Below are 230,686 nucleotides of genomic sequence, written 5' to 3'. Positions count from 1 at the left end.
AATTGAAAACTAAACTTTATGCTTATTCTATCTGGCCTCATAATCGTTGGAATTATGATAAAACTGTCATGGGATATTCTGTTACAGACCACCGATTCAATTATGTAGAATGGGTACAATTAAAAACAGGAGAGGTACTTGAGCGTGAATTATACGATCATAAGAATGATCCCAAAGAAACAATAAATATTATCAAAGAACATCAATATAATGATGTGATAAATGAGCTATCTAAAAAACTTATGTTAAGAAAGGAAACTACAGATCATAATCATGGTTTCAAGAAGCTTAGGTAGATATATAAAGCATTGAGATAATTAAGTAAAATGAATTTATCAAAACACAAAATATTCTTAGCAAACATATATTTTTTATTACTAACAACCCTTGTATTTTCTCAAGTTAAAGTTAGTAAAGAAGAAATATCTATTGTGGATGAAAGTGCACTTACAGTTAATGGTAAATTCTCAAGTGGCATAAACGGACGAACGTTTCAAAAAGACGCAATAATTTCACATAAAGGCTATCAATATATCGTGCACTACAACGATGAGCGTCGGGTTTGTGTAAGTAGAAGAAAGTTACCAAATGGAATATGGAATACTATTAAATTTTTAGATTATTATTTTAAAAGTAACGATTCACATAATTGTATTTCTATGGGTATATGTCCCAATGATGGTACCATACATTTAGCTTTCGATCATCATGGTGATACGCTTCATTACCGAGTATCTAAAAAAGGATTGGCTAATAATCCAGAAACGATGGTATGGGAGGCTTCGTCTTTTGGTCCAATTATATCTGAACTTGAAAAGGGTAGTCAAATTAAAATTACGTATCCAAAATTTTGGCAAACTCCAGATGGCAATCTTCAATTTAACTATCGTGTTCGTGGATCAGGCGATGGAGATCGTATGTTAGTAGATTATAATGCTAAAACCGGTAAATGGGAAAATACGCGTCAGATTGATAGTGCGAAAGGTGTTTTTAAAGATGAATTAGGAATTAGTAAATCAAGATGTTCATACCCTAACGGCTATAATTATGATAACGAAGGAAAGCTTCATGCTACTTGGACTTGGCGCGAAAATAGTCAAGGTGCTAATCATGATTTAATTTATGTTTATAGTGATGATGACGGTAATACTTGGAAAAATAATTCAGGAAAAATATTAGAAGAAATACCACATGTTAATTCACCAGATGTTGTCGTGCAATCTATACCACGTGTTTTGGGATTAATGAATGACCAAGGGCAAACCATAGATTCTAAAAATCGGGTGCATGTAGTTATGTATCATTGTACAGAAGAAACAATAACAAAAGCAGGTAGCTCTCTTGGTGCATCACGTTGGGGACCTGATGAAGCTAAACGATATCATCATTACTGGAGAGATACAACAGGGAACTGGCATCATTTCGAAATGAATTTAAAAGTTGGTAATCGCCCAAAAGTATTTACCGATAAACATGATAATTTAATCATGATTTATGCTGGAAATATAATAGGAGGTAAAAAAAGTTACAATCAAAATAAACGAGATTTGATTATAGCCACAGCAACTGCTAAAAACAATTGGAAAGATTGGAGTATAACACATATGGTTAAAGGTCCATTTATAAACGATATGTTAGGCGATTTTTATCGATGGAAAAACGAAAGAGTTTTATCAATAATGGTACAAAATGTACCAAAAGGAAAAAGAAAACAAAGTAACCTTAAAGTAGTTGATTTAACTTTTGACTATAAACCATAAACAATATATAATTTAACGACTATGAGTTCAAAATCATTTCTGTCAGTAATAATAACAATAGTTTTAGTCTCTGTTTTAACATCATGTAAAGGTGTTAAAACCAATGAAGCTATTTCAGAACATAAAAAACCAAACATCCTATTCATTGCAGTTGATGATTTACGTCCGGAACTCAATTTTTATGGTGCGAATCATATAAAATCACCAAACCTAAATAAACTAGCAGGGGAGAGTTTGGTGTTTAATCGTGCTTATTGTAATATTCCCGTGTGCGGTGCTTCTAGAGCAAGTTTAATGACAGGGGCTAGACCTACAAGAAAACGATTTATCAATGCGCATATTAAAAAAGATGAAGATTACCCAGAGGCTATCTCGTTGCCTATGTTATTAAAAAATGATGGGTATACTACCATATCAAATGGGAAAATTTATCATTATAAGAATGATGATGCTAAGGCTTGGGATGAGATTTGGCATCCAAATAGTTTATGGGATTATGCGTTACCAAAAAGTCAAGATATTAGGAAAAATACAAAGAGAGGTTTGCCTTTTGAAGCTGCCAAAGTTCATGATTCAGTTTACAGGGACGGAAAAACAGCATTGAAAGTGATAAATGATTTAAGAAAATTAAGAGCTTCAAATCAACCATTTTTTCTAACTATGGGTTTATCAAAACCACATTTGCCTTTTACTGCACCGAAAAAATATTGGGATTTATATAATAGAGATGAGATTGAACTTCCTGAGAGTTATGTGCAACCAAAAACAACTCCAAAACAAGCATTTCATAATTTTGGAGAATTGCGTCAATATGAAAACATACCAAAACGTGGTGACTTACCAGAAGCTTTGGCTAAAGAATTGATTCATGGCTACTACGCCTGTGTAAGCTATATAGATGCACAAATTGGTTTGGTTTTAGAGGAGTTAAAACGTTTAGAATTAGAGGATGAAACAATTGTCATTTTGTGGGGCGATCATGGTTGGAATTTAGGAGATCATAAACTATGGTGTAAACATGTAACTTTTGAAACTGCGCTGAAAACACCTTTGATAATCAAAGTTCCTGGAAAAACAAAAGGACAAAAAACAGAAGCCATTACCGAGTATATTGATATTTACCCAAGTTTAGCAGAACTGGTAGGATTAGATATTCCTAATACAGTTGAAGGTAAAAGCTTTGTACCTATTTTAAATGGACAGAAAAGCGAAAAAAACTGGGCTATAAGTAAATTTAAAGATGCCGTAACCTTAATAAAAGACGATTTGTTTTACACCGAATGGACAGATGATAAAGGTATTGCTTACGCTAGAATGTTGTTCGATCATAAAAAAGATCCATTAGAATTGGATAATTTGGCAGAAAAACCAGAATATCAAGGTAAGGTTCAAAAACTTTCGATAGAATTAAGAAATAAATGGGGTAAAGATTTTTTAAATAATTAAATTTCAAGTTGTAAATTTATACTGTTGAAAAACAATTATAACACTATCGATGGGTAAGTTGCTGAATATAAATAACTTATTGTAGGTTAATTAAAATATTATAAACTTTAAAAAAATATTAATGTTTTCAAAAATAAATATAAAAACAAGTTTAGTATTAATATGTTTGCTTTTTTGCTTACCCAATATTTATGCTCAAGTTACTTTATCTACAGATTTTACTGATAGTGCTAATAAAAAAGAACCTCTGCATAATATATGGTCTATAGCCAATAGAATTAGTCCAAAAAATGGTTCTAATATTCGTCCAGGATTAAAAATGAATATTGTTAGAATGATTGGTGGAATCAAAAAAACGGTCGATGGCAAAAATGTAAAAGATTTAGAATTTGATACGTGTTTATACGATTCTATCAATAATGTGTATGTATATAAATTTGAACGATTAACGGATAGAATAGATAAAATTCTCAACTCTCAAACAGAAATTCATCAAATTGTATTAGACCAACCTTCTTGGGCTTTTCAACACGGTTACACTTTTATTCCTGCAGGAACTAGAGATAACATCAATTTTAGAGAAGATGAACAAATATCTATTTATGGAAATTCTTTACCACCTGCCAATAAACAAGCATATCACGATTATATAAAAGCGTTAATGACGCATTTAGTAGCTACTTATGGTGAAGAAAAAGTATTGTCTTGGCGTTTTAGGGTGGGTTCAGAAATTGAAACTCCAGAGCATTGGTATGGAACCAAACAAGATTTTATCGAACATTTTGGAAATACTGAAAAAGCTGTAAGAGCCGCACTACCTAATGCTATCGTTGGTTTGCATACAAGAGCTCCAGATTTTTTATACAAAAATGGAACTGTTTTAAATTACAAAGGAGAACCATTTGCTTCTTTTGCTAAAGATTTAATAGAATATTGTGCAGATAATAATGTAAGATATGATTTTTGGGGAGTTTCTGACTACGTGGTTTTAGGTAGTGGTACTTTACGTAATATGAGCATTAAATATGATCATTTATTTGCTGATTTAGTAAATCATCCAAAATGGAATACCAATGCTATTATTGATTTAATGGAGTATGCTACAGTAACTACTATGAATGGTGCTGATGGCAAAGGATTTATAAACGCAGAAACTACCCATGCAGAAATTGTAGAATTATATTTTTCTAATATTTATTACAAAAATAAAGACAAAGGCTTAGATTTAGTGTACAGATGGGGTAATAAAACTGGTACTGTAGATCCTCCAGGAATTACTGTTTTAAATACAATGAATGGTAAAGATCACTATACAACAACTATTTCTGGAACTCCACAAACTTCAACCAATGATATTGATGCTATTTTTGCAAAAAAAGCAAATGCTACAGAATACGATGTATTACTCTATAATTATAACAATAGTTCTTTAACCTATAGAGATAGCGAAAATGTAAACGTTTCTTTTACATCAGAATTATCTGAGGGTACAACTCTGTATTACAGAAATATAGCTTACAGTAAAGACAATAACAAATTGCAGAATTTCTTAAAAGAAAATGCAGGTTTTGTAAAAAGTGGTTTTAATGATAGAGGTTCTCCTGATAGAATTCTAACAGAAGCTGGTTTGGCGGCTTATTTAGCTTATGAAAACCCAAACCCACATAAATATAGTAATTGGAAAAGTATTGTAACGACAGCACGTACAGATGGTAAGTCTGGTTCTTTAATTAGTTTGCAAACAGAAATTTCTTCTTTCGCTTTCGAAAAATTTGAGTTTAGAACCGAAGATTATTTTCAAACAACGATTGCCCCAGCAACTGTGGTTTGGACAACAACAGAAGATTTCTCTCCTTGGACAGCAGTAAGTTCTGGAATGACTGTAAATACAGATGATAATAAATTAACCTTAAATTATTCAAGCGGATTTGCACTTCCTATGGCTGCAATTACTGGTTTAAATATCAATTCAAATTTGTATGGTACTTTAAAATTAGTAGTTAAAAACAGTACAACAGCATCTAGTTTGCAAATGGCTGCAAATGTTCCAGGTACACAATTTGCTTCAGGCAGAAAGAAAATTACAATTCCTAATGACAATCAATGGCATACTATTAATGTAGATTTAACAAATTGGTCTCATTGGACAGGAACTATCAATGAATTTAAAGTTTATGAAAAAGTAAATTCTGGTAGTATGGTTTTTGATCGTATTGAATTTATACCTAAGGGAGATGTAGAAGTTTTTAATGTGACCATAAGTAAAGAGGGTAATGGTTTGCTAAATTATAAAAGCGGAACATCTTTTTCAGGTCAAAAATTTGAATTGAACGCAATTTCAGATCAAGGTTGGAAATTTCAAGGATGGACAGGAGATATTCAAAGTACTGAAAACCCTTTAACAATCACAGTTACGTCAAACCTAAACATTAAAGCGACTTTTATTCAAGAAAATCTTTCTATTGATAATAACAATTTAAAAAATAGCTTTGTGGTTTTTCCAAATCCAAGTGCAAGTGGTGTATTCACTATAAAAAATCATAACTCAGAAAATTGGGAAGTATATAGTGTAACAGGAGTAAAGTTATTGTCTGGTAAAGGAAATACGGTTGATATCTCAAATCTTTCTCAAGGATTATACATCATTAAAATAAAGGATAGTTTTAAAAAAATACTATATCCTTAATGCCAATTAAAGTATCATAGAAATTGTCTTGTAATATTTTATCTGCAATAAAAATTTAAAGAAATACAAAACTCAAATTGATGAGTTGAAATAGTTTTTACTTTAAAAAAAATGTAAATTGTGAGGCAAGTTCTAACTACACCTTTCAGCCTTATTTTGTAAATCAAAAAAAAGGTGTTAACAGAACTAAATAATATGGGTATTGTTGGTGGAAATGAGATTTATCATATTTTCAATACTAAACTATTTTTTAATAATTAAAAGATAAAATTAAAATGAAAAAATTATTACTTATTCCAACTATAATGTTGTTTTTAATGGCTTTTCAAACTAAAGACATTCAGAAAACACTTGAAGGTATCAATACAAGATTTAAAAACGTAGAAGTAAGCATTATCAATTGGCCAGAAGATTTACAGAAAAAATTAGGTAAACTCAAATCTTCTGCTTTTGTTGCACTACCAAGAAAAAAAACTACTAAAAAAATCCCATTACTGATAACATTACATGGTGGAGGAGGTAAAAAATGGAGTTTAGAGGAACAACTTTCTAGATCTGCTGTTGTTAAAGGGCTTTCGCTTGTAGAAAAGGCAGGAAAAGAATTGATGTTAGTAGAGCCAAATTCTTTTGAAAGTTGGAATCCAAAAACGTTAAATATTATGTTAGATTATATTCTTGAAATATATCCTCAAATAGATACAAACCGAATTTATGTGATGGGACATAGTATGGGAGGCAGTGGCACTTGGCGTTGGATTTTAGAATCGCCAGAAAGATTTGCAGCAGCATCCGTTAGTGGTACTAGAGGTTTTAAAGATACAGATGTTATTAACAAAATTATTAGTATACCAATGTGGGGCATGGTTGGTGGAGAAGATACCAAAAACGTTGCACCCGTTAAAAATATGGTGAATCGTTTAAGAGCCGCAGGTAACTCTAATGTTCGTTATACAGAATTTGAAGGTGCTAATCATGCAAAAGGGAATGCCAAAGTATTTAGTTCAGTGGAATGTGTAGATTGGATGCTTACGTTTTCGCTTAAAGATAAAAATTAAGAAACCTAAAGCGTTTTTAAGACTTCAAAACAGTATTAATGAATAATTCTAAAATAAATACAGCTCTGTGCTCTTTTGGAATGAGTGGAATTGTTTTTCACGCACCTTTCATAGAAGTTAACACTAATTTTAACTTATATGGAGTTCTTGAAAGAACTAAAAATGAAGCCGAAAAAAAATATCCAAAGATCAAAACATTTCGAAGTTTAGAGGATTTACTGGAGGATAAAACTATTGAGTTAGTAGTTGTAAATACCCCAAATATTACACATTTTGACTTTGCTAAAAAGGTAATTAATGCAGGAAAACATTTAATTGTAGAAAAACCATTTACTGCAACTGTTCATGAAGCTGAAGAATTAATTCAACTAGCAAGAGAGAAGAATTTGGTGCTTTCCGTTTTTCAAAACCGTAGATATGATAGTGATTTTAAAACAGTAAAAAAAATATTAGACAAAGGTTTACTTGGGGATATTGTAGATGCAGAAATTCATTATGATCGCTATGACCCCAATTTGAGTTATAAGGTTCATAAAGAAAAAAATACTGCTGCAGTAGGTAGTTTGTATGATCTAGGTGCACATTTAATAGATCAAGCAATAGTATTGTTTGGTATGCCAAATGTTGTTTATGCAGACTTAGATGCGTTTCGTCCAAATTCAAAAGTAATAGATTTTTTTGATGTGAAATTGTTTTATAAATCACATCGAGTAACTTTAAAATCTAGCTATTTTGTTCGAGAAGCTATGCCTGGAAATATTTTTCACGGAACAAAAGGAACTTTTATAAAATCCAAGGCAGATGTTCAAGAAAAAGAATTGATGGAAGGGAAAAAACCTGGTTTGTCTAATTGGGGAACAGAACCTGAATCAGAAGAAGGTTTATTGCATACGGAAAAAAATGGAGAAATTATTAAAGAAAAAGTATCTTCTCTACAAGGGAACTATATGGAATATTATGATGGAATTTATGATGCAATTAGAAATCATAAAACCGTTCCGGTTTCAGGAAATGATGGCTTGAATGTAATTAAAGTGATTGAAGCTGCTATGAAAAGTAACATTAAAAATAGAGGAATAGATTTGTAAAAAAAAATATTGGAATAACTACACAGGTAAAAAACTAAAATGAATAATTGATACAACGTGTTATTTTAATAAAAATCGCTTGAAACAGCTTTAATCACTCAGAAATGCATGACACTTCAGGACGCGTAAAATAATAAATAGAAGTAACTTAGCATAAGTTGACTACAATATTATAAACTTTAAAAAAATATTAATGTTTTCAAAAATAAATATAAAAACAAGTTTAGTATTAATATGTTTGCTTTTTTGCTTACCCAATATTTATGCTCAAGTTACTTTATCTACAGATTTTACTAATAGTGCTAATAAAAAAGAACCTTTGCATAATATATGGTCAGTAGCCAATAGAATTAGCCCCAAAAATGGTTCTAATATTCGTCCAGGAATAAAGATGAATATAGTTAGAATGATTGGAGGAATCAAAAAAACGGTCGATGGCAAAAATGTAAAAGATTTAGAATTTGATACGTGTTTATACGATTCTATCAATAACGTGTATGTCTATAAATTTGAGCGTTTAACTGATAGAATAGATAAAATTCTCAACTCTCAAACAGAAATTCATCAAATTGTATTAGACCAACCTTCTTGGGCTTTTCAACACGGTTACACTTTTATTCCTGCAGGAACTAGAGATAACGTCAATTTTAGAGAAGATGAACAAATATCTACTTATGGAAATTCTCTACCTCCAGCTGATAAACAAGCATATCACGATTATATAAAAGCGTTAATGACGCATTTAGTAGCTACTTATGGTGAAGAAAAAGTGTTGTCTTGGCGTTTTAGAGTTGGGTCTGAAATTGAAACTCCAGAGCATTGGTATGGAACCAAACAAGATTTTATTGAGCATTATGAAAATACTGAAAAAGCTGTAAGAGCCGTACTACCTAATGCTATCGTTGGTTTACATACAAGAGCTCCAGATTTTTTATACAAAAATGGAACTGTTTTAAATTACAAAGGAGAACCATTTGCTTCTTTTGCTAGTGGTTTGATAGAATATTGTGCTGATAATAGTGTAAGATATGATTTTTGGGGAGTGTCGAGTTATGTTGTTATCGGTAATAATGATTTGAGAAATATGAAAGGCAAATACGATAAATTATTTGCAGATTTGGTAGATCACCCCAAATGGAATTCCAATGCGACTATTGATTTAATGGAATACAACACAGTAACCACTATGAATGGTGCAGATGGTAAAGGAACGATACCGGCAGAAACTTCTCATGCAGAAATTGTAGAACTGTATTTTTCTAATATTTTTTATAAGAATAGAGATAAAGGTTTAGAGTTCGTCTACAGATGGAATAACAGAACAGGTTCTAAAGAAGCTCCTGCAATTAGTACCTTAAACTCAATGATTGGAAAAATTCATTATGCAACAACTATTTCTGGAACACCACAAACTTCTACAAATGATTTGGATGCTATTTTTGCAAGAAAAGAAAATGCTACAGATTATGATGTATTAATTTATAATTATAACAATAACTCTATAAGCTATAGAAATAGCGAAAATGTAAACGTCTCTTTCTCTACAGAATTGCCAGAAAACACAAACTTATATTACAGAAGTATTGCATATAGCAAAGACAATAATAAATTGCAGAATTTTTTAGATGATAATTCTGGATTAGGTTATGTAAAAAGTGGATTTGATGAAAAGGGAGATCCAAGTAGAATATTTACTGAAGTAGGTCTGGCTGCATATGAAGCTTATGAAAATCCAAACCCTCATAAATATACTGAGTGGAAAAGTATTGTAACTACTGCAAGAAATGACGGAAAATCAGGATCTATAATTACCATAAATACAGAAATCCCTTCTTTTGCTTTTGAAAAAATTGAAGTAAGAACATCTGATGTTTTAGCAACACAGTTAACCTTGCCACAATACAAATGGACAACAGATGAAGATTTTCAACAATTTTCAACATCCCAAATGACTTCTACAATTTCTGGAGATATAATTAAAATGTCTATTACAGGTAATTTTCCTAAACTTAGTTATGATACATCTATTAATGTAGATAATTTTGATAGCTTCAAGATTGATATTAAAAATGCAACTGATAGTGATATTTTTTGGTTTGTTTGGTATAAGGATGGAGTAAAAACTCAAAAACGTTTTCGACCTGGAATTAACGAAACATCCTTTGATACGTATACTGTAGATTTAAGCACAAGTTCAAGTTGGAATGGCATTATTGATTCTTTTAATGTTGAGGTTGCAAATAAATCAAGTTTAAACGGTACAGTTGAAATAAATAGTATGGAGTTATTACTTAAAGATGGAATTGAAGAACATACTATTACTACTAATATTGTTGAAGGTTTTGGTGTGGTTTCTCCTTCTGGAGGAAATGTTTTTACTGGAGATGAAGTTACGTTTGAAGCGAATCCTACAACAGGTTGGAACTTTCAAGGTTGGTCAGGAGATATTCAGAGTCTGGATAATCCATTAACAATTACTGTATCATCGGATTTAAATATAACAGCAAGATTTGTTGAGGAAAGTCTTTCTAATGTTGATAATAACTTAAAAAATAGCTTTGTCGTTTTTCCAAATCCAAGTTCAAAAGGAGTCTTTACAATAAAAACTGAAGTTCTTGAATATTGGGAAATATACAATTTAAACGGTGTTAAATTGCTTTCTGGAAAAGGAGGAATAATTGATGTTTCTAGTTTTTCAAAAGGATTGTATATCGTAAAACTAAATAATACTTTTAAAAAATTATTATACAATTAAAAAGTATAAAAGTAAAGTAACGTTTAAATGAAGAGAATATTTCAAATCTCAATTATCTGTTTTTTAACAGTGGTATTGTTTAATTGTAGTTCATCAAAGCTACAAAAAAAAGAAAGTAATCATAAAAAACCAAACATTGTATTCATTTTTGCAGATGATTTAGGTTGGGTTGATGTAAGTACAGGGAATACAAATAAGAATAACGGTTCTAAAATTTATGAAACGCCTGTAATCGATAAATTGGCATCTCAAGGAATGTCTTTTACAAATGCCTATACCAACCAAAATTGTGCGCCATCAAGAGCAGCATTAATTAGCGGACAATATGCAACAGGTATAGATAATCAGGTGTATAATGTAGGTTCTTTAAAAAGACAAGACAAAAGAACTAAAGGATATCCAAATGTACTTATTGAACCTCACAAGCAAAAAAAAGTAATTGCAGAAGATGGCATCAATATGTTTGATGTTCTAAAAACAAAAGGTTATCAAACTGCTTTAGTGGGTAAAAGTCACGGAACTCCACATCCTTTAGTAGGTGATTATGGTATAGATTTGCCAGCAGATATTCATCATATAATAGCAGCTCCTATTAACGGAAAAAGAACGAAAAAGTTTTATTTAGCCTTAAATTCTGATAAAAAAGGATGGACGTTTAATTCCGAGTTTGTAGATAAATATGCAAATCCTTATGATGATGAATACATCAATACAACTCTTAAGCCTTACCATTCTCAAGGAGATGTAGCCCTTTTAAAAGGTACACCAAAACATCTTACAGATGCCATTGGAGATTTTTCTGTAGATTATATCAAAGAAAAAGCAAATGACGAAAATCCTTTCTTTTTATATGTACCTTTTCACGCGGTACACACAAAAGTGACAGGTAGAAAAGATTTAACTGAAAAATATTTAAAAAGAGGTTTGAACCCTAGAGCAGCAGAATATGCATCAATGATTGAGTTGTTAGATCAAAATGTTGGAAAAATAAATAATGCCTTAAAAGATCCGAATGGCGATGGTAATTTTGCTGATGATATCACCAACAATACTATTTTCATTTTTTATTCTGATAATGGAGGATTAAGAGAAAATAATCCACTGAAAGGCAGAAAAGGAAATTTAACAGAAGGCGGTCTTAGAGTGCCTTTAATTTTCAGATATCCAAATGTGATAAAAGAAAATTCAGTAACCAATCAAGCCGTACATTGCATCGATTTTTTACCCACTTTAGCAGATTTAGCTGATGTAGATATTACCAAATTAAAAAAGAAAGATGGTAGTAAATCTAAATTTGATGGAGCTTCTTTTGCAAAAGTTTTAACAGGAGAAGCAAAAAGAATCTCAAGAAATAATTTGTTTTGGCATCTTCCAGGATATATGGATGAGCGTTTTTCGCCATCAACATTAATTCAAACAAGAGTAGGAGAAGAATATTTTAAGTTGTTTTATTTTTATGAAACTGAAGTATTTGAAATGTATAATATCACAAAAGATATTTCTGAAAAAAGAAATGTTTTAAAGAATCCTACATCCAAAGAAATGGAAATCGCTCTACAAATGAATGCAGATATGTTGGCATGGTTAAAAGCCAATAATGCGCCAACAGGAACTTGGGTAAAAAATGGAGAAAATGTACCTTTTCCAAAAAAGGATGGGGTAAAAACATATAAAAAATAAGTAGCAAAGACAATGAATAGACTAAACTTACTGTTATTTCCAATACTATGTATTTCAATTTTATTAGCGGCATGTTCTGGCGTAAGACAAACGGATGCAACGTCTAAAGTTATTTCTAAAACGAATACAGCACAAAGAAAGACGAATCAACCCAATCTAATTTTTTATTTAGCAGATGACCAAGATGTATATGATTATGGGTGTTATGGCAATGAAAAAGTAAATACTGCTGCAGTAGATCGTTTGGCAGCAGAAGGTATGTTATTTACCAATGCATTTACAGCACAGGCTATTTGTGCACCTAGTAGATCGCAACTTTTTACAGGAAATTATCCTGTTAAAAATGGTTGTTTTGCGAACCATACAGCTACAAGACCCAATATTGAAAGTGTAACTTCTAGAATGAAAAAATTGGGCTACGAAGTTGTTTTGGCTGGTAAAAGTCATGTAAAACCAGCGAGTGTATACCAGTGGGATAGAGAATGGGAACCAGTTCCTAAAAAGGGTGTGCCTAGAGATTATATTCCTTTAGATAGTATAGAAAGTTATTTCCAATCAACGAAAAAACCATTCTGTATGTTTATCACTTCAAAATACCCACATGGAAAGTATTTTGATGTTGAAAATCCGAAAGCAGAAGCTATTAAGTTTTTCCCATTTAATGAGGATAAAAAAAATGACAAAGCTTTTGTAAAAAAGAAAGCAGGGTATTACAGAAGTATTGAAGAAGATAACACACAAATAGAAGGTGTTTTAAAATTGGTAGATGAGTATTTAGGTGATAATACATTATTTATTTACAGTGCAGATCACGGGGTTTCAGGTAAATTTACGGTAAAAGATATTGGTTTAAAAGTGCCATTTGTAGTGCGTTGGCCAAAAGTAATAAAGCCAGGATCTACTTCAAATCAATTGATTCATTATACAGATGTCTTGCCAACCTTTATGAAAATTGCAGGAGGCGAATTATCTGGCGATATGGATGGTACTAGTTTTTTACCCATATTAGAAGGTAAAGATGCATCAGTAAACAAATATGTATATGGCGTAAGAACCAATCAGAATATATTAAATTCTGAAGTTTTTCCTTCTAGAATGATACGTAATACACGTTACAAGTACATACGAAACTTTAATTCAATTGAAGTTTTAGATAAAAATTTAACTGGAAAACCGAATGTAGATTATTTTATAAAACGTGGTGCTACTAAATTTAAAAATGAACCCTTAGAAGTGCTTTATGACTTAAAAAATGATCCTTTCGAACAAAATAATTTAGCAAATAACCCAGAATTACAAGTTATTAAAGAAGCTTTGAAAAAAGACTTATTTAGTTGGATGAAATCTCAAGGAGATATTTTAGATGGAACTATTGGTAATATGCCAATTATAACTCCAAAAGGTAAAAAAGGGTTTAAGCTAGACCAAGATACACCTAGAAGGAAAATTCCAGACTCTATAAAAAATACACTTACAAAAGACGATTACATCGTTATTAAACATTGGTAAAATTATGATAAAAAAACTTTCAATTTTCGCATTTAGTTTATCCTTTATTATTTTTTCGTGTAAAACTGAAAATAAAAAAGTAGCTAAAATTACAACTAAAAAACCAATGAATGTCTTGTTCATTGCTATAGATGATTTGCGTCCAGAACTGAATTTTTACGGAGCAAAACATGTAAAATCTCCAAACCTAGATAAATTAGCTAGTGAAAGTTTGGTGTTTAATAAAGCGTATTGTAATGTACCAGTTTGTGGTGCTTCAAGAGCTAGTTTATTAACAAGTATTTTACCTACAAAAAATCGTTTTATAGATTATAGAGCAAAGGCGCAAGAAGACGTGCCAAATGCAAAAACACTACCAAGTCTTTTTAAAGAAGCTGGTTATACTAGTATTTCAAACGGAAAGATTTTTCATTATAATAAAGATGTTCAGGAAGCAAGTTGGAGCGAAAACCCATGGATGCCAAAAGGAGGTCATCGTGTAAGTTATGATCCTACAACTAACAATGTAGTAATGAAATCTGGCAATGGGCGTGTGTATGAATCACCAGATGTATCAGATAGCAGTTATCCAGATTATAAAATAGCACAAAAAACAATAAGTGATTTACGTCGTTTTAAAAAATCAGGAGAATCTTTTTTCATGGCTTGCGGATTTTTTCGTCCTCATATGCCGTTTTATGCCCCAAAGAAATATTGGGATATGTATGATAGAGATTCCATAGAAATTGCAGACAATCGTCATTTACCTGAAAACGCGCCTAGTTTGTTAAGAGGTAGTGGCGAATTTAAGAGCTATAGTTTTGGTGATTATAAACCAAATACAAAAGCATTTCATAAAATGATGCGTCATGGGTATTATGCTTGTGTGAGTTACGTTGATCAAATGGTTGGAGATGTACTTAAAGAATTAGAAACGCTTGGTTTGGCAGAAAATACGATTGTAGTATTATGGGGCGATCACGGTTGGCATTTAGGAGAACATGAGTTTTGGGGAAAACACAATACCTTACATAATGCATTACAAGTTCCACTAATTGTAAAAGTACCTGGAAAAGCCAAAGGAGAACATACCAAAGCTATGGTAGAAAGTGTAGATATTTATCCTACTATTTGCGATTTAGCTAATATTAAAGTACCAGATTATATTATGGGAAAAAGTTTTACATCGGTTTTAGATGATCCTAAACAATCGTTTAGAGAAAATGTTTATGCACGATTTAAAAAGGCAGATGCTATTGTTAATCAGGATTTTACCTATTCTTTGTTTGAAAATGGTGAAGAAATGCTATATAACCGAAAATTAGACCCAGCAGAAAATAAGAATGTAGTTGCTGATACCAATTATAAAAAAGTACTTCAAGAAATGCGAAATGCTTTAAAAAGAAAACAAAAACAGGCAAGTAGTTATAAGTAAAACTTGTTAATTGTAATTGTTATTGTATTGAATTAAAAGCATTAGGATAATGAAAAATATTGACTGATTTTTTTTAATACAAGCTGAATTTAGAATACAGAATAATTTATATGAGAACCTTTTTTACATTAATTATTTCAAGTTTATTGCTAATTAATTGCAGTCAACTAAAACGAGTAAAAAAAATAGAAAAACAACAACCTATAGTTATTCAATTTATTATAGATGGATTAATGAAAGACGCTGTAGAAACAGCAATTAAAGCGGGTGCAGAAAATTTAAGATATTTTAGAAATAACGGAGTTGTTGTAGAAGATGCATACTCAAATAGCCCTGTTGGGAGAGTTAAATTACCAGATGGCAGTGAACCTTGGAGAGGAGCATCTCCACCAAATATTGGAATGCATACAGGAACTCATGTTTTTGAGTCACAAAATCTAGATGATATATTTTTATCTGCAAAACGAAAAGGAATTAAATCTGTTTATGTAGGAGGACATACATTGTATGATGTTTTTACAACTGCAGATACCCATTATGCAGCTATTATGTCCGATCAAAAAGTTGTTGAATTAGGGATGAAACATATTAAGCAAGATGGTGCAAGGTTAGTACGCTTGCATTTACAAGAAATTAGAAGTTCTTGGAAAGGTCCTGAAGGGAAAACAAATCCAGATTCAATGTATATTAAAGCCATTTTAAATGCAGATGCTCAGTTAGCAAAGTTAGTTACCTTTTTAAAAAAAGAAGGTTTGTGGAAAAATTCTTTTTTTATTATTTCTGCAGACCATGGAATGGGAACTTTAAGAAAAAGTAATCACCTTTCTGAGCAATTATCTTCATGGCAAATTTATATGAATTTTTACGGGAATGGTGTAAAAAAAGGAGCAACTATTCCATATGCTGAATCTCCAGATATAGCGATATTGACAAATTATTTTATGAATTTACCTAAATTAAAAGGTTATACTTCTAGAATTGATTATCTTAAACAAACAAGTACCACAGGTGTTTTTTTAAAAAATATATTTGAAGGAAATTCTAAAGATATAAATCATCCAAAATGGATAAAAAAATATTTAGAAGATAACAAAAAATCACCTCCTAACAATTATTTGCATTATAGAGAAGCAATGATAAAGTATATCAACGATTAAATTTTGAAGAATGAAATTAAAAAGTATTTTATTGTTTTCTTTTATGTTATTAGGGTTAAAAACCTATTGCCAAAAATTTGAACGCCCTTTTATTTTAGTAAAAGCTTCAGATAGATCAGTAATTTTAGATAAAATACAAACAAAATCTTGGGCGAAAAAGATTCATGAAAATTTAAAAATAAAGACAGATATAGAGGTTAATAAGTTCAATCGAAACCCCAAAGCATATCTTAAAAAATTACCTTTTAACTGGAGTGAGACTTCAAACAATAGTTTTCCTCCGTTTTATAAAACAGACCATGTAGAAAAAGGAAAACATAGAAATTTAGACAATGCTACCGATAAAGAATGGAAACCTGCAGCATTACTAATTAAATATTTACAAATTGCCTTAGATTGTGGTACTATGTACTATATAACCCAAGATGAGAAATACGCTTATATGGCAAGTAGTATTTTATACTCTTTTGTAAAATCTGTACAGAAATCTAAACTTTCAGATTGGCACGGTAGAGGAGGTTGGTTGTTTCCTTATGATGGTTTTAGAGAAGTTCGTGTAATTGGGTATAAAGTTCCATTAATTTATGATTTCATAGCTACATACCTTAAAAAAGGAAGCAATGCTTTTGATATTGTTCAAAATCAAAAAGTATCTTTTCCTATTGATGAACTTCAAAACGTTTGTAGAACGTATGCAGATATCACTATAAATTATGGGCAAACTGGCTCCAATCATTCAGTTTTAGAAGCACCTAATTTGGTCTACAATGCCTTGGCAATGGATGATGAAGAAGAGCGTGAAAAATTATTGTCCTACTTTTTAACAGAAAACACAAAAAATCAAGATGCTTTGCCAATTATGGCAAAAAATTATAAAAATCAAGGTGATATTTGGCCAGAAACTTCACAGTATTTAAATCATTCCACAGAAATTTTAGCCAAGTTGTTATTGGTGATTAATAAATATAATCCATCATTAAAATTAGGAGCTAAATATCCAAATATCTTATTTGCACTACCAAGGTTGGATGATTTGGTCTATCCAAATAATGAAATTATACGTTGGGGAGATGGTCATAGAAGACAACATGGTTCTTATCAGGCTTACGAAAATGCTTATGTTTTGGCTAAGATGGATAGCTTAAAGTATTTACAAGATAAATTTGCTCCACTGTTAAAGAATGCACTAGATAAAGGAAAATATTCAAGAAAAAATATAGAGGCCTTATTTTGGTATGATGATGCCATTTATGGAGAATCTAACAAAATTAAGCTACCAAGAACAGATAGGGTTTATCATGCAGGTATTGTATTGCAAAGAAATGTAAGTAGTACTGGTAATGCAAAAGATGGATTGATGGGTTTTGTAGGAGGTGCACATATGGTGCATGGGCATGCAGAAGGTATGAATATTGAATTGTATGGAGAAGGGCAAGTTTTAGGTGTAGATCATGGGAGAAAGAAATATGGAAAAGATTTACACGAAAATTATTCTAGAATTTATGCAGCACACAATACTGTAATTGTAAACGGAAGTTCGCAAGGAGAAGGTGGTTGGGTAAATTTAGGTATCAATAGTGTTGAACTAATTGCTATGGAACCTAAAGTTGGCGGAAAAGGAGTGTCTCCTTACCATTCTTTTAGTCAAACAAGTTTTAAAGATGATAAAGGAGAAAAAGCAGAAGCCATTCAAGAAAGAACGTTAGGTTTAATAAGAACATCTCCAACCACAGGATATTATGTAGATGTTTTTCGCTCTAAATCGGACTTGCCAAATGAATATCATGATTATCTTTATCATAATATAGGAGATAAGTTGATTTTTGATAATAAAGATTTAGTGTTTGAGAAAACACCAAATCGATACATGGCAAATGCAAATAAGAAATGGGTGCATAATAAACAATATAGGAACCCAGGTTGGCACTTTTTTAAGGATGTGCAAACTTCTAAGACCTATAAAAAAGATGTGGTTGCAACTTTTCATACTAAAAAATTAAAAGGCAATTCGGTTTTTATGCAATTACATATTCCAGGTTTTTTAAATAGAACGTATACCAAAGTAAAAGCGCCCATTACTTTTGAAGCACCAAAACCATATCATAAATTACCAACACCAACTTTAGTGGTTAGAAAAAAAGGAGAAGCTTGGGAAAATCCATTTGTAGTGGTGTATGAACCTTATCATAAAAAAGAAAAACCAACCATTCAATCTGTTGCTAAGTTAGAGCAAGATGGTGTTTACAAAGGATTAGAAATCGTAAGTAAAACGCCAAAGGAACAGTTGACTCAATATGTAATTACGCAATCTAAAAACCAAGTATTTCAAAATGACGAAATTTATTTTAAAGGATCTTATGCGGTCATCTCTTTAGATAAAAATAAAACATTAAAAAGTATTTATGTAGGAGAAGGAGAAGAAATACGTTTTAAGAAGAAAATCTTCGAAATAGATCGCAAGACAAACAGCTTGTATATTGATTTTTCTAAATAATAGCATTTGTAAAACCTTATGAAACTCTATTTAAAAATTGTAATTGTTAGCTGTATTTATTTTTTTAGCTGTGCACCAAATGTTATTACAAAAAGTGAAATAGTATCAACAGAAAATTTACCTTCTGCAAGACACGAGTGTGGTTTTGTAGCAGTAAATGGGTTGTTGTATCTTATTGGTGGAAGAAAAATTAAACCCATAGATATTTTTAATAAAAAAACAAACAGTTGGAAACAAGGCTCTAAGCCACCTGTTGAAATTCATCATTTTCAAGCAGTAACTTATAACAATGATATTTATATTATTGGGGCAATGACGGGAAAATATCCACATGAAAAACCTTTAGATAAAATATTAATTTATCAAACAAAAAGTAACCAATGGATTTGGGGAAATACCATCCCAGAAACTAGAAGAAGGGGTTCTGCAGGAGTGGTAGTAAAAGGTGATTTTGCTTATGTACTATGCGGAATAACAGATGGTCATTGGACTGGACATGTTTCGTGGATGGATACATACAATTTTAAAACAGGCGAATGGTCTACTCTAAAAGACGCGCCAAGACCAAGAGATCATTTTCATGCAGCTATTCATCAAAATAAAATTTATTGTGCTAGTGGTAGAAATTCATCAGCAAAAACAAATCAAACGTTTAATTTAACTATTGCAGAAATTGATGTTTTTGATATTGAAAAGAACCAATGGGTTACTTTACCAGAATCTTTAAACATTCCTACAAAAAGAGCTGGTGCTTCCTGTATTATACGTAACGGAAATTTGTTTGTTATTGGGGGTGAAAGTGCTAGTCAAAAAACGGCACACGATCAAATTGAAATATTGGATTTATCGACAAATAAATGGAGTAGTTCTATTCAATTAAAAAGAGGAAGACATGGAACTCAATCTGTGCTTTTCAATAATAAAATATATATTGCAGCTGGTAGTGGAAATAGGGGAGGAAAACCTGAATTATCTTCACTAGAAATATTACACTAAATCAAATTTTATGAAAATCAATTTTAAAAATTATATAGCATCAATTTTTATAACTGTTTTAATGGTGTCTATTTTCTCCTCTTGTACTGAAACAAAAGAAGAAGTAACCTTACTTTTTGTAGGAAGTTTTACAGATAAAAAAACAGGAGAAGGAATTCATGTTTATGAATTTGACACCGAAACAGGAAAATCTACTTTAAAACATACTATAGATAGTATTACAAATACCTCTTTTCAACGATTATCTCCTAATGGCGAATATTTATATTCGGTAGTAGATAGCCAAAAGAAATATAATGGAAAAGTAGCTGCGTTTAAAGTTGATGTTCCTAATAAAAAAATAGATCTATTAAATATACAAGATTGTGGAGGATTAAATCCTGCACACTTAGCTATTGATAGTTCAGGGAATTATTTAGTAAACTCTAATTATTCTGATGGTAGTTTAAGTCTTTTTAAGATAAATAACGATGGTAGTTTGTCAGAAAACAGTCAAGTATTACAGTTTAAAGACAGTAGTATTATTAAAAGTAGGCAAAGAGCATCTCATATGCATTCTGCTAATTTTTCTCCAGATAATAACTATGTTTTTGCCCATGATTTGGGAGCAGATAAAATTAGAGGATTTGAGCTTGTAAAAAAACAGGGAAAAGTTTCTTTAGAAAACCCTAAAGAAATTAAAACAAAACCAGGAAGTGGTCCAAGGCATTTTGCGTTTCATCCTAATGGGAGATTTGGGTATTTGGTAAATGAATTGAGTGGTAAAATAGATGCGTATACATATAGTAACGGAAATTTAGGTTTTATAGAAGATTATCTTACATATCAGCAAAAACAACATATTTACAGAACAGCAGATATTCACATTTCTCCAGATGGTAAGTTTTTGTATGCTTCAAACCGTGGTCCAGAAGAAGATACTATTGTTATTTTTTCTGTTGATGAGAATAGTGGAAAATTACAATTGGTTGGTCACCAGTCAACTTATGGAGAGCATCCAAGAAATTTTGGAATAGATCCTTCAGGAAATTTTCTTTTGGTAGCTAATATGTATACAAATACTATTGTGGTTTTTAAGAGAGATATAGTGTCTGGTAAGTTAACAAAGTTGCCTTTTGATATTAGTGTAAAAAACCCGTCTAGTATTCAAATGAAAACCTACTAAAGAGATTGCCTATCGATAAAATTAAAAGGGACTTTTACAATTCCTTTAGTTTTATTCAAAATCATTTCTGCAGCAGTTTCCCCCATTACTTTAAAATCTGTAGAAATAACGGTAATTCCTAGTAATTCTTTTAAAGGAGTTTCATTGTAGGATATGATTCCAACTTCTTCTCCTAAAACAAATTCATCTTCTCTGACTTGTTTTGCTAAGTTTACCAAATCTTGCTCTTCTATGGTTATAAATAAATCTCCCTTTTTTAAAATCATATCTTCATAGATTTTATCAATAATTTCAAAATCTAATTTGTGCTCAATACAAAACTTCCTAAACCCATGTAAAATCCTTTTAGGGTAAGGATATACAGATTTATTAGGATATACTAAAATAATTTTTTTATATTTTTTTATTTTTTCTAACCCTTCATTTAAGGCATTGTAAATGTCATTTTCAAAATCTTGATAAATTTGTGCTACAGAGTTACTAAAGCTAGGTTTTACATTGTCTAAAATAATTAATTTATCTTTCGGTATTAATTTTATAGCCTTCATAACTTTTTCTGGTAAAGTAATATGATTTAAATCATCAGCTTTAAAGTGAGGCATAATGATAAAATAATCATAAGCTCCTCTGTTTTTTTCTAACAAATTTAAAAATAAGGTCTCATCGCAATGATATATGTGTAGATCCGTATGAGAATTAGCACCAATTTTATCAATAAAATGATTGTAAGTTTTTAGTTTGTAAGAACTTAATTTATTCACTAAAAACAGTATGTTTACCTTAGATATTAATTTAGTTCTTGAAATATAAAATCCTTTTCCTCTAATAGAGGTTATAATTTTACGTTCTTTTAAAATACTATATGCTTTTTCTACCGTATCTCGAGATAAATAAAACTCCTCACTGAACATGTTTATGGACGGAATTTTTTGATCCATAACAAGGTTGCCTTGAGAAATATTATGAATAATAGAATCAATTATTTGTTGATACTTAGGTACCCTAGAGTTTTCATCTATCTTTATAAGTTTCATCATATCCATGCATCTATTAATTTAATCTATTAAAAATAGAAATTTATTCTTAATAAAAGCATAAATAGTGTTGATTTTTTGTGATTTTAAAGAGAATTTCTATGAATGAAACTAAAAGGTACTTTTACAGTTCCCGTTTCACAGTTTAAAATCATTCTAGAGGTTGTTGTTCCCATATACTTAAAATCTGTTGAAATCACAGAAATTCCAAGCAATGCTTTCAAAGGAGTGTCATTGTATGATATGACTCCAATATTAGAACCTAAAGAAAACTCTTGTTCTTTTATTTGATGCATTAAGCTTATTAAATCGTCTTCTTCTATGGTAATAAATAAATCACCTTTTAAAATAATCATATCATCATAAACCCTGTCTAAAACATCAAAATCTAAATTATGCTCTCCGCAAAATTTTATAAATCCTTTTTTTATTCTTTTTGGGTAAGGGTAAACAGTTGCTTCTGGATATATCAGAATTATTTTTTTATATTTTGATATTTTTTTAATTCCTTTTTTAAGAGCATTGTATATATCGTTTTCATAATCCTCATAAACGGTAATGATATTGTCTTTTATAGGGATGTTTTTATTATCCATTATGATGAGTTTTTCCTTAGGTATTTTACTAATTGCAGAAGAAATAGCATTAGTAGTGCTTGTGTGTTGTAGTTTGTCAGTTTTAAAATGGGGCATGATGATATAGTAATCATAAGCCTTCTTGTGCTTATTTAACAAGTTTAAAAATAAAGATTCATCGCAATGATAAATGTGAAGATCAACATGAGAGTTTGGACCAATACTTTTTATAAAAGAATTGTAAATTTCCATTTTGTACCAACTCAGCTTGTTTATAAGAAACAAAATATTAACCTTAGATATTAACTTAGTTCTAGAAATATAAAACCCTTTTCCTCTAATAGCTCTTATTACTTTGCGCTCTTTAAGAATACCATAAGCTTTTTCTACAGTATCTCTAGAAAGATAAAATTCTTCGCTCAATTTATTTATTGAAGGTATTTTCTGATCCATGCTTAATTTTCCAATAGAAATATTATGGACAACAGAATCTACAATTTGTTGGTATTTAGGTACCCTCGAGTTTTTATCTATTTTTAATAGTTTCGAAATATTCATGATATCGAAAAATTTATTTTCACTAAGTTACTAATAAAAGTCAAATGTAATAAAAGAGATGTTAATAACTCTAAAAATTAATACCAGCTTAGAGTTTTTAATGAGCTTAAAAAGTATATAAAGTTGATTAATACTAAAGGTATAGAGTTAAATATTAGTTTGTGTTTAGAAGCAAAATAAATTAAACATGAAGTGTTTTTTTAAATAATTTAATTATTTACGGTATAGTACAGGATACAAATGTTTAGATTCAAATCTATTTTTGGACTATAACTAATGACTAACACAATAATGAAAGAAATTACACAAAGCTTTAAATATGTAGATTATTTATGGGATGATGAAAAGGCATTATCGCTTGGAGATAATCAAGTTGAATTGTTTTTATATCGCTCAAATATTTTGGGTGCAGACTTGAGAATTACGAATTACGGAGGTGGAAACACAAGTTGTAAGACAATCGAAAAAGACCCATTAACAAATGAAGAAGTTGAAGTAATGTGGGTTAAAGGTTCAGGTGGAGACATTGGTACATTAACACGTTCGGGAATAGCAGGTCTATATACTGGTAGATTACGTGATTTAAAAAATGTTTATCAAGGATTGCACGATGAAGATAGGATGGTTGGTTTATTTAACCATTGTATTTACGATTTAGATAGTAAAGCACCTTCTATTGATACACCATTGCACGGTTTATTACCTTTTGCGCATATAGATCATTTACATCCAGATGCTTTAATTGCTGTTGCAGCTGCAAAAGATAGTGAAAAAGTTACCAAAGAAATTTGGGGAGATACTATGGGATGGGTGCCTTGGCAAAAACCAGGTTTTGATTTAGGATTGCAGTTAGAAAATTGTTTAGCTGATAACCCAGGAATTAGAGGAATCGTTTTAGGTAGCCATGGTTTATTTACATGGGGGGATACTTCTTACGAGTGTTACATGAATAGTTTAGAGGTTATTGAAATGGCTTCTGAGTACATAGAACAAAAATTAAAAGAACAAGGCGAAGTTTTTGGTGGTCAAAAAGTTGAAAGCTTACCGCAAGAAGAGCGTTTAGAAAAAGCCGCTCAATTAATGCCTTTATTAAGAGGTTTGTGTTCTTCAGAAAACAGAATGATAGGTCATTTTTCTGATTCTGATGTAGTAATGCAATACATTAATAGTAATGATTTAGAAAGATTAGCTCCATTAGGAACATCTTGTCCTGATCATTTTTTAAGAACTAAAATTCAACCTTTAGTTTTAACTTTAGATAAAAATGAAGATTTATCTGATGCAGATGCTGTAAAAGCAAAATTAGAACCAGCATTTGCAGCTTATCGTCAAGAATATGTAGATTACTACAATACTTGTAAAAAAGACAATAGCCCTGCAATTCGTGATGCAAACCCTGTAATTATTATTTACCCAGGAGTTGGTATGTTTAGTTTTGCTAAAAACAAACAAACTACTCGTGTAGCAAGCGAATTTTACATTAACGCAATTAACGTAATGCGTGGTGCAGAAGCAATTACAGAGTATACTTCTTTACCAAGACAAGAAGCTTTCGATATTGAATATTGGTTATTAGAGGAAGCTAAATTACAGCGTATGCCAAAAGAAAAACCATTATCTAGAAAGGTTGCTTTAGTTACTGGAGCTGGTGGTGGAATTGGTAAAGCTATCGCAGATAAATTAGCAGCAGAAGGAGCAAATGTAGTGTTAACAGATATTAATGAGCAAGCATTAATTGAAGCTAACGGAACTTATGCTAGAGATGTTTCTTCTTATGCAGTTTGTGATGTAACGAATACAGAATCTATAGCAAGCGCTTACAAAAAAGCAATATTAGAATTTGGAGGTGTAGATATGATTGTACATAGTGCAGGTTTAGCAATCTCTAAACCATTAACTGATACCACAGATAAAGATTGGAATATTTTACAAAGTATTTTAGTTAAAGGTCAATTTGATTTGGCTAAGCAATTTGCAGTAATCGTTCGTAAGCAAGGTTTAGGAGGAGACTATATTGCTATTGCAAGTAAAAATGGTTTGGTTGCAGGTCCTAATAATGTTGCTTACGGAACAGCAAAAGCAGCTCAACAACATATGGTACGTTTATTAGCAGCAGAATTAGCAAAAGATAAAGTAAGAGTAAATACAGTAAATCCTGATGGAGTTATTGTAGGAAGTAAAATTTGGGAAGGAGCTTGGGCAGAAGGTAGAGCTAAAGCAAATGGAATAACTGTAGAAGAATTACCAGCTTTTTATGCAAAAAGAAACCTACTCAACGAAATTATAACACCAGACGATATTGCGAATGGAGTCTTCTCGCTAGTAGGGATACTAGATAAATCAACAGGAAACATAATAAATGTTGATGGAGGGATGGCAAACGCATTTGTCAGATAACAATAAAGTAATTTAATTTGAATTAAGACCAAGACTTCTATAGATTTTATTATGATTTATAGAAGTCTTACTTAATTAAGAACTTAAGATAAGTATGAAAATTCAACAATCAGAAATCTCAGATTACAATAAGAAAGTTGTATCAGAACACGCAGAAAACTTCGATTTTTTATCAAGTAAATTAACAAAACAAGGAAAAGATGTTAATAGCATTGTAGCTAAATTAGCAGAGTTTCAAGTAGCAATACCAAGTTGGGCTTTAGGTGCTGGAGGAACACGCTTTGGTCGTTTTTCTTTTTATGGAGAACCATCAAATTTAGAGCAAAAAATAGATGATATTGGTATTTTACACAGTTTAACACAGACCGCCGGTGCTGTGTCTTTGCACATACCTTGGGATATTCCATCAGATTATGCTGCCATCAAAGAAAAAGCAGATGCTTTAAATATAAAGTTTGATGCAGTAAACTCTAATACTTTTCAAGATCAAAGTGATGCGAAGGAGAGTTATAAATATGGTTCTTTAAGTAATGTTAGTAAAGCCGTAAGAGAACAAGCGATTCAACATAACTTAGATGTAATAAAAATTGGAGATAAGTTAGGGTCTAAAGCATTAACAGTTTGGTTAGCAGATGGTTCTTGTTTTCCTGGTCAGAATAACTTCCAAACTGCTTTTCAAAACACACAAGATAGTTTAATTGATATTTATAAAGGATTACCTGATGACTGGAAGTTATTAGTAGAATATAAACCTTATGAGCCAAATTTCTACAGTACAGTAATTCAAGACTGGGGAGCTTCTTTAATGTTAGCTAATGGATGTGGAGATAAAGCCTACACATTAGTAGATTTAGGACACCACTTACCAAATTCAAACATCGAGCAAATTGTATCTATTTTACAATTAAAAGGTAAATTAGGAGGTTTCCATTTTAACGATAGTAAATATGGTGATGATGATGTAACAGTGGGTAGTATTAAACCTTATGCTTTATTCTTAATCTTTAATGAATTGGTATATGGAATGCAAAACAATCCACAAAACCCAGATTTAGCGTGGATGATTGACGCGAGTCACAATGTAAAAGATCCTTTAGAAGATTTAATCCAATCTTTAGAAGCAATTCAAGAGGCATATGCAAAAGCATTGTTAATTGATCAAGATGCCTTAAAAGCTGCACAGTTAGATAATGATGTTGTAAAATGTCAAGAGATTCTTCAAGGAGCTTATAGAACAGATGTAAGACCTCTCTTAGAAAAAGCACGTATCAATGTAGGCGGTGTAATTAATCCAATAGGCGCTTATAGATCTTTAGGGATAAGAGAACAACTAATTAAAGAAAGAGGAAGAAATACTGTAGCAACAGGACTTTAAAAAAAAATCTTATGAAACAAAAAGTGACTGCAGTTTTTGATATAGGAAAAACTAATAAAAAGTTTTTTCTATTTGATAGAAAGTTTAAAGAGGTTCATAAAGAATACGCTTCTTTTGATGAAATCGAAGATGAAGATGGTCATCCTACAGAAGATATTCATGCACTTCAAAATTGGTTAAAAAAAGTTTTTCATAAGATTTTAAAATCTGATGAGTTTAGTGTAAAAGCTATTAATTTTTCAACTTATGGAGCAAGTTTTGTTCATTTGGATGAAAACGGAGAAATTTTAACTCCACTATACAACTATACAAAAGAAATTGATTCAGAAACAGTGGAGCAATTTTATAGTGAGTATGGTAATGATTTAGAATTAATTAGAACAAGTGGTTCATCAAAATCTCCAGGATTACTAAATTCAGGGTTGCAACTGTACTGGTTAAAGCATAAAAAACCAGAGATTTTTAAGAAAATAAAGTATTCATTACACTTACCTCAGTATCTGAGTTATATCTTTTCTGGAGTTCCATTAAGCGAATTTACAAGCATTGGTTGTCATACAATCTTATGGAATTATGAAACAAAAGATTATCAAGACTGGGTTTATAAAGAAGAAATTCATAAAATTTTACCACCTATAGTTTCTACTGAAACAAGTATAAATATGAACTATAATGGTAAAAGAGTTAAAATTGGAGTTGGTATTCATGATAGTTCATCAGCACTCTTACCTTACGTGAGAAGTGTGAAAAAACCATTTGTTTTAGTTTCAACAGGAACATGGAGTATTGCATTAAATCCGTTTATAGATACACCACTAACAGATGAAGATGTAAAAGCAGATTGCATTAATTATATGCGAATTAACGGAAAGCCAGTTAAATCCTCAAGACTTTTTTTAGGAAATGAATATAAAATTCAAGTAAATAAATTAACCGAAAAATTTGGTGTAGATAAAGATTACCACAAAACTGTAGAGTTTAACTATGATGTATATTTCGAAATCTTAAAAGATTTTAAATATTCATTTAAATGGGAATCATTTGAACATAAACAGATGCCAGAAAAGACAAACTACATGTATAATAATTTCGAACATGCATATCATCATTTGATGATAGAATTGGTTAAGTTACAAGTAGAAAGTGTAAAGAGAATTGCTGACACCCAAAAAATTGATAGACTATATATAGATGGAGGATTTTCTGATAATGATATTTATATAAAATTATTATCTCATTATTTAAGAGGAATGAAGTTAAGAACCACAAAAGCATCTCTAGGTTCTGCCTTAGGAGCTGCAATTGCAATTTCTGACACTAAATTAAATTCTAAATTTTTGAAAAAGAATTACGCGCTTAAAAAACACGTACCTTTTATAGTTAATGGTTAATTTTCATAAAAAGATAAAAATAAAATTAAACATATAAACAAAATAAAATGTCAAAGGATATTAAATTAATTCATCCAAGAGATCAAATTACAGAAGTAATTAGTAGAATTTATAAAAGAGGTATGACCACAACTTCTGGTGGTAATGTTTCAATTATTGATGATGACGGAGATATATGGGTAACACCATCAGCTATCGATAAAGGTTCTTTAAGAGCATCAGATATTATCTGTGTTAAGAAAGACGGAACAATTATAGGTAAGCATAAACCATCATCAGAATTTCCATTCCATAAAGCTATATATGAAGCAAGACCAGATATTAAATCTGTAATTCACGCACACCCACCTGCGTTAGTTTCTTTTAGTATTGTTAGACAAATACCAAATACCAATATCATTTCGCAAGCTAAACATATTTGTGGTCCTATAGGATATGCTAAATATGAAATACCTGGCAGTGAAGATTTAGGAGAGGTAATTGCAGACGAATTTAAAAAAGGATTTAAAGCGATTATTATGGAAAATCATGGAACCGTTTTAGGTGGAAGTGATTTAACCGATGCTTACGAAAGATTTGAAGCTTTAGAATTCTGTGCAAGTACAATATTATATGGTTCTCAAATAGGGAAACCTAAGTATTTAACAGATAGTCAAATTGATCAGTTTGAAGCTCAAGCTACAGGAGTATTACCAGAAATGGAAACTGCAACTTACCCTGCTGATGAAGTTGAAAAACGTTTAGAAATTTGCGAAATAGTGAAACGTTCTTGTGAACAAGGTTTAATGATAAGTTCGTATGGAACAGTTTCAATGCGTTGGAATGAAAATGATTTCTTAATTACTCCAACCAATAAAAATCGTTGGGATATTCAGTTAGATGACATAGTACAAATTAAAGATGGACATAGAGAAGCTGGTAAAACACCAAGTAGAGCAGCTTGGATTCATCAAGAAATCTACAATAGAAATCCAGATGTAAATTCTATTATAATGACCCAATCGCCATATTTAATGGCATTTGGAGTGACAGGTGAATATTTAGATGTGAGAACTATACCAGAAAGTTGGATCTTTTTACAAGATATTAACTTTGTTAAATATGGTAATCATTTTAGAAAAAATAATAATACAGAAATTGTAGATAATTGTCCAACAGCTTTGATTATTGAAAATGATTCGATAATTATTACAGGAGACAAATTATTGCAAACTTTTGATTATTTAGAAGTTGCAGAATTTAGTGCAAAGTCAATTGTTTTAGGTCACTCACTAGGTAATATGGTGCCAATTAATGATGAACAAGTAGAAGATTTGAGAAAGAAATTCTTATCTTAAAAAAAAATATATAATATGGCTTTATCTTTTGATACAAGATACCCTTCAGTAGATGATTTAAGAAAACGTGCTCAAAAAAAAATACCAAAATTTGCATTTGAGTATCTTGATGGTGGATGTAATGAAGATGTTAACTTAATTAGAAATACATCAGAACTACGAGAAGTTCAGTTGAAACCAAATTACTTAAGAAAGCATCATGGTTCTTCTTTAAAAACGAATTTATTTGGTATTGAGTACGATGCTCCTTTTGGTATAGCACCTGTAGGTTTACAAGGGTTAATGTGGCCAAATTCGCCAGAAATATTAGCAAAAGCTGCATTTAATCATAATATTCCTTTCATACTAAGTACTGTAACCACTACAAGTATAGAAAGAGCTGCGGAATTAACAGAGGGTAAAGCTTGGTTTCAGTTATATCATCCTACAGAAGATAAATTAAGAGACGATATCATAAATAGAGCTGCTGCAGCTGAATGTCCTGTTTTAGTTATTTTATGTGATGTGCCTAGTTTTGGTTTCAGACCTAGAGATATTAGAAATGGTTTGGCAATGCCACCAAAAATGAATTTAACTAACATATTACAAGCTTTTGGAAGACCACATTGGAGTTTACAAACCCTTAAACACGGTATTCCTAACTTTGCAAATCTTTTGCCTTATATGCCAAAGAATTTAGATTTGAAACAATTAGGTAAGTTTATGGATCAGACTTTTTCTGGTAGGTTAAATGAAGATAAGATTAAACCTATTAGAGAAATGTGGAAGGGTAAATTAGTTTTAAAAGGTGTAGCTTCTGAATATGATGCTGAACAAGCCATTAAATTAGGTTTAGATGGAATTATTGTATCAAATCATGGAGGACGTCAGTTAGATGCAGGAGAATCTACAATAAAACCACTTTCGACTATTGCTGAAAAATATGGAGACCAAATTGAAGTAATGATGGATAGTGGTATTCGATCAGGACCTGATGTGGCAAGAGCTATGGCTAGTGGCGCTAAGTTTACATTTATGGGAAGGTCATTTATGTACGGAGTATCAGCACTTGGTAATAAAGGAGGAAATCATACAATTTCTCTTTTAAAAACTGAATTACAGCAAGTTATGGAGCAATTGTGTTGTGAGAAAACTTCAGATTTCCCGGATCATTTGATAAAATAAATTCAGTAAAAGGTAAATAATATTTTATGTAAATAAATTACAACGCTTTTTTTGAGCGTGTAATTTTGTATATCTTAAAGTAGAACAATCAAACAAACATAACTATATGAAACATTACAAACAATATATAAACGGTGAGTTTATAGATTCAAAAGCAACATCTGTCATTGAGATTTTAAATCCATGTACAGAAGAAGTAATTAGTACAATATCTACAGGTACGGTAGAAGATGCAAATAACGCATTAGAAGCCGCACAAGCAGCTCAACCTGCTTGGGAAGCATTACCTGCTATACAAAGAGCCGCTTTTTTACACAAAATGGCCGATGTTATTAGAGAAAACAGAGTTTTTCTTGCAGAAACATTGTCTAGAGAACAAGCAAAAGTAATTGGTTTAGCTCAAGTAGAAATTGATGTTACTGCAGATTATTTTGATTATAATGCTGGTTGGGCTAGAAGAATTGAAGGAGAAATCATTCAGAGTGATAGGGAAAAAGAACACATATATTTACACAAGGTTCCAATTGGAGTAGCAGTTGGAATTTGTCCATGGAATTTCCCGTTTTTTGTAATGGCGCGTAAAGTTGCGGCATCATTAATTACAGGAAATACGTGTGTTATTAAACCAAGTTCTGAAGCTCCGAATACGATAATGGAGTTTGTAGATTTTATCCAAAAAATTGATTTACCTAGAGGAGTATTAAATTTTGTATGTGGTGCAGGTAGAACAGTAGGAAACGCTTTATCTAAAAGCCCTATTACAGGTATCATTAGTTTAACAGGTAGTGTAGGTGCTGGACAAAAAGTAATTACTGCTGCTGCAGAAAACATTACTAAAGTATCTTTAGAATTAGGAGGGAAAGCTCCTGCAATTGTCTGTGCTGATGCTAATTTAGATTTAGCAATCAATTCTGTTGTATCATCTAAAGTTATTTTTAGTGGACAAGTTTGTAATTGCGCAGAAAGAGTTTATGTAGAAGATAGTATTTATGACGAGTTTGTAGATAAGCTTACTAAAAAAATGAGCGAAGTTACCATAGAAGATGCACTTACAGGTGTAAATGCAGATATGAGTAGTTTGGTATCTAAAGACCAATTAGACAAAATTACTGAAATGGTTGAGTTTGCTAAAAAAGAAGGAGCAGAAGTTTTAGTTGGAGGTGATAGACCAGATAAATTTGATAAAGGATACTTTTACAATCCTACTCTTTTAGCTAATGTTAAGCAGGATATGCAAATTATTCAAGAAGAGGTTTTTGGTCCAGTTTTACCAGTGATGAAATTCAATACTTTAGATGAGGCTATTGCAATGTCTAACGATACTGAATTTGGATTGACTTCTTCTATTTTTTCTGAGAATTTCAATAACATTATGAAAGCTACAAATGGTCTTCATTTTGGTGAAACTTATGTAAATAGAGAGCATTTTGAGGCGATTCAAGGTTTTCATGCAGGTTGGAAAAAATCTGGTGTAGGTGGTGCAGATGGTAAACATGGTATGGAGGAATACTTACATACAAAAGTAGTTTACGCGAAATACTACTAGAAATAATAATGAAGAAAAAAACTCCGTTGAATTTTCAACGGAGTTTTTTATGTGAAAAAATTAAAAGTAATTAAACTAAAAAGATGGTTAAGCTCATTGCTCCATGAGCACCTATTACCAAACATTGCTCAATATCAGCGGTTTTAGATGGTCCAGAAATAAAAACTCCAAAATTTCTATCCCTTTCAGCAATAATATCATAAGCTTCTAGCATATGCAAACAGACAGATTCTTTCTTTAAAATAATTACTAAATCATTTGTAATAAAAGGAAGAACCCGAATAAAACTGTTTTCTGCTGTTACCCAAACTGCACCATTTTCAGATACTCCAAGTTCACCTTCAATAATGGCTAAGTCTATATTTTCAAGTTGATGAGGATCTGTGTTTTTTTCAACATTAACAGTACCTAATTTAGATGCTTTTGTAATAGAAATAATATGTTTTTTATTTGGATACAGATTTTTGATTTCTTCATCAACCTTTTTGTTATTTGTTTCTATAAGATTACCACCAACTAAAGTGACATTATTTTTAAATACAGCTATTAAATCTATATCTTCTCTAAAGGCTGTTTCATCAATTTCTGGTAATGGTAAAATTTCTGGTTTGTTCTTTTTAACTGAACTTAATATTGTTTCTCTACTCATTTTTCTTTCTTTTTTTATACCATTCATCAAAGCTACCACTCTTTACTTTTGGTAGATCTCTTGCTTTTCCCCAAGCATTTAGTTTATTATATATCATAAATTTAGGGGCATATTTAAGTGCAAACCTTGCAGATTTACCGGCCATTTTATACAAATTAGGTTTAGACAAAACTAGACCAGCAGTTTTTAAAATAGATTTTTTAATAACAGGTTGTTTTTCTTCTTTTACAATGACTTGTCGCCATTTATATAACTGTTCGTGAATATTTATTTTGACAGGACAAACATTAGAACAAGAACCACAAAGTGTCGATGCAAATGGTAAAGAACTATGTTTTTTCAAATCTTTTCCTGGTGATAGGATAGAGCCTATCGGACCTGGAATAGTATAATCATAACTATGTCCTCCACTTCTTCTATAAATTGGGCAAGTGTTCATACAAGCACCACAACGAATACAATGTAAAGAAGCTCTAAAATCTTCTCTACTTAATTGTTCTGTTCTACCATTATCAACAATAACAATGTGCATTTCTTTACCGTCTTCCGGTTTGTTAAAATGTGATGAATATGTTGTTATTGGTTGCCCAGTAGCACTTCTAGCTAAAAGTCTTAAAAATATTCCTAAGTGTTTTTCTTGAGGGATAATTTTTTCAATTCCCATACAAGCAATATGAGCTTTTGCAAGATGCACACCCATATCAGCGTTTCCTTCGTTTGTACAAACTACTACGCCACCGGTTTCAGCAACAGCAAAGTTTACACCAGTAATTGCGACATCAGCTTTTAAAAATTTATCTCGAAGGTGTTTTCTAGCTTCGGAAACTAAATAATCTGGGTTTCCTTGACTTGGTTTTGTGTTTAAATGCTCTTGAAATAAAACATCAACTTCTTCTTTTGTTTTATGAATAGCTGGTAAAACAATATGACTAGGAGGTTCTTCAGCTAATTGCACAATACGCTCACCTAAATCAGTATCAATAACCTCAATGCCTTTAGTTTCCAAAAATGGATTTAAATGGCACTCTTCAGTTAACATTGATTTACTTTTAACTACTTTTTTAGCATGATGTTTCTCCAAAATGCTATTTACAATTTCATTGTGTTCTTGTGCATTAGCAGCCCAATGTACATGTATTCCATTCTTTTTTGCATTAGATTCAAATTGAATCAAATAGTCATCTAAATTAGATAATACATTTGCTTTAATACCAGAGCCTAATTCCCTTAAATATTCCCAACCTTTAACATTATGGGCAGATTTATCTCTTTTTTCCCTAACATACCACAAGGCTTTATCGTGCCAATTTACTTTTTCTTCATTTTTGTTAAATTCAGAAGCTTTTTGTGCGTGTCCCATAATTTATAAACTACTATTTAATATTTCAGCTATATGCATTACTTTAATGGGTTTTTTATTTCTATTGATGATTCCTTCAAGATGCATTAAACAAGAATGATCTGCCCCGGTAAGCACTTCTACATCGCTATCTAAGTGATCTTGTACTCTGTCTTTACCCATTTTTGCAGAAATAGCTTCCTCAAATACAGCAAAAGTACCTCCAAATCCACAACATTCATCTTTTCTGTTTAACGACATTAGTTCTAACCCTTTTACTTTTTTTAGTAAATCTTCTTCGGTAGAAAAATGCTCACCTTGTACTTCAGAGCAAGATCCCAATTTAAGTCCTCTTAAACCGTGACAACTTTTATGAAGTCCGACTTTATAAGGGAATGAAGCTCCAAAATCAGTTTTACCAAGAACTTTTACAATAAATTCGCAAAGCTCATAAGCATTATTTCTCACTCTTTGAACTTCTGGAGTTTGTTCTAGAATATCAAAATGATGTTTAACGTGATAAATACAACTCCCCGAAGGTCCAACAATGTAGTCATACTCCTTAAAATTTTCTACAAATAAATTACATATACCTTTAGAATCTTCTTCGTAACCAGAATTCCCTAAAGGTTGCCCACAACAAGTTTGATTTTGAGGATAATAAACATCAAGTTCAAGTTTTTCTAATAGCTCTAAGGTTGCTATTCCAATTTGGGGATATAGTTGATTGATATAGCAAGGTATAAATAACCCTACTTTTAATTTTTCTTTCATTTGTTAATAGGTCAATTAAGTTAAATAAAGGTAGGCTAAACTAAAGCTATTAGTGTCCTGTTCTAACCTGATGATTAGGTCATTTTTTAAAAGAATAATTAAATATTATATAGATTATAAGTAGTGTTTTGATTAAAAATATCAAAACCATATAGTGCAGGATACAGAATCTTTATTGATGACATATTTTCGTAAATACGAATCTTGTCAAAAAAGATGTAGATTTATACACTATATATGTGTAAACTATCACTAACCAATAAACAATATAAATAATTATGGCAGAAAATCAAGTAGAAGGATTAGCTCTTGAAGATAATTCTGGAGGAGAATTTGAGAGAACTCCGGTACCAAATTCCAGACTTAAAGGGTGGAAATCATTTTTAGGGATGTATGCAGGAGAACATGCAGCAGGAACCGAATTTATGATTGGTCCATTATTCTTAGCAGCAGGAGCTAGTTTGAAAGATTTAATTTTTGGATTATTTATAGGTAATGTTTTAGCTATTCTTACTTGGAGATACATTGTAGCACCAATTGCTGTATCTAACAAACTAACTTTATATTATCAATTAGAAAAAATTGCTGGAAAGCATTTGGTAAAAATATACAATGTAGTTAATGGAGTACTTTTTTGCTTTTTAGCTGGTGCTATGATTACAGTTTCTGCTAGTGCTGTTGGTATTCCGTTTGATATAAGTTTCTCGGTTCCTGAAAGTATCTTTGGTTTAAGTAGTACTGCTTTTTCGACAATTGTTATCATTGTTGGTATAGTAATGACTATTGTAGCTGCAGCAGGTTACAATACAGTTTCTAAATTTGCCAATATTGCAGCACCTTGGATGATCCTTGTTTTTGCTGCTTGTGGTATTTCTGCTTTATCTCAGATGGATGTTAATTCATGGAAAAGCTTAATTACTGAATGGGATAAAGGAATTAGTGTAGTACAATCTGTTAATGGTACGGTAGATTTTGGTTTTTGGAAAATTGTGATTTTTGCTTGGTTATGTAATGCGGCAATGCATTTTGGAATGTCTGATTTAAGTATCATGCGTTTTGCTAAAGATAGTCGTGCTGGATGGGGCCCTTCTATAGGAATGTTTTTAGGACATTATATGGCTTGGATTTGTGCTTCGTTAATGTTAGCTGCTCAAATTAAATTGACAGGAGATATTTCAGCTAATCCAGGAGCTTTAGCATGGAGTGTTGTAGGATGGACAGGAATCATCTGTGTTATTATAGCTGGTTGGACAACAGCTAATCCTACTATTTATAGAGCAGGTTTGGCATTTCAAAGTTTGTTTTCTAGTAAGGCAAAAACCTATTCAGGTGTAATTTTAGCTGGTGTTGTAGCAACAGTAGCTGGTATTTTTCCAACATTATCAAGTAAATTGCTAGATTTTGTAGGTCTTTATGGAACCATCTTAGGACCTATGGGAGGTGTGATTTTTGTGAATCATTATTTGGCAAAAAAAATGAATTTTACTCAAGACTATGCTGATGTAAAAGGCTCTGGTTTCAACATAGCTGTTTTATTGGCTTGGGTCATCCCTGTGTCATTAGGGTTATATTTTATCTTTGCGAAAGGCATATTTCCTGCTTATGCAGTAATACCTTGTTGGATAGCTTCGAGTGTATTGTATGTACTTATTATGAAACTTCAAAAATCTTAAATTATGAAAATCTTAAAAATAATTAGTATTTTATCTATAAGTGTTTTGATTCTGTTAGTAAGTATACTTTCATTCTTGGGTACAATTGGAGTTTCGAGTATGAAAATATTTATGTTAATTGGAACGTTATTATGGTTTATTGCCACACCTTTTTGGATGAAGGAAGAATAATAATTAAAGAATATTATCAATTTTGTAACGAATAAACATAGTTGATGATTAAGTAAGTCTTTCGGGTATATAATATAAATAGTTGTTTTAGTTTCTAGAAGAAGAATCTAAACTATCTAATACTTTTTTATCATTTGTAGTACATCAAGATTGGTAGTTATCTCTTTAGTAAATTTTAAAAAAATAGAATTAAAAGTGTTTTTACTACAAAAAATAAAAGAATTTTTTACAATTGTGTTTTTAATAATAACGCTTCCTTTTGAGATATCTAATGGAAAGAAAAGAAAGATTAAAAAACAGATTAGAAGTTATTTTTTGTAGTTTAAACATTAAAAAATATTGATTATGAAAATAAAGAAACTACTAATAGTAATTTTTAGTTTACTCTCTTTTCTAGATAATTTTTCTCAACAAAAAAAACCAACAGTTTTGGTGTTCTCTAAAACTACAGGTTTTAGACATAAATCTATACCTTCAGGGATTAGTTTTTTTAAAACCTTAAAAAATGATACCAATTGGGAAATAGAATTCTCAGAAGATGCTAAAGATTTTTCTCAAGATAACTTATTAAAATATAATGTTGTCGTTTTTTTGAATACAACAGGTAATATTTTTGATAAAAATCAGAAGAAAGCATTTCAAGAATATATTAGAAATGGAAACGGTTTTGTGGGAATTCATTCAGCTTCAAATACTGAAGAGGAATGGCCTTGGTTTACAGATATGGTTGGAGCTACTTTTAAAAACCATCCAAAAGTACAAAATGCAAAGCTACACATCAATCATATTGACGCACACCCAGCTATAATTCATCTTAAAAAAGAAGAAATCTTTAAAGATGAATGGTATAATTTTATAAAACCTGTTGCAAAACATGTTAACGTTTTAGCGTCTGTAGATGAATCTTCATATACAGGTAAAAAGATGAACACTAAGAATCATCCAATTACCTGGTATCATCATTATGATGGAGGTAGAATTTTTTACACCGGATTAGGTCATACCAATGAATCATATTCTGATTCTCGATTTAAAAAAATGATAAAAGGTGGAATTCTTTGGGCTGCAAGTATAAAACAAGTAAAGAAACCAACAACTAAAAAATGGACTAACCTTTTTGAAAGCGATTACTCTAAAAATTGGGATGTTTTTATCGGTGTACCACACGCAACTGTTAAAAAATTAGAGAATGTAGATCCTAAAAGTGATGGTAAAAAAGGAATACCTCTGGGTTTAAATAACGATCCTAAAAAGGTATTTACTTTTAAGGAAGAAAATGGCGAGAAGATACTTTATGTCACCGGAGAAATATATGGTGCTTTAACTAGCAAAAAAGAGTATGAAAATTACCATTTAAAATTGCAGTTTAAATGGGGAGAAAAAGTTTGGGAGCCAAGGTTAAAAAGAAAACGAGATAGCGGTATTTTATATCATTGTTATGGAAGTTATACTACATTTTGGAATGTTTGGATGTCATCGCAAGAATTTCAAGTACAAGAAGGAGATTTAGGCGATTACTATGGGTTGAGTGGTACCTCCATAGAAATTCCATCAGAAAAAAAAGCAGAAGAAAAAGAATTTAATTTTGCAAAAAATGGTGTTTTACAACAGTTTTCCAGTGTAGACAGAAAATTACCAAGTCATGCAAACAAAGGTTTTAATAATGAAAAACCACACGGAGAATGGAATACTTTAGAATTAATTTGTTTTAAAGGGACAAGTTATCATGTTGTAAATGGTAAAGTTGTGATGTCTTTGTATAATTCAAAACATAAAAATGCTGATGGTAAAATAGTACCATTAACAAGAGGTAGAATTCAAATTCAATCTGAAGCAGCAGAAGTATTTTACAAAAACATTAAGATAAAATCCATAAAAAAGTTACCAAGAAAATTTAGAAAACAATTATAATTATTTCAGGATAGTGCAGTATAGATGCAATAAGACTTGTATCTATATTTGTATAACCATACAGAACAGAACAGAATGATTAAAGAATTATTTACTTTTACTATTAATCATAACAGTGATATTCCTAAATATCAACAGGTAGTAAATGCAGTAAATAATGCAATTTCAGAAAACCTTCTACAAAAAGGAGATGCTTTACCTTCTGTAAATAAAATCTGTAGTTCTACTAAACTTTCTAGAGATACAGTTTTTAAAGCCTATACTATTTTAAAAGATAATGGTATTATAGAATCTGTACCGAATAAAGGGTATTATATTGCAAATCAAACCAAAAAAGTGTTACTTTTATTGGATACATTTAAAGCGTATAAAGAAGTAGTTTATCATTCTTTTATCAATAATATTTCTCATAATACCATTGTAGATTTACAGTTTCATCATTATAATATAGATAATTTTAAAACGATTTTAAATAATAGTAGAGGTAAGTATTATAAGTACATTGTAATGCCTTTCGATAATAAAGAAATAGCAACCACTTTGTCAGATATCGATAACAACAAACTTTTATTAATAGATTGGAGTGTAAATTCAAAAAATGATAATAATTATATTTTTCAAGATTTTGGAAATGCCTTTTACAATGCTTTAAAGGGGGCTTTAGATGCATTTCATAAATATGAAAAGTTAGTTTTTTTGTACCCAACATATACATATCACCCAAAAGAGACATTAACTTTTTTTAAAAAATATTGCAAAGAATTTAATCTAGAATATAAAATTGAAACTAACCCATCTACATTTTCCTTAGAAAAAAATGTTGCCTATTTAAGCACAAGTGACAGAATGTTGGGCGTGTTTTTAGAACAATGTAGAGCCAAAAAATTAGAACCAGGCGTAAATGTTGGTTTTCTATCTTATAATGAAACACCAATGAAAAAATTTATTTACAAAGGTATTTCTGTTATTTCAACAGATTTTGCTGCATTAGGTGCAAAAGCAGCAGAATTTGTAAATCAAGATGGTATAATGCAACATTATGTGCCAACCAAATTAATATTAAGAGAATCATTATAATGAATTATTATTTAGGATTAGACATTGGAAGTTCTTCCATAAAAGCAGCTTTAGTAGAAGTAGATTCTGGCAAAAGCATAGGTGTAATTCAAGAGCCAAAAGAAGAAATGGGAATGTTCGCACAAAAAAATGGGTGGGCAGAACAAGAACCTTTAGATTGGTGGTTGCATATTTGCAATGCAATAAAAAGCTTGAAAAAACAGTATAATGTTAACAAAACTCAAATAAAAGGTATTGGTATTTCTTATCAAATGCATGGTTTGGTTTTGATTGATAAAGATGGAAACCCACTAAGGAGAAGTATTATTTGGTGCGATAGTAGAGCAGTAGCTATAGGAAACCAGGCTTTTTCAGAAATTGGCGAAGATAAATGTTCGTCACAATTATTAAATTCTCCAGCTAACTTTACAGCATCAAAATTAAAATGGGTCAAAGAAAACGAGCCAGATATTTATAAGCAGATATACAAGTTTATGTTACCTGGAGATTTTGTGGCTTATAAGTTTTCAAACACCATTAATACGACTATTTCAGGACTTTCAGAAGGGATTTTTTGGGATTTTAAAAACGATACTATAGCTGATTTTCTACTAGAACATTATGGAATAGATAAAAATTTGGTACCAGATATTGTGGATACATTTGGTAAGCAATCTTCAGTAGATGAAAAAGGAGCAGCAGAAAGCGGACTAGAAGTAGGAACTCCAATTTTTTACAGAGCAGGAGATCAGCCAAATAATGCATTGTCTTTAAACGTATTTAATCCTGGAGAAGTTGCTGCAACTGGTGGTACATCCGGAGTGGTTTATGCAGTTACAGAAAGTTTGTCTGCCAAAGAAAGTTCAAGAGTTAACAATTTTGCACACGTAAATTATACAAAAGGAGCAGCAGCAAGAATTGGTAAATTGCTTTGTATTAATGGAGCAGGAATCCAATATCGTTGGTTGCTAAATAACTTGGCAGTTTCTTCTTATGAAGAAATGAATAATCTAGCCTCAGATATTGCTATAGGTTCTGATGGTGTTTGCTTAATTCCTTTTGGTAATGGAGCAGAACGTATGTTAAACAACAAAGAAATTGGCACTCGAATCGTAAACCTTAACCTTAACAATCATCATAAAGGTCATATGTGTAGAGCCGCATTAGAAGGTATTGCGTTCTCTTTTGTGTACGGAATGGAGATTTTAAAATCAGACGGAATTAAACCAAGTGTAATCAGAGCAGGAAACGATAATTTATTTCGTTCAGAAATATTTGCAAATACAGTAGCTACTTTAATTGAGCAAGAAATAGAAATTTATAACACCACAGGGGCAATCGGTGCAGCAAGAGCAGCAAATTTGCATAAAGGTGATTTTGAATCTTTCAGTAAAACCATCATGGATAACGATCATGTAATGACATTTATGCCATTTAAAGACAAAAAACCTTATTTAGAAGCTTACAATAATTGGAAAAAAGAACTAGAATTAATTTTAAATAAATAAACGATAATATAAATACACAATTAAACATTATAAAAATGGCAAATAAAGAATTTTTTAAAGGAATCGAAAAAATACAATTCGAAGGAAAAGAGTCAGACAATCCATTGGCATTTAAATACTACAACCCAGAGCAAGTGGTTGCAGGTAAAAAAATGAAAGATTGGTTTAAATTTTCAATTGCATATTGGCATACATTCTGCGGTCAAGGTTCAGATCCATTTGGTCCAGGAACACAAAACTTTCCTTGGGATCAAGCAGCAGACCCAGTTGAAGCAGCAAAAGACAAAGCAGATGCCGCTTTTGAATTCATCAATAAAATGGGGTTTGATTATTTCTGTTTTCACGATTACGATCTAATTCAAGAAGGTGCAACCTTTGCAGAATCTGAATCAAGATTAAATACCATTACAGATTACATCAAAGGAAAACAAGCCGAAAGTGGTGTAAAATTATTATGGGGAACAGCCAACTGTTTTTCAAATCCACGTTATATGAATGGAGCTTCTACCAATCCAGATTTTGATGTAGTTGCAAGAGCAGGAGGTCAAGTAAAATTGGCTTTAGATGCTACTATTAAATTAGGAGGAGAAAACTACGTATTTTGGGGAGGTAGAGAAGGTTATATGTCTTTACTAAATACAGATATGGGTCGTGAGTTAGATCATATGGGTCAGTTCTTAACAATGGCTAGAGATTATGCAAGAGCACAAGGTTTTAAAGGAACGTTCTTTATAGAGCCAAAACCAATGGAGCCAATGAAACATCAATACGATTTTGATTCAGCTACAGCAATAGGATTTTTAAAAGAATATGGTTTGGATAAAGACTTCAAAATGAATATCGAAGTAAATCATGCAACTTTAGCACAACACACAATGCAACACGAATTAGCAGTTGCTGCTAAAGCAGGAATGTTAGGTAGTATAGATGCAAATAGAGGAGATTACCAAAATGGTTGGGATACAGATCAATTTCCAAACAACATTCAAGAAACTACAGAAGCAATGTTAGTTTTCATAGAAGCTGGTGGTTTACAAGGAGGTGGAGTTAATTTTGACGCAAAAATTAGAAGAAACTCAACAGATATGGAAGATGTATTTTTAGCACACATAGGTGGTGCAGATACTTTTGCAAGAGCATTAATTACAGCAGATAAAATTATGACTTCTTCATCTTACAATGCTTTAAGAGAAAAAAGATACAGTTCTTTTGATGCAGGAAAAGGTAAAGATTTTGAAGCTGGTAAACTAGAATTAACAGACTTGTATAAGATTGCACAAGAAAACGGAGAATTAAGCTTACAGAGTGGTAAACAAGAATTGTTCGAAAACATTATCAACCAATACATATAAAAATAAAGACCATTTAGATTATTTAATCTAAATGGTCTTTATTATATTTACTTACTATCTAGTAAGTTTTTAATTAACCAAATAATAATTAACTAAATAACACAATATGGGAAAAGCAGCAAATTCAGGATACCTATTAAAGTTAACACTAGTAGCCACATTAGGTGGGTTACTTTTTGGGTATGACACAGGAGTAATTTCAGGAACAGTAGGTTCTTTAGATAGTTTTTTTGTAACCCCCAAAGGATTATCGGAAACTGCAGCTAGTGCCTTTAAAGGTTTTTTGGTTTCTAGTGCATTAATTGGTTGTGTTATTGGTGGAATTTTTGGTGGATTAATTAGTAAAAAATTAGGTCGAAAAAACGGATTAATTTTAGCAGCGATATTATTTTTAATATCTGCTTTAGGTTCAGCAATGCCAGAGATGTTATTAGCCCCTATTGGAGAATTAGATCACACTTTTTCAACAGTTTTTATTTTTTATAGAATTCTTGGAGGTATTGGTGTTGGTTTAGCATCAATGTTATCGCCACTTTATATTGCTGAAATTGCACCTGCAGACAGTAGAGGTAAATTGGTTTCTTTTAATCAATTAGCAATTGTTGGTGGATTTATGGTGGTTTATTTTGTAAACTACTTCATTTCAAAAGCTGGTGGTTCTGATGAATGGTTAAATGAAGTGGGTTGGAGATGGATGTTTGCATCAGAAGTAATTCCTGCTGGTTTATTTTTAGGATTATTATTTTTAGTACCAGATACACCACGTTCTTTGGTTTTACGAAACAAACCAGAAGAAGCGTTAAGTGTTTTAATAAAAGTTAATGGAGAAGAAAGAGGAACAGTTATTCTAGAAGAGATAAAAGATTCTATGGATGAAAAAATATCTGGAAACCTTTTATCTTTTGGATGGTTGGTTATTATCATTGGAGTTTTATTATCAATTTTTCAACAATTTGTTGGTATTAATGTTGTATTGTATTATGCACCAGAAATTTTTAAAACAATATCTTCGGGTACAGATACAGCACTCTTAATGACAATTATAGTGGGGGTAGTTAATTTCTTATTTACCATTATAGCTATTAAAACTGTAGATAAATACGGTAGAAAGCCATTAATGATTATTGGAGCTTTAGGTATGGCTGTGGCAATGCTATCTCTTGGTTTTGTATTCTTTTCTGGAGCAACAGGTTATTTAGCATTATTCTGTATGATGCTTTATGTAGCAAGTTTTGCCATGAGTTGGGGGCCAGTTACTTGGGTATTGCTTTCAGAAATATTCCCAAATAAAATTAGAGGTAGAGCTTTAGCTATTGCTGTTGCGGCTCAATGGATTTCTAATTATTTAGTATCACTAACTTTCCCGATGATGAACGATAATTCTTATTTAACTGAGCAATTTAATCATGGTTTCGCTTACTGGGTATATGGTATTATGAGTATTTTGGCAATGTTATTTATTATGAAGTTTGTACCAGAAACTAAAGGTAAAACACTTGAAGAAATGGAAGGTCTTTGGAAAAAGAAATAATTATTTTAGTTTAAATAATAAACTAATCAAATAATAAATAAAAAGCTTCTCATTTGAGAAGCTTTTTATTTATTAGAAAGTATTATTTTTAATTAATATCAATCTCAATATTCCAAGTAATTTTATAGTCTTGTTTAGGGTGTAATTGTTTTAAGCCTATTTTATTGTTAAAACTATCAGAAACCCCAGTTGTAGGTTCAATGGCAATTGTATTTTTTCTAGGAGGTGTATAAGCTTGCATAAAATTATCTTCTTCATCAGAAGAAAAACTTAAATTGTAGGATGGAGTTACAAAAATAATCTTATCAGAATTTAAAGTCCAACAATCATCTAATTCTTTATTTTCTATATTAAAAATAACTGTATCGTTTATATCTGTTACTCCAGTTGTAATATTTCTATCGCCAATAATTAGTTTTTGTTTGCAATCAAACTTTAAAGTACTTTTTGATAAGTCTTCACTAATAAAATATGGATGCCAACCTAAGGTAAATGGAAAGGTTTTATTATCTGTATTTTTAATATTTAGAGATAAGCTAACTGAACTTTGAGTAAAAATGTAAGTAGCTTGAACTTTATAAGTAAAGGGGAAACCTGTATTTTTATTGGTTTCTGCGTAACTCAATATTATTGCTGCATAATCATCTTTCATTTCAGTTGATAAAACCTCAAATTCTTTATCAAAAATAAAACCGTGTAGGGCATTTTGTTCTTCTTGTTGATTGGTCTCTAATAGATAATCATTTCCATCAAAAGAATATTTCCCATCTTTAATTCTGTTTGCAAATGGAAATAAAATGGAAGAAGCATAAGTAGTTTTATATGGTAAAGGACTTAAATCTTGAATGATTTCAGTTCCTTTTAAGATTAATTCTTGTAAACTAGCTCCTTGGTTTAAGCAGATTTTTCCGAATACAGTTTTATCTGAATTCGATATTTCTAAGGTGTTTTTTTTCTTATTATTGTTAATTTTGTACACTTTATATAGAGTTTCTAATAATTAATTTATTTGGATTTTCAATTTTAGCACTTTCTTTGTTTAAAATCATTTCAGCCAACTTTTTTCCCATTTGATTAAAATCAGTAGAAATTGTAGTAATTCCTCCTTCTACAATTTCTTTAAGTAAGGTGTCATTATATGAAATTACTCCTATATCTTTAGATAAAATTAGATTTTGAGTTTTCATTTTTTTGATAACCTTTAATAAACTTTTATCATCAAGAATGATATATAGAATACCTTTCTCAATATTTTCATCATTTATTTCAGAAATAATTTCGTGCTGAATTGATTTGTTCTTACAAAAAGATTTAAACCCTTTTAATAAACCTAAAGGTTGCTTTTTTTCTTGGAATACTAATATTATTTTATCATACTTTTTAATAGAATTAGAAATTTTATTTAAATTTTCTAATATTGTGTTTTCAAAGTTTTGATATACAGAATTATAATTTTCTAAATCATCATGTATTTGATCTAATATATATACTTTGTCTTTAGGTAAAAATTGAATTATTTCGTTTGTGTTTGTAAAGTTGGCTGGCATAATTACGTAGTAATTATAATCACCAATATTGTCATTAATTAATTTTTGAAAGATATTTTTATTAAAATGATGAAAGAAAATATCTACTTGTATATTATCGCCTAAATGATGTAAAAAAGAACTGTAAAGATCTTCTTTAAACGAATTTAATTCATCAAAAAGCAAAAAAACTTTTTGTTCGATTTTAATGTTGTCACTAGCGACATAATATCCTTTACCAACGACAGATTGAATGATACCTCTGTTTTTCAATTCATTAAAGGCCATTAAAACTGTATCTCGAGATAAGTTATTGCTATTTTTTATAGTGTTTATAGAAGGTAGTTTATCTCCTTTCTTTAATATACCATTAGAAATATAATGCTCTACACTAGCAATAATTTGCTTGTATTTTGGTACTCCGATTTTTTCCCTAACTTCAATCATATCTCTAACAAAGGTATATAAAATTCAATAAAAAAAACAACTAGACCCTACCAGTTGAATATATTCTGTTTAGAAGTACATATATCTATAATATCAGCTGTGATACTTAAATTTATATACATATATTTGAAACATAACAATTAACTAAACAACAATAAATAATTATGTCAGCAGGTTTTGATTTTTGGGACTATGTAGTCTTTATAGCTTATGCTATTTTAATTTTGGGAGTAGGTTTATGGGTTTCTCGAGACAAAAAAGGACACCAAAAAAATGCAGAAGATTACTTTTTAGCAAGTAAATCTTTACCTTGGTGGGCAATTGGTACATCATTAATAGCAGCAAATATTTCTGCAGAACAATTCATTGGGATGTCTGGTTCTGGCTTTGCTTTAGGAATCGCAATTGCATCTTATGAGTGGATGGCTGCTTTAACTTTAATCATTGTAGGTAAGTATTTTTTGCCTATTTTTATTGAAAAAGGGCTATATACAATTCCTGAATTTGTAGAAAAACGTTTTTCTACAAACTTAAAAACTATTTTAGCAGTTTTTTGGTTAGCCTTGTACATTTTTGTAAACCTAGCATCTGTATTATATTTAGGAGGTTTGGCTATAGAAACCATAATGGGTATAGATATGATATATGCCATTATTGGTTTAGCACTTTTTGCCGCAGCTTATTCGCTTTATGGAGGGTTATCTGCTGTAGCTTGGACAGATGTTATTCAGGTAGTGTTTCTTATTTTAGGAGGATTGATAACCACTTATTTGGCGTTAAATACTGTGTCTGGTGGAGAAGGAATGATAGCTGGGTTTTCTAAAGTTTGGGAAGCAGCTCCAGAAAAATTTCATATGATTCTAGAAGAGACCAACAGTAATTACGTGAATTTACCTGGTATTTGGGTGTTAGTTGGTGGTTTATGGGTGGCTAATTTGTATTACTGGGGATTCAATCAATATATCATTCAAAGAACTTTAGCTGCGAAATCGTTAAAAGAATCTCAAAAAGGTATCTTGTTAGCCGCATTTTTAAAATTATTAATTCCATTAATTGTAGTTGTACCAGGTATTGCAGCTTATGTGATGGTTAATGACCCAACAATTATGGCGAATTTAGGAGAAATAGGAATGTTAAATACACCATCTGCAGAACAAGCCGATAAAGCTTATCCTTGGTTATTACAGTTTCTACCAACAGGACTAAAGGGTGTGGCTTTTGCTGCATTGGCAGCGGCAGTAGTATCCTCTTTAGCTTCTATGCTAAATTCGACATCAACTATTTTTACTATGGATATTTATAAACAGTATATCAATAAGAATGCAAGTGATAAAAAAACTGTAAATGTTGGTAGATTATCTGCAGCAATTTCTTTAATAATAGCTGTTATTGTAGCTCCATTATTAGGCGGAATTGATCAAGCATTTCAATTTATTCAAGAATATACCGGTATTGTAAGTCCGGGTATATTAGCAGTTTTCTTATTAGGATTATTTTGGAAAAAAACTACAAACAATGCTGCAATTTGGGGAGCAGTGTTATCGATACCAATTGCGTTTGCATTAAAGTTTATTCCGATTTCAGTTTTTGAGCCTTGGATGCATCAAATGGGAATAACAACTCTACTTACATTAATCATCATTATAGTTTTGAGTAATATTCAAAATAAAGGAGCAGATGATGCAAAAGGAATAGAAATTACAAAAAATTTATTCAAAACCACTCCGCTTTTTAATATAGGATCTATTGTAGTGTGTATTTTATTGGCTGTGTTGTATTCTTTGTTTTGGTAATAAATAAATAAATGATTCTCATAAAAAAAATAGCTCAACTTAATTGGGCTATTTTTTACTAAATATAATTTCTTCAAAATCATCACTTTTTTCTGCAATCTCAAAAAGGTGCTGTGCTTCTTTTGGAGGTATTGCCAGTTTTCTAGAGGTTAAATCTAACCAAGCTCCATATACTTTTACAGTTGCAGATAATTTTCCATTCTCATTAAAAACACAATGTGTAATTTTCCAACGTTCGTTATTTGCAGATAAGCCAGATAATTTAAAATCAACTGTAATTGTTTCTCCTAGATGAATCTCTTTTCTAAACGAAGTTTCTTCAGTAAATAAAATTGGACCGATATTGTGAGCTGTGAATTTTTCTATAGAAAAGTTTTGGTCTCTAAAATAACGAACTCTTACTTCTGCTGCATAATCGTTATATGCGGTGTGACGCATATGTCGATTAGGGTCAAAATCTGACCATTTTGTATTAAAAGATACTCTAAAATTCATTTATATTTCATTTAAAAACCTGATAGTTTTCTATAGAAAACTATCAGGTTTAAAGTTTTTATTATTTGTATTTAATTTTTTACAATCTCATTCTTGCTTCTTAGTTTTAATTCGCTTAAAACGTTTAATGCTTCAAATACATAAATGTCTTTGGTTAAATTTTTATGCCATGCAACTCTTTTATCATTTAATGTTTCGTCCTTTTTTAAAAGGGAAAGTTCATATTTAGGTGAAGCAAAGGTTAAATTCGATTTGAAATCAAAGAGGTTTTTAAATTTTTTTGAAGACTTTTCTTTTTCTTTATTTTCTTTAACAAAATTCTTGTAACTCAAATAGTAAGAAGTATCATCTTGATTTTCTTTTAGCCACTTAGCATATTCATTAATCATTTGGAACTTAGCATTTTTAGCAATCCTTTCTTTACTATTGTAAACTACATCTCTAAAATTAGAATACGAATTGGTTTGATTATATTTTGCAACTGGGACTTTATCCCAAGCTAGTGCACCATCTAGATTACGTTCACCAAACTTCATATAGCTGTATCGGGTTGGAATTGCTATATCAGAATACACACCTTCTACTTGTGTTGAGCCCCCATTTACTCTGTAGAATTTTTGAATGGTCATTTTTAAATATCCTAAATCTTTGTTGTATTTTGGATAAAATTGATTAATTGGCAATATGTTTTGAACTGTTCCCTTGCCATAAGTTTGTTTACCTCCAATAATTACAGCTCTTTTATAATCTTGCATTGCAGCTGCAAATATTTCTGAAGCAGATGCAGAAAATTCATTTACTAAAACAACAACAGCTCCATCCCATTGCACTTTTGGGTCAATATCGTTTTTTACTATTGGACTATCACCTCTATATTTTACTTGTACAATTGGTCCTTTATCGATAAACAAACCAGATATTTCGATAGCTGTTTTAAGTGAACCCCCTCCGTTATTTCTTAAATCTATAATTAAACCAGTAACACCTTCTTTTTTCAATCTTTCAATTTCTAGCTCCATATCTTTGGCAGAATCTCTATAATTTTGGTCATCAAAATTGATGTAAAACTTAGGCAAATCTATAATTGCAAATTTTCTACCGTCTTTTTCAACAATACTTGATTTTACAAAAGTTTCTTCTAGTTCTACAACATCCCTGATAATTGAAATGATTTTAGTAGAACCATCTTTTTTCTTAACATTTAATCTTACTTCAGTTCCTTTTTTACCTTTTATAAATTTAATAGCATCGTCTAAACGCATACCAACAATATCTAAAGGTTCTCCATCACCTTGTGCAACTTCTAAAATGATATCACCAGCTTCTAATTCTCCTTGTTTCCATGCAGGACCACCAGAAACTAATTCAAAAACGTGTGTATGTATTCCTTTCATTTGCAAACGAGCTCCAATTCCTTCTAATTTTCCAGACATGTCTTGGTCGAAACGTTCTTTAATTCTTGGAGCCATATATGTTGTATGCGGGTCAAAAGCGCTAACAACACTATTCAAAAAGGTAGAAAACCAGTCTTCATGTTCTAATTCTTCAATCCTCATGTACAATTCGTCCATGTTTTTTAAAACTTCAGCTCGAGCTTCTTTTTCAAAGATTTTGAAAGATTTTTTCTTGTATTTTTTATCTTTTTTTATCTTTTCTTCTTGTTTTTCTATTTTTTCTTGAATTCTACTTAATGTATTTAATTTTAATTGTTTGCGCCAATAATCGATGAGTTGGTTTTCATTTTTAGCAAACTTTATTTTTTCATAATCAATATCTATAGTTTCTTTTTTATTAAAATTAAAAGGTTGTGCTAGCAAATCTCCATAATAAGATTTTGCGTTTTTAATTTTTTCTAAAAAACGATTGTATACTAAGTTATAGAAAGATACATCATCATTTAATAATTGATTATCTATTTGATATTTATATCTTGAAAACTCCTTAATATCTCTTTGAGTAAAATAACGTTTGCTAGGATCTAAACCTTCAATAAAGCCATTAAATACGTGTTCAGAAAAATCATCATTCATATCTTTTACCACAAAATGACCACGTGTTAAAATATTTTTTAAAACATATACTAAAATCCTATCTTTTTCTGGATCTGGAGCAGTTGTTTTTTCTGATGCTCTAATAATAAAACTATTTAATAACAATGCAACTGCTATTAAAAGAGTGGTAGATTTAAATTTCGTTTTCATATATCTTTTGTCGTGATTCTATTTTTTTAATTCTTAATTGTACTTTGCTAAACTACTAAAATAATGCCAAATTTTTTAAACAGTTTATCTTGTTTTCATTTTGTATATCCCCTTAAAAGCTTCAGAGATTATTTTTCCATCAGAATTTAAGTATTCCCATAGTTGAGTAACAGAATTGTCTTTATTTTTAGACCAAGTAACTCTATTGTAATAATTTCCTGTTTTACTTTTGATTAAATCGCTTTTTAAAACCATTTTTCCATCTATTAATTTTCCTTTTAAAACTAAAGAAAAACCTGAATTGTCTACCCAAACCTGATTCCAACTATCATCTGCCTTATTGTAATAGCTATAACTTGTACCTTTGCTTGAACTTGTATTAGATACCCAATTTTCTTGCATTACGCAATTACTTTGCATTTTAATAAGTTTGTTAGTGCCAATTAGTTTATCTGAAGTATCATAAACATTCCAATTTCCTTCCCAAAAATCAAACTGATTATATTTTTCACCAGAACAAGGTGTTTTTTTTGAGTTTTGAGCGTTTATTGTATTCGAAATATTTATCATTAAAAGCAAGTTAAATAAAGAAATAAGGCGAATCATAGGAAGTAAATTTGCTTGTACAATGTTACACAAAAAACATAAATTTTACTCTTTAGAAAATGTTAAAAAGAAAATCACTTAAAATCATTTACATTTGTATTTAAAATATTGAATATGCAAGATAAACCATTGATTTTAGTTACAAATGATGATGGAATTACAGCTCCAGGTTTAAGAGCTCTAATTAGAATAATGAATAAAATTGGAGAAGTTGTTGTGGTTGCTCCAGATAGTCCGCAAAGTGGAATGGGACATGCAATTACAGTTGACAATGTATTAACTTGTAACCCTATCACAATAGATGAAGGTCCGCAATTAGAATACACTTGTTCGGGAACACCTGCAGATTGTGTAAAAATGGCAATTAATGAAATTTTGAACAGAAAACCAGATTTGTGTGTTTCTGGAATTAACCATGGTTCTAATTCATCTATAAATGTAATTTATTCAGGAACAATGAGTGCTGCTATAGAAGCTGGTATAGAGGGCATTCCTGCAATTGGATTTTCTTTGTTAGATTTTAAATGGCATGCAGATTTTAGACCATCAGAAGAATTTGTAAAAAATATCACTTTAAATGCATTATTAAACGGGATTCCTGAAGGAGTTGTTTTAAATGTAAACATTCCTGACTTGAAAAAAGAAGAAATAAAAGGAGTAAAGGTTTGTCGACAAGCAAATGGATATTGGAAAGAAGATTTTGATAAACGAAAAAGCCCTTTTGGAAAAGAATATTATTGGCTTTCTGGAGAGTTTGTGAATAAAGATAAAGGGCAAGATACAGATGTATATGCTTTAGAAAATGGATATGTTTCTGTTGTGCCAGTTCAATTTGATATGACCGCACATCATATGATTCAAAAATTAAATTCTTGGGAACTTTAAAAAAAGATATTTTAATTGGAATTTTAGTTTCTTTATTTGCGACTTTTGGAGGCATTTTCTTGTACTTAGAATATTTTTCTAAATACGGTTTTTATGAAACCATAGAATTAATTCAAAATGGAAAACTTTACGGAAAGGTATTGTCACTAGCTGCAATTCCTAATTTATTCGTTTTCTTTATATTTATAAAAAAGAAACAAGATTACAAAGCAAAAGGAGTTTTATTAACTACTATTTTAATAGCATTAACAACTTTAATTTTAAAGCTTTTCTAACTTAAAAATATGAAATATTACATTGTTGCAGGTGAAGCTTCAGGAGATTTACATGGTTCTAATTTAATGAAAGCCTTGTATAAAGAAGATGCTAATGCAGATATTAGATTTTGGGGAGGAGATTTAATGAATTCTGTTGGAGGAACTTTAGTAAGCCATTACAAAGAAAGGGCTTTTATGGGTTTTTTTGAGGTAATCATGAATCTTAGAAAAGTAATGGTATTTATTAAATTTTGTAAAAAAGATATAGAAGAGTTTAATCCTGATGTAATTGTTTTTATTGATAATTCTGGTTTTAATTTAAGAATTGCAAAATGGGCAAAACAGAAAGGTTTTAGAACCAATTATTATATATCTCCTCAAGTTTGGGCCAGTAGAGCAAGCAGAGTAAAAGGAATAAAAAGAGATATAGATAAGATGTTTGTAATCCTCCCTTTTGAAAAAGAGTTTTATAAGAAGTATGATTATAATGTTTCTTTTGTAGGACATCCTTTAATTGATGGAATCGCGGGCAGAAAACAAACAGATTTACAACAATTTAAAAAAGAACACAATTTAAATGACAAACCTATAATTGCATTATTGCCAGGAAGTAGAAAGCAAGAAATTACAAAAATGCTTTTTGTAATGTTGTCTTTAATTGATGATTTTACTGAATATCAATTTATAGTAGCTGGTGCTCCAAGTCAAGATTTTGTATTTTATCAGAAAATTATTGGTCAGAAAGAGGTAAAATTCATCAATAATAAAACTTACGATTTATTAAGTGTTGCTTATGCAGCGATTGTAGCTTCTGGAACAGCAACTTTAGAGGCAGCTTTGTTTAAAGTTCCACAAGTGGTTTGTTATAAAGGAGGAAATATTTCTTATCAAATAGCCAAAAGAATTATTACCTTAAAATACATTTCTTTAGTTAATTTAATTATGGATAAAGAAGTGGTAAAAGAGTTGATTCAGGATGATTTTAACAAGAGAAATCTAAAAAAAGAATTGACAAGAATATTAGATACTAACCACCGAGAGCAGTTATTTTTAGACTATTATGAGTTAGAAAAAAAATTAGGAGGAAAAGGAGCTTCTGAAAAAGTCGCTCAACAAATTGTTACAGATTTAAAATAAGATATGAAAAAAATAATGTTTTTAATGATGGTTTTAACTTTAGTATTGAGTTCTTGCTCATCATCTAAAAATGTTAGTAAGAACAATAAAAAACCTGTCACTAAAGCCGATAAAATTATTGCAAACGCAATGCAATATAAAGGTGTTCGTTACAAATTTGGAGGAACTACAAAAAGAGGAATGGATTGTTCTGGAGTAGTTTATGTGGCATATGGCAGTCAAAATATTCAGTTGCCAAGAATTTCCAGAGATATGGCAAAAAAAGGTAGAAAAATCTCTTTAAATAAAGTGAAAAAGGGAGATTTAGTTTTTTTTAGGACCAGTAAAAGGCGAAGAAGAATTAATCATGTTGGTTTGGTAGTTTCTAACAAGAAAGGTCAAATTCGGTTTATTCATGCTACTTCTTCTAGAGGTGTAATTATTTCCTTGATTTCAGAAAAATATTGGAAAAATGCTTTTGTAAAAGCAACAACAGTTTTATAATTTTTAAGTTAAAGTTTTTTTAGTAACTTTAGCTTGCTATGAAAAGGTTACTTACTTATTTGCCTCTGCATTTTGTTGTGCTTTTAATTCTTGGAATATGTTTCCAATTTTTTACTCAATTTTGGGTATTTGGATTTATAAAGCTATTTACTCTCTTAGCTTTTTTATCTTTATTTTTATTTTTTAGAAGTAAATTTTTATCTACTGCAATTTGTTTTTTACTCTTTTTTTTTATTGGAGTTTCATCGGTTCTTATAAACGAAAGTAGAAATTACACTGATTTTTACGAGCAATATCTTAATGAAAATTCATCCGTTGTTTTGCAAATTTATAAAGTTTTAAAACCGGGTAATTTTTATAAAAAATACGAAGCTAAAGTAGTTTTGGTCGACAATAATCGCACAAGAGGTAATGTTTTATTAAATATTTTAAATGATAGTATTTCTGAGCCTTTAAAAGTAGATGATAGAATAACATTAAAGTCAACTTTTAAAAAACTAATTCCACCATTAAATCCAAATCAATTTAATTATAAATCGTATTTAGCTAAGCAAGGAATTTATCATCAAATATTTACTAAAAATAATTTTTTTTTAAAACTTTCATCTTCTAGATCCTCATTGTTTGGATTTTCTTCAAAACTGAGATTCAAAATTCAAAAATCACTCAAAAGATATTATTTTAAAGATGAAGAATTAGCTGTAATTAATGCATTGTTATTGGGTCAAAGACAAGATATTTCTAAAGAATTAATTACTAATTATCAAAATGCAGGAGCTATTCATATTTTGGCAGTTTCAGGGTTACATGTTGGGGTTATCCTTTTAATTTTAGCGTTTGTTTTTAAACCCTTAGAAAGGGTTAAAAATGGTAAATTTCTAAAAACATTCATCATTATTTTATTACTTTGGATGTTTGCCTTTGTTGCTGGGTTATCGGCTTCGGTGGTTAGAGCAGTAACCATGTTTTCTTTTGTTGCTATAGGTATGTCTTTTAGACAAAAAAATGTTGTTGCGTTTTCGTTTATCTCATCTATGTTTTTCTTGTTGTTGATAAACCCCATGTTTCTTTTTGATGTTGGTTTTCAGTTGAGTTATTTGGCAGTTTTAGGAATTCTTTGGACACAACCTAAAATTTATGCTATTTATAACCCTAAAAATAAAATTGTTGATTTTTTCTGGAAGTTATTTACGGTTTCTATAGCTGCTCAAGTTGGTATTTTGCCATTAAGTATTTATTATTTTCAACAGTTTCCAGGGTTGTTTTTAATGTCTAATTTGGTAATTATTCCTTTTTTAGGAGCTATTTTAGTTGGAGGGATTGTAATTATGGGGCTATCATTATTAGATGTTTTACCTCAAATTCTTGGCGATTTCTATGGAAGTATAATTTCTTGGATGAACGCTTTTGTAAGGTGGGTTTCTCATCAAGAAGATTTTTTGTTTAAAGAAATTTCCATTTCTTTTTTAATGATGTTGTTTTGGTATATTTTTATTTTTTCTGGAATTTACTTTTTGATTAGAAAATCGGCTAAAACCCTATTGTACTTCTTTATGTCAATCATTTGTATTCAGGTACTTTTTCTTTTTGAAAAGAAAAAATCTACTACCAAGAAAGAATTTATTGTTTTTCATAAAAGTCGATTTTCTATAATTGGAAAAAGAGTAAGAGGTGACCTTTATTTACAGGATGATTTGGATAGCTTAATAGTAAAAAATGATTACGCTATTAAAAGTTATAGAATAGCAGAAAATATAAAAAAGATTCGAAAAACTAACTTTAAAAACTTTATTCAGTTTGCAGATAAAGATATTTTATTAATAGATAGTTTAGGAGTCTTTCATTTAAATAACCTTAAGAAACCAATTGTTGTTTTACAATATTCACCTAAAATTAATTTAGAAAGAATGATTGTAAATATAAAACCATCACAAATTATTGCCGATGGTTCTAATTATAAAAGTAATGTCTTGTTTTGGGAAAAAACTTGTTTAAAATATCAAATACCTTTTCATTATACTGGACAAAAAGGTGCTTTTGTACTTGATGAAAAATTTTAGAGTTTGCTTTTAAACTCTTTGTCAAATTCTTCCCATTTTTTTGTTTTGTAAACTTTGTTAGAAAAATATGATAATACTTTTTCCATGATTTCCTTATTTAAATAACCTGGAATTCTATCTAATAATTCTTCCTTTTCAGATAAGAAAATTGTAGTTGGGTATGATAACTTACCATTCATTAAAGTAGCTGGTAATTGGTGATAACCTCGTCTTCCTTCTTTCTGATATTTAAAAGTGTAATCTTTAAAAATAATGTCTTTTTTTTCTTCCCCATCTAATTTAACAGCATAAAAGTTTTTATTAATATAGTTAGATATGGTTTTGTTGGAGTACGTGTTTAAATCCATTTTTTTACAATAACCACACCAATCAGTATATACATCAATTAAAATAGGTTTAGGTGTTTTTTTGTTTAGTGCTATTGCTTTTTCAAAAGAAATCCACTTTACACTTTCTTGTGATGTAGTGTTTAGACTAAAAAATAATATTGTAAAAAGTAAAACTAATTTTTTCATACGCTAATTGTCGCAAAATACATACCAAATTTACAAAAAAAAAGAGCATTTTTAATGCTCTTTTCTAAAATGAGGTTAAAGTTGTATTATTTTACTCCGTGCATTAGTTTTTTAATTATTGGATACATAACAACAGAGAGAATTGCCAAAAATATAGATATTGCAGTTAATATCCAGAAGAAGTAACTTAAACCTTCTGTTTTAGCAATTTCTGTAGAAGCTTCTCCAAACATTCCTGCCATTTTCATTCCTATTGCAATTGCTAAATAATAAATACCAAACATCATTGCAATCATTCTTCCAGGAACCAATTTACTTACATATGATAGTGATACTGGAGATATACATAATTCTCCCATAGTATGAAAGAAGTATACTAAAACCAGCCATATCATACTTACAGAAGCTGTTTTAGCACCTGGGGGAATTGAAGCAGATCCTAAGGCTACACATGCCATACCTAGACCTAATAAAGCCATACCAATAGCGTATTTCATGTTTGCATTTGGGTTTCTCTTACTTTCCCACCACTTAGAAAATAAAGGTGCTAGCGTAATTATAAAAAGAGAATTTAAAGTACCAAACCAAGAAGCATCAATTTCAGCTACATCACCACTTAGTTTGTCGAATAATCTAAAAATTGCAATTCCCCAAATAATAATAAAACTTGTAGCTAAAAATATATTCGAAAGCGAATATTTTGCAAATGTTTTTTTGAATAGTTTAAGTAATACCCATGTAATAACTCCTAAAGGAACAATAGTTAATAAGACATCAACAACTTTAAAAATAATAGCTGCATTTCCTTCTAATATTCTGTTGGTGTAATCTCTAGCAAAAATTGTTAAAGACCCTGGAGCTTGTTCAAAAATTGCCCAGAAAAAAATAGTAACAAAACAGAAGAATACAACTGCTATCATTCTATCACGAGTAATTTTTACATATTTTGGAATTCTTATAAATAATAATACTACAAATAGTACAAGGGCTAATATAATTGCAAAATCAGCACCTTGAAAATTAAAGATTGTAAAATCAAATAAATTGTATTGCCCTTCTGATATTTTTGAAATAGGATCATTTAATATCCAAGCCAATCCTAAGCAAGAAGAAATAGTAATTATAGCTAATTCAAACCTAGTAAAAGGATTTAGTCTTTCGCCTTCTTTTAATTGAATCTTTTCTTCATTTTTTTCTGGTTTTAAACCGATATCGCCAAAAATATTTTGCGCTAGCCAAAATTGTAACAAACCAAATAACATAAAAAGACCTGCAACTCCAAACCCCCAAGACCATCCTATTTGTTCACCCAAATAACCACATAATAGAATTCCTACAAAAGCTCCTGCATTAACCCCCATATAAAATATTGTATAAGCGCCATCTTTTTTTTCGGGTTTTTCCGCGTACATTTCCGAAATAATTGAAGTCATATTAGGTTTAAAAAAGCCGCTTCCGAAAACCAATAATGTTAAACCAGAATATATAAAGAAAGGAGTTTCAACTGCCATACAAGCATGCCCTAAAGTCATAAGTAAAGCACCTACTAAAACAGCCCATCTAAAACCAATAATTTTATCGGCAAAATAACCTCCAATTAAAGTAGATAAATAAACTAAAGAAACATAGGTTCCAAAAATAGAATATGCCCAACTTGAAGGCCATTCCCAACCTCCATCAAATATTTTTGCTGTAAAAAACATTACTAAAAGAGCTCGCATTCCATAATAAGAAAAACGCTCCCACATTTCTGTAAAAAAAAGAACAAACAATCCAGTTGGATGTCCTAAAACTTTGTCTTTAAAAAGATGATCTAAATTTGTTGCCATAATTTTTTTTATACAAAAAACCTCATAATTTTAATTTTATGAGGTTTAGTTTTTAATAATTTATTGGTCTGCTATTTCGAAACCTTCAGCTTCTTCGTTGAAAGTACCTTTAAAATCTTCCGCACCATGAGTTAACCTTTTTAATGGTTTTAAGATTGCAATTATTAGTAATCCAAAAATAGTGCAGAAAATTGCAATACCAGTAAATACTTGGAATTCACCAGCTCCTTCAGATAATTCTCCAACAAATCCAGCAACTTTATTTCCTAATCCAGTTGCTGCAAAATATGCTCCCATCATAAAAGAGGCATATTTTAAAGGTGCCAATTTTGTAATAAAAGATAATGCTACTGGAGAGGCACAAAGTTCACCAATTGTGTGAAACAAGTAAGCTAAAACCAACCATATCATTGCCGATTTTTCAACAACTTCATTTCCATTCATTATAACTTCGGTTGATGCTTTGCTCATAAATAAAAACCCAAAGCCCATTATAATTACACCAAGAGCCATTTTAAATAATGAAGATGATTCTTTTCCTTTTTTACCCCATTTGTACCAGAAATTAGCAACTAAAGTACCCAGCGTTATAATGAAAAAAGCATTGATAGATTGAAAAACAGCTGCAGGAATTTCATTTCCAATAAAAGGTAATGAAAAAGATAAAATTCTATCTGTTTTCTGATCGGTATATAAACTCATTAATCCGCCAGCTTGTTCAAAAGCTCCCCAAAAAACTACAATAATTAAAAAAGATAAAAACATTACTAGCATTCTGTCTTTTTCTACTTGAGTTAAGGGTTTTTTCATTAACTCTTTATTTGGAGATTCTTTGCTACCTAAAAACTCACCAACTCCTTCAAGATGTTTTAAGCCCATCATATACATCACTTGACCTAAAGCCATTCCAATACCCGCTAATCCAAAACCATAGTGCCATCCAAATTTGGCTGCTACTGCACCAACAATTAAGGCTCCTAGGAAAGCTCCTAAATTAATGCCTATGTAAAATATATAAAACCCTTTATCTCTTCTGTCATCTCCAGATTTATATAACCCACCAACCATTGTTGATATATTTGGTTTTAAAAAACCAACTCCAATAACAATTAGAATTAGTCCTGTAAAGAAAGCCCATTGTGCATCAACAGCTAATATTCCATGACCTAAACAAAGTAGAATGCCTCCAAGCATTACAGCTTTTTTTTGACCAATAAATTTGTCCGCAATCCAACCACCAGGAATTGAAGTTAAATAAACAAACATTGTATATGTACCATAAAAAGAGAGTGTTTCTGCATTAGACCAACCGTATCCAGATTGGGGGTTGTCTAATAAAATTGGCGCTGCTAAAAAAAGAGTTAGTATTGCTCTCATTCCGTAATAAGAAAAACGCTCCCACATTTCCACAAAAAACAATACATATAATCCCATTGGGTGCCCCCATAACTCTTTTCTTTCAAGTGATTTACTGCTCATAATCTATCCTTTAATTTCAATTGATTTATCTTATTCTTTATTTAAATTTTCTTCGATAAAATTAGTCATTTTTGTGTACAAATTTAATCGCATGTTTTTTCCTTTATAAATTCCATGGGCTCTATCTGGAACCATAAACATGTCAAATTGTTTATTGGCCTCAACTAGAGCATTAATCATTCTGTAAGAATTTTGAACATGTACATTGTCATCCCCTGTACCATGAACTAACAGATAGTTCCCTTTTAATTTATCTGCATAATTTATTGGAGAATTGTCATCATAACCACTAGCATTTTCTTGTGGAGTTTGCATGTAGCGTTCTGTGTAAACTGTGTCATAAAAACGCCAAGAAGTAACTGGCGCTACAGCAATTGCAGTAGTAAATATATCGCTTCCTTTTAAAATACAATTTGTACTCATAAAACCGCCATAAGACCAACCCCAAATTCCTACATTATTTTCATCAATATAAGAGCGTTTGGCTAATTTTTTAGCTGCTGCTATTTGATCTTCTACTTCAAATTTCCCTAATTCTTTTTGTGTTACTTTCTTAAAATCACGACCTTTTAAGCCAGTTCCTCGACCATCAACACAAACTACAATAATTCCTTTTTGGGCTAGCATATTATGCCAATAATCGTTAGCTCCATTCCATCTATTGCCTACTTGTTGAGAGCCTGGTCCGGAATATTGAAACATTAACAATGGATATTGATTGTTTTCATCAAAATTGGCGGGTTTAATCATCCACATATTCAAATCATTTCCATTAATGTTTATGGTAGAAAACTCTTTAGGAGTCATATTGTACCCAGATAATTTTTCTTTCAAAGCAGCATTGTCTTTAATGACTTTGATTATTTCTCCCTCGCCAGAATACAAAGAATAAATTGGAGGGGTTTTAGCAGAAGAATGGGTATTAATAAAGTAGTTTAAGTTTTTACTAAAGGCAGCTGTATTTTGTCCTTTTTTATTGCTTAATAATTTTTTGTTTTTTCCGTCTAAACTAATAGAATATACACCTCTATTAATAGATCCATTTTCTACAGATTGGTAATAAATTGTTTTTTTACTTTCGTTGTACCCGTAGTAACGTGTTACTTCCCAGTTTCCTTTTGTAATTTGATTGATAAGCTTTCCGTTAAAATTATAATGATAAATGTGATTGAAACCGTCTTTTTCACTCGTCCAAATAAAGCTGTTATCGCTTAGAAAAGTTAGATTATCATTAATATCAACGTAAGCATCATCAGTTTCGTTTAACAAGTTGTACGAGCTTGTTCTTAAGGTATTTACTTTATATAATTTTAATTTATTTTGATGACGATTCAAAGTTGTTGCAACTAATATAGCATCATTATTAGACCATTTTATTCTTGGAATGTATTCGTACTTGCCTAGACTAATTTTTTTAATATTTCTGGTTGTCAAATTGTACATGTGTAACGTAACATTTGCATTTTTTTCTCCTGCTTTAGGGTATTTGAAAACTTGTTGATTTGGATACAATTCTTTACCAACAATATCCATAGAAAACTCTGGTACATCGGTTTCATCAAAACGTAAAAAAGCTAGGTAATTTCCCTTTTTGTTCCACTCAAAAGCTCTAACAAATCCAAATTCTTCTTCGTAAACCCAGTCTGTAATTCCGTTTATAATTTTGTTTCTTTTTCCGTCTTTCGTAACTTGTGTAATTGTGTTAGAAATAACATTTTTAATAAAAATATTATTATCTTTTACATAAGCAACATTCTTATTATCTGGAGAAAATTTTGGCTCTTGAATGTTTTTGCCAATTAATGATAATTTTTTAGATGCAATATCGTAAGCATAATAATTTCCTTTTTTAGATCTTCTGTAAATTCTTTTTAATTCGGTACCTAAAATTAGTTTGGTTTCATCATCATTAAAACTATAAGAAGAAAACGTGCTAATACCTTTTAAGTTTGCACTACTAACAATAGTTTTAATTTTTTCTAAAGAAGCATAACTGTATTTATCTATGGTAGTATTACCATCTTTATTGTTAAGAAGTGAGTAAAAATTACCATTCATAGAGTTGAGAGCATTCATCCTCTTTGGAGAGAAAGTACCATCCCAAATTTCTTCTAAAGTGATTTCTTTGTTACCCGCAGTAAGGTTTGATGTTTTTGTGGTGTTTTTCGAGCAGCTTATAAAAATTAAAATTGCTGATAAAACGAAAATTTGTTTCATGTAGACTTTATATTTGATAAAACTTTGCCAAGTTTACGGAAAAATCAGCAAAAAATTGTCTAAAAAATGAGAAATCTTGAATATGTCATAATCTTTTAGGAGATTGACTTATCTTTGTTTCTTATTGTTTTTATACCTAAATAAATGACTAAACTGATTTCAGGTTTTTCTAAACTTTCTAAAGAGGAAAAAATAAAATGGTTAACCGAAAATTATTTTCATAACCAATCAGAAACTCTCGATATTATAAAACAATATTGGAACATAGATAGAGAGTTACAACAATTACATGACGATTTTATAGAGAATACAATTTCTAATTTTTATATGCCTTTTGGAGTTGCGCCTAACTTTGTGATAAATGACAGGCCATATGTAATACCTATGGTAGTTGAAGAAAGCTCAGTTGTTGCGGCTGCCTCTTTAGTAGGTAAATTTTGGAGTACAAGAGGTGGTTTTAAAACTAAAGTTATTTCTACTGTAAAAATTGGTCAAGTACACTTTATGTATGCAGGTAATAAAAGTGATTTAGAAGCATATTTTCATCAAAATAAAACAGAACTTTTTGCAGCAACTGCTTCCATTACTAAGAATATGGAAAAACGTGGAGGTGGAATTTTAGATATTCAATTGATTGATAAAACTGATAAATTGGCAAACTATTATCAGTTGCATGTTACTTTTGAGACTAAAGATTCCATGGGTGCAAATTTCATCAATTCTTGTTTAGAAGCTATTGCACAAGAATTTAGGAATGATGATACAGAAATTGTAATGAGTATTTTGTCTAATTATGTTCCAGAATGTTTAGTTAGGGCAGAAGTGAGTTGTAAAGTTGAAGAATTGGGAGGTGAAAATCCACAGAAATTTGCAAGAAAATTTGAACAAGCTGTTAAAATTGCTGAGATAGAACCTTACAGGGCAGTTACTCATAATAAGGGAATAATGAACGGAATCGATGCTGTAGTTTTAGCAACAGGTAACGATTTTAGAGCAGTAGAAGCAGGTGCGCACGCGTATGCTGCAAGAGATGGAGAGTATTCTAGTTTATCTCATTGTGAAGTAAAAGATGGGATTTTTAAATTTTGGATAGAAATTCCTCTGGCTTTAGGTACGGTTGGAGGTTTAACAGCTTTACATCCAATGGCAAAATTATCTTTAGAAATGTTGCAAAAACCATCAGCAAGAACATTAATGCAAATTATGGCAGCAGCGGGTTTGGCGCAAAATTTTGCAGCTTTAAGAGCTTTAACTACAAAAGGAATTCAACATGGGCATATGAAAATGCACTTGCAAAACATCTTAAATCAGTTAGGTGCAAGTGAAGCCGAGAAACAAGAAATTACAGATTATTTTGATACCAGAACAGTTTCACATTCTGCGGTTGTTACTAAATTTAATCAACTTAGAAAGTCAAAAATAAATTGGATTGATTTTTTAAATGAAGATATAGTTCGTCAAAAGTTAGCAAAAATTAATACTAATTCAAAACCCATTTTTGGGAAAATGAACGGGCAACAAATGATTGAGCATTTAAGTTCAGTTACTCAAATTGCAAATGGGAATTGGGAAGTAGATGTTTTTGTTTCTGATGAAAAAACTGCGCGTAGAAAGCCTTTTTTAGATTCAGAGAACGAATTACAAGTTGGTTTTAAAGCTTCTTTTTTATCTGAAGAACCCAATAAATTAAAGTTTAGTTCTTACAGTGAAGCCATAGAAGATTTAATTCATCAAGTAAAAGTTTTTGAGAAGGTTTTTGAAGAAAATAAAAATAGAACTGTTGTGCATCCATTTTTTGGAGAGTTGGATTATGAATACTGGAAAAAATTTCAAGTAAAGCACTTTACACATCATTTTAAACAATTTGGATTGGTCTAAATGAACTATTATTCTAACGGAAAATTATTACTAACAGGAGAATATCTTGTTTTAGATGGTGCAAAATCTTTAGCAGTACCAACTAAATTTGGACAAGATTTAGTACTTGAAAAAATAAAAGAACCTCAAATTATTTGGGGAAGTTATACACATACTGGAGAGTGTTGGTTTGAAGCTATTTTTGATTTACCAAAACTACGTTTAACAAGTTGTAGCTTTAATTCTATAAATGAAGGAAGTGCCGAGTTTATTGCAGAAACTTTATTAGAAATTTTAAAACAAGCAAAAAGATTAAATACTAATTTTTTAAATATAGGTGAGGGATGGGTTGTAAAAACAATACTAACTTTTCCAAGAAATTGGGGATTAGGAACTTCATCGACACTAATTAACTCTATTGCATCCTGGGCAAAAGTCGATGCATTTCAGTTACTATGGAACTCTTTTAAAGGAAGTGGTTATGATATTGCTTGTGCTCAAAATGATTTGCCGGTTTTTTATCAAATAGAAAACAAAAAACCAATAGTAAATAAGGTTAAGTTTAATCCTAGTTTTAGTAATAATTTATTTTTTGTGTATCTAAATCAAAAACAAGATTCTAAAGAAGGAATTTCAAAATTTAGGGAAAGCGGAGAAGATTTTAGTTCTCAAATAAAAAGAATTTCGGAAATTTCTGATGAATTTCTAAAAGCTAAAACAATAGAAAAGTTTAATAAATTAATAGTAGAGCATGAGCAAATTATTAGTGCTATTATTAAATTAAAACCTGTAAAAGAAAAGTCCTTTCCAGATTATTTTGGAGAAATAAAAAGTTTAGGTGCTTGGGGAGGAGATTTTGTTTTGGTCACAGGCGATGATTCTACACCTAATTATTTTAAAAATAAAGGGTTTGAAACGATTCTTTCATATTCAGAAATGGTGTTATGAGTAAAGTAATTATTGTAGGAGGTGGAGCAGCAGGTTATTTTACAGCAATAAATGCCAAAGAGAATAATCCAAATTTAGACATTACTATTCTAGAAAAAGGAAATGATGTTTTACAAAAAGTAAAAATTTCTGGAGGCGGAAGGTGTAATGTTACACATGCCTGTTTTGTTCCAAAAGATTTAACTGAATTTTATCCGAGAGGGAAAAAAGAGTTGCTTGGGCCTTTTCATCAATTTATGACTGGAGATACTTTTGAATGGTTTGAAAACAGAGGAGTTCCTCTAAAAATAGAGGATGATAATCGTGTTTTTCCCGAAGCAAATACAAGTCAAGTAATTATAAATTGTTTTCAGAATGCTGTTGAAAAGTTAAAAATTAAGGTGTTAATAAACTCTGGTGTAAATGAAGTTTATCAACAAGAAAATAAATGGATTATTAACACCAAAAGAGAAACTTTTAAGGCAGATAAAGTTGTTATTGCGGCTGGAAGTTCTAAAAAAGTTTGGGAATTATGTACAACTTTAAATCACTCTATAATTGAACCTGTGCCGTCTTTATTTACTTTTAATATTAATGATAAAAGAATTACCGATTTGTTAGGTATTTCTGTACCAAACTCAACCATAAAAATAGTAAATACCAAACTAGAAGCATCAGGTCCTTTATTAATTACACATTGGGGAATGAGTGGGCCAGCAGTTTTAAAACTATCTGCTTTTGGGGCGAGAATTTTGGCTGATAAAAATTACCAATATAACGTAGAGGTTAATTGGTTGTCTAGACCTACAGATAAAGTGCTAAATGTTTTATTAAATTTAAAAAAGAAAGAGCCTCGTAAAACTGTAATTTTAAAATCGCCATTTACTGAGATTTCAAAAAGACTTTGGGAGCGATTTGTGTTGTTTTCAAATATTTCTAAAACAGAAAATTGGGCGGATTTAAGTAATAATCAATTGCAGAATTTAGCAAATCAGCTCACTAAAGGAATTTACAATGCAAATGGAAGAACTACTTTTAAAGACGAATTTGTAACGGCGGGTGGAATTGATTTAAAAGAAATCAATTTTAAACGTTTTGAAAGTAAAAAACATAAAAACCTCTTTTTTGTCGGTGAAGTTTTAAATATTGATGCAGTTACAGGAGGATTTAACTTTCAAAATGCATGGACAGGAGGTTATATTTGTGCTAAAGCTTTGTCGTAGAATTATTCCTTTAAAATCTTAATTCAACATTGTCCAGAGCTTATCTTTCAACTCCTGCAAGCCAATTTGAGCTACAGAAGAAATAAACAAAGCCTCAACATCTTTTGGTAATTCAGCTTTAATTTCTTCTTTTAACTCATTATCTAACATATCAGTTTTAGAAATGGCTAACAATCTATCTTTGTCTAACAATTCTGGATTATGTTTTTTGAGTTCATTCAGCAAGATCTCATATTCTTTATTGATATCATCTGCATCTGCAGGGACTAGAAATAACAATGCAGAATTACGTTCTATATGACGCAAAAAACGATGACCTAAACCTTTACCCTCTGCTGCACCTTCAATGATTCCAGGAATATCTGCAATTACAAAAGTTTGATGATTTCTGTGTTCTACAATACCTAAATTTGGTTTTAATGTAGTAAATGCATAGTCTGCAATTTTAGGTTTTGCAGCTGTTAAAACAGATAATAAAGTAGATTTTCCGGCATTTGGGAAACCTACCAAACCAACATCTGCTAATAATTTTAATTCAATTCGAAACCAACCTTCTAAACCATCCATACCTGGTTGGGCATATCTTGGAGTTTGATTGGTAGAAGATTTAAAATTCCAGTTTCCAAGACCACCTTTTCCACCGCGTAATAAAATGATTTCTTTTTTATCTTCAGTAATTTCAAATAAAATTTCATCAGTATCAGCATCTCTGATAATAGTGCCTAAAGGGACATCTATATAAATATCTTCACCATCAGCGCCAGTGCTTCTACTTTTACTTCCTGCTCCACCTTGTGTAGCTCTGAAATGACGTTTGAATTTTAAGTGAAACAACGTCCACATATTTTTATCGCCACGCAAAATTATATGCCCTCCACGTCCGCCATCACCACCATCGGGTCCACCTTTGGTAATATACTTTTCTCTGTGCAAATGAGCAGAACCTTGACCGCCTTTACCTGAAGATGCATAAATTTTTATGTAATCGACGAAATTTCCCTCTGTCATTTTTTTGAGTTGTAAATTATGAGTTAAAGTTTGTTGAATACTGTTGAAATCCTTTTGGTAATATCTTCAATAGAACCAACACCATTAATTCCATAGTATTTATTTTGCGCTTCAAAATAATCCTTTAAAATTGCAGTTTTGGTATTGTATTCGTTAAAACGATTTCTGATTTTCCCTTCATCTGTATCATCAGTTCTCCCGCTTGTTTTACCTCTTTCGAGTAATCTTTCTACCAATACATCTTCAGAAACTTCTAAAGCTACCATTCCATTAATTTGTTCACCTTTTTCGGCTAAAAAAGCATCTAATGCTTCTGCTTGAGATTGTGTTCTAGGAAATCCATCAAAAATAAAACCATTGGCATCAGCATTTTTTTCTACTTCAGCTTTTAACATATTAATGGTAACTTCATCAGGGACTAAATCTCCTTCATCCATATATTTTTTAGCTAATAAACCTAATTCAGTCGAGTTTTTAATATTGAATCTAAATACATCTCCCGTAGAAATATGCACTAAATTGTACATGTCTTTTAAAAATTCTGCTTGAGTTCCTTTTCCTGCTCCTGGTGGGCCAAATAATACAATGTTTTTCATTTTTGGTGTTGTTGTTAATTGATATATTGCTGGATAGTTTCTTCCTAAACCATTGTAATCCAATCCATAACCGACAATAAATTTATCTTCTATACTTTTTCCGATATAATCTATTGGTAGTTCTTTACGAAATACATCTGGTTTAAAAAATAGTGTCGCAACCTTTAGTTGTTTTAAGTTTTTGTCTCTAAAGATATTATAAATTTCTTGGAGTGTGTTCCCAGTATCAATAATATCTTCTAGTATAATAACAGTTCTACCCGTTAAATCTTCATTAATGCCTACTAATTGTTTTACATTTTCTGTGGATGATGTTCCGCTGTAAGAAGCTAATTTTACAAAAGAAACTTCACAATTTCCTTGATATTCTCTGATAAAATCAGCTGCAAATAAAAAACATCCATTTAAAATTCCAACAAAAACAGGGACTTCATTTTTTGGTAAATCTATTTTAACTTGATTTGCTAAATGTTTTACAATTACAGTAATTTCATCCTTATTAATGTAAGGTTTAAAATATAAATCGCCAAGTTTGGTAATGCTCATAAGTTTGCAAATATAATAGCAATATACTGAATGTAAAAACCGTTTTTAACCTGATATTCAGGATTTAAAAACGGTCTTTAATTTTTATAGAATTAGAACTAAACGTTCTTTTCGTCTTTTTTAGTGGTATCAAACATAATTGGCGTAGCCACAAATAAAGATGAATATGTACCAACCGCTACACCTACAATTAAGGCGAACATAAATCCTTTGATAGAATCTCCCCCAAATAAGAAAATCGCTAACATTACTAATAATGTTGTTAAAGAAGTGTTGATGGTTCTTCCTAAGGTAGAACTTAAGGCTTTGTCAACTACTTCGCTATATTTCCATTTTGTATGGATTCCTGCAAATTCTCTAATTCTATCAAAAATAACTACGGTATCATTTAGAGAATAACCCACTACAGTTAAGATAGCTGCAATAAAAGATTGACCAATTTCCATATCAAAAGGCATGAATTTGTAGAAAATAGAGAAAACACCTAATACAATTAAAACATCATGGAAAACTGCAATTACAGCTCCAATTGAGTAAGATACTTTTCTAAAACGTAATAAAATGTATAAGAAAACCACTAATAAAGATCCAAATACAGCATATAAAGCCGATGTTTTAATATCGTCTGCAATGGTTGGCTCTACTTTCATATAACTCATAACACCAGCACCTTCTTTTTCGAAACCTGGTTTAAAGTTTTCGTAAGTTGTGTCTCCTAAATAAGATTCTAAACCAGTAAATAAAGTATTCTGAACTTGTTCATCTACTTCTTGACCTTCTTCGTCAATCTTATAAACTGTAGTTATTTTTAATTGGTTGGCAGTACCGTATGTTTTTACCTCTGGAGCTGTACCAAAAGCACCTTTTAAAGTACTTGCAACTTCAGTTGCATTCATATCTTGGTTAAAACGAACCACATACGAACGTCCTCCTTTAAAATCAACACCTTGTTTTAAACCGATAGAGAAAATAGAAGCAACTCCAGCTAAAATAATAGCACCAGAAATGATGTAAGCAATTTTACGTTTCTTTAAGAACTCTACATTGATGTTTTGGAACCATCCTTTAGAAATAGAAGTGTTAAAGGTTAAGTTTGCACCTTTATTAACGGCGCCATCAATTAACAAACGTGTAATAAATACAGCAGTAAATAAAGAAGTTGCTATACCAATCATTAATGTTAAGGCAAAACCTTTAATTGGTCCAGTACCAAAAACATATAAAATAATACCTGTTAATAAAGTAGTGATATTTGCATCAATAATTGCAGATAAAGCTCCTTTCACAGAGAACCCTTCTTCTACAGATTGTTTTAAACCTTTCTTTTTAAATAAACCTTCTTTAATTCTTTCGAAAATAATTACGTTGGCATCTACAGACATACCAATGGTTAAGATAATACCTGCAATACCCGGTAAAGTTAATACAGCATTAAAAGATGCTAAAATTCCGAAGATGAACAAGATATTTACAATTAAAGCAATATCTGCATATAAACCAGCTTTACCATAGTATAAAATCATCCAAACTAAAACTAGGATAATTGCTAATCCAAATGACCAAATACTTGCATCAATAGATTCTTGACCTAAAGATGGTCCAACAACTTCTGCTTGAATAATTCTAGCAGCAGCAGGTAATTTACCAGCTTTTAATACAGTTGCAATATCTTCTGCTTCAGCAATTGTCATACTTCCTCCAGAGATAGAAGTTCTACCACCTGTAATAGGAGTGTTTACCGAAGGAGCAGTGTATACATAGTCGTCTAATACCACGGCAACAAATTTACCAACATTATCAGTAGTCATTTTTGCCCACTGCTTGGTTCCAGAGCTATTCATTGTCATGCTTACTTCTGGTTTGTTTAATTGGTCAAATACTTGAGCAGCATCTAAAATAACATCACCTTCTATGGTTGCAATATCATTTCTATTTGATTTTATGGCGTATAGACCAATTAATTCTGTGCCGTCTACACCTTTATTGGTTTTGTAATCCCATAAGAACTTTACATATCTTAATTCTTTAGGGAGTAAAGCTCTTACTTCTTTTCTATTTAATAAATTATTAACTGTAGCAGTATCTAATACTTTAGCTTGCGCCACTAAAGAGCTCATTTGTTGTTGAGATTGTGCTACATTTGGATATAAATAGGTAAAAAGATTTTTTTGATTGATGTTAGTAGAATCTTTTTCTTCTCCTAATAAATCATCAATATCATCTTTTTTAGTAGAGTCTTTTTCTTTTTCTAAAACTGTGTCATCTTTTAATATTTCGGCAACTTTGGTGTTTGCATTAAAGAAAAATCCTTGTACTTCTGCATTTGTATATACTTCCCAAAATTGTAATTCCGCTTTACTGGTAATTAATTTAGTAACACGTTCGATATCTTTAGCTCCAGGTAATTCTATTTGAATTCTTCCTGAGTTTCCAATTCTTTGAATGTTTGGTTGCGTAACACCAAATTTATCAATTCTACTTCTTAATACTTCAAAAGCAGTACCAATAGAACTGTTGATTTCTTCTTGCAAAGTCTCTTTTACAGTTGCATTGTCTTCATTAAACTTAATTTTTTCACTTAAAGCTTTTGTGCCAAAAATAGAAGGATCGCTTAATTTTGTGTTACCAGCAATTTTTTCAAATTCTTCAAAAAATAAATCTAAGTAGTTATCATTACTATCCTTTTGTTTTGCATCTGCTGCATCTAAGGCTTGATTAAAAAAGACATTTTTAGAATCGTTAGATAAACTTTTTAATACTTCTTTTACAGAAACTTGTAAAATAGCATTTATACCACCTTTTAAGTCTAGACCAAGATTCATTTCTTTGTCTTTAACATCATTATAGCTATATTTTGCTATCCCTAAATCTATAACGTCTTTATTAGCTACACTATCTAAATAGGTTCTTTCAAACTTAGCTCTTTGTCTAGCATTGCTATCAACACCTTTAACTTCTGAGTATGCTTTTGCATCGTCTTCTACTTTACCTGCCAAAAAGGTAAAAGATAATTGGTATAAACTTACCAATCCAAAAAGGATTGCGAATAATTTTATGAGTCCTTTATTTTGCATTTTGTATTTATTTTGCAGTCAAATTTTTTTTTAAAACGAGCAAATATATAGCTTATCTTAAAACCTGACAATTTTATTTTATGGTTTGTTTTGTTGTGATTATGAGTCTAATATTCATCAAATGAATATGATGAAAGAATATGTGAAAAACACATTTTTAGCTGATAAATTTTAAAGGTCCAGCCCTAACTTCTGGTTCTTTGTACGAAGATTTATCCTTTACAAAAGGAAAGTTTTTATATTTATTATAGTTAGTACTAAAGAGTAAGGTTTCTTTTGCTGAATCTACAAGTTTTAGAAAAGCCAAAGAGTTGTAGGTTATAAACCTATCAGATTGAAATTTAATTTCTAACACAAACTTGTCATCCGAAGTGTTGGAAGTATCAGCTTCATTTGTTAATTCATAAATATCAATATTGTATTCAAGAGTATTGTTTTTGTCTTTTTTTTCTGAACCTTGATTTAAAATGAACTTTTGTTCTTTTTCTAAAGCTTTTCGAACATTGTCTATTGGAATTGTGCTGTAGTATGAAATTTTTAAAGTTCCGTTTTTTGTTTTGTTAATAACAATATTAGAAACACCAACATCGAGAAGCTTTTCTTTTACATCTGCAATAGTACTTTCAATATTTTTATTATTAATGGTTACATCAAAAAATTCAAGTACAATTTCTTGATTAGGTGTAGTAACTTGCTCTTGAATAGTTCCGAAAAGGCTAAATAATAAAAATAAAGTACTGATGTACCACTTTGCATTCATCTGCCAAATATATAAAAAAAGTACTTTAAATGAAGTGAAAATAAATCTTATTTAGAACCTTAAGATTATTAGTTTTATTGTGTAATATATAATTTATAGTCAAAAAAACGATGAAATATTATAGATTATATAAAAATGATTATTTTTATTGTTGAAATTTGTAAATTTACACTTTTAAATTGATAATATGATACATCAATCTGATATAGAAATTGCCCAAGCTAAAACACTTAAACATATTCGAGAAATTGCAAAGAAATTAGAAGTTGATGAAGATGATTTAGAAATGTATGGGAAATATAAAGCAAAACTTCCTTTATCTCTAATTAATGATAATAAGGTAAATCAAAATAACCTTGTTTTAGTAACGGCTCTTACTCCAACTCCTGCTGGAGAAGGTAAAACTACAGTTTCTATAGGTTTAACAGAAGGGTTAAATAAAATAGGGAAACAAGCTACAGTGGTTTTAAGAGAGCCATCTTTAGGCCCAGTTTTTGGTATTAAAGGAGGGGCAGCTGGAGGAGGGTATTCTCAGGTTGTACCAATGGAAGATATCAATTTGCATTTTACAGGTGATTTTAACGCAGTAGAAAAAGCTAATAATTTATTATCGGCTTTGATTGATAATAATATTCAAAGTAAAGACAATAATTTAAATATTGATCCTAGAACTATTCTTTGGAAACGTGTTATTGATATGAATGATCGTTCTTTGAGAGATATTACAATAGGACTAGGAGGAACAGCAAATGGAATTCCTAGACAAGATGGTTTTAATATTACCCCTGCATCAGAAGTAATGGCAATTTTGTGTATGTCATCAGATTTAGAAAATCTTAAAGAACGATTAGGGAATATCTTTATTGGATTTACTTATGATAAAAAGCCAGTTTTTGCTAGTGATTTAAAAGCTGAAAATGCGATGGCTATTTTATTAAAAGATGCCATTAAACCGAATCTAGTACAAACTTTAGAAGAAAATCCTGCAATAATTCACGGAGGTCCATTTGCGAATATTGCACAAGGAACAAACACTATTATTGCAACGAAAATGGGATTGTCTTTATCTAATTATGTAGTTACAGAAGCTGGTTTTGGTGCTGATTTAGGCGCAGAAAAGTTTTTGAACATTAAATCTCAATTCGCAAAATTGAATCCAAAATGTGTGGTTTTGGTAGCAACTATTAGGGCTTTACGTCATCACGGAGGTGCGGCAAAAGTAGATTACAATAGACCAAATTTAGAAAGAGTAACTGAAGGATTTAAAAACTTGGAAAAACATATTGAGAATATAAGAAAATATAATATTGAGCCAGTGGTTGCTATTAATTCATTTATTTCTGATTCTAAAGAAGAAGTGGATTTTGTGATAGAAAAGTGTGCTAATTTAGGGGTAGAAGCAGTTTTATCTGAAGGTTGGGTAAAAGGAGGAGAAGGAACTAAGAACCTAGCAAAAGCTGTTGTAAATGTTGTTGAAAATAAAGCAACACAATACAAACCTTTGTATGATTGGAGTTCTCCCATAAAAGATAAAATTGAGAAGATTGCCAAAGAAATTTATGGAGCTTCTATTATTGAATATAGCAAACAAGCACAATTAAATTTGAGAAGAATAGATAGATTAGGTTTTAACGATTTTGCTGTTTGTATGGCAAAAACTCAGAAATCATTTTCAGATAATGCAGCTTTAATTGGAAGGCCTGAAGGCTTTACTGTAACTGTTAGAGAAATTGAAATAGCTGCTGGTGCACAATTTGTAATTCCTATTTTAGGTAAAATGATGCGAATGCCTGGGTTGCCAAGTCAACCTGCATCAGAAAATATGACTATAGATAATGATGGAGTTATTTCTGGATTGTCTTAAAAATAATAAATGAAATCAATAATTGTTGATATAAGTATAAAAGCATCAGAAGAAAAAATTTGGAATGCTGTTACTGATGTTAGTCAAATGAGACATTGGTTTTTTGATAATATCCCTGATTTTAAAGCAGAAATAGGTTTTAAAACTTGGTTTGTCATTAAAAATGAAGAACGTGTCTTTTATCATTTATGGGAAGTTGTAGATGTAGATGTTTTTAATAGAATAAAAGTAGAATGGACATATCCTGATTATATAAAACAACCTTTTGTTGTAACTTTTTATATTTCAGAATTAGAAAATGGTATGAAAAACTTTAAAGTTAAAGTAGAAGGGGTAGAAATATTTAATCAATTTTCAATTCCTGAGCTTACTAGTGAGAGTTGTATTGAAGGTTGGACTTATTTTACAAACAGATTAAAAAAATATATAGAGCAATAAAAAAAGTCCAGCTTTAAAGCTGGACTTTTTTTATTTTATAAAATCTAAAATAGGTTTTTATAATTCTAACAATCCGTTAGTTTTAGTAACTCCTTCAGCAGATTTTGCTAAATGTGCTTTTTCAGCATCACTTAATTCAATTTCTACAATACTTTCAATTCCATTTTTACCTAAAACAGCAGGAACTCCAATACATAAATCATTTAAACCAAATTCTCCTTCTAATAAAGAAGAACAAGGAAATATTTTTTTTGTATCACAAGCAATCGCTTGAACCATTCCGCTTACTGCAGCACCAGGAGCATACCAAGCAGAAGTACCTAACAATTTAGTTAATGTAGCACCACCAACTTTAGTGTCTTCTAAAACCTGTTGTAATCTTTCTTTAGAAATAAATTCAGAAACAGGAACAGAATTTCTAGTTGCCAAACGCGTTAATGGAACCATACCCACATCGGAGTGACCTCCAATTACCATTCCATCAACATCAGAAATAGGAGCGCTTAATGCTTCCGCTAATCTGTATTTAAAACGAGCAGAATCTAAAGCTCCACCCATTCCAATAATTTTATTTTTAGGTAATCCAGTAGTTTTATGAACTAAATACGTCATCGTATCCATAGGATTAGAAACCACAATGATAATAGTGTTTGGAGAATGCTCAATTAAGTTAGAAGAAACAGTTTTTACAATTCCTGCATTGATTCCAATTAATTCTTCACGAGTCATTCCTGGTTTACGAGGAATACCAGAAGTAATTACACAAACATCAGAACCAGCTGTTTTTGCATAATCATTTGTGCTTCCTGTAATTTTAGTGTCAAACCCATTTAAAGAAGCTGTTTGCATTAAGTCCATTGCTTTTCCTTCAGCATAACCTTCTTTAATGTCTAGTAACACAACTTCAGAAGCGAAGTCTTTAATTGCAATATACTCAGCACAACTTGCACCTACTGCTCCAGCACCTACTACTGTAACTTTCATAATGATTTATTTTTTAAGTTTTTATGATAAAATTCTTCCACAAAAATACGATATAAATAATATTTTTATGTGATATATATCATAAAAAAAAGACAACTAAACTAGTTGTCTTTTTTTGTTAAATATTTTCGTTTTTTTTTATTTGATGCTGAAAGCAATACCCAAACTAGTAGTTTTGAATTCTTGTATAGAAAAACTACCAAAAATTTTAAAATACCTTAAATTGATCCTAGAACCAATTGTTGCACTAAAATTACTAACATTAAATTTAATGTCTTGAGGAATGTCTAAATCTTCTATTTCTGGATTTATAGCTCCTTTGTATTTTGCTTTAAAATTACCTGTAGTCCTAAAATTTGAGTTTCCATTGTAATATCCTATACTTCCAAAAAAACTAAATGTATTCCATTCTAAAGAACCAATCGTTTGAAGGGTAAAACTTCTTAAGCTAAATTCTGATATTGCATTTTGAACTTGAATGCCAGATTCGTTTCCTGAAGGAAAGCTTTTATTTTCGATTCCGTAATTTGCTGTCATTAAAGTATATCCTGCTATAATAGAGAGGTGTAAAGGTAATTTTGTTGATTTTGGAAACCAATTGGTCACTTCTTTTTTACATCCAAAGCCCAAAACACTTAGTGATTCATTACCATTATTAAGCTTTATTTCAGGAGTAAGTCTTAACATTAAGTCAAAACCATTAGAAATACCCACTCCAATTTGCGCTATTGGTATTGATGAGGTCTTGTTAAAAAAAGAACCATCTGTACCACCATTAAAGATTCCATTAGCAGTAACATTATTACCGTTAACCGTTTTGGTAACTGAAAAAGGAGTTGTTGTTTTTTCACCTAAAGAGGTTGTTCCGATTAAACTGCCGCTTGGTAAGTTTAAAGAGCTAAGATTTTCGGTATTAAAAACTTCGTCATCATTAGTGTAAATAACATTCACTAGATTAACTGAAAAATCAAAACCAAAAGGTTTATGAGATTTTGCGCTATAAAACCATCCGTTATTTAAACCACTCAAATAACCTTCTATTCTGGGAGCAAAATAACTGGAAATAATTTTTTTTGAATCGTTTTTGTCAGCTAAAAATATTGTTTCGAAACCAGATTGAGCGTGGAAATTGTAAAAAACGAATAAAGTTATAATGAAAATATGTTTTTTCATTGTTCTTAGGGGGTTAGGTATTAATAATTCACTGTTTTGTTATGGCAACAAAAAGTAAATGTAATAAATATAAATGAATTGTTTTTTGTGTAAGCTATCATTTACCATTTATACATGTTGTTATCACAAAGTATATATATTTTATGAACCAAAAAAAATAGGTGCTCTCTCTTATTTATTTACAAATATTTTTTTCTGTATATTTACAACATAAACAAATATAATCTAAACCGAACATTATGAAAAAAATTAAACTTATGAAAACAGTATTATTACTTTGTGCAGTATTTGTATTTAGTAATTGTGAAGAAGATGGACCAATACAATTTGCTGTTGTAGATGAATTCGAGACAAATGCAACAGTTACAGGATTAAAAGGAGCGCAACAGGTTGACATAGATAAGAGTATGGATGTTTCAGACTTATTAGATAATGGTAGTAAGTTTGTTTCTGCCGATGTAGAGAGTGTTATTATAACTCTTAAGGATTATGATGGAGGTGGTACCATAACTGGAAATTTTGATTTGAAAATTGGAGGAAAACCTTTATTTAATCAATCTTTAACTCTAAAATCAGGTGTGCCGTCAAGTGCAATTACTATTCCTTCAGGATCTTCTGATATTTTGTCTAGCATAACTGGAGGAAATGTTCAGGTAAAGCTAAATGGTTCAACAGCATCACCTATTTCTGACAATAGCTTTACTTTAAATTTAAAGTTTAAAATTAAAGCAGTTGTTGAGTAATAGTAAACCAACATAAACACATTAACCAAACTAAACAAATATTTATGAGAAAATTATTTATTGCATTATTTGCCATGTGTACAGTAACAACATATTCGCAAATAGATTTAGAGTCGATTTTAGAAGGGGGTACAGGTGATGCCCAAACAATGTTAAAAGGTTATGTACAACCTTTTCCTACAGGTTTTGGAAATGGTATTAATGGAGGTTGGTATACTACTGCTAAAGCACATAAGTTTTTAGGAATTGATATTGCTGTTATTGCTAATGGTGCTTTTGTGCCAAAAACAGCAGAGACTTTTACTTTTACGAATTCAGACTACAATAATATTAAGTTAGATTCTGATCCAAATAATCCTTCTGCTTCTGCAGAATTACCAACTTTATTTGGTTCTCAGAAATTAGCAGATAGACCATTATTACAATTTACGGATAATAGCGGGAACTCTATTTCTACTTCAGCTTTACCGGGTTCAGGTTTAAAAGAAGCTATAGGTTATAGTGTTGTACCTTCGGCTATGGTGCAAGCAGGAATTGGTCTTTTTAAGAAAACAGACTTAAAAATACGTTTTGTGCCTAAGCAAGCTACTAATGAGTATGAATTTTCAACTTTTGGTATTGGAGTTATGCATGATTTAAAACAATGGATTCCTTTTGTAAAAAGATTACCTTTTGATGTATCTATTTTAGCTGCTTGGAATGATGTAAAATCTAAATTCTTTTTAGATCCAGATAATGAGCCTACTCAAGCATTAGAATTTAATACTAAAACAACAATGTTTCAATTATTAGCTTCTAAAAAATTATCAATTTTTACTTTGTATGGTGGTATTGGTACAACTTCTTACGATACAGATGTAAATATGCTGGGTACATACAAAACAACAGCTACAAATAAAACTTACACAGATCCTATTCAGTTGGCTTATGACGGCAGTTCTATGAGAGCTAATATAGGTTTAAGTATAAAATTATTATTTATAAACATTGCTGCTGAATACGCTTCGCAAGAATACGATGTATTTACTGTTAGAGCTGGTTTTAGTATCAGATAATTATAATTAATATCAGGTTAATAAAAAAGGTGTATGATAAAGAATCATACACCTTTTTTTATGGGAATAATAAATATTAACTAAGCATCAATATTCGCATATTTTGCATTACGTTCAATAAAGTCTCTACGAGGTGGTACTTCATCACCCATTAGCATCGAGAATACTCTGTCTGCTTCAGTAGCATTATCAATAACTACTTTACGTAAAGTTCTAAATTCTGGGTTCATTGTTGTATCCCATAATTGTTCCGCATTCATTTCTCCCAAACCTTTATATCTTTGAATGGTAACAGAACCTCCCATTTTTTGGGCAATTAAATCACGTTGGTTGTCATCCCAAGCATATTCTCTTTTTTGACCTTTCTTAACTAAATATAAAGGAGGTGTAGCAATGTAGATATATCCTTGCTCAACCATTTCTCTCATATATCTAAAGAAGAAAGTCAATATTAAGGTAGCAATATGAGAGCCATCAACATCGGCATCACACATAATAACAACTTTATGATAACGAACTTTAGATAAGTTTAAAGCTCTTGGGTCTTCTTCAGTACCAATAGTAACACCCAAAGCTGTAAACATATTTTTTATTTCTTCGTTTTCAAAAACTTTATGTTGCATCGCTTTTTCTACATTCAATATTTTTCCACGAAGTGGTAAAATTGCTTGAAAATTTCTATCACGACCTTGTTTTGCAGTCCCTCCTGCAGAATCTCCCTCAACTAAGAAAATTTCACACTGAGCAGGATCTGTTTCAGAACAGTCAGATAATTTACCAGGTAAACCACCTATAGACATTACTGTTTTACGCTGCACCATTTCTCTGGCTTTACGTGCTGCGTGTCTTGCGGTTGCTGCTAAAATTACTTTTTGAACAATGGTTTTTGCATCATTTGGGTTTTCCTCTAAATAATCAGTTAACATTTCTGATACTGCCTGAGAAACAGCAGAAGAAACCTCTCTGTTTCCTAATTTTGTTTTAGTCTGACCTTCAAATTGTGGTTCTTGCACTTTTACTGAAACAATTGCTGTTAACCCTTCTCTAAAATCATCACCAGCTATCTCAAATTTTACATTTTTTAACAATCCAGATTCATCAGCATACTTCTTTAAAGTATGTGTTAAACCACGCCTAAAACCAGATAAATGTGTTCCTCCTTCATGTGTGTTAATGTTGTTTACATAAGAGTGTAGATTTTCTGAATAAGAGGTATTGTAAACCATTGCAACTTCAACAGGAATTCCATTTTTCTCACCTTCCATAGAAATTACAGAAGCAGTTAATTGTTCTCTAGTAGAATCTAAATACTTTACAAATTCTGACAATCCTTCTGTAGAATGAAAAGTTTCTGAGATAAAATTCCCTTCATCATCAGTTCTTCTTTTGTCAGTTAAAGTAATTGTTATTCCTTTGTTTAAGTAAGATAACTCACGCATTCTAGTGGCAAGTGTATCATAATTATACTCAGTAGTTTGTTGAAAGATAGATTTGTCTGGCAAAAAAGTTACAATTGTACCCGTAAAATCAGTTTCTCCTATCGTTTTTACAGGGTATAAAGTTTTACCTCTTTCGTATTCTTGTTGCCAAATTTTTCCTTCTTTGTGAACAGTAGCTGTTAAATGGTCTGATAGTGCATTTACACAGCTTACCCCAACTCCGTGCAAACCTCCAGAGACTTTGTAAGAATCTTTATCAAATTTACCACCAGCACCAATTTTTGTCATTACAACTTGTAATGCAGAAACACCTTCTTTTTTATGAATCCCAACAGGTATACCACGACCGTTATCTTTGGTGGTTATTGAGTTGTCTTCGTTAATGGTAACGTCAATTCTATCACAATGACCAGCCAAAGCTTCATCAATAGAGTTGTCTACAACTTCATAAACCAAGTGATGCAATCCACGAATACCTACATCTCCAATATACATAGATGGACGCATTCTAACATGTTCCATTCCTTCTAAAGCCTGTATACTGGAGGCGTCATAATTATGTTTTTTTTCTTCGCTCATTCTATAATGATTAAATTATTTATTTGATTGTATTTTAGTGTAAAATATAACCTATCAAATATAGTAAAACACCTTACTTTTTTTTGTAATTTGTTGATAAAATTAAAAAATGTTGATAACTCTAAAAATGGCTTAAATACTTTAAAAAGGGGGTTAAAATTGATTTTTGAAAATTTCAGTATTTCAATTATTTATCAAATTCATTTTTTGCTTTATAGCTTTTGTTTTGAGTTTGTGAAATTCTAAAACTACATCGATTTAGTACTAGTTAGGAGTTGAAAAAAAATGTTTTTATATGATGTTTATCACGTTTTAGAAAAAATGTTAAAGCTAATTTTGTCTTGTAATTCAGAATATATTATAAGATGAAAAGTATTCAAAAGTGGTTGTTAGTTATAATATTATTTTCTTCAACCATTTCAAAAGGACAAGAGAAAGAAGAGTTTAAACCAGTTATCAAGTGGAATATGACTTCACAGATTTGGTTCCGTTATTCAGATTTAAATGAAGGTTCTTTAATTGATAATGAGTTTTCTAGTAGTTTTATGGATATTTCTATTAGACGTTTAAGAATACCTATTTCTTCACAAATTACTCCAAAAATATTTGTTTACTCCATATTTGGGGGTAATAACTATAATTTTAAAAACAAAACTTTTCAATTAGAGGTGTTAGATTTATATGTAGAGTATACTTTTGATAAGGCTTTTGAAGTAGGTCTTGGTAAATCTGGATGGCAGGGTTTGAATAGATGGAATATCCGTTCTGCTAAAACATTGATGGGGTTAGATTCACCTTTGTTTACTTTAAATTCTGTAGAAAAAAATGATGATTTAGGGCGATTGTTTGGTGCTTGGATAAAAGGTCAATATGGAAGGTTAGATTATAGATTAGCATTTAATAGACCATTTATTACAACAGCAATACCTCAAGGTAAAGTAGGTTTTGCTAATAACAAGCCAAGAGTTAAAACGTCTACATATGTGAAATATCAATTTTTTGAGCATGAATCAAACAAATCTGCCTATCAAACAGGAACCTATGGAAACACAAAGAAAGTATTTAATATAGGTTTAGGTTATCAATATCAAGAAAATGCTATGAGTGATGGAGATGCAATGTTAGCTTCAACAAATTTATATGATATGAAACACTGGGCAATAGATTCTTTTCTAAATTTACCTTTTTCTAATGAAACTGCAATAACAGCCTATTTAGGATATTACGATTATGATTTTGGTAAAGACTATATAAGAAATGTAGGTGCAAATAATCCAACTACAGGTGGTGGAACAGACTTCAATGGGGCTGGAGTTGCATTTCCAATGATTGGTTCAGGAACGACTTGGTATATGCAATTTGGATATGCTTTAAAAGCATCTAAAATAATGGGTCAAAATTTTGTTATTCAACCTAATATTGCCATTCAAACTTCTAATTGGGATGCTTTAAATGATCAAATGACAGTTTATGATTTTACGGTTAACTTTTTGCTTGATGGTAAACATAATACTAAGTTTAGTTTAGGGTACCAGCATCGTCCAATTTTTGATGCAACCACCATTCAACAAAAAGGATATAAAGGAATGGCAGTTTTACAATATCAAATTTCTTTGAAATAATTATCAAATATTTTATTTAACAAGTATTTTCTTTGCTATAGATTTACTTCTATTATTCATAACAACGATGTAAAAACCTGATGGTAAATTTGAAGTATTTATAAATTTATTAATTTTTAACTCTTTTGTAAGTACCACTTTTCCTAACAAATTAAAGATTTGAATACTAGTATCTGAATCAAAAAAAGTTCCAGAAAAATTTAAAAGATCATTTACAGGATTAGGAAAAAGATTTACTTCGTCACTAGTGGTAATAAAAGTTTCTGTATTTAATGTTCCATCATCACTAAAAGGATTTGTGCCATTTGTAATTTCACTTCTATCACTTACTAAATCATTATCTGTATCTAACATTGGTACAGAATAATTATTAGTCCAAGTCATATTTATTGTTTGGTTCATTTGAGTAGCCACAATTTTTATAAAAAGATCACCATTAGGTTCTCTATAAAAAGAACTGCTATCATTGCTATTTAGATCTGTTAATGAGTTGCTTTCGTTTAAATTTTTACTAGAAAAAGTTAAATTTAATCCACCAAGTTTACCAAAATCTGAAAATTTTAGAACATAGTTATCACCAACTCTAGCATTTTCCATGGCAATGTTAATGCTTTTTGTTGTGGGTAAAGACTCGAAAGTGTATGTGTATTGAAAGCCTTCGTTAACAATAAATGGAAATTGAATAAATGTTTTAAATCCGTAAATATGGTATGCAGAAGCTATTGGAGTTTTATCTTTAATTCTTCTACAAGATAAATTTGGAATTTGAGCTGTAGTCAAACTCGGAAAACGTAGTACTGATGATGCAAATTTATGAGGACTAACATAAGCTCTTATCCAATTAGAGGGTTTTGTTTCATCTCCAACTAACATAAATGGATGATTGCTAACAATAGAAGAATTTGCCTTACCGGTTAGAGAGCCATCTTCATCTAATAACACAGTAATCCAATTTCTTGGATGAGATGGGTTCTGAGGTCTTGTATCGTCATTTTTAATAGGAATGTCATAATTTGGTAATATTACATGAGGTATTTTATTATTATCTGTAGTGATGCCTGAAAGACGATGATTTGTATTTTTAGTTGCAGCACCACCACTACTTATAAATGTTCTAGTACCTGTGTTCCATCCCACAAAGTGGCAATTTTTAATTTGACCAGGTCCATCATACATTCTATATAATCTTGTATTACCTTGTAAAATTCCTGTTTCAGAATCTGCCACAATTACAGATTCTTTAATTTGCGAAAAACTAGCAAATTGTATAGCAGTTGTATTATCAATAACAATGTTGTTAAAAAAAACGAGGTTACTAGTATATTCGAATCTATTACCTACACTATTCCCTAAGCCAGAATACAAGCCGAGTTTATTAGAATACCAAGTGCAGTCTTCAAATAAATGTTCTTCTTTGTTTTGCCAACCTCTGTTACTAAGTATTTTATGATCACTTGTAAGTTGATCGAATACATCAACACCGCTTACGCAACTGTGTGCTTTATTTCCTTTAAAAAGCCCAAGAGGTTCTTTATAAGGTTCAATACCATTGAATCTAGAATCTTTTGCAGAATCTCCCATTGGTTTTTGAGGAAAAGCAAACCAATACCCTGTTCCTTCTGTTCCTGCTGCTACGTTATTTTGAAAGGTATTGTTTGGATTGGTTATCCAATATGTGGCAGGAGTTCTATTCTGTACTTCATTTAATTGATTGTCAGAAGGTGTAACTTCTTCTCCTTTTTTTGGTTTTCTTGTTCCTAATGCTACATTGTTTTTTATCACATTATAACGCTCACTACCATCTTCAAGAAATACACCATGTCCTATGTGGTCATAAAAAAAATTATTATCTATAGTAGTGTAGCTCGTTCCATGTATGGTAATAGCTCTATTAAAAGATTTATGTATGCTAGAATTTTTAAAATATTGTCCAGTTCCAAAATCATGAAGTAGATGCCAATGCCAAGGATACTTTCCTAATTTTGCTTTTTGGCCCATTCTGTAGAGTTCTACACTACTTCCAATAAGAGTACTGTTAGGCATAGCCATTATATGTCCTCCAAAACCAGTTTGTTCGCTATTCTCTGCTCCTTGAATTTTGATATTATGTGATAAAAGTCCTACTTCTGCTCTTAAATCTGCAGTCCAACTTTTACCATCTGTAGTTCTAGTATATGTTTTAGTTTTGCTAAAATGAGGGAATTTTAGAGTTTCATTAAAGGTGATTTTTAAATTATCAGCACTAATAGAATTAATTATTCTTTTTTCTGCCTCATTCCAGTCTGTTCTACTAGAAACAATAACAATTTCATCTCCTATTTCCCAATCAACAGGTTCTGACAAAGTGATTGAATTTGAGCCCACAGTAGCATTTGCACCTAAATGTGTCCAACTTATTTTCTCTTTTCCGTGAAATTCTATTTTACCTCCATTCATTGCGCCAATAAAATTATCTCCCATTGTACCTAAACTTTCTTTGTTCGTACCAATTAGAGTTATTTTGCATTTACCATCAGCTATGTATGGTTGGTTTTTAGTACCAATTTCAAAATGAGCATTAGCGCCCATAACCAAAATCATTTCTGTTTCTAAATCTATTGAAGCGTCATTTTTTTGAGCTTTCAACCCTTTTAAACTTCCTCTTACAGTAATAGTTTTAGCTTTTGCAGTTCCAACTAAATCTACAGTTATTCCTTCGGGTATTACAACGTCATCATTTTCCGTTGGTATAATTCCTGTCGACCACGTAGCTATGTTTTGCCAACTACCACTTTTTACAGCTTGTATGGTAGGAAGATTGGTTGAGATAAGTTTAAATAGATTATTATTACCAGAAAACAGTATTGCTTCTTCAGTATTAATAAAACTTAGAGAGCGGTTTTTAGTAGCTGACAGTTCAAATACTAAAGTAAAAACAACAAAAAAATAAAGGATCTTTTTTTTCATATTAAAAATAGGTTCATTCAAAATGAGTCAGTTCTAAAATATAAGGTGTTTGCAAATCAACCATCCTGTTGTATCTGTTTAATATTTATAGAATAAAATATTAAAAATTCCTTTTGAAGTTATGTATAATATTGAAATTTAAACTTTTAACTAAGATGTTTTTAATAATTAATAAACATGTTAAGATTTTACAGTAGTTTTTCTGTTGACTGATAAACTGTAAGATAAAGCTTAGTTTTGGTTAACAGTAGCGTCTTGTTTTTTGATACAATAGCTATCCAATAAAAAGGATACTAGAGAATGACCACTTTTCAATATCTAATTTCTTTGAAATAATTTTAGTCTGAGCCTTTAATTGTAATAGAATTTTAAAAACTAATAAATTAAGAATCATAATTTTATCAAATTCGTAAATAAACTCAGATATACTAAAAAATAGTGCTTAGTCTATTTATTTGGTATATATTTGACCTCGAATTTAAGAAATGATAATCAATAATAACAATAATAATTTCAATAATCCTAATTTATAGGATTGGAAGGTTGTTGTTTAAAAATATATAAATAAAGCCTTCCAATTTGGAAGGTTTTTTTTTAGACTAAAAATTTAGAATAATGAGTAAAATGATGACAGTCGACGTTCTGTCGAGTATTAAAGGAGCAAAAGAATCAGAAACTGTAAGTAAGTTGTTTGAGGTGATTAAGAATGCAAACACAACAAACAATACTTCTTTCAATACTTCTAATAACGCTGTCTCTTTAGATGATTTAAGAGAGGATATTGTAATTGATAGTTCATCAATAGAAAAAGAAATCATCATTGAAAATTTCCCAAAAGAAAAGAACGGATATTTGGTAGTGTCTAAAGTGATAGAAGAATAAACATGGAATCGCAAATACATCAAATTCATCAACAAATGATGAACAAAGAAATCACTTGTACTCAATTAGTTCAAGATAGATTAGATTTATTAAAATCAAACACTCACAATACAGTCAATTCACTTTTAGATTTAAAAGCTTTAGAATTAGCAGCAAATGTTGATGCTAAAATTGAAAGCGGGCAAGAAATTGGTTTGTTAGAAGGAATTCCTTTCGGAATTAAAGATGTGTATATGGTTCAAGGAACATTAACTACTTCTAGTTCAGAATTGTTAAAAAACTATAAATCATCTTATACTGCAACTGCAATTCAAAAATTGTTAGATGCAGGTGCAATTCCGTTAGTAAAAGAAAATTGTGATTCTTTTGGTCACGGTTCTTCTTCTGAAAACACCATTTTTGGAGCAGTTAAAAATGCTATTAATCCTGAGTTAGTTGGTGGAGGTTCTAGTGGAGGTTCTGCAGTTAATGTAGCTAAAGATTACACTGTTTTTTCTATTGGAGGAGATACAGGAGGTTCAATTCGTCAACCAGCAGGTTACAATAAAGTGTATGGTTTTAAACCAACTTATGGAAGAATTTCTAGATATGGAATTATGGCCTACGCTTCTTCTACAGATTGTGTTGGTCCAATAGCAAAATCAATAGAAGATATTAGAATTGTTTTAAATGTGATGAGTGGTAAAGATGTAAAAGATCAAACTACGTATCAATCAAAAGCAATTTCTGAAGAAGCTGTTTTAAATGCAGATCAAATTAAAACTATTGGATACTTTAAAAACTTTATTGAAAGCGAAGCAATTGATGCTCAAGTTAAGTCAGATTTTTTAGCATCCTTAGAAAAAATTAAAGCGAAAGGAATTAAAGTTAAAGAATTAGATTTCTTTGAATCAGATACTTTGGTTTCTACCTATTATACATTAGCAATGGCAGAAACTGCTTCTAATTTATCTAGATTAGATGGAACAAATTATGGAGCAAGAATTGAAGGTGATAATTTAAAAGATACCTATTCTATTACTCGTTCAGAAAATTTTTCTGAAGAAACAAAACGTAGAATTGTTGGTGGAAATCAAGTGCTATCTCAAGGTTTTTCTGATGAAATCTATTTAAAAGGATTGAATTTAAGAGACCAAATTGCTGATAATTTTGAAAAAGATTTTCAAGAAGTTGATATCATTTTATCACCGGTTACACCTAGCACACCGCCAAAAATAGGAGACAGTTTAAAAGATCCTTTGGCAATGTATTTGTCAGATGCTTACACAGTTGGTTTTAGTTTAGGGCAATTACCAACTTTGACAGTACCTCAAGGAACAGCAACCGGATTACAAATTTCTGCTGCAAAAAATAATGACGAACTTGTTTTGAAGTTTGCTCACTTCTTAAAAGATACGATATAATGGAATTGGAACAATTAAATGAGTTGCTAAAAAAGCACGAGTTAGAGTTGGTAATTGGTTTAGAAACACACGTTCGATTAAACACAAAAACAAAGTTATTTTGCTCTTGTGCAAACCAAGAAATTGAGCAGCCAAACACCAATATATGTTCTGTTTGTACCGGGCAAATGGGCGTTTTACCTTCCATAAATAAAGAAGCAATTACCAAAGCTATTTATTTTGGAAAAGCAGTAAAATCAACCTTTGAAAATGAAGTAATTTCTTGGGATCGTAAACATTATGAGTATCCAGACAATCCAAAGAATATTCAAATTACACAGTTTCATAATCCTGTAATTCCTGATGGACAAGTTTCTTGTTTTAGAAACGATGGTTCTCAGTTTACAGTGAATTTAACGCAGGTTCATATTGAAGAAGATGCTGCAAAATTAATGCACGAAAAGAAAGTTTCTTTAGTAGATTTTAACAAAGCAGGAGTTCCGTTAATAGAAATTGTAACAGAACCTTGTATTCGTCATATAGAAGATGCTTCAATCTATGCACAATATATTCAAAGAATTGTTCAGAATTTAAAAATATCGGAAGCAAACCTTGAAAAAGGAGAGTTTAAATCGGATGTTTCTGTGTCTTTACGTAAGAAAAGAAGTTATGATTTAAATCCAAGAACAGAAATCAAAAACTTAAATTCATTTAAGTTTATGGTAGATGCTTTAAAGGAAGAAATTGAAAAACAACTTAATTATTACATAGAAAATAAAGAGTTTAGACCAGACCAAACTACGGTTTTATGGGATGCAGATTTAAAGCAAACCAAAACAATGCGTAAAAAAGAATTTGAAGCAGATTATCGTTTTATTTCTGAACCAGATTTACCATTTGTAAACATAAAACAAGTTGTAGAAAGTATAGATGTAGATGTAAGTTCTTTACCTTTTGCAGTAGAATCTATTTTAATAAAAGGTGGTGTTTTACCACAAGATGCAAAGTTTTTTACGGCAGATTCTTTGCGTTCTAAAACATTTGTTGAGATAAATAATGTAATCAAAGATCCTTCTTTTGTAGCAAAAACCTTAGTAAACAATTTAAAAGCTGATGAATATGCAAATATTCATAGTGTAGAACAGTTAATTGAAATTTTCCAATTATTTAAAGATGATAAAATTACTTCTGTTTTAGTTCAAAACGGAATTACATCATACTTAAAAGATAGAGATTTCGATTACAATAAATACTTTGAAGACAATACGATTTCTGAAGATAAAATTAAAGATGCTGTTGCAAAAGTAATTGCAGAAAACGAAGCTATTGCTGCAGATATTAAAGGAGGAAATCAAGGAAAAGCAGGAATCTTAGTTGGTAAAGTAATTCAAATTATTGGTAAAGGAGCTTCAGGAAAAGTAATTCGTGAAGAAATTCTGAAACAATTAGCCTCTAATGAAGTTGGAAGTAAGAAGTTGGAAGTAGTAAGTAAAAAATCATTAGCCAACAACCAACAACCAACAACTAATAAACAAACAGAAGAATTACCAGAAATTCCAATTGTAATTAAAGATGAATACAGAACACATAAAATTTCTGAATTATCTGATGATTCTATAAATGATGAAGTAACATTATCAGGTTGGGTTTCTAGTGTACGTGATCATGGAGAGTTAATGTTTATTGATTTAAGAGATTCGAGCAATCAAGTTTTTCAAGTTCGTTTAAGTAGAGAAACTTTTCCGAATTTAGATGAATTGGTAAAACTAAAACCAGAAACGGTTATTATGGTTACTGGTGTGGTTGTTCAAAGAAATGAAGATGATTATAATGCAGGTTTAAGAACTGGTAAAATTGAACTAGAAACTGCTTCCTTAGAAATTTTAAACTTATCTAAAACATTGCCTTTTGAGATAAAAAGAGCAATGAAAACAAACGAAACTACACGTTTTCAATACAAGTTTTTAGATCACAGAAATGATGAAGTTCGTAAAGCAATCGTAAATCGTCATAGAGTCATCAAATTAATGCGTGACATTTTGGATGAAGAAGAATTTTTAGAAATAGAAACGCCAATTTTAACTGCAGGGACAGATGAAGGTGCAAGAGAATTTATTGTGCCAACCAGAAAACAAGCAGGTTCTTTTTATACCTTACCTCAAGCACCACAGCAATTTAAACAAATGTTAATGGTGGGTGGTTTTGAAAAGTATTTTCAAATTGCACGTTGTTTTAGAGATGAAGATTCTAGAGGAGATAGACAACCAGAATTTACACAATTAGATATTGAAATGGCATACGCAAGTATGCAACAGATTATCGATTTAAACACAAAAATGTTTAATGAAATCGTGAAGAAAATCTATAGTAAAAAATGGATTTTACGTCCTTTCGAAGTTATAACTTACAAAGAAGCTATGGATAAATATGGTTGTGATAGACCAGATTTACGTTATGGTTTAGAAATGCAAGACATTACTGATATTGTAAAAGACACAACTTTCCAAGTATTTAGCAAACCTATTGATGATGGTGGAGTTGTAAAATGTATCAAGGTTTCTGCTCAAGAACAAGGAAACAAAAGGATGTCTAAAGGTCAGATTGAAAACTTAACTGCCATTGCTCAACAAAATGGTTTAGGTGGTTTAGCGTATATTATTGTAAATGAAAACGATTTACAATCGCCAATTATTAAGTTTTTAGGAGAAGAAATTGCAGCAAACATTATTAAAGAAACAAATGCGCAAGTAGGAGATATTGTATTCTTTTCTGCAGCAGATTATGCTACCGCAAATAAGGCATTGGATGCTGTTCGTCAAGAATTGGGACGAATTTTGAAACTCATCAATCCAAAAGAATTAAGACCTGCATGGGTTGTAGATTTTCCAATGTTTGAAAAAACAGATGAAGGAAGATGGACGTTTACACACAATCCGTTTTCTATGCCAGCAGTTTATGATTTAGAAAAGCATATGAATGGAGAAGGAGAGGAAATAGGAACTATTATCGCACAACAATATGATTTAATCTTAAATGGTTATGAAATTGGTGGAGGTTCTGTTCGTGCGCACAAAGCAGAAATTTTAGAAGCAACCTATAAAAATATGGGTTACAATAAAGAAGAGATGATAAAAAGTGTTGGGACAATGTATAAAGCGTTTCAATATGGTGCACCACCACACGGTGGAATTGCTTGGGGTGTAGATAGGTTAATGATGATTTTAGAAAAGAAGGCTTCTATTAGAGAAGTAATGGCTTTTCCAAAAACAGGAACATCAGAAGATTTATTATTTAATGCACCATCTATTTTATCAGATAAAAAAGTAGAAGAAATGAATGTAAAAATTATGAGAAGTTAAGGTTTATTTGAATAATATTTTTTGAATTAAATTTAGAGATTAAAAATTAATGATTATGCAAAGCATAAAAAGTATTCTTATTTGTTTATTTTTTTTTCAATTAAGCATTTTTTCTCAAGAACCTATTTTTAAAGAAAATTTTGAGAATTCAGCAAATACTATTGTAAATACACCTTCTGGATTTTCTCATAGCGTTTCAAACGGAACTTTAAAAATTGTTGGAAATGGAGGTGGAGGTAGGTGGAGTTCTGTATCTTATGGTTTTAATATAAATGGCAGTAGTACTATAAATCTCTCAGAAAGCCCTAAAGTGTTTATTAGAGCAAAAGCGACTCCAAGTTTAGAGTTAAGAATTGATTTGAGAGACCAATCAGATTATTTAACAAATCAAAATCCTACTTCAGTGAGATTAAGTGGTGATTTTGTTACTTACGAATTTGATTTTACAGGGAAATTATTTGATGGTGCATTTGGAGGTCCTTGTAAAACAGGTCCTTGTTCTGTTGATGCTTCTAAAATTGAGTTTTTATCTATTTATGCTAATCCTGGAACAGGGAACTACAATGGTACTATTGAAATAGATTGGATTAGTTTTGGTTATAAACAAGCTATAGAACAGCAAGAAACTACAAATTTTTTTATTAGATACAATCAAGTTGGTTATTTAACGGGGAGAGATAAAACCATAAATATTACTTCAACAGTAAATTTTTTACCATTAGATTATAATATTAAAAATTCAAGTGGAGTTATTGTAAAAACAGGAACTACTCCTAACCCAAGATTTTGGGGAGATGCACAAGAATATGCATCCATCATTAATTTTTCAGAAATTGATACAGAAGGCTCATATACAGTTGATGTAGAAGGTAAAATAGCTAGATTTTACATTGGAAGTAGTGTTTATGAAGATTTATCTATAGCAGCGTTAAAGTATTATTACTACAACAGAGCAAGTGCAGCAATTACAGCACAACATGGAGGAATTTGGTCTAGGTCATCGGGTTTGCCAGATACTCAAGTAAGAGTTCATTCTTCTGCGGCTTCATCTTTAAGACCTACAGGAACAATTATCTCTGCGCCAAAAGGGTGGTTTGATGCAGGAGATTACAATAAATATATTGTAAACAGTGGTATATCAACATATACTTTATTGGCAGCTTTTGAACATTACACATCCTACTATCAATCTAAAGAACTTAATATTCCAGAATCTGGAAATAATTTACCAGATATTTTAGATGAAATTATTTGGAATTTAGACTGGATGTTAGCAATGCAAGACCCAAATGATGGTGGTGTGTATCATAAATTAACAGGATTAAATTTTGCAGGAAGAATAATGCCGAATAGATATACTGCCACTCGTTACGTTGTTAAAAAGAGTACATCAGCTGCTTTAAATTTTGCAGCAGTAGCAGCTCAGGCTTCAAGAGTTTTTGCGAATTATGAAAGTGAAAAACCTGGTTATAGTATAGCTCTAAAAGACGCTGCAAAAGGAGCATATAATTGGGCAAAAGCAAATCCTACTGTATATTTTACAAACCCATCTGGGGTTCTAACAGGAGAGTATGGAGATGGAAATGTTACAGATGAATTTCAATGGGCAGCATCAGAACTATTTATTACTACTGGTGAAGCACAATATAAAAGTGATATTAATCTTAACGCTATAAATAATGGAGTTCCAAGTTGGCAGAGTGTAGGTAGTTTAGCTTTGTTTTCTATGAATTTCCATTCATCATCCATTTCTAATGACGTAGATATAAATACAGCAAAATCTAAATTATTAGCAACTGCAAATATTATAAGAACTAAAGTAAATAATTCTCCAATGGCAATTGGAATGTCAGGGAGTGATTATGTGTGGGGAAGTAATGGTGTTGCAGCCAATCAAATGTTATATTTACTTAGAGCTTATGAAATTTCAAGTGATGAAACGTATTTAAAAGCAGCTTATAAAGGTATGGATTATCTTTTAGGAAGAAATGGTACAGGTTTTTCTTTTGTTTCTGGTTTTGGAGATAAAACACCAATAAATCCACATCATAGAATTTCCTTTGCAGATGGTATTTCTACTCCTGTTCCTGGAATGCTAGTAGGTGGTCCTCAACCTGGGCAACAAGATAAGTGTTCTTACTCAAGCAATGCATCAGCAAAATCTTTTTCAGATACTTGGTGTTCTTATTCTACAAACGAAGTTACCATCAATTGGAATGCACCATTAGCTTATGTTATTAATGCTTTACAAATGTATCAAAATCAAGGTGTTGCTTTGTCTGTTGATAAAAATAAAATTGTTTTCGATGATGAGATACAATTATATCCAAACCCTGTAAAAAATCAATTATACTTTAAAGTATCAAATTTAGATATACAAGAAGTTGTTATTTACGATGTTACAGGAAAGGAAGTCTTTCAAACAAATAAAATATTAAAACAAAATAAAGTAGATTTTACAAGTTATAAAAGAGGAATTTACTTTGTAAAAGTAAAAACCCAAAAGGGTGTGACTACTAAAAAAATTCTTAAGAAATAAAAATCATTTTAAAGGTTGCTTAATTTAAAAATCTACCTTATTTTTGTCGTGTAATGAAATTAAATACAAATAATACATGGTGGTGGAACTCTCTTAAACAATAAGTGAGAAGAAAACCTATATGTAAACAATATAAAGAAAAGGCTTATCTCACGATAAGCCTTTTTTCAATTATACCAGATGAATAAAATAAAATTCAAAACATTATCAAAAACTAAAATTGCAGATACTATTACACCTGTTGGGTTGTATTTACGTTTTCGAGATAAATACGCAAATACGCTGCTTTTAGAAAGTTCAGACTATCATAGTAAAGAAGAAAGTTTTTCTTTTATAGCTATTGAATCTGTAATTTCTATCAAAGCAGAAAATCATAATTTGAGTTTTTCTCATAAGGGTGTTGAGTTAGAAAATCAGCAAATAGGAAGAAATTTTAATGCTATTTTCGAAAGCTACAGTCAAGCTATAGATTTAGATTGTCCTGCTGAATTAAAATCTTTCAACGGATTGTATGGTTATACAACTTACGATTCTGTGCAGTATTTTGAGAACATCAAATTAAATGTTGATGAAGCTCCGTCTGCAATTCCGTTAATGCAATACAGTTTTTACAGATTTATCATTGCTATCAATCATTTTAATGATGAAATGACCTTGATAGAAAATATTGAAGAAGGAACAGAATCTAGAATTAAGGAAATTCAAACGATTATTGATGCTCAAGCATTCAATACACAAAAATTTGAAATTGTTGGTGATGAAACTTCCAATGTAAAAGGAGAAGAATTTATTGAATATGTGAAAAAAGCAAAATCACATTGCAAACGTGGAGATGTTTTTCAGTTGGTGTTATCACGTCAATTTCAGCAAAAATTTAAAGGTGATGAATTTAATGTATATAGAGCTTTGCGTTCTATAAATCCATCACCATATTTGTTCTTTTTCGATTACGGTTCTTTTAAATTGATGGGATCTTCACCAGAAGCGCAAATCAAAATATCCGCAGGAAAAGCGACCATCAATCCAATTGCTGGAACATTCAGAAGGACGGGTGATATGGCTAAGGATATTCAGTTGGGTAAAAAATTATCAGCAGATAAAAAAGAAACAGCAGAACACGTAATGTTGGTAGATTTAGCGCGAAATGATTTAAGTAAACACGCTGATAACGTAGAAGTTGAAGTGTTTAAAGAAGTGCAATATTTCAGTCACGTTATTCATTTGGTATCAACAGTTTCTGGCCAGTTAAAAGGAAATCCTATAGAAATTGTGGGAGATACTTTTCCTGCAGGAACGTTAAGTGGAGCCCCAAAATACAAGGCAATGGAATTGATTGATACGTATGAAAATCAATCTCGTGGATTTTATGGTGGTGCAGTTGGAATTATTGGGCTAGATGGTTCTGTGAATTTGGCAATTGCTATTAGAAGTTTTGTGAGTAAAAACAAGACCTTGTATTATCAAGCAGGGGCAGGAATCGTTATTCATTCTGATGAAGAAAAAGAATTACAAGAAGTAAATAATAAGTTAGCAGCGTTAAAAAAAGCGTTGATTTTAGCGGAAAATATATAATTGGCTGTTAGCTTTTTGCCTTTAGCATATTGCTAAAAGCCAAGAGCCAAGAGCTAAAAGCTTAAAATATGAAAATATTAATATTAGACAATTACGATTCGTTTACCTATAACTTGGTGCATATGGTAGAAAAAATTACAGGAAATTTTCCTGCAGTTTTTAGAAACGATGAAATCAGTATTGCAGATGTAGGAAATTACGACATCATTATGTTGTCTCCAGGACCTGGAATTCCAGATGAAGCAGGCATTTTAAAAGAAGTAATTAAAACCTATGCAGGTAAAAAGCCAATTTTCGGAGTTTGTTTAGGTTTACAAGCTATCACTGAAGTTTTTGGAGGAACAATCATCAATTTAGATGATGTTTTTCACGGAGTTGCCACAGAAATGAGGATAACTGATACCTCAGCAACTATTTTTAAAGATGTTCCAGAAACTTTTATGGCTGCACGTTATCATTCTTGGGCAGCAACAGATGAAGGATTTCCAGAAGAAATTCAAGTTACTGCAAGAGATGAAGATGGAGGAATTCAAGCAATTGAACATAAAATATTTCCAATTTCTGCGGTTCAGTTTCATCCAGAATCTATTTTAACAGATGTTGGTGAGCAATTGGTTACTAATTTTATCAATGCAAATTCGTAATGAAAGCAATTTTAAACAGATTATACAATCACGAAAGACTGTCAAAATCAGAAGCAAAACAAATCTTAATAGACATTGCAGCTGAAAAATACAATGATGCGCATTTAGCATCTTTTATGACGGTTTTTATGATGCGTCCAATTACTGCTGATGAACTTTCTGGTTTTAGAAATGCGCTAAAAGAATTGGCTATAAAAGTAGATTTTTCTGATTATAATACCATTGATATTGTTGGAACTGGTGGTGATGGAAAAGACACATTTAATATTTCTACGTTAACCTCATTTATAGTTGCAGGAACTGGACAAAAAGTTGCAAAACACGGTAATTATTCAGTGTCTTCTCAATCGGGTTCTTCAGATATGTTGGAAAGTTTTGGTTATGAATTTACAAATGATGAAAGCACTTTAAAAGAACATTTAGAAAAAGCCAATATTTGTTTTTTACACGCTCCAAAATTTCATCCAGCTATGAAAGCTGTTGGACCAACAAGAAAAGCATTGGCATTAAAAACGTTTTTTAATATGTTAGGGCCTTTGGTAAATCCGAGTTCACCAAAAAACCATATGTTGGGTACTTTTAATTTAGAAGTTGCACGTTTGTATAATTATATTTTACAGGAAGAAAAAGATATCAATTACGGAATCATTCACGCTTTAGATGGCTATGATGAAATCTCGTTAACAAGCGGATTTAAAATCTTTACCAAACAAGGAGAACAGTTAATCAATCCAGAAAATTTAGGATTGAAAAAAGTGCATCAATCGGATATTTTTGGAGGAGAAAATGTTGCTGATGCAGCAAAAATATTCAAAACGATTCTAGAAGGAAAAGGTACAGAAGCACAAAATAATGTAGTATTAACAAATGCTGCTTTTGCTTTAAAAATAGTTGATGAGACTAAGAGTTTTAACTCGGCTTTTGATGAAGCCAAAGAATCACTTTTTGGTATGAAAGCTAAAAATACATTAGAGAAATTAGTAAGCATATAAAATGACAAAAAAGAAAAACAATTTAATTCTGATTATTCCAGCGTTTTTATTGATGGGAACTGCTGTAGGAATTCAAACAAAAAACCTTTTTAAACAAATGATTATTGGTTTGATTGTGGGAATTATTGTTTACTTTTTTTTGAGATACAGAAATAATAAAATAGATAAAACAAAGTCTTAAAATGACTATACTTGATAAAATAATCGCATTTAAAAAGAAGGAAATTGCTAAGATAAAAGCTGAAGTTCCTGTTCAAAAATTGGTACAAAGTCCAAAGTTTAATAGAACTCCTTTTTCTTTAAAAAAATCTTTGTTAGAAGTGGGTTCAACAGGAATTATTGCTGAGTTTAAACGTCAATCACCATCCAAAGGAATCATTAATGATAAAGTTACTGTTGCAGAAGTTACTAACGGTTATTTAGATGCAAAAGTAGCAGCACAGTCTATCTTAACTGATACTTCTTTCTTTGGAGGAACTATGGCAGATTTAATGGAGGCAAGAGTCATCAATCAAGAAAAACCAATTTTAAGAAAAGATTTTGTGGTGGATGGTTTTCAAATAGTAGAAGCTAAGGCTATTGGTGCAGATGTAATTTTATTAATTGCTTCTTGTTTAACTTCTCAAGAATTGAAAAATTACGGAAATTTAGCAACAGATTTAGGGTTAAGTGTTTTGTATGAAGTACATACTCAGGAAGATTTGGATAAAATTAATGATTTAGACAATAAAATTATCGGAATTAACAACAGGAATTTGAAAACCTTTGAAGTTGATTTAGAACACTCTATTAATTTGGCAAATCAAATTCCAGATACTTGTATTAAGGTTTCAGAAAGTGGAATTTCTGACCCAAAAATAATTACGGGTTTAAAAGAATTCGGTTTTCAAGGGTTTTTAATTGGTGAGAATTTTATGAAAGAAGAGAATCCTGGAGAAGCTTGTATGGACTTTATCAATCAAATTAGATAGAATGAAACTAAAGGTTTGTGGAATGAAATATGTAGAAAATATTCAGCAAATAGCTGAGTTACAACCTGATTATTTAGGGTTTATTTTCTATGAAAAATCCAAAAGAAATTTTGAAGGAATCATTCCTGAACTTCCTGAAGGTATCAAAAAAACAGGAGTTTTTGTAAATGAAATTCCTGAGATTTTAGTTTCTTATATAGAAGAATATCAGTTGGATGCTGTTCAATTGCATGGAGATGAATCTGTTGATTATATTAAGTCGATTCGAAAATTTTTATCAGAAAGTAGAGCCTCATTTATTGAGGAAAATAAGGGGAGAAAAAAAGTTAAGAAACCAAAATCTTATGATAATTTAGAAATTATCAAAGTTTTTGGAATAAAAGATGAATTTAATTTTGAGATTTTAAAGCCTTATTTAGATGTAGTAGATTACTTTTTATTCGATACTAAAGGAAAAGAAAGAGGAGGTAATGGAGTCAAGTTTGATTGGACAGTTTTAAAAGACTATCCTTTTGATAAGCCTTTCTTTTTAAGTGGAGGAATTGGTTTAGATGATATAGAACAAATCCAAATAATGAGAAAAACGAATTTACCAATTTATGCATTAGATGTAAATAGTAAATTTGAAATTGAACCAGGATTAAAAAATATTGAACAGATTCAGAGCTTTAAAAATAAACTCTTTTGAAAGGAAAACAAGAAATATTAACTAAAATAAGGGAACATTGTTCTAATAATCTTTATGCAAGGATTTCAAGAATTGGCAAAGCTAACAGTAAGTTTTCAGAAGTTAGCAGAGGCTATATTTTAGACTATTCTAATGATTTTCTTTTATTTAGAGAAGAGGAAGATTTTCTTTTTACAGGATTAAATATTATACCAATTAAATACGTGAAAGCAATTAGGTATAATGCAAATGATAAATATTGTGATCATATAAATAAATCGGAATATGATATCAAAGAGTTTCAACTTGTTGACTCAATCAAAATTGATTTAACAAGTTGGGAGTCAATTTTTGAAAGTTTAATGAATTCTAAAAAAATTGTGATATCTGAATGTGAGAAGTTAAAACACGGTTATTTTGCTATTGGAGATATTAAAAAATTCAATGAAAAATTCGTTTTCATTAATCATTTTGATGCAGAAGGAAATAGAGATAAGGAACTAGTAAAACATAAATATAATTGGATTACAAAAATCACATTTGATGATAATTATTCAAAAGTATTTTCAAAATATATTAAAGAATAAAAATGAAAAGCAAATTTCACCCAGATAAGAATGGATATTTTGGACAATTTGGAGGAGCATTCATCCCAGAATTGTTGTATCCAAATGTAAAAGAGTTAGAAGATAATTATATTCAAATTATCGAATCTGAGGAATTTCAAAAAGAATACAAAGCTTTATTAAAAGATTATGTAGGTCGTCCAACACCTTTGTATTTAGCCGAACGTTTATCAGAAAAATATGGAGCGCATATTTACCTAAAACGTGAAGATTTATGTCATACAGGAGCTCATAAGGTAAACAATACAATTGGTCAAGTTCTAATTGCTAAAAAATTAGGAAAAACAAAGATTATTGCAGAAACAGGAGCAGGACAACATGGAGTTGCTACAGCTACTGTATGTGCTTTAATGGGGTTAGAATGTACTGTTTTTATGGGTGAAAAAGACATTGTTCGTCAAGCTCCAAATGTAGCCAGAATGAAAATGTTAGGAGCAAAAGTAGTCGCTGCTACTTCAGGTTCTAAAACTTTAAAAGATGCTACAAATGAAGCTATAAGATATTGGATTCAAAACCCTGAAACGTTTTATTTAATCGGTTCTGTAGTTGGTCCTCATCCACATCCAGATATGGTTGCTCGTTTACAAGCGATTATTTCTGAAGAAATGAAATGGCAATTAAAAGAAAAAACAGGAAAAGAAAACCCAGATACCATAATTGCTTGTGTTGGAGGTGGATCTAATGCAGCTGGTGCTTTTTATCATTATATGGATGATGAAGATGTAGAACTTGTAGCTGTTGAAGCTGCAGGTTTAGGTGTGAATTCTGGTGAAAGTGCTGCTACATCTCAATTAGGGGAAGTAGGAATTATTCACGGTTCTAAGACCATTTTAATGCAAGATGATTATGGTCAAATAGTTGAGCCTTATTCTATTTCAGCAGGATTGGATTATCCAGGAGTTGGTCCTTTACACGCTTATTTGTACGAAAGTAAAAGAGCAAAATTCATGAATGCAACTGATAAAGAAGCTATAGATGCAGCCTACGAGTTAACGAAGATTGAAGGAATTATTCCTGCATTAGAAACTGCGCATGCTTTAGCTGTTTTGCCAAAAATGGATTTCAAAAAAGATCAAGTTGTGGTTATCAATTTATCTGGAAGAGGAGATAAAGATTTAGAAACTTATATTAAGCATTTAGAAGATTAGACAAATGTCACATCGAGTGAATTTAGGAGGAACGAATAAATTTGTATCGAGATGTAATTAGTTCTCGATACAATTTTCTCAAAAAAAAACCGAAAATCACTCGAACTGGCAAAACCGAATAATTATGAACTCAATCCAAAAACTATTTCAACAAAAGAATAAAAATTTATTGTCCATATATTTTACTTGTGGTTATCCAGAATTAAATGATACCACTTCAGTAATTTCAACATTAGAAAAAAGTGGAGTTGATTTTATTGAAGTTGGCTTACCATATTCAGATCCTTTAGCTGATGGCCCAACAATTCAAGATAGTAGTCAAAAAGCATTACAGAATGGTATCAATTTAGATATTGTTTTTGAACAATTAATGTCAATTAAGTCTTCAAATAAAACACCTTTAGTGTTGATGGGATATTTGAATCAAATGCTAAAATATGGTGAAGATAAATTTTGTCAAAAAGTAATAGATTGTGGTATAGACACTGTTATTATTCCAGATTTACCTATGGTAGAGTTTGAAAATCATTATCAACAATTGTTTGACAAATATGGAATTACAAATGTGTTTTTAATCACTCCACATACCTCTGAAGATAGAATTAGAAAGATAGATTCTTATACAAAAGCATTTATTTATGTGGTTGCATCAGCATCAATAACAGGTGCAAAAGGAGAAATTTCTAATCAACAAATAGCTTATTTTGAAAGGATTAAAGGAATGAATTTACAAAGTAAGTTAATTGTTGGTTTTGGTATTTCCGATAAACAAACTTTTAACACTGCTTGTTCTTACGCTAATGGAGCTATAATTGGTTCTGCTTTTATAAAGAATTTAGGAAAAAAAGGAATTGATAAAATAGATGATTTTATAAAGCCTATTCTATCTTAGAAAAAAAAGCGAAACTTTTAAGTTTCGCTTTTTTTAAGTTTTAGTAGAATGTTAGTTGACACTAATTAATTTAATATCAAAAACTAAAACGGCTCCACCAGGAATACCTCCTCTACCATTAGAACCATAACCTAATTGGTATGGTACAATTAAAATACCTTCTCCACCTTCTTTAAATAATTGTATTCCTTCTGTCCATCCTCGAATTACTTGTTGTAAATTGAATGTAATTCCGTCAGCGCTACTTTGGTCAAAAACATTTTTGTCTAAAAAATAACCTTTGTAAGCAACTCTTACATTAGAATTAGCAGTCGGTTGCGTACCAGTTCCTTTCTTTTGGATTACATAATATAAACCAGAATTGGTTTTTTTAGCTGTTAAATTATTTTCTGCTATATATGCTTTAATATCGTCTTCGGTCTGTGGTGTAAAATTATCATCTTTAATACAAGAGCTCAAAAGAAAAATAACAAAAACTGAAAGTAAATAAGGTTTCATCTTTAATGGTTTTTAGAAAATTTTGGCGAATATACTTTGTTTTTTTCTTAATAAACCTTTTCTCCATTTAAAAAAGTAGAGTTAATATTAGTTTTAGGAATTTTATCACCATCAACTGTCATAATATCTTGATTTAAAATCACAAAATCAGCAAATTTTCCAACTTCTATAGAACCTTTTTCATTTTCTTCAAAATTAGAATACGCAGCCCAAATTGTCATTCCTTTTAAGGCTTCTTCTCTGGTTAAAGCATTTTCCATTTGATAGCCTTCGTTAGGGTAATTTTCAAGATCTTTTCTCACCACAGCTGCATAAAATGTTAAAAAGGGATTCACTTGCTCTACAGGGAAATCTGTACCTAAGGCTACTTTTCCATAAGATTTTAATAAATCCTTAAAAGCATAAGCTCCCTTTATTCTTTCTGATCCTACTCTGTCTTCAGCCCAATACATATCAGAAGTAGCATGTGTAGGTTGAATAGAAGGTAAGATATTATCAAAATTCTTAAAATCTTCTGTTGATATAATTTGAGCGTGTTCAATTCGCCAACGTCTATCTTTTTTATTTTTTAAAACCTTTTTATAGGTTTTTAACAACCAAGTATTTGCAGAATCTCCAATAGCGTGTGTATTCATTTGATACTCTGAAGCTGCAATTTGTTCTGCAATTTCTTGATATCTTTCTGGAGCATAAATCAACGCGCCAAAATGATTTTCTCTATCAGAATACGGTTTGCGCATTGCAGCACCTCTTGAGCCTAAGGCTCCATCACCATAAACCTTAAAAGAACGAACATTTAAGTAATCTGTTTTGATAATTCCTTTATCAATATAGTAGTCAATTTGTTTTTGATTGTCTGCAGAAACCATAGCATAAACGCGGATTTTTAAACTGCCAATTTGTTGTAAACTATCAATTAGTTCAATAGTATTTCTATTTAATCCAGCATCATCAACAGTGGTTAATCCATAAGAAAAACAAATTTTTTGAGCATCAAGTAAACCTTGGATAGCTTGTTTTTTTGATGTTGATGGAAATTTAATATAATCCATAGCATTGTCTATTAAAACACCTGTTAGTTTTCCATTTTTTGTGATGAATTCTCCACCTTCTACTTTAATAACTTTGGTGATTCCTGAATAATCTAATGCAGCTTGATTTACTAATAAAGCATGTCCATCAACTCTTCTAACTGCAACAGGAGTTCTAGGAAAGAGTTTGTCTAATTTTTCTTTGGTTGGGAATTCTTTTACCTCCCAATCATTTTGGTCCCAACCACGACCAGTAATATAAGTAGCACCTGTTTTGTCTTTAAAGTCAGATATTTTTTGCAGCACTTCATCATAACTCTTTGTACCTTCTAATGATACTTTTTGTTGTTGCAAACCCATTCTGTAAAAATGACAATGCGCATCAATTAAACCTGGAACAATCGTTTGATTTTTTGCATCAATGGTTTTCTTAGATTGATATTTTTCTTGAATTTCATCAGTTGTGCCAATTGCAATAAATTTTCCATCTTTGATAGCAAAAGCTTCTGCTTTATCAAAATTTGAATTTACAGTATATGTATTAGAGTTGATTATAATAATATCAACTTTTTCTTTTTGGCAATTAATAAAGAGAAGAGATACAATTAGAAGAGAAAAAATATTTTTCATTTTTTAAGGTTTTACCATGGTGTTACTATATAAATATTTGTCCATCAAATAGATGATGCTTGCCATAGAAGCACTTCCCAATTCTAATTCTCTTTTGTTTACTTTATCAAAAGTATCTCTACTTGTATGATGATAATCAAAGTAACGTTGAGAATCTGGTCTGTAACCAACAAGTGTTACATTTTCTCCTCTTAAAGGACTAATATCTGCTCCAGAACCACCTTTGTCTAAATCGTGTAATCCGTATGGAGATAAAAGTTTTTTCCAACTTTGTAGTAGTTTTGTGTTTACTGAATTGGCATCAATAGAAAAACCTCTTGGAGTATGTCCACCAGCATCCGATTCTAAACCACCTATATGGTTTTCTTTATTCAATTTAGCTAATTCAGCATATTTTTTTGCGCCACGAGTTCCGTTTTCTTCATTCATAAAAAACACCACTCTTAAAGTATTTTTAGGTTTGATATTATTCTTTTTAAACAAATAAGCCACTTCCAAAGATTGAACAACTCCTGTTCCATCATCATGAGCGCCTTCGCCTAAATCCCAAGAATCTAAATGCCCACCAACCACAAAAATATTTTCAGGAGTTTCTGTACCTTTAATTTCGCCAACTACATTAAAAGAAGGAGCATCAGGTAAAGTTTTACAACTTTGCTTAAAGTGAAATTTTAAATTAGGGTTTAGTTTTAAATCATCACTTAAAACATTTGCTGCTCTAGAACTAATTGCAGCAGCAGGTATGTATTTTTCTTTTGGTAAATTTCCATAGCTCATAATTCCCGTATGCGGATAATCGTCAACAGAGTTGGTCATAGAACGCACAATGACTCCTTTTGCGCCAAATTCCCCGCAAACTGCAGCACCTCTTACACGTTGATCAACACAACCTCCATAAGCCTTAAAAGTATTGATTAATGTATTGTCAAAAGATCGATTAAAAAAGATAATTTTACCTTTCATTTTATTACCTAAAGCTCTGGCTTCGTCTAAACTTTTTACTTCAATTACTTCGGCAAGAATACCTGCTTTTGGAGTGGCAACAGAAAAGCCTAAAGCACAAATTGGGACATTTTTTTTAATTCCATTACTTGTGTAATTTGCAATTTCTTTTTCGCCACGAACCCAATGAGGAACCATAACAGGTTGTAACCAAACTGAATCTAAACCTACTTCTTTCATCACTTTTTTACCCCATTCTACTGCCTTTTGAGTTTCTGGAGAACCAGATAAACGTCCGCCAATATTTTGAGTTAAATCCCTTAGCCATTCATAAGATTTACTTTGAGTTAGTGCGGAATTAAATAATGTTTTAATTTTTGTAGAATCAATTTTTTCTTCTGACGATAGTCCTTTTTTATTGATTATTTTTTTTTGTTTTTGATCGCAAGAAACCCATAAAAAAGTGAATAATAATAAAAGTGAAAGTTTTTTCATTTTTGTAGTTGAATTAGATTTTATAAATCTACAAAAATGAAATGAGAATTTAATTTATTTGAAAGTGAATATGGTCATCATGTCTAACTGCTTTACAACCATGAAAACGAATTCTGTTGTTATTAATCTTTAATCTGTTTTTTAAATGTGGTTCAATAAAAACTTTGCTTACATTTTTATGCTTTAAAATTTCTAAAATTAGATTTTTTGTAGCTTTTTCTGATAGCCTTATGTTTTTATTAAAACTACCAAAAGTCAGATATTTAGGAAAATCATATTGCCAATATCCTTTTGTCTTACAGATTTCTGTTTGGTTTGTACTATTTTTATTGGGTTCTACAAAGACTCCATATCCACTTGTAGAAGGTTTTAAATTGGTTGTATTTCCTTTTTCATCTTCATACAAAAAGGAAATATCAATCTTTTTTCCATCATTATGACTTAAGTGAGGTAGTAGTGGAAACCCATCCCAAAAAGGAAAATTAGCATCTAAATATTGTATTTTAATATTGCTGTATTCTACTTTAAATACTTTTGAAATATCAACTAAAATGTAATTTAATTCAGGTTTTACATAGTTTCTGTTTAATAAGTCTGTCAAGAAAAAATGCGAAGAAAGATTGGAATTTTGACTAATTTTTTCTCTCCCAAATTTTGGTGCAATATGAGGAACAATAACATAGGTAGATGCTATGTACAAGAAACAAAAGAGTAGAAATTGTTTAATTTTAAATTTCGCTTTTTTTGAGGAAATAGTTAGAATAACTATAATATATATTAATCCACCAATTTGAGATATTATTGTAAGAAGTATAATTATGAGAAATTGTAAAATAAACCTCATAAATTTTTAAAAATCAAACTTATAAGTAATACCTCCTAAGATTTGAAAACCTTGGGTGTCAAAATTTGCGAAACGTTGGTATTGAGTATTTAAAACATTGCTTAATTTAAGAAATGCAGAGAATTTATCACTGAAATGATAACCACCGTTTAAATTAACATCAACAAAAGAATCAACAATTTCGATTCCTTTTAAACTTGAAGGGTATTGTGCATTGTATATGGCATCCTTTCTTTCGCTGAGATAAAAAATATCTGCAGTTGCGAACCATTTATTAGTTTTGTATTTGGCAGACATTAAAGCTTCTAGAGAAGGTAAATTCCACTCTGTAAATGCATTGGTTATAGTGTATTTATAATATTGAGCTTGAGTTGTAATAGAAATATGTTTGGTTATATCATATTCTATTTCAGTTAAAAAAGACAGCGTTTTTACATCATCATAATAAACTCTAAAAGAGTTCCCATATTCATAACCTTTAAGTTGATATCCGTTTACAATACTTGATGCCCCATCAGATTTTGAGTTGTTTCTTAATAAAAGAGGTTTGTCCTCCTCACTAATGATACTAGCTTTAATGTTAAAACTTATACTGTTGGTTATTAATCCATTTAAACCTCCAAAAAGATTTGAGTTCTCAGCCGTTTGAGTAATAAATAATGTGGGAGAAATATAAGGGTTTATTTCTGTGAAATTTTTATAAGTGTTCGATTTTAAGCTTCCAGACAAGCCTCCGTAGATATTAAGAAAATCTTTGATAACTGGCCTTTGGAATTTTATGTCAGGAAATATAAAAAAATCAGAAATACTATTTTGGGTGTCAATCGAAGCAAATACTTTAAAACCAATTTTAAATAAAAAGTTATTGTATACTATTCTGTATTCTGGATTAACATTTACAGTTAAGATATTATAATTTGATGCTTCTTGATTATTGTAATTGTTTTTAAAATTCCCTTTTAAATATTCAAATTCTGAATAAATAGCGATATCTTTTAATTTTGGACTCAGAAAATCTAAAGGAAAGTTTAGTTTTGTTTTGAAGTTGATTAATATTTCATTGCTCTTATATAGGTCTGAAAAATAAGCAACAGCGATTTTAGAAAAATCGATATAAGAATCATGAAATTTAAAATCACCTGTTAATTTAAAATAATTATAAGTTTGGTTCTCATTTATTGAATTTATAGTTGCTTGATTAAAATTAATGTTAGGAAGTCCATACCAATTAAAGGTATTTCTTTCTGAATACCCGCTAATTTTCCAGTCAAAATAACGATCTACCTTTTTATAAAAAGCGCCAAAAGTAAAATTCGAAAAATCACTGTTTAGTATTGTATTATTTATATCGTCTATTGAACTTAGATATTTAGCAGATACTCCAAATTCATTTTTAAAACGTGTATTATGGTGTAAGAAAATTTCAAAAAAAGGAGAGTTGAAGTTTCCATAACCAGCAGCAAGATAATTCTTGTAAATCCGTTCTTTTACGCCCACATCTATACCTTTTACGACTCCACTTCTTGGAATAAAAGTAGAGGCAACAGGAGCTGAAAAAATAGTGTATTCTAATTTTTTCTTTTTACTTTTTTTAGGGAGTTGTATGGTAGGGGTTATTTTTATTTTTTTTGCATCAGCAATTTTAGGATTAAAAGCTGTAATAACTTCTACAACCTCAGTCTTTACAGTGTCATTAACTGTTTCTATAGGTTTTTCTTGGGCTTTAGTAGAAAAAAAACCAATCAAAATTAAAAAAAAGCAGACTAGTTTTTTCATCTAATTTTTATCCTTTGTTGTAATCGAGTTGTTAATTTTAGCTTCTTTTTCTTTAATCGAATCTAATTCTGTTTGTGCTTCTGCAATAATATCTTCAAATTGTTTAAAGTTTTTTATTATGTTTTCAAGTACAAATGTTGCTTGGTATACATCTTTTAAGCGATAATAGTTTTTTCCCATTATAACATAGCTTTTAACAGCCCAATATTTATAAGCAGAATATTTTTCGATTAACTTTTGGATTACTTTGTTAGATGCTGTGTAATCTTTTTGTTGATGTTTAAAGAATGCGTTGTAGTATAAAGCCTCTGCTTTCAGTTCTCCTTTAGCATTTCTTTCAACTTCTAAAAAGTATTCTTCAGCTGTATAAAAATCTTCTTTTTTTAAAGAGGATTTTGCAATAATAGTTTTTGCATCTAATTCTAAAGCACTATCAATTTTATCTCTTAAAAGAATTTTTTTTGCATATTCTATGGCAAAATCATACGCTTTTGTTTCAAAATAACCTTTCATAAGATTACTTTGTGCATAAATTAGATTTTCTTTAGAATATGCTTCTTGTTCTAATCTGTCTAAATAAGGAAGTGCTTGGTCAAATTTATTATCTTGTAGATAAATTTGAGTTAATTTGCTTAAAGAATCTTCACTGTACTCATTTTGTTCTTCATCTACTACTACTTCATAATACGAAATAGCTTTTTTAAATTCTTTAACTTTAAAAAGTATATCAGCTAAATAATAGTTAGCTTTAAGTCGATGAATACCATCAGGATAAGCATTTACATAGTCTGTAAGGTTCTTTATAATATCATTACCATCTTTAGATTCAAAATATTTTTTTTCTGCAACTGCAAAAGCAGTATTATCTAAATCTGAATTTGTTATGTTGATAAATTTTAAGGTTCTAATCCAATTTACGTATTCATCTAAATTACCCTTATCTATATATATATTTCTAGCATTTGCCACTGCTTCAAAAGCATCTGGTGAATTGGAATATTGAGAAGTAACTTTCTTAAAACTTTTAAGAGCTTTGTCTGGTTGATTGTTGTTGTAATACAATAATCCTTGGCGAACCAATGCTTTTGGAATAAAAATACTACTACTATGTTTTTCTATTAATCGATTGTAGGCTTGTTGTGCTTTTGTATTTTCTTTTAAAGTAGTATAAGTAACTCCTAATTGAAAAAGAGCATCATCTTTAAGAGAAGAAATTTGATATTTATTTATAACATTTGTAAGTGCTTTTATTTTTGCATTATTATCTCCTGTAAAACCGTAAATTAATCCTATTTGATATTGAGCATAATCAGCACTTTCGCCATTTTTTGTAACAACTTTTTGATAAGATTTTATAGATTCTTTGTAATTTTTTATAGCAAAGTAACAATCTCCTAAACGAACTAAAGCATCATCGTTTAAAGAGTTGTTTATCGAATCTTTTTTTAAAAAAAGGTTAAAAGCTACCGATGCTTCTTTATATTGTTTTAGTTTAAAATTATTGTAACCAATATTGTAATCAATGAGTTTAAATTCTGATTTTTTATTAGTTAATGATTCTCTTAAAGATTTGAATTTAGTGAGGGATTCATTAAAGTTATTTAACCTATAATAGCTTTCTGCTAACCAAAATTTAGCTTTTTCTTGTATTGCTATATTTTCTGCTTTACTACTAAATTCAAAAAAAGGAATTGCTTCTTTGATTTTATTTTGATTAAAAAGTTTAATTCCTCGATACAAAGAGACCTCTAAAGAAAGAGTGATATTTTCTTTAGATTTTTTCTTTGATAAGAATTCTAAAGCACCTTTATAGTCTTGTTGATGAATATAAGATGATACAACTAATTTGTTTACCTCCTCATAAGCTTTAGATTTTGGATACTCTTTTAAATAATCTTGTAATACATGGGCTACACTTTTAAAAGGATTACCCTCTTCGTAGCTTAGTTTAACATAGTTTAAAGCAGCATCCTCTTTAATTTTCTTGTCAAAATTCATCTCAGCAGCACTCTTAAAAGCATTTAAAGCTTCTGTTTTCTTATCTAAATTCAGGTAACATTCACCTAAATGATAATAGGCGTTTTGAGAAATTGAATTCTGTTCATCAATAATTTTATTAAAATTATTTACAGCACTTTCGAAATCATTTTGTTTGTAATATGCATACCCCAATTGATAAAAATCTGTATTATTCCATTTTCCTTTTTTCCCTTTATAGTTTTTTAAAAAAGGAATCGCCTCTGAATATTTTTTTAAATTAAAATAACTTTCTCCAATTATTTTAGAAATTTCAGATTGGTCTTTCCTTTTGGCTTCTTTAATTAACTCTAAACCAATAAGAACACATCGTTTAAAGTTACCCGCTTTAAAGTTAATATCTAATAGATAGTAGGAAATTTCTTGCTTATAAGTTTCATTATTTTCAATTTCCTTTAAAGTAGATTCTGCTATGCCATAATCTTCTAGTTTATAGGCTATATAACCATAATAATACCTAGAGTCATTACCATATTTAGCGTCATTAATAAGTAATATAAATCTTTCTTTTGCTAATGTGTAGTTTTTGGTTACCAATAAGCAGTACCCAACTTTATAATTTAACTCTTTAATATTTTCATTAGATAATAAATCTAAATTTACTTTTTGATACCATTTTAAAGCATAAGCAGCTCGTTTATTGGCAAAATAATAATTAGCCACATTAAATATAGCTTTGTTTTTTTTATTACTAGTAGGATTTTCACTAATGAAATCTAACACTTTTTTGTCTGCATCGGTTTTGTTTAACTTTATTGCACACATTGCTTCATAATAAAAAGCGTCAGACTTTAGCTTTGAGTTGTATGGTGTATTGTGTATAAAAGAATTAAATTTCTTTTCAGCATTCCCGTATGCTTTATTATTGTATAGTTTTAAAGCATTGTTAAATACTGTAGTATGGTTGGTGTCAACAAAAGTTTGTTGACCATAACCTACTACAGGAATAATGGTAATTATAAAGAAAAGAATATGTTTTTTAAAAAACACAGTATTCATATAATTATTTTTGTTTTTCAATGAGAATAACGAACAATTTTTATTTTTGTTTGATTGGGGAAGAAAAAAATACTTTAATTTTTATATCAAATGTAACAATAGTTATGAATTTATTATAGAAAATAGATAGAAACTTATAAGTTTGTAGAAAGTAATGTTTTTTATGGAAAAACCGGTTTTACATTTAGAAAATGCAGATATTTATCAAAGAGATAACTTGGTGTTATCTAAAGTGAATCTAACCATTAATAAAGGGGGTTTTTATTATTTAATAGGAAAAACTGGTAGCGGAAAAAGTAGTTTAATGAAAACACTTTATGGAGATTTAAAACTTCAAAGAGGAATAGGAAGTATTGTTGGTTTTGATTTAAAGAAATTAAAAGAAAAAGAAATTCCTTATCTAAGAAGAAAAATTGGAATTGTTTTTCAGGATTTTAAATTGTTAAGTGATAGAAATGTATTTTCTAATTTAGAATTTGTTTTAAAAGCTACAGGTTGGAAAGATAAAAAAAGCATAAAAGATAAAATTAACGAAGTTTTAGATAAAGTTGGAATGAAAGCTCAATACTATAAAAAAACATTTGAACTTTCTGGAGGAGAACAACAACGAATAGCTATTGCAAGAGCTTTATTAAATGATCCTGAACTAATATTAGCAGATGAACCCACAGGTAATTTAGATCCTAAAACATCCATAGAAGTAATGGAATTACTTAATGAAATTCATAAAAGTGGAAAAACAATTTTAATGGCAACGCACGATTATCAATTAATTGTTAGGTATAAACAAAAAACACTTAAATGTGAAGGAGGAGAGTTGTTTGAAGTGGCTCAAAAAACGACTACTGTTTAAAAATAATTTCCATCATTTTTTTTGCTGCAGTTTCAGGTGAAAATGGTTTGAGTTTCTTTAACCTTTTTTCTATATCTTTTTCAGTAAATTCTTTTTGAAAAAGTGTTTCTGTTTTTTTTAGTATTTCTTCTTTAGAATTAGCAATTTCACAGGTACTTTCTAAACCTGTATCTTCTATTAATGGTGAGTTTGCTATTATAAATTTACCTTTGTAAAGTGTGTTTAATAACTTTAGTTTTATTCCTGTTTTTTGAAAGCTAAACAAAGTGTTTATATGAGCTTTACTAAATAATTCATTTAAATCTTGTTGTTTAGGAATTTGCTTTATAGAGATGTTTTTATATTTGTTTACTTCTGCTTCGATATGATTTTCTTTGATAGAAGTGGCGATAACTAGATTGTAGCTACTGTCTTTATATACATCGATTAAAAATAAACAAGATTTTATATTATCTGCCACTCTTAAATCTCCATGATATAAAATAAAATCTCCTTTATTATAATCATTAGAGTTAATTTTAGTTTCATGAAAAGCGGGTAAATAATGAACATTCACTCCAAAGTTTTCAGAGAAATATTTTTGCTCAAAAGGTGAAATTGTAAAAATAGCTTTTGCTTTCTTGAGGTTTCTCTCAAATTTTTTGAGTTTGAAACCTTCTAAATAAAAAAATATTTTTTTTAAAATATTTTTTTCACTTTTTGCTAATCCGTAAAAATAAGAATGCTCAATATTATGAGTTCGAACGTAGCATTTCTCTAAATTAAATTTATAAAGCGGATAAATTGTATGTAAACCTTCAAATAAAATAGGACAATCTAAATTTTTGAGGTTTGAGTTTAATGTTTTATTAACTCTACTTTTTAATCTAAAAGGAAGTGTTGAAAAAATTGAAATAAGAGTGTTATTCCTTTTGTAATAGGTAACTTTTTCACAATATTTTTCTAGCTCTACTTGTTTTGTTTTATGATCAAAAATATAAGTGTGTAAATAAATTTTTACGCCCAGTTTATAAAGCTCTTTTATTTTATAAAATACATCAATAATTCCTCCATAATTTGGCGGATAAGGTATGTCAAAAGAAACAATATGCAATCTTTTACTCATAAACAACAAAGTTAAAACTAAAAGCAATAACTTTATGCTTTATTCTAAACGATTTATGAAAAGAGACGAATTAGCAGAAATTATATATCAAAATATATTTAATCATAAGGAAAATTTAAAAAAAAATTTTTTAAATCATAGTCATGAAATTGGTTTCTTTTATTTAGATAATTTATTGCCATTAGATGTAGCTTTTAAACTACATAAAAGTTTTCCGAAATTAGCCGAAACAGTTAAGAGAAATAGTATAAGAGAATTAAAATATACTGCTTTTCAAATGGATAAATATGATTCTGTTTTAGAGGAAATCACCTATGCTTTTCAAGAAGAAAAAATTGTAAAACTAATTGCTGATATTTGTTGTATTCAAGAAGTTTATGCTGATGAAAATTTATATGCAGGGGGACTTTCTTTAATGGAAAAAGGAAATTTTCTAAACCCTCATTTAGATAATTCTCATGATAAAGACAGAAATAGATGGAGAGTTTTAAATCTTTTATATTATGTAACTCCAGATTGGGAATTAGATTTTGGAGGTAATTTAGAAATTTGGCCAAAAGGATTAAAAGAAAAACAAATAACTATAGAAAGTAAGTTTAATAGGTTAGTGGTTATGGCAACACATCAGAATTCTTGGCATTCTGTAAGTAAAGTTCAAGTAGATAATGTTAGGTGCTGTGTGTCTAATTATTATTTTTCTGAAAAACCATTATTGCCTTCAGATAAATTTCATGTTACTACTTTTAGAGGAAGACCTAAAGAGAAATTAAAAGATTTTATTTTACAAGTAGATAACGGAATTCGTTCTACTTTACGTAAGTTTTTTAAAAAAGGGGTTAGAGAAAACCCACATCAATACAAAAAGTAATTACTTTAAATTATTAAAAATAGTAAGTAATTTTATTGATTCATTTTCCCAAATCAATTCCTTTTTAGCTTTTTCAAGGGCTAAATTATAATCTTTACCAATCATTATTTTTATTTGATTTGCAAGACTTTCAGAATTTCGTTTTAATACAATTTCTCCTACATTATAATTGTTAACAATTTCTTTCATCTCAGGTAAATCAGAAACAAGAATTGGCACCTTAGCTTGAATGTAGTCAAATATTTTATTGGGTAAAGCATACCTATAGCTTAAACCTATGTCTTCCTCAAGGCTTATACCAATGTCTGCTAAAGGAGTTAGTTCTTTTAACTGATTTGGTGGTAATTTCCCTAAAAAATACACCTTGTTTTCAAGTTTTTTATCTCTCACATATACTTTTAATTTTTCATAAATATCACCAGAACCAATAATTACAAATAAGTGATTGTCAAGAAAAATCATAGTATCTATCATCAACTCTAAACCTCTTCCAATGTTTACACTTCCTTGATATAAAATTATTTTTTTTCCTTTATGTGGAAAAGAAAAAGATGATCTTGTAGCACTATCTTTTTTTGATATTGGGGCGTTTTTAATTACTTTAAAATTGGTAGTATACTTTTTATTAAAATAGGCTGCAATGCTATCACAAACAGTGTAAGTGTTCTTTAATTTAGGAAGAATTCTGTCTTCTAGAGTTTGCCATACTTTTTTTACAGTTGGTCTTGTTTCTAGTTCTGGAATTTCCGAAAAGAGTTCATGACTGTCAAAAACAATTTTTTTCCTTTGAATTTTACTGACAATATAGTTGGGTAAGAGTGTATCTATATCGTTAGCTAATAATATGTCTTTTTTAGAAAAAAGAATTAAAAAAAAGAGTCTCAGGTTGTATTCTGCATAAAATAAAAAGCCACTATTAAACATAAGAGACATCCTTTTTGTTTTATAGTTCCTATTTAACGGAAGGCTATTTTTTAAAATTCGACCAATTAATAGAATTTCGAAATTATTTTGATGTAAGGTGTTACAGACCTTTTCTACTCTTTGGTCGGTAGATAAATCATTAGAAACGGATACAATTATTCTTTTCAAATTATTTATTTGCTGCAATATAAAACAAAAAAAAATCTTAGTGTAATTCTTGGTTTAAGAGTGTTTTTTATTTTTTAAATAAATCACCTTTTAAAATAAATTTAATTAAAGTAATGTATCACAATAAAATAATCTATATTTGAGAACATCATAATTGCACGAAAGAGTTATCATAATATTAACTTTTAATCCCCTAATTAAAATGTGTAAATGCCCTTCATGTAACTCAAGTTCACGAAAAAGATTATCAAGAGGTTTTATTTTAAAATTTATACCAAAGGCAAAGTTTTATAAATGTTATAAATGTAAATCTAGATTTTTAAGTATACCGTATTTGTTTTCTGTTTTTCTTCTTAAAAAAGGAACAAAAAACTCAGAAAAAGAAATAATTAAGGATCAAAATTTAATTGTTAACTGAAAAAGAAAACCTCCAAAATTTTGGAGGTTTTTATTTATTGTGGAGACGCCGAGAACATAACAGGGCGTTATCATTATTTCAAACATCCTTTAAAAGTAATAGTTTTCTCAGTAAAATCAATATGAACACTGTAAATAAAGGATTTGTTGAAAATTGTATAAAATTGAATGAAATTGAAAACGGTTGACTAGCGGTTGACTAAATGTTGACTAACTATTATTTTATTATTATATTTGAACTGTTCAAAAGTTCAATATATGGCAACAGTAAAATTCTTACTTCAAAGTAATTCAGAAAACGCACCAATTTATTTAAGGCTTTCAATCGGTAGAGGTAAAATATTCAAAAGAAAAACATCATTGAGTATTAACCCTAAAGAATGGAGTGAAAAGAACTTACCTAAACAAACTACAGCAGAAAATAAAAACATCGCATCTCAACTTCGGAAGTTGAAAGATTTTGTTTTGGATGAAGTTAATGTTTCAAATTCAAAAGGTATCGAGATTGAGGGTAAATGGTTACAACATATAATAGATTTACATTTTAATCGTATTGAGGTTAAAGAATTAGATTACTTGGTAGAGTATGGGGACTATTTTATAAAGAATTTAAAATATAAGACTAATGACAAAACCAAACAATTAGGTGTTTCAAAATCAACTGAAAAGAAGTACAGAACCATAGTAAACAAACTACAATCTTTCGATAGGTATAAAAAAAGAAAAACTAAGTTAATTGATGTAAACCTCAAATTTAGAATTGAATTAATTGAGTATTTCAATGAGGTTGATAAGTTAAGTGATAATACAATAGGTCGTTACCTGAAGTTTGTAAAAAGTATTTGTTTAGATGCAGAAAAAAATGGTTTTAGAGTAAGTAGCCAACTAAAAGACTTTATGGGTTTTTCTATTGACGCACCTAAAGTAATTTTAAATTTTGATGAGTTAGAACAAATTAAACAAACCAAGTTTGTAAGTGAAAATCATAACATTGCAAAAGACTGGTTAATCATTGGATGCTTTACGGGGCAAAGGGTTTCAGATTTGTTAAGAATGAATAAAAACTTTATTCAGATACTACAAGGATATGAGTTTATTGTAATCACTCAACAAAAGACAAAAAAGACAGTTCAAATACCAATACACTATGAGGTTAAAGAAATCCTAAATAAAAGAAATGGGGATTTTCCTCCTTTATTTACTACTAACATAGATAGTAATAAAGCAATGTTTAATCGTTATTTAAAGCAACTTTGTAAGATTTCTAATATAGATACATTGGTAAAAGGCAATAAGTTCGATGAGGGTACTAAAAGATATATTACTGGCATATATCCAAAGCACGAATTAGTTTCATCTCATATTTGTAGACGTTCTTTTGCATCAAATCATTATGCAACTGAATTGTATCCTACTCCTTTGTTAATGAATATAACAGCCCATAAGACCGAAAAAATGTTTTTAACCTACATTGGTAAACAACCTATTGATTATAGTCTACAAATTGCTAAAACATGGGCGAAACTCGAAAAGAAAAGAGTTAATAAACCTCAACTAAATGTGTTAAAAAAAGCATCAAATCAATAATTTAAAAAGTTAAAAATTGGCTGATAAAGAGTTTATTAGGAAAAATTTAATTGATTATCAATTGATCGAATTTATTAGAACACTTACAAAGCACGATATTGACTTGCTTAATTCTCAAATCAAAGAAGATGATTATTTAAGTGGATTATCTTTAGATGATAGATTAGAATATTTTGAAATTGAATATAAAAAAATATTTGATAAAGAAAAATCAAGAGATTGGCAAAATTTTAATGGTTTGAGTTTAAATGAAAAAATTGCTTTGAGAGCATTTAAAAATGTAATGAATCAAAGACATAATAAAAGTGTTTATACAAGAACTGCTGAGATGTACAACAGGTCATTAGATTTTAAAAATGCTTTACTAATTTTACTTGAGGATGAAGAAAGGTATTTTAGAGAGTTGGCAGAAAGTTGTAATAAAGATGAAGTAGAAACGTCCTTATCTGATTATATTGTCTTTGAAGAGGGGCAATTTGATAGATTAGAGAAGATTGCTTTAAATGTATCAACATCTATTTTAGAACAATTTGAGGAAGATTACAAAGAAATTGAATTCTTACAAGGGAAACAAAGGGAATTAAGAATTTTAGATTTTAAAAAAGAATTATTTGAGCAAATCATTAAAACTAATTGCCTTTATATTTTAAACGAACATTATGGACAGGTTTACGAGAAAGAAATGAGAAAATTTTTAAGTATATGCTAATTCTAAAAAAATAAGGATAAAAGTAGAGACTGATTGAGAATCTATCTTAAAAGCGGACGAGTTGATGCCCTTGATAAAACAAGTCCTTACTCTGTAACGTCCGAAACGAATTCCGCTGATGCAAAATTAAAAATAAATTTAAGAAACTAAAATAGAAAGGTTATTATGATTGATGGATGTAAAAATTCCTTTCCCTTTGCGTCCAAAACTATGCCTGACAATACCTAAAATAAATAAAAAATATGTACACAAAAGAAAACTTAAAAATTTTAGAAGAACACCTTCAATTTAAAATTCAAGAAAACGATAAAAAAATAAACACTTTAATAGGTAGTTTATCTCCAGAAGAGAAAGAAATGGTCTTGAATAAATTGAAAAATTGACAGTTCTTAATATATCTTAAAATGGCAACGCAAAATGACTTAGTTTTTAATATCAATGATTTTAAGTTTATCAACAGTAATCAAAATAATGAACTTCATAATCAAATCACTTTCAAGTTTATAAAAAACGTTTTAAAAGATGATAACGATTATTTAAGAAAAGTTTATTTAATAACTTATGCAGTTTTTGAAATTACCAAAAAAGAACTTTTGATAAACACTTTAAAATTATTTTCTAACATAAATTTTAAAGAAATAAGTGATATAATTGATAAGAAAATAAGTTATCAAATAACATCAAACCAAAAATTTTATACCAAAGAAAACTTTGTAAGAATTTATAGTATGGTTTTATCTGTTTTTTTGAGAAGGGAAGTTTTAATACTTGCTAAAATAGATAATAGATTAGTATCGGATTTTCATTTTGAAATTAATAATTACGAAATCACTTTTAATGACTTATTCAACATAGAAGATAAATTAATTCTTCATTTCAACTTAAATTTCAACCACTTCTTAAATGATTTAGAGGTAAAGCAATACTTAAATTTTTTATATGATGAGTTCTTAATAAAGCAAAATCCAAAGATTGATATTTATTCCAATTATGTTGAGAAAAAAATAAGTCAAAGAATAAATGACCAAGATATTCTAAAAGAAAAAAGCAAGCATATATTTAGTGATTTAGGCTTTAATATATTTATGAAATGGAAAGAAATTAATGAAGATGAAGTTATAAAAAAATATAGTTTCATATTTCAAAAACTTAATCAAGAAAACTTATTAAGAGATACTAAGTTTAAAAGCCATATTTTATGGTTAGATACTAATAATATCATATCTGAAAATGAAGTAAATGATATAAAAGTTCAAAATTATTGGACTTCCCCAAAAAATATATTACAAGGTCATACGAGAAATGATTTATATAAATTTATAAAAAAACAATTTTCCGAAAATCGGTAAAATTCATACAAAAATCGGAATTGAATGTAATGCAATTTTGTTGACATATTAATTTTAAAATATTTCAGCAATGGCACAAATTCAATTTGTACAAACTTCACCAGAAGAAAACCGCAAACCTTTATTAGACTATATTGATAAGAAGTTTGAGGATTTTAAAGAACACTTTGAACCCAAAACACCAAACCAGTATTTAACTCGTCAAGAAGTTTCAAACCTATTATCTGTGGACTTGTCAACGGTTCATAATTGGAGCAAACGCAAAATATTGAAACCTAAACAAATTGGTGGGCGTGTTTTGTATTTACGTTCAGAGGTAGAGGATGCAATTATCGAACTTAAAAAGTAGAGGTAATGGCAACGCCTACACCAGTGAAATACCAGTTCAAGGCAACCAGGTATTTTAAAACTACTACTCATTATGAATTAGTAAACATTCCAAATGCTCTTCATGTTACTGAAAAAATCAATATTTCTGAAAGCAGAGATTTTGCAAAGTCAAAACCTGATTATTGGGTAAAAGAACGCAAAAATAACAAATGGGTAAAACCAAGTCTTACAGGATTATTCAAAACGCACAAAGAGCATTTTTTTTGGGGATGTAGAGGTCGTTATCAAGATTTGATACTGTTTGTATTTAAAAACAACAGAGAAGATTTAACACTCTACTATTTCAAAGATTTCTTTACTCGCCATTTAAAACCAATTATTGACGAATTAGAATAAAAAAAGAGGATGTTCAAAGTCCTCTTTTTATTGTTCAAAGTTTGGGTATTTGTGGCAACGCATACCCTTATGCAAATATACAAAGATTGATTTGATAGACGGAGTTAAAATATCGGTTTTAGATGCTAACATTAATCAGTTAGAAAGTAAACTTATTTTTTATAGGCAAATTTCAGAAGATACTGGACTTTATAAAAACTATAAGGTTGCTGAATATCATTTTTGTAAGATAAGAATTTATGATAGTGGTACTGTTTTGTTTATTGGCAGTATTCATAAACTTTGGAATTCTTTACACAATGTTTTAGCACCAAATTATAAAAAAACTAAAAACTACAAGGGTTACAATGGCAACTTATTTACTTTAAAAGATATTATCGAGGTTAGACATCATTTAAAAAAGTTGTTTGAATGTACTTCTGATAAAATGATATTTCAAAACATTGAATTTGGTATCAATACAACACCGAATTTTAACCCTCAATTATTTATTATTGGTTTGTTATATCTAACTACCAAAAGTTTTGAGTTTAGATTTGATAATAATTTTGCACAAGTAATATATCAACGATATAGGGTTAAGATTTATAATAAGTCCAATCAATATGGAATTATTGAAAAAACGTTAAGGATTGAAACCCAAATCAAAAAAAGTGAGGAGTATAAGTATAAAAAATTGGATATAATAAACATTAATTCTTTTGCTGATATTAATGTATCAACCTTAAATAATGCAAAAGGATTGCTTTTAAGACATTTCAATAGAGTTATTTACTTTGATTATACAATAAGAGAAAATGAATTCACTAAAACCATTAAAACAACTCTTTTAAAATACAAAAACCCCCAATATTGGTTTCAGTTTAAAACCAAATCAAATAAACGTGACCATAAGAAAAAATTACAAAAGTATATCTCTAATCATTCTGATAATTTAAAAGAGCAAATTATTAGTAATATTCTTAAAAAATTTGAGTTAATAATAGCAGAAAGACCTCAAATCAAAAACAAAAAAACTGCACCTTTTAACCAACTTTTTAATACTAAAAAAACTGCACTTTCTAACCATTCAAGTAAAGGGTTAAAAGGTGCAAATAAACCATATAAAAAATGTAGGGTTACAGCAGTTGATATTTCAATGCAAAAAGAAGATAGTATTTTACTCTCTCATACTGGTTTAAGATACTACTTTGAAAATGATAAATTGATTTTTCTAATAATTAAAAATAAATACCTATCCAAAAAATGGCTATATAATGGTTTTGAAACTCAAATAAAAGAACTGGCTCATAACATCAGAAATAAACATTCTAACTGCAAAAGAAGTCAAGACGATAATAATAACCCCTCACAAACAAGATTATTTTAACTTGCTGCAAATAAGTCAGAACTAGAATTCTCACAATGGTTTTAGGCTTTGCGAAATTTCAAACCAATAAATTTTATCTTTATATTTGATTTATGAAAAATTTAAAAACATTTTTAACATTAGTATTTTTAGTAGTCCTATATTCTTGTGATGATCTACCAAATCAAGAAGAATATGAGAAAATTTACTTTAAAATGCCAATAAAAGAATTTTTAAAAAATCATCCAAAGGCAAAAATTGAGTTTAGAAAAAATAATTTAACTCTAGAGATATATTCTATCGTTTACAAAGGAAAAGACAAACCCAGTTACAGGGGATTTTATTATTTTTATAAATCAAAATTATCCTACACGGACAGAGGTACTTCAGCAAAAAAAGATTATAAAATAAATCTAGATTAAATACCTAACATCAAATCAATATTTCGCCTATATTCAAATGCCTTTAGATTATAATATTTAACTCGTTTTTTGTAATCTTCGATTTGTAAACGAACACTTGGGACACAATTAATTAAATAATTGCCTTGTGTCTGAATATACTACCTATTAGTTTATAAATTAGTTATATGAATATCTTTGATACTCTACCTATATAAATCTAATTATATATTGAAAAAGAAACTAAAATATTTTAGGGTATGGGGTCTATTCTTTATTTAAAATTTAGATATTTTGAGTTTTTTTATTGATTTTATCCATTAGGCTAATTTGCCTACTGGTTTTTTGAAGAAATTAATTAGTCTTATTAAAATTTTTAGAAGTTACTTTAACAATTAAAAATCATAAATTTTAAAAGGTAAAACATAACTGCGTTCTTATCATTTTTATTCCTTCAACTTTACGTCCTTCCACGCTTAAGAACCCGAATATTTTCCATTTATAAAGTTAAAAAAATTAAGTTTTTATTATATGTTGACTAATGGTTGACTAGTGAAAACCTCAACAAATTGATTAGCAATAAGTTGAGGTTTAATAAAGTGGAGACGCCGAGAATCGAACTCGGGTCCAAACAAGCAACAAATTAGCTTTCTACATACTTAGTTCTTACTTAATTTTCGATCTAAAGCTGATTAAGAACAATCCACTTTAAACTTAACTTCTTTAGTTTCGGAAACTTAACGAAGTACTAAATTTCCTATGTTTACTTTTACGATGCCCAAAAGTGAAACGCCGTAAACCAAGGCTTTTCGTGGACATAAAGCTTGCGCACCTTGTGCGCCGAGGCTAATTCTACTATAATTCGAATTATGCAGCTAAAGCGTAGTTATCTTCGCCGTTTATAAAGTTGAAATTAGGTTTAACGAGTGTTATTTCATAACTCGATATGCTTACAAATTCACTGACCTTGCTGTCAAAACCAGTCGTCCCCAATATGTCAAAGATGCAATTTCTTTGGGCGTTACTTTGCTTAAAAAGCATTTTAAACTAAAGTCAGGCTTTCGCTACTCGTTTTTTATTCCATTACATTTCATAAAAGAACTCAAACACATCGCTCAATCCTTAACGCGGAATGCAAAAGTATAAAAATTACAGTTGTCTATCCTTTAAAATTCTAATATCTTAGAGCAAATTTTATACCATAGTAGATTATGAAATTCGGAATCATAAAAGAGCGTAAAAATCCACCTGACAGAAGAGTCGTTTTTTCTCCCTCAAAATTGCAAGAGTTTAAAAATCAATATCCTACAGCAACGATAAAAGTGGAACGTTCTGATATTCGTGTTTTTTCGGATACAGAATATAAAAATGCCGGAATAGAAGTTACTGAAGATATGTCAGATTGCGATGTGTTATTTGGTGTCAAAGAAGTACCTAAGGATGCTTTAATCCCGAATAAAAAGTATTTTTTCTTTAGTCATACTATTAAAAAGCAACCTTACAATAGAGATTTACTCAATGCGATTCTAGATAAGAATATCGAATTGTACGATCACGAAACCATTGTAAAAGAGAACGGAATGCGTTTAATTGGTTTTGGACGTTATGCAGGAATTGTAGGGGCTTACAACGGATTTAGAGCAGTTGGTTTAAAAAATGAATCTTTTAGTTTACCGAAAGCAGAAACGTTAGACTGTCAAAAAGAATTGATTAATGAATTGAATAAAATTGATTTACCAAAAGGATTTAAAATTCTGTTAACAGGAAATGGAAAAGTAGCCTATGGAGCCAAGGAAATGTTGGATGCAATGAACATCAAACAAATTTCTGTAGATGATTATTTATCAAAAACTTTTAATGAAGTAGTGTATTGTTTGGCAGATGTTTTAGACTATAATAAGCGTAAAGACGAACAAATAATCAATAACCAAGATTTTTATAACAATCCACAGGAATATGAGTCCAATTTTATGCGCTTTGCAAAAGTAACCGACTTTTTTATAGCGGGTCATTTTTTTGGTGATGGTTCTCCTTATTTATTTACTAGAGAAGATGCAAAACATTCTGAGTTTCAAATCAAATTTGTGGCAGACATTTCTTGTGATATTGATGGGCCAGTAGCATCAACAATCAGACCATCAACTATTGCAGATCCAATTTATGGTTACAACCCGCAAACAGAATCTGAAGTTGACTATAAAAGTAAAGATGCCATTGTTGTTATGGCAGTAGACAATTTACCTTGTGAATTGCCCAAAGATGCTAGCGAAGGTTTTGGAGAAATGTTTTTACAGAATGTGATTCCTGCTTTTTTTAATAACGACAAAGATGGAGTTTTAGCACGAGCAAAAATGACTGAAAACGGAAAACTAACCAAACGTTTCTCGTACTTGCAAGATTACGTAGATGGAAAAGAATAGTATTGTTAGTTGTTAGTTGTTAGTTGTTAGTTGTTAGTTGTTAGTTGTTAGTTGTTAGTTGTTAGTTGTTAGTGTCACCTTGAGCGCAGGCGAAAGGTCTCTTTTTTAAAATGGAAAAAAATCAACAATATCTTATCGATTTATCAAAAATGAAAATGCCTTTTGGGAAATATAAAGGCAGATTTCTAATTGATTTGCCAGAGCATTATGTGGTTTGGTATCATAATAAAGGTTTTCCAAAAGGGAAACTAGGACAACAATTAGAACTCGTTTATGAACTTAAATTAAATGGTTTAGAAGATATTGTTAGAGAGATTAGGAAACGTTATTAGTGTTTCTTCTTTCTACAATATAAACTAGTGTCAACCCTACTAAATACGCTATTAAATCTCCTATACTAAATGAGGTGCCTAAAATAATTCTTAGATATTTTTCCATTTTTTCAGGATATAAGTTTTGAAAATTGGTTAATTGTAAAAACTCAATAATAAAAGAAATTATGAAGACAATTAATAAAGTTTTATTTGTAGAAATACTTATAAAACTTTTTATCAAACAGTATAAAAATATGGTTGCTAAGACATCACCAATGGTATGACGTATAAAACCTGTTGCATATTTTGCAATTACTATTTCTATTATAAAAATCAGTATAAAACCGATAAAGTATATTTTGTTGAATTGTATCATTATAATTTTTTTTAAAAGAGCAAAAACCTCATTTATAAATGGAGTAGAGGTTTTGCTCAAATCAACTTACCAATTTCTAACTATTTTCCCAATTAGTTTTTCCTTTTTCAGATGTTGGTGTTTTACAAATCCATATCCAACTTTGCATCAAAGTAAAAAATGCAGTTATATAAAAAGCGGAGATAACCTTGTCAAAATTTGAAAGTATTATGAAAAAAAATGAGATACCAAAAATAATTATAGAATAATATGGAAAATATTTATGAAACATTTCACTTGAATTTAAATCTTTTGTGTCAAAGAAAAGTATAGGCACAATTGTAAACAAAATGAACAAAGAACACACAATAAATATAGGGATGTAAGAAAAAATAATGATTGCAACCATAAAAGAATCATTCATAGATACTTCTGATAAAATTATAGTCCAAAATAAGACTGTTGCCATAAAAGAAGCCTTTAATAAAATTGGCATTATTCTGCTTGTCGAGTTCATTTTTTTATCTTTAGGTTATCATATATTGTTTCTTGCCAAGAATTACTTTTTAGAAGACATAAATAATCGTGGTGTTTTTCATCAATTTTATACTTGACTGTTTTGTTTATGTTATTTTTTTCTGAATAATCTTTCAATAAAAAAGTATTATTATACGATAGGTTTATTAAATAATCTATGTCTACTTGTGCTGCATTATTTATGTTATAAAATGTAATTATTTTATCCCAATTTACAGTAGAGGAAAGGATTATAATAGTAAATGCTATTTGAGTATTTTTTCTAAATAAAAACCATAAGTTTTTAATTTTTGACACTTTAATAAAAGTTGTCACTAATCCAACTGAAGTAGCTGTTAAAAAGAATAAAACACCAATTCTTTTATAAGTTAATCCAAAAGAAATAACATATTCTAAATTAATGATAAAAGTAATTACAACAATAATTAGGTTTAATAATATCCAACCATAGGTTAATTTTTTTAAATCTTTATTATTATCTAAAAAATTTAAATTTCCTCTAAAGAAATATAGGATAACAATAATCGCAAGTATATTAGACATTATTAATGCATTAACTCCACTATGAACTTGTTTTGAAAGTTCAGGAGCAAGCATATTGTGTATTTCTAGTAAATGCATCACATAAGTTACTATAAAGAAAGTAATAAGTAAGTTTAATAGAAACATAATAACAACACCTAATTGTTTTTCTTCTTTTAATTTTTTTGAAGAAAAATCTTTTAAATTATTTTTAGTTAGAATGTTACCTTGGTTTAGGTCATTTTTAGTAATTGGTTCAATTTGAATTGGATTGATAATATTGTTAAACAAATAATATCCTAAACATGTAAAAAGTATCCAATGAAAATTAATAAAGTTAAAATCTATTTTAGAGATCAATTCATCAAACATTGGATTTCCTTTTCTATATAAAGAGATAAAAACAAGAATTAGCACGGTTGGAATTCCAATGATTTTTATCCAATAAGCATAATTAATTTTCTCTTTTTTTACATTTTCAATTTCAGAATTCAAATTGTCATAGTATTTTGAGAAGAATGAGACTATGGTTGTGTAAATTCCGTTTACCCATTTTATATAAATAGATGATTGATGTTCTGATATACTACCAATTAAAGTAAAAAATGCAAGAATGTTTGCAATTATTGTTAAATCTGATTTATAAAAGAAAATGGTAACACCTGTAATTAAATAGCACATAGCTTTGAGAAATGTGTCACTTTTTTTGAATTTTTCTCTATTAGTTATTGCCAAAACCAAAATTGTAAAAATTGTAAAGAGACCTAAATTTAAACCAATATTTTGTTTATAAAATAGGGTGCTAAATAAAAGTGCGCTGGATAATGTTGTTATAGTTTTCATTTTGATCATTTTAAAAGAACTTTGAAATACAAAGTTATTAGTTAAAAAAAAAGTTATTTGTTTTTAATTAATTTTTCGAGAGCATTAATATGTTTTTTAAACTCTTGCTTTCCAAGGGTTGTAGCTAAATATTTTGTGTTTGGTTTTCTACCAATAAATTGCTTTTCAACTTTTATAAAATCAACCTTTTCTAAAGCTTTTGTATGGCTAGCCAAATTACCATCAGTTGCGCCTAATAATTCTTTTAATGTATTAAAATCAGCATAATCATTTACCATTAAGATAGACATAATACCTAGCCGAATTCTATGGTCGAAAGCTTTATTAATATTTAGGATAATATTTTTCAAATGATAATTTTTGGTTTACAAAAGTATCTTATTTTCTATCATATTTATAATGCATAACTGCACCATAAACAATATGCATAATTCCAAAGCCTATTACCCAGAACCAGAAACCATAACCAGGAAAAATAGCACAAATTAAACCCAAAACTATTTGAGTATAACCTAAATATTTTACATCTCCTAAAGTGTATTTTGAAGCATTTAATAAGGCCAAACCATAAAATAATAACATTAATGCACCAGTTTGCCCATAACGTTGTTGATTTAGTATAATTAAGATGTAAATTCCTCCAGCTAATAATGGAACAATAAAATGGAATAATAATCTTCTAGTTAAAGCATCCCATATTTTCTCATTGTTTTTTTTTGCTTTTTTTGTAGTTAAAAAAATAGCTGTCCCTATGCTTAAAATGCCAACAATTAATAAATCTATTACTACGAAGTTAAAGATTTCACTATCAATTACGATGTATTCATTTCCACTTAATGAAAAGAACCAATGTGCAAATAAAGCACCAATTAATGCATAAACTCCTGCAAAAATACCAGATAAACCACTTAATGAAATAAACTTTGAGGATTTATTCATTAAATTTTTAATCTCTGATATGTCTTTTAAATAATCTTCTGAACTCATTTTTAAAGAACTTTGAAATACAAAGTAAATAATAAATTTTCAATTGTACAATAAAAGTTAAAATTATTTTACAACAACTCCATAAGTAATATGAGCGACTCCAAGAATAGAAAGAGAAGAATACCAATAACTAGGAATTAAAATACACATCAAAGCTAATAGCAAGCATAGTCCTGATAAAACAAGAAGTTGTTTTCGTTCTTTATTTTTGAATACAAACAGTAAAATTCCATAAAGAACTAGAAAAGTAGGAGTGAGGTAATCAATAAAACCTTGATTTTTTATGATAACCAATACTATAAGCATTATTACAAATCCAATAAAATACTTAAAAAAAGCAGTTATGGTTTTTCCATTCCAAAGTTTATATTGAAACCTTTTAGAATTTCTTCTTCCTGCAAAAAATAAAGCTAAAGAAGAAAATAGAAAAACAAATAAAGCAATTCCAATAACTAAGAACTCAATGATTTCTACAGACATCATTCCAGCTGGATTGTCATCAATTAGAAAGCCATCTAACAAGGTTTTTATAACATAACTACCTAATAAAAAATATACTCCAATAAGAATACTGGTAAATCCTTTTAAAGAAAAATTTATTTGAAAATTATCGTGCATACATCTATTTTTTTATCTTTCGCTAAGATACCAAAAATATGAAGCCAGCAGAAGAATACATTTTAAATCAACCAGAACCGTTTAAATCTATTTTATTGCATTTACAGATTTTAATAGAAGGTGCTTTCCCTGAAGTTGATTTACAATTTAAATGGAAAATTCCTTTTTATTATTTGAATGATAGACCGTTTTGTTATTTAAATCCATCAAAAAAGAAAGGCTATGTAGATGTAGTTTTTTGGGTTTCTGCGCATCTTACAAAGTATAATGAATTCTTAATTTCTGAAAATAGAAAAGTGGTAAAATCTTTACGTTATTTTAAGTTAGAAGATATTAATGAAGAAGTGTTGTTAACAGTTTTAGATGAAGCGCATCAGCTAAAAGACAAAGGTTTTTATAAGAGGAAATAGAATTCTGTCAATTCGAGTGAATTTTACTGATGAAAGAAGTAAAATTTGTATCGAGAATAAGAATTTAATTAAGATTATTTAATTAGTTCTCGATACAATTTAGTGTTCCTCAAAATCACTCGAACTGACATTCTAACACCTAGTTTATTTCGTCTTAAACTGTAAAGCAGCTTCTTTATTGATAAATAGATTCAAGTAAGAGTTTTTAGGAGCGTTTTTAAAGGTTAAAGTTGATGTTTTTCCTTCTACTAAAACAGCAGGTTTTTGAGCATATTTTTGCCCTCGAAAAGTATAGAAAATTGGAGAATTGGTATCTAAATTCTTAAATTTTAATTTGATTTCTTTGGATGAATTTATGGTCAGAATCCCTTTTTTTGGTGATACTAATTCTACTTTAGAACTTAAAAACGTATGCCCATAAATCGGTTGATTGTAAAATTCTTCTATACTCATTCTGCCAAAACGTAAAACCCAAATGGTGTCTTTAGGATAATGTGTTTTAAATATTTTTTCTTTTGGAATGTTGTAAAAATAATTGTCGAATTTTTTTACCCAGCGCCCATTATATTCATAACCTGCTGCCCAAGTAGCATCTAAAATCATCCATTTTTGGTTTAACTTTACAGCGTTCCAAGCGTGATTTGTTGTGTTCTCGGGTTTCCCAATTTCTTGAGGTACATTTCTTACATTTCCTTTGATAACTTCTGCTTCAATGCCTAACAAATCACAAACTTTTTTAAAGGCTTGTGCATATTCTTCACAAACCCCAAATTTAGTTTTAAAAGCATCTGCAACTAATTTATCTTTAAGCGCTTGTAATTTTTGTTGTTTTTCTTCTTCTGTGGTATATCTAAAATTATAACTTCTTTGAGTAGGATTGTAGTATTCTTTTAAATTGTAACGAATATTGTTTGCCAACCAATAAAAAGCGGCTCTTGCTTTATTTTCATTTGTAGTAAAATCTTTTTTAATCTGATTTGATAAAGCTTCTACTGTTGAAAATTTTGGGTAGGATGCAACCAATTCATCAACTTTTGAAAAATCTTGACTTTGAGTTGAAATTGAAAATAGTAGAAGAAAAAATAAAAGTTGTTTCATCATTTAAAAGGTTAACAACTTTATGGGACAAAAATTGTGCCTATTTATTTTTTTAAAACCTGAAAGGTGTTTGTATTTTATTCAACTGAGTAAGTGCGTTAAGGATTGAGCGGTTTGTTTGAGCTCTTTTTTCTTTTTCAGAAAAAAAGCGAGTAGAGAAAGCCTGTTAAAACGCCCAAATAAAAATAAGTTTTTATAAACTATTTACAGTTTTTCGAATGGCAACTAAATTAGTTAGTAAACTTTCTAAGTTATCTAAATGCAACATATTAGCGCCATCAGATTTTGCATTTGCAGGGTCAAAATGGGTTTCTATAAATAATCCATCAACATTATTAACAACACCTGCTCTTGCAATTGTTTCAATCATTTCTGGTCTTCCACCAGTAACTCCTGCAGTTTGATTGGGTTGCTGCAAAGAATGTGTAACATCTAAAACAGTAGGAGCAAATTCGCGCATTTCTGGAATTCCTCTAAAATCTACAATCATATCTTGGTAGCCAAACATTGTTCCTCTGTCTGTGATCCATGCTTTTTCAGAACCCGCATCTTTTACTTTTTGAACTGCGTGTTTCATTGCAGCAGGACTCATAAATTGTCCTTTTTTTAAGTTAACTACTTTCCCAGTTTTTGCAGCAGCAACTACCAAATCTGTTTGTCTTACTAAAAAAGCAGGAATCTGTAAAACATCTACATATTCCGCAGCTTTAGCAGCATCAGAAACTTCGTGAATATCAGTTACAGTGGGTACTCCAAAAGTTTGTGAAACTTTTTGTAAGATTTTTAAGGCTTTTTCATCTCCAATTCCGGTAAAACTGTCAATTCTACTTCTGTTTGCCTTTTTAAAACTTCCTTTAAATATATACGGAATTTGTAATTTATCAGTAATAGAAATTACTTTTTCGGCAATTCGCATTGCCATACCCTCACCTTCTATGGCACAAGGACCCGCAAGTAAGAAAAAGTTATTAGAATTTGTATATTTTATATTGGGAATTTTAGATAAAATCATTTGTAAATATTTTAGACAAAAATAAGGATTTAAATTCGGTATATTTATGCTTTAAATTTCTTAAAATCATGAAAAAAATATTTTACACCTTATTTGTATTTGTCTTTTTAGTCAGCAGTTGTAAAGTTACCCAAAAAGCCAATGATGGAAAAAAAGGCAAAGACGGAGTTACTTTTTCAAAAAGTAAAAAAAATATACAAGCAAAAAAGGATTTTTTTATAGACTCTTTAATTGTAAAAAAACATCTGTACACATTAGCTTCTGATAATATGGAAGGTAGAAAAGCAGGAACACCAGGTATTGAAAAAGCAGCAAAATATATTGAAAACGAGTTTAAGAGAATCGGGCTAACAACTTTTGAGAATTTAGATTCCTATAGACAAACGTTTACATTTACCAATAGAAGAAGTAAAAAGAAAATAACTAGCGCTAATATTATTGGAGTTTTACAAGGCAGAAGTAAAAAGGATGAATATGTAATAATATCTGCACATTATGACCATTTGGGAATAAGAGAAAAAGGAGAAGATAAAATTTTTAATGGTGCAAATGATGATGCTTCGGGGGTAACAGGCGTTTTAGCTTTGGCAGAATATTTTAAAAAAGTTGGTAACGAAAGAACAATTGTTTTTGTGGCTTTTACTGCTGAAGAAATGGGATTAATTGGTTCTACTCACTTTGGGAAAGGAATTGATGCTAGTAAATTTGTGGCAGGGATCAATTTAGAAATGATTGGAAAAATACCAAGTTTTGGTAAAAATACAGCTTGGTTAACAGGCTTTGAAAGATCTGATTTCGGAAAAATTGTACAGAAAAATTTAAAAGGTTCTGGTTATCAATTATTTCCTGATCCTTACAAGAATTTTAACTTATTTTTTAGGTCTGATAATGCTTCTTTAGCACGTTTAGGAGTGCCTTCACACACATTTTCTACGACAGCAATAGATAAAGATAAAGATTATCATAAAGTTACAGATGAAGCAGAAACTTTAAATATGACAATTATTACCCAAACGATTCAAGCTGTTGCAAAAGGAACAGAAAGTATTATTAGCGGAAAAGATACGCCAACAAGAGTTGTTCTTGAAGAGAAGTAGGGAGTTTGAAGTTTGAAGTTTGAAGTTTGAAGATGGATGTTAGAAGGGTGGAGTTGAAAAGCGTATAAAAAATCTAAAAGCGTATATCAGAAATGGCTTATAATGAATTTTTAGCAGACAGAGTATCCATGTTTTTTAAAGATAAAAATGTGAATTTTTTTGAGAAGAAAATGTTTGGAGGTTTGTGTTTTATGGTTGATGAAAAAATGTGTGTAGGTATTGTTAAAGATGAATTAATGGCTAGAATCAACCCAGATATTTATGAGGAATCTTTGCTAAAAGAGGGTTGTAATAAAATGAATTTTACTGGAAGACCAATGAAAGGCTATGTTTTTCTTACAGATGAGACTATAGACTTAGATGAAGATTTACATTATTGGTTGCAATTAGCTTTGGATTTTAATCCATTAGCAAAAGCGAGTAAAAAAAGAAAATCCTCTTAATAATTCATTTAGAGGATTTTAAATTTCTATTCTAATTGAATCTAGAACTGATATCTTATTGATAAAGCTACATCAGAATTTAAACCATCTAAACCACCAGCAACACCAATTTCAGGTCTGTAATCTATAGAAAGTAAAATTGGAGCCTCAAAATTATACTCAATTCCTATAACACCAGAAGCGTAAATTCCAGTTCCGCCAGCAGAAACGATTCCTCCACCAGCACCTGCATACCAATTGAATTTATCTTCTAAATTCCAAACCCATTGATATAAACCTGTTGCTTTAAAGTTTGCAAATTCGTTAGCCAAACCTAAATCAATTTCTAAACGATTATTACTCCCTAGAGCTTTTTGATAAGAGATTTCTCCTCCAACACCATTTCCACCTCCAAAACGAAGTCCTATTGCGTTTTCAGAAATGTCTTGTGCATTCATTGATAATGTTGCTGTAAAAATTAAACTAAATACTAAAAATACTTTTTTCATAATTGTTTGATTTTATTTTAAATTCAGAACAAATGTAGCAAATTGGATGTTTCTTTTTAACAGATAAAAGGTTAAAAATTATCTTAAAAACTAATCCTTTATTTGTAATCGAACTCCTTCTGAATGACTACTAAATTCAGGTGCATACATAGATTGAATGGTTGTAATTCCGTTGCTAAAATCACCAGCATTGTTAACTCTTACATCGTATTCAAAAACATAAATACCTTTTGGTAATCTGTCAAAAAAGAAGTTGGTTGCTGCATCTTTTGTACTTTCATAATACCCTAAATTGTCTTGCCATTTGTATTGAGATAAGACATTAATTGGCTCAACTCCAGAAGCTCTCATATCTTTCATATGGATGAATTCCATAGTTCTATCTGAACGCAACTCGATTCTAACAGTAATTAAATCCCCCACTTTTACTATGCTGTTTTTCGTAATTTCTTGCAATTCTTTACCTGTATCAGAATTTACTTTTAAGAATAATTTTTTGTCTAATTTTAGTGGAGTTTCTGCAGATGTAATTTTGTCTAAATCTTCAAAATATTGCCAATATAATCCGCCCCAAGCAATACCATTTCCTTTTTTGGTGATGGTAACACCTGCCATTTCTTTTTTGATATCAGTTTTATTCCACGATGTTTTAAAATATCCTGTTCCTGCTTCCACTTTAACATTTTTCATTTCTGAAGGATTTATTTTCTGATTCCCTAATTGAATATCTACCATTTCTGTAACCGATATCCAATCACTTCCATTCAATAACAAAGCATATACTGCTTCTGTGGTTGCTTTTGTGGTTTTCCAACGGTTCGTTTGCTTGTTTTTTAATAGCCAAACTTTTAAGTTGTCTATAGTTTTTGTGTCATTTTCAATCTCTGAAAAAGTTTCAATTAGTAATGCTTGAGTTTCTACAGGCGCTTGATAATACCAATAGCCAGCAGTATTACTTTTCCAATACATTCCCATTTCATCAGAAGTAATACTATTCTCTTTTAAAGATTTTACAATTTTGTTTGCAGTTTGTTTTTTATCACCTCTAAATAATGACAATGCAATTTGTCCTTTTGCATACAAATTGTAATCATTCCAATATTTTTCAGTCTGATTTTGATAATAATTCACAGCACTTTTTGCATCATTATTCATTGTAATTTCATTATAAAAACTACGCATATATAAATACTGAATGGTAAAATAACTCAAATTGTTTTTAGCTAAATAGTCTCTGTAGGCTTTTTCACCTTTTTTCTCGGTTTTAGCTTGTTCTTTGATTTCTGATGCTCTTTCTAACAATTTATTGTATTGAGCTATCAGTTCATTATCCAAAAACTGAACAGATTTTTTAATCATTTTTTGAGTTGATTTGTCAAAATTAGTCACACCTAATTTTTGTAAATGACCAAAACCAGTGGCAATATGTTGAGTGATAAATCGACTTGGATATCTACCACCTTTAAACCAAGGAAATCCACCAGAATTCATTTGAATATCTTTTAACTTGTTGATGGCTTTTTCTTGCATATTTGCCATTTTTGTTAAATCGAACAATAAAGCAATTCGCTTCTTTTGTTCCGTTTCAGACTGAGCATCACGTAACCAAGGTGTTTCTTGAATTATCAATGATTTTAATTCTTGATTTTTTTCTAAGTTAGATAATAAGGCATCAGAAGATTTCCAAGCATTAAATACTTCTTGAATCTTCGGATTTGAATTCGCCACAAAACTCGCCAATGTATTTGCATAAAATCTAGAGAAGGTTTGTTCTGCACATTCATAAGGGTATTCCATTAAATAGGGTAAAGACTGAATAGCATACCAAACAGGATTGGAAGTCATTTCTAAAGTCAACTTATGATTTTTTAAAGTTGATGAAGTATTATTTTTTAGTTTTTCTAATGTAAACGTTTTGGTTTGATTAGAGCGAATCCACATTGACATTGTCTCAGTAACCAACATTCTATTGGTTAAAACAGGTAAAACATTTTGCTCGCCATCAGAAAAATCTCCGGCTTTTGCTACAATTTTATATTGAACTGCTTGTACCGTTTCTGGAATGGATAAACGCCAAGAAACATTGGTGTTTCCGTCTTTATCAACGGTAAAGTTTTTGTTTGAGTTTGTGTTTTCTAAATCGATATTAATTTCTTTGTTAGAAATAGCGTCAGTAAGAATTAATTTAGCAACTCCATTTAAAGAATTGTTTGTTAAGTTGGTAATTTTTGCAGACAAAGTAATTTTATCACCTTCTCTTAAAAACCTAGGAGCGTTAGGAACAACCATTAATTCTTTTTGGGTAACAGTTGTTAAGGTTTTCGTCGCAGATTTTAAATCGGTTGTATGTGCTAACAATTGCAATTTCCAACGTGTTAAGGCTTCTGGCATAGTAAAACTAAAACTCACTTTTCCGTCTTTGTCTGTTCTTAATTGTGGAAAAAAGAAAGCAGTTTCTTTAAAGTTTTTTCTGGCTTTTACTTTAGATAATGCTGCGTCTAATTTAGCTTGACCCGATTTTGTTGTGATGATAATCACTCCATTTGCAGCCCTTGAACCATAGATTGCAGTTGCGTCTTTTTGTTCTTTGAAAAAGCTAATTTCAACTATTTCATTTTGATTGATATCAAATTTTTCTACAATTTTGCCATCAATTATGTAGAGAGGTTGATTATTTCCTTTAATAGAGCTTACGCCTCTTACTCTAATATTGTCAACTGCTCCATCTTTATCTTCAGCGAAAACTAGACCAGGAGTTATACTTAATATAGATTTTGTAATATTTGAAGAATTTCCAGGTTGATAATCTATACCTAAACTGAATTTATTTTTTCTTTGAGTACCATAACCAACCACAACAACTTCATCTAATCTACTTGCATCTTCCTCTAATAAAACATTTAAATTGGTATGATTTCCAATAGAAATTTCTTTTGTTTTGAAACCTAAATAGCTAAAGACCAAAACGTCACCTTTTTTTATTTTTATAGTATAGTTTCCATCAAAATCAGTTGAAGTTCCGTAAGTTGTTCCTTTAATTAGTACAGAAACTCCAGGTAAAGGGCCGGATTCATCTTCTATAGTACCAGTAATTGTTCCATCAAAATCTTTACGTGTAGCATTAATTTTGCGTTTCACATTTCTTAAATATTGTTGATTTTGCCACCTGTTTCCGTTCAAAGAAAAACCAAACCAATTGTAACTATCGTAAGAAATGGTAGGAAAACCATAATATTTTTTTTGATTATTTCTGATGCTAAAATTGATGTTTCCAAAACTATGATTAGCGCTACTAGTTTGATAAGAGCTATAACTAGGTTTTGGTGCAATTGGATTAAAACTCCAATTATGCGATTTGAACTCATCTAAAGAAGCATCGTACATAGAGGCTAAAACTTCTGCAGTTACTGCATTGTTTTTATCATTTTTAATTGAAAAACTCCAAGTTTCTTCTTGCCCTGGTTGTAATTTATCTCTAAAAATATTAGTTTCAATTTCAATATTTTCTTGTTTGTCAGGAACGTTAATCAGTAAACTTCCGCTTTTAAACTCATTGTAATTTACAAAGTGATATTTAATTGCAAATCCGCCAACATCATTTTTGGTTACAGGAATTTTTATTGTTTTTGTAGTGTTGTTTAATTTTACCAAACAAGTTTCCACAATTTTATAATTCTTTTCTATCTGTATAACAACAGTAATGTTTTTAGATGCTGAACCAATTTGCAATGCCACATCATCACCAATTGTATAGAAAGTTTTATCGGTATTGATAACAAATAATTGTGCATCTGCAACTTGTTTTTCTTTGGTAGAAAATAGAGCAAACCTTTTTTCGTCTTTTACGTTTTGTCCGAATTTATCTTGACTTTCTAAAATGGCCACGTATTTTCCTGAAATCCAGTTTTTGATAGTATTGAGTTTGATTTCTTTAGAAGTTTCAGTGTCAAAATTAGAAGAGAATACTAGTTCGCCTTTTTTCCAGTCTTTCTCATCCGCTTCATCATCAGTATACGGATCATTTGGGAATAACATTCTAAATGTATTTTCTGAAATATCTTGATAATCTGGAGCAGACCAAGGTCTTTTTCTTAACGGATTTTTAGGCGCTTGTAACTTGTATATTTTTAGCGTTCCTTTAGCGGGTACAAATTCATCATTTAAGTTTTTTGTATCTATTTTTAGTGTTGTTTCTTTTTGAGATTTATCAATTTTATCATCCAAAGAAATAGTAGCCAACAAAGAATGATAACCAACTTTTACAGTTGTAGTTGAGCTGCGAGTTTCGCCATTAATATCGGTAACATCTGCAGTTATTTCATAAGAAAAAACGGGCAAACTTGCTTTGTCAACACTTTCATCAGGCAAAGCCTTAAAGTTGATAGAAAAATTACCTGATGCATCTGTGATGCTTTCTCCATTGGTAATCTCTTGCGCTTGCGAAGTTGCTTGTGGTCTGTCCCAAAACCACCAACTAGGATATTGCACTTTTCTATGAACTCTATACACCACTTTTGCGTCTGTAATTGAAGCCCCAGAAAAAGCTTTAGCAAAACCTTTTACGACAACAGAATCGTTTATTTTAAAACTCTCTATAACGGGTTTAAATTCGGTTTCGAATTTGGGTCTTTTGTATTCTTCAACCGATATTGTAACAGAATTATTGTAATCAAAATCAAAATCTACTTTTTCGTAGAATTTACTGTCATATTCAGAGCTTTCATCAATTTCTATCGAAAATTCTCCGGTTAAACCATTATTAGGAATCTTAAACTCTCCAGAAACTGAACCAAATTCATTCAACTTTAAATCTAGCATCTTAACAATTTGGTTGTTTGCATTATATAAGGTAGCTTCTACATATTCATTTTTAAAAACTTCGGATTTCTCACCTTGTTTTTTGATGACAATGGCTTTAAAATAAACAGTTTGTCCTGGTCTATATATACTTCTATCTGTAAAAATAAATGGTTTTATAATGATTTCTTCATCATCTTCATCTCTGTAATTATTTCTATCATTTTCATACAAATAATGAGTTCCAAAAGTTGCAAAATCGTTTTTTGTGGAAACCGAAATTTCTACATTTCTATAATCTTCATCACTATTAAAAGAAGCAAAACCATTTTTATTTGTAATAAGTTTTTTATTGATATGGTATAAGTTTTTAAAAACTCTATTTTTAAGAAAAACTTTCGCCTTTTTAATTGATCTTCCAGTATTTCTATCTACTACTTGATAGGTGTATTTGCCATCAAAAGTATTTTCTATTAATGTTAAATTGGTGACTTGAAAGGATGCAGAACCATACATCTTTTTTTCTGAAAGATTTCCATCTTCTGAAGTGATGATAAGATATCTTCCGCTTTCAAATTTTGGTATGATTACTTCTGTAGAATGTTCTATATAATCTTCTTCATTTCTTAGTTTTGAATTCCATTTCTTAGATATTTCAAAAGAATTGAGTAAAGTAATTTTATCCACTAATTTATAAGTTTTATGAAACTTTAGAAGTTGTTTTTCAGTGACTTTATATGCGGTGAAAAATAATTTATTGATGTTTTTATAATTAACTAAAATTCTAGAATTGGTAATTATTGGAATGTATTCTTCTGCTTTAATGGATAAAGATTTCTCTTCAATTTGAGCTTTTAAAATTCGACAATTTATAGCACCTATGCTTTTAGGAAACTGTTTTATTATTTGATTACATATTTCTAAAGCTAGTTTATTTTCAGATTTATTCTTTTGGATTTTGGCTATTTCAAACGCATATAAACCACTTACTTCATTTTGTTTAAAATATTCTTTTGAAGATTTTAATGTTGATAGATAAATATTTTCTGTATGATTAAATGTAGCGTGATGATTTACAAAATCAATTCGATGAATATCAGCATCTACCAATGCTTGTAAATTGTTTTCTTTCTGATGAAATTGAATCAATTTTTGATAAATTTTCAAAGCATTAAATTGTAAAGACAAACTATCTTTTGTCTTCAATTTTAATTTAGAAAACGATTTGTAATCGCCTAAAAAAGCAGGATTATCCAAAACAAATTTATAAGATGGTCTTGTAATAGAGGTCTCTGAAGATTTGTAAAATTCTGAGGCATTGTTTGCTAAGAAATCATACAATGTTGGTCTGTAGGTTTTAGAACCTTTTTGTTGAATTAAGATGTCAGAAAAATCTTGAGTATTTACTTTTTGAAGTTGATCTTCATTTTCTAAGGAAGCATTAAAGTAAGTATGGATTTCTTTAAATAAAGTATTTAAATCCCAAGTTCTAAAATCATTAGAATCTACTTTGTTTGCTGTTTTTGTTCTATTATAAAACTTGTATCGATTTTGATTAAAATATTGCCAATACAGATTTGCCAATACATTTTCTAGCACATTTTTTGTTGGAAATTCACTAGTAGCAATATGCTTTTTAAAATTATTGATAACCTTTAATTGAGCATCTTCCTCTAAAATTAAAACAAACTTGCTTTTGTAAAAAAGTGATTTGACTAACTGAGGAGAATTCTTTTCTTTTTCTGCTTTAGTAAAAATTTTATCAACGATTTCTAATGCAGATTTTGGTAGGTTATCTACCTCAAATTTTTCAACTTGCATCCAAAGATTGTCAAAAGCGTTTTGAGCGTTAGAAATGGTTGAGAATAATATTGTCATTAATACTGTGAGTGTAATTTTTTTCATAATCAATAGATTTAGTACCATAAAGCACGTATAAATCAGTTTATAAAACAATCTAGAATTAGTAAACGAGTTCTTTCACTACGTAAAACCAATTTTTAATTGAGTTTCGTTCTAAAGATACTTTATATTGAACAAAGCTTTTGTATTTTTACTTTTTAAAATTTGTTCAATGAAAATTCATTTTATTGCTATTGGCGGAAGTGCAATGCACAACTTAGCCATTGCTTTACACCAAAAAGGATACCAAGTTTCTGGAAGTGATGATACGATTCACGATCCATCAAAATCTCGTTTAGAAAAATACGGATTATTACCCGCTGAATTTGGTTGGTTTCCAGAGAAAATATCATCAGAATTAGAGGTGATTATTTTAGGAATGCACGCAAAAAAAGACAACCCTGAGTTGTTGAAGGCTCAAGAATTAGGATTAAAAATTTATTCTTATCCTGAATTTTTATATGAACAATCAAAGGATAAAACAAGAGTAGTCATTGGAGGTTCTCACGGAAAAACGACCATTACTTCTATGATTTTGCACGTGTTAAATTATCACGATAAAAAAGTAGATTATATGGTGGGTGCCCAATTGGAAGGTTTTGAAACCATGGTGCATTTAACTCAAGAAAACGATTTTATTGTTTTAGAGGGCGATGAGTATTTGAGTTCACCTATTGATATGCGACCTAAATTTCATTTATACAAACCGAATATTGCGTTGTTGAGTGGAATTGCTTGGGATCATATCAACGTATTTCCAACTTTTGAGAATTATGTTGAGCAATTCAAAATTTTTACAGATTCTATGGTGAATGGAGGAAGTATGGTGTACAATGTAGAAGATGAAAATGTGAAAGAAGTAGTTGAATCTTCGGAAAATCATATTAAGAAGTATCCTTATGAAACGCCTAATTATTTTATAGAAAACGGAACTACTTACATAGAAACTGAAGAGGGAGATTTACCTTTAGAAATTTTTGGAAAACATAATCTTCAAAATTTGGCAGGTGCAAAATGGATTTGTCAGCATATGGGAATAGATGAAGACGACTTCTATGAAGCCATTGCTAGTTTTTCAGGAGCAAGCAAGCGTTTAGAAAAGATAGCTGAAAATACATCAACAGTTATTTTTAAAGACTTTGCACATAGTCCAAGTAAAGTTGCCGCCACTACAAAAGCAGTAAAAGAACAATACTCAGAAAGAACCGTTTTGGCATGTTTAGAGTTGCATACGTATTCTAGTTTAAATGCAGAATTTTTAGCAGAATACAAAGGAGCTTTAGATGCTGCTGATAAAGCAATTGTTTTTTATTCTCCGCATGCAGTTAAAATTAAACAATTAGAAGAAGTTACAGAAAAACAAATAGCCGATGCTTTTGAAAGAGAGGATTTGATTATTTATACCAATCCGCAAGAATTTAAAGAGTTTTTATTTACCCAAGATTTAAATAATACAGCTACTGTTTTAATGAGTTCTGGGAATTATGGGGGATTAGATTTTGAAGAATTAAGAAGTATTATTTTTTAAAAATTCTATCAATTACATATTGTCTGTTTTCTTTATTATAAAACATTTTTAAAAAAATTGATAATCTAGATTTATAAAGAAAGTATAACTCCCAATTTTTTTTATTTTTTGAATAAGCTTTAGTGTTTTCAATAAAAAACAATTGTTTTGATATAAATTTGTCTGATTCATTATTGCGTTCAAAAACTAGACTTTCTGGGTTGTTAAATAATCTACTTGTGCTTGCTATAAAAGAATTAAGTTGATTAAAATATTTTGAAACCTTTTTTAAAGCACTAATGGTAGATGCTTTTTTTGATAATAAAAATAAGTCATAACTTCCTCTAAGTGATATAGATTTCAAATAAACCCCATGATTATTAATTTGCTGATTAAAAGATGTCATTAAAATTTGATCTTTAAAAGATAAAACAGCAATTGAATTAATCTTTTTTATTTCTGATTTAATAGTTTTAAAATTGAAGTAGTCATCATAAGGTGCAAGAACCATTTTAAAATGAATTTCTAAAGCACCAATTCTTTTTTTATGTACAATTTTTGGATAGTGTCTGTTTACAAAAGTTGTATCTATTTGATTTTCGTCTTTAGAGTAGCCTTGAGATTCTAAAATAGTAATGGTATTTTTATAATTCTTATCAGAAACAAGAAAATCAATATCACCTACCATGCGTTCTGCAATATCTTCATATAACCCTTCTAATAAGTTTCCTGTTCCTTTTAAAAAAATAGGAGTAATATTATGATCTATTAGGATTTCATTAATTTCTTTGGCTTGTGCTATGATTTGTTCGTTTCTTTCTCGATTTAAATCTGTAATATGTTTCATGAACTCAACTAAATCTTTTGGGAGATAGTGAAGAAAATGGGCTCTTTTTAAATTACAATATAACGCAGGAAAAACGTAATGATTAGTGCTGACCTTAACAACAGGATCCCAATCGATATTTCCAGACTTTAATAAATTTTCAATTATTTTATAATTATGTGCTTCATAATTTATAGTTAAACATTTTCCAATAAAAAACAATGTTTCTTTATAGTTCATTGTCAAAAATTTGAGAAACTTTATCAATCATTTCTTCGTTATTAGAATAAGTGAGTTGATAACATGTTAAATGAGCAAACCAATCTAAAAAAATCTGAGCATTATTTTTGATAGGAGATAACCAAGAATCTGGAACAAGTTGTTGAAATGCGTCTATTTTAGAAATATTTTTACAAATTAGAGGTGAATCTTTTTTGTATTTTATAAAGATTAAATCTTTACAGGGTATATGGCTATTATAATTTTTGTTGTTAGGTTTTAGATAACGAACTATTTTGTTTAGACGTGTAAAATTATATTCTGCTGTGGTTTCTAACTCAGGATAAATAGGTAGCAAAGTATCCAAACTACTTTTTTTGATAGATATTGCGGCAGGAAAACTATAAACTTCTTTTTTATCAATATCTATTGGAACAAAATCATCAGCTAAACAAGTAAAACCATTAGCTTGTAAAAGTGCTAAAGAAGTACTTTTGCCATTGCCAGAATCACCTAAAAATAAAATAGATTTTTTATTATTACTTACAGCTGATGCATGAAAAACTCCCATCCAGTCTTTTTCTTCTTTTTGATGGATTTTCTGAATTAACTCCATCGAAAATTTTCCTTGAAAAAAATGAATTTCTTTACTATTCCAAGATCCAATAAATTCTTTATTGATATACAAGAAAATATAGTTGTTATTTATAAATACATCAAAGGAATGTTCGAAATTGGTAGGTTTGTCAATAACTAAATGAGCAAACTTGGGATGTACATAAGAGAGTTCTTTTTCACTTGAATAAGACATTTTAAAAATAACATCATTGATCTTGTAGTATTTTATATAGTCAAATTTTTCTGGTATTTTTATATCTTTAGCGTCACTAATGATTTCCAATTCCTGATTTACTTTTGTGGCATAAACTCTTTTTTCTAAGTCAAGAACAAAATCTATAGTTTTTTCTATCGGAACAGAAAGTTTTTTTGACAATGCCGCAGCAATTTTTTTTACAGAAATCCCTTTGCTAAGTCTTTTTAAAATATCAGCAGTTGTATTTTCTAAAACTAGATATTCATTAGTGTTTTCAAACCAGACTATAGTTTTATCTTCTATTGGTTTATATATAAAGTGCGTTTTGTTTATCATCTGTAATTAATTTTTTCTCCAAAAGAAAGGTGTAAACAAAATTAGAACCGTAAATAATTCTAAACGTCCAATTAACATTAAAAAAGAACAGAACCATTTTGCTGCACCTGTTAAATGATTAAAATTATCAACCGGACTAACTGAGCCTATAGCGGGACCAATATTACCTAGTGAAGATGCAGCAGCACCTAATGCAGATAAAAAATCAAGCCCAAATAATGTTAAAACTACAGAAGACATAATAAAAATAAGCATATAGATAATAAAGAAAGAAATAATATTAAAAACAATATTTTGATGTACTGCTTTTTTATCATATCTCACTGGAATAATTGCATTTGGATGTAGCGCTTTTTTAAATTCTAAAAAACTGTTTTTTAACATCACAATATGCCTTACCACTTTAACACCACCACTAGTAGATCCTGCAGAGCCTCCAGTAAAAAATAACGCAAAGAAAATACCTGTGGCAAAGAAGTTCCACATAGTAAAGTCTGCAGTTACAAAACCTGTTGTAGTTATTACAGAAGTTACCATAAATAATGCATGTCTAACCGCACTTTCTTCTTTTCCTAATACCATTGGGTGGTTAATAGAAGTCTGTAAGTTTGGGTCTTGAAAATGTACAATAATAATTGTAACTATTGCCGAAATACCAATAATTCCAAACAAATAATATTTGAATTCTTCGCTTTGAAAAACCTTCTGAATTTTTCCTTTTAAAGCAAAATAGGTCAATACAAAGTTTGTACCTGCAACCAACATAAAAAAGATAATAATATATTGTACAAGAGGAAGATTATTGTAAAAAGCTACACTACTATTTTTGGTAGAAAACCCCCCAGTACTCATAGTTGCCATAGCATGATTTATAGCATCGAACCAAGTCATTCCGGCAAATTTTAAAAAGAAAAATTGAGTTAAAGTTAAGGTTACATATATTAAATATAAACGTTTAGCAGTGTCTGTGATTCTTGGGTGTAATTTATCTGCCGAAGGCCCAGGGGCTTCGGCCATAAACAATTGCATTCCACCAATTCCTAATAATGGTAAAATTGCTATAGTTAAAACTATAATCCCCATTCCACCAATCCAATGTGTTGCGCTTCTCCAAAAGAGAATTCCTTTTGGCATAGCTTCTATATCAGTTAAAATGGATGATCCAGTGGTAGAATATCCTGAGATTGTTTCGAAAAAGGCATTGGTAATGGTTGGAATAGCACCTGATAATAAATAAGGCAACATTCCTGTTAATGATAATGTTAACCAACCTAATGTAACAATAAGATATCCTTCTTTTTTTTGAATATTAGTACTTTTAGGTTTGTTAAAAAAGAAAAGTAAAAAACCAATTGTAACAGTTACAATTCCTGCATTCAAAATTCCCCATTTCGCAGATTCTTCATTAAAGACACTAAAAGGAAATGCGATAAACATAAAGAGTCCGTTTAATATGGCAGTAATACCTAAAAATCGGAATATTATTTTAGTGTTTAAATTTCCCATTAAATTATTTGAATAGACTTTCTACAGTACTTATTGCTTCAGGTAAACAGAAAACAATTACTTTATCGTTAGCTTTAATTTGCATGTTTCCTGTAGCCATAATTGCTTCTTCATTTCTAATAATTCCTCCAAAAACCGCCTCTCTAGGAAAACGTAAATCTTTAATAGGATATTCTGTAACCTTTGCATTATCTCTCACTTCAAACTCAAAAACTTCTGCATCAATATTATGTAGATTAGCTAACGCTAAAATTTCTCCTTTTCTAATATGTCTAAAAATATTACTGGCCGCAATTAATTTTTTATTAATCAAAGATTGAATTCCAATAGTCTGAGAAATATCAATGTAATCCATATTTTCTACCAAAGCAACTGTTTTTTTTACTCCTTTAGATTTTGCAACTAAACAAGACATGATATTAGTTTCAGAATTTCCTGTCACTGCAATAAAGGCATCAGTTTCTCTAATGTTTTCTTCTTCTAAGAGCTCTAAATCTCTTCCATCCCCGTTAATTACTAGCGTATCATTTAACTGTTCTGCCAGTGTTTCTGCTTTTTCTCGGTTTTTTTCGATTAATTTTACTTTAAAATTATCTTTACAAAGATTTCTAGCAGTTTTTTCACCTATACTACTTCCGCCAAGAATCATCACATTCTTAATGTTAAATTGCTTTTTACCAATAATAGGGTAGAGATCTTTCATGCTATAATTAGGAACACAAAAATACACTTGATCTCCTAACTCATAAGTGGTGTCTCCTCTTGGAATAATAGTTTGAGAAACACCTTGTCTTTTAATGGCAATGGTAATAAAATCTACATTTGGAAACTTTTGTTTTGCTTCTTTAACGGTTAAATCTAAAATAGGTGATTTATATGTAAGAGGAGTTCCCATTACATTAAAAACACCACTTTCAAAAGCAACAGTATCATTAAACGAAGATTGGTTTAACAGCATTTTAATTTCATTAGCAGCCAATTCTTGGGGAGAAATCATAAAGTCTAACCCAAATTGAGTAAAGTCAACTTCACATTCATTCTCATTCAAAAATTCTGAGTTGTCAATTCTCGCAATTGTTTTCTTAGCGCCTAAAGATTTACCAATTACAGAAATAGTGAAATTTGTATTTTGACTATCTGTAACAGCAATTAACAAATCAGCAGAGTCTATACCGATTTCTTTTAAAAGTTTTATAGAAGTAGCATCTCCTTTTTTTGTAATTACATCTAAATGATTGTTGATGTATTCTAACTTTTCTCCATCAAAATCTATGATATAAGTGTCTTGAGACTCGTAAGAAAGAAGTTTAGCTAAGTGAAAACCAACATCTCCAGCACCAGCTATAATAATTTTCATGTGTTAAATATCGAAATAAGTTACAAAGATATAAAGAGTTTGGTTGCAAATACAAATAAAAGGTAGTTTTCCATAGTTAACAACTATAAAATAAAGATTTTCAGTTTTATAAAAAACTGATAAATATCTTTTTTTGATGGTTAATTAAATCCTAATTTTACTATCACAATTAACAAATAACATTTTTGTGAAAATATTTTTAAATTTAATGTTACAAAATACTTTTGTAATATTAGTAGTTTCTTTCTTTTTTATTTCTTGCAAGAAAACTCAAGAATATAAATATCAGGAGGTTGATAAAGGTGAAAATGTATTTCTTACCGGAAAAGCAATACCTGATAATCATTTTTTAGGTGATGCAAAGTGCAAAGAATGTCATGAAAAGGAATATCAAAATTGGAAAGGTTCTCATCATGATAAAGCGATGCAAATAGCCGATAGTTTATCGGTTTTGGGGAATTTTAACAATCAGGAATTTATCAGTCAAGGAGTAACTTCAAAGTTTTATAAAAAAGGTGGTGATTTTTATGTGAATACAGAAGGACCAGATGGTAAAAACCACAATTATAAAATTGTTTATGTTTTTGGGATTACCCCTTTGCAACAATATATAGTCAAGTTCCCTGACGGGCATTATCAATGTTTAAGAACCGCTTGGGATGTTGTAAAAAATAAATGGTTCGATCTGTATCCAAATTTTAAAGTAGTACACTCAGAATGGTTGCATTGGTCTAGAGGTGGTTTAAACTGGAACAATATGTGTGCAGATTGTCATTCAACTAATGTTCGTAAAAATTACAGAGAGAGTAGTCATAGTTATAATACACAATATTCAATTATCAACGTAAATTGTGAAGCATGTCATGGTCCAGGGAAAGATCATGTTATAAATGCAGAAAAAATGGGTAAAGATTACATTGCTCATGGAACTCTAAAAATGACAAAAAGCACAAAACCTAAAGAATTGGTTGATGAATGTGCACGATGCCATATGAGAAGAGAACAATATTCAGAGCATTTTAATTTTGAAGGAACTTTATTGGATCACTATTTTCCACAATTATTAGAAGAAAGGCTGTATCAAGCTGATGGGCAAATTTTAGATGAGGTTTATGTATATGGCTCATTTTTACAAAGTAAAATGTATCAAAACGATGTAACTTGTACAAATTGTCATAACGCACATTCTTTAAAACTAAAGTTTAATGGAAATAAACTGTGTGCTCAATGTCATGTTCAAGAAAAATATGATTCACCTAAACATCACTTTCATAGACCCAATACATCCTCTTCAAAATGTGTAAATTGTCATATGACTGGGAAATTTTATATGGGGAATGACTTTAGAAGAGATCATAGTTTTAGAGTACCAAGACCAGATTTAAGTCTAAAGTATGGAACTCCAAATGCTTGTTCTGAGTGTCATAAAGATAAAGATGATAAATGGGCTTGGAAAAGTTTTATAAAACTTTTTGGAGAAGTGGATTCAATTCATTTTTCAGAGAAATTAGCAGCTGGAATAACCAATCAAACCCATGGACACCAGGGTTTAATTGAATTGATGAAAGACAAACGTGAGCCAGAAATTGTGAGAGCATCAGCGACTAAAGTATTAGAAAATTACAATGCTCAAAATTTTGTGGAAGAATATATTAAAATGCTAAATGATGATTCTGCTTTGGTTAGGGGCGCAAGTATAGATGTGTTAAGTAGAATTAATAATACGGATTATACTTCTTATTTTTTACCGTTATTAGAAGATGCTAAAAGAAGTATTCGAATAAAAGCATTTTTTGGTTTGGCAACCTTAGATGAATCTCAGATTCCATTAATCTATCAAGAAAGTTATCAAAAAGTAAAAAATGAATTTTGGGCACATATAAATACCAATGCAGATTTTGTAGGTACAAGAATAAAAAGAGGAGATTTTTATATTAAAAAAAACAACTTACCTAAAGCTATAGAAAGTTATGAAGAAGCCTTAGATATAGATAATATTAACAACCAAGTTAGAATAAATTTAGCCAAATTATATTACAACAATAAACAATACGAACAGGCGGAAGAAGCCTATAAAATAGTGATAGAACAAGAACCAAAATTTGGGCCTGTTTACTATTCTTTAGGATTATTGTATGCAGAGTTAAATAGAGTAGAAGATGCCATATTTCAGTTGCAAAAAGCAATTACAATTATGCCAAAAAACATAAGAGTTTACTATAATTTAGCATTGTTATATGATAAAAAACAAGATTTTAAAAATGCCGAAAAAACCTTTTTTAAAGGTTTAAAAGTTGATGTTAATAATGAGAGTTTACTTTATGCTTTGGCTTATATTTATGCAAAATCTAACCAAAAAGTAAAAGCAAAAAATATTGTAAAACAACTTATCAGTTTATACCCAAACAACCAACAATACCAAAATTTCTTAAATCAATTGTAAGAATTTCCTTTTTTGTATTTTTATCAAAAACTGATATATGGAAAAGCGAACCATTAAATCTTGGGCTATAGATGACCGGCCAAGAGAAAAATTACTTGCTAAAGGAAAAAATTCACTTTCTAATGCCGAATTAATAGCCATTCTTATTAGTTCTGGAAACAGATGCGAAAGTGCTGTAGCACTATCTAAAAGAATTTTACAATCTGTTGGTAATAATATTAATGAATTGGCAAAACTATCCGTAGAACAATTAATAAGTTTTAAAGGAATTGGAGAAGCAAAGGCAATTGCAATAATTACTGCTTTAGAATTAAGTAAAAGACGTCTATTAGAAACGACTTTAGAAAAGCCCAAAATAACAAGCAGTAATAATGTTTTTAATTTGATGCAGCCTATTATCGGAGATTTACCTCACGAAGAATTTTGGGTGCTTTTTCTAAACAATTCAAATAAAGTTTTGGCTAAAAATCAGGTAAGTAAAGGCGGATTTACTGCTACCATTGTAGATGTTAGATTATTGTTTAAAAGAGCATTAGAGTTAGCTTCGGTTGGTATAATAGTTTGTCATAACCATCCCTCTGGTAAATTACAGCCTAGTAATGCTGATAAACAATTAACTAAAAAGATAAAAGAAGCAGGAATTACTTTAGATATAAAGCTGCTAGATCATTTAATAATTACCGAAAAATCGTATTTTAGCTTTGCAGATGAAAGGATTTTGTAAATCACCAAAATTCGTAATTCAAAATTCGTAATTCATTTAATGATATTAATCTACACACATAAGGTAACACCAAGAGTTCGTTATATTTTTAAGCATATTTTTACAAGAATCTTAATGATTCCTGTAGATTTTACTTCTAAAGTAGAAGAATTTGTTGCGCATAATGGACCAAAACTAACCTATACAAGAACACCTTTAAGTAACGAGTTTTTTGTAAAAAGTAACGATTTATTGTTCGAACAAGGTGTTAATGACATGGATATTGTGATTCAAAAATGGGATGAAGTTCCTTGTTTTTTTAAAACAGGACCCAAATCATCTATTCCGTATGATATTTTTGCTGCAAGTTTCTATTTAATTTCGAGATACGAAGAATATTTACCACATGTAAAAGATAAACACGGAAGATATACCGCAGAACAGAGTTTGGCATATAAATATAAATTTTTAGAGAAACCTGTAGTTGATATTTGGGCATTTAAATTATTAGAAGCCTTAAAAGAAAAATTTCCTGATTATGAATATAAAAATCGTTCTTTTAACTTTATTTCAACTATAGATATAGATAACGCATTTGCATACAAACACAAAAGTTTGGTGAGAAGTGTTGGTGGGTTTTTTAAAGACCTAGTTAATTTTAGGTTGATAAATGTATGGAATCGATTTGCAGTTACCTTTAATATTAAAAAAGACCCATTTGATACTTTTGGTAAAATCTTGAGTATAAAAAAAGAAAAAGATATTAAAACCATTTTCTTTTTTTTAATAGGTGATTATACCACTTTCGATACCAATGTTTCAGCATCTAAAACAAAATACCGGTTATTGATTAAAGAAATGGTAGATTATGCTAAAGTTGGTTTACACCCTTCTTATTTTACCTTGAATAATCCAGAATTATTAAAAAAAGAAAAAATTAGATTAGAGCATATTATAAATATGCCTGTTCAAAGATCAAGGCAACATTTTTTAAGATTTAGATTACCAGAGACCTATCAACATTTAATAGATTTAGAAGTAGAAGAAGATTATTCTATGGGGTATGCAAGTAATGTAGGTTTCAGAGCAAGCACCTGTACACCATTTTATTTTTATGATTTAGATTTTGAAATTCAAACTCCTTTAAAAGTATTTCCTTTTGCTCTAATGGATACTACTTTAAATGATTATATGAAATTAACACCTAAACAATCTTTAGGAAGAATAAGAGATTTAAAGAACGAAGTAAAGGCTGTTAATGGAACATTTATAACACTTTTTCATAACGAAAGTTTAAGTGATTATGACCGCTGGAAAGGATGGAAAAGATTATACGATTCAATGATTAAAATCAGTATGGTTTAAGATGATTAAATACATAAAAAAGAAAAATATTGATATTGAAAAGTATAATCTTTGTATAGAAAAGTCATTACAAATAAGGGTTTATGGGATGTCTTGGTATTTGGACATTGTTGCAGAAAACTGGGATGTCTTGGTTTTAAATGATTATGAAGCAGTAATGCCTCTTCCTTGGAAAAAAAAGTATACTATAAAATATATTACCCAACCTTATTTTTGTCAACAACTTGGTGTTTTTTCACAAAAAAAACTATCTAAATGTGAAGAAATTGATTTTGTAAAAAAAATTCCGTTCTATTTTTTTAAAACTACTTTATCGTTTAATGCTGGAAATTGCATTTTGAGTAATAGTGTAAAGTTGAATTATATTTTGGACTTATCTATGGATTACACAACACTAAAAAAGAATTTTTCAAAAGGTAGGAAACATGCAATCCAAAAAGGGGCGCAAAATAATTTAGAAATAAAAACTATAGAGATAAATGAAATTATAAAATTACAAAAGAGTAATTATTTATATTTTTTTCCTGAAAGTAAATTAGAAAAGTTATTCGAATGTGTAAGAAAAAAAAATATTGGAGAAGTTTTAGGGGTTTTTAAAGGAAACACTTTTTTAGGGGGAGGTTTTTTTATAAGATACAAAAACAGAATTATTTATTTGTTTTCAGCTTTTGATGATTTAGGAAGGAAATTACAAGCTTCAAGTTTTTTATTATCAAAAATTATTGAGAAAGAATCTGGACAAAATTTAATTTTAGATTTTGAAGGGGGCAATATGACTAATATTGGTAAGTTTTATAGAAGTTTTGGAGCCAAAGTAGAAAAATATCCTACAATTAACATTTATAGTATTGGTTTATTGTTTAACAAACTTTAAGTTCGTTTTATATAATTTCCAAAAGCAGATCAAAGATAATACTCCAGTAAACCACATTAAAATTGCAGTTGTTATTGCTGCTCCTTTTATTCCGTATTTGGGTATCAGGTAATAGTTAGCTACTATGTTTAGTACTAAAGCAATACTAGCAATGTAATAGTTAATATGAGCTTTTCCTATTGATGACAATAAGTTTCCAAACAAACCTCTTAAAATATAAATACCAACAATTCCTATCATTAAAATTAAGAATGTGTCTTTAAACTCGATAAACTCTTTATCAAGAATAGCTAGAATTGAATCACAAAAAATGAAACTAATAAATAACATTATTGTGCTAATCCCCAAGAAAAATAATGTGTAGCTTTTGATATAATTTACAACATACTTTTTATTATGGATTTTCTCTGTGAAAGAAACAAAATCTGTAGCCATAAAAACTCTTGGTAAAAAGAGTAAACTAAATGGAATTAAAGATATATATCTATAATTAGTAATCATTTCTGTGTCCTCCATTAAATAACCTATTAAGAGAATATCAATTACAAAAAGAAGTTGAGTGACAACATTAGACAAACTAGCAAAAAAACCATATCTCCAAAAAGAGACATTTATAATTGGAAGCTTTATTTTATGAGAAAAATCTATTTTTAGTTTATTAAAAAACAAAATAGATGTTAGTAAAGGTGTAATTAACAACGCTATAGCATAACCTATTTCTTTAAAGAAATAACTCAAAGTAAAAACACTTATTAACAGTATAATACTGTGTGCAAACTCGGTATAGGCAAAAGATTTGTTGTTGTATTGAATTCTTAGTTGAGCTCTAAGAATCTCAAAAATAAAACTAGGAATAATAATAAATGACAAAATGATTAGATAAAAATAAGTGTCTTCAAATTTGAAATCAATGAAAAAGCAAGTAAAAATTACTAAGCCAATAATAGTGATAGAAGCTAAAATACCTTTATAAAAAACATAGATAAATAAACTGTTTTTATCTTTTTCTGATTTTAATAAAGCTCCATATCTTATTAGGCTTTGATGCAAACCAAAACCTGCAATTGGGAGTAAAAAAATAATTATATTATAAGCAAAAAGAACAACACCTAATTCATTGTTAGGTATTAGTTTTAGGGCAACCCAAGAAGCTATAAAAGAAAACAATCTAGCAAGAATTGTAGCACCGAAAACATAATTTCCAGACCTACTTATAAAACCTAATATGTAATCTTTAATTAGTTTCATTTAATCTTGTAAAGATTTAAAATAAAGATCAGAAAAATTTAAGGCTATAGTTTCTTTACTAAACATAGATTTTACATAATCATGCATTCTTTCTTTGTTCGCAAAAGAATATTTTTTTTCATAACAATTGATAATTTCTTGTTCCAATTTTTTTTGATGATTAACTTCTATTAGCTTTCCAAAATCATCAGGGAAATATTCACTAATACCACCCACGTTGGTAGAAATAACAGGGATGCCACAAGAAAATGCTTCAAGAATTACACATGGTAAATTTTCGTAATTACTGAATAAAACAAATAAATCACTATTAGCTAATTCTTTTGCAATTTCTTGATGAGGTATTTGATCCAATAAAAAAAAATTACTATTATCAATTCCTAATTTAGAAATTTCATTATAATATTTACTCGAATTTTCTCCTATTAATTTAAACTGAAAATTATCAATTTTTTTTTCAATTTTAGATATAACATCTAAAATTCCGATAATATTTTTATGTTCATTTCTCATATTAGAAATATGAGTTATTGTAAAAATATTATTTTTCTTTTTAATAGGGATAAATAAACTAGTATCTACTACATTTGGTACTTTCTTATAGTTGCTTTTTAAACCAAAAATACGCATTGATTTTGCTAAGTTATCAGAAACTGGACAAACAAAAGACGCATTTTGGCTAATGATTTTTGATATCAGTTTTTGAAAAAATGGTATATTTTTCGATTGAGGTTTATGATAACCTGTCCAGTGTTCAGAAACAAGAAAAGGTGTTTTTTTTACCCATTTTAAATAAAGACTAAAGATGCCAAATGGGTATATTTCATTTAAATGAACAACATCAAGTGTGCCCACCTTTTTAATCAAAAAATGAAAAGCTTTACAAAACAATAAAAATTTTAAAATATAATTTTTAGTCGATTTCACATATGCAATATGTGTATTTACATTATTTATTTTATCAAAAGTATATTCAATTTTAGATTGTAATGTATCATCAGTAATAATATGTATAACAGAAACATTATGCTTTAGAGAAACAGCTTCTGCATGTCTTTGTACAAAATCACCATTGTAAGGCAAAATCCTAGAAGGATACCATCCACATAAAAATAAAACAGATAATTTTTGATTCAAAAAAGTAAAATTTAGCTAACGCAAATATAATAACTAAAAACAGGAGTTTTAATGTTTAAATTTTTACTTTTAACCTTATGAAAATAGAACACATCTTTTTTGATTTAGACCATACTTTGTGGGATTTTGAGAAAAACTCAGATTTAACATTTCAGAAAATATTTAGTATTAACAGTTTAGATATAAATTTAGAAGCTTTTCTAAATGTATATAAACCTTTAAATTTTGAATATTGGAAACTATATAGAGAAGAAAAAGTAACCAAAAAACAGTTGAGATATGGTAGGTTAAAAGATACTTTTGATAAAATTAGTTTTCATGTTAATGATGAAGTAATTAACAAATTGTCTGATGATTATATTACATATCTTGCAAGTTATAATCACTTATTTGAAGGAGCTTTAGAACTTTTAGATTATTTAAAGCAGAAGTACAAGCTTCATATTATTACGAACGGTTTCGAAGAAATTCAGAATAAAAAAATGATACATTCTAATATTTATCATTATTTTGATAAAATAATAACTTCAGAGTCTGTGGGAGTTAAAAAGCCTCATTCTAAAGTTTTTAACTATGCTTTAGATTTAGCAAAAGCCAAAAAAGAAAACTCAGTAATGATTGGGGATAATTTAGAAGCTGATATAGAAGGAGCACTAAATGTTGGTTTACAAGCAATTCATTGTAATTTTGACAACAAGCTATCAAATAATAACAAAACGATTACAGTAGCTTCTCTTTTAGAAATAAAACAATATCTTTAACTCATTTTACGTTTTTAAGTTAAACTTACATTTAAATGGCTATCCCTAAGAAAATAGTACTGATTTTATTAGTTGTATTGGTTTCTTGTGCAGAAAACTTAGATTTTAATCAAATAGAAGATTATTCTACAAAACCTTCATATTCTTTTTCAATTGCTTTTACTGATATAAATGCAAGTAATTTTGTGCCCCCACCAGGAGCACCAGTAACTACTGAAGTAACTCAAATATCTGATTTTAGAATTTTTGAAAATCCTATTGTTCAAAAGAACTTGGTCAAAGTCGATTATAAATTTGAAATTAATAATACCTTTAATAGAAGCTTTACAATAGAAACTTCATTGTTAGACAAGGATGATGTTTTAATTTATAGACTTCAAGATTTAAAAATTGAAGCTAACAAATTGAATACACCTCCAACAGAGTCTATTGATGTTAAATCTAATTCTGCAATAAAAAATGTTGTAAAGGTTAAGGTAACTATTAAATTAGATGATATTACAACACCTATAGATGCCAATGAATCTGGGGTATTTGAATTTAAGTCTGGTTCTACTATTTATTTAGAAACATCAATATAAATGAAAAAAATTTTCCCCCTATTTTTCGTTATTTTAACTAATGCTTTTTTTGCTCAGAATAAACAAATATTGTATGATTTTGCAGAACTTCCTCAAACTCTATTATTAAATCCGGGAGCAGAAACTAATTATAAATACCATATTGGAGTTCCGTTATTATCTGGTTTTTCAGCAGAATTAGGTTCTACAGGTTTTGTTTTAAGAGATTTTTTTGATAATAATACTGTTCCTTTTAATGACAAAGTTTCTGCAGTATTAAATAAACTCTCAGTAACTGATCATTTAAAGTTTAATACACAAATAGAAATAATTAATATTGGATACAGATATCGAGAAAAAATTTATTTCAGTTTTGGATTTTACGAAGAAATTGATGCGATTGGCTATTATCCAAAAGATATAATTACGTTAGCAACAGAGGGTAATTCTCCTTACATCAACAGAAGTTTTAATATCTCTCAGATAAATTATAATATAGATGCTATTGGAGTTTTACACTTTGGTTTTTCAAAAAGAGTAAATGAAAATTTAACTCTTGGAGGTCGGTTTAAGCTTTACTCTTCTGCCTTGAATATGCAATCTAAAAATAACTCAGGTACTTTTACAACAGTTTTAGGAAAAAATAATATATATACTCATTATTTAGATAATTTAAATGTTGATTTTAAAACTTCTGGGCTAGTTGAAGATAATGAGATAATTAAAGAAGCTTCTTCTTATTTAAGTAATACTTTTTTTGGCAGTAATTTAGGCATCGGGTTAGATTTTGGAATAACTCATAAAATTAATAAGCAATTAGAGTTTTCTGCAAGTATTATAGATTTTGGTTTTATTAGACATAAAAAGAATATTAAAAATACTACTGCTAAAGGGAGTTATACTTTCGAAGGATTAAATTTTGAATTTAATGCCAGCAATCCAAACTATTGGAATGAATTAGATACTGATTTTAGAGAAAAAGTGTCTTTTGGAGATAACAATAATTCTTATATTACTTGGAGACCTACTAAATTTAATGCTTCTTTAAAATATAGTTTTGGTAGAGTTAGAAGTAAATATTGTTACGATAGTACTTTTAAAAATTTTTATAGAAATGCAGTTGGGGCGCAGTTATATTCTGTTTTTAGACCTTTAGGTCCTCAGCTTGCTCTTACAGGTTTTTACCAATCTGCTATATCAGATAAGTTTCAAGTTAAAGTTACCTATACTTTAGATCAATATTCTTTTTATAATTTAGGATTAGGATTATCAACTCAGATTGGAAAAATTAATTTTTATGGAATGATAGATAATTTAACTCAAATTAACGATATTGCATCAGCCAACGGTTTGTCTTTACAATTTGGATTTAACTTAATTTTTAATTAATATGATTCTTAGAATTACCATGTTATTATTTTTTGTTTCAACAATTAATATTAATGCACAAATAGAAAAACTTAATGATTATAAATATATCCTTATCCCAAAAAAATTTGACTTTGTAAATAAAGTAGATAAATATCAAACAAGTTCTCTGACTAAATTTTTATTAAAAAAAAATGGACTTGATGTTTTTTTTAATGATGAAAATTTACCACAAGAGTTAAATCAGAACCGATGTTTATCTTTAGTAGCTAATGTTGTAGATAAATCTGGTATGTTTATTACTAAAAGCACTATAGAGTTTAGAGATTGTAAAGGTAATTTAATATATAGTACTCAAATAGGAACAAGTAAACTTAAAGAGTATAAAAAAGCCTTTCAACAATCCATACGTAGAGCTCATTCTAGCATGACAAATTTTATCTATTCTTACTCAAAAAAAGACGATAAGAAAAGAATAAAAATCGCCAATAAACCTGTAGTTATTCATAATAATAAAACAACCAAAGGTGATAATGTGAAAGAAGAAAAAAAAGATATGCTTTACGCGCAATCAAAACCGAATGGTTTTCAATTGATAAATACCAAGCCAGAAGTTGTTTTTTATATTTATAAAACGAACTTAATAGATGTCTTTATAATCAAAGAAAAAAATGGGATTTTATATAAAAATAAAAATAGCTGGATTGCTGAGTTCTATCATAATAACAAACTATTAAAAAAAGAATATCATATTAAATTTTAGTAATTATATTTTTTGTGCCATCTTTTTTTTAAAAAATCTCTAAACTGGTTTTCTCTTTGGTTTATTCCTGGTTCGTAAATTTTAGTTCCAGAAATTTCAACGGGTAAAAATTCCTGTTCTACAAAATTGTTTGGGAAATCATGAGCGTATTTATAGTTTTTACCATAATCCAAATCTTTCATTAATTTAGTCGGTGCATTTCTTAAATGCAAAGGAATAGATAAATCTCCAGTTTCTCTTACCAAGTTTTGTGCATTTTTAATAGCTAAGTAAGAAGCATTACTTTTAGGAGAATTTGCCAAGTATACTGCACATTGACTTAAAATTATTCTAGATTCAGGATTGCCAATAACAGATACTGCTTGAAAAGTATTATTTGCTAATATTAATGCTGTTGGGTTCGCATTACCTATATCTTCAGAAGCAGAAATTAATAATCGCCTTGCAATAAATTTAACATCTTCACCACCTTCAAGCATTCTAGCAAGCCAATACAATGCACCATTAGGGTCACTGCCTCTAATACTTTTTATAAATGCAGAAATAATATCATAATGTTGCTCGCCAGTTTTATCATATCTAGTTGTATTTTTCTGAATTTTTTCTAAAACGAGTTTGTTGGTAATCTCAATTTTATCCTCAGTAGAAACTAATAAATCAAAAATATTTAAGAGCTTTCTAGCATCACCCCCAGAAACTTGTAATAAGGCATCAGTTTCTTTTAAAGTAATTTTTTTGGGTAATAAAAGCTCATCTTTTATCATTGCTCTGTGTAGTAAAGCAATTAAATCGTTTTTATCAAAAGAATTTAAAATATAAACTTGGCATCGTGAGAGTAGAGCTGGTATCACTTCAAAACTTGGATTTTCGGTCGTAGCACCAATTAAAGTTACCCAGCCTTTTTCTACAGCACCTAATAAAGAATCTTGTTGTGATTTGCTAAATCTATGGATTTCATCAATAAATAAAATTGGATTTTTAGCCGTAAACAAACCACCACTTTTTTTAGCTTTTTCAATAACATCTCTTACATCTTTTACGCCAGAACTTATGGCACTTAACGTATAAAAAGGTCTGTTAGATTCAGTAGCAATAATGTTGGCAAGTGTGGTTTTTCCAATTCCTGGAGGTCCCCAAAGAATTAAAGAAGGTATAATTCCTTGTTTAATAAGGTTTGTTAATACACCATTTTTACCAACTAAATGCTGTTGACTTATATACTCATCAAGGGTTTTAGGTCTAATTCTTTCTGCCAAAGGTTCATTCATTCAGTAAAAATAATAAAGTTTACTGACAGAATTTGTATAAATTTTGTTTGGTTAGATTTTTGTTATTTTTATTAATGATGAATGAAGAGAATCTTTTAAAATTTAAACCATCTATATTTATAATTCCAACTTTATTTGTTGTTGCAATTTGGTTTATTTATTGGATTGAAATCAAGTTTGGATTTAATTTTAATAAATTTGGAGTTTTTCCTAGGTCTTTTAAAGGTTTTAGAGGTGTTTTTTGTACACATTTTATACATAGTAATACAAATCATCTTTTTAATAATTCAATACCTTTATTTGTACTTTTAAGTAGTCTTTTTTACTTTTATAAGGACGTTGCTTACAAAGTTTTATTTATTGGAGCTTTTTTTACAGGGTTTTTGACTTGGTTAATTGCAAGAGAATCTTACCACATAGGGGCTAGTGGAATAGTGTATTTAGTTTTTAGTTTTGTTTTTTTTAGTGGAGTAATAAGAAAGCATTTTAGGTTAGTTGCTCTATCTTTAATTATCATTTTCTCATACGGAAGTATGATTTGGTATGTATTACCTATAAAGGAGGGGATGTCTTGGGAAGGACATTTATCAGGTTTTTTAGTAGGATCTGTTTTAACAATTATCTACAGAAAAAAAGGAATTGTAAAACAAGAACATCAATTTACTCAAACAGAATTCGATACTTACTTTGATGAAAATGGTAATTTCAATCCACCTAAATTTCTTGAGAAAGAAAGCACTGAAAAAGAATTAGAATAATTTAATTTACTTATTATATCCTTTGTCTAACAGCTTCATATAAAAAAGCACCACAAGCAACAGATACATTTAATGAAGCAATTTCTCCTAAAAGTGGAAGTTTAGCTTTGTAATCAACCATTTTTAAAATAGAAGGATTTACTCCTCTATCTTCAGACCCCATTATAATGGCAATAGGTTGGTTAAAATTTATATCAAAAATTGAATCTTCTGTTTTTTCAGTCGCGGCAACTGTTTTAATGTTAGAAGCTTGTAATAAAAACAAGGCATCTTTAATATGGTCTACTTTACAAATAGGAACTTTAAAAGCTGCACCCGCTGAGGTTTTAATCGTTTCAGCATTAACGGGAGCACTCCCATTTTTTTGTATGATAATACCATTTACGCCAGTACACTCAGCAGTTCTGATAATTGCTCCGAAATTACGCACATCAGAAAGTTGATCTAAAAGTAAAAATATAGGTATTTTCTCATTTTCAAGAGTAGATTCTATCAATTGCTCTAAATCATAAAAATCTATTGGAGATATTTGTGCTACCGCTCCTTGATGATTATTATTTTTAGATAATCTATTTAGCTTTTCAACAGGAACAGTACTTGTAGCTATTTTCTTAGATCTTATTATTTTTTCTAATTCATAGTATAAGTTTCCTCTTAAGCCTTTCTGTAAGTATATTTTGTTAATCGTAGAACCACTTTCAATAGCTTCAATAATTGACCTTATTCCAAAAATGGTTGTAGTTTCTGTAATCATTTTACAAATGTATATAAAAAACAAAGGCAGTAAATAAATTTACTGCCTTTTATAATTTGTTTTAAGATTCGTTCTTTAGTCAATAACAAAAGTATAAGCATCACCAGCTGCTGTTAGAGTAGCAAAATCTATTCTAGCACCACCAGTTGCAGTTCCTGCAGGAATAATACCTTTGTATATATTTCTAGTACCATCAGGTTGAGTAGTAAATAACACATAACTTATATCTCTACTAGTAGTTGTAGATTGATCGTTTGTGTATATTCTAAAATAGAAATCATAGTCTCCGTCAGGGTGTGAATTGTTGAAAAAGTCTGATTCATATCTATCACCAGAAGCAGAACTTTCAAAAATAGAAGTAAAACCAGCATCTATTACTTGTAAATCTATGTCAAACTCAGAAGGGTCGTCCCAATCTAATAAATAAACAAAGCTACCAGCACCAGATACAGGAGGTAACTGAGTATAATAATCTAAAGATACTTCATTAGAAGTCATAGTAGTTGTATCATTAGGATCATTAACCAAACTTACAACACCTTTATCGTCAGTTTCTTCATCCATAACTGCTAAACCAGCTACTTTAACAGTAACAAAAGCCTCTTTAGGAGCATAACCAGCTAAAGGATTACTAGTTGCAGGTAATGATAAATTACCTGTAACAGAAGTGTCACCAGGATTAACCGTAAAAGTAGCATTAGTTGTTGTAGCCTCTTTAGAAGTAGCAGAAACAGTTACGTTTACTTTTTTAGAAAATGTTTGTGATAACGTTACAGTTACAGGAACAGTTATTCCAGGACCAAAATGGTCACCAGCTACAGATAATTCACTAGTAATATTATTTGTTTTAGGAATAACTACTTCGCTATCTAATTCTACATCACAAGAAATTGTAAGTAGACAGATAGATATGTATATAATTGATTTTATAAATTTCATCTTTAATAATATTTAAATTAATTTTTATTAGCTTTAAAGAAACCGTCACCAAAACTAAATCCAGAAGGAGAACCTCCAGCTAAACCTAATCTAGTATTAAATTTAAGTTCGATATAACCAATACAAGATAAGGTCAAAGAAGTTGCCCCAGCATTAGATCTAATTTGAGTTAATGTATAACCTGCACAACAAATTTCATCAGTTCCAAAAGCAAACTGCCAATCAAAAGTAGCTATTCCAAAAGGGCTAGCTTTTACAGTGATATCAGTATTATTAGCAGAGCCAAAAGGATTTTTTAAAACAATTTCATCAGCGTTAGCACCAGCTACAACCTCAAAGGTTTGACCAGTACCATTAGAACCACCTCCAGAAACGTGAAATCCGTTAGCATCTGCAACCGTCCAAGTACCTACCATTGCTGCTTGATCAAAAGGACAAGCTACAATAAAGTTAAATTGCATAGCACTTTTATATCCTGCAGTCTGTAATTGAGGTTCTGTATTACCACCACTAACTTCTAGTGTAGTCGAATTAAATGCAGGAGCTATTCCTACAAATTCATTACCATCTTTACTTGTAACAGTTGCGATAAAATTAAAAGTATCTCCAAAGTTAATATCGCTTGTTTGAAGACCTAATGCAGTAGCTAAAGATTGAGTATTAAAACTCATTTCAGCAGGAAAAGAAGTAGCATTAAAAAAGTCTTCTTTAACATAAACATTACCTGAAAGAGTAGCAATTAACTTTACATTATAATTAGCCATTGTTCCGTTAGGATCTGTAATAACATCAGAAAATGTAATCTGCTGCGGGTCTGGATAAGCAGCGGCAGGTGTTGCAGTTTCAAAAGCTGCAAAAGCACCATTTTCTAGGCCAAACGTTACTGGGTTTGTAAATTTATTCTCGTCTGTACATGATACTAATGTTATAGTTAATGTAAGAAAAAGAACAAATAATATATTTATATTTTTTTTCATGGTTTATAGGTTTTTATTATTGAACAAATCCAGCAGGATTAGTATCCCAAAATACTTGAGTTGTTCTTGTAATTTGTTTTAAATTAGGATTGTCGTTAGAATTTAATTCAGAATCTGGGATTAAGAAATTTCTAGGAAAATCTGTATTAGGAACAACTGAACCACCTAAATCAGGAAAACCAGTTCTTCTATAAGCGTTATATGCTTCAATACTATTACCAAAAGAAGCTACATAAAATTCTTTAACTATTATGGCTAATTTATCACTATCAGTTGCAGCATTGTTAAAGTTAGCTTTAACTTCATTAATGTAAGCATCCATGTCAGCTTGAACCATAGCTACACCTGATATTTCAGATACTTTAGCAAATGATTTTTTGATACCGTTTTCTATATAAGTCCAAGTATTACCGTTTACCCCTAAACCAACTGGAGCAGGTAAAGAAGCCTCAGCTAATAAGAAATCTGTAAAAGAAGCTGTAATTACAGGGAAAATACCCTTACCACCTAGGTTTATACTATTGTTACTAGAAACGTTTCCAACACCACTATCAAATGCTCCACCAGCAGGATATGCTCCAAAAGTAGTTCTTTGATTATTGTCGTTTGGTATACCTTCGTCATCTCCATGTTGTCTACCCCAATAGAAGTCACCAACATAACATAATGGATAAGCAGGATTACCTGCACATGGTAATTTGGATCCAGAAGGAACTGTTAGAGATTGTCTGTACATGTAATGCTTCAACCTTGGGTCTTCTACAGTCTTGTCATTCTTTAAAATGTTAATAAATTCATTACTCATGTAAGTTCCTCCAGCCCCAGCAGCTTCATAAGTAGCAACAAAATCAGGGTGTCTTACATCTGGGTTATCATTATTTGTACCAAATTGAGCTACAAAATCGTCTGAATTACTTTTAATATAATTACCACTTGCAACAATACTATTAATTGAAGCAGCTGCGTTTCCATTACCAGTTAACTTAGATTGAACATACATTCTAATTTTTATAGTGTTTGCTAATTTTATCCAAGCGTTTAAATCTCCATTAAAGAATAAATCTTCAAATTTTACTTGTCCACTAACTTGTAAATTAGCGATAGCTTTGTCTAATAAAGTGTACATTGCATCATAAATGTCTTTACCAGCATCCAAATTTGGATTTGCGAAAGCAGCATCAACAGCTTCAGTGTAAACAGCTGTACCTATAAAGTCTACTAAGTTTACATAAGCAAAAGCTTCTAAAACTTGTGCAGCACCTAAATGATTAGCTAAATCTTGAGTGTTATTTAAATCCTCAATTAATTTTCTATTAGCCACAACAGAGAAAGTTGTCGCCCAAGCACCATTTAAAGAACTTGGAGGTGTGTTAGCAGCATATGTACCAAACATGTTAATATGCCTCATAACGCCTCTTACATTAGCGTTAAGACCAAAACTTTGACCTATCATACCAGCTTGAATTGAGTTTAAAACTAAACTAGGATCTGCTGATTCTGGTGAAAGCGCATTTGGGTTTACGTTTACATCTAAATTCGTAGTTTCACAAGATGTAGTCAAAACTAGAATACATACGGTAACTACAGAAAATAAATATTTTATTTTATTATTAATTTTTTTCATGAGTTTTTGTTTAAAAAGTTACTTTAACACTTAAAGAATAAGTTTTATAAGAAGGGTCATTTTGGAAATCTAAACCTCTTGCGTTTAGATTTGTACCTCCAATTACTTCTGGGTCAAAGTTAAGACCATCAGGTACATTAAATGCTTTAAACCATAAGTTGTTACCTGAAGCAGAAATGATGAATGAACCAAAAGGAGTTTTCTCTAAATGTTTCTTAGGTAAAGAATAGCTTAGAGTTACATCTCTTAATCTCATCGTAGAACCATCATAAACTAAGTTTTCATCTACATCTTGTAAGTTAATGAAATATAAATCATTTGCACCAATTTGAATATTGTTTTTAATTGGTTGTCCATTTGCATCTTTTAAAACATTACCAGTATTTGGGTCCGCTAAAACCCCAGGGATAATGTAAGAACCTTCTCTATTATCTGCAGTATCTGTAGTAACACCTCTTCTTAATAAGTTAGAAGCAGTTACAGAATAAATATCACCTCCATGAATATATTCCCACTGCATTTGTAGTGAAAAGTTTTTATATGAAATGCTATTTATATTAGTGTAAGACCAATCTTCGTTAGGGTCTCCAATAAGTTTGTCTTCTAAACCTAAATCATCACTAGAAATAATTTTACCAGTGCTAGGGTTGATAAGCAAATTACCATTGTCGTCCTTTGCTGCAAAACTTCCTCTAAATACACCATATGGTTGTCCTTCAATTGCAAAGTTTACTCCGGATGCAATATTTACACGATCAACAGGTAAATCAATTACAGTAGTCTCATAGGCTGTAAAGTTGTTATCCATAGTCCAAGTGAAACCATCAGGTTCATCACTTTTAAATAAGTTTAAACTAACTCTTGCTTCTAAACCTTTTGTGTCTACTCTACCTGCATTAATTACAGTGGTAGTTGTTCCGGTAGAAGCAGCTCTACTAGAACTTAAAATTTGGTCATTAATAATTCTGTGATAAGCAGAAATATCAAAATCTAAGAAATTATTTAAGAATCTACCTTCTGCTCCAACTTCAAATTCTTTTAATAACTCAGGTTTTAAATCAGGGTTAGGTAAAAAACTTGATAAAGAGTTTGTAGAAACAATACCTCCGGTAAAAGGATTGATGTAAGTATTTGCACTGGCATCAAGAGTTGGAGTTGTTAAATATGCATTAGGAAAGTTTGCAGAAGTACCATAACCAGCTCTTAATTTTAGGTAGTTATTTGTTTCTCCTTTTAACCATTCAAAAGTTTCAGAAGGAATGTAAGATAAAGAAATACTTGGGTAGAAGATAGATCTGTTTGCAGATTCTACTGTAGAACCCCAGTCATTTCTTGCTTGCATTGTTAAATATAGTTGTTTCTTAAAATCAACGCCTAAAGAACCATATACCCCTACTGTATTTAAAAGTCTATTTCTAGAATCTATAGCAACGGCATTTCTAAAGTTGTTGTGGTTTAAGAAATTATATACTACTTGGTCTGTACTTCTTACACCAAAATCACTTGAGTCAATACTTTTTACCTCAGTACCAACAACAAAGTCATAATTAATATCTTCATTTAACTTAAAACTAGCTCCATTTAAAGAAAGTCTGTGTGTAGTTGTTCTGTCTAAATCTGTAAATGTACTGAAGAAACCTAAAGGATTTACAACACCACCCTTATTTTCATGATCTGTATTTAATTCATTTACATTATCTAAACTATATAGGTATCTTAAACTAAGAACGTCATTGAAATTGTAATTAGCACCTAAAGAAATAAATGTTCTATCTACATCTTCCTTGAATCTAGTATTTTTTCTAGTCCATCTAGGGTTGTTAATTGTAGTTCTATAGTAAACATTTGAAAAATTATTTGGGTCTTCAAAAGGTAAATTATGTATATCCAAGTTTCTTGGAATCCAAGTAACTAATTGGAAGAAGTTACGAGAAGGTCTATTGGTAACATTTTTTACATATTGAATATTAGTTGTGAATTCTAAGTTATTTGCTAACTGAATAGACCCCCCAACACCAACGTTATATCTTTTGAATGTATTCTCGGATAAATAACCAGTTTGATCTGTATTACTAAAAGAAATACTAAAGTTTCCTTTTTCGAAACTTTTTCTTGCTATTAATGATACTGTTTGTTGTAATCCTGTACCAAAAAAGTCAGAAACATTATTTGGAATTGCTCTGTAGATGTCAGTTTGTCCCTGATATTGAGGGAAAGAACTTGCATAAGCAGGAATGTTTAAGTGATGCGGTACTACTTGATTATTAAATCGTGCACCCCAGTTACCAAAGAATGTAGTATTGATACCGTTGTCAGCACCTTGACCATACTTGTTTTGATAATCTGGTAAGTTGATTACTTCTAAGAATCCTGTTAAGAATGATACATCAACTTCAAACTTCTTATCAGCAGATTTACCACTACCAGTTTTTGTGTTAATGATGATTACCCCATTTCTACCATCTTGTCCATATAGAGTAGAAGCCGCTAAACCTTTAAGAATTGTTGTGCTTTCAATATTGTTTGGGTCAAGGTCAAAAGATCTATCACCAGAGATAGGCGCACCATCAATAATATAAAGAGGTTGGTTGTTACCAGAAATCGAGTTTTTCGATCTAATGATTACATTTGTTGCAGTTCCTAAGAAACCACCCCCTGTATTTACTTGAACACCGGCAACTCTACCAGTAAGAATTTTAGCAACATCGGCTTCAGGTTTTCTTTCAATAACATCTGATTTTAATGTAGAGATAGAGTAACCAAGAGCTTTTTGCTCTTTCTTAATACCCTGTGCTGTAATAACTACTTCATCTAGGGTCTGACCAGCTTCCTCCATTTTTACATTAATAGTAGGTGATGAGCTAACTGTAACTGATTTAGTTTTATAACCAAGGTAACTAAATTCCAAAACATCACCAACTTTTGCTTTGATAGTATATTTACCATCAAAATCAGTTTCGGTACCTGTAGTAGTTCCCTTAATTAAAATACTTACCCCTGGTAGAGAGCCTGAATCATCAGAAACTGTACCTGAAATAGTTTTTTGCTGTGCAAATGAAATTTGCACGACCAACGCTAAGAATAGCGTTAAAAATCCATTAAACTTTGTCTTCATTTGTATAATTATTTGAATTAATTAAGCCCAAAAGTCTTAAATAAATCTTAAATAAACAATTTTTTAACAAAAAAACATCAAAACTAAATCGTTGTAGTTTACGTTTTTCGTAATAAAAGTATAATTAAGGTCTTAAGCATTAGATGTTTTGCTGATATAAGAAATCTTGTAGTGCTAGAAAAAAGATTTCCAAGAAAGTATTAGTTGTAAGTTGTTTATGTCTAATTCTTTAATAGAATTACCACCTAGAACACTACCTAAATTAACTCTTGAATTGTTGATGTTAAACATGTAACCAAGACCTAATCCGTAAAGGGTTTTGCTTTTATTATTTACAATAACTTTTCCAATATCGCTAATTGAATATAGGAAAGAGTTTTTAGATGTAAGATACCGATATTCTAAATTGAAATAACTATAGCTGTTTGTGAAAATACTTTGTTCATTAAAACCTCTTATAGAATTTGTCCCGCCTATTCTAAAGAGTTCATTGTCAATTAGCGAATCTGAATTTAAAAATCCAGTTTTGTTTCTAATATAAAAGCTATTTCTTGTATTTAAATCCCATATGTAAGATGCAGAGGTTTCTATCTTAAATTGTTTAGATGATTTTGTTTTGGTTTTTCTCTTTCCGATAGAGGGGTTTAGATTTAGGTTGAATTTGTCATTAAAAAAGAAATCGTTTTTAGGGATATTGTATTCAAGTTGAAAACCTAAGAAATAATTATTGAAAGATTCTATGTTGTTAGATAGGGTTTCTTCTAAGTTTTCTGACGTTTCAGAATTATATGTTAAAGCAAGTTTAGTTTTTTGATTTATATTGTAAAATAGTTTTGAGTTAAACTTAGTGTTTAAAAATGTAGAATCTTGTTTATAGATGGAAAAAGATATTTCAGGAGAAAATTTTGAGTTAAAAATATACGGGGTGATTGAAGAAATTTTAAATTCTTGTTTTTCCTCTCCAATACTATTCCAAAATAAATTAAATACTTCTCCTGTATTTAAAATGTTATTAAGTTTTAAATCAAGGTTTCCATTAAATAGAACTCCGCCATTTTCTTTAGATGCAAAGTTTATGATTCCGTCAAAACTATTGTTTTGTTGCTTTTTTAAATATAGGAATAAAAAAGTTGAATCATTTTTAAAAAGAACTTCAGGAGGTTTTATTTCTTTAGCAAATTCTAAATCTCTTGATAATAATGAGATTTCTTTAATTTTTTTTTGATTAAAAATAGTGTTCTTGTAAATTGTAAAATAATTTTTCAAATAAGATTGAGGAAACGTTTCATAGTCCTTTATAATAACTTTGGATATGACTCTTTTTTTAGATTGATCAATTTTTAATACAGCGAATAAAGTATTTTTTTTTATAGATATGTTTTCTAATGAAACTTTAGAAAATGATTTTCCTTCATTGTCTAGTTTTTTTGAGGTTTCATTTAGAATTGAAGCTAGGTTGCTAATAGGTACGGTGATGAAATTATTTTTAAGATTATGATTCTTAAAATAAACTTTATTATCATCGCTTATGTAAAGCACTGCTCTCTCGGTTTTATGATTCAAAGAAAAAAATGCAGTTGTAGAGTTATTTTTAGTTGTAATACTATCTATTGTATTTGTAAAATACCCGTTAACCTTCAAGTACCAAGATATTTTTTGTAATTCCGAATTTATAGAGCTAAAATCTTTGTGCTTTTTTATAAAAATAAGATCATCCAAAACTTTTTTTTCAGAATCTATTTTAGAATTGATTTTTAAAGTAATTTCTTGTGAGAAAACTTTAATGGAATTTATCACTAAAAGAACTAAATATATATAATGTATGAAATTACGTTTCAAAATAGCTGACTCTTTTGTTTCAAATGTAGATTAATTTCATAATAAATTGACTTAAAAACAACATCTTTAAAAAATAACTTACTGATATTTGAATAATTAGAAATTAGTTGTACATTTGCAGACCCTTAAAAATAGGGTAATGTTTAATATAAACGAAAAACAATAATTATTTAGTATGCCAACTATTCAACAATTAGTTCGTAAAGGAAGAACCAAAATAACTAAGAAGAGTAAATCGGCTGCGTTACAAGGAAGTCCACAAAGACGTGGTGTTTGTACACGTGTTTATACTACTACACCAAAGAAACCTAATTCTGCAATGCGTAAAGTTGCCAGAGTTAGATTAACAAATGGTAATGAGATAAACGCATACATTCCAGGTGAAGGACACAACTTGCAAGAGCACTCGATAGTATTAGTTAGAGGTGGAAGGGTAAAAGACTTACCAGGTGTAAAATATCACGTAGTTCGTGGTGCTTTAGATACTGCAGGAGTCGAAGGAAGAACGCAACGTAGATCAAAATACGGAGCGAAACGCCCAAAGAAGTAAAATTATTAACTTTTTTAATGTAAAGACATGAGAAAAAGAAGAGCGAAAAAAAGAGAGCTTTTACCAGATCCAAAATTTAATGATCAGTTAGTTACACGTTTTGTAAATAACTTGATGTGGAGTGGTAAGAAATCTGTAGCGTTCAAAGTGTTTTATGATGCAATGGATATCATCGAGCAAAAGAAAGGAGAAGCTGAAGAAAAATCGGCTTTAGAAATTTGGAAAGAAGGTTTGTCAAATGTAATGCCTCACGTAGAAGTTCGTTCTCGTAGAGTAGGTGGAGCAACATTCCAGATTCCAATGCAAATTAGACCAGATCGTAAGGTGTCTATGGCTATCAAATGGATGATTTTGTATACTCGTAAGAGAAACGAAAAAACTATGGCACAGCGTTTAGCTGCTGAAATTTTAGCTGCGGCTAAAGAAGAAGGGGCTGCTGTTAAGAAAAGAGTAGATACACACAAAATGGCAGAAGCTAATAAAGCATTCTCACACTTCAGATTCTAAGAAATGGCAAGAGATTTAAAATTCACAAGAAATATTGGTATTGCAGCACATATTGATGCTGGTAAAACCACAACTACAGAACGTGTATTGTACTATACAGGTGTTTCTCATAAAATTGGTGAGGTTCATGACGGTGCAGCTACAATGGACTGGATGGAGCAAGAGCAAGAAAGAGGTATTACAATTACTTCTGCAGCTACTACTTGTACATGGAATTTTCCAATTGAAAATGGAGAAAAAACTCCTGAAACAAAAGGATATCACTTTAATATTATCGATACTCCTGGTCACGTTGATTTTACTGTTGAGGTAAATAGGTCATTGCGTGTATTAGACGGGTTAGTATTTTTATTTAGCGCAGTTGATGGTGTTGAACCTCAATCTGAAACTAACTGGAGATTAGCTGATAACTATAAAGTGCCAAGAATTGGATTCGTTAATAAAATGGATCGTCAAGGTTCTGACTTTTTAGGTGTTTGTCAACAAGTAAAAGACATGTTAAAGTCAAACGCAGTGCCAATTGTTTTAAATATTGGTGATGAGGATGAATTTAAAGGTGTTATTGATTTAGTGAAAAACCGTGCTATTGTATGGCATGATGCAACTCAAGGAGCTACTTTCGATGTAATTGATATTCCTGAGGATATGAAAGAAGAGGCAAAAAAATATCGTGCGCTGTTAATTGAAGAAGTTGCAAGTTATGATGAGAATCTTTTGGAAAAATTTATGGAAGATGAAGATTCTATTACTGAAGAAGAAGTGCATGCTGCACTTAGAGCTGCTGTAATGGATATGGCTATCATTCCTATGATTTGTGGTTCGGCTTTTAAAAATAAAGGTGTTCAGTTTCTTTTAGATGCTGTATGTCGTTATTTGCCTTCTCCTACTGATAAAGAAGGTATTGTTGGTACCAACCCTGATACAGGTTTAGAGGAGATTCGTAAGCCAGATGTAAAAGAGCCATTTGCTGCTTTAGCATTTAAAATTGCTACAGACCCTTTTGTTGGTCGTTTAGCATTTTTTAGAGCATATTCAGGTCGTTTAGATGCGGGTTCTTATGTGTTGAACAATCGTTCAAACAAAAAAGAGCGTATTTCTCGTATTTATCAAATGCATGCTAACAAGCAAAATGCAATTGATTTTATTGAAGCGGGTGATATTGGAGCTGCTGTTGGATTTAAATCTATTAAAACAGGAGATACTTTAACTGCTGAAAAACATCCTATTGTATTAGAATCTATGGATTTTCCAGATCCAGTAATTGGTATTGCTGTAGAACCTAAAACAAAAGCAGATGTTGATAAATTAGGAATCGGTTTAGGTAAATTAGCTGAAGAAGATCCAACATTTACAGTGCGAACTGATGAGGCTTCTGGTCAAACTATTATCTCCGGAATGGGAGAGTTACACTTAGATGTAATTGTAGACCGTTTAAAACGTGAGTTTAAGGTAGAGGTAAATCAAGGTCAACCACAAGTTGAGTACAAAGAAGCTATCACTGCTGCTGCTGATCATAGAGAGGTTTATAAGAAACAATCTGGTGGACGTGGTAAATTTGCTGATATTGTATTTACGATGGAGCCTGCAGATGAAGGTGTTCAAGGATTACAATTTGAATCTGTTATTAAAGGTGGTAACGTTCCAAAAGAATTTGTGCCATCTGTAGAAAAAGGATTCAAAGAAGCAATGAAGAATGGTCCTTTAGCTGGCTACGAAATGGATTCTATGAAAGTTACTTTGAAAGATGGTTCTTTCCACGCAGTGGATTCTGATCAATTATCTTTTGAGTTAGCTGCAAAATTAGGTTTTAAAGCTGCTGCTAAAGCTGCCAGAGCTAAAATTATGGAGCCATTAATGAAGTTAGAGGTGTTAACACCAGAAGAAAATATGGGTGACATTGTAGGAGATTTAAATAGAAGAAGAGGTCAGGTTAATGATATGTCAGATAGAGCTGGGTCTAAAGTTGTGAAAGCTATAGTTCCATTATCAGAAATGTTTGGTTATGTTACAGCTTTAAGAACAATGTCTTCAGGTAGAGCAACTTCTACTATGGAATTTTCTCACTATGCAGAAACTCCTTCAAATATTTCAGAAGAAGTAATCGCTGCTGCTAAAGGTTAATCTACTAATAATATATAAGATGAGTCAAAAAATTAGAATAAAATTAAAGTCTTACGATTACAATTTAGTAGATAAATCTGCTGAAAAAATAGTAAAGACGGTAAAAAGTACAGGTGCTGTTGTAAACGGACCAATACCATTACCAACACATAAAAAGATTTTTACTGTATTGCGTTCACCGCACGTAAATAAAAAATCTAGAGAGCAATTTCAATTAGCTGCTTACAAAAGATTGTTAGACATCTATAGTTCTTCTTCAAAAACTATTGATGCTTTAATGAAACTTGAGTTACCAAGTGGTGTTGAAGTTGAGATTAAAGTATAAGTAATATATTAACTTTCGGTTTAATTTTGTTAAGCCGAAAGTTTTTTTTACTTTTGCAACCCGAAATAGAGTAGGGTATACTGTTTTTTGAGTTAAAAATCAATAATAGTAACATGTCCAGAGCGTTTCGCGAAGGAAAAACGGTAAAAACAAATTCAGTATAGAAAGTGTTTTTATGCTGTTTTTTTTGAGTAAAACTCAAAGGATTTTATGAAACTTTAGTTTCAAACAAATAATTATTAATAGACGCGCTGGATAAAATAATCTATCGTCTAAAATTTTAACTAAATGTCTGGGTTAATAGGAAGAAAAATTGGAATGACCAGCTTATTTGATGAAAACGGGAAGAACATTCCTTGTACAGTAATCGAAGCAGGTCCTTGCGTTGTTACCCAAGTCAGAACCGAAGAGGTTGACGGCTACAATGCGTTGCAACTTGGTTTCGATGACAAAAAGGCGAAGAGCTCTAACAAAGCGTTAGACGGTCACTTTAAAAAAGCTGGCACCACTGCTAAGAAAAAAGTCGTTGAATTTCAAGGGTTTGAAGAAGAGTACAAATTAGGAGATTCTATCACAGTAGAGCATTTTACTGAAGGGGAATTTGTTGATGTGTCAGGTGTTTCTAAAGGTAAAGGTTTTCAGGGTGTAGTTAAACGTCACGGTTTTGCTGGTGTCGGTCAAGCTACTCATGGTCAACATAACCGTTTAAGAGCTCCTGGTTCAATTGGTGCTGCATCTTACCCTGCAAGAGTATTCAAAGGAATGCGAATGGCAGGAAGAATGGGTGGAGAAAATGTGAAAGTACAAAACTTAAGAGTATTAAAAGTAGTTGCTGAAAAGAACTTACTTGTTGTTAAAGGGGCTATTCCTGGACACAAAAATGCTTTTGTAACTATTCAGAAATAATGAAAGTAGTAGTTTTAGATATTACAGGAAAAGATACAGGTAGAAAAGTTGAACTTTCTAAAGATGTATTTGGTATAGAGCCTAATGATCACGCTATTTATTTAGATGTTAAACAGTACTTGGCAAACCAACGTCAAGGAACTCATAAATCTAAAGAAAGAGCTGAAATTACTGGTTCTACAAGAAAGATAAAAAAACAAAAAGGAACTGGTACTGCAAGAGCAGGTTCTATCAAGTCTGGTGTTTTTAGAGGTGGTGGGCGTATGTTCGGACCAAGACCAAGAAATTATTCTTTTAAATTGAATAAAAACTTAAAGCGTTTAGCACGTAAATCTGCTTTAAGTATTCAAGCAAATGATAAAAATTTAGTAGTAGTTGAAGACTTCAATTTTGATTCTCCAAAAACTAAAAACTTTGTAAATGTTTTAAAAGCATTAGAGTTGGATACTAAAAAATCATTATTTGTTTTAAATGGTGAAAATAGCAATGTTTATTTGTCATCAAGAAACTTGAAAAACTCTAAAGTGATCAACGCTTCAGAAATTTATACTTATGGTGTTTTAAACGCTAATAAAGTTGTGATTACCGAAGGTTCTTTAGAAGGAATTAACTCAAATTTAAGCAAATAGGGAAATGAGTATTTTAATTAAACCTATTATTACGGAAAAAGCGACAAACGATAGCGAATTATTTAATCGTTATTCATTTGTTGTAGATAAAAAAGCTAACAAAGTGGAGATTAAAGATGCTGTTGAGGCAGCTTATGGAGTTTCTATTTCAAGCGTAAAAACTTTAAACTATCCAATTCAAAGAAATACAAAGTATACTAAAAAAGGTTTAGTTACTGGTATTAAGAGCGGATACAAAAAAGCAATTGTGCAGTTAGCGGAAGGAGAAAGTATTGATTTTTATAACAATCTTTAAGAAAAGACAGAATGTCAGTTAGAAAATTAAAACCAATAACACCAGGTCAGCGTTTTAGAGTTGTAAATGGGTTCGACACCATAACAACTGATAAGCCGGAAAAGTCATTATTGGCACCGAAAAAAAGATCTGGAGGTCGAAACAATCAGGGTAGAATGACAACACGTAATATTGGTGGTGGTCATAAACAAAAATACCGTATTATCGATTTTAAAAGAGATAAAACAGGTGTTCCTGCAACAGTAAAAACTATAGAGTACGATCCAAATCGTACAGCATTTATTGCATTACTTAGTTATGCTGATGGTGAAAAACGTTATGTAATTGCTCAAAACGGTTTAAAAGTAGGTCAAACTATCGTTTCTGGTTCTGGTATTACTCCAGAAATTGGAAATGCAATGCCTTTAAGTGAAATTCCTTTAGGTACTACAATCTCATGTATAGAATTACGACCAGGTCAAGGAGCTGTTATGGCTCGTTCTGCTGGTTCATTTGCTCAATTAATGGCAAGAGATGGTAAATATGCAACAGTTAAGTTACCTTCTGGTGAAACAAGATTAATCTTGTTAACGTGTATGGCAACTATTGGAGTTGTATCTAATTCAGATCATCAATTATTAGTGTCTGGTAAAGCAGGTAGAAGAAGATGGTTGGGTAGAAGACCAAGAGTTAACGCTGTAAGAATGAACCCAGTTGATCACCCAATGGGAGGTGGTGAAGGACGTTCTTCTGGAGGTCATCCTAGATCAAGAAATGGTATTCCTGCTAAAGGATTTAAAACTAGATCTAAGACCAAAGCTAGTAATAAGTACATTATCGAACGTAGAAAGAAATAATTAAGTTATGGCAAGATCATTAAAAAAAGGACCTTACATTCACTATAAATTAGAGAAAAAAGTGTTAGCTAATGTAGAAGCTGGAAACAAAACTGTAATCAAAACTTGGTCTAGAGCAAGTATGATTTCCCCAGATTTTGTTGGACAAACAATTGCTGTTCATAATGGACGTCAGTTTGTACCAGTTTATGTTACAGAAAACATGGTAGGGCATAAATTAGGCGAATTTTCACCAACTCGTTCTTTTAGAGGACACGCTGGTGCGAAAAATAAAGGTAAAAAATAGTAGGAAATGGGAGTTCGTAAAAAAAATATGGCAGATCAGTTAAAAGCAGCTAGAAAGCAACGCGCTTTCGCAAAGCTTACTAACTGTCCTACATCACCAAGAAAAATGCGTTTAGTAGCAGATCAGGTAAGAGGAGTTGAAGTTGAAAAAGCTTTACAAATCTTAAAGTTTAGCCCAAAAGAAGCATCAATCAATTTAGAGAAATTGTTATTGTCTGCAATTGCAAATTGGCAAGCTAAAAATGAGGATGCATCTATAGAAGACGCAGGTTTATATGTGAAATCTATATGTGTAGATAGCGCAGGAATGTTAAAAAGATTAAGACCAGCTCCACAAGGGCGTGCTCATAGAATTCGCAAGCGTTCTAATCACGTTACTTTAGAGTTAGGTAGTAAAAATTTAAGTAATTAATCAAAGTAGAAATGGGACAAAAAACTAATCCAATAGGAAATCGTTTAGGAATCATCAGAGGTTGGGAATCTAACTGGTATGGTGGTAATGACTACGGAGATAAAATTGCTGAAGATGATAAGATAAGAAAGTATATTAATGCTAGATTATCAAAAGCAAGTGTTTCTAGAGTAATTATAGAACGTACTTTAAAGCTTGTAACCGTTACTATCACTACTGCACGTCCAGGTATCATTATTGGTAAAGGAGGTCAAGAGGTAGACAAGTTAAAAGAAGAACTAAAGAAAATTACAGGTAAAGAAGTTCAAATCAATATTTTTGAGATTAAACGTCCTGAATTAGATGCAAAGTTAGTTGCAACTAGCGTAGCGCGTCAAATTGAGAATAGAATTTCTTACAAGAGAGCAATCAAAATGGCTATTGCTGCAACGATGCGTATGAATGCTGAAGGTATAAAAATTCAGATTTCAGGTCGTTTAAATGGAGCAGAAATGGCACGTTCAGAGCACTATAAAGAAGGTAGAATTCCTCTTTCTACATTCAGAGCTGATATCGATTATGCACTTGTAGAATCTCATACTACTTATGGAAGGATAGGTGTAAAAGTATGGATTATGAAGGGTGAGGTTTATGGTAAAAGAGAATTATCTCCATTAGTAGGCTTGTCTAAGAAACAAGGTGGTAATAAAGGTGGTGATAGATCTAAACGTCAACCTCGTAGAAGAAAATAATTTTTAAAATTAGAAATTAAAAATGTTACAGCCAAAAAGAGTAAAATACCGTAAGGTACAGAAGGCGAAAGGGAATATGACTGGGAATGCTCAGAGAGGAAATCAACTTTCTAATGGAATGTTTGGTATCAAATCTATAGACCAGAATTTATTAACTTCTCGTCAAATTGAAGCAGCTCGTATCGCGGCAACTCGTCATATGAAAAGAGAGGGGCAGTTATGGATTAAAATTTTTCCAGACAAGCCTATCACTAAGAAACCTTTAGAGGTACGTATGGGTAAGGGTAAAGGAGCACCAGATCATTTTGTTGCAGTTATTAAACCGGGTAGAATTTTGTTTGAGGTTGGTGGTGTACCAATGCATATAGCAAAAGAAGCCTTACGATTAGCAGCTCAAAAACTTCCTGTAAGAACGAAGTTTGTAATAGCAAGAGATTTTGATATTAACGCTTAATTCGATATACAATGAAACAATCAGAAATAAAAGAATTATCTACAGCTGATCTTAATGAGAAGTTGGGAGCGTTGCAAAAGAATTATACTGATCTTAAGATGGCTCATGCAATTACTCCTATGGAGAACCCATTGCAATTGAGAAGTTTAAGAAGAACTGTAGCAAGAATTGCAACAGAATTAACAAAAAGAGAATTACAATAATTCTATAGTCAGTTTTAAAGATGGAAAAAAGAAATCTTAGAAAAGAGAGAATTGGTGTTGTTTCTAGCAGCAAAATGGAGAAATCTATTGTTGTATCAGAAACTAAAAGAGTAAAACACCCAATGTACGGTAAATTCGTATTAAAGACGAAAAAGTATGTTGCACACGACGAAAAGAATGATTGCAACGAAGGAGATACTGTTAGGATAATGGAAACAAAACCTATGAGTAAATCTAAACGTTGGAGATTAGTAGAAATCCTAGAAAGAGCTAAATAATATGTTACAGACAGAATCAAGATTAAAGGTAGCAGATAATACTGGAGCTAAAGAAGTTTTAGTAATTAGAGTTTTAGGAGGTACAAAAAAACGTTACGCAAGTATTGGAGACAAGATTGTTGTATCTGTTAAATCTGCAACTCCTAACGGAACTGTAAAAAAAGGTCAAGTATCTAGAGCAGTTGTTGTAAGAACTAAAAAAGAAGTGAGACGTAAAGACGGATCTTATATCAGATTTGATGATAATGCTTGTGTACTTTTAAATCCTACTGAGGAAATGAGAGGTACTCGTGTATTTGGTCCTGTTGCTCGTGAGCTTCGTGAGAAACAATTCATGAAAATAGTATCATTAGCACCTGAAGTGCTTTAAATCATTATATAAAATGAAGAAGTTCAAATTAAAATCAGGAGATACTGTAAAAGTAATTGCAGGAGATCATAAAGGATCAGAAGGTAAAGTTTTACAAATTATCAAAGATAAGGATAGAGTTTTGGTAGAAGGAGTTAACTTAGTTTCTAAGCATACAAAACCAAGCGCTCAAAATCCTCAAGGAGGTATTGTAAAAAAGGAAGCATCATTGCACATTTCTAACGTTATGTTAGTAGAGGATGGTGCAGCTGTAAGAGTTGGTTATAATGTTGATGGAGACACTAAGACTAGAGTCTCTAAAAAAACTAAAAAATAAGAATAATCATGAGTTACGTACCAAGATTAAAAGCAGAATACAAAGAAAGAGTGATTAAAGCTCTTACTGAAGAATTCAGTTATAAGAATGTAATGCAAGTACCCAAATTAGAAAAAATAGTTGTTTCTAAAGGTGTTGGTGCTGCAATTGCAGATAAGAAATTAATAGATTATGCTGTAGAAGAATTGACTAATATTACTGGTCAGAAAGCAATTTCTACTATGTCTAAGAAAGATGTTGCATCATTTAAATTACGTAAAGGAATGCCAATTGGGGTAAAAGTTACGTTAAGAGGTGATAAAATGTACGAGTTTTTAGATAGATTAGTTACAGCTTCTTTACCACGTGTAAGAGACTTTAACGGTATAAAAGCTAACGGATTTGATGGAAGAGGTAATTACAATTTAGGGATTACTGAACAAATCATTTACCCAGAGATAAATATTGACCAAGTGAAAAAAATTAACGGTATGGATATTACGTTTGTAACATCTGCAGATACTGATAAGGAAGCAAAGTCATTATTAGGAGAATTAGGTTTACCATTCAAAAAAAATTAAGAAATGGCTAAAGAATCAATGAAAGCTCGTGAACGTAAGAGAGCAAAAACAGTTGCAAAATATGCTGAAAAAAGAAAAGCTTTAAAAGAAGCTGGAGATTATGAAGCATTGCAAAAATTACCAAAGAACGCTTCACCAGTAAGAATGCACAACAGATGTAAATTAACTGGACGTCCAAAAGGATATATGAGACAATTTGGTATTTCTCGTGTAACGTTTCGTGAAATGGCAAATCAAGGATTAATACCAGGTGTTAAAAAAGCTAGTTGGTAGAAATCTAAAATTAAATCTTAAAAATAAAAATAGAATGTGTACATTTGCACGCTCTATTTTTTTTGAGTATAAGAATTTTAACTGATTATAGGTTCAATTGTCACAGGGAAATCTGTAGGTAAATAGAGGTAATTGAAAACCGTAATCGCAATTTTATATTAATATGTATACAGATCCAATCGCGGATTTTCTTACTAGAGTAAGAAATGCTATCGCAGCAGGACACAGAGTAGTAGAAATTCCAGCTTCGAACCTGAAGAAGGAAATGACTAAGATTTTGTTTGATCAAGGGTATATTTTAAGTTATCAATTTAACGATGAATCTGTTCAAGGTACCATCAAAATTGCCTTAAAATATGACAAAGACACAAAAGAGTCAGTTATTAGAAAAATTCAACGAATCAGTACACCAGGTTTACGTAAATATGTTGGCTCTAAAGAGATGCCAAGAGTGTTAAATGGACTTGGTATTGCTATTGTTTCTACATCTAAGGGTGTAATGACAAACAAAAAAGCACGTCAAGAGAACGTTGGAGGAGAAGTTTTATGTTACGTTTATTAAAATCTTGAAAGATGAGTAGAATAGGAAAAAATCCCGTTAGCATCGCACAAGGTGTAGATGTAAGCATAAAAGACAACACAGTTACAGTAAAAGGTAAATTAGGAGAGTTAACTCAAACTATTTCTGATGGAATTACTGTAAAAGTTGAAGATGCACAAGTTGTATTAGAAAGAGCATCTGAAAGTAAAGACCATAAAGCTCAACACGGTTTAATGAGGGCCTTAATCAATAACATGATAGAAGGTGTATCTAAAGGTTGGACTAAAGAATTAGAATTGGTTGGTGTAGGTTATAGAGCATCTAATCAAGGACAAAAATTAGATTTAGCTTTAGGATTTTCTCATAATATTGTTTTAGAATTAGCTCCAGAAGTTAAAGTTGAAACAGTATCAGAAAAAGGGAAAAACCCAATCGTTAAATTAACTTCTTTTGATAAACAATTAGTGGGTCAAGTAGCTGCGAAAATTAGAGGTTTCCGTAGACCAGAGCCATATAAAGGTAAAGGAGTTAAGTTTGTAGGAGAAGTATTAAGAAGAAAAGCAGGTAAGTCTGCATAATTCATAGCATTATGGCATTAACAAAGTTAGAAAGAAGAGCTAGAATTAAGCGTAGAATCAGAAAAATAGTTTCTGGTACAGCTTCTAAACCAAGATTATCAGTTTTTAGAAGTAATAAAGAAATTTACGCTCAGTTAGTAGACGATGTAAATGGAGTAACATTAGCTTCAGTTGCATCTAGAGATATAAAAGCAAGTTCAAAATCAGAAGCTTCGGCTGCTGTTGGGAAAGAAATTGCTGAAAAAGCTATCAAAGTAGGAGTTGAAACAGTTGCTTTCGATAGAAATGGTTATTTATACCATGGTAGAGTTAAGGTATTAGCAGAAGCTGCAAGAGAAGCTGGTTTAAAATTTTAAGAAATTATGCAAGGTTATAAAAACGTAGAAAGAGTTAAACCAAGCGGATTAGAGCTTGTTGATAGATTAGTAGGTGTACAACGTGTTACCAAAGTAACAAAAGGAGGTAGAGCATTTGGTTTCTCTGCAATTGTTGTTGTTGGTGATGGTAATGGTGTTGTTGGTCACGGATTAGGGAAATCTAAAGATGTTTCTTCGGCAATAGCAAAAGCTGTTGAAGATGCTAAGAAAAATTTAGTAAGAATACCAATTTTAGAAGGTACTTTACCTCATGAACAAAAAGGAAAATTTGGTGGTGCAAAGGTATTTATCAAACCTGCTTCTCCTGGTACAGGGGTAATTGCAGGGGGTGCAGTACGTGCAGTATTAGAATCTGTTGGTGTACATGATGTATTATCTAAATCTCAAGGTTCTTCTAACCCTCACAATGCAGTAAAAGCAACATTTGATGCTCTATTACAATTACGTAGTGCTTCTGCAATTGCGAAACAAAGGGGAATTTCTTTAGAAAAAGTATTTAACGGATAAATCTAAAAGAGATGGCAAAAATTAAAGTTACACAAGTAAAAAGTCAAATCGGGCGTTTAAAGAATCAAAAAAGAACTTTAGAAGCATTAGGTTTACGTAGATTAAACCAATCTGTTGAGCATGAGGCAACTCCATCAATTGTTGGTATGGTAAATAAAGTTTCACATTTAGTTTCTGTAGAGGAATTAAAATAAGATATTTAAAATGAGTAGTTTACATAACTTAACACCAGCAGAAGGATCTGTAAAAAAGGGAAAAAGAATCGCACGTGGTGAAGGTTCTGGTCACGGAGGAACTTCTACAAGAGGTCACAAAGGGGCTAAATCTCGTTCAGGTTATTCTCGTAAAATTGGTTTTGAAGGAGGGCAGATGCCACTTCAAAGACGTGTGCCAAAATTTGGTTTCACAAATATCAATAGAAAAGAATATCAAGGGATCAACTTAGATAAGTTACAAGCTTTAGTTGATAGTGGAAAGATAACAGATACAGTTACTTTAGAAGATTTAGTAGCAAATAGATTAGCAAGTAAAAACGACTTAGTAAAAATACTAGGTGGTGGAGAATTAAAAGCTAAATTAAATATAACTGTACATAAATTTACAGCATCAGCAAAAGCTGCTATTGAAGCAGTTGGAGGTGAGGCTGTTACTTTATAAGATTTCGTAAATGATGAATTTAATTAATAGATTAAAAGAAATTTTCAGTATTGAAGAATTAAAAAATAAAATTCTTCTTACTATTGGTTTAATTGCAGTATATCGCTTTATGGCTGCTATTCCATTACCTGGAGTAGATCCATTACAATTAGCTGCTTTAAAGCAAAGTGCTGACGGAGGTCTTTTAGGATTATTAAACGCATTTACAGGAGGAGCATTTGCTAGAGCGTCAGTAATGGCACTTGGTATTATGCCTTATATTTCTGCATCTATTGTGGTTCAGTTAATGGGAATTGCGGTTCCTTATTTACAGAAGTTACAGAAAGATGGAGAAAGTGGACGTAAAAAAATTACACAAATTACCAGATGGTTAACCATTGGTATTACATTGGTACAAGCACCAACGTATATTACAGCTATTAAAACTCAGTTTGGTTTACCACCTGAAGCTTTTTTAGTAAGTGGACCAACTTTTTGGATATCATCTATCATTATTTTAACAGCAGGAACAATTTTTGCGATGTGGTTAGGTGAGCGTATTACAGATAAAGGAGTTGGTAATGGAATTTCATTACTTATTACTGTAGGTATTATCGCTAACTTTCCAGCTGCATTTTTACAAGAGTTTGTTGCTAAAACAACAAATGCTGGTGCAGGAGGAATTATGATGGTATTAATTGAGGTTATAGTTTGGTTTGTCGTAATTTTATTAACTGTCTTATTAGTTACTGCTGTTCGTAAGATTGCAGTACAATATGCCAGAAGAACAGTTGCAGGAAACATTCAAAACGTTGCGGGTTCTAGAGATTATATTCCTCTAAAATTAAATGCAGCAGGTGTAATGCCAATAATTTTTGCGCAAGCAATTATGTTTTTACCAGTTGCTTTAGCGCAAAGATTTCCAGCAATTGCAAGTTTACAAGATATCAATGGATTATGGTACAATGTAATTTTTGCATTGTTAATTATCATCTTTAGTTATTTCTATACAGCAATTACAATTCCTACGAATAAAATGGCTGAAGATTTAAAGAGAAGTGGTGGTTTTATACCAGGTATTAGACCAGGTAAAGACACAGCAGATAGATTAGATTCTGTACTGTCTAGAATTACGTTTCCAGGATCGTTATTCTTAGCAGCATTATCAATCTTACCAGCAATTGTAGTTCAGTTTGGAGTACAACAGAGTTGGGCAATGTTTTACGGTGGTACATCATTAATTATTATGGTTGGTGTTGCAATTGATACTTTACAACAAATAAATTCGTATTTATTAAATCGCCATTATGATGGTTTAATGAAAGCAGGAAATAGTAACAGAAAATCGAATAAGTAAAATGGCTAAACAACCCGCAATTCAACAAGATGGAACAATTACAGAAGCATTATCAAATGCGATGTTTCGTGTAGAATTAGAAAACGGACATATTGTAACGGCTCACATTTCTGGTAAAATGCGTATGCATTATATTAAATTATTACCTGGAGATAAGGTAAAGTTAGAAATGAGTCCTTACGATTTAACAAAAGCAAGAATTACTTACAGATACTAAAAAACAAAACAGATGAAAGTTAGAGCATCAGTTAAAAAAAGAAGTGCCGACTGCAAAATAGTACGCAGAAAAGGTAGATTATACGTAATAAATAAACAAAATCCTAGATTTAAACAAAGACAAGGGTAATGGCAAGAATAGCAGGTATTGATATTCCAAAGAATAAAAGAGGTGTTATCGCTTTAACTTATATCTTTGGTATAGGAAACAGTAGAGCTAAAGAAGTTTTAGCAAAAGCAAAAGTTGATGAAAGTATCAAAGTTCAAGATTGGACTGATGATCAAATAGCAGCAATTAGAGAACAAGTTGGAGCTTTCACAATTGAAGGTGAATTACGTTCTGAAGTTCAGTTGAACATCAAACGTTTAATGGATATTGGTTGTCAAAGAGGAATCCGTCATAGAATGGGGCTTCCTTTAAGAGGTCAAAGAACTAAAAACAACTCTCGTACAAGAAAAGGTAAGAGAAAAACAGTAGCTAACAAGAAAAAATAAAGTTAGAGATTAACCTAGTTATATTTTAGTGTGCCATATATATTTATATATAATTTACTAAAATTAATAACTAAACAATTATAATTATGGCAAAAGCAAGTTCAAAAAAACGTAAAGTAATTATTGATGCAATTGGAGAAGCACATATAAATGCATCTTTTAACAACATCATTATTTCTTTAACAAATAAAAAAGGTGACGTAATTTCTTGGTCATCTGCAGGTAAAATGGGTTTTAGAGGTTCTAAAAAGAACACTCCTTATGCTGCTCAATTAGCAGCAGAAGACTGTGCAGCGGTTGCAAAAGAAGCAGGTTTACGTAAAGTAAAAGTTTATGTAAAAGGACCAGGTAATGGTAGAGAATCTGCAATTAGATCTATCCACAATGCAGGTATTGAAGTTACTGAAATTATTGATGTAACACCAATTCCTCATAACGGATGTCGTCCACCAAAAAGAAGAAGAGTATAATTAAATATTTTAATCAATTAGGATTAACGATTATCGAAGGATTAGCCTTAATTCATAATCCCTAATTATAACAAAAAAGAAATGGCAAGATATACAGGACCAAAAACTAAAATTGCTCGTAAATTTGGCGAAGCAATCTTCGGAGATGATAAAAACTTCGAAAAAAGAAATTACCCTCCAGGACAACACGGAAACGCAAGAAGAAGAGGAAAAAAATCTGAATACGCTACACAATTAGCTGAAAAGCAAAAAGCAAAATATACTTACGGTATATTAGAGCGTCAATTCAGTAACTTATTCAAAAAAGCTTCAGCTTCACAAGGAATTACTGGTGAAATCTTATTACAATTATGTGAGTCTCGTTTAGACAATGTGGTGTACAGAATGGGAGTATCAAATTCAAGAAGTGGAGCACGTCAATTAGTATCTCATAGACACATTACAGTTAATGGAGAAATCGTTAATATTCCTTCTTACAGATTAAGAGAAGGTGATGTGGTTGCTGTAAGAGAAAAATCCAAATCATTAGTAGCAATAGAGGATGCATTAGCATCTAACAGCAATGTTTATGAGTGGTTAACTTGGAATAATGATACTAAATCAGGAACGTTTGTAAAAGTACCAGAAAGATTACAAATTCCAGAAAATATCAAAGAGCAATTAATCGTAGAATTATATTCTAAATAATAAAATAATCATATTGGTATTTAGCCAAAGGGTTTATTTGTACTTCTTCAAACTTATAAACCGCGCAACTAAATAACAATTAAAACGAAGAAACACTATGGCAATTTTAAATTTTCAAAAGCCCGATAAAGTAATAATGATAGAATCTACAGATTTTTCTGGAAGATTTGAGTTTAGACCTTTAGAACCAGGTTTTGGTTTAACAGTAGGTAATGCTTTAAGAAGGGTATTGTTATCATCTTTAGAAGGTTTTGCAATTACATCATTAAGAATAGATGGTGTAGAGCATGAATTTTCTACAGTACCAGGTATTGTAGAAGATGTAACAGAAATTATCTTAAACTTAAAACAGGTTCGTTTTAAGAAACAAATAGATGAAACTGATAGAGAAACTGTTTCTATTTCAGTATCAGGTCAAGAACAGTTTACTGCTGGAGACTTACAGAAATTCATCTCTGGTTTTCAAGTGTTAAATCCAGATTTAGTAATCTGTAACATGGATAAATCAGTAAAACTTAACGCAGAAATTACTATAGAAAAAGGTAGAGGTTTTGTACCTGCAGAAGAAAATAAAAAAGCATCTGCACCAATAGGAACAATATTTACTGATTCTATTTACACACCAATTAAGAATGTAAAGTATGCAATCGAAAATTTTCGTGTAGAGCAAAAAACGGATTACGAAAAATTAGTTTTTGATATAGATACAGATGGATCTATCAATCCAAAAGATGCATTAACTGAAGCTGCGAAAATTTTAATTCACCACTTCATGTTATTCTCTGACGAGCGTATCACTCTAGAAGCAGATGAAATTGCACAGACTGAAACATACGATGAGGAATCATTACATATGCGTCAGTTATTAAAAACGAGATTGATCGATATGGATCTTTCTGTTAGAGCTTTAAATTGTTTAAAAGCTGCAGAAGTAGATACATTAGGAGATTTAGTTTCTTTTAATAAAAGTGATTTAATGAAATTTAGAAACTTTGGTAAAAAATCATTAACTGAATTAGAAGAATTAGTGATTGTAAAAGGCTTAAGTTTCGGGATGGATTTAACAAAATACAAATTAGATAGAGATTAACCTTTCATAATTTGCTCACCAAAGTGGTTAGAAGCAAGATGAAAGTATAAACAAACGTCAAAAATGAGACACGGAAAAAAACACAATCATTTAGGAAGAAAAACAGCGCATAGAAAAGCGATGTTAGCTAATATGGCTTGTTCTTTAATAGAACACAAGCGTATTAACACAACAGTGGCAAAAGCAAAAGCATTACGTACCTTTGTAGAACCATTAATTACAAAATCTAAAGCAGATACAACTCACAATAGACGTATTGTATTCTCTTATTTACGTAATAAGTATGCTGTAACAGAGCTTTTTAGAGAAGTTTCTGTAAAAGTAGCGGACAGACCAGGAGGTTATGTGCGTATTATCAAATTAGGAAATCGTCAAGGAGATAATGCTCCTATGGCAATGATAGAATTGGTAGATTATAACGAAATTTACAATCCTAAAGGTAAAAAGGCTAAAAAATCTACACGTAGAAGTAGAAGAGGTAGTGCTAAGAAAACTGAAGCTACAGCTCAAGTAGAAGAAACAGCGACAGAAGAAAAATCTGAAGAATAAAAAATGAAAATTTTTTAATTTATATCAAAGGGATAAACGTTTACCGTTTATCCCTTTTTTTATATTTTTACACCAACAAAACACAACTATAATAAATGAAATATCAAACGCGAAAAAAAGCTTTAGTTTTATTAGCTGACGGAACAATTTTTTACGGAAAATCTGTAGGTATTGAAGGTACATCTACTGGAGAAATTTGTTTTAATACAGGGATGACCGGTTACCAAGAAATTTTCACAGACCCTTCTTATTATGGGCAATTAATGGTAGCTACAAATGCGCATATTGGTAATTATGGAGTAAATGATAATGAAGTAGAATCTGAAGGAATTAAAATTGCAGGTTTAATATGTAGAAACTTTAGCTTTACTCATTCAAGAGTAGATTCTGATGGAAATTTAAAAGATTGGTTTGCAAAACATAATTTAGTGGCAATTTCTGATGTAGATACCAGAGCCTTGGTTTCTTATATTAGAGATAACGGAGCTATGAATGCCATAATTTCTACAGAAGTTGATAATATTAATGCGCTAAAAAAACAACTAGCAGAAGTTCCAAGTATGGAAGGCTTAGAGTTAGCTTCTAAAGTATCTACTAAAGAACCTTATTTTGTAGGAGATGAAAATTCCGAAGTTAAAATTTCAGCTTTAGATATTGGTATAAAGAAGAATATTTTAAGAAATCTAACTAAAAGAGGAGCTTACATAAAAGTATTTCCTTACAATTCTTCTTTTGAAGATTTATCAGCTTTTAATCCTGATGGGTATTTTATTTCAAATGGACCAGGAGACCCAGAACCTTTAGAAGCAGCCCAAGCAGTTGCAAAAGAAATTGTAAATAGAGACTTACCATTATTTGGTATTTGCCTAGGACATCAAGTAATAGCACTTTCTCAAGGTATTTCCACTTATAAAATGCATAACGGGCATAGAGGTATTAATCACCCTGTAAAAAACCTATTAACAGGAAAAGGTGAAATTACTTCTCAAAACCATGGTTTTGCGATTAATAGAGAAGAAACTGAAGCAAATGAAAATGTTGAGATTTCTCATGTACATTTAAATGATCATACCGTTGCAGGAATTCGATTAAAAGATAAGAATACTTTTTCTGTTCAATATCACCCTGAGGCAAGCCCTGGACCACATGATTCAGAATATTTGTTTGATCAATTTATAGCAAATATTAAAGCGGCAAAATCTATTATAAGCTAAATAAATATTAAGGTTTAACTAGAAAACGTTTTCGTAAGTAACTACTTTAAATTGAAATAAAGCGCAGCTTATTTCGTAAATTAGCCAAAGTAAAAATAGATAGTAAAAACGATTAAAATTATAAAAAAATGAGTATTATTCTTAGCGTTCACGCACGTCAAATTTTTGATTCAAGAGGAAATCCTACTGTAGAAGTAGATGTAATTACAGAAAGTGGTGTTTTAGGTAGAGCAGCAGTTCCTTCTGGAGCTTCAACTGGAGAACACGAAGCTGTTGAGTTACGTGATGGTGGAAAAGATTATATGGGTAAGGGAGTTTTAAAAGCTGTTGATAATGTAAATAGTATTATCGCTGAGGAGTTAATTGGTGTTTCTGTTTTTGAACAAAATGCTATTGATAAATTAATGATTGACTTAGATGGTACTCCAAATAAATCAAAATTAGGAGCTAATGCTATTTTAGGAGTTTCTTTAGCTGTAGCCAAAGCAGCAGCAAACGAATTAGGAATGCCTTTGTATAGATACGTAGGGGGTGTTTCTGCAAATACTCTTCCTGTTCCAATGATGAATATCATTAATGGAGGTTCTCACTCTGATGCTCCAATTGCATTTCAAGAGTTCATGATTATGCCTGTTAAAGCAGAAAGTTTTTCTGAAGCAATGAAAATGGGTTCTGAAATTTTTCATAATTTAAAGAAAGTTTTACATGATAGAGATTTATCTACAGCTGTTGGAGATGAAGGTGGTTTTGCACCAACATTAAATGGAACTGAAGATGCTATTGAAACAATTGCTTTAGCGGTTGAGAATGCTGGATATGCATTTGGTGATGAGATAAAAATTGCATTAGATTGTGCTTCTGCAGAGTTTTTTGTTGATGGAAAATACGATTACACTAAATTCGAAGGTGATAAAGGTGTAATTAGAACTTCTAATGAACAAGCTGAGTATTTAGCTGAATTAGCTAATAAATATCCAATTATTTCTATCGAAGATGGGATGGATGAAAATGACTGGGAAGGAACGAAGTATCTTACAGAGTTAATTGGTGATAAAGTGCAATTAGTTGGAGACGACTTGTTTGTAACAAATGTAGAACGTTTATCAAGAGGAATTAAAGAAGGTATTGCAAATTCAATTTTAATTAAAGTAAACCAAATAGGTTCTTTAACTGAAACGATTGCTGCTGTAAACATGGCAAAAAATGCCGGGTATACTTCTGTAATGTCTCACAGATCTGGTGAAACCGAAGATAATACTATTGCAGATTTAGCTGTAGCTTTAAACTGTGGGCAAATTAAAACAGGTTCTGCTTCTCGTTCTGATAGAATGGCAAAATATAATCAATTATTAAGAATAGAAGAAGAATTAGGAGATGTAGCTTATTTCCCTAAAGAAAAAGCATTTAAAATTTAACAACAATCCGTTGTTTTTTAAAAGCCTCTTAAGAAATTATGAGGCTTTTTTTTTACATATTTTAGAAATAAGTTAATATTATTTTAAAATGGCTAAAATCTATTTCTCGAACTTTTAAAATCCTTTAAAATATGGTATCTTCGCGATACTAAACAACACATTAAAAACATCTAAAAATGTCAGATAAGGCTAAATTGCAAATAGGAGATAATTCATACGAATTTCCTCTTGTAAAAGGAACAGAAAATGAAGTTGCAATAAATATTCAAACACTGAGAGTCGCAACAAATGGAGTGATAACTATAGACCCTGGATATAAAAATACAGGTTCTTGTGAAAGTGCTGTAACTTTTTTAGATGGAGAAAAAGGAATTTTAAGATACAGAGGATATGCTATTGAAGAATTAGCTGAAAAAGCTGATTTCTTAGAAACTGCTTATGCATTAATATTCGGAAACTTACCAACAAAGGTTGAATTAGAAAAATTTCATTCAGATATTAAATCTCACTCTTTAGTTGATGATGATGTTCGTAAAATTTTAGAAGCATTTCCTAAGACTGCACACCCAATGGGAGTTTTGTCTTCTTTAACCAGTGCTTTAACAGCTTTTAACCCTTCTTCTGTTGATATTAATTCTAGAGAAGAAATGTATTCGGCAATTGTTAGGATTTTAGCAAAATTTCCTGTTTTAGTAGGTTGGACCATGCGTAAGAAAAAAGGTCTACATTTAAATTATGGAAAAAATTCTTTAGGATATGTTGAAAACATCATGTATATGATGTTTAAACAACCAAATGAAGATTTTGAAGTAAATCCAATTATTAAAAATGCTTTAGATAAACTTTTAATTTTACATGCCGATCACGAACAAAACTGTTCTACTTCTACAGTTAGAATAGTAGGTTCTTCTCATGCAGGTTTATTTGCTTCGCTTTCTGCTGGGATTTCTGCACTCTGGGGACCATTGCATGGAGGTGCAAATCAAGCAGTATTAGAAATGCTAGAGGCTATTAAAGAAGATGGAGGGGATACAAAGAAATATATGGCTAAAGCTAAAGATAAAAACGATCCTTTTAGATTAATGGGCTTTGGACATAGAGTTTATAAAAACTTTGACCCAAGAGCTAAAATTATTAAGAAAGCAGCTGATGAAGTTTTAAACGATTTAGGTGTAAATGACCCAATTTTAGAAATAGCAAAAGGCTTAGAACAGGAAGCTTTAAGTGATCCTTATTTTGTTGATAGAAAATTATATCCTAATGTAGATTTCTATTCAGGTATTATTTATAGAGCTATGGGAATACCAACAGATATGTTTACTGTTATGTTTGCATTAGGTCGTTTACCTGGTTGGATTGCACAATGGAAAGAGATGAGGTTGCGTAAAGAGCCAATTGGTCGTCCACGTCAAATTTATACAGGAGAAAACTACAGAGAATTTGTAGATTTAGAGAAAAGATAAAAAAATAATATTATTTTTACCAAATAACTAAAAGCTTCATTAATAATGAAGCTTTTTTTATCTATTTAAAAATATGTTAGCATTAAATATCAATAATGAGACTTCAAGATTAAGAGCTGTAGTTTTAGGAATAGCCAAAAGTAATGGAGGTGTTCCTAAGGTAGAAGATTGTTATGACCCAAAAAGTATTGAGCATGTTTTGGCGGGCACATATCCTAAAGAAGAGGATATGATTGTTGAAATGGAAGCTGTTGCAGATGTGTTTAATAAATATGATGTAAAAGTTTACAGGCCAGAAATTATTGAAAATTATAATCAAATATTCTCTAGAGATATTGCTTTTGTCATTGAAGATAAATTTATTGAAGCTAACATTCTTCCAGACAGGGAAAGAGAATACAAAGCTATCGATAATGTGATTTCTCAAATTAATCCTGAAAATATAATAGTTTTACCAGAAGAATGCCATGTAGAAGGTGGAGATGTAATGCCTTGGAATGACTATATTTTTATTGGCACTTATTCAGGAAGTGATTATAAAGATTACATAACTGCTCGTACAAATACAGATGCGGTAATTGCTTTACAAGAATTGTTTCCTCATAAAATAGTAAAGTCTTTTGAATTAAGAAAATCTAATAAAAACGCAAAGGAAAATGCTTTGCATTTAGACTGTTGTTTTCAACCCATTGGAAAAGATAAAGCAATTTTACATAAAAATGGTTTTTTAGTTGAAAGTGAATATAATTGGTTACTAAATTTCTTCGGAAAAGAAAATGTTTTTGAAATCACAAAAGAAGAAATGTATAATATGAATAGCAACGTTTTTTCAATTTCTGAAGAAGTAATCATATCAGAAAAAAACTTTACAAGATTAAATACTTGGTTAAGAAAAAACGGTTTTACTGTAGAAGAAGTTCCTTATACAGAAATAGCAAAACAAGAAGGGTTGTTGCGTTGCTCTACAATGCCTTTAATAAGAGATTAATTTAAAATAAAGTAGTTAATTAATACCAGCGTTTCTTTTTCTTTTTAGAAGCAGTAGATTTTCTTCCTTTTTTGTGTTTACTAATAGTATTTAGTTGTTTCTTTTTATGCTTGGGTTTAGAAATTGGGTAAGGGTGATCTTCAATTACTTTTATGGGTTTTTCAATAAGTATTTCAATTGTCTTTATATATCCGTTTTCATCTGGAGAACAAAAAGAAAATGCAATTCCAGATTTCCCTGCTCGTGCCGTTCTTCCAATTCTATGCACATAAGTTTCTGCTACATTTGGTATATCAAAGTTAATAATCGCATCTACATTTGTAATGTCAATTCCTCTTGCTGCGACATCAGTCGCAATTAAAATAGAAGTTTTTTTATTTTTAAAATCTTCAATAGCTTTATTTCTAATAAGTTGACTTTTGTCTCCATGTATACTTACAACTTGGTAGCTATTCTTAAGTAATGTTTGTTCTAATTTATCAACGCCAAATTTTGTTCTCCTAAAAATAATAATTTTTCCATTTATTGTATTTCTTAACAAATGCAAACACAAATCTGTTTTATTTTTTTTTGGAAGATAATATAAAAGTTGACCAATATTTTTAGCAGTTGTTTCTTCTGGATTTATTTCTACTTTAATAGGAATGTTTAGAGTCGTTTTAGCTAAATGGGCAACCTTTTCTGGAATTGTTGCAGAAAAAAGTAGTATTTGTTTCGTTTTTGGGCAAAGACTTTCTATTCTTTTTACATCTTTAATAAACCCCATATCTAACATTAAATCGGCTTCATCTAAAACAAAGATTCCAACAGAATTTAAATCTATATTTCCTTGTAAATACAAGTCAATTAATCTTCCTGGAGTAGCAATTAGAATATCTACACCTTTTGCTAGTATTTCTTTCTGAGGTTCTAAAGAGACACCACCAAACACAGCTGTAGTTCTTAAATTTGTGTATTTACCAAATTTTTTAAAGTTTTCTAAGACTTGAATAGCCAACTCACGAGTTGGAGTAACAATTAAAGATTTTATTCTTTTCTCATCTTTTTTAGCATCTTGTTTGTCTAATAAAAGCTGAAGTATAGGTAAGGCAAAAGCTGCTGTTTTTCCTGTACCCGTTTGAGCAGATACTAAAACATTTTTCCTTTTTAATACTAAAGGAATCGTTTTTTGCTGTACTAAAGTAGGTTTGTGAAATCTAGCTTCAGTAACAGCTTTTAATATAGTTTTATCTAAAGGTAACTCAGAAAACTGCATTTATGTTTTTATAGCAAAGGTAGTTTAAAAGAATGTAGTGTTGTATTTTATAATAACACTTTTAAAAAGAGGATTAATTTATAAATACCTCGTAAAGAAATATGGCAAAAGGTTAAATGAATAAGTTAGCAAACTTCAAGAACCCGTTAAAATTCCGTAGAAATTTTCGCAAGTAAGTTCTAAAAAGCAATTAACTTTGCACTTTGTTGTGAAACGTTTTTTATTTTCGGATTAATTCGGTTTTATTTATAAAGAAATCCTCTCTATTTATATTCTCTTTAAAAAAATCTAATAGTTCATTTTGAGATTGAAAATCTTTATTTCTCAATTTCTTATTAATTTTAGAAAAAATAAGAGTGTTTCCCTCAACTTTAAAACCATAAAAAACATTTGTAATTTCTTTTTTGTATTCTGTTTTTAGATTCATAATTTCAAAACCTTTTATTGTTTTTGAGAACGAAATTATTACATCAGTTTTTTTCTTGTCCTTTAGCAACAATTTATAAGTTTTTTCTCCGTGTTTTGCAATGATAAGTTTTTCTTCATTATCTTTTTTATTATACCATTCTCCAATTAATTCAGGATTAATGTTTTCATCATTTGGTAAGCTGTATTTTGATTCTAAAGAACAACTAATTACCAAAAATAAAACGATTAAACTTAAAGTGTATTTTTTCATAGGTTCTGTTTTTTAATGTTTTACAAGTTTAACACTAATATGATGTCGTTTTAATGACTTATATCAGATGTTAGCTAATCTACATTTTTTAAAGCTTAGAAACAAACTGAATTATTTATCAAAAACACAAAATAGTCAAGTAAAAAATGTATAATTTTGCGAAATAATTAATAAAGAATGCAACAAACTACAAATACTATTTTAATGGTTCGTCCTGTAAATTTTAGGATGAATGAGCAAACTGCAGTGAATAACTATTATCAAGAAGAATTAGCGTTAGAAAATTCTAAGATTAATACAAAGGCCCAAGAAGAATTTGATAAATATGTGTTTAAGTTAAAGAGTTATGGAATTCATGTAATTGTGGTTTCTGATACCGAAGAATTCGATACACCAGATTCTATTTTTCCAAACAATTGGGTTTCTTTTCATGCAGATGGTACGGTTGCAATTTATCCAATGTTTGCAGAAAACAGACGTTTAGAAAGACGAGAAGATGTTTTAGAGAAATTAGAAAACGAAGGTTTTTTAATAGAAAACATTGTAGATTATACTTCTGCAGAAGAAGACAATTTCTTTTTAGAAGGTACAGGCAGTATGATTCTTGACCGTGAAAATAAAAAAGCCTATTGTGCTTTATCTCCAAGAGCAGATGAAGATTTATTTATTGAGTTTTGTGAAGATTTTGAATACACACCAGTAATTTTCACAGCAAATCAGACCGTAAATGGTAAAAGAGAAGCTATTTATCATACCAATGTTATGATGTGTGTTGCAGAAACTTTTGCAGTTGTTTGTTTGTCATCTATAGATGATAAAAAAGAACGTAAAAATCTCTTAAAACATCTTAAAGAAGATGGAAAAAAAGTAATTGATATTACAGAAGAGCAAGTCAATAATTTTGCTGGAAATATGTTGCAAGTTCAAGGTAATGATGATGAAAGGTATTTAATTATGAGTCAAGCTGCTTTTAATAGCCTAACACAATCTCAAAAAGCCCAAATAAATAACCATTGTAAAATAATTTCTAGTTCATTAGATACTATAGAAACTTGTGGTGGTGGAAGTGCACGTTGCATGATGGCTGAGGTATTTTTGCCTAAAAATTAATAGCCACTTTTATACAGCTCAAAAGCCTTTTTGATATATTTACAGAATGAATTTATTTCTGTTGGCTATTGCACCTGTAACTATTGTAATCTTATATATTTATTTTAAAGATAAATTTGAAAAAGAGCCCATAAGTTTTTTGTTTAAGAATTTTTTATTGGGTGCAACTCTAAGTATTTTAATAACAGCAATTTTAGGGGTTATTGCTGCTAAGTTAATTCCGCTTACTAATGGTCAAAGTATTTTACAACAATTCTTAAAAGCTTTTTTTGTGGTTGCTTTGGTAGAAGAGTTTTCTAAATACCTTATTGTAAGATACTTTGCACAGAGTAACAAAGAGTTTAATGAACCTTTTGATGGAATTGTTTATGCAGTTATGGTTTCTATGGGGTTTGCAGCATTAGAAAACGTATTATATGTTTTTCAATATGGAGTTGCCACAGGAATAACAAGAGCTTTTACCGCAGTACCTGCACATGCTACTTTTGGTATTTTAATGGGCTATTTTATGGGAAAAGCTAAGTTTTCTAAAAATAAAAGTAAATTAAATTTATTAGGACTTTTACTAGCAACGCTTTTTCATGGAGCTTATGATTTTTTCTTATTTATAGACTTTATTCCTGGAATTTCTATCGGAGCATTTGTTTCTTTAATTATTGGGATAGTTTTATCAAAAAAAGCCATAAAGAAGCATCAATTAAGTTCACAGTTTAAAGAATAGTCATCTTTTTAAAACTTCATCAATAATAATTCCGTTAGTACCATTGGGCGCTTCAATTTGCAACAAATTCGAAATAGTTGGTGCAATGTCAGTAATATTGTATCTTTTTGTTGATGAACCTTTTTTAATTCCATTTCCATAAAAAATAATTGGTACATGGGTGTCGTAAGAATAACCAGAACCGTGACTAGTTCCTGTTCTTCCTCTCATTAAAGTAGCAGGATAAGGGATCATTAAAACATCTCCAGAAAACTTTTGATTGTATCCGTTTTGAAGTGAATTTAAAATTCCTGTTGTAAAATTAGTTGTTTGCATAGTTCTTGCAGTAACAGCTTTATAAATTTCACTAAAATTAACAACTTCATCTGCTAGTTTTTGAGCAACAGTATTGATATCTAAACCCAAAAATTCTACTTTTTCTTTATTTAAAAATATTTGATAGTTAGAAACGTTCTCTATCAATTCTGTTGAATTAAAATATTTTTTAGTGGTTTTTAAAAGAAAATCTCTAATTTCTTTAGTCTTTAAATAATGAGCAGGGACTTTTAGAGATTGTAGATAAGCAGGAACGTGAACTGCTGCATGGTCTGCAGTTAGAAACAAAGTATAATTATCCTTTCCAACTTCTTTGTCTAAAAAACTAAATAAATCAGCCAAATCTCTGTCTAATCTTAAATAAGTATCTTCAGTTTCTATAGCAGATACACCATATTTATGACCTATATAGTCAGTTGAAGAAAAACTAAGTGCTAAAAAATCGGTAAGATCGCTCTTGCCTAAATTTTCTCCAATTATAGCCGCTTTAGCAAAGTCTGCAGTAAAAGTATTTCCTGCAGGAACCGATTTTAGTAAGTTAAAATTCCCGTTTTTAGTCCTTAAAACTTTTAAATCTTTAGGAAATATAGGTGATTTTTGACCGGTAAATTTACCTTCAAAAACATTATTGTCATCTCTACTTTTAGAATAGGTTTTAATATCATAAAGTGTTTCCCAAGTTGTATTTAAATAGTCATCAGCATTATTTTTTTTATTAAAACCTTCTACCCATTTTGGTAATTTATCCATATAAAAAGAACTTGTAATCCAAGTATTAATGTTACCACCATCATACCAATAAGCTGCGTTTGCTGTATGACCCGCAGGTAAAATTGCCGAACGATCTTTTATAGAAATTCCAATAGTTTTTCCTTTCATGTTCTGAGCCAAGTGCAATTGATCAGTTATGGCAGTTGTAAGTAACCTTTTAGGCGATTTTTTTCCATTTTTAGTATTGTTTCCAATAGTAATATAATTATTGTCATCCACACAATAAATAGATTTCTTTAAAAATTTATCATACCAATTGTTAGAAATAATTCCGTGTTCGCTTGGTGTAGTTCCTGTATATATAGAAGAATGCCCTACAGCGGTATAGGTTGGTATATAATTGTAATGCGCATTTTCTAATGAAAAACCTCCTTTTAAAATTCTATTGAAACCATTTTTTCCATATCTATCTGCGTATCTTGTTAGGTAATCATACCTCATTTGATCTATAACAATTCCAACAACTAATTTAGGCTTTTTTGGAGCTTCATTTTTACAACAAGCTACTATTAAAAAAGTAAGTAGAAAAAATAGAAATAATTTAAATTTCATAAGGATAGAATTATTCAGTTTGTCAAAAGTAATTATTTTTTATTTTGATGTTGTCAATTTTACTTTCTATTAATGATATTTTAATACTTTAGCATAAAATTTTAATACATGAATTACCTAGAGCATATTGGTAAATATTTTATGATGTTAAGGCGTGTTTTTACAAAGCCTCAACGTTTTAAAGTTTTTTACGAAGCTTTTTTTAAGGAAGTTGAAGATTTAGGATTAAAATCTTTAGGAATCATCATGTTTATATCTTTTTTCATTGGAGGTGTAATTGCACTTCAAACAGCATTGAATTTAGAAAATCCTTTTATTCCAAGATCTTTAGTGGGTTTTGCAGCTAAAAGATCTATTATTTTAGAATTTGCACCCACTTTTTGTTCAATTATTTTAGCAGGTAAAGTAGGTTCTTACATAACTTCTAGTATTGGTACAATGCGAGTTACTGAACAAATAGATGCTTTAGAAGTTATGGGTATAAATTCGTTAAATCACTTGGTATTACCAAAAGTATTGGCAACAGTATTCTTTTACCCATTTCTTATTTCTTTAGGAATGTTTTTGGGTATATTTGGAGGATGGGTTGCAGGAGTGTTATCTGGTTTGTTTTCTGGAGCCGATTATATTGAAGGAATACAAACAGACTTTAAACCATTTTTATTAGTTTATGCAATTATAAAAACATTAGTTTTTGCTTTTTTAATTGCAACAGTACCTTCTTATCATGGTTATTTTGTTAAAGGTGGTTCTATAGCCGTAGGTAGAGCAAGTACACAATCTGTAGTTTGGACAACAATCTTAATTGTAATTGCTAATTATTTTTTAACTCAAATGCTATTAACTTAAAAAATAATGATAGAAGTTAAAAATTTACATAAGGGATTTGGAGATGTTAAAGTTTTAAAGGGTATAGATGCAACTTTTCACCCAGGAAAAACAAGTTTGATTATAGGACAAAGTGGTTCTGGAAAAACAGTTTTTTTAAAATCGTTAATTGGTTTACATACTCCAGAAGATGGAACTATTTCTTTTGATGGAAGAATAAATACTCAATTTACAGACAAACAAAAGCAGCAGTGGAGACAAGAAATTGGTATGGTTTTTCAAGGAAGTGCCTTGTTTGATTCGCAAACCGTAGAAGATAATATAATGTTTCCTTTAAAAATGTTTACGAATCAATCTTATGAAGAGATGTTAGAGCGTGTCAACTTTGTAATTAATAGAGTAAATTTAAAAAATTCTAACCTTAAGTTACCCGCCGAGTTATCAGGAGGAATGCAAAAAAGAGTTGCTATTGCGAGAGCAATTGTAATGAATCCTAAATATTTATTTTGTGATGAACCTAATTCTGGTTTAGATCCTAGAACAGCTATTGTAATCGATAATTTAATTCAAGAAATAACAGATGAGTATAATATTACAACTGTAATTAATACTCATGATATGAATTCTGTAATGGAAATTGGAGAAAAAATAGTTTTTTTAAAAGATGGTAGAAAAGCATGGGAAGGAACAAGTAATGATATCTTTAAAACTGATAATGAAGCTGTTGTAGGATTCGTGTATTCTTCTAATTTATTTAAAAAAGTAAGAGAAGCATATTTAAAAGAAACAAAATAAAAAATAGATTTGTTTTATTAAAAATAAGGCATATATTTGCAGCCGCTAAAACGAAAAAGAATGACCTGGTAGCTCAGTTGGTAGAGCATCTCCCTTTTAAGGAGAGGGTCCTGGGTTCGAGCCCCAGCCCGGTCACATAAAAACTCTGTACTTTAGTACAGAGTTTTTTTTTACTTTTTTCTTCCTGTAGATTTTGAAATAAAACTGAATACATTTTTTGTATCTTTCACTTTGTAAAATAAACTTTGATGGAAGAAAATATTCATAAAACCGAAACCCAAAATTCAGGAGAAAATTCTAGAGCAAATTTGCAGAAAGATGCAAAAGGTTTTCTAGAAAGCATTAATACATATTTAAAAGAGCTTTTAGATTTTAGAGAAGATACAGATCATGAAGCTACCTTAGAAGCAATTAAAGCAGATATTCCATTTAAAGGAGCTACAGCTTGGATTCTTATTTTTGCCGTATTTGTGGCCTCGATTGGGTTAAATGCAAACTCAACTGCGGTTGTTATCGGAGCGATGTTAATATCACCTCTAATGGGACCAATTTTAGGGATTGGTATGTCTTTTGCTTTAAATGATATTGATACTTTTAAAAAATCCTTAGTTAATCTAGGGACTATGATTGTACTTAGTTTATTTGCTTCATTTTTGTTTTTTTATTTCTTTCCTTTGAGTGAAGATAACTCAGAATTATTAGGTAGAGTTAGTCCGGATATACGTGATGTTTTAATTGCCTTTTTTGGAGGTTTAGCACTAATGGTCGCTAGAACTAAGAAAGGAACAATAGCTTCTGTAATCTTTGGAGTTGCAATTGCAACTGCTTTGATGCCTCCGCTATGTACAGCTGGTTATGGTCTTGCTAAAGGAAACTGGCAGTATTTTTTTGGAGCACTTTATTTATTTACCATTAACACAATTTTTATTGCGTTAGCTACATTTATTGTTTTAAAGTTGTTGCGTTTTCCTATGCATAAATATGCTAATGCAGCCAAAAGAAAACGTTATGCAACTATTGCAACCGTAATTGGAGTTGCGGTTATGATTCCTGCTATATTTACATTTATTAGAGTTTTTAATGAAAATCAGGTAAATACTCAAATAAATGGATTTATTAATAATGAAATTAGATCAAATAAGTATTTACAACTTATAGATTGGGATAAAGATTTAGATAGAAAAGAAATTTCTTTAAACTTTTTTAATGAAATTACTGAAGCAACAGAAAATGACTTAAATAATGAGTTAAATGACCTTAAAGAATATCCAAATTTAGTAGGATTTAATTTAAGAATTAAAGGGAGTGATACTAAAAGTTTTGCTTTAATTACAACAGCTTACAAAGAAAAAAGAGAAGAATTACAAGAAAGTAAGAATATTATTGCAGGGCTTCAAAAGCAAATTGCAGATTTACAGAATACAATTACCACTTTAAATCAAAGAATAGAACAAGATGCTTTAAATAAAAATCAAAAAGTTGTTGCTTTTAGTAGAATTGCAAAAGATGCTAAAATACGTTATGTAGATATTCAAGAAATTGGCTTTGCAAGTGTTTTGTCTTCAAAAGATTTTATTAAAATTGATACAATACCAATGGCAACTATAAGATGGAATCTTAAATTGCCAGATAGTATTATAGCGCCAAAAGAGAGAGAATTAAGAACTTGGCTTCAAAAAGAAATGGGACTTGATACGCTTTTTATTAGAAGAGAAAAATAAAAAAAATATAACTGATTTTTTTTAAGCGAATTCATCGCCAAAATTGTTTTTGACGTCTGAAACAATTTGTTTTATATCTTGTTCATCCTTTTTTGGACAAATTAATAAAACGTCTTCTTTCTCAACAACAATAAAGTTTTGGAGACCTTGAATTACTACTTTTTTACCAGATTGAGTTCTTATCATATTTCCGTTTGCATCTCTAAAAATAGTTTGAGGACCAACAACGGCATTTTGATATTCGTCTTTTTCTAGTTTATTATATAAAGACCCCCAAGTGCCTAAATCATTCCATCCGAAATCAACAGGTAATACATGCACATTTTTAGCTTGTTCCATAATGCCAAAGTCAATGGAAATGTTTTCGCATTTTCCATAATTGTTATTTATGAAATCATCTTCAAAGTCAGTGTTATAAACATTATTACCATCATCTAAAATGTTTATCATTTCAGGTAAAAATTCTTTAAAAGCATTTAATATACCTTTAGCTGACCAAACAAAAATACCTGCATTCCAAAGATATTCTCCACTAACTAAAAATTCTTTTGCAGTTTCTAGGTTAGGTTTTTCTCTAAAGCTTTTTACTTTTTTTATTTCTGATGATTCGTTTTTAAATTGAATATAACCGTACCCTGTATTTGGACAATCTGGTTGAATACCTAATGTCATTAAAATTTCTTCTTTGCTACATGCGTCAAAAGAAGTTTGAATATTATTTAAAAATTCGGTTTCATCATCTATCCAGTGGTCAGATGGAGCAACTAAGATTACAGCATTTGGATTTTGTTGGTATATTTTTAAAGCTGAATATAATATGCAAGGTGCAGTGTTTCGCATACTGGGTTCAAGTAATAAACTGTTTTTTGTTGCTTTTGGAAGTTGTTGTAAAACCAACTCTTCATAGCGTTTATTAGTAGCAATTAGTATGTTTTTAGAGGGTACAAGCCCATTTATTCTTTCGAACGTTCGTTGAATTAAACTTTGACCAACCCCAAGCATATCGTGAAATTGCTTTGGGTTTTTTTGAGTACTCATTGGCCAAAATCTTGAGCCAACCCCACCTGCCATAATAACTGCGTAATAATCTTTATTGTTTGTCATATTTTTTTTACTTCTACATTTTGATTGAATAAATACACTTTTTGATTTTTTGTATTTAAACATTCGTACCTTGTTCTTCTTTTTTTTCCTCTTTTATAGATAATGTCCTTAAAAACAAAAAACATTCCTTCGGGTATGGCAAATATAAAACTCTTTCCGTTTTCTGCCTTATTTTCTTTTAATACTAATGATAAATTAACATCAGCATCTGTACTTGCTTTTGGGTTTTTAAGATATTTGGCTAAAAGAGGAAGTATTTCTTTAGGATAAATTTCTGGATGTAAAAAGGGGAGCATTAGATGTTGAAAAATAGCTTTCCATTCTTTGCCATGGGGTTGAACTCTTCCAAATTTTTGATGTGTAACATGATGTGCAATTTCATGAACAAGCGTCAGCAGAAATTGATATTTGTTTAAGTTGTTGTTAACTGTAATTTGATAACTTCCATTTGGTAATTTTCTAAAATCACCATGTTTAGTTTGTCTTTGATTTACAATTTTTAAAGTAAAATGATGTTCATCAATCAAAAATTGAACAAAAGGAATCGCTTTTTTGGGAATATATTTTTGATATTCAGTATTCAAAAACTAAGGTGTTGTAGATGATACTTGTAAAACTTTTCCATTAAAAAATTTATTACCGGTCAAGGCAAAATCATAAATATAATTTGCCATTTCACCACCAGAAATTGGGGCTTTATATCCTGGGAAAGCTTCTTCTAACATTTCTGTTTGTACTGCACCTAAGGCTAATACATTAAAAGCAATTTGTTGCTCTTTATACTCTTCGGCTAATAATTCTGATAAAGTAATTACAGCTCCTTTTGCCGAAGAATAAGCAGCTAAACCAGGAAATTTCATACTGCCTTGAATTCCGCCCATTGAGCTAATCGTAACAACGTGAGCACCTTTATTCATTTTTGTAATCAAAAGTTTTGTTAACTCTGCAACACCAAAAACATTTACCTTATAGACTTCTAAAAAATCATTAGAAGTTAATTCTGTAAAAGGTTTATTAATTAGTTTTCCAGCATTATTTATTAAAATATCTACCTGTTTCCAATTCTTGTTAATATAATCAGTTACTTTTTTTAAATCTGAATTATTAGAAATATCTACAGAAATTGTAGTTATATTCTTGTTGTTTATATTGGCAATGGGTTTTGTGTTTCTGGAAAGAGCTAATACTTGATGTCCGTTATTTGCATATTGTTGAGCTAGTTCAAAACCTATTCCTCTACTTGTACCAGTAATAACAATGTTTTTCATTTTATGATGTTTAAAGAAGCAATCTACTCAATTTTTCATACATTTAGAGATAAAATTTATTCAAATGAAAAAAATAATATTTCTTTTTTTTACGCTGTTTATCTTTCAGTATTCAATTGCTCAAACAACCTATATTCACTGCGGAAAATTGATAGATACTAAAACAGGCAAAATAGCTAAGAAAAAGACTATTGTAGTGCAAGGAAATAAAATAGTTTCTGTAGTTGATGGTTATTTAATGGTAAAAAGTAAAACAGCAAAAACAATTAACTTAAAAGACAAAGTGGTAATGCCAGGTCTTATTGATATGCATGTTCATTTAGAAATGGAATATGATAAAAAGACTAGAATAAAAAAATATATCTTAAATGAGGCTGACATTGCTTACAACTCTGTAAAATTTGCAGAATTAACTTTAAAAAATGGATTTACAACTGTAAGAGACTTAGGTGGAACAGGGGTAAATATATCTTTAAGAAATGCTATAAACGCAGGTAAAATTCCAGGGCCTAGAGTTTTTACAGCTGGAAAATCGATTGCAACTACTGGAGGTCATGCCGATCCTACAAATGGAAGCAGTAGAAAATTAATTGGCAACCCTGGACCAAAAGAAGGGGTCGTAAATTCTGTTGAAGATGCCAAAAAAGCCGTGAGACAACGATATAAAAACGGAGCAGACTGTATAAAAATTACGGCTACAGGCGGAGTTTTAAGCGTTGCGAAATCGGGAGATAATCCACAATTTACAGTAGAAGAGGTCAAAGCTATATGTGATATGGCTAAAGACTACGGAATGCATGTCGCTGCTCATGCACACGGAGATGAGGGGATGCAAAGAGCAATTATTGGAGGTGTAAAAACTATAGAGCATGGTACTTATATGAGTGATAAAACTATGGATTTAATGATTAAGTATGATGCATACTTGGTGCCTACTATTACCGCAGGGAAAGAAGTGGCTGAAAAAGCTAAAGTAAAAGGGTTTTACCCAGATATTGTTGTACCCAAAGCTTTGGTGGTTGGTCCTCAAATTCAAGGAACTTTTCGTAGAGCATATAAAAAAGGAGTTGGAATTGCCTTTGGAACAGATGCAGGTGTTTTTCCTCATGGAATTAACGGAAAAGAATTTAGATATATGGTCGAAGCCGGTATGCCAGCAATAGCAGCTATCCAATCAGCAACAATTACCAATGCTAAGATTTTAAAAATGGAAAATGAAATCGGTCAAATTCATAAAGGATTTTTAGCAGATATTATAGCAGTTAATGATGATCCTATTAAAAATATTTCTACTATGGAAAACGTGGTTTTTGTAATGAAAAACGGAATAGTTTATAAAAGGTAAAATTAGTTTTACTCTTTTTTAAAATTTACTAAACTAGAGAAGTTTAGAATTAGTGTTTTGTTCTACTCTTCTTGTTGAATTTTTATATAAAAAGAGTATTAGGTAAATGTTAGGGGCTGATATAATTATACAAGTGAGAAATAAGAATTGGGATTTGGTTTGAGGTGTTTTAGCTTTAATAATATTTACTGTGAATATTATTAAAGGAAATTCTAAAACGGCACTTTTTGGTTTTGAAATTAATTCTTGGATTTACAGAGGAATCTGGTTGATAATAGCTATTACGAACCTAAGTCAGTTTTTTATCAGAAAGCAAAAAGAAAAATAATCAAATTAGTCTTTTTTAAAGATAACATGCTGGTAAGCGCCAATATCTGGATTAGAACTTCTATCAACACCTAAAATATCTAAAGTAAATGAGGTAGTTTTAGCTTTATTAATTGCATCTGAATCTTGTCCAATAATAAAATCATTTTTTTGAGTATCTCTAAAATTTGGATTTCCGTTTAAAATAATATTTTGATAAAAGGAATTTGTAAAGTCTAATTCTGTTACATCTTTAAAATCTTCATTACTATCATTAAACTTAATTAGAGAATTACTAATATTATAATTAAACAAACCACCACCTTCAATTTTATCTAATACAAACTCAATATTATTATTTCCCCAAAAAATACAATTTGTAAAATTTGCAGCTTTTAAATCTTTTACAAAAGCAGTTTCTTTACCTTCGTCATCAGTAACTGTATAAAAATTATTAACTAAAACTGCTGGCAATTGACGTAAACTACTATTCCAATAATTTGCAAAAGTACAGTGTGTAAAATTATAAGTTCCGCCAATAGTGGCTGCTAAAGAGGTTTGTCCTGCGCTACCAATTACAATATTATGAGCTTCGATATTGGTTTCTCTTCCTAAAATTCCATAACTAGAATGATTGTAGATTTCTGTGTCTTGTAATTTTAAAGTAGGAGAATTTAAACTACCAATACTATCTACTAAAATACCAACAATAGCATTTTTAATAATGGCATGTTTAATTTCATTTTCTTTACTTCCAGCTCTCATCCAAATTGCACCCCATTGCCCTGGGATATTATCAAAACGATGTTCTAATCGATCGCCTTCAAAAGTAATTTTTTCAGATAAAGTTCCGTTTGCTTTTAAAGTGGCTTTATTGTCGATAATTAAACCAGAATTATCATGAAAATGGATGCTTGCTCCAGCCTCAATGGTTAATGTTTTATTGGCTGGTACTGCAGCAAACCCATAGATTACTGTTGGTTTTGATTTAGAAAAAGTTAACTCAGAATCGGTTAAAAAACGTCCTTTTAATGTTGTAGGTTCTCCATCCAAAGTCAAACTATCAATTTTCATTGTTATCGCATCTTTGCCTGGAAAAATAAAGTTTGCGTCTTTTACTAATGTTACTAAATCTACATCTTGAAGTCTATCTCCAGCATCAAATAAAATACGATCGGTGTATAAAGGGTTAGATATATTTGTTATGTCAACAGTTGTTTCAATGAAAATAAAAATACTGTCTTTTGCTAGAATATCGATACTGTTAAAATTTTTTCCAGGAACTCCGTCTACATTTAGTCTGTATTTAGATGAAATCCCATTTTCTAATATAATTTGTGGAATAGTAATCGAATTATTACTGCGATTGTAAACTTTTAAATTATAGGTAGCTGAACCAATATTTGTAAAAATGGTATCTAAAAAAACCGTGTCTTTAGAAAACTCTAACTGACCACTACTTAGAATAGTTTCAAAGTCTTTTCTACATGAACTTATGCTAATAAGAAAAATACACACAAGAAGTCCTAACAAATATCTCATAAAATCAATTTTGTGTAAAAATAAAACTTTTTATTAAGTTGATTATTGCCTTTCGATTAATTCAATCTCAAATAATTTGCCCCAATTTTTACCAGTAACAAAAAGTCTATTATTTTCTGTATCGTAAGCAATACCATTTAAAACTTCATCTTGAGGTTCTAATTTTTGCGTTTTTTTCATTTCTTTTTCTAGAGGTCTTAAATCTACAAGGCCTTCAACGATACCTGTCTTAGGGTCTATAATGGTAATGGTGTTTTTTTGGTATTTGTTGGCATATAATTTACCATTGATTAATTCTAATTCATTTAAATCTTTAACTGCTCTGTCTATGGTGTAAACTTGAATCGATTTCTTTTCTTTTAACGTTTCTGGGTCTAAAAACCAGATTTTGTGTGTACCGTCAGATTTTATCAATTCAGAACCGTTGTGGGTTAAACCCCAACCTTCATTACTTTTTTGGTAAGAGAATTCTTTTTCTTGTTTAAAAGTTTCCAAATTATAAATAAACCCTTTTTTAGCTTGCCATGTTAACCAATAAATTTTATTATTGAAGATGGTCATTCCTTCACCAAAATATTTTTTATCTAAATCTATTTTTTGTAAAACTTTACCTGTTTTAAGTTCTACTTTTCTAAGAGACGATTTTCCTCTTCTACCAGTAGTTTCATATAAAAAACCGTTATAATACTCTAAACCTTGCGTATATGCTTTTTTGTCGTGTGGATATTCGTTTATAATTTTATAATTGTAAACCATTGGTTTTTTATCAGCTAAAACTTCAAAAAAACTATTTTCTTTTTTGCTTTCATCGTTAAAAAATACCAAAACCGAGATTACATGCATACCAACTCCATAATCAGAAGTGTTTAATGTAAAGCTTCCGTTGATAGCAGTAATTTCTTTTCCGTTCACAAAAAACTGACTGCTTTTTACTGGTTTTCCTTCCTTTTCTTTTAGCGTTACATTAAAAGATTCATTTAATGTAACTTTCTTTTTGTGTTCTAAACTAAATTTATATTCATCCGCACAAGAAGAGAGTAAAACAATGCTCAGAAAAAAGGGTAGTATGTAAGATAAATGTTTCATTTTTGGTGTTTTGTTTTCCATAGTTCAAATAAAAACAAATTATTTATTTGTAAATTAAAAATTATAGTTAAATTTGCATCCTCAAAATAGTAAAAAACAACTATTTAGAGATTGGAGTAAAACCTTACCAACTTTACTCAGTGCAAACATAACATTAAAGTATTAAAATATTATAAAATGAAAAAAGGAATTCATCCAGAAAATTATAGAATGGTAGCATTTAAAGATATGTCTAATGGAGATGTGTTTTTAACGCGTTCTACAGCAGACACTAAAGAGACTTTAGAAGTAGATGGTGCTGAGTATCCTTTAGTAAAATTAGAGATTTCAAGAACATCTCATCCATTTTACACTGGTAAATCTAAATTAGTTGATACAGCAGGACGTATTGACAAGTTTAAAAACAAATACGCAAAATTTAAGAAGTAATTCTTTTAAATTTTTAAGAATATTGAAACCTCAACATTTATTTGTTGAGGTTTTTTATTGTCCTGAATTTATTTGAGTACCTCATAATGAATTCTACTTAATTCTATTTTTTACGGTTTCCTTTTAAGTTGTATTTTTTCGTTACAATCTTTTTTGTTCTTTCTCTTTGTTATTTGGAGTTTACGAAGTAATCTTTCAACTATAAAAATTACTGCATTTTATTAGTAATGACTTTCTATAAATAATATAAAAAAGAAATTTTCTCTGTAATCACTAACTCAACTTATCAAAAAGCTTTTTTGGTGAATTAGATACTAAAATTGTATTTTTAAATTTCTTTAAATTCAATAATAAAAATGAGAAATACCATTCTTTTAGTTCTTTTCTTAATAACCACTTTATTCGCTGTTTTAGTTTATTTTATACCACAAACAGGTACTATAATTTTGTTATCAATATCTGGTTTATTAACTCTAATTGCGGTTTATGATAGTTTACAGACGCAGCACTCTTTGTTAAGAAGCTTTCCTTTAGTAGCTCGTTTGCGCTGGGTGTTTGAAGAAGAAAGAGAAAAAATACAGCAATATTTTATAGAAGACGATTTAAACGGAACTCCAATTAATAGAGAGAAAAGGAGTATTGTGTATCAGCGTTCTAAATTAGAAAAAGAAACTATTCCGTTCGGAACACAACATAATGTGTATGCGAAAGGATATGAATTTGTAAAGCATTCAATTTTTCCTAAAGATTATCATACTATAAAAGGAGAAGCTATAGTTTTTGGTTCTGATAAATGTACTCAGAAGTACCAAAGTTCTATCATAAATATTTCTGCAATGTCTTTTGGTTCTCTAAGTAGCAATGCAATTATGGCATTAAATCAAGGAGCAAAAATGGCAAATTTTGCTCATAATACTGGAGAAGGAGGTATTTCGCCCTATCATTTACAAGGTGGAGATTTAATTTTTCAAGTAGGTACAGGTTATTTTGGTGCAGGAAAAACTGTTAATGGGAAACGGGTTTTTAATGATGAAATTTTTAAAGAAAATGCCATTCGTCCAGAAGTGAAAATGATTGAAATTAAATTCTCACAAGGAGCAAAACCTGGTCATGGAGGTATTTTACCAGCTATGAAAAACACCCCTGAAATTGCAGCCATAAGAAAAGTAGAAGTAGGTACACAAGTTGATTCACCACCAAGTCATTCTGCATTTTCTAACTTTGAAGAAATGATTGTTTTTATTCAAAAAGTAAGAGAGTTGTCGGAAGGAAAACCAGTAGGAATTAAACTTTGTGTGGGTAATAATGATGAAATTAAACAAATGATTGAAGCTTTTGTAAAAGCCAATAATTATCCAGATTTTATAGCTGTTGATGGAGGAGAAGGTGGTACAGGAGCAGCGCCTTTAGAATTTACCAATTATATAGGTACACCTTTAATAGAAGGATTGGTTTTTGTAAATAAAATTTTACAAAAATACAAACTTAAAGAGCAGATAAAAATTATTGCTAGCGGAAAAGCTATCGACGCTTTTGATGTGGTAAAATATTTGGCTTTAGGGGCAGATGCTGTTGGAATCGCTAGAGGTTTTATGTTAAGTTTAGGATGTATTCAAGCTAGAGAATGCAATTTAGATACTTGCCCAGTTGGTGTAGCAACACAAGATGAAGATTTGGTTAAAGCTTTGGTGGTAGAAAAGAAAAATATACGTGTTAAAAACTACCATGATAAAACCATACAAGCCGTTAAAGAAATGACTGCAGCTATGGGGTTAGATTCCATAAATCAGATAGCATCTAAACATGTTTTTAGACGTAAAAAGGATGATAAAATTGTAAGTTTAGAAGAGGTTTATTATTAATTTTCGTTAACGTTTCTCGTATATGCTTTGTTGCGTTTTAGTTATGCTAAAAGTAAGCAAATTATTAAACAACATTGTGCCTGCGTATTTTTCCGAAGGAAAAATTTAGCAGCAATAAAGTTTATACAGTGATGGTAAACGTTTTATTCAATAATTTTACAATTTTTCTTAAATAATTTCTCTCCTTTTTTTTGACCTAATTCTTTCAAAATATTCCAATCTTCACAAGCTTTATTATATTCCTTTAACTTATAAAGGCAAAATGCTCTATTATATAAAGATTCAACTAATGTATGATTAGATTTAAAAGATTTAGTAAAATATTCAATAGCCTTTTTATACTCCTTATTTTCGATACTTTTAATTCCTAAACTCAAAAATTTATTTCCATTTGTAATTTGATTGTAACTAAGTCCATATAAACCAAGTGCTTGCTCAAATGAATTAGTTAAAAGTCCAACTTTGATACCATAGGATTTCTTTCCTTTTCTGTTCATAATTATCACAAAATTAATTATGATATTCTCATAATTCTCGAAGCCTTTAATGTCCCAAAGAGTGTAAGAATTATTTAAGGCATTAACTAAAATATTTTCTTGCATTGATATATTTTCAATGTCTCTGTATGTAATTTTAGTTTCAACTTTTTTATTTTTTGTATCTAATAATATTTTTCCTTTTAGTTTTAAATTAATATGTCTTTTCATTAACATATTATTTAAATATAATTTGATATTATCTTTAAATTTAGGAGTGAAAAAAAAGTTAGCAATTAACTCACTAGAATCTTTATTTAATTCTTTTTGTCTGCTTATAATACTTTGCTTTTTAATTAAATAATGTCTTTTCAGTTTATCACTTTCTACTCCTTTCATTTCCTCACTGATAACCAAACTGTCTTTTGTTAATTTTTCAATTTTATAAGCAAAATGTTTTGAGGTTATTAACTTGTTATTTTTTAGCTTATAATCAAAAGTTGCATTTCTGTAGTATTGTGCAGGGTAATAGTCTTTATAGAATTTATTTTTTTGAAAGGTCATTTCAAATTGCTTTATATAACCTTTATAGATAGCTATTAATCTACTTCCATCTTTCATTTCAGTCTTGATTTTCACCCAGTTTCCTAAAAATTCCTCTTTTTTAATTTTTTTTTGACAGAAAAAATTAGTTGAAATAAGTAAAAATGATATTAATAAATAGACAAAATGTAATTTCATTTCTTAATTTTTATCAACTAGTTACGGATATGCCGAGTTTAAATTCGTTATATCCATAGTTAACGAAGTTAATGATTTTAAATTACAAAATCAATACGTATAAGTAGTCGTTTTCATAAAAAAACCATCTCAAAAAATGAGATGGTTTAAATTAATTAAAGACATTATGTGTCTTACATATAATCTTCTATAGGGTTACAAGAACAGATTAAATTTCGGTCTCCAAAAGCATCATCCACTCTACGAACAGAAGGCCAAAATTTATTGTCTGCGATATAATCTAAAGGAAAAGCAGCTTGTTTTCTAGTGTAAGGTAAATCCCATTCGTCTGCTGTTAACATTGCTTGCGTATGAGGTGAATTTTTTAAAGGATTGTTAGTTTCTTCTTTGGTAGCTGCTTCTATTTCTTTTCTAATAGAAATCATTGCGTCACAAAAACGATCTAATTCTGCTAAACTTTCAGACTCGGTAGGTTCTATCATCATAGTTCCTCCTACAGGGAAAGAAACTGTTGGTGCGTGAAATCCGTAATCCATTAAACGTTTTGCTATATCTACTACTTCTATTCCTTTTTGCTTAAAATTACGACAGTCAATTATCATTTCGTGTGCAGCACGTCCTTTTTCGCCTGTGTATAAAGTATCATAATGACCTTGTAAACGCTCTTTGATGTAATTGGCATTTAAAATGGCATTCTTAGTAGCGTTTGTTAATCCTCTAAAACCTAACATGGTAATATATCCGTAAGAAATTAAACATGCCAATGCAGAGCCCCAAGGTGCAGCTGAAATTGCAGTAATTGCATTTTCTCCGCCAGTAGCCACCACAGGATTTGTTGGTAAAAACGGAACTAATTGTGGTGCAACGCAAATAGGACCGACTCCTGGGCCCCCACCTCCGTGAGGAATGGCAAATGTCTTGTGTAAATTTAAATGACAAACATCAGCGCCAATGGTAGCAGGATTTGTTAATCCGACTTGAGCGTTCATATTAGCACCATCCATATACACTTGTCCACCATTATCATGAATAATTTTTGTAATTTCTTGAATAGCACTTTCAAAAACTCCGTGAGTAGAAGGATAGGTTACCATTAAAGCAGCTAAATTACTAGCATGTTCTTCTGCTTTTGTGCGTAAATCTTCTACATCAATGTTACCAAATTCATCTGTTTTGGTAACTACCACTTTCATGCCAGCCATAACTGCTGATGCAGGATTTGTACCATGAGCAGAAGCAGGAATCAAACAAATATTTCTATGAGAATCGTTTCTTGATTGATGATAAGCTCTAATGGTCATTAAGCCAGCAAATTCTCCTTGTGCACCAGAATTTGGTTGTAAAGATGTACCTGCAAAACCTGTGATAATATTTAGTTGATGCTCTAATTTTTGAAGGACCTTTTGATATCCTTCAGCTTGATTTAAAGGCACAAATGGATGAATGTTGCCCCATTGTGGATTGCTTAAAGGCAACATTTCTGAAGCGGCATTTAATTTCATGGTACAAGAACCTAAAGAAATCATAGAATGATTTAATGACAAATCTTTACGCTCTAGTTTTTTGATATAACGCATCATATCTGTTTCGGATTGATACGTATTGAAGATTTCGTTTTCTAAAAATGGTGTATCCCTTTGTAAGCTTTCTGGAATTGCATTTAAATCGTCGGGATTAAATGTTCTTGAAGTGAAAATTGTATCAGAAGAATCATTGTTTAATTCAATGTTATTTTTCGATTTTAGAAATCTAAAAACTTTAAAAAGTAAACTTAAATCTTTGAAAGTTGTTGCTTCATTAATGGAAACAGATATATGCTCATTATCAATATAATTAAAGTTTACTTTTGCTGATTCTGCAATCTCTTTTAATTTCAAAGCATCAACTTCTATTAATAGCGTATCAAAATATATAGAATTCAATTGCTTGAAACCTTCATGCTGAATAAAGTCAGCTAACATTTTTGTTTTATTATGAACATCATCAGCAATAAATTGTAGCCCATCTTTTCCGTGATAAACGGCATACATTCCTGCCATAACAGCCAATAAAACTTGTGCCGTACATATGTTTGAGGTTGCTTTTTCGCGTTTAATGTGTTGCTCACGTGTTTGTAAAGCCATACGTAAAGCACGTTCTCCATTTTTATCTTTGGTAACTCCAATGATACGCCCAGGAATACTTCTTTTGTATTTTTCTTTGGTAGCAAAATAACCTGCGTGTGGACCTCCATATCCTAAAGGAATTCCAAAGCGTTGGGTAGTTCCTACAACTACATCTACACCGAATTCAGCAGGTGCTTTTAATTTTACTAGAGATAAAATATCAGCAGCAACGGCTACTTTTATATTGTTTTCATTTGCTTTGGCAACAAAATCGTCGTAATCGTAAATCTGTCCGTGTTTTCCTGGATATTGTAAAATAGCTCCAAAAAATTCATTAGAAAAATCAAATTTTTGATGATTGCCTATTACTAGTTCAATTCCGATTGGAATAGCGCGTGTTTGTAACACAGATAAAGTTTGAGGTAAAATTTCTTCGGAAACAAAAAACTTACAAATACCCGATTTTTTTTGTGTTCTTTCTCTTACATCAAACAACAAAGCCATTGCTTCTGCTGCTGCTGTAGATTCATCTAATAAAGAAGCATTTGCGAGTTCCATTCCTGTTAAATCACAAACCATGGTTTGGTAATTTAACAAAGCTTCTAAACGACCTTGTGCAATTTCTGCTTGATAAGGTGTATAAGCAGTATACCAACCTGGATTTTCTAGTATATTACGTTGAATTACGCTAGGTACAATAGCTTCATGATATCCTAAGCCAATGTAACTTTTAAAAACTTTATTTTTTTCTGATAACTCTTTAATATGGGCTAAATATTCATATTCGCTCATTGCTGGAGCCAAATCTAAATCGTTTTTAAGCCTAATATTGTCGGGAACAGTTTCGTAAATTAACTGTTCTAAGCTTTCAGCATTTATGGTTGATAACATTTTGTCTTGTTCCTTTTTATTAGGCCCAATATGTCTAAGTTGAAACGAGTTTGTATTCATTAATAATGTTTGTTTTAGCCTTATTTCAATCGATTTAGTTGTTCTTTCAAAATAATAAATTTCATTAAAAATTTTGCGCAACAAAAATACGTAATAAAAGAAATATCTACAGATTGTTTTCGAGTAAAACAATGTTAATTATTAACTAAAAAACAATGTTATGAACATAAATTCTATTTTTGTGAAATGAAGATGTTTAAATTGATTTTTAATTTTTATATAAATGCAAGCATTCATGTTGCTTTCGGTGTCTATGCTTTTTTAAGAATTACTGAGTTATATTACGATTTACCAAATAACCAAATCCTAAACTATTTTGTTTTTTTTGGCACTATTACCGGATATAATTTTGTGAAGTATGCTGGTGTTGCTAAATTACATCATAGAAGTTTAACAAAAGATTTGAAAATCATACAAATCTTTTCTCTTTTTGCATTTTTAGCATTGTGCTATTTTGCATATCAAGTACCAAGAGAAACTTTGTTTTTAACAATTCCTTTTTGTTTGTTAACAGTTTTATATGCTGTTCCTTTTTTAAGCGGATTTGAAAAAAGTCTAAGACAAATTAGCTATTTAAAGATTGTGGTAGTTGCTTTAGTGTGGGCAGCATTTACAGTGCTAATTCCTTTTGTTGATGCTGATAAAGAAATTAATACAAATATTGTATTAATGTTGCTACAACGCTTTTTAATTGTAGTAATTTTAATATTACCATTTGATATTAGAGATGTTCAATTCGATGCGATTTCATTACAGACCATTCCAAAAAAAATAGGTGTTAAAAAAACCAAAAAACTAGGATTGATTTTATTAATTATTGCATTGCTTTTAGAGTATTTTATTTCTGATTTATCAAAGGTAAAAACCCCTTTTATGCTTTTCTTTTTTATTACTATTTTATTTTTGATGAGAGCAAAAACAGTCCAATCTAAATATTATAGCTCTTTTTGGGTAGAGTTGCTACCTGTACTGTGGTGGTTGCTTCTTTTAGGATTTGATAATTTTTAAGATAAATAAGTACTTTTTTTATGCTATTTTTCGATATTTAAGATAAATAAAACAGATATCATAAAACTGTAAGTTTGCTTCTTAAATCCCTACTATATTTGTAGATTTACACACTTAAATCAACCAAGATTTTATAAGTAATGATTACCACAAAAAGAAATTATATTTTCGATTTTGACAGCACGTTAACTCGTGTAGAAGCATTAGATGTTTTAGCTGAAATTACACTAGAAAATAATCCTAAAAAAGATGCTATTATACAAGAAATTATAGACATCACTAACTTAGGCATTGATGGAGAAATTTCTTTCACAGAATCTTTAGAAAGAAGGATAAAGTTATTAGAAGCTAACAAGTCTGATTTAGAAGGTTTAGTAAAAGCTTTAAAAAAGCAAGTTTCTAAATCTATAGAAAGTAATAAAGAGTTTTTTGAAAATTTTGCAGAAGACATTTATGTAATTTCCTGTGGATTTAAAGAATTTATAGATCCAATAGTCGCAGAATATAACATTCCTTCAGAAAGAGTTTTTGCAAATACTTTTGAGTTTGATAATGACGGAAAAATTATTAGCTTTGATAGCAATAACCCACTTTCTCAACACAATGGAAAAATCAAGTGTTTAAGTGATATGAACCTTGAAGGAGAAATACAAGTTATTGGTGATGGTTATAGCGATTATGTAACACGTGAAGCTGGTGTCGCAGATAAGTTTTTTGCTTACACAGAAAATGTTTCTCGTGAAAAAACAACACAAAACGCAGATCACATTGCCCCAAATTTAGATGAATTTTTATACGTTAACAAGTTGCCAAGAAATATAAGTTACCCAAAGAACAGAATTAAGATTTTACTATTAGAAAATGTGCATCCAGATGCATTAACTAAATTATCATCAGATGGATTTTCAGTAGAAACCGTTTCTAAAAGTTTATCAGAAGATGAATTAATAGAAAAAATAAAAGACGTACACGTTTTAGGTATTCGTTCTAAAACAAACGTGACGCAAAAAGTAGTAGATGCTGCAGAAAAATTGATGGTAGTTAGTGCATTTTGTATTGGTACCAAACAAATCGATTTAGAAGCTTGTAAAGAAAAAGGAATCGTCGTTTTTAATGCACCATACAGCAACACTCGTTCTGTGGTAGAGTTGGCAATTGGAGAAATTATTATGTTAATGCGTTCTGTATTTCAAAGAAGTACAGAAATACATAATGGGCAATGGCAAAAAACAGCTGCAGGTTCAAGAGAAGTTCGTGGTAAAAAACTAGGAATTGTAGGTTATGGTAACATTGGTAAACAATTATCAGTTTTAGCAGAAGCTTTAGGAATGGATGTGTATTATTATGATGTTGAAGATAAATTAGCACTTGGTAATGCAACTAAAGTAAGTTCTTTAGAAGAATTATTATCTATTTCAGATGCAGTAAGTTTACATGTTGATGATAATCCTGCAAATAAAAATTTCTTTGGAGCAGAAGAGATTTCTAAAATGAAAGATGGAGCGGTTTTAGTAAATTTAGCTAGAGGATTTGTCGTTGATATTCCTGCATTGGTAGCTGCTTTAAAAAGCAAGAAAATAGCTGGAGCTGCAGTAGATGTGTATCCTTCTGAACCAAGAAAAAACGGAGAATTCTACACAGAGTTAAAAGGTTTAGATAATGTGATTTTAACACCACACGTTGGTGGAAGTACAGAAGAAGCACAGAGAGATATTGCCGATTTTGTACCCAACAAAATTATGGCATACATTAACTCTGGAAACACAGTGGATGCTGTAAACTTTCCAAACATTCGTTTGCCAAGACAAACCAATGCGCATCGTTTTTTACATATCCATAAAAATGTACCAGGAGTAATGGCTAAAATCAATAAGATTTTAGCAAAATACGATTTGAATATTACTGGTCAGTATTTATCAACAGATCCAAAAGTAGGGTATGTGATTACTGATTTAGATAAAGAATACAACAAAGAAGTAATCGAAAAATTACGAGGAGTAGAGGGTACAATAAAATTTAGAGTATTGTATTAACTCTAAGAATATAAACGTTAAAAAAAAGAACCAAGATTTTAAAATCTTGGTTCTTTTTTTTAATAAAATTTATTGATTTTTCTTCAAGTCAATAATCATTTTATCTTTAACTCCCAAATAACGTCTGCTACCTAAATATCTGTTTTTGTTAAACTCATCATATAAAGAATGATTTTCATCCATAGAAGAAATATGCACATTTCCTGAAGCATGAATAAATTCTTGCTTACCATTACCTAACCAAATACCAACATGCACAACCCTTTGTTTTTTAGTCTCAGTTGCTTTAGCCCCAAAAAATAATAAATCACCTTTTTGTAAATCAGAAAAATCAAGGTTTTTATCTACTGTTTTACCTGCATTAATTTGTTGTGATGCATCTCTAGGAATGATAAAACCATTCATTAAATATACCATTTTTGTAAAACCACTACAATCCATTCCTTTGCTAGAGGTTCCTCCCCATAAATACGGAAAACCATCCATAGATTTTGCAATGCTTTCTATTTTTTCTTCTGATGGGTTTAGTTTGTGTAACCAAGATTCATACATCAAAGCTTCTTCTCTTTTTAAAAAGCCTTTTCTTTTATCAGGATAAATAACTTCATAAAATTGAGCATCCATAGAGATGTATTTTAAAATTCCTCCTGAAGTAATGTCAGAAATAATTGCAGAATTTTCAGTTTTATCAGCATAAACATACCCATATGTATTAGTATAAATTACTTTTTTGTGATTGTTCCAGTTTTCAAAATCCGCTTTGTTCATTCTTGTAATTCCACCTTTATCAACCCAAGAAATATAATTGTCAGGTGTTTGAATTCTATAGAAATCTCCTTTTTTGTCTAATACTTTTAATGGCATTCCTAATAAACCTTGTGTGCCTAACTCAGCAGAATGTTTGGGTTTACTTCTAATATTAATTACAGAATTTCTTGCAATCGCATATTTTAAATCTTTTACAGCAGAATCTGGTAAAACACGAACTTTGCTATCAAAAAGAATTTCTTTATGTTCTAAACTGTCAATTAAAATAAAGAACGCTTTTTTAGAGGTGGTTTCACCTGTTAAGATAATTTCATCATTTTTATTCTGAAATTGAATATCAAAAAGAGCAACACGCTTATCAGGCGCATATTTTTTTTTAAGATTCGAACTAATTTTCTGAAGTTCTTCAATAGTTTTAGAATTGTCTTTGCAAGAAACAAGTGCAATTAGAAAAAAAAATAAAAAAGGTATTAACAATTTCATTGAAAGTGATTTTAAGCGAATGTACAAAAAATCGAAACTCAAAAAGTGGAATTGAATTAGGATTGTTTTATATTTGAGAACAATCATTTTTTTAATTAATGCAATATCAAAATTCGTTGGCTTACGCCAAACAGTTAGACGCAGCTGATAAACTTTCTTATTTACGAAATAGATTTCTTATTCCGAAGGATAAAGAGGGAAACGATTGGTTATATTTTACAGGAAATTCTTTGGGTTTACAACCAAAATCAACAAAAAATTATATCAACCAAGAATTAGAAGATTGGGCAAATTTTGGAGTAGAAGGTCATTTTGAAGCGAAAAATCCTTGGGTAAATTACCACGAGTATTTAACAGATAAAATGGCAAAAATTGTAGGAGCAAAACCAATTGAAGTTGTGGTTATGAATACGCTTACCACAAATTTGCATTTGTTAATGGTCAGTTTTTACAGACCCACCAAAACCAAATATAAAATCGTTATAGAATCGGATGCGTTTCCTTCTGATAGATATGCAGTGCAATCTCAATTAAAATTTCACGGTTTTTCTGAAGATGATTTAATTGAATGGAAACCTAGAAAAGGAAAAGAATTACTGAATATAAAAGATTTAGAAACCATCGTTGCAAAACAAGGAGATGAAATTGCATTGTTGCTAATTGGAGGTGTAAATTATTATACAGGTCAGTTTTTAGATTTAAAAAAAATTGCAGAAATCGGGCATTCACAGGATTGTATAGTCGGAATTGATTTAGCACACGGAGCTGGAAACATTCAACCCAATTTACACGATTCTGGAGTTGATTTTGCAGCTTGGTGTACTTATAAATATTTAAATTCAGGACCGGGAAGTTTAGCAGGATTATTTGTGCACGAAAAACATTCAAAGAATAAAGAATTGCCTCGTTTTGCAGGTTGGTGGAATCATAACAAAGCAACTCGTTTTAATATGAGACAACCTTTTGATGTGATGCAAGGTGCAGAAGGTTGGCAACTGTCTAATCCGCCAATATTATCAATGGCAGCAATTAAAGCATCTTTAGATTTGTTTGATGAAGTTGGTATGGATGCATTAAGAGAAAAATCAGAGAAACTAACGGGTTATTTTGAGTTTTTAATCAACGAAATTAATTCTGATGATATCAAAATCATCACTCCAAAAAATCCAAAAGAAAGAGGCTGCCAATTATCAATTCAAGTAAAAAATGCCAACAAAAGTTTACATAAAAAACTAACCCAAAATAATATTATAACAGATTGGAGAGAGCCAGATGTAATACGTTGTGCGCCTGTGCCGATGTATAATTCATTTGAAGATGTTTATAGAATGGTTGAAATTTTAAAAGGATTGTTATAAATGAACAAAAAAGATAACATAGTAATTATTGGAGCAGGATTATGTGGTTCGTTATTAGCTTTAAGACTTGCACAAAGAGGCTATAAAGTTGAAGTATACGAAAGTAGACCAGATTTACGAAAAGTTGATATTTCAGCTGGAAGATCTATCAATTTAGCTTTATCAGACAGAGGTTTAAAAGCGTTACGTTTGTGTGGAATGGAAGAAAAAGCCAAAGAAATTTGTATACCAATGTATGGTCGATTAATGCACGATAAAGCAGGAAATACGTTTGCTTCCAATTATTCAGGTAGAGAAGGAGAATATATCAATTCCATTTCAAGAGGAGATTTAAATGCTATTTTATTAGATGAAGCTGAAAAGCATGAAAATGTGAACATTCATTTTAATAGCGGATGCAAAAAGGTTGACATCGAAAACAAAGTAGCTCATTTTAAAAGTTATGAAACAGGTGAGAAATTTAAAGTAAAAGGAGATGTCATTTTCGGAACAGATGGAGCAGGTTCATCTTTACGTAAAAGTTATATTTCTGAAAGGAAGTTCTTATTTAGTTATTCTCAAAATTATCTAAATCACGGATATAAAGAACTGGAGATTCCAGCTGATGATTCAGGAAATCATCAAATAAGTAAAGGTCATTTACATATTTGGCCACGTGGAGATTTTATGCTAATCGCTTTACCAAATATGGATGGAAGTTTTACTGTGACACTTTTTTTAAGTTATGATGAAGGTGAGTATAATTTCAATAATTTAACTTCAACTAAAAAGATAACTGCTTTTTTTGAAAAAGAATTCCCAGATGCTTTAACTCTGATTCCTAATATAAAAGAGGAGTTCGCCAACAATCCAACAGGACCTTTGGGTACTGTAAAATGCAGTCCTTGGTCTTATCAAAAGAAAACCTTGTTAATGGGCGATGCTGCGCATGCAATTGTGCCTTTTTACGGACAAGGAATGAATGCTTCTTTTGAAGATGTAGTAGTTTTTGATGCGATTTTAAATCAAAATTTAGAAAATTGGGATGCTGTTTTTAAAGCTTATGAAAAAGTAAGAAAAAAAGACACAGATGCCATCGCAGATTTGGCAATTGATAATTTTTACGAAATGCGCGACCACGTTGCAAATCCTTTGTTTAAGGAGAAAAGAAAAATTGAAATGGATTTAGAAAAGCATTTTTCAAATCAGTATTTTTCAAAATATTCTTTAGTCACTTTTAATGAAGAAATAGGTTATAATGAAGCTATGAAAAGAGGTAGAGCTCAAGATAAAGCATTGTTGAATTTAATTGCAGATAAAAACATTTCTACATCCTTAGAAATGAGTAAAAAAGAGCTAGAAATTGTTCTAAATAAAGTAAAAGAAGAAACAGAAAAGATTTTAAAGGAAGATAAAATTGCGGGATTGTAAATGAAGAAATATATTGTTTTATTACGTGGAATTAATGTGTCAGGTAAAAACAAATTACCAATGGCAGATTTACGTAGTTTATTAAATGATTTGGGTTTTCAAAATGTACAAACTTATATTCAGAGTGGGAATATCATTTTAGATGCTGATAAAAGTAAATCAGTAATTTGTAAGAAAATAAGTCAAGAAATTTTAAATAGATTTGGATATACTGTTCCAGTAATTGCTAAAACAATTCCTGAATGGAAAAAAGCGATTGAAAATTATCCTTTTTCAATAGAAAATGAGAAAATAGTAGCATTCACTTTTTTAGATAATATACCAACGAATACTAAAATAGCAATAAAGAATGTTGGAGATGACGCATATAAAATAGTTGATGATTTGGTTTATCTCTATTGCCCATCAACCTTTGCAAAAACCAAATTATCTAATAATCTTTTTGAAAAAAAGTTAAAAGTAACAGCAACTACTAGAAATTTAAGGACAACTTTAAAGTTGTTAGAATTAGCAAAAACATAATATGTCAGAAAAAAAAGTAACACCAAGAGGCGCATATCCACACGTAAAAGTTGTGGGCGATTTTATATTTGTGTCAGGAACCAGTTCTAGAAGAGCAGATAATACCATTGCTGGAGTTGATATTATTGATGAAATGGGTACAAAAAAATTAGATGCTTATCTACAAACTAAAGAAGTTTTACAAAATATTGACAAGAACTTAAATACAGTTGGAGCAAGTTTAAAAGATGTGGTTGATGTTTCTTCTTTTTTAGTAAATATGAATGATTTTGCAGACTACAACAGAGCTTATGCAGAGTTTTTCGAAAAAGAAACAGGCCCCACTAGAACTACTGTTGCTGTACATCAATTGCCACATCCAGATTTGGTAGTAGAGATTAAAGTTACTGCTTTTAAAGAGCAATAATTCTTTTAAAACTATACAGTATGTTTTTGGATTGGTGTAGCTTGTAAACAATTAATGTTTTTAACATTTTTTGTATCTTGACTACTTATAATTAGCAACCAAACTAGCTGTGATAAAATTCTTCCGAAAAATCCGTCAAAAACTATTAGTTGAAAAAAGTTTCAACAAATATCTATTCTATGCAGTTGGTGAAATTATTCTGGTGGTTATTGGTATTTTAATTGCATTGCAGATTAATAATTGGAATGAAGAACAGAATAATGAGCAGAAAGTAATTAAGATATTAAAGCAAGTTCAAAAAGATTTACTTAACGATATACAAGAAGCACAATACTTTTCTGATGGATGGGAAAAGCAAGACAAAATGTTAACACATTTTTTTAAGGCTACTAAACCAGAACAATATTATAGAGATAACTTTTCATATTTTAAAATTATAGGTTTAGCTACCACTAGATTTGTACAGAATAGACAAGGCTTTAATCGATTAAATGAACAAATAGATATTGTTTCTTCAAAATATGATGCTATATTAAGTAAGTTAAGTAGATTATATAATGAACGCTCAGATTTTTTAAATAAAAACCAAACAGTTTCTAACAACCTTGTGCAAGACTATAGAATTTACCTTCATAATAATTATGACTGGATGGAAAATTTTAAAGCCAATGAAGAAAGTCCTGAAGAAGTGTTTACTTATTTTTATTCTTCTAAGAAACATAGAAAAAACTTAGTAAAATACAGAGCATTTTTTAACCGTTATCATAATCAAGTTTCAGGTGTTAAAAATCAATCTTTGCTATGTTATTTGATGATTAGAAAAATTACAAATGACACATCTGAATTACCTAAAGTTATTAAAAGCTTTGGGTTAGAATATTCTAATAACAATATAGAAGATTTTATTGGTAATTATTTTATTAAAAAAGATAGTGTTTCAAAGTTTATTGAAAAAAAATATGGTGTTTTATTTTGGTCAACTCCAAAACAACGTGAGCTATATTTTGAAGGCTATATTTTGAGAGAATATGGTAAAGATTCTTTAGGCTTTGTATTTGCCAATATCTACCCAATTAAATTTTTAAGAGATACTAAAAATAAAGTAACAGGCTTTAAAGCCTATGATATTCATAATTCTGGAAATACAATTGAAGCCATAAAACTAGATTAATGATTAAATTCTTTAGAAAAATCCGTCAAAACCTACTTATGGAAAACAAAACTTCCAAATATTTTAAATATGCTATTGGTGAAATTGTTTTGGTTGTTATTGGAATTTTAATTGCTTTACAAATTAATAATAATAACGAAGTTAAAAAAGACAGAGTTTTTGAAATTAAAATGCTAAAAGAAGTAAGAAAAGAGATAATTAAAGACACTTTTTATTTCAATATGCTTTCTAAAAGAACAAAAACGGCAAGTAATGGCGCACAGAATTTAATAAATTTAATAATTCAAAAAAAAACAAATTTAGACTCCGTTTCTAAAGCAATCGGAGATATGTCTACAGGTATTGTATATCTTTATCATAAAGGAGCTTATGAAACAATTAAATCAGTTGGGTTTGATAAAATTTCAAACGATTCCTTGCGTTTTGCTTTAACAGATTTATATGATTTTAGTTTACCGAGAACTAAACAATTGTTAAGTAGATTTGAAAAAACTGATAAATCTATAACACAAGTGGACAGACGTTTTCAAATTTTAAGCATTATTGGGACAAAAAATTTAGATGGTAAAATTACAACACAAAACAATTTGAAAAAATCATTTTTTACAGATCCAGAAATTGTTAAAATGGCAATCAATATTAGAGAAAATAATAAAAGTGCATTTTGGAGGCTTCAAAACATAATAGAAGAATGTACTTTGGTGTTGCAGCTATTAGATAAAGAATTGAAAATGGAATAATAATTATGAATAAATTCTTCCGAAAAATCCGTCAAAAATTGTTAGTTGAAAACCGTTTCAATAAATATATGTTGTACGCCATTGGCGAAATTGTATTAGTTGTTATAGGTATTTTAATTGCTTTACAGATTAATAATTGGAATGAAGAAATTAAAAAAGTTAAAGAAGAAGAAACTCTTATTAGTCAAATAATTTCAGATTTAGAAAATAATAAAAATGAACTAATTGATTTAAGAAAAAGATTAGAAATTAATAAAAAAGGAATTGATAGTTTATTAAATAGATTACAATCAAAAAATTACGATTTAAAAGTAACATTATTTTTGTCATATTCAACTAGAAAAATATATTTTAAGAATTCTGATTTTGGATACAAAATGATGCAAAATAGTACAACGCAATTAATTTCAAATACGAATGTTTTGAAAAAAATAGTAAACCTTTATGATGATGACTTAAAAAAAGTTTCAACAAGAGAGGAAGTAATGCATAATTACATAGATGATTTTCAAAAAGATTTTATCAATAAATATTTTAGAAAATCTCCTTATAAAATGAATGTCAAAATAAATGAGTTTGATAAGGTTTCTTCAGATTTGTTTGAACCAATTAATTTTATGGATCTATCAAAAAATTTAGAATTTATTAATAGATTACATCAATTAAAGAAAACTTTAGAAATTAGATTGTTTTTTAGTGAGAAAGTGTTGAGCAATTTAAATCAAGTCTTATTAAAGATGAAATAAATTTTTAAAACGAGTGAATATAAAAAACTACATCAATGGTCAATATTTGCCTCCTGTCTTTGACAAATGGTTAGATAATTACAATCCATCAATAGGAGAAATTTATGGTCAAATTCCAAATTCATCCGAAGAAGATGTAGAAAAAGCCTATCAAGCTGCTGCAGATGTTTTTCCAAAATGGAGCAATACCACTTTAGAAGAACGTGCTATAATATTATCAAAAATAGCATCTTTAATTTTAGAAAAATTAGATGTTTTAGCAGCTGCAGAATCTAAAGACAATGGAAAACCGATTTCTTTAGCAAAAGCGGTTGACATTCCAAGAGCAGCAAGTAATTTTCAGTTTTTTGCAAATGCAATTACACAGTTTTCATCAGAAGCGCACGAAAGTGTGGGTTTAAATGCTGTCAATTTTACGTTACGTCAACCTTTAGGTGTTGTAGGTTGTATTTCTCCTTGGAATTTACCTCTATATCTGTTTACTTGGAAAATTGCGCCAGCTATAGCAGCAGGGAATTGTGTAGTTGCAAAACCTAGTGAAGTCACACCAATGACAGCCTTTTTGTTGGGAGAAATTTGTACAATAGCTGGCTTACCAAAAGGAGTTTTGAACATTGTTCACGGTTTAGGAACCACAACAGGACAAGCTATTGTTGAGCACCCAAATATCAAAGCAATTTCATTTACTGGAGGTACAAAAACGGGCGCACATATAGCCAAAGTTGCAGCTCCAATGTTTAAAAAGTTGTCTTTAGAATTAGGAGGTAAAAATCCCAACATCATTTTTGCAGATTGCAATTATGAAAAAATGTTAGCGACTACTGTACGTTCTTCGTTTGCAAACCAAGGTCAAATTTGTTTGTGCGGAAGTCGTATTTTGGTAGAAGAAAGTATTTATGAAAAGTTTAAAACCGATTTCATTCAAAAAGTATCAGAACTTAAAGTAGGAAATCCATCAGAAAACACTACAGATATTGGTGCTCTAGTATCCAAACAGCATTTAGAAAAAGTAAAAAGTTATATAGATATTGCAGAAAGTGAAGGTGGGAAAATTTTATTTGGAGGAAATAAAGTTGAGGTGTTTAACTGTGAAAATGGGTATTATTTACAACCCACAATTATAGAAGTTCAAGATAATAATTGTAGATTAAATCAAGAAGAAATTTTTGGACCAGTAGTAACACTAATGTCATTTAAAACTGATAAAGAAGCCTTAACTTTAGCAAACGATGTAAAATACGGATTGTCATCCACTTTATGGACAAACAATCTAAATAGAACTATGCAATTCTCAAAACAATTGCAAACCGGAATTGTTTGGGTAAATACTTGGATGTTACGTGATTTAAGAACTCCTTTTGGTGGCACAAAAGAAAGTGGAGTAGGACGTGAAGGTGGTTTTGAAGCCTTGCGTTTTTTTACAGAACCTAAAAATATTTGTATCAAATATGAATAAAGGAATCAAACAAAAAATCATTGCAGTTTGCGATGAAAAAATTGTCAAAAAAGGAGAAAATGTTGGGTTATCATTCTACGCATTTTTCAAAAATAAAAATGACAATCCTAAATTATTACTAGAAGTTGCCACTTGGTGGATTGAAACACATCAACTAAATCATTTTGAAAAAGCGGTTAAGATTAAGAAAATGATTACTGAAAGTAAATAAGAACCTAGAAGAAAGAAAAAAGAGAAAAGACTATCTGTCTTTATTCTTGTTTCTCTTTTCTTTTATCTAAAAGAAATGAATTTACAACTAAAAAACAAAAACGCATTAGTTTGTGGTAGCACACAAGGAATAGGTAAAGCTGCAGCATTATTATTAGCGGAAGAAGGTGCAAACGTTACCCTTTTAGCTAGAAATGAAGAAAAATTAAAAGTAGTTTTATCAGAATTAGTAAATAATGGAGAGCAATGTCATAGTTATCTAATTGCTGATTTTTCAAAACCAAATGAGTTAAAAAAAGTTTTAGAAAAGTCAGATTTACATTTCCATATTCTTGTTAATAATACAGGAGGTCCAGCAGGAGGTCCAATATTTAACGCAAAAATAGAAGAGTTCGAAAATGCATTTACACAACATTTAAAATGCAATCATATTTTGGTTCAAACCTTGGTTCCGTTTATGAAAACGCAGTGTTATGGACGAATCATCAACGTCATTTCAACTTCCGTAAAACAACCTTTAGATGGTTTAGGTGTTAGCAATACCATACGTGGCGCAGTGGGTAATTGGTCAAAAACCTTGGCAAACGAGTTGGGTGAATTCGGTATCACAGTTAACAATGTTTTGCCAGGAGCAACTGGTACAGAGCGTCTAAAAGAAATCATTAATAACAAAGCTCAAAAAACAGGAAAATCTTTTGATGAGGTTGCAGAAGCTATGAAAAACGCAGTACCCGCAAAACGATTTGCAAAACCTGAAGAAGTGGCAGCAGCAATTGTGTTTTTAGCAAGTGAGCAAGCAAGTTATATCAATGGAATTAATATTCCTGTAGATGGTGGAAGAACAAAAAGTTTGTAATTTTTTTAGAAGCTATTTCCTGCTTTTCGCACTCGCTTTTTTTCGTTCCTCAAAAAGAGCTCAAACAATTGCTTCAATCAGGGCTAAACCTGCTTACAGAATTTAGTAAATTAAAGCCAACAAAAGATAATTTTTAAAAGGTTTAAGTAATACATTATGAACTTTGAAAAGATTTTAAAAAAAGCAAGTCTAAAATTATATAATGATTGTCAAAAGTTAAAAGTTGAATCAAAATTTTATCTTTCAGATAGAGGGAATTTAGGATTACTATTTTTTCTTGTATTAGCTTTATTTCTAATTTATATATCTTTTTTCGAAGTTAAAGAAATCGGCGTTCAAGTATTTTTATTAGTTATATCTGTTGCTATTTTATTTTTTACAATTATTGTAATTATAAAGCAATTAAAGGACTTTGTTGAGGTTTCAAGAAGAACAATAAAGTTCTCCAATAATTTAAAAGAAAAAGAAATTCAACTAAATTCAGAATTTAAAATAAAAGTTGAATCTCAAACAATACATACGAAATCTAGGAGAAACTCTAGAGGTTCATACTTTTCCATAATTCAGTTATTTTTAAAAATTAATGGAGAAAAATATAGAATTTTAGACTTTCAAGTTGATAAGAAAGATTCAAAAGAAGCAAAAGCTTTGGGAAAAGAAATTAAAAGACTGATTTTAGAAAAGGTAAATTATAGTTAAATTTATAACGAATCTTGCGTTAGGGATTGAAGCGACATCCTTTTTATGTCAGTTCGAGTGAATTTGTGAAGAATGAACAAATTTGTATCGAGAACAAATAAAAAGATATAGCGAAAAGCCCGACCTTTAGGTAACGCCAAAAAAAGAGTTTTTAAAAAGCCATTTAAAATTAGTAATTTTAAAATCTAACAATCTTAATATCCAACAATCTAAAAATCTAAAAGAAATGAGCAATTTAGTACAACCTTTAAATTTTAAAAAATGGATTGATGAACATCGTCATTTATTAAAGCCACCAGTTGGTAACAAATGCGTTTGGGATAATGGCGAATATATTGTAATGGTTGTTGGTGGTCCAAATAACAGAAAAGATTATCATTATAATGAAACTCCAGAGTTTTTCTATCAAGTAGAAGGAGATATGATTTTAAAAATCATAGACGATAAAGGCAAAATGATTGATGTAGAAATCAATGAAGGCGATATTTATTTATTACCAGCAAAAGTGCCACATTCACCTCAAAGAAAAGCCAACACAGTTGGTTTGGTTATTGAATATCCACGTAAAAAGAAAATGAAAGATGCCTTAGAATGGTATTGTGAAAACTGTGGAAATCAATTGTACAGAAAGAAATTTAAATTAGATAACATCGAAACAGATATGCCAATAATTTTCGATAAATATTATTCTGACAAAGAAAAATGTACTTGCAATAATTGTGGAACTGTAATGCAGCCACCAAATAAAATCAAGTAACTTGTCATTCTTGCGCAGGCAGGAATCCATAATTTAATTCTAATTTTATAATAAGATTCCTGCTTTCGCAGGAAAGACAATTAAGATGACAAAAAGGAAACTACGCATAAACGGACATTCACATTTATTACCTTATCCAGAAGAAATTCCTCAGTTTATGAAGGAAAAAGAAATTTTTTGGGTAGATGATGAGCGTAGACATATGCTGCAAAAAGGTTGGAAACGTCCTGTAACCGATTCTAGTTTTTTTCTTGATGAAAAATTATTGTGGATGGAAAAGAACAAGTTAGATCATGCTGTGGTGTTAAATCTTTCTCAATTGTATGGAAATGGTTTGCGTTTAGAAGAAATGAAAAAAGCGCTTCGTTTTCAAAACGATTTCAATGCAAAAGTGCAAAAAAATCATCCATCAAAATTCACATGTGGATTCGTCGTACATCCTGGTTTTATTTATGGAGCTTTGGATGAAATGAAACGTTGTGTGGAAGAATTGGAATTAAAAGTGTTGTGTTTACCTACACATTTTATGGATTCTATAGGACAATGGCGCTGTGTTTTTGATGAAGAAAATGACCGAATTTTTGAACTCGCAGACAAATACAAATTGGCCATAGAAATTCATCCTTATGATGGAGATAAAATGATAAAATTAGAAAATACCAATTGGCGTTTTCACTTAATTTGGATGCTGGCACAATGTGGAGATGCTTATCATTTTTATACCTTAAACGGAATGCAAGAACGTTTTCCGAATATTAGAACTTGTTTTGCTCACGGAGGTCAATTAGCGCAAATGAATTTAGGAAGACGTATTCAAGGTTTTGATGGAAGACCCGATTTGTTTGAAGGAAAAACACATCCAAGAAAAGCAGTAGGACATCCTAATATTTTCTTTGACACCTTAGTGCACGATACAGATTCGTTAAAATTAATGTTCGAAAGACAGGGCACAAAACAAGTTTTAATGGGCTTAGATGATCCTTATCCTTTAGGAGAAATGGAAAGTGACAAACAATCTTCTTACCCAGGTAAAATTCTAGATTTAGCAATTGAAAAAAACATCATTACTGAAACCGAGAAAGGAGAAATTTGGGAAGATAATGTGTTGCAATGGTTGTTTGGAAATGATGAAAAAGCAAAACAAGATTTGGTAAACAAAATACTTTCTTAAGAGTTCACAGTATTCAGAGGCAGTATACAGTCAATAATTAACTTCATACTGCCACTGAGAACTGTAGACTAGTTTATCCTTGACATTGTTTTAAAACTCCTTCTGCTCTTTTAACTTGAAATCTAGGATAAAATTCTTCTTCAATTTTTTCTTTTTTTCCTAATTCAATGGCTTTCTTTACTTGCTCACAATAAGGTTTTGTAGATTTACCAAAGAATTTTGCTGCTCCCATTTCCCATTCTGCTTTTCCTAAAATAACTCTTGGATTATTAGGTGCTATTTTTAATGCTTTAGCATACAACATATTGTTTTTTCCAGATAATGTCATTCCGTATTTTTGTCCGTCAAAAGCTATATATGCTAAATTTAGTAATGCCTGTGTAATAATAATTTCTGGATTGTTTTCTGAATTAGATTTGGCTACATCTAAAAATTCTTGAGCTTTATTTAGTTTTGCTGTAAGTTTTGCTTCGTCTTTCATTCCGAAACTCCCTAAAATTTCAACAGTGGCAGCATAATAAGCTGGTAGCCAGTTTGTAGGTTCTGCTTTAGAAATTCTTTCAAATAACTGAGAAGCTTCTGTAAGTTGTCCTTTTTGCCAAAAACCAAAAGCTTTTTGCATTCCTTTTTGGTATTTCGATTGCGCAGAAATCCCTGTCGCAATGAAAATTGCGATGATAAATAATACTTTTTTCATAATGTTAGTGTTTAATTTGTATTCTTAAATTGATATTGAATAATAAAGTACGCGACTATAATATTGGGCACCCAAGATAACCAAGCTACGATTCTGTAAGCTGGTAAGAATCCGCCAAAAATATTTGATAAAATAGGTAACCATATTCTTAATGTTACAGCAGCAAAACAAGCAGCATAACTGTAAATCATTAGTTTTTGATGCTGAATAATATTTCCTTTTTTAATTGAGGTAAAAGCAAATAGCGTTGAGAAAAACCAAAACAATGCCATAGTTGTAAAACCTAATTTTGAACTCAAACCCCCTGTTGCGTGTAAGCCAATGTAAAATCCAGAAATTGCACTTAACAAAACAGAAATTACATATACTTTACCTATTTTTCTATGTAGGTTTAAGTTTTTTAATCTTAGTTTTTTATTAAACTGTAACCAGCCAATTAACAATGCAATTCCTCCAAGAATAATGTGCGTGTAAAACATTGTATTCCATAAAGTATCAGTTAAAAGAGCATCAGTTTTACTTGCTAACAATCCGAATTTTCTATCAATTACAAAATAGATAAAGGGATATAATCCTACTGAAATACAACAAATAGCTAATATATAATATGAAATTTTTCTAGTTAACATTAGTCTACAGATATAGTTATTGTTTTGTTTGAATCTAAGCTAAATTTAGCATCCTTATATTTTGGAGGTCCCATAAAACCAGTTGCATCATTAGAGAATCCATAAGGTTCTTTCGGAATTCCAAAAATCTTGGTATCCATTTTTTTATTGTCATTTTCATCGTGAAACAATGAAATGGCATATTCACCTTTTTTTAATCCTTTAAAATAAGCAACTGCTTTTTTATTTTTAACAACTGCACTAGTGCCTTTGGTATCTTTACTAGACTTTAAAAAGTTCTCTTTGCTATTGTATAGGGCAATAAAAACTTTTCCTTTATCAGTATCCATTCCAGAAATTTCTATGGTTAAATCAAAGGTTTCTTCTTGGGCTAGTATGAATAAGATTCCGCTGAAAATAAATGCTATGGTTAAAAATAATTTTTTCATTGTATTGTTTTTTTGATGATTCAAATATCTGATGTTTTCTCGAAGTTTACACAAGAATAATACCGAATTGTTGTTTTTTGATTCTGAATTGTTTTTTTTCTATAGTTTCAGAGTTTCAGAGTTTCAGAGTTTCAGAGTTTCAGAGTTGAAATGACTTTGTAAATTTATGCTATCTATTGGCAAACAAGTTTAGCCCAGATTGAACCTTTCGTCAAGCTCAAGACAAGTTCCTTGTTTGAGCTCTTTTTTAGTGTCAGTTCGAGTGAATTTGAGAAGAATGAACAAATTTGTATCGAGAACAAACTAAAAAAAGCGAGTAATGAAAGCTGGAAATGGCTACAAAAAAACATTATAAATTATCTAATTGATTTGATTTTTTATCATCACTAATCGTCCAAAAGAAACCTACAAAAAAGAAGCTATCTGCATTGGGTAGAATTTCTTGTCTATCAAAATTTCTGTTCATATTTGGTGTGTTTTTATAGTTGTAACCAAATACATTTCTGGTGCCTAAAGCATTGTTAACAGAGAAGTATAGTATCTTTTGTTGGTCTATTAAATATGCCCAATTTAAACTTACTGAATTATACGGTTTGGTTTTGTTATTTAAAAAGCCTTGCTCATTTGGATTTGTATAGGTTCTACCTGAGGCAAAATTATAAGTAATTCCCAATTGACTTTTCCAATCTTCTACCCAGTGTTTTGCTACAAAAGAGAAATTATGAGTTGAAGCAAAATTAGGAGTTGCTGCTGTTGGATAATTTCTAAAATCTCTTTCTGTATCTAGATAAGAATAAGAAATCCAATAATCTGTATTTTTTATTTTTCCATTTTGTCTCCAGAAAACATCAATTCCTTTTGCAAAAGCATTTCCATCATTTGTAAAGTTTGACGTAAAATTTGGTATTTGAGAATCGAATTTTACCAAGTCATTATAATCTTTATAA

The 230,686-nt window shown here is 30.2% G+C and carries 207 protein-coding genes, 1 tRNA gene and 1 other RNA gene (2 of these 209 only partly in view); 140 read left to right on the top strand and 69 right to left on the bottom strand.

The features are described from left to right. From DIS07_RS02115 to DIS07_RS02050, 14 genes are all read left to right on the top strand, one after another. Positions 1-296 carry the 3' portion of a sulfatase gene (locus DIS07_RS02115; RefSeq protein WP_181374507.1) on the top strand. It extends 1,195 nt beyond the left edge of the window, so only the last 296 of its 1,491 coding nucleotides appear in the window; its start codon lies beyond the left edge, outside the window; it ends in the stop codon at positions 294-296. A 30-nt stretch (positions 297-326) separates the two neighbouring features. Further along, complete coding sequence (locus DIS07_RS02110) at positions 327-1,760, top strand: BNR repeat-containing protein (RefSeq protein WP_109403561.1); 1,434 nt, start codon at positions 327-329, stop codon at positions 1,758-1,760. 21 nt (positions 1,761-1,781) lie between these two features. After that, positions 1,782-3,206 (top strand): sulfatase, encoded by a 1,425-nt coding sequence (locus DIS07_RS02105; RefSeq protein ID WP_109403560.1) that lies wholly within the window; start codon positions 1,782-1,784, stop codon positions 3,204-3,206. A gap of 121 nt (positions 3,207-3,327) precedes the next feature. Continuing rightward, positions 3,328-5,892: a GH39 family glycosyl hydrolase gene (locus tag DIS07_RS02100; protein WP_109403559.1), complete on the top strand. Its 2,565-nt coding sequence runs from the start codon at positions 3,328-3,330 to the stop codon at positions 5,890-5,892. 275 nt (positions 5,893-6,167) lie between these two features. After that, positions 6,168-6,947, top strand: a complete 780-nt coding sequence (locus tag DIS07_RS02095) for a carboxylesterase family protein (protein ID WP_109403558.1) — start codon at positions 6,168-6,170, stop codon at positions 6,945-6,947. 38 nt (positions 6,948-6,985) lie between these two features. Then, positions 6,986-8,035, top strand: a complete 1,050-nt coding sequence (locus tag DIS07_RS02090) for a Gfo/Idh/MocA family oxidoreductase (protein WP_109403557.1) — start codon at positions 6,986-6,988, stop codon at positions 8,033-8,035. Between the two features lie 193 nt (positions 8,036-8,228). Next, complete coding sequence (locus DIS07_RS02085) at positions 8,229-10,790, top strand: T9SS type A sorting domain-containing protein (RefSeq protein ID WP_109403556.1); 2,562 nt, start codon at positions 8,229-8,231, stop codon at positions 10,788-10,790. 27 nt (positions 10,791-10,817) lie between these two features. Continuing rightward, entirely contained in the window at positions 10,818-12,470 is a 1,653-nt protein-coding gene (locus tag DIS07_RS02080) for a sulfatase-like hydrolase/transferase (protein WP_109403555.1), read from the top strand. A 12-nt stretch (positions 12,471-12,482) separates the two neighbouring features. After that, a complete protein-coding gene (locus DIS07_RS02075; RefSeq protein WP_109403554.1) occupies positions 12,483-13,979 on the top strand; it encodes a sulfatase family protein in 1,497 nt (498 codons plus the stop codon). Between the two features lie 4 nt (positions 13,980-13,983). Then, a complete protein-coding gene (locus DIS07_RS02070) occupies positions 13,984-15,393 on the top strand; it encodes a sulfatase (RefSeq protein ID WP_109403553.1) in 1,410 nt (469 codons plus the stop codon). A gap of 110 nt (positions 15,394-15,503) precedes the next feature. Beyond that, positions 15,504-16,550 carry an alkaline phosphatase family protein gene (locus DIS07_RS02065; RefSeq protein WP_109403552.1) on the top strand — a complete coding sequence of 349 codons (1,047 nt, stop codon included), beginning with the start codon at positions 15,504-15,506 and terminating at the stop codon, positions 16,548-16,550. Positions 16,551-16,560: 10 nt separating this feature from the next. Further along, on the top strand, positions 16,561-19,044 hold the full coding sequence (locus DIS07_RS02060) for a heparinase II/III domain-containing protein (RefSeq protein ID WP_109403551.1): 2,484 nt from the start codon (positions 16,561-16,563) through the stop codon (positions 19,042-19,044). Between the two features lie 18 nt (positions 19,045-19,062). Beyond that, positions 19,063-20,040, top strand: a complete 978-nt coding sequence (locus tag DIS07_RS02055) for a Kelch repeat-containing protein (RefSeq protein WP_109403550.1) — start codon at positions 19,063-19,065, stop codon at positions 20,038-20,040. Between the two features lie 10 nt (positions 20,041-20,050). Next, positions 20,051-21,205 carry a lactonase family protein gene (locus DIS07_RS02050; protein ID WP_109403549.1) on the top strand — a complete coding sequence of 385 codons (1,155 nt, stop codon included), beginning with the start codon at positions 20,051-20,053 and terminating at the stop codon, positions 21,203-21,205. On the opposite strand, the gene DIS07_RS02045 is transcribed toward DIS07_RS02050, so the two are convergent. Continuing rightward, positions 21,202-22,242, bottom strand: a complete 1,041-nt coding sequence (locus DIS07_RS02045; protein ID WP_109403846.1) for a GntR family transcriptional regulator — start codon at positions 22,240-22,242, stop codon at positions 21,202-21,204. The two genes, DIS07_RS02050 and DIS07_RS02045, sit on opposite strands and share 4 nt — an antisense overlap. An 83-nt stretch (positions 22,243-22,325) precedes the next feature. Then, positions 22,326-23,372, bottom strand: a complete 1,047-nt coding sequence (locus DIS07_RS02040) for a GntR family transcriptional regulator (protein ID WP_181374506.1) — start codon at positions 23,370-23,372, stop codon at positions 22,326-22,328. Positions 23,373-23,648: 276 nt separating this feature from the next. On the opposite strand from DIS07_RS02040, the gene DIS07_RS02035 reads away from it, so the two are divergent. From DIS07_RS02035 to aldA, 6 genes are all read left to right on the top strand, one after another. Next, complete coding sequence (locus DIS07_RS02035; RefSeq protein ID WP_394340960.1) at positions 23,649-25,769, top strand: bifunctional aldolase/short-chain dehydrogenase; 2,121 nt, start codon at positions 23,649-23,651, stop codon at positions 25,767-25,769. 94 nt (positions 25,770-25,863) lie between these two features. Next, positions 25,864-27,144, top strand: a complete 1,281-nt coding sequence (locus tag DIS07_RS02030; protein ID WP_109403548.1) for a sugar isomerase — start codon at positions 25,864-25,866, stop codon at positions 27,142-27,144. An 11-nt stretch (positions 27,145-27,155) separates the two neighbouring features. Further along, positions 27,156-28,535, top strand: coding sequence for an FGGY-family carbohydrate kinase (locus DIS07_RS02025; RefSeq protein ID WP_109403547.1), 1,380 nt, complete (start codon positions 27,156-27,158; stop codon positions 28,533-28,535). Between the two features lie 47 nt (positions 28,536-28,582). Next, positions 28,583-29,872 (top strand): class II aldolase/adducin family protein, encoded by a 1,290-nt coding sequence (locus DIS07_RS02020; protein ID WP_109403546.1) that lies wholly within the window; start codon positions 28,583-28,585, stop codon positions 29,870-29,872. Between the two features lie 15 nt (positions 29,873-29,887). Continuing rightward, a complete protein-coding gene (locus DIS07_RS02015) occupies positions 29,888-31,036 on the top strand; it encodes an alpha-hydroxy acid oxidase (RefSeq protein WP_109403545.1) in 1,149 nt (382 codons plus the stop codon). Between the two features lie 106 nt (positions 31,037-31,142). Then, positions 31,143-32,582, top strand: a complete 1,440-nt coding sequence (gene aldA / locus DIS07_RS02010) for an aldehyde dehydrogenase (RefSeq protein ID WP_109403544.1) — start codon at positions 31,143-31,145, stop codon at positions 32,580-32,582. A 70-nt stretch (positions 32,583-32,652) separates the two neighbouring features. Here aldA and DIS07_RS02005 read toward each other — a convergent pair whose 3' ends face one another. Genes DIS07_RS02005 through DIS07_RS01995 form a run of 3 tightly spaced genes read right to left on the bottom strand, consistent with a single transcriptional unit; the run spans position 32,653 to position 35,344 of the window. Further along, positions 32,653-33,231 carry a LutC/YkgG family protein gene (locus DIS07_RS02005; RefSeq protein ID WP_181374505.1) on the bottom strand — a complete coding sequence of 193 codons (579 nt, stop codon included), beginning with the start codon at positions 33,229-33,231 and terminating at the stop codon, positions 32,653-32,655. Beyond that, positions 33,224-34,591, bottom strand: a complete 1,368-nt coding sequence (locus DIS07_RS02000; RefSeq protein ID WP_109403542.1) for a LutB/LldF family L-lactate oxidation iron-sulfur protein — start codon at positions 34,589-34,591, stop codon at positions 33,224-33,226. The genes DIS07_RS02005 and DIS07_RS02000 overlap by 8 nt, the downstream gene beginning before the upstream one ends. 3 nt (positions 34,592-34,594) lie before the next feature. Beyond that, positions 34,595-35,344 carry a (Fe-S)-binding protein gene (locus DIS07_RS01995; RefSeq protein WP_109403541.1) on the bottom strand — a complete coding sequence of 250 codons (750 nt, stop codon included), beginning with the start codon at positions 35,342-35,344 and terminating at the stop codon, positions 34,595-34,597. Positions 35,345-35,622: 278 nt separating this feature from the next. Here DIS07_RS01995 and DIS07_RS01990 point away from each other — a divergent pair, with 278 nt between their 5' ends. The 7 genes from DIS07_RS01990 to xylE all read left to right on the top strand — a co-directional run bounded on the left by DIS07_RS01990 (position 35,623) and on the right by xylE (position 44,546). Further along, on the top strand, positions 35,623-37,017 hold the full coding sequence (locus tag DIS07_RS01990) for a purine-cytosine permease family protein (RefSeq protein WP_109403540.1): 1,395 nt from the start codon (positions 35,623-35,625) through the stop codon (positions 37,015-37,017). A gap of 3 nt (positions 37,018-37,020) precedes the next feature. Continuing rightward, a complete protein-coding gene (locus tag DIS07_RS15025) occupies positions 37,021-37,188 on the top strand; it encodes a hypothetical protein (RefSeq protein ID WP_181374504.1) in 168 nt (55 codons plus the stop codon). Between the two features lie 345 nt (positions 37,189-37,533). Next, positions 37,534-39,099, top strand: coding sequence for a ThuA domain-containing protein (locus DIS07_RS01985; RefSeq protein WP_109403539.1), 1,566 nt, complete (start codon positions 37,534-37,536; stop codon positions 39,097-39,099). 75 nt (positions 39,100-39,174) lie between these two features. After that, on the top strand, positions 39,175-40,176 hold the full coding sequence (locus tag DIS07_RS01980) for a GntR family transcriptional regulator (protein WP_109403538.1): 1,002 nt from the start codon (positions 39,175-39,177) through the stop codon (positions 40,174-40,176). After that, complete coding sequence (locus DIS07_RS01975; RefSeq protein WP_109403537.1) at positions 40,176-41,663, top strand: xylulokinase; 1,488 nt, start codon at positions 40,176-40,178, stop codon at positions 41,661-41,663. The genes DIS07_RS01980 and DIS07_RS01975 overlap by 1 nt, the downstream gene beginning before the upstream one ends. A 35-nt stretch (positions 41,664-41,698) precedes the next feature. After that, positions 41,699-43,015, top strand: coding sequence for a xylose isomerase (gene xylA / locus DIS07_RS01970; RefSeq protein ID WP_394340959.1), 1,317 nt, complete (start codon positions 41,699-41,701; stop codon positions 43,013-43,015). A gap of 106 nt (positions 43,016-43,121) precedes the next feature. After that, a complete protein-coding gene (xylE, locus tag DIS07_RS01965) occupies positions 43,122-44,546 on the top strand; it encodes a D-xylose transporter XylE (protein WP_109403535.1) in 1,425 nt (474 codons plus the stop codon). Between the two features lie 88 nt (positions 44,547-44,634). Here the strand turns inward: xylE and DIS07_RS01960 are convergent, their stop codons facing one another. Together DIS07_RS01960 and DIS07_RS01955 are read right to left on the bottom strand one after the other, a co-directional pair. Continuing rightward, complete coding sequence (locus DIS07_RS01960) at positions 44,635-45,525, bottom strand: aldose 1-epimerase (protein WP_109403534.1); 891 nt, start codon at positions 45,523-45,525, stop codon at positions 44,635-44,637. A 1-nt stretch (position 45,526) separates the two neighbouring features. Next, positions 45,527-46,519: a GntR family transcriptional regulator gene (locus DIS07_RS01955; RefSeq protein ID WP_109403533.1), complete on the bottom strand. Its 993-nt coding sequence runs from the start codon at positions 46,517-46,519 to the stop codon at positions 45,527-45,529. Between the two features lie 164 nt (positions 46,520-46,683). On the opposite strand from DIS07_RS01955, the gene DIS07_RS01950 reads away from it, so the two are divergent. Continuing rightward, positions 46,684-48,312, top strand: coding sequence for a sodium/sugar symporter (locus DIS07_RS01950; protein ID WP_109403532.1), 1,629 nt, complete (start codon positions 46,684-46,686; stop codon positions 48,310-48,312). A gap of 48 nt (positions 48,313-48,360) precedes the next feature. Here DIS07_RS01950 and DIS07_RS01945 read toward each other — a convergent pair whose 3' ends face one another. The 3 genes from DIS07_RS01945 to DIS07_RS01935 all read right to left on the bottom strand — a co-directional run bounded on the left by DIS07_RS01945 (position 48,361) and on the right by DIS07_RS01935 (position 51,578). Further along, complete coding sequence (locus tag DIS07_RS01945) at positions 48,361-48,807, bottom strand: acyl-CoA thioesterase (RefSeq protein ID WP_109403531.1); 447 nt, start codon at positions 48,805-48,807, stop codon at positions 48,361-48,363. A gap of 71 nt (positions 48,808-48,878) precedes the next feature. After that, positions 48,879-51,008, bottom strand: coding sequence for a carboxy terminal-processing peptidase (locus DIS07_RS01940; protein WP_109403530.1), 2,130 nt, complete (start codon positions 51,006-51,008; stop codon positions 48,879-48,881). A gap of 84 nt (positions 51,009-51,092) precedes the next feature. After that, complete coding sequence (locus tag DIS07_RS01935) at positions 51,093-51,578, bottom strand: hypothetical protein (RefSeq protein ID WP_109403529.1); 486 nt, start codon at positions 51,576-51,578, stop codon at positions 51,093-51,095. Between the two features lie 150 nt (positions 51,579-51,728). Here DIS07_RS01935 and surE point away from each other — a divergent pair, with 150 nt between their 5' ends. From surE to DIS07_RS01910, 5 genes are read left to right on the top strand one after another with little or no spacing between them, the layout of a single operon-like run. Then, positions 51,729-52,499, top strand: a complete 771-nt coding sequence (gene surE, locus DIS07_RS01930) for a 5'/3'-nucleotidase SurE (RefSeq protein WP_109403528.1) — start codon at positions 51,729-51,731, stop codon at positions 52,497-52,499. Further along, a complete protein-coding gene (locus DIS07_RS01925) occupies positions 52,487-52,774 on the top strand; it encodes a hypothetical protein (RefSeq protein WP_109403527.1) in 288 nt (95 codons plus the stop codon). Before surE ends, DIS07_RS01925 begins: the two co-directional genes overlap by 13 nt. Positions 52,775-52,783: 9 nt before the next feature. Next, complete coding sequence (gene lpxB, locus DIS07_RS01920; RefSeq protein WP_109403526.1) at positions 52,784-53,893, top strand: lipid-A-disaccharide synthase; 1,110 nt, start codon at positions 52,784-52,786, stop codon at positions 53,891-53,893. 3 nt (positions 53,894-53,896) lie between these two features. Next, a complete protein-coding gene (locus tag DIS07_RS01915; RefSeq protein WP_109403525.1) occupies positions 53,897-54,376 on the top strand; it encodes a C40 family peptidase in 480 nt (159 codons plus the stop codon). A gap of 38 nt (positions 54,377-54,414) precedes the next feature. Continuing rightward, positions 54,415-56,436, top strand: coding sequence for a ComEC/Rec2 family competence protein (locus tag DIS07_RS01910; RefSeq protein ID WP_109403524.1), 2,022 nt, complete (start codon positions 54,415-54,417; stop codon positions 56,434-56,436). On the opposite strand, the gene DIS07_RS01905 is transcribed toward DIS07_RS01910, so the two are convergent. From DIS07_RS01905 to DIS07_RS01890, 4 genes are all read right to left on the bottom strand, one after another. Then, positions 56,433-56,951, bottom strand: a complete 519-nt coding sequence (locus DIS07_RS01905) for a thioredoxin family protein (protein ID WP_109403523.1) — start codon at positions 56,949-56,951, stop codon at positions 56,433-56,435. The two genes, DIS07_RS01910 and DIS07_RS01905, sit on opposite strands and share 4 nt — an antisense overlap. A gap of 86 nt (positions 56,952-57,037) precedes the next feature. Further along, positions 57,038-58,780, bottom strand: coding sequence for a peptide MFS transporter (locus tag DIS07_RS01900; RefSeq protein WP_109403522.1), 1,743 nt, complete (start codon positions 58,778-58,780; stop codon positions 57,038-57,040). Between the two features lie 60 nt (positions 58,781-58,840). Beyond that, on the bottom strand, positions 58,841-60,259 hold the full coding sequence (locus DIS07_RS01895) for a peptide MFS transporter (RefSeq protein WP_109403521.1): 1,419 nt from the start codon (positions 60,257-60,259) through the stop codon (positions 58,841-58,843). A 30-nt stretch (positions 60,260-60,289) separates the two neighbouring features. Further along, positions 60,290-62,476: a S9 family peptidase gene (locus tag DIS07_RS01890; RefSeq protein ID WP_109403520.1), complete on the bottom strand. Its 2,187-nt coding sequence runs from the start codon at positions 62,474-62,476 to the stop codon at positions 60,290-60,292. Between the two features lie 144 nt (positions 62,477-62,620). Here DIS07_RS01890 and DIS07_RS01885 point away from each other — a divergent pair, with 144 nt between their 5' ends. The 3 genes from DIS07_RS01885 to DIS07_RS01875 are packed head-to-tail and all read left to right on the top strand — an operon-like array spanning position 62,621 to position 66,483. After that, entirely contained in the window at positions 62,621-64,354 is a 1,734-nt protein-coding gene (locus DIS07_RS01885) for a hydroxymethylglutaryl-CoA reductase, degradative (RefSeq protein ID WP_109403519.1), read from the top strand. Beyond that, positions 64,355-65,281 carry a GYDIA family GHMP kinase gene (locus DIS07_RS01880; RefSeq protein ID WP_109403518.1) on the top strand — a complete coding sequence of 309 codons (927 nt, stop codon included), beginning with the start codon at positions 64,355-64,357 and terminating at the stop codon, positions 65,279-65,281. After that, positions 65,278-66,483, top strand: a complete 1,206-nt coding sequence (locus DIS07_RS01875) for a BaiN/RdsA family NAD(P)/FAD-dependent oxidoreductase (RefSeq protein WP_109403517.1) — start codon at positions 65,278-65,280, stop codon at positions 66,481-66,483. Before DIS07_RS01880 ends, DIS07_RS01875 begins: the two co-directional genes overlap by 4 nt. An 18-nt stretch (positions 66,484-66,501) precedes the next feature. Here DIS07_RS01875 and obgE read toward each other — a convergent pair whose 3' ends face one another. The 4 genes from obgE to DIS07_RS01855 form a co-directional block, all read right to left on the bottom strand. Continuing rightward, positions 66,502-67,491, bottom strand: coding sequence for a GTPase ObgE (gene obgE / locus DIS07_RS01870; protein ID WP_109403516.1), 990 nt, complete (start codon positions 67,489-67,491; stop codon positions 66,502-66,504). A gap of 23 nt (positions 67,492-67,514) precedes the next feature. Next, on the bottom strand, positions 67,515-68,633 hold the full coding sequence (locus DIS07_RS01865) for an adenylate kinase (protein ID WP_109403515.1): 1,119 nt from the start codon (positions 68,631-68,633) through the stop codon (positions 67,515-67,517). 98 nt (positions 68,634-68,731) lie between these two features. After that, a complete protein-coding gene (secDF, locus tag DIS07_RS01860) occupies positions 68,732-71,707 on the bottom strand; it encodes a protein translocase subunit SecDF (RefSeq protein ID WP_109403514.1) in 2,976 nt (991 codons plus the stop codon). A gap of 157 nt (positions 71,708-71,864) precedes the next feature. Next, a complete protein-coding gene (locus tag DIS07_RS01855) occupies positions 71,865-72,467 on the bottom strand; it encodes a hypothetical protein (protein WP_109403513.1) in 603 nt (200 codons plus the stop codon). A 187-nt stretch (positions 72,468-72,654) separates the two neighbouring features. Here DIS07_RS01855 and DIS07_RS01850 point away from each other — a divergent pair, with 187 nt between their 5' ends. After that, positions 72,655-74,331 carry a formate--tetrahydrofolate ligase gene (locus DIS07_RS01850; RefSeq protein WP_109403512.1) on the top strand — a complete coding sequence of 559 codons (1,677 nt, stop codon included), beginning with the start codon at positions 72,655-72,657 and terminating at the stop codon, positions 74,329-74,331. A gap of 9 nt (positions 74,332-74,340) precedes the next feature. Continuing rightward, positions 74,341-74,769: an SRPBCC family protein gene (locus DIS07_RS01845; RefSeq protein ID WP_109403511.1), complete on the top strand. Its 429-nt coding sequence runs from the start codon at positions 74,341-74,343 to the stop codon at positions 74,767-74,769. A 57-nt stretch (positions 74,770-74,826) separates the two neighbouring features. Here the strand turns inward: DIS07_RS01845 and mdh are convergent, their stop codons facing one another. Both mdh and DIS07_RS01835 read right to left on the bottom strand, forming a co-directional pair. Beyond that, positions 74,827-75,753: a malate dehydrogenase gene (gene mdh, locus DIS07_RS01840; RefSeq protein WP_109403510.1), complete on the bottom strand. Its 927-nt coding sequence runs from the start codon at positions 75,751-75,753 to the stop codon at positions 74,827-74,829. A 138-nt stretch (positions 75,754-75,891) separates the two neighbouring features. Beyond that, a complete protein-coding gene (locus DIS07_RS01835) occupies positions 75,892-76,926 on the bottom strand; it encodes a DUF6588 family protein (RefSeq protein ID WP_109403509.1) in 1,035 nt (344 codons plus the stop codon). 257 nt (positions 76,927-77,183) lie between these two features. Between DIS07_RS01835 and DIS07_RS01830 the strand changes: the two genes are divergently transcribed. Next, positions 77,184-77,669, top strand: a complete 486-nt coding sequence (locus DIS07_RS01830) for a hypothetical protein (RefSeq protein WP_146190699.1) — start codon at positions 77,184-77,186, stop codon at positions 77,667-77,669. Between the two features lie 44 nt (positions 77,670-77,713). Then, on the top strand, positions 77,714-78,724 hold the full coding sequence (locus tag DIS07_RS01825) for a DUF6588 family protein (RefSeq protein WP_146190698.1): 1,011 nt from the start codon (positions 77,714-77,716) through the stop codon (positions 78,722-78,724). An 80-nt stretch (positions 78,725-78,804) separates the two neighbouring features. Here the strand turns inward: DIS07_RS01825 and gyrB are convergent, their stop codons facing one another. After that, positions 78,805-80,742: a DNA topoisomerase (ATP-hydrolyzing) subunit B gene (gene gyrB, locus DIS07_RS01820; RefSeq protein ID WP_109403506.1), complete on the bottom strand. Its 1,938-nt coding sequence runs from the start codon at positions 80,740-80,742 to the stop codon at positions 78,805-78,807. A gap of 365 nt (positions 80,743-81,107) precedes the next feature. Here gyrB and DIS07_RS01815 point away from each other — a divergent pair, with 365 nt between their 5' ends. Then, positions 81,108-82,364, top strand: coding sequence for a porin family protein (locus tag DIS07_RS01815; RefSeq protein WP_109403505.1), 1,257 nt, complete (start codon positions 81,108-81,110; stop codon positions 82,362-82,364). A gap of 12 nt (positions 82,365-82,376) precedes the next feature. On the opposite strand, the gene DIS07_RS01810 is transcribed toward DIS07_RS01815, so the two are convergent. Continuing rightward, positions 82,377-85,310: a G8 domain-containing protein gene (locus tag DIS07_RS01810; protein WP_146190697.1), complete on the bottom strand. Its 2,934-nt coding sequence runs from the start codon at positions 85,308-85,310 to the stop codon at positions 82,377-82,379. 615 nt (positions 85,311-85,925) lie between these two features. Between DIS07_RS01810 and DIS07_RS01805 the strand changes: the two genes are divergently transcribed. The 13 genes from DIS07_RS01805 to trpA all read left to right on the top strand — a co-directional run bounded on the left by DIS07_RS01805 (position 85,926) and on the right by trpA (position 100,984). Beyond that, positions 85,926-86,192, top strand: coding sequence for an Asp-tRNA(Asn)/Glu-tRNA(Gln) amidotransferase subunit GatC (locus DIS07_RS01805; protein WP_181374503.1), 267 nt, complete (start codon positions 85,926-85,928; stop codon positions 86,190-86,192). A 2-nt stretch (positions 86,193-86,194) separates the two neighbouring features. Next, the gene (locus DIS07_RS01800) at positions 86,195-87,595 is read left to right on the top strand and encodes an amidase family protein (RefSeq protein WP_109403502.1); all 1,401 of its coding nucleotides are present in this window, start codon (positions 86,195-86,197) and stop codon (positions 87,593-87,595) included. Then, on the top strand, positions 87,595-90,933 hold the full coding sequence (gene gatB/aspS, locus DIS07_RS01795) for a bifunctional amidotransferase subunit GatB/aspartate--tRNA ligase AspS (RefSeq protein WP_109403501.1): 3,339 nt from the start codon (positions 87,595-87,597) through the stop codon (positions 90,931-90,933). The genes DIS07_RS01800 and gatB/aspS overlap by 1 nt, the downstream gene beginning before the upstream one ends. A gap of 55 nt (positions 90,934-90,988) precedes the next feature. Next, complete coding sequence (locus tag DIS07_RS01790; RefSeq protein WP_181374502.1) at positions 90,989-93,472, top strand: glycoside hydrolase family 9 protein; 2,484 nt, start codon at positions 90,989-90,991, stop codon at positions 93,470-93,472. A 180-nt stretch (positions 93,473-93,652) separates the two neighbouring features. Next, entirely contained in the window at positions 93,653-95,044 is a 1,392-nt protein-coding gene (locus tag DIS07_RS01785; RefSeq protein WP_109403499.1) for an anthranilate synthase component I family protein, read from the top strand. A gap of 68 nt (positions 95,045-95,112) precedes the next feature. After that, positions 95,113-95,688, top strand: a complete 576-nt coding sequence (locus DIS07_RS01780; RefSeq protein ID WP_109403498.1) for an anthranilate synthase component II — start codon at positions 95,113-95,115, stop codon at positions 95,686-95,688. Next, the gene (gene trpD / locus DIS07_RS01775) at positions 95,688-96,680 is read left to right on the top strand and encodes an anthranilate phosphoribosyltransferase (protein ID WP_109403497.1); all 993 of its coding nucleotides are present in this window, start codon (positions 95,688-95,690) and stop codon (positions 96,678-96,680) included. Before DIS07_RS01780 ends, trpD begins: the two co-directional genes overlap by 1 nt. Before the next feature lies 1 nt (position 96,681). Further along, the gene (locus DIS07_RS01770; protein ID WP_109403496.1) at positions 96,682-96,861 is read left to right on the top strand and encodes a hypothetical protein; all 180 of its coding nucleotides are present in this window, start codon (positions 96,682-96,684) and stop codon (positions 96,859-96,861) included. Position 96,862: 1 nt separating this feature from the next. Further along, the gene (trpC, locus tag DIS07_RS01765; protein ID WP_109403495.1) at positions 96,863-97,651 is read left to right on the top strand and encodes an indole-3-glycerol phosphate synthase TrpC; all 789 of its coding nucleotides are present in this window, start codon (positions 96,863-96,865) and stop codon (positions 97,649-97,651) included. 1 nt (position 97,652) lies between these two features. Further along, positions 97,653-98,339 (top strand): phosphoribosylanthranilate isomerase, encoded by a 687-nt coding sequence (locus DIS07_RS01760; RefSeq protein WP_109403494.1) that lies wholly within the window; start codon positions 97,653-97,655, stop codon positions 98,337-98,339. Further along, positions 98,336-98,905 carry a hypothetical protein gene (locus DIS07_RS01755; protein WP_109403493.1) on the top strand — a complete coding sequence of 190 codons (570 nt, stop codon included), beginning with the start codon at positions 98,336-98,338 and terminating at the stop codon, positions 98,903-98,905. Before DIS07_RS01760 ends, DIS07_RS01755 begins: the two co-directional genes overlap by 4 nt. Positions 98,906-98,907: 2 nt before the next feature. Next, positions 98,908-100,092, top strand: coding sequence for a tryptophan synthase subunit beta (trpB, locus tag DIS07_RS01750; protein WP_109403492.1), 1,185 nt, complete (start codon positions 98,908-98,910; stop codon positions 100,090-100,092). A 124-nt stretch (positions 100,093-100,216) separates the two neighbouring features. Further along, positions 100,217-100,984, top strand: coding sequence for a tryptophan synthase subunit alpha (gene trpA, locus DIS07_RS01745; protein ID WP_109403491.1), 768 nt, complete (start codon positions 100,217-100,219; stop codon positions 100,982-100,984). A gap of 51 nt (positions 100,985-101,035) precedes the next feature. Here trpA and DIS07_RS01740 read toward each other — a convergent pair whose 3' ends face one another. The 6 genes from DIS07_RS01740 to DIS07_RS01715 all read right to left on the bottom strand — a co-directional run bounded on the left by DIS07_RS01740 (position 101,036) and on the right by DIS07_RS01715 (position 110,236). Continuing rightward, positions 101,036-101,482 carry an FKBP-type peptidyl-prolyl cis-trans isomerase gene (locus tag DIS07_RS01740; RefSeq protein WP_109403490.1) on the bottom strand — a complete coding sequence of 149 codons (447 nt, stop codon included), beginning with the start codon at positions 101,480-101,482 and terminating at the stop codon, positions 101,036-101,038. 47 nt (positions 101,483-101,529) lie between these two features. Beyond that, the gene (locus DIS07_RS01735; RefSeq protein WP_109403489.1) at positions 101,530-103,143 is read right to left on the bottom strand and encodes an amidohydrolase; all 1,614 of its coding nucleotides are present in this window, start codon (positions 103,141-103,143) and stop codon (positions 101,530-101,532) included. A 3-nt stretch (positions 103,144-103,146) separates the two neighbouring features. Then, on the bottom strand, positions 103,147-104,580 hold the full coding sequence (locus DIS07_RS01730) for a M20/M25/M40 family metallo-hydrolase (protein WP_109403488.1): 1,434 nt from the start codon (positions 104,578-104,580) through the stop codon (positions 103,147-103,149). 49 nt (positions 104,581-104,629) lie between these two features. Continuing rightward, positions 104,630-105,280 carry a hypothetical protein gene (locus DIS07_RS01725; RefSeq protein ID WP_235869072.1) on the bottom strand — a complete coding sequence of 217 codons (651 nt, stop codon included), beginning with the start codon at positions 105,278-105,280 and terminating at the stop codon, positions 104,630-104,632. Between the two features lie 150 nt (positions 105,281-105,430). Next, positions 105,431-107,200 (bottom strand): TonB-dependent receptor, encoded by a 1,770-nt coding sequence (locus DIS07_RS01720; RefSeq protein WP_109403486.1) that lies wholly within the window; start codon positions 107,198-107,200, stop codon positions 105,431-105,433. After that, entirely contained in the window at positions 107,201-110,236 is a 3,036-nt protein-coding gene (locus DIS07_RS01715; protein WP_109403485.1) for a tetratricopeptide repeat protein, read from the bottom strand. 163 nt (positions 110,237-110,399) lie between these two features. Between DIS07_RS01715 and DIS07_RS01710 the strand changes: the two genes are divergently transcribed. Beyond that, entirely contained in the window at positions 110,400-111,089 is a 690-nt protein-coding gene (locus tag DIS07_RS01710) for a cell division ATP-binding protein FtsE (RefSeq protein WP_109403484.1), read from the top strand. Here DIS07_RS01710 and DIS07_RS15160 read toward each other — a convergent pair. Next, positions 111,079-112,194, bottom strand: a complete 1,116-nt coding sequence (locus tag DIS07_RS15160) for a glycosyltransferase family protein (protein ID WP_235869071.1) — start codon at positions 112,192-112,194, stop codon at positions 111,079-111,081. The genes DIS07_RS01710 and DIS07_RS15160 overlap by 11 nt on opposite strands. Before the next feature lie 55 nt (positions 112,195-112,249). Here DIS07_RS15160 and DIS07_RS01700 point away from each other — a divergent pair, with 55 nt between their 5' ends. Continuing rightward, positions 112,250-113,062 (top strand): 2OG-Fe(II) oxygenase, encoded by an 813-nt coding sequence (locus DIS07_RS01700; protein ID WP_109403483.1) that lies wholly within the window; start codon positions 112,250-112,252, stop codon positions 113,060-113,062. Here DIS07_RS01700 and DIS07_RS01695 read toward each other — a convergent pair whose 3' ends face one another. Then, positions 113,063-114,154 carry a glycosyltransferase gene (locus DIS07_RS01695; RefSeq protein WP_109403482.1) on the bottom strand — a complete coding sequence of 364 codons (1,092 nt, stop codon included), beginning with the start codon at positions 114,152-114,154 and terminating at the stop codon, positions 113,063-113,065. It abuts the gene before it with no gap. Between the two features lie 675 nt (positions 114,155-114,829). Between DIS07_RS01695 and DIS07_RS01690 the strand changes: the two genes are divergently transcribed. The 8 genes from DIS07_RS01690 (at position 114,830) to DIS07_RS01660 (ending at position 120,712) form a co-directional block, all read left to right on the top strand. Next, complete coding sequence (locus DIS07_RS01690) at positions 114,830-116,158, top strand: tyrosine-type recombinase/integrase (RefSeq protein ID WP_109403481.1); 1,329 nt, start codon at positions 114,830-114,832, stop codon at positions 116,156-116,158. Positions 116,159-116,174: 16 nt separating this feature from the next. Next, the gene (locus DIS07_RS01685) at positions 116,175-116,867 is read left to right on the top strand and encodes a hypothetical protein (protein WP_109403480.1); all 693 of its coding nucleotides are present in this window, start codon (positions 116,175-116,177) and stop codon (positions 116,865-116,867) included. A 242-nt stretch (positions 116,868-117,109) separates the two neighbouring features. Beyond that, positions 117,110-117,250 (top strand): hypothetical protein, encoded by a 141-nt coding sequence (locus DIS07_RS15020; protein ID WP_181374501.1) that lies wholly within the window; start codon positions 117,110-117,112, stop codon positions 117,248-117,250. A gap of 21 nt (positions 117,251-117,271) precedes the next feature. Beyond that, a complete protein-coding gene (locus DIS07_RS01680) occupies positions 117,272-118,216 on the top strand; it encodes a hypothetical protein (RefSeq protein ID WP_109403479.1) in 945 nt (314 codons plus the stop codon). A 70-nt stretch (positions 118,217-118,286) separates the two neighbouring features. Then, positions 118,287-118,565 (top strand): helix-turn-helix domain-containing protein, encoded by a 279-nt coding sequence (locus DIS07_RS01675; RefSeq protein WP_109403478.1) that lies wholly within the window; start codon positions 118,287-118,289, stop codon positions 118,563-118,565. Between the two features lie 5 nt (positions 118,566-118,570). Continuing rightward, a complete protein-coding gene (locus tag DIS07_RS01670; RefSeq protein ID WP_109403477.1) occupies positions 118,571-118,942 on the top strand; it encodes a hypothetical protein in 372 nt (123 codons plus the stop codon). 91 nt (positions 118,943-119,033) lie between these two features. Continuing rightward, positions 119,034-120,311 (top strand): hypothetical protein, encoded by a 1,278-nt coding sequence (locus tag DIS07_RS01665; RefSeq protein WP_146190696.1) that lies wholly within the window; start codon positions 119,034-119,036, stop codon positions 120,309-120,311. A gap of 92 nt (positions 120,312-120,403) precedes the next feature. After that, positions 120,404-120,712 carry a hypothetical protein gene (locus tag DIS07_RS01660; RefSeq protein WP_109403475.1) on the top strand — a complete coding sequence of 103 codons (309 nt, stop codon included), beginning with the start codon at positions 120,404-120,406 and terminating at the stop codon, positions 120,710-120,712. A gap of 576 nt (positions 120,713-121,288) precedes the next feature. On the opposite strand, the gene ssrA is transcribed toward DIS07_RS01660, so the two are convergent. Next, positions 121,289-121,682, bottom strand: a transfer-messenger RNA (tmRNA) gene (ssrA, locus tag DIS07_RS01655). Between the two features lie 220 nt (positions 121,683-121,902). On the opposite strand from ssrA, the gene DIS07_RS01650 reads away from it, so the two are divergent. Both DIS07_RS01650 and DIS07_RS01645 read left to right on the top strand, forming a co-directional pair. After that, positions 121,903-123,111, top strand: coding sequence for an NAD(P)-dependent oxidoreductase (locus DIS07_RS01650; RefSeq protein ID WP_109403474.1), 1,209 nt, complete (start codon positions 121,903-121,905; stop codon positions 123,109-123,111). Positions 123,112-123,221: 110 nt separating this feature from the next. Continuing rightward, on the top strand, positions 123,222-123,443 hold the full coding sequence (locus DIS07_RS01645) for a DUF3820 family protein (RefSeq protein WP_109403473.1): 222 nt from the start codon (positions 123,222-123,224) through the stop codon (positions 123,441-123,443). Here DIS07_RS01645 and DIS07_RS01640 read toward each other — a convergent pair. From DIS07_RS01640 to DIS07_RS01615, 6 genes are all read right to left on the bottom strand, one after another. Then, positions 123,427-123,801, bottom strand: a complete 375-nt coding sequence (locus tag DIS07_RS01640; RefSeq protein WP_109403472.1) for a ribosomal maturation YjgA family protein — start codon at positions 123,799-123,801, stop codon at positions 123,427-123,429. The genes DIS07_RS01645 and DIS07_RS01640 overlap by 17 nt on opposite strands. Before the next feature lie 76 nt (positions 123,802-123,877). Continuing rightward, on the bottom strand, positions 123,878-124,297 hold the full coding sequence (locus DIS07_RS01635; protein ID WP_109403471.1) for a hypothetical protein: 420 nt from the start codon (positions 124,295-124,297) through the stop codon (positions 123,878-123,880). Further along, positions 124,294-125,682 carry a DUF4153 domain-containing protein gene (locus DIS07_RS01630; protein WP_181374500.1) on the bottom strand — a complete coding sequence of 463 codons (1,389 nt, stop codon included), beginning with the start codon at positions 125,680-125,682 and terminating at the stop codon, positions 124,294-124,296. The genes DIS07_RS01635 and DIS07_RS01630 overlap by 4 nt, the downstream gene beginning before the upstream one ends. 53 nt (positions 125,683-125,735) lie before the next feature. Then, complete coding sequence (locus DIS07_RS01625; RefSeq protein WP_109403469.1) at positions 125,736-126,032, bottom strand: winged helix-turn-helix domain-containing protein; 297 nt, start codon at positions 126,030-126,032, stop codon at positions 125,736-125,738. 28 nt (positions 126,033-126,060) lie between these two features. Beyond that, positions 126,061-126,669, bottom strand: coding sequence for a hypothetical protein (locus DIS07_RS01620; RefSeq protein ID WP_109403468.1), 609 nt, complete (start codon positions 126,667-126,669; stop codon positions 126,061-126,063). A 63-nt stretch (positions 126,670-126,732) separates the two neighbouring features. After that, on the bottom strand, positions 126,733-127,287 hold the full coding sequence (locus DIS07_RS01615; RefSeq protein WP_109403467.1) for a hypothetical protein: 555 nt from the start codon (positions 127,285-127,287) through the stop codon (positions 126,733-126,735). Between the two features lie 38 nt (positions 127,288-127,325). Here DIS07_RS01615 and DIS07_RS01610 point away from each other — a divergent pair, with 38 nt between their 5' ends. Continuing rightward, positions 127,326-127,697: a DUF1801 domain-containing protein gene (locus tag DIS07_RS01610; protein ID WP_109403466.1), complete on the top strand. Its 372-nt coding sequence runs from the start codon at positions 127,326-127,328 to the stop codon at positions 127,695-127,697. A 144-nt stretch (positions 127,698-127,841) separates the two neighbouring features. Here the strand turns inward: DIS07_RS01610 and DIS07_RS01605 are convergent, their stop codons facing one another. Both DIS07_RS01605 and kdsA read right to left on the bottom strand, forming a co-directional pair. Next, entirely contained in the window at positions 127,842-128,795 is a 954-nt protein-coding gene (locus DIS07_RS01605; protein ID WP_109403465.1) for a transglutaminase domain-containing protein, read from the bottom strand. A 193-nt stretch (positions 128,796-128,988) separates the two neighbouring features. Further along, the gene (kdsA, locus tag DIS07_RS01600; protein WP_109403464.1) at positions 128,989-129,807 is read right to left on the bottom strand and encodes a 3-deoxy-8-phosphooctulonate synthase; all 819 of its coding nucleotides are present in this window, start codon (positions 129,805-129,807) and stop codon (positions 128,989-128,991) included. A 68-nt stretch (positions 129,808-129,875) separates the two neighbouring features. On the opposite strand from kdsA, the gene DIS07_RS01595 reads away from it, so the two are divergent. Beyond that, a complete protein-coding gene (locus DIS07_RS01595) occupies positions 129,876-130,904 on the top strand; it encodes a M28 family peptidase (RefSeq protein ID WP_109403463.1) in 1,029 nt (342 codons plus the stop codon). 92 nt (positions 130,905-130,996) lie between these two features. Further along, positions 130,997-131,347: a TfoX/Sxy family protein gene (locus tag DIS07_RS01590; protein ID WP_109403462.1), complete on the top strand. Its 351-nt coding sequence runs from the start codon at positions 130,997-130,999 to the stop codon at positions 131,345-131,347. A gap of 41 nt (positions 131,348-131,388) precedes the next feature. Here the strand turns inward: DIS07_RS01590 and DIS07_RS01585 are convergent, their stop codons facing one another. Further along, the gene (locus tag DIS07_RS01585) at positions 131,389-131,835 is read right to left on the bottom strand and encodes a hypothetical protein (RefSeq protein ID WP_109403461.1); all 447 of its coding nucleotides are present in this window, start codon (positions 131,833-131,835) and stop codon (positions 131,389-131,391) included. 90 nt (positions 131,836-131,925) lie between these two features. Then, the gene (locus DIS07_RS01580; protein ID WP_109403460.1) at positions 131,926-138,537 is read right to left on the bottom strand and encodes an alpha-2-macroglobulin family protein; all 6,612 of its coding nucleotides are present in this window, start codon (positions 138,535-138,537) and stop codon (positions 131,926-131,928) included. A gap of 169 nt (positions 138,538-138,706) precedes the next feature. Here DIS07_RS01580 and DIS07_RS01575 point away from each other — a divergent pair, with 169 nt between their 5' ends. Continuing rightward, positions 138,707-140,062 (top strand): UDP-N-acetylmuramate--L-alanine ligase, encoded by a 1,356-nt coding sequence (locus DIS07_RS01575; protein ID WP_109403459.1) that lies wholly within the window; start codon positions 138,707-138,709, stop codon positions 140,060-140,062. Here the strand turns inward: DIS07_RS01575 and DIS07_RS01570 are convergent. From DIS07_RS01570 to trkA, 4 genes are read right to left on the bottom strand one after another with little or no spacing between them, the layout of a single operon-like run. Next, a complete protein-coding gene (locus DIS07_RS01570) occupies positions 140,052-141,107 on the bottom strand; it encodes a nucleotidyltransferase family protein (RefSeq protein ID WP_109403458.1) in 1,056 nt (351 codons plus the stop codon). The two genes, DIS07_RS01575 and DIS07_RS01570, sit on opposite strands and share 11 nt — an antisense overlap. After that, positions 141,097-142,236, bottom strand: coding sequence for a phosphoenolpyruvate carboxykinase (ATP) (locus tag DIS07_RS01565; RefSeq protein ID WP_109403457.1), 1,140 nt, complete (start codon positions 142,234-142,236; stop codon positions 141,097-141,099). Before DIS07_RS01565 ends, DIS07_RS01570 begins: the two co-directional genes overlap by 11 nt. Before the next feature lie 6 nt (positions 142,237-142,242). Further along, a complete protein-coding gene (locus tag DIS07_RS01560) occupies positions 142,243-143,742 on the bottom strand; it encodes a TrkH family potassium uptake protein (protein ID WP_109403456.1) in 1,500 nt (499 codons plus the stop codon). 4 nt (positions 143,743-143,746) lie between these two features. After that, positions 143,747-145,099 (bottom strand): Trk system potassium transporter TrkA, encoded by a 1,353-nt coding sequence (trkA, locus tag DIS07_RS01555; RefSeq protein WP_109403455.1) that lies wholly within the window; start codon positions 145,097-145,099, stop codon positions 143,747-143,749. Between the two features lie 187 nt (positions 145,100-145,286). Between trkA and DIS07_RS01550 the strand changes: the two genes are divergently transcribed. The 4 genes from DIS07_RS01550 to DIS07_RS01535 are packed head-to-tail and all read left to right on the top strand — an operon-like array spanning position 145,287 to position 150,484. Continuing rightward, positions 145,287-147,542 carry a tetratricopeptide repeat protein gene (locus DIS07_RS01550; protein ID WP_235869070.1) on the top strand — a complete coding sequence of 752 codons (2,256 nt, stop codon included), beginning with the start codon at positions 145,287-145,289 and terminating at the stop codon, positions 147,540-147,542. 37 nt (positions 147,543-147,579) lie between these two features. Then, the gene (gene radC / locus DIS07_RS01545; RefSeq protein ID WP_109403453.1) at positions 147,580-148,266 is read left to right on the top strand and encodes a RadC family protein; all 687 of its coding nucleotides are present in this window, start codon (positions 147,580-147,582) and stop codon (positions 148,264-148,266) included. Between the two features lie 39 nt (positions 148,267-148,305). Further along, a complete protein-coding gene (locus DIS07_RS01540; RefSeq protein ID WP_109403452.1) occupies positions 148,306-149,610 on the top strand; it encodes a polysaccharide deacetylase family protein in 1,305 nt (434 codons plus the stop codon). A 1-nt stretch (position 149,611) separates the two neighbouring features. Further along, positions 149,612-150,484, top strand: coding sequence for a hypothetical protein (locus DIS07_RS01535; RefSeq protein ID WP_146190695.1), 873 nt, complete (start codon positions 149,612-149,614; stop codon positions 150,482-150,484). Here DIS07_RS01535 and DIS07_RS01530 read toward each other — a convergent pair. Continuing rightward, positions 150,464-151,732, bottom strand: a complete 1,269-nt coding sequence (locus DIS07_RS01530; protein ID WP_109403450.1) for an MATE family efflux transporter — start codon at positions 151,730-151,732, stop codon at positions 150,464-150,466. The two genes, DIS07_RS01535 and DIS07_RS01530, sit on opposite strands and share 21 nt — an antisense overlap. After that, positions 151,733-152,869, bottom strand: a complete 1,137-nt coding sequence (locus DIS07_RS01525; RefSeq protein ID WP_109403449.1) for a glycosyltransferase family 4 protein — start codon at positions 152,867-152,869, stop codon at positions 151,733-151,735. A gap of 77 nt (positions 152,870-152,946) precedes the next feature. Between DIS07_RS01525 and DIS07_RS01520 the strand changes: the two genes are divergently transcribed. Genes DIS07_RS01520 through DIS07_RS01505 form a run of 4 tightly spaced genes read left to right on the top strand, consistent with a single transcriptional unit; the run spans position 152,947 to position 156,321 of the window. Continuing rightward, complete coding sequence (locus DIS07_RS01520) at positions 152,947-153,630, top strand: YjjG family noncanonical pyrimidine nucleotidase (protein WP_109403448.1); 684 nt, start codon at positions 152,947-152,949, stop codon at positions 153,628-153,630. Between the two features lie 35 nt (positions 153,631-153,665). Continuing rightward, complete coding sequence (locus DIS07_RS01515; protein ID WP_109403447.1) at positions 153,666-154,211, top strand: hypothetical protein; 546 nt, start codon at positions 153,666-153,668, stop codon at positions 154,209-154,211. Continuing rightward, positions 154,212-155,579 carry a DUF5723 family protein gene (locus tag DIS07_RS01510; protein WP_109403446.1) on the top strand — a complete coding sequence of 456 codons (1,368 nt, stop codon included), beginning with the start codon at positions 154,212-154,214 and terminating at the stop codon, positions 155,577-155,579. A 1-nt stretch (position 155,580) separates the two neighbouring features. Then, complete coding sequence (locus DIS07_RS01505) at positions 155,581-156,321, top strand: hypothetical protein (RefSeq protein ID WP_109403445.1); 741 nt, start codon at positions 155,581-155,583, stop codon at positions 156,319-156,321. Here DIS07_RS01505 and DIS07_RS01500 read toward each other — a convergent pair. Beyond that, positions 156,318-157,589, bottom strand: coding sequence for a replication-associated recombination protein A (locus DIS07_RS01500; protein ID WP_109403444.1), 1,272 nt, complete (start codon positions 157,587-157,589; stop codon positions 156,318-156,320). The two genes, DIS07_RS01505 and DIS07_RS01500, sit on opposite strands and share 4 nt — an antisense overlap. Positions 157,590-157,648: 59 nt before the next feature. Here DIS07_RS01500 and DIS07_RS01495 point away from each other — a divergent pair, with 59 nt between their 5' ends. Further along, the gene (locus DIS07_RS01495; protein WP_235869069.1) at positions 157,649-158,347 is read left to right on the top strand and encodes a rhomboid family intramembrane serine protease; all 699 of its coding nucleotides are present in this window, start codon (positions 157,649-157,651) and stop codon (positions 158,345-158,347) included. A gap of 13 nt (positions 158,348-158,360) precedes the next feature. Here the strand turns inward: DIS07_RS01495 and rlmB are convergent, their stop codons facing one another. From rlmB to DIS07_RS01465, 6 genes are all read right to left on the bottom strand, one after another. Next, positions 158,361-159,101, bottom strand: coding sequence for a 23S rRNA (guanosine(2251)-2'-O)-methyltransferase RlmB (rlmB, locus tag DIS07_RS01490; RefSeq protein WP_109403442.1), 741 nt, complete (start codon positions 159,099-159,101; stop codon positions 158,361-158,363). A gap of 75 nt (positions 159,102-159,176) precedes the next feature. Beyond that, positions 159,177-160,040, bottom strand: coding sequence for a hypothetical protein (locus DIS07_RS01485; RefSeq protein ID WP_109403441.1), 864 nt, complete (start codon positions 160,038-160,040; stop codon positions 159,177-159,179). A 17-nt stretch (positions 160,041-160,057) separates the two neighbouring features. Beyond that, positions 160,058-161,017, bottom strand: coding sequence for a hypothetical protein (locus DIS07_RS01480; protein WP_109403440.1), 960 nt, complete (start codon positions 161,015-161,017; stop codon positions 160,058-160,060). A 16-nt stretch (positions 161,018-161,033) separates the two neighbouring features. Further along, the gene (locus DIS07_RS01475) at positions 161,034-162,641 is read right to left on the bottom strand and encodes a SusD/RagB family nutrient-binding outer membrane lipoprotein (RefSeq protein WP_109403439.1); all 1,608 of its coding nucleotides are present in this window, start codon (positions 162,639-162,641) and stop codon (positions 161,034-161,036) included. Positions 162,642-162,651: 10 nt separating this feature from the next. Continuing rightward, positions 162,652-165,756 carry a SusC/RagA family TonB-linked outer membrane protein gene (locus DIS07_RS01470; protein WP_109403438.1) on the bottom strand — a complete coding sequence of 1,035 codons (3,105 nt, stop codon included), beginning with the start codon at positions 165,754-165,756 and terminating at the stop codon, positions 162,652-162,654. 174 nt (positions 165,757-165,930) lie between these two features. Further along, positions 165,931-167,595: a ShlB/FhaC/HecB family hemolysin secretion/activation protein gene (locus DIS07_RS01465; RefSeq protein ID WP_146190694.1), complete on the bottom strand. Its 1,665-nt coding sequence runs from the start codon at positions 167,593-167,595 to the stop codon at positions 165,931-165,933. 175 nt (positions 167,596-167,770) lie between these two features. Between DIS07_RS01465 and rpsL the strand changes: the two genes are divergently transcribed. From rpsL to DIS07_RS01285, 36 genes are all read left to right on the top strand, one after another. Then, positions 167,771-168,145 (top strand): 30S ribosomal protein S12, encoded by a 375-nt coding sequence (rpsL, locus tag DIS07_RS01460; protein WP_015482216.1) that lies wholly within the window; start codon positions 167,771-167,773, stop codon positions 168,143-168,145. A gap of 27 nt (positions 168,146-168,172) precedes the next feature. After that, positions 168,173-168,652 carry a 30S ribosomal protein S7 gene (gene rpsG / locus DIS07_RS01455; RefSeq protein ID WP_109403436.1) on the top strand — a complete coding sequence of 160 codons (480 nt, stop codon included), beginning with the start codon at positions 168,173-168,175 and terminating at the stop codon, positions 168,650-168,652. 3 nt (positions 168,653-168,655) lie between these two features. Next, positions 168,656-170,773 carry an elongation factor G gene (fusA, locus tag DIS07_RS01450; RefSeq protein ID WP_109403435.1) on the top strand — a complete coding sequence of 706 codons (2,118 nt, stop codon included), beginning with the start codon at positions 168,656-168,658 and terminating at the stop codon, positions 170,771-170,773. Between the two features lie 19 nt (positions 170,774-170,792). Then, on the top strand, positions 170,793-171,098 hold the full coding sequence (gene rpsJ, locus DIS07_RS01445; RefSeq protein WP_068363283.1) for a 30S ribosomal protein S10: 306 nt from the start codon (positions 170,793-170,795) through the stop codon (positions 171,096-171,098). A gap of 288 nt (positions 171,099-171,386) precedes the next feature. Further along, positions 171,387-172,004, top strand: coding sequence for a 50S ribosomal protein L3 (gene rplC, locus DIS07_RS01440; RefSeq protein WP_109403434.1), 618 nt, complete (start codon positions 171,387-171,389; stop codon positions 172,002-172,004). Beyond that, entirely contained in the window at positions 172,004-172,633 is a 630-nt protein-coding gene (gene rplD, locus DIS07_RS01435; RefSeq protein ID WP_109403433.1) for a 50S ribosomal protein L4, read from the top strand. Before rplC ends, rplD begins: the two co-directional genes overlap by 1 nt. A 4-nt stretch (positions 172,634-172,637) precedes the next feature. Then, positions 172,638-172,928, top strand: coding sequence for a 50S ribosomal protein L23 (gene rplW, locus DIS07_RS01430; protein WP_109403432.1), 291 nt, complete (start codon positions 172,638-172,640; stop codon positions 172,926-172,928). 11 nt (positions 172,929-172,939) lie between these two features. Continuing rightward, positions 172,940-173,764 (top strand): 50S ribosomal protein L2, encoded by an 825-nt coding sequence (gene rplB, locus DIS07_RS01425; protein ID WP_109403431.1) that lies wholly within the window; start codon positions 172,940-172,942, stop codon positions 173,762-173,764. Between the two features lie 7 nt (positions 173,765-173,771). After that, on the top strand, positions 173,772-174,050 hold the full coding sequence (gene rpsS, locus DIS07_RS01420) for a 30S ribosomal protein S19 (protein WP_109403430.1): 279 nt from the start codon (positions 173,772-173,774) through the stop codon (positions 174,048-174,050). A gap of 6 nt (positions 174,051-174,056) precedes the next feature. Beyond that, a complete protein-coding gene (gene rplV, locus DIS07_RS01415) occupies positions 174,057-174,461 on the top strand; it encodes a 50S ribosomal protein L22 (protein WP_109403429.1) in 405 nt (134 codons plus the stop codon). An 11-nt stretch (positions 174,462-174,472) separates the two neighbouring features. Then, positions 174,473-175,192, top strand: coding sequence for a 30S ribosomal protein S3 (rpsC, locus tag DIS07_RS01410; RefSeq protein ID WP_109403428.1), 720 nt, complete (start codon positions 174,473-174,475; stop codon positions 175,190-175,192). Positions 175,193-175,214: 22 nt separating this feature from the next. Next, positions 175,215-175,646: a 50S ribosomal protein L16 gene (gene rplP / locus DIS07_RS01405; protein WP_109403427.1), complete on the top strand. Its 432-nt coding sequence runs from the start codon at positions 175,215-175,217 to the stop codon at positions 175,644-175,646. A gap of 11 nt (positions 175,647-175,657) precedes the next feature. Beyond that, positions 175,658-175,849, top strand: a complete 192-nt coding sequence (rpmC, locus tag DIS07_RS01400; RefSeq protein ID WP_068363305.1) for a 50S ribosomal protein L29 — start codon at positions 175,658-175,660, stop codon at positions 175,847-175,849. Between the two features lie 20 nt (positions 175,850-175,869). Further along, on the top strand, positions 175,870-176,127 hold the full coding sequence (gene rpsQ / locus DIS07_RS01395; protein ID WP_109403426.1) for a 30S ribosomal protein S17: 258 nt from the start codon (positions 175,870-175,872) through the stop codon (positions 176,125-176,127). A gap of 1 nt (position 176,128) precedes the next feature. After that, a complete protein-coding gene (rplN, locus tag DIS07_RS01390; protein ID WP_015482230.1) occupies positions 176,129-176,497 on the top strand; it encodes a 50S ribosomal protein L14 in 369 nt (122 codons plus the stop codon). Between the two features lie 13 nt (positions 176,498-176,510). Then, positions 176,511-176,813: a 50S ribosomal protein L24 gene (rplX, locus tag DIS07_RS01385; RefSeq protein WP_109403425.1), complete on the top strand. Its 303-nt coding sequence runs from the start codon at positions 176,511-176,513 to the stop codon at positions 176,811-176,813. Between the two features lie 8 nt (positions 176,814-176,821). Beyond that, complete coding sequence (gene rplE / locus DIS07_RS01380; RefSeq protein ID WP_109403424.1) at positions 176,822-177,373, top strand: 50S ribosomal protein L5; 552 nt, start codon at positions 176,822-176,824, stop codon at positions 177,371-177,373. A 3-nt stretch (positions 177,374-177,376) separates the two neighbouring features. Continuing rightward, positions 177,377-177,646, top strand: a complete 270-nt coding sequence (gene rpsN, locus DIS07_RS01375) for a 30S ribosomal protein S14 (protein ID WP_068363324.1) — start codon at positions 177,377-177,379, stop codon at positions 177,644-177,646. A gap of 163 nt (positions 177,647-177,809) precedes the next feature. Then, the gene (rpsH, locus tag DIS07_RS01370; protein WP_109403423.1) at positions 177,810-178,208 is read left to right on the top strand and encodes a 30S ribosomal protein S8; all 399 of its coding nucleotides are present in this window, start codon (positions 177,810-177,812) and stop codon (positions 178,206-178,208) included. An 11-nt stretch (positions 178,209-178,219) separates the two neighbouring features. Further along, a complete protein-coding gene (rplF, locus tag DIS07_RS01365) occupies positions 178,220-178,765 on the top strand; it encodes a 50S ribosomal protein L6 (RefSeq protein ID WP_109403422.1) in 546 nt (181 codons plus the stop codon). Between the two features lie 11 nt (positions 178,766-178,776). After that, complete coding sequence (gene rplR / locus DIS07_RS01360; RefSeq protein ID WP_109403421.1) at positions 178,777-179,121, top strand: 50S ribosomal protein L18; 345 nt, start codon at positions 178,777-178,779, stop codon at positions 179,119-179,121. 3 nt (positions 179,122-179,124) lie between these two features. Further along, a complete protein-coding gene (gene rpsE / locus DIS07_RS01355; RefSeq protein WP_109403420.1) occupies positions 179,125-179,649 on the top strand; it encodes a 30S ribosomal protein S5 in 525 nt (174 codons plus the stop codon). A gap of 11 nt (positions 179,650-179,660) precedes the next feature. Continuing rightward, complete coding sequence (gene rpmD, locus DIS07_RS01350) at positions 179,661-179,843, top strand: 50S ribosomal protein L30 (protein ID WP_109403419.1); 183 nt, start codon at positions 179,661-179,663, stop codon at positions 179,841-179,843. A 10-nt stretch (positions 179,844-179,853) separates the two neighbouring features. Beyond that, complete coding sequence (gene rplO, locus DIS07_RS01345; RefSeq protein WP_109403418.1) at positions 179,854-180,306, top strand: 50S ribosomal protein L15; 453 nt, start codon at positions 179,854-179,856, stop codon at positions 180,304-180,306. Between the two features lie 13 nt (positions 180,307-180,319). Next, the gene (secY, locus tag DIS07_RS01340) at positions 180,320-181,642 is read left to right on the top strand and encodes a preprotein translocase subunit SecY (RefSeq protein WP_109403417.1); all 1,323 of its coding nucleotides are present in this window, start codon (positions 180,320-180,322) and stop codon (positions 181,640-181,642) included. A gap of 1 nt (position 181,643) precedes the next feature. After that, positions 181,644-181,859, top strand: a complete 216-nt coding sequence (gene infA, locus DIS07_RS01335; RefSeq protein WP_068206835.1) for a translation initiation factor IF-1 — start codon at positions 181,644-181,646, stop codon at positions 181,857-181,859. A 12-nt stretch (positions 181,860-181,871) separates the two neighbouring features. Continuing rightward, entirely contained in the window at positions 181,872-181,988 is a 117-nt protein-coding gene (ykgO, locus tag DIS07_RS01330) for a type B 50S ribosomal protein L36 (RefSeq protein WP_004568720.1), read from the top strand. Then, positions 181,988-182,353, top strand: a complete 366-nt coding sequence (rpsM, locus tag DIS07_RS01325) for a 30S ribosomal protein S13 (RefSeq protein WP_109403416.1) — start codon at positions 181,988-181,990, stop codon at positions 182,351-182,353. Before ykgO ends, rpsM begins: the two co-directional genes overlap by 1 nt. Before the next feature lie 86 nt (positions 182,354-182,439). Continuing rightward, entirely contained in the window at positions 182,440-182,823 is a 384-nt protein-coding gene (rpsK, locus tag DIS07_RS01320; protein WP_109403415.1) for a 30S ribosomal protein S11, read from the top strand. 81 nt (positions 182,824-182,904) lie between these two features. Beyond that, complete coding sequence (rpsD, locus tag DIS07_RS01315; protein ID WP_109403414.1) at positions 182,905-183,510, top strand: 30S ribosomal protein S4; 606 nt, start codon at positions 182,905-182,907, stop codon at positions 183,508-183,510. A 97-nt stretch (positions 183,511-183,607) separates the two neighbouring features. Further along, positions 183,608-184,600: a DNA-directed RNA polymerase subunit alpha gene (locus DIS07_RS01310; protein ID WP_109403413.1), complete on the top strand. Its 993-nt coding sequence runs from the start codon at positions 183,608-183,610 to the stop codon at positions 184,598-184,600. 63 nt (positions 184,601-184,663) lie between these two features. Next, positions 184,664-185,149 carry a 50S ribosomal protein L17 gene (gene rplQ / locus DIS07_RS01305; RefSeq protein WP_109403412.1) on the top strand — a complete coding sequence of 162 codons (486 nt, stop codon included), beginning with the start codon at positions 184,664-184,666 and terminating at the stop codon, positions 185,147-185,149. A 95-nt stretch (positions 185,150-185,244) separates the two neighbouring features. Continuing rightward, positions 185,245-186,363: a glutamine-hydrolyzing carbamoyl-phosphate synthase small subunit gene (gene carA, locus DIS07_RS01300; protein WP_109403411.1), complete on the top strand. Its 1,119-nt coding sequence runs from the start codon at positions 185,245-185,247 to the stop codon at positions 186,361-186,363. 128 nt (positions 186,364-186,491) lie between these two features. Further along, positions 186,492-187,778 (top strand): phosphopyruvate hydratase, encoded by a 1,287-nt coding sequence (eno, locus tag DIS07_RS01295; RefSeq protein ID WP_109403410.1) that lies wholly within the window; start codon positions 186,492-186,494, stop codon positions 187,776-187,778. A 176-nt stretch (positions 187,779-187,954) separates the two neighbouring features. Further along, positions 187,955-189,241, top strand: coding sequence for a citrate synthase (locus tag DIS07_RS01290; protein WP_109403409.1), 1,287 nt, complete (start codon positions 187,955-187,957; stop codon positions 189,239-189,241). 73 nt (positions 189,242-189,314) lie between these two features. Then, on the top strand, positions 189,315-190,229 hold the full coding sequence (locus tag DIS07_RS01285) for a dimethylarginine dimethylaminohydrolase family protein (protein ID WP_109403408.1): 915 nt from the start codon (positions 189,315-189,317) through the stop codon (positions 190,227-190,229). A gap of 19 nt (positions 190,230-190,248) precedes the next feature. Here the strand turns inward: DIS07_RS01285 and DIS07_RS01280 are convergent, their stop codons facing one another. Both DIS07_RS01280 and DIS07_RS01275 read right to left on the bottom strand, forming a co-directional pair. Beyond that, complete coding sequence (locus DIS07_RS01280; RefSeq protein WP_109403407.1) at positions 190,249-191,484, bottom strand: DEAD/DEAH box helicase; 1,236 nt, start codon at positions 191,482-191,484, stop codon at positions 190,249-190,251. A gap of 220 nt (positions 191,485-191,704) precedes the next feature. Beyond that, positions 191,705-192,163: a hypothetical protein gene (locus DIS07_RS01275; RefSeq protein ID WP_109403406.1), complete on the bottom strand. Its 459-nt coding sequence runs from the start codon at positions 192,161-192,163 to the stop codon at positions 191,705-191,707. A gap of 177 nt (positions 192,164-192,340) precedes the next feature. Between DIS07_RS01275 and ctlX the strand changes: the two genes are divergently transcribed. Both ctlX and DIS07_RS01265 read left to right on the top strand, forming a co-directional pair. Then, positions 192,341-193,273: a citrulline utilization hydrolase CtlX gene (gene ctlX / locus DIS07_RS01270; RefSeq protein ID WP_109403405.1), complete on the top strand. Its 933-nt coding sequence runs from the start codon at positions 192,341-192,343 to the stop codon at positions 193,271-193,273. Between the two features lie 46 nt (positions 193,274-193,319). Next, positions 193,320-193,994 carry a PrsW family intramembrane metalloprotease gene (locus tag DIS07_RS01265; protein WP_109403404.1) on the top strand — a complete coding sequence of 225 codons (675 nt, stop codon included), beginning with the start codon at positions 193,320-193,322 and terminating at the stop codon, positions 193,992-193,994. Here the strand turns inward: DIS07_RS01265 and pafA are convergent, their stop codons facing one another. Next, positions 193,995-195,632, bottom strand: a complete 1,638-nt coding sequence (gene pafA, locus DIS07_RS01260) for an alkaline phosphatase PafA (RefSeq protein ID WP_109403403.1) — start codon at positions 195,630-195,632, stop codon at positions 193,995-193,997. Between the two features lie 108 nt (positions 195,633-195,740). On the opposite strand from pafA, the gene DIS07_RS01255 reads away from it, so the two are divergent. From DIS07_RS01255 to DIS07_RS01240, 4 genes are all read left to right on the top strand, one after another. Then, entirely contained in the window at positions 195,741-196,481 is a 741-nt protein-coding gene (locus tag DIS07_RS01255) for an MlaE family ABC transporter permease (RefSeq protein ID WP_109403402.1), read from the top strand. A 6-nt stretch (positions 196,482-196,487) separates the two neighbouring features. Further along, positions 196,488-197,255: an ABC transporter ATP-binding protein gene (locus DIS07_RS01250; protein ID WP_109403401.1), complete on the top strand. Its 768-nt coding sequence runs from the start codon at positions 196,488-196,490 to the stop codon at positions 197,253-197,255. 62 nt (positions 197,256-197,317) lie between these two features. Continuing rightward, positions 197,318-197,390, top strand: a tRNA-Lys gene (locus DIS07_RS01245). Positions 197,391-197,503: 113 nt separating this feature from the next. Then, positions 197,504-198,976 carry a DUF389 domain-containing protein gene (locus DIS07_RS01240; RefSeq protein ID WP_109403400.1) on the top strand — a complete coding sequence of 491 codons (1,473 nt, stop codon included), beginning with the start codon at positions 197,504-197,506 and terminating at the stop codon, positions 198,974-198,976. Positions 198,977-198,997: 21 nt separating this feature from the next. Here DIS07_RS01240 and DIS07_RS01235 read toward each other — a convergent pair whose 3' ends face one another. The 3 genes from DIS07_RS01235 to DIS07_RS01225 are packed head-to-tail and all read right to left on the bottom strand — an operon-like array spanning position 198,998 to position 201,348. Next, positions 198,998-200,080, bottom strand: a complete 1,083-nt coding sequence (locus DIS07_RS01235; RefSeq protein ID WP_109403399.1) for a mannose-1-phosphate guanylyltransferase — start codon at positions 200,078-200,080, stop codon at positions 198,998-199,000. Further along, positions 200,077-200,664 (bottom strand): SprT-like domain-containing protein, encoded by a 588-nt coding sequence (locus tag DIS07_RS01230; protein WP_109403398.1) that lies wholly within the window; start codon positions 200,662-200,664, stop codon positions 200,077-200,079. The genes DIS07_RS01235 and DIS07_RS01230 overlap by 4 nt, the downstream gene beginning before the upstream one ends. 3 nt (positions 200,665-200,667) lie before the next feature. Further along, on the bottom strand, positions 200,668-201,348 hold the full coding sequence (locus DIS07_RS01225; RefSeq protein WP_109403397.1) for an SDR family NAD(P)-dependent oxidoreductase: 681 nt from the start codon (positions 201,346-201,348) through the stop codon (positions 200,668-200,670). A gap of 64 nt (positions 201,349-201,412) precedes the next feature. Here DIS07_RS01225 and DIS07_RS01220 point away from each other — a divergent pair, with 64 nt between their 5' ends. Both DIS07_RS01220 and DIS07_RS15015 read left to right on the top strand, forming a co-directional pair. Continuing rightward, positions 201,413-202,693, top strand: coding sequence for a metal-dependent hydrolase family protein (locus DIS07_RS01220; RefSeq protein WP_109403396.1), 1,281 nt, complete (start codon positions 201,413-201,415; stop codon positions 202,691-202,693). Between the two features lie 190 nt (positions 202,694-202,883). Further along, entirely contained in the window at positions 202,884-203,021 is a 138-nt protein-coding gene (locus tag DIS07_RS15015) for a hypothetical protein (RefSeq protein WP_181374499.1), read from the top strand. Positions 203,022-203,026: 5 nt separating this feature from the next. On the opposite strand, the gene DIS07_RS01215 is transcribed toward DIS07_RS15015, so the two are convergent. After that, a complete protein-coding gene (locus DIS07_RS01215; RefSeq protein ID WP_109403395.1) occupies positions 203,027-204,541 on the bottom strand; it encodes a hypothetical protein in 1,515 nt (504 codons plus the stop codon). 42 nt (positions 204,542-204,583) lie between these two features. Further along, entirely contained in the window at positions 204,584-205,627 is a 1,044-nt protein-coding gene (locus DIS07_RS01210; protein WP_109403842.1) for a glutaminyl-peptide cyclotransferase, read from the bottom strand. 177 nt (positions 205,628-205,804) lie between these two features. Here DIS07_RS01210 and DIS07_RS01205 point away from each other — a divergent pair, with 177 nt between their 5' ends. Both DIS07_RS01205 and DIS07_RS01200 read left to right on the top strand, forming a co-directional pair. Next, on the top strand, positions 205,805-206,056 hold the full coding sequence (locus tag DIS07_RS01205; protein WP_109403394.1) for a type B 50S ribosomal protein L31: 252 nt from the start codon (positions 205,805-205,807) through the stop codon (positions 206,054-206,056). A 356-nt stretch (positions 206,057-206,412) separates the two neighbouring features. Continuing rightward, positions 206,413-207,918 carry an FMN-binding glutamate synthase family protein gene (locus tag DIS07_RS01200; RefSeq protein ID WP_109403393.1) on the top strand — a complete coding sequence of 502 codons (1,506 nt, stop codon included), beginning with the start codon at positions 206,413-206,415 and terminating at the stop codon, positions 207,916-207,918. A 143-nt stretch (positions 207,919-208,061) separates the two neighbouring features. Here DIS07_RS01200 and DIS07_RS01195 read toward each other — a convergent pair whose 3' ends face one another. Together DIS07_RS01195 and gcvP are read right to left on the bottom strand one after the other, a co-directional pair. Beyond that, positions 208,062-209,135 carry a tetratricopeptide repeat protein gene (locus tag DIS07_RS01195; protein ID WP_109403392.1) on the bottom strand — a complete coding sequence of 358 codons (1,074 nt, stop codon included), beginning with the start codon at positions 209,133-209,135 and terminating at the stop codon, positions 208,062-208,064. Between the two features lie 173 nt (positions 209,136-209,308). Then, a complete protein-coding gene (gene gcvP, locus DIS07_RS01190) occupies positions 209,309-212,191 on the bottom strand; it encodes an aminomethyl-transferring glycine dehydrogenase (protein ID WP_109403841.1) in 2,883 nt (960 codons plus the stop codon). Between the two features lie 186 nt (positions 212,192-212,377). On the opposite strand from gcvP, the gene DIS07_RS01185 reads away from it, so the two are divergent. Together DIS07_RS01185 and serA are read left to right on the top strand one after the other, a co-directional pair. Beyond that, a complete protein-coding gene (locus DIS07_RS01185) occupies positions 212,378-213,199 on the top strand; it encodes a UbiA family prenyltransferase (protein ID WP_109403391.1) in 822 nt (273 codons plus the stop codon). Between the two features lie 140 nt (positions 213,200-213,339). Continuing rightward, positions 213,340-215,232, top strand: coding sequence for a phosphoglycerate dehydrogenase (serA, locus tag DIS07_RS01180; RefSeq protein WP_109403390.1), 1,893 nt, complete (start codon positions 213,340-213,342; stop codon positions 215,230-215,232). 69 nt (positions 215,233-215,301) lie between these two features. Here serA and DIS07_RS01175 read toward each other — a convergent pair whose 3' ends face one another. After that, positions 215,302-216,483, bottom strand: a complete 1,182-nt coding sequence (locus DIS07_RS01175) for a C40 family peptidase (RefSeq protein WP_109403389.1) — start codon at positions 216,481-216,483, stop codon at positions 215,302-215,304. Between the two features lie 98 nt (positions 216,484-216,581). On the opposite strand from DIS07_RS01175, the gene kynU reads away from it, so the two are divergent. From kynU to DIS07_RS01110, 13 genes are all read left to right on the top strand, one after another. Beyond that, complete coding sequence (gene kynU, locus DIS07_RS01170; protein WP_109403388.1) at positions 216,582-217,841, top strand: kynureninase; 1,260 nt, start codon at positions 216,582-216,584, stop codon at positions 217,839-217,841. Further along, complete coding sequence (locus DIS07_RS01165; RefSeq protein ID WP_109403387.1) at positions 217,842-219,251, top strand: FAD-dependent oxidoreductase; 1,410 nt, start codon at positions 217,842-217,844, stop codon at positions 219,249-219,251. Then, positions 219,252-219,773, top strand: coding sequence for a DUF1697 domain-containing protein (locus tag DIS07_RS01160; protein ID WP_109403386.1), 522 nt, complete (start codon positions 219,252-219,254; stop codon positions 219,771-219,773). Between the two features lies 1 nt (position 219,774). Further along, positions 219,775-220,179 (top strand): RidA family protein, encoded by a 405-nt coding sequence (locus DIS07_RS01155; RefSeq protein ID WP_109403385.1) that lies wholly within the window; start codon positions 219,775-219,777, stop codon positions 220,177-220,179. A gap of 109 nt (positions 220,180-220,288) precedes the next feature. Continuing rightward, entirely contained in the window at positions 220,289-221,350 is a 1,062-nt protein-coding gene (locus DIS07_RS01150; protein WP_109403384.1) for a DUF6090 family protein, read from the top strand. After that, positions 221,350-222,090, top strand: a complete 741-nt coding sequence (locus tag DIS07_RS01145; RefSeq protein WP_109403383.1) for a DUF6090 family protein — start codon at positions 221,350-221,352, stop codon at positions 222,088-222,090. Before DIS07_RS01150 ends, DIS07_RS01145 begins: the two co-directional genes overlap by 1 nt. A 5-nt stretch (positions 222,091-222,095) precedes the next feature. Then, positions 222,096-222,836 carry a DUF6090 family protein gene (locus DIS07_RS01140; protein WP_109403382.1) on the top strand — a complete coding sequence of 247 codons (741 nt, stop codon included), beginning with the start codon at positions 222,096-222,098 and terminating at the stop codon, positions 222,834-222,836. Positions 222,837-222,849: 13 nt separating this feature from the next. Further along, complete coding sequence (locus DIS07_RS01135; protein WP_109403381.1) at positions 222,850-224,292, top strand: aldehyde dehydrogenase; 1,443 nt, start codon at positions 222,850-222,852, stop codon at positions 224,290-224,292. After that, complete coding sequence (locus DIS07_RS01130) at positions 224,285-224,503, top strand: DUF6500 family protein (protein ID WP_109403380.1); 219 nt, start codon at positions 224,285-224,287, stop codon at positions 224,501-224,503. Before DIS07_RS01135 ends, DIS07_RS01130 begins: the two co-directional genes overlap by 8 nt. Positions 224,504-224,578: 75 nt before the next feature. After that, positions 224,579-225,358 carry an SDR family oxidoreductase gene (locus tag DIS07_RS01125; protein ID WP_109403379.1) on the top strand — a complete coding sequence of 260 codons (780 nt, stop codon included), beginning with the start codon at positions 224,579-224,581 and terminating at the stop codon, positions 225,356-225,358. Between the two features lie 156 nt (positions 225,359-225,514). After that, positions 225,515-226,057 carry a hypothetical protein gene (locus DIS07_RS01120; RefSeq protein WP_109403378.1) on the top strand — a complete coding sequence of 181 codons (543 nt, stop codon included), beginning with the start codon at positions 225,515-225,517 and terminating at the stop codon, positions 226,055-226,057. Between the two features lie 226 nt (positions 226,058-226,283). Continuing rightward, complete coding sequence (locus DIS07_RS01115; protein ID WP_109403377.1) at positions 226,284-226,814, top strand: 3-hydroxyanthranilate 3,4-dioxygenase; 531 nt, start codon at positions 226,284-226,286, stop codon at positions 226,812-226,814. An 85-nt stretch (positions 226,815-226,899) separates the two neighbouring features. Beyond that, the gene (locus DIS07_RS01110; RefSeq protein ID WP_109403376.1) at positions 226,900-227,985 is read left to right on the top strand and encodes an amidohydrolase family protein; all 1,086 of its coding nucleotides are present in this window, start codon (positions 226,900-226,902) and stop codon (positions 227,983-227,985) included. Between the two features lie 73 nt (positions 227,986-228,058). On the opposite strand, the gene DIS07_RS01105 is transcribed toward DIS07_RS01110, so the two are convergent. The 4 genes from DIS07_RS01105 to DIS07_RS01090 form a co-directional block, all read right to left on the bottom strand. After that, a complete protein-coding gene (locus DIS07_RS01105) occupies positions 228,059-228,682 on the bottom strand; it encodes a tetratricopeptide repeat protein (protein WP_109403375.1) in 624 nt (207 codons plus the stop codon). A gap of 11 nt (positions 228,683-228,693) precedes the next feature. Next, on the bottom strand, positions 228,694-229,311 hold the full coding sequence (locus DIS07_RS01100) for a DUF2306 domain-containing protein (RefSeq protein WP_109403374.1): 618 nt from the start codon (positions 229,309-229,311) through the stop codon (positions 228,694-228,696). After that, positions 229,311-229,739 carry a DUF2141 domain-containing protein gene (locus DIS07_RS01095; RefSeq protein WP_109403373.1) on the bottom strand — a complete coding sequence of 143 codons (429 nt, stop codon included), beginning with the start codon at positions 229,737-229,739 and terminating at the stop codon, positions 229,311-229,313. Before DIS07_RS01095 ends, DIS07_RS01100 begins: the two co-directional genes overlap by 1 nt. 349 nt (positions 229,740-230,088) lie before the next feature. Continuing rightward, on the bottom strand, positions 230,089-230,686 hold the final stretch of the coding sequence (locus DIS07_RS01090) for a TonB-dependent receptor (protein ID WP_109403372.1). The gene runs 1,559 nt beyond the window's last position; the window shows 598 of its 2,157 coding nt (coding positions 1,560-2,157); its start codon lies off the right edge, out of view — the gene reads right to left on this strand; the stop codon is at positions 230,089-230,091.

Source organism: Polaribacter aquimarinus (assembly GCF_003129485.1).
GTDB lineage: Bacteria > Bacteroidota > Bacteroidia > Flavobacteriales > Flavobacteriaceae > Polaribacter > Polaribacter aquimarinus.
Note: the sequence above shows the minus strand (reverse complement) of the source record. Positions and strands in the feature narration are given on the sequence as shown.

Bases quoted from the DNA above. Each gene is read 5' to 3' on its own strand.
- DIS07_RS02110 (WP_109403561.1), top strand. From the start codon at position 327: ATGAATTTATCAAAACACAAAATATTCTTAGCAAACATATATTTTTTA.
- DIS07_RS02105 (WP_109403560.1), top strand. From the start codon at position 1,782: ATGAGTTCAAAATCATTTCTGTCAGTAATAATAACAATAGTTTTAGTC.
- DIS07_RS02100 (WP_109403559.1), top strand. From the start codon at position 3,328: ATGTTTTCAAAAATAAATATAAAAACAAGTTTAGTATTAATATGTTTG.
- DIS07_RS02095 (WP_109403558.1), top strand. From the start codon at position 6,168: ATGAAAAAATTATTACTTATTCCAACTATAATGTTGTTTTTAATGGCT.
- DIS07_RS02090 (WP_109403557.1), top strand. From the start codon at position 6,986: ATGAATAATTCTAAAATAAATACAGCTCTGTGCTCTTTTGGAATGAGT.
- DIS07_RS02085 (WP_109403556.1), top strand. From the start codon at position 8,229: ATGTTTTCAAAAATAAATATAAAAACAAGTTTAGTATTAATATGTTTG.
- DIS07_RS02080 (WP_109403555.1), top strand. From the start codon at position 10,818: ATGAAGAGAATATTTCAAATCTCAATTATCTGTTTTTTAACAGTGGTA.
- DIS07_RS02075 (WP_109403554.1), top strand. From the start codon at position 12,483: ATGAATAGACTAAACTTACTGTTATTTCCAATACTATGTATTTCAATT.
- DIS07_RS02070 (WP_109403553.1), top strand. From the start codon at position 13,984: ATGATAAAAAAACTTTCAATTTTCGCATTTAGTTTATCCTTTATTATT.
- DIS07_RS02065 (WP_109403552.1), top strand. From the start codon at position 15,504: ATGAGAACCTTTTTTACATTAATTATTTCAAGTTTATTGCTAATTAAT.
- DIS07_RS02060 (WP_109403551.1), top strand. From the start codon at position 16,561: ATGAAATTAAAAAGTATTTTATTGTTTTCTTTTATGTTATTAGGGTTA.
- DIS07_RS02055 (WP_109403550.1), top strand. From the start codon at position 19,063: ATGAAACTCTATTTAAAAATTGTAATTGTTAGCTGTATTTATTTTTTT.
- DIS07_RS02050 (WP_109403549.1), top strand. From the start codon at position 20,051: ATGAAAATCAATTTTAAAAATTATATAGCATCAATTTTTATAACTGTT.
- DIS07_RS02045 (WP_109403846.1), bottom strand. From the start codon at position 22,242: ATGATGAAACTTATAAAGATAGATGAAAACTCTAGGGTACCTAAGTAT.
- DIS07_RS02040 (WP_181374506.1), bottom strand. From the start codon at position 23,372: ATGAATATTTCGAAACTATTAAAAATAGATAAAAACTCGAGGGTACCT.
- DIS07_RS02035 (WP_394340960.1), top strand. From the start codon at position 23,649: ATGACTAACACAATAATGAAAGAAATTACACAAAGCTTTAAATATGTA.
- DIS07_RS02030 (WP_109403548.1), top strand. From the start codon at position 25,864: ATGAAAATTCAACAATCAGAAATCTCAGATTACAATAAGAAAGTTGTA.
- DIS07_RS02025 (WP_109403547.1), top strand. From the start codon at position 27,156: ATGAAACAAAAAGTGACTGCAGTTTTTGATATAGGAAAAACTAATAAA.
- DIS07_RS02020 (WP_109403546.1), top strand. From the start codon at position 28,583: ATGTCAAAGGATATTAAATTAATTCATCCAAGAGATCAAATTACAGAA.
- DIS07_RS02015 (WP_109403545.1), top strand. From the start codon at position 29,888: ATGGCTTTATCTTTTGATACAAGATACCCTTCAGTAGATGATTTAAGA.
- aldA (WP_109403544.1), top strand. From the start codon at position 31,143: ATGAAACATTACAAACAATATATAAACGGTGAGTTTATAGATTCAAAA.
- DIS07_RS02005 (WP_181374505.1), bottom strand. From the start codon at position 33,231: ATGAGTAGAGAAACAATATTAAGTTCAGTTAAAAAGAACAAACCAGAA.
- DIS07_RS02000 (WP_109403542.1), bottom strand. From the start codon at position 34,591: ATGGGACACGCACAAAAAGCTTCTGAATTTAACAAAAATGAAGAAAAA.
- DIS07_RS01995 (WP_109403541.1), bottom strand. From the start codon at position 35,344: ATGAAAGAAAAATTAAAAGTAGGGTTATTTATACCTTGCTATATCAAT.
- DIS07_RS01990 (WP_109403540.1), top strand. From the start codon at position 35,623: ATGGCAGAAAATCAAGTAGAAGGATTAGCTCTTGAAGATAATTCTGGA.
- DIS07_RS15025 (WP_181374504.1), top strand. From the start codon at position 37,021: ATGAAAATCTTAAAAATAATTAGTATTTTATCTATAAGTGTTTTGATT.
- DIS07_RS01985 (WP_109403539.1), top strand. From the start codon at position 37,534: ATGAAAATAAAGAAACTACTAATAGTAATTTTTAGTTTACTCTCTTTT.
- DIS07_RS01980 (WP_109403538.1), top strand. From the start codon at position 39,175: ATGATTAAAGAATTATTTACTTTTACTATTAATCATAACAGTGATATT.
- DIS07_RS01975 (WP_109403537.1), top strand. From the start codon at position 40,176: ATGAATTATTATTTAGGATTAGACATTGGAAGTTCTTCCATAAAAGCA.
- xylA (WP_394340959.1), top strand. From the start codon at position 41,699: ATGGCAAATAAAGAATTTTTTAAAGGAATCGAAAAAATACAATTCGAA.
- xylE (WP_109403535.1), top strand. From the start codon at position 43,122: ATGGGAAAAGCAGCAAATTCAGGATACCTATTAAAGTTAACACTAGTA.
- DIS07_RS01955 (WP_109403533.1), bottom strand. From the start codon at position 46,519: ATGATTGAAGTTAGGGAAAAAATCGGAGTACCAAAATACAAGCAAATT.
- DIS07_RS01950 (WP_109403532.1), top strand. From the start codon at position 46,684: ATGTCAGCAGGTTTTGATTTTTGGGACTATGTAGTCTTTATAGCTTAT.
- DIS07_RS01945 (WP_109403531.1), bottom strand. From the start codon at position 48,807: ATGAATTTTAGAGTATCTTTTAATACAAAATGGTCAGATTTTGACCCT.
- DIS07_RS01940 (WP_109403530.1), bottom strand. From the start codon at position 51,008: ATGAAAACGAAATTTAAATCTACCACTCTTTTAATAGCAGTTGCATTG.
- DIS07_RS01935 (WP_109403529.1), bottom strand. From the start codon at position 51,578: ATGATAAATATTTCGAATACAATAAACGCTCAAAACTCAAAAAAAACA.
- surE (WP_109403528.1), top strand. From the start codon at position 51,729: ATGCAAGATAAACCATTGATTTTAGTTACAAATGATGATGGAATTACA.
- lpxB (WP_109403526.1), top strand. From the start codon at position 52,784: ATGAAATATTACATTGTTGCAGGTGAAGCTTCAGGAGATTTACATGGT.
- DIS07_RS01915 (WP_109403525.1), top strand. From the start codon at position 53,897: ATGAAAAAAATAATGTTTTTAATGATGGTTTTAACTTTAGTATTGAGT.
- DIS07_RS01910 (WP_109403524.1), top strand. From the start codon at position 54,415: ATGAAAAGGTTACTTACTTATTTGCCTCTGCATTTTGTTGTGCTTTTA.
- DIS07_RS01905 (WP_109403523.1), bottom strand. From the start codon at position 56,951: ATGAAAAAATTAGTTTTACTTTTTACAATATTATTTTTTAGTCTAAAC.
- DIS07_RS01900 (WP_109403522.1), bottom strand. From the start codon at position 58,780: ATGGCAACAAATTTAGATCATCTTTTTAAAGACAAAGTTTTAGGACAT.
- DIS07_RS01895 (WP_109403521.1), bottom strand. From the start codon at position 60,259: ATGAGCAGTAAATCACTTGAAAGAAAAGAGTTATGGGGGCACCCAATG.
- DIS07_RS01890 (WP_109403520.1), bottom strand. From the start codon at position 62,476: ATGAAACAAATTTTCGTTTTATCAGCAATTTTAATTTTTATAAGCTGC.
- DIS07_RS01885 (WP_109403519.1), top strand. From the start codon at position 62,621: ATGACTAAACTGATTTCAGGTTTTTCTAAACTTTCTAAAGAGGAAAAA.
- DIS07_RS01880 (WP_109403518.1), top strand. From the start codon at position 64,355: ATGAACTATTATTCTAACGGAAAATTATTACTAACAGGAGAATATCTT.
- DIS07_RS01875 (WP_109403517.1), top strand. From the start codon at position 65,278: ATGAGTAAAGTAATTATTGTAGGAGGTGGAGCAGCAGGTTATTTTACA.
- obgE (WP_109403516.1), bottom strand. From the start codon at position 67,491: ATGACAGAGGGAAATTTCGTCGATTACATAAAAATTTATGCATCTTCA.
- DIS07_RS01865 (WP_109403515.1), bottom strand. From the start codon at position 68,633: ATGAGCATTACCAAACTTGGCGATTTATATTTTAAACCTTACATTAAT.
- secDF (WP_109403514.1), bottom strand. From the start codon at position 71,707: ATGCAAAATAAAGGACTCATAAAATTATTCGCAATCCTTTTTGGATTG.
- DIS07_RS01855 (WP_109403513.1), bottom strand. From the start codon at position 72,467: ATGAATGCAAAGTGGTACATCAGTACTTTATTTTTATTATTTAGCCTT.
- DIS07_RS01850 (WP_109403512.1), top strand. From the start codon at position 72,655: ATGATACATCAATCTGATATAGAAATTGCCCAAGCTAAAACACTTAAA.
- DIS07_RS01845 (WP_109403511.1), top strand. From the start codon at position 74,341: ATGAAATCAATAATTGTTGATATAAGTATAAAAGCATCAGAAGAAAAA.
- mdh (WP_109403510.1), bottom strand. From the start codon at position 75,753: ATGAAAGTTACAGTAGTAGGTGCTGGAGCAGTAGGTGCAAGTTGTGCT.
- DIS07_RS01835 (WP_109403509.1), bottom strand. From the start codon at position 76,926: ATGAAAAAACATATTTTCATTATAACTTTATTCGTTTTTTACAATTTC.
- DIS07_RS01830 (WP_146190699.1), top strand. From the start codon at position 77,184: ATGAAAACAGTATTATTACTTTGTGCAGTATTTGTATTTAGTAATTGT.
- DIS07_RS01825 (WP_146190698.1), top strand. From the start codon at position 77,714: ATGAGAAAATTATTTATTGCATTATTTGCCATGTGTACAGTAACAACA.
- gyrB (WP_109403506.1), bottom strand. From the start codon at position 80,742: ATGAGCGAAGAAAAAAAACATAATTATGACGCCTCCAGTATACAGGCT.
- DIS07_RS01815 (WP_109403505.1), top strand. From the start codon at position 81,108: ATGAAAAGTATTCAAAAGTGGTTGTTAGTTATAATATTATTTTCTTCA.
- DIS07_RS01810 (WP_146190697.1), bottom strand. From the start codon at position 85,310: ATGAAAAAAAAGATCCTTTATTTTTTTGTTGTTTTTACTTTAGTATTT.
- DIS07_RS01805 (WP_181374503.1), top strand. From the start codon at position 85,926: ATGAGTAAAATGATGACAGTCGACGTTCTGTCGAGTATTAAAGGAGCA.
- DIS07_RS01800 (WP_109403502.1), top strand. From the start codon at position 86,195: ATGGAATCGCAAATACATCAAATTCATCAACAAATGATGAACAAAGAA.
- gatB/aspS (WP_109403501.1), top strand. From the start codon at position 87,595: ATGGAATTGGAACAATTAAATGAGTTGCTAAAAAAGCACGAGTTAGAG.
- DIS07_RS01790 (WP_181374502.1), top strand. From the start codon at position 90,989: ATGCAAAGCATAAAAAGTATTCTTATTTGTTTATTTTTTTTTCAATTA.
- DIS07_RS01785 (WP_109403499.1), top strand. From the start codon at position 93,653: ATGAATAAAATAAAATTCAAAACATTATCAAAAACTAAAATTGCAGAT.
- DIS07_RS01780 (WP_109403498.1), top strand. From the start codon at position 95,113: ATGAAAATATTAATATTAGACAATTACGATTCGTTTACCTATAACTTG.
- trpD (WP_109403497.1), top strand. From the start codon at position 95,688: ATGAAAGCAATTTTAAACAGATTATACAATCACGAAAGACTGTCAAAA.
- DIS07_RS01770 (WP_109403496.1), top strand. From the start codon at position 96,682: ATGACAAAAAAGAAAAACAATTTAATTCTGATTATTCCAGCGTTTTTA.
- trpC (WP_109403495.1), top strand. From the start codon at position 96,863: ATGACTATACTTGATAAAATAATCGCATTTAAAAAGAAGGAAATTGCT.
- DIS07_RS01760 (WP_109403494.1), top strand. From the start codon at position 97,653: ATGAAACTAAAGGTTTGTGGAATGAAATATGTAGAAAATATTCAGCAA.
- trpB (WP_109403492.1), top strand. From the start codon at position 98,908: ATGAAAAGCAAATTTCACCCAGATAAGAATGGATATTTTGGACAATTT.
- trpA (WP_109403491.1), top strand. From the start codon at position 100,217: ATGAACTCAATCCAAAAACTATTTCAACAAAAGAATAAAAATTTATTG.
- DIS07_RS01740 (WP_109403490.1), bottom strand. From the start codon at position 101,482: ATGAAACCTTATTTACTTTCAGTTTTTGTTATTTTTCTTTTGAGCTCT.
- DIS07_RS01735 (WP_109403489.1), bottom strand. From the start codon at position 103,143: ATGAAAAATATTTTTTCTCTTCTAATTGTATCTCTTCTCTTTATTAAT.
- DIS07_RS01730 (WP_109403488.1), bottom strand. From the start codon at position 104,580: ATGAAAAAACTTTCACTTTTATTATTATTCACTTTTTTATGGGTTTCT.
- DIS07_RS01720 (WP_109403486.1), bottom strand. From the start codon at position 107,200: ATGAAAAAACTAGTCTGCTTTTTTTTAATTTTGATTGGTTTTTTTTCT.
- DIS07_RS01715 (WP_109403485.1), bottom strand. From the start codon at position 110,236: ATGAATACTGTGTTTTTTAAAAAACATATTCTTTTCTTTATAATTACC.
- DIS07_RS01710 (WP_109403484.1), top strand. From the start codon at position 110,400: ATGGAAAAACCGGTTTTACATTTAGAAAATGCAGATATTTATCAAAGA.
- DIS07_RS15160 (WP_235869071.1), bottom strand. From the start codon at position 112,194: ATGAGTAAAAGATTGCATATTGTTTCTTTTGACATACCTTATCCGCCA.
- DIS07_RS01700 (WP_109403483.1), top strand. From the start codon at position 112,250: ATGAAAAGAGACGAATTAGCAGAAATTATATATCAAAATATATTTAAT.
- DIS07_RS01690 (WP_109403481.1), top strand. From the start codon at position 114,830: ATGGCAACAGTAAAATTCTTACTTCAAAGTAATTCAGAAAACGCACCA.
- DIS07_RS15020 (WP_181374501.1), top strand. From the start codon at position 117,110: ATGTACACAAAAGAAAACTTAAAAATTTTAGAAGAACACCTTCAATTT.
- DIS07_RS01680 (WP_109403479.1), top strand. From the start codon at position 117,272: ATGGCAACGCAAAATGACTTAGTTTTTAATATCAATGATTTTAAGTTT.
- DIS07_RS01675 (WP_109403478.1), top strand. From the start codon at position 118,287: ATGGCACAAATTCAATTTGTACAAACTTCACCAGAAGAAAACCGCAAA.
- DIS07_RS01670 (WP_109403477.1), top strand. From the start codon at position 118,571: ATGGCAACGCCTACACCAGTGAAATACCAGTTCAAGGCAACCAGGTAT.
- DIS07_RS01660 (WP_109403475.1), top strand. From the start codon at position 120,404: ATGAAAAATTTAAAAACATTTTTAACATTAGTATTTTTAGTAGTCCTA.
- DIS07_RS01650 (WP_109403474.1), top strand. From the start codon at position 121,903: ATGAAATTCGGAATCATAAAAGAGCGTAAAAATCCACCTGACAGAAGA.
- DIS07_RS01645 (WP_109403473.1), top strand. From the start codon at position 123,222: ATGGAAAAAAATCAACAATATCTTATCGATTTATCAAAAATGAAAATG.
- DIS07_RS01640 (WP_109403472.1), bottom strand. From the start codon at position 123,801: ATGATACAATTCAACAAAATATACTTTATCGGTTTTATACTGATTTTT.
- DIS07_RS01635 (WP_109403471.1), bottom strand. From the start codon at position 124,297: ATGAACTCGACAAGCAGAATAATGCCAATTTTATTAAAGGCTTCTTTT.
- DIS07_RS01630 (WP_181374500.1), bottom strand. From the start codon at position 125,682: ATGAAAACTATAACAACATTATCCAGCGCACTTTTATTTAGCACCCTA.
- DIS07_RS01620 (WP_109403468.1), bottom strand. From the start codon at position 126,669: ATGAGTTCAGAAGATTATTTAAAAGACATATCAGAGATTAAAAATTTA.
- DIS07_RS01615 (WP_109403467.1), bottom strand. From the start codon at position 127,287: ATGCACGATAATTTTCAAATAAATTTTTCTTTAAAAGGATTTACCAGT.
- DIS07_RS01610 (WP_109403466.1), top strand. From the start codon at position 127,326: ATGAAGCCAGCAGAAGAATACATTTTAAATCAACCAGAACCGTTTAAA.
- DIS07_RS01605 (WP_109403465.1), bottom strand. From the start codon at position 128,795: ATGAAACAACTTTTATTTTTTCTTCTACTATTTTCAATTTCAACTCAA.
- kdsA (WP_109403464.1), bottom strand. From the start codon at position 129,807: ATGATTTTATCTAAAATTCCCAATATAAAATATACAAATTCTAATAAC.
- DIS07_RS01595 (WP_109403463.1), top strand. From the start codon at position 129,876: ATGAAAAAAATATTTTACACCTTATTTGTATTTGTCTTTTTAGTCAGC.
- DIS07_RS01590 (WP_109403462.1), top strand. From the start codon at position 130,997: ATGGCTTATAATGAATTTTTAGCAGACAGAGTATCCATGTTTTTTAAA.
- DIS07_RS01585 (WP_109403461.1), bottom strand. From the start codon at position 131,835: ATGAAAAAAGTATTTTTAGTATTTAGTTTAATTTTTACAGCAACATTA.
- DIS07_RS01580 (WP_109403460.1), bottom strand. From the start codon at position 138,537: ATGAAAAAAATTACACTCACAGTATTAATGACAATATTATTCTCAACC.
- DIS07_RS01575 (WP_109403459.1), top strand. From the start codon at position 138,707: ATGAAAATTCATTTTATTGCTATTGGCGGAAGTGCAATGCACAACTTA.
- DIS07_RS01570 (WP_109403458.1), bottom strand. From the start codon at position 141,107: ATGAACTATAAAGAAACATTGTTTTTTATTGGAAAATGTTTAACTATA.
- DIS07_RS01565 (WP_109403457.1), bottom strand. From the start codon at position 142,236: ATGATAAACAAAACGCACTTTATATATAAACCAATAGAAGATAAAACT.
- DIS07_RS01560 (WP_109403456.1), bottom strand. From the start codon at position 143,742: ATGGGAAATTTAAACACTAAAATAATATTCCGATTTTTAGGTATTACT.
- trkA (WP_109403455.1), bottom strand. From the start codon at position 145,099: ATGAAAATTATTATAGCTGGTGCTGGAGATGTTGGTTTTCACTTAGCT.
- radC (WP_109403453.1), top strand. From the start codon at position 147,580: ATGGAAAAGCGAACCATTAAATCTTGGGCTATAGATGACCGGCCAAGA.
- DIS07_RS01540 (WP_109403452.1), top strand. From the start codon at position 148,306: ATGATATTAATCTACACACATAAGGTAACACCAAGAGTTCGTTATATT.
- DIS07_RS01535 (WP_146190695.1), top strand. From the start codon at position 149,612: ATGATTAAATACATAAAAAAGAAAAATATTGATATTGAAAAGTATAAT.
- DIS07_RS01530 (WP_109403450.1), bottom strand. From the start codon at position 151,732: ATGAAACTAATTAAAGATTACATATTAGGTTTTATAAGTAGGTCTGGA.
- DIS07_RS01520 (WP_109403448.1), top strand. From the start codon at position 152,947: ATGAAAATAGAACACATCTTTTTTGATTTAGACCATACTTTGTGGGAT.
- DIS07_RS01515 (WP_109403447.1), top strand. From the start codon at position 153,666: ATGGCTATCCCTAAGAAAATAGTACTGATTTTATTAGTTGTATTGGTT.
- DIS07_RS01510 (WP_109403446.1), top strand. From the start codon at position 154,212: ATGAAAAAAATTTTCCCCCTATTTTTCGTTATTTTAACTAATGCTTTT.
- DIS07_RS01505 (WP_109403445.1), top strand. From the start codon at position 155,581: ATGATTCTTAGAATTACCATGTTATTATTTTTTGTTTCAACAATTAAT.
- DIS07_RS01500 (WP_109403444.1), bottom strand. From the start codon at position 157,589: ATGAATGAACCTTTGGCAGAAAGAATTAGACCTAAAACCCTTGATGAG.
- rlmB (WP_109403442.1), bottom strand. From the start codon at position 159,101: ATGATTACAGAAACTACAACCATTTTTGGAATAAGGTCAATTATTGAA.
- DIS07_RS01485 (WP_109403441.1), bottom strand. From the start codon at position 160,040: ATGAAATTTATAAAATCAATTATATACATATCTATCTGTCTACTTACA.
- DIS07_RS01480 (WP_109403440.1), bottom strand. From the start codon at position 161,017: ATGAAAAAAAATATAAATATATTATTTGTTCTTTTTCTTACATTAACT.
- DIS07_RS01475 (WP_109403439.1), bottom strand. From the start codon at position 162,641: ATGAAAAAAATTAATAATAAAATAAAATATTTATTTTCTGTAGTTACC.
- DIS07_RS01470 (WP_109403438.1), bottom strand. From the start codon at position 165,756: ATGAAGACAAAGTTTAATGGATTTTTAACGCTATTCTTAGCGTTGGTC.
- rpsL (WP_015482216.1), top strand. From the start codon at position 167,771: ATGCCAACTATTCAACAATTAGTTCGTAAAGGAAGAACCAAAATAACT.
- rpsG (WP_109403436.1), top strand. From the start codon at position 168,173: ATGAGAAAAAGAAGAGCGAAAAAAAGAGAGCTTTTACCAGATCCAAAA.
- fusA (WP_109403435.1), top strand. From the start codon at position 168,656: ATGGCAAGAGATTTAAAATTCACAAGAAATATTGGTATTGCAGCACAT.
- rpsJ (WP_068363283.1), top strand. From the start codon at position 170,793: ATGAGTCAAAAAATTAGAATAAAATTAAAGTCTTACGATTACAATTTA.
- rplC (WP_109403434.1), top strand. From the start codon at position 171,387: ATGTCTGGGTTAATAGGAAGAAAAATTGGAATGACCAGCTTATTTGAT.
- rplD (WP_109403433.1), top strand. From the start codon at position 172,004: ATGAAAGTAGTAGTTTTAGATATTACAGGAAAAGATACAGGTAGAAAA.
- rplW (WP_109403432.1), top strand. From the start codon at position 172,638: ATGAGTATTTTAATTAAACCTATTATTACGGAAAAAGCGACAAACGAT.
- rplB (WP_109403431.1), top strand. From the start codon at position 172,940: ATGTCAGTTAGAAAATTAAAACCAATAACACCAGGTCAGCGTTTTAGA.
- rpsS (WP_109403430.1), top strand. From the start codon at position 173,772: ATGGCAAGATCATTAAAAAAAGGACCTTACATTCACTATAAATTAGAG.
- rplV (WP_109403429.1), top strand. From the start codon at position 174,057: ATGGGAGTTCGTAAAAAAAATATGGCAGATCAGTTAAAAGCAGCTAGA.
- rpsC (WP_109403428.1), top strand. From the start codon at position 174,473: ATGGGACAAAAAACTAATCCAATAGGAAATCGTTTAGGAATCATCAGA.
- rplP (WP_109403427.1), top strand. From the start codon at position 175,215: ATGTTACAGCCAAAAAGAGTAAAATACCGTAAGGTACAGAAGGCGAAA.
- rpmC (WP_068363305.1), top strand. From the start codon at position 175,658: ATGAAACAATCAGAAATAAAAGAATTATCTACAGCTGATCTTAATGAG.
- rpsQ (WP_109403426.1), top strand. From the start codon at position 175,870: ATGGAAAAAAGAAATCTTAGAAAAGAGAGAATTGGTGTTGTTTCTAGC.
- rplN (WP_015482230.1), top strand. From the start codon at position 176,129: ATGTTACAGACAGAATCAAGATTAAAGGTAGCAGATAATACTGGAGCT.
- rplX (WP_109403425.1), top strand. From the start codon at position 176,511: ATGAAGAAGTTCAAATTAAAATCAGGAGATACTGTAAAAGTAATTGCA.
- rplE (WP_109403424.1), top strand. From the start codon at position 176,822: ATGAGTTACGTACCAAGATTAAAAGCAGAATACAAAGAAAGAGTGATT.
- rpsN (WP_068363324.1), top strand. From the start codon at position 177,377: ATGGCTAAAGAATCAATGAAAGCTCGTGAACGTAAGAGAGCAAAAACA.
- rpsH (WP_109403423.1), top strand. From the start codon at position 177,810: ATGTATACAGATCCAATCGCGGATTTTCTTACTAGAGTAAGAAATGCT.
- rplF (WP_109403422.1), top strand. From the start codon at position 178,220: ATGAGTAGAATAGGAAAAAATCCCGTTAGCATCGCACAAGGTGTAGAT.
- rplR (WP_109403421.1), top strand. From the start codon at position 178,777: ATGGCATTAACAAAGTTAGAAAGAAGAGCTAGAATTAAGCGTAGAATC.
- rpmD (WP_109403419.1), top strand. From the start codon at position 179,661: ATGGCAAAAATTAAAGTTACACAAGTAAAAAGTCAAATCGGGCGTTTA.
- rplO (WP_109403418.1), top strand. From the start codon at position 179,854: ATGAGTAGTTTACATAACTTAACACCAGCAGAAGGATCTGTAAAAAAG.
- secY (WP_109403417.1), top strand. From the start codon at position 180,320: ATGAATTTAATTAATAGATTAAAAGAAATTTTCAGTATTGAAGAATTA.
- infA (WP_068206835.1), top strand. From the start codon at position 181,644: ATGGCTAAACAACCCGCAATTCAACAAGATGGAACAATTACAGAAGCA.
- ykgO (WP_004568720.1), top strand. From the start codon at position 181,872: ATGAAAGTTAGAGCATCAGTTAAAAAAAGAAGTGCCGACTGCAAAATA.
- rpsM (WP_109403416.1), top strand. From the start codon at position 181,988: ATGGCAAGAATAGCAGGTATTGATATTCCAAAGAATAAAAGAGGTGTT.
- rpsK (WP_109403415.1), top strand. From the start codon at position 182,440: ATGGCAAAAGCAAGTTCAAAAAAACGTAAAGTAATTATTGATGCAATT.
- rpsD (WP_109403414.1), top strand. From the start codon at position 182,905: ATGGCAAGATATACAGGACCAAAAACTAAAATTGCTCGTAAATTTGGC.
- DIS07_RS01310 (WP_109403413.1), top strand. From the start codon at position 183,608: ATGGCAATTTTAAATTTTCAAAAGCCCGATAAAGTAATAATGATAGAA.
- rplQ (WP_109403412.1), top strand. From the start codon at position 184,664: ATGAGACACGGAAAAAAACACAATCATTTAGGAAGAAAAACAGCGCAT.
- carA (WP_109403411.1), top strand. From the start codon at position 185,245: ATGAAATATCAAACGCGAAAAAAAGCTTTAGTTTTATTAGCTGACGGA.
- eno (WP_109403410.1), top strand. From the start codon at position 186,492: ATGAGTATTATTCTTAGCGTTCACGCACGTCAAATTTTTGATTCAAGA.
- DIS07_RS01290 (WP_109403409.1), top strand. From the start codon at position 187,955: ATGTCAGATAAGGCTAAATTGCAAATAGGAGATAATTCATACGAATTT.
- DIS07_RS01285 (WP_109403408.1), top strand. From the start codon at position 189,315: ATGTTAGCATTAAATATCAATAATGAGACTTCAAGATTAAGAGCTGTA.
- DIS07_RS01280 (WP_109403407.1), bottom strand. From the start codon at position 191,484: ATGCAGTTTTCTGAGTTACCTTTAGATAAAACTATATTAAAAGCTGTT.
- DIS07_RS01275 (WP_109403406.1), bottom strand. From the start codon at position 192,163: ATGAAAAAATACACTTTAAGTTTAATCGTTTTATTTTTGGTAATTAGT.
- ctlX (WP_109403405.1), top strand. From the start codon at position 192,341: ATGCAACAAACTACAAATACTATTTTAATGGTTCGTCCTGTAAATTTT.
- DIS07_RS01265 (WP_109403404.1), top strand. From the start codon at position 193,320: ATGAATTTATTTCTGTTGGCTATTGCACCTGTAACTATTGTAATCTTA.
- pafA (WP_109403403.1), bottom strand. From the start codon at position 195,632: ATGAAATTTAAATTATTTCTATTTTTTCTACTTACTTTTTTAATAGTA.
- DIS07_RS01255 (WP_109403402.1), top strand. From the start codon at position 195,741: ATGAATTACCTAGAGCATATTGGTAAATATTTTATGATGTTAAGGCGT.
- DIS07_RS01250 (WP_109403401.1), top strand. From the start codon at position 196,488: ATGATAGAAGTTAAAAATTTACATAAGGGATTTGGAGATGTTAAAGTT.
- DIS07_RS01240 (WP_109403400.1), top strand. From the start codon at position 197,504: ATGGAAGAAAATATTCATAAAACCGAAACCCAAAATTCAGGAGAAAAT.
- DIS07_RS01235 (WP_109403399.1), bottom strand. From the start codon at position 200,080: ATGACAAACAATAAAGATTATTACGCAGTTATTATGGCAGGTGGGGTT.
- DIS07_RS01225 (WP_109403397.1), bottom strand. From the start codon at position 201,348: ATGAAAAACATTGTTATTACTGGTACAAGTAGAGGAATAGGTTTTGAA.
- DIS07_RS01220 (WP_109403396.1), top strand. From the start codon at position 201,413: ATGAAAAAAATAATATTTCTTTTTTTTACGCTGTTTATCTTTCAGTAT.
- DIS07_RS01215 (WP_109403395.1), bottom strand. From the start codon at position 204,541: ATGAGATATTTGTTAGGACTTCTTGTGTGTATTTTTCTTATTAGCATA.
- DIS07_RS01210 (WP_109403842.1), bottom strand. From the start codon at position 205,627: ATGAAACATTTATCTTACATACTACCCTTTTTTCTGAGCATTGTTTTA.
- DIS07_RS01205 (WP_109403394.1), top strand. From the start codon at position 205,805: ATGAAAAAAGGAATTCATCCAGAAAATTATAGAATGGTAGCATTTAAA.
- DIS07_RS01200 (WP_109403393.1), top strand. From the start codon at position 206,413: ATGAGAAATACCATTCTTTTAGTTCTTTTCTTAATAACCACTTTATTC.
- DIS07_RS01195 (WP_109403392.1), bottom strand. From the start codon at position 209,135: ATGAAATTACATTTTGTCTATTTATTAATATCATTTTTACTTATTTCA.
- gcvP (WP_109403841.1), bottom strand. From the start codon at position 212,191: ATGAATACAAACTCGTTTCAACTTAGACATATTGGGCCTAATAAAAAG.
- DIS07_RS01185 (WP_109403391.1), top strand. From the start codon at position 212,378: ATGAAGATGTTTAAATTGATTTTTAATTTTTATATAAATGCAAGCATT.
- serA (WP_109403390.1), top strand. From the start codon at position 213,340: ATGATTACCACAAAAAGAAATTATATTTTCGATTTTGACAGCACGTTA.
- DIS07_RS01175 (WP_109403389.1), bottom strand. From the start codon at position 216,483: ATGAAATTGTTAATACCTTTTTTATTTTTTTTTCTAATTGCACTTGTT.
- kynU (WP_109403388.1), top strand. From the start codon at position 216,582: ATGCAATATCAAAATTCGTTGGCTTACGCCAAACAGTTAGACGCAGCT.
- DIS07_RS01165 (WP_109403387.1), top strand. From the start codon at position 217,842: ATGAACAAAAAAGATAACATAGTAATTATTGGAGCAGGATTATGTGGT.
- DIS07_RS01160 (WP_109403386.1), top strand. From the start codon at position 219,252: ATGAAGAAATATATTGTTTTATTACGTGGAATTAATGTGTCAGGTAAA.
- DIS07_RS01155 (WP_109403385.1), top strand. From the start codon at position 219,775: ATGTCAGAAAAAAAAGTAACACCAAGAGGCGCATATCCACACGTAAAA.
- DIS07_RS01145 (WP_109403383.1), top strand. From the start codon at position 221,350: ATGATTAAATTCTTTAGAAAAATCCGTCAAAACCTACTTATGGAAAAC.
- DIS07_RS01140 (WP_109403382.1), top strand. From the start codon at position 222,096: ATGAATAAATTCTTCCGAAAAATCCGTCAAAAATTGTTAGTTGAAAAC.
- DIS07_RS01130 (WP_109403380.1), top strand. From the start codon at position 224,285: ATGAATAAAGGAATCAAACAAAAAATCATTGCAGTTTGCGATGAAAAA.
- DIS07_RS01125 (WP_109403379.1), top strand. From the start codon at position 224,579: ATGAATTTACAACTAAAAAACAAAAACGCATTAGTTTGTGGTAGCACA.
- DIS07_RS01120 (WP_109403378.1), top strand. From the start codon at position 225,515: ATGAACTTTGAAAAGATTTTAAAAAAAGCAAGTCTAAAATTATATAAT.
- DIS07_RS01115 (WP_109403377.1), top strand. From the start codon at position 226,284: ATGAGCAATTTAGTACAACCTTTAAATTTTAAAAAATGGATTGATGAA.
- DIS07_RS01110 (WP_109403376.1), top strand. From the start codon at position 226,900: ATGACAAAAAGGAAACTACGCATAAACGGACATTCACATTTATTACCT.
- DIS07_RS01105 (WP_109403375.1), bottom strand. From the start codon at position 228,682: ATGAAAAAAGTATTATTTATCATCGCAATTTTCATTGCGACAGGGATT.
- DIS07_RS01100 (WP_109403374.1), bottom strand. From the start codon at position 229,311: ATGTTAACTAGAAAAATTTCATATTATATATTAGCTATTTGTTGTATT.
- DIS07_RS01095 (WP_109403373.1), bottom strand. From the start codon at position 229,739: ATGAAAAAATTATTTTTAACCATAGCATTTATTTTCAGCGGAATCTTA.